Source organism: Agrobacterium sp. LEGMi-208b (assembly GCF_059511785.1).
Map to the genome: position 1 here is coordinate 459596 of NZ_CM183446.1, position 227720 is coordinate 687315.

Here is a 227720-nt window from a genome sequence, read left to right on the forward strand (position 1 = left end):
CGCTTTCGCATTCGCTGCCGGTCGGCGTCTACGCCCCCGATGGCTCCATGGCCGCCTTCGCCCGTCTGGTGACGGATTACGCCGTTTTCGGCTATCTGCGCGATGTCTTCACGGTGGAGGATCATCGCGGTCGTGGCCTTGCGTCCTGGATCGCCACCGAGATACGCAAACACCCGGAACTTTCAACGGTATCGAGCTGGATGCTGGCGACCCGCGACGCCCATGGTGTTTACGAAAAGGCCGGTTATCGCGCCGCACCCCATCCCGAATATTACATGACGGTGCCGAAACCCGGCGAGGGTTGAACAACCCTCGCGATGGGCCATCTCGGCCATCCTCATAACCTGGGGCTATGACCCTTACCCCATAAATGCTTAGCCCTTTTCCGGTCGCGATGACAGCATCGTCCGCACTGGAAAAGGAGACGGAAGAGATGGGATATCGCATTGGCGTTGATGTGGGCGGGTCGTTTACGGATTTTGCCGTGTTCGACGATGGGACCGGCTCGCTTGCCACCCTGAAGGTGTTTTCCCGCCCCGATGCACCCGGAGAAGAAATCCTTCTCGCCCTCGATACGCTAAAAAAGCGCGACGGCATCGAAGCCAAGGACGTTTCCTATTTCACCCATGGAACCACCGTCGGCGTCAACACGGTGATCCAGCGCAACGGCCAGAACGTCGCCCTGTTCACCACCGAAAATTTCGAGGACGTGCTGGATGTCGCACGCCTGAAAATTCCGCAGATCCACAATCTCTATTCCGTGCGGCCCGAACCGCTCATCCCGCGTGAACGGGTTTTCGGCATAGCCGAGCGCATGCTGGCGACCGGCGAGATAAAACTCGCCCCGAACGAAGAGAATGTGGCCAAGGCAGTCGACAGCGCCCTTGCGGCCGGCTGCGACGGCATCGTGCTCGCCTTCCTGCATTCCTACCGTAACCCTGAAAACGAACGGGCCGTGAAGGCGATGATCGAACGCATCGCGCCGCAATTGCCGGTGGTTTCCTCCGCCGAGACATGGCCGATCATCCGCGAATATGAGCGCACCGTCACCGCCGTCATCAGCGGTTATGTCCAGCCGCGCGTCGCACATTACCTCGACCGTTTCGAAACCGTGCTGCGCAGGCAAGGCATTGCCTGCCCGCTGCTCATCACCAAGACCAATGGCGGTGTCATGGGCATCGATCAGGCGCGGCGCGAATGTGTGCAGATGATCCTGTCCGGCACCGCCTCCGGTGTCATCGGCGCGGGTTATCTGGCGAAGGCCAGCGGCTTTGAGCGGGTGATGAGCCTCGATATCGGCGGCACCAGCGCCGATGTGGCCGTGATCCTCGATGGCGAGGCCCAATATGGCGTCGGTGAGCTGATCGGCGATTTCCAGATTCATGTCCCCTCTGTTTCCGTCAGTTCCGTCGGCCAGGGCGGTGGCTCGGTCGCATGGGTAGACAGCCTCGGCCTGTTGCAGGTGGGGCCGGAAAGTGCCGGTTCGACACCGGGACCCGCCTGTTACGGACGCGGCGGCGACCGCCCGACGATCACGGATGCCATGGCGGCCGCCAATCTCATCGGCCATATGCCACTCGGTTATGGCGCGGTGACCGTCGATCACGCCGCCGCCCGCGCCGCCCTCTTGCCCCTTGCCGAAAAGCTCGGGCTTTCGATCGAGGCGCTCGCCGGCAACATCGTCGATATCGCCGTCTCCGGCATGTATGCGGAGGTGAACGCCCTGACCTCCCGTTTCGCCATCGACCCACGCGAATTTCACCTCTTCGCTTTCGGCGGCGCGGGGGCGATGCTGGCATGCTTCCTCGCCCGCGAACTGGATATGAAGGGTGTGGTGGTGCCGCCCACCCCCGGCGTCGTCTCCGCGCTCGGCGGCCTGATTGCCGATCTGAAGAACGATTTCATCCGCACGACCTATTGCGATGTGGACGACAGGGAAATTTCAGCTCTCGCCCCCCTTCTCGCCGAAATGCAGGAAACCGGCCGCAACTGGCTGAAGGAACAGGGATTTAGCGGGGAGTGCGAGATTCGACTTTCCGCCGACATGCGCTATCGAGGCCAATCCTACGAAATCGAAACCACGCTGCAGCCGGAGTGGCTGGGCAGCGGCGACGCCAGCGCGATCAGCAAGGCTTTCCATGAGGAACATGCCCGCCTTTACGGTCATTCCGATGAACGGGCGGCCGTGCAGATGGTCAATCTCAGACTTGTCGTCTCCGGGAAAACACCGAAGCCGCCCCTTCTGGAAACAAGTGTAGCCACCTGCCCCGCAACGCCTCGCTTTCACACGAAGGGCTGGTTTGGCGGCATTGAACACGACATGGCGATCTATCACCGTGACGATCTGGCGGCCGGACACGATTTCCACGGTCCCGCCATCGTCCTCCAGGACGATACCACCACCGTGGTGCCGCCCGATTTTTCGGTCCATGTGGACCGTTTCGGCAATCTCGTCATTACCAAGCGGGAGTTTTGATCCATGACCATCGATCGCCGCAATCTCAAGGTGCTTGCCAATTTCTGTTCGGCTGCCGCCGATGCCATGGCCTTCACGCTGATGCGCACCGCCCATTCCGCCTTCGTCAAGGAAACCGAGGATTTTTCCTGCCAGGTGGTGACGCGTGAGGGGCTGGCCTTCGCCAATCCCCGGCAATTCGGCGCGCCCTGGTATAGCGGCATCGATTATGCGCCACTAATTTCCATGTTCGAGGACTATGAAGAGGGCGATATCTGCATCACCAACGATCCCTATAGCGGTTTCGTCGCCACCCACTCTCCGGACATCCACATCTGGAAACCGGTCTTCCATGAGGGCAAAATCGCCTGTTTCGTGGTCGGGCACATCCACAATACCGATGTCGGCGGCGCGGTTCCGGCTTCATTGTCCCGCTCGCTTTCGGAAATCGAGCAGGAAGGCCTGCGCATTCCGCCGGTCAAGCTCGTTCGCAAAGGCAGGCTCGATCCCTTCATCATCGACATGATGAAGGCCAATGTCCGCATGCCGGAACAGAATATCGGCGACCTCCATGCCCAGATCGCCTCCGTCAATATCGGCGAACGCAAGATGCAGGAGATCGTCGCCCGTTTCGGCTTTGACGACTTTCTCGACGGTGTGCGGCAGATTTTCGACTATGCGGAAGAGCAGACCCGGCAAATCCTCACCAAGGTGCCCGATGGCGACTATTTCTTTGCCGATTATGCCGATGAGGATTCCGTTGGCGGCCGGCCATGCCGCGTGGCGCTGACGCTGAAAATCCGCGGCGGCGAGGCGATCCTTGATTATACCGGCAGCGATCCGCAGCTGGGCTCGTCGCTGAACATGCCAACCGGCGGTCGCGAGCGGCATTCACTCGTCATGGTCGGCCTGACCTATGTGCTTTATACGCTCGATAACAGCCTGCTCCTGAATGCCGGCACCCTGCGCCCGGCGCGGGCCGTGCTGCCGGAAGGCACGATCGTCAATTGCCAGCGCCCGGCCGCCGTCGGCATGCGTTCGCTGACCTGCGCCATGACGCAGATCGTCACCATCGGCGCTTTCGCGAAGGCCCTGCCGGAGCTTATTCCCGCCGCCTCACCCGGCGGGAACGCCATCATGAACATCAAGACCAGCGACAGGAACGGCCGCCCGGTCATGGCCTCCATCGGCCCGGTTGGCGGCGGTGGCGGCGGCACGCCCTTCTGCGACGGCAGCGACGGCGCCGGCGGCGCCACCGGTTTTCTGCGCAACACGCCGATTGAAATCAGCGAAGCGGAAGTACCGATCCTTTTTCGCCGTTACGGGCTGCAACGCGACACCGGCGGGGCGGGCCGTTTTCGCGGCGGGCTTTCGGCCGTCATGGAGTTTGAAATATCGTCACCGGAAACGGTGGTCACGGCCCGCAACCGCAACCGTTCAGTGATGGCGAGCTGGGGTGTGAATGGCGCAGGTCCGGGGCTGATTTCCCGCTTCCTCCGTAATCCCGATACCGAGGGCGAAATCTCGCTCGGCAATACCGATATCGTCCATTGCGGTCCGGGCGATGTCATTCGTGTCGTCGGGCCGGGAGCCGGCGGTTACGGCGACCCCTTTACCCGCCCGCGGCAGGCCGTGCTGCGCGATGTGCGGCGTGGTGCGGTCTCGGCAGAAAATGCTGCAAGACACTATGGGGTGGTGCTCATCGGTGATGAGATCGACGAAGAGGCGACGGCCGTCCTGCGCGCCGCGCCGCGCCCAAAGACCGACGATATCATCAGCTACGGGCCGGAGCGGCTGGCCTTCGAGGCGGTCTGGACCCGGGAACGTTATGATCTTCTGACGCAATTCCTGCAAAAATCGCCCGTGGGATGGCGCTTCTTCCTGAAACACCGGGTGTTTGAGGCGGTTGAAAACGAGGGCGATGATCCCCGCCCCCTTGGCGAGCGGATGGCCGGGATTTTCGACCGGATAAGCGCCCGCTACGGCCTTTGACCTGCGGCATATACCGGTCGCCGAAGATTGCGCTGTCTGCCGGTGGCAAAACAGGATTTTCATTCACCGCCCGCGCCGCAGTCGGTCGATGCTGCTTGCCATCAGGGATTAGCGTTGGGGCATATCCAAAGAGGATTCCACATGACGCTCAGCTTCGATCCAGACAGCTTATCCCTGCCGATCGGCCACTTCATCGGCGACCGGCTGGTTCCGGCGGCAAACGGCATCGACATGCATCGCCCATCTGATGGTATCGAATATGCCGGTTGCCCCAAGGCGGATGCGGCGCTGGTCGATGAAGCGGTGCAGACTGCCAAGACCGCGTTGAAGAGCAGCAACTGGGGCGGCGTGCGCCCGCGCGAGCGCACAAAGGTCTTGCAGCGCTGGGCCGACCTGATCGAAGCGGAAGCAGAGACTTTGGCGAAAATCGAGGCGCTCTCCTCGACGCGGCCCGTGGGCCAGCTGATAACAGGCGATATCGCCGTCACCGCCGAACAGATCCGCTTCTTCGCCGAGTTTGCCGACAAGGAAGGCGGCGATCTGGTGCCGACAGACGATGCAAGCCTCGGCATGATCATGACCGAACCCTATGGTGTGGTCGGCGCCATCACGCCGTGGAATTTCCCCGTTTCCATGGCCGGCTGGAAGCTCGGCCCGGCGCTCGCGGCGGGCAATGCCGTGGTGTTGAAACCATCGGAAATGACACCCTTCTCCAGCATCTTCATGGCGCAGCTGGCAATCAGGGCCGGATTGCCGGCAGGTCTCATCAACATCGTGCTGGGCGACGGGCCTGTGACCGGCAATGCCATCACCGGGCACCCTGATATCTCCAAGGTCAGTTTCACCGGCTCCACGGCCGCGGGCGCCGCCATCATGGCCAATATCGCCCGCGCCGGCATCAAACCCATGACGCTGGAACTCGGCGGCAAGAGCCCGCAAATCGTCTTCGCCGATGCCGATATCGAAAAGGCGGCGGCGGCCATCGCCGGCAATATTCTCTCCAATGCCGGGCAGGCCTGCGTGGCTGGCTCGCGCATCATCGTCGAGGAAAGTGCGGCGGATGCCCTTTCCACTGCCATCATCGCCCGCATGCAGGCAGTGAAGCCCGGCCCGACCTGGGACGAGACGACGCAATATTCGCCGATCATCTCCGAGGTGCAGCGCAAGCGCATCGACGGCATCGTACAGGCGGCGGTCGCCCATGGCGGCGAATGCCTGACCGGCGGGGCGATCATGGATGGCCCCGGCTATTTCTATCAGCCGACGCTGATCGCCAATGTCGACCAGACCTCCCCCGCCGTCACCGAGGAAATCTTCGGCCCGGTACTGACGCTGCAGACCTTCCGCACGGAAGAAGAGGCTCTGGCGCTTTCCGATCATCCGACCTACGGTCTGGCGGCGGGTCTTTTCAGCCGTGACATCTCGCGTGTAATGCGCCTGTCCCGCGCCATCCAGGCGGGCACGATCTGGGTCAACCGTTACGGTCGCTCGCGCGACCACATATTGCCGACCGGCGGTTACAAACGCTCCGGCATCGGCAAGGATCTCGGACGGGAGGCCTATCTCGCCAACCGCAAGAGCAAAAGTGTCCTTATCGGACTGTAACAGGGGAAATGTCTTGAAAACGCATCGCATCGCACTCATTCCCGGAGACGGCATCGGCAAAAGCGTGACGGACGCCGCATGGCAGGTGCTCAACGCCGCCGCCAAAACCTCCGGTTTTGCGCTTGAAGGAACGGAATTCCCCTGGTCCTGCGCCTTCTACAAGGAAACCGGCGCGATGATGCCCAAGGACGGCATCGAAACCCTGCGTGGCTTCGACGCCATTCTGCTCGGCGCAGTCGGCTGGCCGGCGGAAGTGCCGGATTCGGTTTCGCTGCACGGCCTGCTACTGCCGATCCGCAAGGCTTTCGTGCAATATGCCAATATCCGCCCGCACCGGCTTCTGCCCGGTGTGCAGGGGCCTTTGAAGGCGGATGGCTTCGACATTCTCTGCATTCGCGAAAACACGGAAGGCGAATATTCCGGCGCCGGCGGCCGCGTGCATCAGGGCACCGATGACGAAGTTGCCGTCGAAACCTCCATCTTCACCCGCAAGGGTGTGGAGCGTATCCTGCGTTTCGGCTTCGAGCAGGCGCAGAAACGTCGCGGCAAGCTCGCCTCCATCACCAAGTCCAATGCCCAGAAATATTCGATGGTGTTCTGGGACGAGGTAACCCGCAAGCTCGCTACTGAGTATCCAGACGTCGAGGTTTCCAGCTACCACATAGACGCCATGGCGGCCCGCATGGTCATGGCTCCGGAAAGCCTCGATGTCGTGGTCGCCTCCAACCTCTTCGGCGACATTTTGACCGATCTCGGCGCAGCCATTCAGGGTGGCCTCGGTTTTGCCGCTTCCGCCAATATCAATCCTGACCGCAGCGCGCCCTCCATGTTCGAGCCGGTGCACGGTTCGGCACCTGATATCGCCCATCTCGGCATCGCCAACCCCATCGCCGCCATCTGGTCCGGCGCGATGATGCTCGAACATCTCGGCGAAAAGGATGCAGCCATACGTATCATGGCAGCGCTGGAAACGGCGACCGGCCGGGGTATCGGCACGGTGCCGGGCAAGGACAGGACAGACGCCATCACCGCCGCGGTTCTTGCGGCGCTCGACTGATTTCGGAGAATTATGATGCAGGGCTTGAAGGACAAGGAACTCTTTCGCCAGACGGGCTTGATCGGCGGCGCATGGAAGGCGGCGGCATCGGGCAAGGCGGTCGACGTGGTCGACCCGGCGACACAGGCGGTAATCGGCACCGTGCCGGACATGGGTGGCGTGGAAACCCGCGCGGCGATAGAAGCCGCCAACGCCGCCTTCGGCCCGTGGAAAAAGAAAACCCACGCGGAGCGTGCGGCGCTTCTGGAAAAATGGTTCGCGCTGATGATCGACAATGTCGATGATCTCGGCCTGATCCTGACCACCGAACAGGGCAAGCCGCTCGATGAAGCGAAGGGAGAAATTCGCTACGGCGCGTCCTTCGTCAAATGGTTCGCGGAAGAGGCGCGTCGTATCGGCGGCGGCACCATTCCTTCACCGACGCCGGACCGGCGTATCGTGGTGCTGAAAGAACCGGTCGGCGTCTGCGGCATCATCACGCCGTGGAACTTCCCGAACGCCATGATCACCCGCAAGGTCGCGCCAGCACTCGCAGCCGGCTGCACCGTCATCATCAAGCCGTCGGAATTCACGCCCTATTCGGCCTTAGCGCTCGGCGTGCTTGCCGAACGGGCCGGCATTCCGGCGGGCGTCATCAACATCGTCACCGGCATGCCGACGGAAATCGGCAACGAAATCATGGCCAACGAGACGGTTCGGAAAATTTCCTTCACCGGCTCCACCCGCGTCGGTTCGCTCTTGATGCGCGGCGCTGCCGACAGCGTCAAGCGCCTGTCGCTGGAACTCGGCGGCAATGCGCCCTTCATCGTTTTCGACGATGCCGATCTCGACCTCGCCATCGAAGGCGCGCTCGTCTCGAAATTCCGCAATGGCGGCCAGACCTGCGTTTGCGCCAACCGCATTCTCGTGCAGTCGAGCGTTTATGACGCCTTTGCCAAGAAACTGGCGGATCGCGTCGACGCCATGCGGGTCGGACCCGGAACAGAGGCAGGCGTTGCGATTGGCCCGATGATCAACGAACCGGCCATCACCAAGATCCGCGCCCATATCGATGACGCCGTTTCCAAGGGCGCGAAGATCATCACCAAGCCGCACGATCTGCCGGAGGGTCCGCAATATACCGCCCCCGTGGTGCTGACCGGTGCCACGACCGGCATGCGGCTGGCAAGCGAAGAAACCTTCGGGCCGGTCGCGCCGCTTTTCCGTTTCGAGACGGAGGAAGAGGCGATCGCCATCGCCAACGGCACGCCCTTCGGCCTTGCCGCCTATTTCTATACCGAAAGCCTGAAACGCGCCTGGCGCGTGGGCGAGGCGCTGGAATTCGGCATGGTCGGCCTTAACACCGGCGCGATCTCCACCGAAGTCGCCCCCTTCGGCGGCGTCAAGCAATCCGGCCTCGGCCGTGAGGGCGCGCAGGTCGGCATCGAGGAATATCTGGAGATCAAGACGTTTCATATTGGCGGGCTTTCCTGAACCCGCTTCCTTCTCCCCGCCTAAAGGGTCGCTCTGCGGCCCTTCTTTTTGTGTGGAGGCAATAAAACGGCCGGACAGCTGCTGTTAGACTGATGGAATGCCCACAAACCTCTCCTCCGTCATGCTCGGGCCTGTCCCGAGCATCTGCTACCGATTGATTTTACGATAGGTGGACAGATCCTCGGGACAAGCCCGAGGATGACGTCGAATGTGGGGGATGGTTCGTAAGAAGCCTGAGAGACAGGAAGCGACCGAACTCTACTGAATCTTGTCCAGCATCTTGTAATAAAAGCCCACCAGCGGCAGGAACCACGGCTTGCCGAAATGACCCGGCACGGCCGGCCAGTCCAGTCCCTTCAGTGGGTTATTATCCGGCCGACCCAGAATGGCGTCTGCCATGATCATGCCGAGATGGGTGGAAAGCTGCGCACCGTGGCCGGAATAGCCCATGGCGTACCAGACGCCGTCATGGAAACCGGCGCGCGGATAGCGGTCCTTGGTCATGTCCACCAGACCGCCCCAGCAATAATCGATCGGCACATGGGCAAGCTGCGGGAAGATGCGATGCAGACTTTCCGTCAGGATTTCACCGCTTTTGGCGTCCGAACGCTGGTCCGACGTGGCGGAAAAGCGGGCACGGCCGCCGAAGATTAGCCGGTTATCCGGCGCGAGCCGGAAATAATTGCCGATATTCATGGAGTTGACATAGGTGCGGTTGCCCGGAACCGAAGCCTTGATCTCGGCATCCGTCAGCGGCCGCGTGGCGATGATAAAACTGCCGACCGCAATGATGCGGCGGCGGAAATAGCTGAAGCCGGAGGGCGTGTAAGCGCCGGTCGCCACCAGAACATTGTCGGCCGTCACCTTGCCGCGTGAGGTCTCCAGTTCGTGGGTCCTGCCGTTCTGGATGTGCTTCGTCACGGCGGCATTTTCGAAGATCACCGCGCCATGACGGCTGGCGGCTTCGGCAAGGCCCGCCACATAGCGACCCATATGCATCATGGCGCTCTTCTTCGAGAGCATGGCGCCATAAAAGGGCGAGCCGATCTCCGCCTTGAGATCAGCCGCGGAAAGAAGCGCCGTATCGGAATCGACCTCGGCATGCAGCGCCTCGAAATTCTTCGCCAGCCCTTCAAAATGCTGCGGTTTGGACGCAAGCTTCAGCTTGCCCGAGCGGCGGAAGTTGCAATCGATGCCCTCCTCCGCGATCAGCGCCTCCAGCGTATCGATGGAGGAATCGAGCGCCCTGTAGAGGGCAATCGCGCGTTCCTTGCCAAGCTCGGCCTTGGCGGAGAGATAGGAATGGGCGAGACCATTGTTGAGATGCCCGCCATTGCGGCCGGAGGCGCCCCAGCCGACCCGCTCCCCTTCGAGAACGACCACCCGCGCACCGGCTTTGGCCAGCTGGCGCGCGGCCCCGAGACCGGTGAACCCTCCACCGATGACGGCGACATCGTAATGACCTTCGACGGGACCTTGCGCGGCACCTGAAAATTGCGGCGCGGTATCGTGCCAATAGGAGACGAACTTCATGGTCCCGACCTTTCCTTACAATCCAACCACGCCTGCCAGGCCGGAAATATCGGCGATTTCGACATAACCGTAATAGGGATTGGCGGGCTCGTGGCCGCGATTGACCCAGACCTTGTTCTTGATGCCGAGATCATGGGCCGACATCAGGTCGTAACGGAACGAGGAGGAAACATGCAGCATGTCTTCCGGACCGCAGCCCAGCATGTCGAACATATATTCGAAGGCCTTGAAACGCGGCTTGTAGGCCTGCGCCTGCTCGGCGGTGTAGACCGCGTGGAAGGGCGCGCCCAGCTTTTCGACATTCGACATGATCTGCGAATTCATGGCGTTGGACAGGATGACGAGGGGAATTTCCTTCGCAACTTTGGCAAGCCCGGCCGGAACATCGGCATGCGGGCCCCAGGTCGGAACGCGCTCGTAAACGAAGGTGGCATCTTCATCCTTGAAGGCCACGCCATTGCGCTTGCAGCTGCGCGAAAGCGAATTATGAACCACCTGGGCATAGGGCTTCCAGTCGCCCATGATCTCATCCAGACGATAGGCCGCAAAATTCCTGATGAACTGCTGCATCTGCGCTTCATCGAGACGATCACCATAAAGATCGCGGGCGGCCTCTGCCATCTGGAAATTGATCAGCGTGCCGTAGCAATCGAAGGAGATGTATTTCGGGCGGAAGATGGTCATGTCGTCGTCATCCTTGCTTGGGGATCGGCCGTGCCGGAATGCATTGATCATAGAAAGCCTTTGCCCGGTCGACGCACCGCAATTGCCGTCAGCGGAAGCAGATTGTTGCGTATGCAGCCGCCAGTTTGGCAGAGAGTTGCGTTGAGGCAAACCGGAAGCCGCCGCCGGTCCCCGGTTTACGGCCGGGTGCCGACAAGATGCGGCATAAGATGCGGCGGCGCATAAAAGCAACAGCGAAACATATCGAACCTTCCCATTTGTCGGGACAATCTTCTTTGGGCATCGGTCTATCAATGAATAAGCAGAAAAATGGAGTTCCGGCATGCAGGCGAGCCTGATCGATATCCAAACGTTTCAACCGGACCACCTCGATGCGGCCGTTGAACTTTCCCGCCAGGCCGGCTGGCCGCACCGGAAAGAAGACTGGGCGCTGGTCCTGTCCCTGAGCAAGGGTTTCGTCGCCCTGGAAAACGGACGTGTCGTCGGAACCGCCATGGCGACGATTCTCGGAGACACCTGCGCCACCGTCAATATGGTGATCGTGGATGAGAGCATGCGCGGCCGCGGCCTTGGACGCCAGCTGATGGGCGCGGCAATGGACGCAGCAGAAAATCGCGAATGCCGTCTCGTCGCCACGACCGACGGCCTGCCGCTTTATGAAAAGCTTGGCTTTACCGCCTGCGGCGAGGTGCTCCAGCATCAGGGCATTCCGGTGGCAACCAACAGGCCGGAAGGCGTGGCCTGGGCGGAAACCATCGATCCGGCCAAATTCGCCGCGCTCGATGCGCAGGCTTTCGGTGCGGATCGCACGGCCCTCTTTGCGGCACTTGCCGAAAAGGCGCGTTTCGCAATCGTGCAGGAACAGGGCGTCATCAAGGGTTTTGCGGCACTTCGCGCCTTCGGACGCGGCGAAGTCATCGGCCCGGTCGTGGCGGAAAATGCTGAAATCGCGAAAGAACTGATCGCGTTCGTGTTTTCTGAACGTCCCGGCGCATTCCTGCGTGTGGACACCACGGCCGATACGGGGCTCGCCCCCTGGCTTGCCGAACGGGGCCTTGGCCATGTCGGCGGCGGCATCGCCATGCGCCGGTCAAAAACCGAAATCCCCGCTGACAAAAAACTGAAAACATTCGCATTGACCAGCCAGGCGCTGGGCTGAATCCGGAGAGACCCATGTTAAGCAATTCACTGATCGAACTGGATCGCGCCCATCTGGTGCACCCCGTCTCCTCCTTCCGCGGCCATGAGAAGCTGGGCGTGCGGGTGCTGCAATCGGCAAGCGGCGCCACCGTCACCGATATGACCGGCCATCAGCTCATCGACGGTTTTGCCGGCCTGTGGTGCGTCAATGCCGGTTACGGCCATGACAGCATCGTCGAGGCGGCGGCAAAGCAGATGCGGGAATTGCCCTATGCGACGGCCTATTTCGACATTGGCAGCGAACCGGCGATCCGGCTTGCCTCCGAGCTTGCCGACCGCGCACCGGGCGATCTCAACCACGTCTATTTCACACTTGGCGGTTCCGATGCGGTGGACAGCACCATCAGGTTCATCCGCTATTACTGGCATGCCAAGGGCCAGCCGCAGCGCGACCAGTTCATCTCCATCGAACAGGGTTATCACGGCTCCACCACCGCCGGTTCGGGCCTCACCGCCCTGCCCGCTTTCCATGCCGGTTTCGGCGTGCCCTACGACTGGCAGCACAAAATCCCGTCGCATTACGCCTACCGTAACCCGGTGGGAAGCGATCCGGCCGCCATCATCGCATCCTCCCTGCAAATCCTGAAGGACAAGATCGAGGCGATCGGTCCGGACCGCGTCGCCGCCTTCTATGCGGAGCCGATCCAGGGTTCCGGCGGGGTTCTCGTGCCGCCTCCGGGCTGGATCAAGGCCATGCGCGACCTCTGCCGTTCCTATGGCATCCTCTTCGTCGCCGACGAGGTCATTACCGGCTTTGGCCGCACGGGACCGCTGTTTGCCTGTGCCGACGAAGATATCGTGCCGGACTTCATCACCACCGCCAAGGGCCTCACCTCCGGCTATGTGCCGATGGGCGCCGTCTTCATGGCGGACCACGTCTATGATACAATTGCCGACTTCGCAGGCGAGGCCGCAATCGGGCATGGCTACACCTATTCCGCCCATCCCGTCAGCGCCGCGGTCGGTCTGGAAGTGCTGAAACTTTACGAGGGCGGGCTGCTGGAAAACGGCCGCCGCGCCGGTCAAAGGCTGATGGCGGGGCTTGAGAGCCTGAGAAGCCATCCGCTGGTCGGCGATGTCCGCGGGCGCGGCATGCTCGCCGCCGTGGAACTCGTGACCGACAAGGACAGGAAAACGCCGCTGCCGGCCGCAGCCGCCCCCGCGCGAAAAGTTTTCGACCGCGCCTGGGAAAACGGCCTGATCGTGCGCGCCTTTGCGAACGGCATTCTGGGTTACGCGCCGCCGCTCTGCTGCACCGACAGCGAGATCGACGCCATCATCGAGCGGACGCTGAAGACCCTCGACCAGACGCTCGAAGACCCCGCGGTACGGGCGGCCATGGCCTGAGGCGATAGCCGGGCGGCGTTGCGGCACCCTCTCGAAATGTCGCAACGCACCACATATTCGCAATATTCTGCCGAAGAGCCGATCCATTTCGGCGAATCCGGCGTGCCGAAAGTGCCAAACTATGAATGCAAACGGCACGAAACGCCATAAAAAAGGGCGTAATCGCAAATGGGAACGGGGCAAGGATCCCGTCCGGGAACAGAATAATCTGCCGCAGGCTCCCCAAGAGGCTTAAGGCGGCAAAGCGGAGACCGACATTGCCCAAAAAACTGAGCGACTTCAAATATATGAGCTTCGACGTGGTGGGGACTCTCATCGATTTCGAAGGCGGCCTGAAATCGACGCTGGCCGCGATCGGCGCGGAAAATGGCGTGGAGGTCGACGGTGAAAAGGCGCTCGCGCTCTATCGCGCCGCCCGTTATTCCGACGCGACCGACCTGTTTCCGGACGATCTCGTCCGCGTATACCTGATCATCGCTCCTGAACTCGGCCTGCCGGCGGAACGCGCTTTCGGCGAGCGTCTGCGCGATGCGGCAAAAAGCTGGAAAGGCTTTGAAGACAGCCGAGCCGCCATGGCGGAACTTGCCAAGACGCATCGTCTCATCGCCATGACCAACGCCCAGCGCTGGGCCTTCGACTATTTCTCGAAGGAACTCGGCAATCCCTTTCATGCCGCTTTCACGGCGGATGACACCGGCACCGAAAAACCCGATCCCGCCTTCTTCGAAAAGGTCTTTACCTTTGTGGAAAGCGAGGGAGCATCGAAGGACGACATTCTGCATGTCGCGCAAAGCCAGTACCACGATATCGGCATTTCCCGGAAACTGGGCATGACCAATTGCTGGATCGAGCGACGCCACGCCCAGAAGGGTTATGGCGGTACGATCGAGCCGGAAAACTTCACCAAGCCGGACTACCACTTCACCTCCATGGCCGGCCTTGCCGAAGCAGTGAGACAGACGGGCGGCTGAGCCGCCCCGCCAATGGCGTGCCGCGAACTGGGATGTGGCATGCCGGAAATTTCTTCAGACGCATTTCAACAAATCATACAAAAGGGGAAGACCATGAGTGACAGGATTACAAACTGGACCCGCTCCGACGATGCCGCCGTTGAACAGGCGATCCGGCGCGGCGCAACGCGGCGTGAGCTGCTTCACATGCTGCTGGCGGGCGGCGTCGCCCTTTCCGCCGGTTCGGCCATTCTCGGCCGCGCCTCTCAGGCGGTTGCCGCGACGCCGGTTTCCGGCGGCACGCTGAAAGCTGCCGGCTGGTCCTCCTCCACCGCCGATACGCTCGATCCGGCGAAGGCCTCGCTTTCGACGGACTATGTTCGTTGCTGCGCGCTCTATAACCGTTTGAGCTTCCTGGACGTTTCCGGCACACCGCAGCTGGAGCTGGCCGAAGCTATCGAAACCAAGGACGCCAAGACCTGGACGGTGAAGCTGCGTTCCGGCGTCACCTTCCACGACGGCAAGGCCCTGACGGCCGACGACGTGGTTTATTCGCTGAAGCGACATCTCGATCCGGCCGTCGGTTCCAAGGTCGCAAAGATTGCCGCGCAGATGACCGGCTTCAAGGCTCTCGACAAGAGCACAGTCGAAATCACGCTGGCGAACGCGAATGCCGACCTGCCATCCATTCTGGCCCTGCACCATTTCATGATCGTTGCCGACGGCACCACGGATTTCTCCAAGGGCAACGGCACGGGCGCTTTCAAGCTCGAAAAATTCGAGCCGGGCGTGCGTTCGATCATGAGCAAGAACACCAATTACTGGAAGTCCGGCGGCCCGCACATCGACAGTTTCGAATTCATCGCGATTTCCGACGATAATGCCCGCGTCAACGCGCTTCTTTCCGGCGATATCCAGCTTGCGGCCTCCATCAACCCGCGTGCACTTCGCCTGCTCGACAAGCAGGAAGGTGTCGTTCTGTCCAAGACGACATCGGGGAACTACACCAACCTCAACATGCGGCTCGACCAGGCGCCGGGCAACAATGCCGATTTCGTCGCCGGCATGAAGTCGATCGTCAATCGCGAGCAGATCGTCAAGGCGGCGCTGCGCGGCCTGGGTGAAGTCGGCAACGACCAGCCGGTTCCGCCGATGAGCCCCTATCACAATCCGGACCTCAAGCCGAAAGCCTTCGATCCGGACAAGGCGAAGTTCCATTTCGAAAAAGCCGGCCTCATCGGCCAGTCCATTCCGGTCATCGCATCGGATGCGGCAAGCTCTTCGGTCGACATGGCGATGATCATTCAGGCTTCCGCCGCCGAAATCGGCGTCAAGCTGGATGTGCAGCGCGTGCCTTCGGACGGTTACTGGAGCAATTACTGGCTGAAGGCGCCGGTCCATTTCGGCAACATCAACCCGCGCCCGACGCCGGACATCCTGTTCTCCCTGCTCTACGCTTCCGACGCACCGTGGAACGAAAGCCAGTACAAGTCGCCGAAATTCGACAAGCTGATGCTCGAAGCTCGCGGCATGCTCGATATCGAAAAGCGCAAGCAGATCTACTTCGAACTGGAAACGATGATCGCCGACGAAGCCGGCACCATCATTCCCGCCTATATTTCGAACGTCGACGCCATCACTTCCAATCTGAAGGGGCTGGAAGCCAATCCGCTCGGCGGCATGATGGGTTATGCCTTTGCGGAATACGTCTGGCTCGAAGCCTGATAGACCATGGAGCCGGGCGCGAGAATGCGCCCGGCAGCCTTTCCGTCGTTGCGGAAAGCCTCCACAATCAGGCACGTCGCAGGAGCATGTGAATGAACAGCCGGATATTATCCCTTATCGCCAGGCGGCTGGTCGTCATGCTGACGACGCTGCTTATCGTGTCGTTTATCGTCTTTTCCGCCACCAGCCTGCTGCCCGGCGACACGGCGACGATCCTGCTTGGTCAGGCGGCGACGCCGGAGGCCGTGGCCGGCCTGCGCACCGCCATGCATCTCGACGATCCGGCCCTGCTGCGTTTCGTCCGCTGGCTTCTGGGCCTGCTGCAGGGTGAACTCGGCACGTCCTACGCCAACAATATGGCGATTGCCGATCTTATCGGCCCGCGCTTCGTCAACTCCATGAAGCTTGCCGGCATTACCACCATCATCGCCGTGCCGCTGGCGCTGACCCTCGGCATCAGCTCCGCCATGCTGCGCGGAACGCTGTATGACCGGGTTGTCACCGTGCTGACCATCGGCGTCATCTCGGTGCCGGAATTCATGATCGCCACACTCGCCGTGCTGCTTTTCGCCGTTTATCTGAAATGGCTGCCGGCGCTGTCGCTGGTGAGCGAGGTTCACACACTTTTCGATGTGCTGCGGGTCTATGCCATGCCGGTCATCACGCTGACCTTCGTCGTTTCCGCGCAGATGATCCGCATGAGCCGCGCCGCCGTGATCGAGACGCTCGATACGCCCTACGTGGAAATGGCGCTTTTGAAGGGTGCGCCGCGCATGCGCATCGTGCTTCGCCACGCGCTTCCCAATGCGCTCGGCCCCATCGTCAATGCGGTGGCGCTGTCGCTTTCCTATCTCGTCGGCGGCGTCATCATCGTCGAGACGATCTTCAATTATCCCGGCATCGCCAAGCTGATGGTCGATGGCGTCGCAACCCGCGACCTGCCGCTGATCCAGAGCTGCGCGATGATCTTCTGCGTCGGTTATCTCCTCCTCATCACGACGGCTGACATCATCGCCATCATGTCCAATCCGAGGCTGCGCTGATGGCCGACACGATCAAAACAACTTCGGGGACCTCGCGCTTGGGTTACAAGATCAACGCAGTCGGCGTTTTCGGCTTTCTCGTCATTTTTTTCTGGGCCATGGTGGCGATCTTCGCGCCCTATCTCATTCCGCATCCGGTGGGTGAAATCGTCGATCTCGATTATTTCGGGCCGATGACGTCAGATCTCTGGCTCGGTTCCGATTATCTCGGGCGCGACGTGTTTTCCCGCATTCTCATGGGCGCGCGTTTCACGGTCGGCATATCGCTCGCCGCCGTCACCATTGCCTGCACCTCCGGCGTCGTGCTCGGCATGTGCGCCGCCGTCATCGGCGGCTGGTTCGATGCGGCGCTGAGCCGCTTTCTCGATGCGGTGAATTCCATTCCGAGCAAGCTTTTCGGCCTCGTGGTCGTCGCCGCTGTCGGCTCGTCCATTCCGGTGCTGATCGTCACGCTCTCGGTCATCTATACGCCGGGCGCCTATCGTTTCGCCCGGGCGCTCGCCGTCAATGTCAATACCATGGATTTCGTCACCGTCGCCCGGGTGCGCGGCGAAAGCCTGCTCTACCTGATCGGCTCTGAAATCCTGCCGAACATCGTCCGGCCCGTGCTTGCCGATCTTGGCGTGCGCTTCGTGTTCATCGTGCTGCTTCTGTCAGGCCTCTCCTTCCTCGGCCTTGGCCTGCAGCCGCCGAATGCGGACTGGGGCGCGCTGGTGCGTGAGAACATCGGCGGCCTGCCGTTTGCGGCCCCCGCCGTCATCTTCCCGTCGCTGGCCATTGCCAGCCTGACGATCAGCGTCAACCTGCTGATCGACAATCTGCCGCAGAAAATCCGCGACAGGAGCGAATCATGAACAATCTCGTTGAAATCCGCGGATTGAAGGTCGAGGCGACCACCGATTCCGGCCGCCGTATCGACATCATCAAGGGCGTGGACATCGACATCGCCGACGGCGAAATCGTCGCACTGATCGGCGAAAGCGGTTCCGGCAAGACCACCATCGCGCTGACGTTGATGGGTTATGCCCGGCCGGGTTGCCGCATTTCCGCCGGCAGCGTCAAGGTGGCGGGCCAGGACATGGTGCAGCTTTCCGAAGCGGAACGCGCCAAAGTCCGCGGTACGAAAGTGGCCTATGTGCCGCAAAGTGCGGCCGCCGCCTTCAACCCGGCGCAGAGGATCATCGATCAGGTCATCGAAGTCACCCGCATCCACCATCTGATGCCGCCGCAGGAGGCACGGACGCGGGCAATGGAACTTTTCAAGGCGCTGTCGCTGCCCAACCCTCAGACCATCGGCGAGCGTTACCCGCATCAGGTATCCGGCGGCCAGCTCCAGCGCCTCTCCGCCGCCATGGCGCTGATCGGCAACCCGAAGCTGGTGATCTTCGACGAACCGACCACCGCGCTCGACGTCACGACCCAGATCGAAGTGCTGCGCGCCTTCAAATCGGCAATGCGCAAGAACGGCATCGGCGGCGTTTATGTTTCGCACGATCTCGCCGTCGTCGCCCAGATCGCCGACCGGATCGTGGTGCTGAAGGGCGGCGAGATTCAGGAAACCGGTACGACCAAGGATATCCTCGAGAATGCGCAGCATCCCTATACAAAGGAACTGCTGACGGCCTTTCATGACAAGGCACGCGTCGTCACACCGGTCAAACAGGAGCAGGCAACGCCGCTGCTGGATATCGAAAAGCTGATCGCCGGTTATGGAACCAAGGGCGAAGACAAGATGCCGCTGGTGCGCGCGGTGGATAGCGTCAGCCTTTCGGTCTATCCCGGCCGCAATCTCGGCATTATCGGTGAGTCCGGTTGCGGAAAATCGACGCTGGCGCGCGCCATTGCCGGCATTCTGCCGGCAGCCAGCGGCCATGTCATCTTCGAAGGCCGGGAACTGGATGCGGATGCCCGACGCCGAACCAGCGACCAGCTGCGCCGCATGCAGATCGTCTTCCAATATGCCGATACCGCACTCAACCCGTCGAAACCGATCGAGGATATTCTCGGCCGGCCGCTGACCTTCTATCACGGCATGAAAGGCAAGGCGCGCGACGCCCGGATCGATCAGCTTCTCGATATGGTGAAGCTGCCGCGCTCGGTCCGTCATCGCCATCCTGCCGGCCTTTCCGGCGGGCAGAAGCAGCGCGTCAATTTCGCCCGTGCGCTTGCCGCCGAACCGTCACTGATTATCTGCGATGAGATCACCTCGGCGCTCGATACCGTGGTCGCGGCTGCGATCATCGACCTGCTTGGGGAATTGCAGCGGGAGCTGAACCTTTCCTATATCTTCATCAGCCACGATCTTTCGGTGGTGGAAACCATCTGCGACGAAATCGTCGTGATGTATGGCGGGCAGAAGGTGGAGCATCTGGAAACGGAAGCGATCAAATCGCCGACGCATCCCTATTCGAAACTGCTGTTCTCCTCGGTGCCGAAACTCGACCCGACATGGCTCGATAATCTTCAGCAGGATGCGGAGCTGGTGCGGGCGTTTTCGAAGAGGTGAGAGGCTGGAAGACGGCAAGGTGGATTGGGAAGCACCAAAATCTCCCTCGGTGTCATCCTCGCCCTTGAGGCGAGGATCCATTCATCTCGGCGGGCTATGGATCCTCGGGTCAAGCCCGAGGATGACGTGGAGATAGAGCAAGCATCTGACTGAAGAACCGTTCTCACACCTCAAAGCGGAAACAGGCTGGTCAGCGGCATGTGCGATTTGATGATCGGCGATTTCAGCACCACAAAGCTGAAATATTTGTCGATGCCAACATCCATATCGGTCAGCCGCTCCATGATCGACTGATATTCGACGATGCCGGAGGTGACGAATTTCAGCAGATAGTCGTAACCGCCCGAAACGAGGTGGCATTCCACCACCTGGTCGATCTTTTCGACAACGCCGAGGAAGCGGGCGAAATCGATCTGGCGGTGGTTCTTCAGCGTGATCTCGGTGAACACCGTCAGCGTCTGGCCGAGCTTGTTGATGTTGATCTGCGCCGAATAGCCCTCGATATAACCTTCCGCCTGAAGCTTTTTCACCCGCATCAGGCAGGGGCTGGGCGACAGATTGACAAGCTCCGCCAGCTCGACATTGGTGATGCGACCGTTTTTCTGCAGTTCGTAGAGAATCTTGATGTCGATCCGGTCAAGTTTCATCATATACGGAACCCCTTTTTTGTTTTTCTAAGCGCAGCATAAAATTCTGGCGCATTGACGTAAATCTTACCACATGGGCGAACCCTGTCGATGTGCGGATAATTTTTTGATGCAGCATAAAGAGTTGCAGAACCATCACCGAACAGCAGGAGATTCCGGTAACAAGCCCAGTCTGGCAGCGTTTACACGCCGGCTAGGGTAAATTAGGACGGATATAAGGAGTCCGACCATGCCCGCCCCGCTGCAACAGATCACGACATCGCCGGAACTGCCGACATCCGCGGACGCCGTCATTATCGGCGGCGGTATCGTCGGTGTCTTCGCCGCCTATTATCTTGCCCGGCGCGGCCTCAAAGTGGCGCTGGTCGAAAAAGGTTTGATCGGAGCGGAGCAATCCAGCCGCAACTGGGGCTGGTGCCGCCAGCAGAACCGAGATGCTCGCGAATTGCCGATTTCCACGAAGAGCCTGGCATTGTGGGAAGAATTTGGCGCAGAGAGCGGCGAAGACACGGGGTTTCGCCGCTGCGGGCTGTTTTACCTCAGCGACAATGAGGCCGAACTTGCCGGCTGGGCACGCTGGCGCGACTTTGCCATTACCGCAGGCGTGACGACCCATATGCTGAGCGCCGATGAGGCGAGCGAACGCGGCCGGTCCACGGGAAAGCGCTGGAAGGGCGGCGTGTTTTCACCGACGGACGGCACTGCCGATCCTTCCATGGCGGCACCCGCTGTGGCACGCGCCATCATCAAACTGGGCGGCACGGTGCATCAGAATTGCGCCGCACGCGGGCTTGAGACGGAAGGCGGCCGGGTCAGCGCCGTCATCACCGAAAAAGGCACGATCCGCACCAAAACCGCCATCATGTCCGGCGGGGCCTGGGCATCGTCTTTTTGCCGCCAGCTCGGCATTCGTTTCCCGCAGGCCTCCGTCCGTTCCTCCATTCTCGCCGTCACGCCGGGCGCGGAAGGTCTGCCGGACGCGCTGCACACCGCCGCCGTTTCGGCAACGAAACGGAACAATGGCGGCTACACGCTCGCCATCAGCGGGCTGGGGCGCATCGACCCGACGGCGCAGCAGATGCGGTTTGCCCGCGAATTCGTCCCGATGTTCCTCAAGCGCTGGCGCAGCCTGCGACCGGGTGGGCTGGAAGGCATTCGCGGCGGCCATGAGACGCTGAAACGCTGGCGGCTGGATGCACCAACGCCGATGGAGCGGGTTCGTATTCTCGATCCGAAACCGAATGCCGCCGCCATCCGCGAGACCCATAAAAGGGCGCTGGAGCTTCTGCCTGCCCTTCGCAAAACACAGATTTCTGCCGCCTGGGCCGGTTTCATCGACAGCACGCCGGATGGCGTGCCCGCCATCGGCGAAACCGGCGAATTGCCCGGCTTCATTCTCGCCGCCGGTTTCAGCGGCCATGGTTTCGGCATCGGACCGGGCGCCGGCCATCTGATCGCCGATATCGTGACGGGGTCGAACCCAATCGTCGATCCCGCCGCCTATCACCCCAGCCGTTTCCTTGATTCATCATGGGGCAAAGTCGCGGATTTCTGACCCTTCCCTAATGGGATGAGACATGTTTACCGCTGCTGAAACGACCGATGTGAAAATCCGCAATCGGCGTCGTGGTTTTCCCGGTCGCGATCAGTTCCGCCATTACATCGCCGACACCCGGTCCGATCTGGAAGCCATGGCCACTGAAGCCAAAAGCGTAATAAAGGCCCGAAGTTGCGGCACTGTCTCCCATGACCGGCAGATCGTCGGCCATATAACCTTCCACGCCGGACCAGGTGCGGATTAGCCGCGCATGGCGCAGGGCGGGCGCAAGCCGCAAAAGCTGTCGCAACTGGGCATCGAGCCCGGCGGGATCGTATTTCGCCCGGCGTTCGTCCAGTGCGGCGGCGCATCGTTTCACCCCGCCGAAAATGACGTTTCCGCGCGGAATTTGCCGCATATAGATCACTTCACCCGGAATTTTGGTGGAGACGCCGACAACGGGTTGAATGAACCATGGCAAGGGTTCCGTCACGCCCATTTGCGGCCCGGCCACTTCCAGCGGCACCGCCTCCCCCAGCGCAGCGGCAAACCCGCCACCCCATGCACCGCTGGCAACCAGCACCACGGGCGCGCGATAATCCCCTTCCGCCGTCGTTACCCGGAAGTCCTCGCCGATCTTTTCTATGGCCAGAACCTCGCAGTTTTCCACGAACATTGCGCCATCCCGCCGCGCCGCGCGGGCAAAGGCGGGCGCGACGAGACGCGGATTGGCGTGACCATCATGCGGCGACCATGATCCGGCAATGGCCTCCGGCCCGATAAAGGGAAATTTCTGCCTGACAGCCTCGCGTGAGAGGATGTGCAACTCCAGACCATATTGCGCGGCATCGTCGCGGTATTTCTCGACCGCGGCGATCTGTTCTTCCGCCCAGAGAAACCGGATATGGCCGACGGGCATGAATTCCACGTCCGCGCCGGTGAGCTGCGGAATTCGGCTCCAGATGTCGCGTGATCTGTTGGCGAGCGGGAGCTGCCCGAGATAACGGCCCTGACGGCGAACATTGCCGAAATTGGTGCCGCTTGCCTGCTGACCGACAAGGAAACGCTCCAGCAGAATGACACTGACGCCCCGTTGCCGCAGGAAAAACGCGGTGGCGGTTCCGACAATGCCTCCACCAACGATAATGACATCGGCCTCCGCAAGCGGGTTACGCATCGTCGCCTCCTCTCACAATCGCCAGAGGCAGCGGTTTCACCGGTGCCTGCCCGCGCAGCCGTCCGGCCAATTCCACCGGCAGACCACAGGCGGCCGCGACAATCTCCTGCCCCGCCGGCCCGCAGAACCGCCCCTGGCATCGCCCCATGCCAGCCCGCGAGAAAGCTTTCGAGCGGTTGACCTCCGTTGCGCCCTTGCCGGTCACGCTTGCGCGTAACTCGCCCGCCGTCACCACCTCACAGCGGCAGATAATCGTGTCGTCGGCAAGTGCCTTCGCCAAGTGGTTCGGCCACGGAAAGGCCCGGGCCATTCCCTGCGCAAAGCGGCTCGCGGCTTTTAGTCGTTTGCGACAGCGGCCGATTTCCGCACGGGATGGCTTCACGCCGTTATCCTCAAGCAGCGCGAAGACGGCAAGCCGGCCGGAGGCTTCCGCACCATCCGCACCGAGAATGCGCACCCCATCGCCGGCAAGATAGACACCCGGCACGGAACTGCGCCCCATATCGTCCACATCCGGAAGCCATTGCCGGATCAGCGGATGAAAGGAGAAGCGGCACCCGGCAAGATCCGCAAGCTGGCTTTCCGCCCGCAGATGATAGCCAATGCCGATGGCATCGCAGACAAGGCGTTTTTCCTGACCGGACGCATTCCGGTAACGGATGCCGGTCACGCCGCTTTCGCCGTCGCCGGTAATCTCTACCGGCTCGACGCCCCGCTCGATCCTTACTCCTCCGGCAAGCAGCGCTGCGACAAGCCGCATGCCTTTGAGGAGCTGTGACGGCCGCGCCATCATCCCCGGCAGGCCCCTGATCTGCGTGGAAAGCGGCGTGGTATCCAGCACCGCCACGGGTTTCGCGCCCGCCTTCATATATTGATAGGCGACAAGATAAAGCAGCGGTCCCGTGCCCATGAAAACGACCCGCCGCCCTATCGCGCAGGCCTGCGCCTTCAGGGCTATCTGCGCGGCGCCGAGCGAAAAACAACCCGGCCTCGTCCAGCCCGGCAGAGGCATGATGCGGTCGGTCGCGCCCGATGCGATAATAAGGGCATCGAAATCCAGAGCTTCGGATGTCTCTGCGCGCTGAATATGAATGTGATTGTCGCGGATTGCCCAGGCGAGGGTCTGCGGGCGGTAATCGATACGGTCCGAAAGCCCGTCGAATGTCTCGTGCAAAGCTCTCGCCTTGCCCGCTTCCGTGCCGTAAAGCGCCGCATAGGAACGACGGAAATTCTGCGGCTGACGGCGATAAATCTGGCCGCCGCTGCGATCTCCCTCATCGATGACGACGGGGCTAAGCCCCGCCCGCACCAACGTCTCGGCGGCACGCGTACCGGCGGGGCCGGCGCCCACGATCACGACGCGCAAATCTGCCATAACCCCTCCGGAACCTCGGTTCTGATATCCATGCCCGGGAGAACGGCGGTGGAACAGGCGCGCAGCCGTTCGCCTTGCCCGGTCCAGACCCAGCAATCCTGACAGGCACCCATCAGACAGAAACCCGCCCGCTTGCCATCGGCGAATTCCGAAAGGCGAGCGAACCCGCGCGACAGCATCAGCGCCGTCAGCACGGTATCTCCCTCCAGCGCCTCGACCGGCAGGCCGTCTATCAGGACAGGGCAAACCGCGCGTCGCTCTTCGGCGATGCGCCTGAATCTGGCCGGCATCCGCTTTTCCTTTCCCGAAACCCTGGCAGGCACCTCTCCTGCACGCTTACAGATTTCCACGGCAGGCGCTTTCTCACCAATCGCAAATGGTCGCTTGAACAGAACCTTGGGTTATGGAAGAGATGACGCCGGAGGTTTCCATGAACGCCCGACAGCTTGAAATTTTCCGCGCCATCATGCGCGATGGCTCCGTGACGGCGGCCGCCAATTCGCTTGCCGTTTCCCAGCCCGGCGTCAGCAAGGTGCTGCACCATCTGGAAAGCCAGCTGGGTTACAAGCTGTTCGAGCGCATCGGCGGGCGGCTGGTGCCGACGATGGAAGCGCATCTGATCTATGAGGATGCCGACCGGGTTTTCCGTGAGCTGGAAGTCCTGAAAAAGCTGACCCGTACCATCGGCGAGCGCAAGCTCGGCCTTCTGCGCATCGGAGCCAGCCTGCCGGTCACCTATTCAGTGCTACCCGAGGCGCTTCTCGCTTTCCGGCAGGCGCACCCGACCGTCAAAATCCATCTCAACGCCCTGCCAAAAAAAGAGATTGCCGAGCAATTGCTGCTGGGCGACATCGATTTTGCCGTAACGCTGTCCACCATTCAGGCGCCGACCGTGCGCAGCGAAATTCTCGCCTCCGTACCGGTCGTGGCGGTGATGCGGCATGACGATGCCCTGGCGGAGATGATGACGCTAACGCCGCGTGACCTCGCCGGCAGACCGCTGATTTCCTACGGTAACCATGCCGACGAGATCGGCCCGCAGCTGAACGAGGCCTTCGAGCGCGACGGGCTTACCCGTGATGTTTCTGTACAGGTCACCTCATCGGTGGGCGCTGTGCCGCTGGTGCGCGGCGGTATCGGCATTGCCCTTGTCGACGGCCTGGTGCGCTGGAACAGTTTCGAGGGGGTGACGGTGCGTTCATTCATGCCTGAGGTGACGATGAATGTCGCCGTTTCCACCAACACGGCCCGGCCGCTCTCGCGGTTTTTCAAACCCTTCGTCGGTGAATTGCGAAAACTCTTTCGCGCCCTCCCCGCCCAGGGCTGACGGAGAAAACAATACCCGCAAGCCTGAGCCTGCGGGTATCGCGGTCCGCCGCATGTGTTCGAACGATCAGCTTTTCGGCAGGCCGGGAGGGTTGGTCCGCGATTCCGGCAAAGCTTCTTCCGATAGCTGCCAGCGATCCAGAATCTTGGCATAAGCGCCGCTCTTGATCAGGTCGTTGGTGGCAAGCGTCAGCGCGTCGGCCAGTCCTGACCCCTTGCGGGTGGTAATGGCGACATCGGAACGCTCCGGCCAGCCGGCGGAAAGGGTGCCGACACGCTTGATGGTCTTGTCGCGTGCGGCGATGAAAACCAGCTGCGCATGCGGCTGGACGATCACATCCGCCCGCCCCGCCGAAAGCGCCACAAGCCGCGTGGCTTCATCATCGTAATATTGCAGTTCGATCGGCTTCAGGCCGGCGGCGACGTCCTCATCGCTCCATTTCAGCAGAATGCGCTCCTGATTGGTGCCGGCGCCAACGATGATCCTCAGGCCGGCTGCGTCCTTCGGCTCGCGAATGGCGGTAATGCCGCTGTCCGCCTTGACGAAAAATCCGTGCAGGCCCTGCCGATAGGTGGAAAAATCGAACTTTTCCTTGCGCTGCTCGGTAACGCCCACATTCGAAATCACCGCGTCGTATTTGCCGGAGGCAAGCCCCAGCGGCCAGTCAGCCCAGGCAACCGCCACCAGTTCCAGTTCGAGACCGAGGCTATCGGCCACCGCGAGGGCATAATCAGGATCAGCGCCCACCACCGTTTTTGCGTCCGTCGCATAGGTCGCGAGCGGCGGTCCGCCGGGTGCGACCGCGACCGTAAGTTTGCCCGGCGTGACGAATTTGAAATCCTTGGGAACGGCGGCAATCGCGCCGGGGTCTTTTTCAACCCGGATACGGCCGGGCTGATCCGGCGACAGGTCGAAGACATCGGTTGCGAAAGCCGACCCGAAACCGGCGATGGAGAGAAAGGCGCCGAGCGTGGCCGTGGCGAGACGAGAAGTGAAGGTCATTGTGGTTTCCCGATGGAATGATGGCGGGACGGAGGTAGCGCGGGCGGGAGGATGCCCGCGCTACCGGCTGAGTGATGTCCCACCTTCAACTCAGCTTTTGGCAACTCAGCTTTTGGCATCTCAGCTCTTGGGCAGGCCCGGCGGATTGGTGCGGGATTCGGTGATGGCTTCAGAACCCAGATTCCAGCGGGCAAGAACCTTGCCGTAATTGCCGTTCTTGATCTGGGCATTCAGCGCGGCGGTAACGGCCTCGGCAATGCCCGCGCCCTTTTTCGAAGCGACGGCAATCTCGGCCGCTTCCGGCCAGCCGCCGGAGAAGGTGCCGACAAGTTTCGTCTTCTTCTGGCTTGCCGCCTGGAACGCCGAGGTCGCATTGGGGCCGAGATAGGCATCAGCGCGGCCGGATTGCAGGGCGACGTCAAGCACGGCCTGATCGTCGTAATATTGCACTTCGGTATCGGCCAGTCCCTTGGCCTTGTTGTCCTTGATCCATTTCAGCAGGATCTGCTCCTGATTGGTGGCCGCGCCGACGATCACCTTCAGCCCTGCGACATCCTCCGGCTTGTCGATGGACGTCACCTTGCTGTTATTGCCGACGTAGAAGCCGAGCAGATCGTTGCGGTAGCTGGAGAAATCGAACTTTTCCTTGCGCGCTTCCGTCACCGTGATGTTCGAGGTAACGGCATCATATTTGCCGGACGCAAGACCGAGCGGCCAGTCCGCCCAGGCGATGGGTACAAGCTGCAGCTCAAGGCCGAGGCTGTCGGCGACGAGCTGGGCGATATCAGGCTCCACGCCGATCGGCGTTTTTGTGTCGCTGGCGTAGTCCACGAGCGGCAGGCGGAATGGAACGGTCGCAACCGTCAGCTTTCCATCGGCGATGAACTTGTGGCCGGCGGGCAGAAGCTTGATCGCCTCTTCCACCTTTTCGGCGCGCACCCGCCCCTTCTGCTCGGGCGACAGGTCAACCTCCTGCGCATGCGCGGCCGGGACGAGCGCGGCGGTGGCGGTGAAAAGACCGCTCGCAAGCAGGGACAATAATTTCGATGAAAATGCCATATGAGTGTTTCCTTTGTTGTTGATTAGAGAACTTTTGCGAGAAACTCGGCCGTGCGCGGATGATCCGGCTTGTTGAACACCTTTTCCGGCGTGCCCGTTTCGAGAATGCGGCCCTGTTCCATGAAGACGACCCTGTCGGAGACCTCACGGGCAAAGCCGATTTCATGGGTGACGATGATGAGGGTGACGCCGGAGCGGGACAGCTCCTTGATGACGTCCAGCACCTCGTTGACCAGTTCAGGATCGAGCGCGGATGTCGGCTCGTCGAAGAGCAGGACCTTCGGCCGCAGCGCCAAGGCCCGGGCAATCGCAACACGTTGCTGCTGCCCGCCGGAAAGCTGGCGAGGGTAAGCGCCGGCCTTTTCGGCAAGACCGACGCGGGCCAGAAGATCACGCGCTTCGGCCTCGGCCTGTTCCTTCGATATGCCGCGAACCACGACCGGCGCTTCGGCGATGTTCTCAAGCGCCGTCAGATGCGGGAACAGGTTGAAGCTCTGGAACACCATGCCCACTTCGACGCGGCGTTTCAGAATGTCCTTTTCCTTCAGCTCATAAAGCGTGTCGCCCTTCTGACGATATCCGACCAGTTCACCGTCAATGGCGATGAAGCCGTCATCGACGCGTTCCAGATGGTTGATGGAGCGCAGCAGGGTCGACTTGCCGGAGCCGGACTGGCCGAGAATGGTGGTGACGCTGCCTGCCGGGATGGAGAGCGTGACATCGTCCAGCACCTTCAGCGTTCCGAAGGATTTGGAGACGCCGTGGATATTGACCGAACCGCCACGATTGCCGAGCTGGAAACTTCCCGTCCTGGCGGCGGCCGGTCGTTCAGGTCTTTCAATGGCGGGCACTGGCGTCTCCACCACTTCCGGCAAAGGCTTGCGCGGCAGGAAGGTGCGGTAGAGCGTGGCAAACAGCGAAGGCGGCGGATTGCGCAGCGCGCCGCGCGAGAAGTGCCGTTCGATATGGTGCTGTACGATGGAAAGCGCTGTCAGGATGACCAGATACCAGACGGTGGCGACCATCAAAAGCGGGATTACTTCCAGATTGCGGCGATAGATGATCTGGATCGTATAGAACAGCTCCGGCAGCGCGAGGATATAGACCTGCGAGGTGCCCTTGGCGAGGCCGATGATATCATTGAAGGCCGTGGGCAGAATGGAACGCATCGCCTGCGGCAGAACGATGCGGGAAGCCTGTCTCCGGCGTGGAAGGCCGAGGGCTGCCGCAGCTTCAAGCTGCCCCTGATCGACTGAAAGAATACCGGCGCGAACGATTTCGGATGCGAAAGCCGCCTGATTGAGCGTCAACCCCAGAACAGCCGCCGCAAAGGGCGTCATCAGCTGTGTCGTATTCCAGCTGAAGAAATTGATGCCGGTATAGGGCACACCGATTGTCACGGTTTCATAGAGATAACCGAGATTGTTGAGGATCAGCAAAAGCACGATCAGCGGGATGGAGCGGAAAATCCAGATATAGGTCCAGGAGACGGCGACCAGCAGCGGCGAGCGGGAAACGCGGGCAAGCGCCAGCAGCGTTCCCAGCACGAAACCAAACAGCGCACCCAGTGCGGTCAGGAGCAGCGTGCGGCCAAGACCGACCAGCACCGGTTCGGCGAAGAACCATTCGGCAAACACATCCCAGCCCCAGCGCGGATTGCCGAAAACGGAATGCAGGACGGCGGCAATGATGAGGACGGAGAAAACCGTACCCACCGTCCGCAGGGGATAACGGGCCGGAACGATGCGGAAATGGGAATAACCACCCGTGATCGGCTCACCCTTTTGCTCGCTCACCGCAACATGCGGAAAATCAGAGGCTATCGTCATCGGAAAAAGCCTTTCATGGATGGGCGGAAGAAGGGTGCGTCCGGACAGCCGCTATCGACGCCCCGCCAGGAACGGAGGAGGATGCGGGGTCGGACAGCCATTTTTCGAAGGGCAAGGACCGGATCGTCTCGGGATCGGCCGCGGTATCGAAGAGGGCGCGATAACCATTGGTGAGATAAAGGCCGACCGCTTCCGGCTGGCGAAAGCCGGTGGTCAGATAAACGCGGGCATAACCCTGCCGGATCGCCTGCTGCTCCAGTTCCCGGAGTACGACTTTCGCCAGCCCTTGCCGGCGATGGGCGGAATGGGTCCAGACCCGCTTGAATTCCGCCGTTTCATCGTCGTAGCGCATGAAGGCGCCGCCGGCGATCGCTTTCCCGTCACGCAGGAGCAACAGGAAATTGCCCGATGGCGGGCTGAAAGCCTCCGGCGGATATTTGTTCAGCTCCGCCTTGGCCCCTTCCGCATTGAAGAACGTGCCGTAGCGGCTGTCATATTCGAACAGCAACTCCTCCAGAAGCGGCGTTGCGAGCGGATCCTTGACCGATGTGTAGAGAAAACTGTCGCTCATGTCCTTGTCCTAAATTTCGCGTCAGGAGAGGTACGCTTCGGCCAGACGCACCCAGAAGCGTGCTGCCGGCGCGATGATCGCGTCGTTGAAATCGTAATGGGGGCTATGCAGCGGCGCGCTTTCGCCATTGCCGACGAACAGATAAGAACCGGGCCGCTCCTGCAGCATGAAGGCGAAATCCTCGCTCGCCGTGCGCGGCTGGAACGCTTCGGCGATCTGCCCGGCGGCGAAATGCCTTTTGGCGACATCGCGGGCGAAGACCGTCTGAGTGACGTGATTGATGACCGGCGGGAAACCACGGGAGTAAGCGACCTCGGCCTTCGCGCCGAAGCTCTCGGCCTGCGCTTTCGCCAGCGCCGGAAGCCGCTCCTCCAGCCTGTCACGCACGGCAGGCGAAAAGGCCCGGGCGGTGATCTGAAGCTCGACGCTCTCGGGAATGACGTTGGAGGCGGTTCCGCCATGGATGGAACCGACCGTCAGCACCGCCATCTCGCGCGGATCGACATTGCGCGAAACGATGCTCTGCAAGGCGGTGACGAAACTGGCCGAAGCGAGAACCGGATCGACCGTCTCATGCGGGGCGGCGCCATGCCCGCCCCTGCCGACGATCCGCACCTTCGCCTTGTCGACGGAGGCCATGGCCGGGCCGTCTACGAAGCCGAACTGCCCGGTATCGACACCGGGCCAATTATGCAGGCCGAAAACCGCATCGACCGGAAACCGCTCGAACAACCGGTCCTTTATCATCGCCCTTGCCCCAGCGCCGATCTCCTCGGCCGGCTGGAAGATCAGTGTCAGGGTGCCGGAAAAATTCGACGATTCGGCAAGATACCGGGCGGCGGCGAGCAGGATCGTCGTATGACCATCGTGACCGCAGGCATGCATGACGCCCTGCGTCTGGCTGGCATAAGCAAGTCCGGTTTCCTCGACAATCGGCAGGGCATCGATATCGGCGCGGATTCCGAGACGTTTTTCGCCATGACCGCGTTTCAACGTGGCGACAACACCATGGCCGCCGACACCTTCCGTCACCTCATATCCGAACGACAGCAGATAACGGGCGATGAGCGCCGCCGTGCGTTTTTCCTTGAGCGAAAGCTCCGGATGCCGGTGGAGATCATGCCGGATGGCGATGCTCTCTTCGATGAAGGCAAGGATTCCCCGTTCGGCGTCGTCCTGCGGACGCGCGCCGTCAATGCGGATATTCATGGTTCTGTCTCCCGCGCGGCTCGCTACGCGCCGCATCTTGAAATCTTTGCCGGGCGGCAATCATCGCCGCCCGGCTGCAAGCTTAGGCGATGGCCTTGTCCGACCCGTTTTCGCGGCGGGAATAGACGCTTTCCCTGAAAGGCAGGCCAAGATGGTCGCGCAGCGTCGCCCCTTCCAGATGCGGATCGAAATAACCGCGCCGCTGCAGCACCGGGATGACGAGGCGGATGAAATCGTCCAGCCCTTCGGCAATCACCGGGAAGCCCAGAATGAAGCCGTCAGCCGCGTCATGCTCCACCCAGCGGATGATCTCGTCCGCCACCTTGTCCGGTGTGCCGATGAAACCTTCACGCGGGGTCGCAGCCTCCAGCGCCGCTTCCCGCAGCGTCTGGTTCTTTTCCTTGGCGCGGCGCTTGATGCGGTCGGTCGTCGAGCGGAAACTGTTCTTGCCGATCTCACCGAGTTCGGGGAAAGGCTCATCCAGCGGATAGACGCTGAAATCATGGTGATCGAAGAAACGGCCGAGATAAGCGAGCGCATCCTCAATGGTGATGAGGTTGCGGATGACGTCATATTTCGCCTCCGCTTCCTCCTGGGTCTCGCCGACGATGGGGCCGATCCCGGGGAAAATCTTCACATCGGCAGCGGACCTGCCCTGCGCGACGGCGCTCTGTTTCACACGCTTGAGGAAAGTCTGGTTTTCCTCCAGCGAAGCGGAATTGGTGAAGACGGCATCGGCATGTTTGCCCGCAAGGCCGATACCGGCATCGGAGGAACCTGCCTGGAACACCACCGGCTGCCCCTGCGGCGAACGCTGGATATTGAGCGGGCCTTCCACCTGGAAGAAACGGCCCTTGTGGCCGAGTGTGTGGAGTTTGGCACGGTCGAAGAATTGCCCCGTCTCGCGGTTGCGCACAAAGGCGTCGTCGTCCCAGCTATCCCACAGGCCCTTGATGACTTCGAGATATTCGTCGGCGATCTCGTAACGCAGCGCATGTTCGGGATGGTTGCGGCTGTAATTCTTCGCCGTGCCTTCGAGCGGCGTCGTCACGGCATTCCACCCGGCGCGGCCGCCGCTCAGGAGATCGAGCGAGGCGAACTGGCGGGCGATGGTGAAGGGGTCGCTATAGGAGGTCGAAACGGTGCCGGCGAGACCGATCTTCGAGGTCACGGAGGCGAGCGCCGAAAGGATCGTCAGCGGCTCGAACCGGTTGAGGAAATGCGGGATCGACTTGTCGTTGATATAGAGCCCGTCCGCCACGAAAGCAAAGGCGATGCCCGCCGCTTCCGCCTTCAGCGCGGTCTTCCTGAAGAAGTCGAAATTGACGCTGGCATCGACAGGGCTTTTGGGGTGCCGCCAGGCATTCATGTGACCGCCGGGACCCTGAAGCATGATGCCGAAACGGATTTTCTTTCTCGTCATGTCATTCCCTCCTCAGAGAAAATTACGCCGCCCGGGAAAGGCGATGCGTGGCAAGCAGTTCTATCGAGGCAAGCCGCTGATCTGCCCCGACATGCGGCGGCTCGATGATGAATTCTTCGATGCCGTGCTCTTCGGAAAGCGCACGGAGCGCCTTGTGAATATCCTCCGGCCCGCCATGCAGGACGTTAGGCTTGCGCTCTTCGATGCGGTAATCGGCATCGCCGGACTGGCGGGCGAATTCCTCCGCCTGTTCACGCCGGCCCAGATTGAACGCCCTGCCGTCGCTGAGAAATACCCGGTAAATGCGCTGGCCTTCCATCTGCCGCGCGGCATGGGCGGGGTCGCTGGCCGCAAAAGCCGACAGGGCGAGGATCGGAGCACTTCCGCCACTTTCTTCGCGGAAAGCCGCGAGGCTGCGGCGAAGAACATCGGCATCACCATTGAGGTGACCGGCAAAAACGAAATTCCATCCCCTTGAAGCCGCAAGCCTTGCGCTTTCCGGGCTGGCGCCGAGCAGGAATCTTTCCGCAGCGACCGGTGGGACGGGTGTTGCCTGCAGTCCGGCCTGCGTATGATCCTGCGGCGCGGCGCCGGACAAAAACGTGGTGAGTTCACTGAGCGCCGTTTCGAAATCCGGTTTACGGGCAGGATCATAGGCCTGCTGCAAGGCCGACGTCGCCAGCGGCAACCCGCCCGGTGTCTTGCCGATGCCAAGATCGACCCGGCCGGGCGCAAGCGACGACAGGACATTGAAAACCTCGGCGACCTTGTAAGGACTATAGTGCTGCAGCATGACGCCACCCGAGCCGACGCGGATGTGGGAGGTCTTCGCCAGGATCCAGGCAACCAGCGCTTCCGGCGCGGAACCGGCAAGCTCCGGCGAATTGTGATGTTCGGCCACCCAGAAACGGCGGTAACCCAGCTCTTCGGCGCGTCTGGCAAGATTGATCGTGTCGCGGAACGCGCTCGCGGCGTCCTCACCCGGCGGAACCGGGCTCTTGTCCAGCAAACTGAGCGTATACATCATCACCTCGCGCGTCTTTGATGCATACTTTGTCTACCGATTTTATATTCTAATAAAGGATGATCGTTCCACGTTGCAGCGCGATCAGAGAAAATATTGTTTTCAGTGATGTTTTCAGAGGCCGGCCCTCGCAAAGCCGTCGACAAGGCCGACGAAATAGCCCCAAAAGGCTGCAACAGGTCGCTTTCCGCGCCGAACCCGGACGAAACGGGCTTGCGCCGGAATTCGCTAAAAACTACTTAGTAAGTTAGGAATAATATGGCCCGGCACCGTAAAACGTGCCGTCTCTCTTTTCGGATCATGCGATGTTGACCAAAAAAGGCAAATACGGATTAAAGGCTCTTGTCGATCTGGCGCAGTTGCCCCAGGGCGAGACCGCCTTCGTGACCGAAATTGCGGCCCGCAACAATATCCCGAAAAAATTCCTCGATACTATTCTTCTGGAGTTGCGCAATAGCGGCATTCTGCGCTCCAAGAAGGGCCCGAATGGCGGTTATTCGCTGTCGAAAATGCCATCCGAAATCATGATCGGGCAGGTCATCCGCACGCTGGACGGCCCCCTGGCTCCCATCCGCTGTGCAAGCCGCACGGCCTTTGAAGCCTGTGACGACTGTGATGATCCGGAGACCTGTCAGGTGAGGGTTTCGATGACGGACGTGCGCGACGCCATCGCAACCATTCTGGACAATATGACGCTCGCGCAATTCGTGGCCAAGGACGGGCAGGACGCCCGCTCCATTCCGGCCGGCGAATAGGATTCCACCCGACCCTCAGTTCATGTCTGACGACAGGGCGTCGCTTATTGCCTGCGCAGATCATCGTCCAGCGACGCGATCAGCCCGGCTTCACTGACGCCTTCGACAAGACCGAGGCGCGCCATCAGAATTTCAAGCGTGATGGCATTGTTGCGAACCGAGCGAAAGGTGACGTTTTCCGCCCCCACCTGTGCCGCATCGATATTCGCCGCAAGGCTGGATATCTGCGCCTTCAGGAGTTCAATGGCGAGAAATATTTCGCCTATCACGGGTCGCGCCGCGCCATCACCGGCCAGCCTGTCGATCAGCAGCGCCGAAAGTTCGCGCTGCTTCTGCCCCAGAGCCACGGCGGCTTTCAAAAGGGTAGAAACGGAAACGGCCAGATTTCCGGCTCCCTGAGCCAGAAACACCACCTGATCGGCGCGTAGCAGACCTTCCCATGACGTATTGGGGCGGTTGCGCAGAACGACAAGCAAGGGCTGTCCGGCCGTGTTGACGGCCGGCACGACAATCCAGTCCGCGTCGCCCCTGACCGACCCCGCGACGTCGTCGGGAAGCCGCAGGGCGTAGTCGTCCTCCGTCAGCTTGACCGCCTGATCCAGATCCGCGGCAGATATTGCCAGCGCGAAAGTCTCGCCAAGATCTAGACGGGCGAAGAGCGCCTTGCGCTGGTCTTCGCTGCCCGCGTTCCTGATGAATTCAAGCGCGGTGAAATGTTCAGCGAGATCATGCGCCGCCGCGGCATCGGCTGCGGAAATGATGGCGAGCGCCTGCGAGAGAACATCATTGGTGATGTCCGCCCCGCCGAGTTCCGTTGGAACGGAAAGAGCAAGAAGACCGGAACGGGCGATCCGCGCATGGATTTGCCCGGGACTTTCAACGGCGCAGTTTTCGGCGATCGTCCGGGCAACGGTCAGCACATCGATATCCGTGCCGAGGCGTGGAGGAACGAAACGAAGTCTTTCGCCGAGAGGCGTGACGGATCCCATGCTCAACTCCCTCAAAGAATGACAAAGTGAAAGCGCCGAACGACCGGCGCTCAGTCCAGAGAATGATAACGACCGTTTTGATAGAGCAGCGAATGGCCGGAGCCGATGCGGATCGCCTCCACCTTGCCGATGACGATGACATGGCTGTGCCGTTCGATCGCCTCTTCAATCGTGCAATCGATCGCGGCAACAGCATCTTCGAGAATAGGCGCTCCGCTCGACAGCCGTGTCCATTCCGCACCGCGATACCGGTCCGGGCCTTTCAGGCCGCCGATGCCGGCAAACTGATTGGCGACGAACTGATGGTTCGCCCCGATGATATTGACGGCGAAATGACCGAAACGCTGCACCACCGGCCATGTGGATGAGGCGCGGTTGAGCGCCACCAGAATGCGCGGCGGATCGACCGACAGAGCGGTGGCCGAGGTCACCGTCGCGCCCGTTCGCTCGTCACCCTCACCGGCCGTAATCACGCTGACGCCGCCGCCGAGCGTTCTCAGCGCCGCCTTGAGGCTGTCGGCATCCGCCGCCTTGCCGGCGACCGGGTCGCGGAGGTTGATGAACTGTTGATCCTTGACCGCATATTGCAATGTCATCGGGTTGCTCCTGAAAACAGCTGAATTGTTCAATAGCTAGCAGCGGCGGCGGGGGGTGAAATAGACATCGTTTTCCATAATGATAATATTCTATAGAAATAATGTTTTATGTCCCGTCGCCTGGTTTCGTCCCGCTGCAAGGATATCTGCCGAAAAGGAGGGAGGCACAGGCCGCCTCCCGTCGATGGATCAGGATCCGGACACCAGCTTGACGTTGCCGCCATGGCCGCCGCCGCCGAAAACCTGTTTCGCGCCGAAAGAAGACCGTATCTGGTTGCGGGGTCCGCCAAGCCCGATTTCCGGAAACAGCAGTTCGGAAAGGCGATAGGCTTCTTCGAGATGTGGATAACCCGAGGCGATGACGGTATCGATGCCCAGCGCCTGATACTCTCGGAGCCGCGCTGCCACCGTCTTCGGCGAACCGACCAGTGCCGTGCCCGCACCCGAACGGACGAGACCGATGCCCGCCCACAAATTCGGAGAGACTTCGAGCCGGTCACGCCGGCCATTGTGCAGCGCCTGCATTCTCGCCTGCCCGACGGAATCCGAAGCCTTGGAGAAGACCTCCTGCGCGGATGCGATGGTTTCATCGGAGAGCTTCGAGATAAGCCGCTCGGCATCGGCCCATGCTTCCTCGTCCGTTTCACGCACGATGAAATGCAGACGGATGCCGAAGGTAACCTCCCGCCCCTTTTTGGCGGCGGCGGCGCGCACCTTGGCGATTTTTTCCGCCACCTGCGCCGGCGGTTCACCCCAGGTGAGATATTTGTCGGTGATACCGGCCGAAAACTCGATGCCGGCATCGGAAGAACCGCCGAAATAAAGCGGCGGGCGCGGCTCCTGCACCGGCGGCAGGCCGAGTCTCGCGTCCAGCGCCTTGATATATTTGCCGTCGAGGTTTCCCTTGCCGGTTTCGATCAATGAGTTGAAGACCTGGAAGAATTCGTCGGCGTGATCGTAACGCTCGTCGTGCGGCAGGAAAATGCCGTCGCCGGCCAATTCCTGTGCGCTGCCGCCAACCACGATGTTGAGAAGCAGCCGCCCATGGGAAACGCGATCGAGCGTGGAAGCGAGCCGCGCGTAATAGGCGGGTGACGCGACGCCCGGACGGATGGCGACGAGGAATTTCAGCTTTTCGGTATAGGCGGCGAGATTGGCCGCAAGGATGAAGGATTCTTCGCAGGCGACACCGGTGGGGATGAGCACGCCTGAATAACCGAGCCGATCGGCGGCCTGGGCTATTTCCCGGAAATAGCCGGGATCGGCAGGACGTGAAAGGTCATCCGAGCCGAGATAGCTGCCATCGCCTGACGTGGGTATGAACCACAGAAAATCGAGTGGTTTATCGGGTGTGCTCATCGGCAGGTCCTTTGCAATCTGCCCTCGGGCAATGCGGCTTGGTGATAAAAGGGTAGCCAATTCCCCGGCACGTTTAAGAAATTTTGTTCCAATTTCCATCCGGCAAGGAGAGTTTCTCTCCCGTATGAACCGCGCTGCGAAGGGAAAAGGAGCCCTCGCTGATCGTCGTCAGAAGACCGGATAAAGGCCGAACATCGCAAAGTTCATTTCGCAGATCTCTTCCCGTTCGAGTTCGAGATCGCTTTTCTCCTGCCGGATGCGCCCGGAATGATCCAGAGGGTGAAGACTGGCCTGTTCCTCTTCCCGCGGCTGGCGCCGGGTCAAACCGAACAGATCGAAAGTAAACGCATGAAGTCCCTGCGGCATGTGCGCCTCCTTTGCTCAACTCACCTTATCCTCGGGCGACCGCCCGAAATCGTCAATATTTTCCATAAAATTACTATTCTATAATTGGAGGGTCACCGGCAAATGTCGACTAAGGTTGCGGCGGTGGGAAAAAATCCGTTTCCGGCCGCCGATAATGGGGCCATCGCCGCTGCATCTGGCGACGACGGTAATTTTCAAGTGTCCGGCCTCAGGGCAAGGCGAGCCGGCGCTTGAGAAAAAGGCCGGCAAATGCGCCCAAGCCGCAAAAAACGAGAAATACCCAGCCGGAAAGCGCGCCCGCATGGATGCCTGAGAGCAGCACGCCAATGGTGCAGCCAAGCGCGGTCATGCCGCCCCAGCCCATCAGCACGCCACCGGCAAACCGTGTCGCCAACCCACCCGCGGAAGGCCATGCTGGCTGAAATTTTCCTGCCGAAAGCGCGGACGCCAGGCTCGCAAATATCAGTCCCGAGACGAACAGGCCGTTCGGCGACAGGATCGTCGTTTTAACGGCGCTGATGCATCCGCGCACCGTGTCGAGCCCCGCGAGCGTTTCCGGCACCCAGCCCGCCGCAGCCCCTGCCGTTCTGACGATGCTGCCGAGTTCGGCCGTCACCCCGAGCGGTGCGACACGGGAATAGGAAAAGGCGCTGATGGCCGCGACGAGTACCCCTGTGACGACGGGCGGCCAGCGGTCGATGAAGACGCTTCGAAGCGCCTGCCGCAGCCTGTTTTCCGGCGCCACGGTCGAGGAAGCGGGGGCGGTTTTATCGAAAAACAGAACGAGGAGGATCAGAATGGCCAACACGGCGCCGGCAATCAGCAACGCCGGGCCGTATCCCAGATGATGCGGCAACCAGATGGGTCGATCGTCGAAAATGCTGACCGTATAAAGAAAATTCCAGCTCAGGAATGCCAGCAGGAAACCGACGCCCGCACCCAATATGGCAAGCACGGAACCGAAGGCCCCCTCGCCCAGCCGGTAAAAATGCCCTGACAGGCAGGAGCCGGAGAGCGCTGCGCCGAAACCGAAGACGGTCGCCGCCACCGCCAGAATCCAGCCGACGGGGCCGATATGTGCATTGGGCGGCAGGCGGCCGGGTTGCGGCACCGGCACCCACGCCGCGGTGACGATCTGGTAAAACACCACGCCCGCCAGCAGGGCGACAAGAATAGCCACAACACCGTCCGAACGTCTGCCGTCGATAAAATCGCGAAAATTGCAGAGAAAGCAGAACCGTCCGCGCTGCATCACGATGCCGAAGGCGGCCCCGGCCAGAAGGGAAAATGCAAGCGGCCTGCCATTCTCAAGCAGCTCCAATCGATAAGCAGCAACCGTGACGGCACATAAAATGGCAAGCGCCGCAAGGCGGGAAAGGGTCAAACGCATGGAATACCGGCAATGTCGGAAGAATAAATGCCGGCGCGCCACCCGACGCACCGGCCCATGGATGGAGCGGAGAAGGCTTATTTGCCCGTCCAGACCGTTCCCGTCGGATTGCTGATCGGCACACCGACCGCATTTCCGTACTCGGTCCAGGAGCCGTCATAATTGCGGACGTCGTAACCGAGTATCTTCTTCAGTGCGAACCAGGTGTGGCTGGAGCGCTCGCCGATGCGGCAATAGGTGATGATGGGAGCCGAACCGTCGATACCCTTCTCGGCATAGATCGCCTTGATCTCTTCGGCCGATTTGAAGGTTCCATCCTTGTTGACGATCGTGCCCCACGGAACATTGACGGCGCCGGGGATGTGACCGGCCCGCACGGACAATTCCTTGACGCCATCGGGCGCGAAAATCTTGCCGGAATATTCATCCGCCGAGCGGATATCCACCAGCTTGATGTTGTGCTTGCCCTCGGCCACCGCAACCACGTCCACAAAGCGCGCCCGGACAGAGGTGTCGGGCTCGGCAAGCTTCAGTTTCGTTTCGGCCGTTGCCGGTGCGGATGTGTCGAAAGGCAGGCCCTGCGCTTCCCAGAGCTTGCGGCCGCCATTCAGCAGCTTCACCCGGTCGCCCAGACCGTAGGTTTCGAAAATCCACGCCCCCCAGGCGGCAAACCAGTTATTGTTATCGCCATATAGAACGATCGTCGTATCGTCACCCACACCGGCCTTCTGCAGCAGGGACTGGAAATTGTCGCGCGCGGCAATGTCGCGTTTTTCCTTGTCGACGAGATCCGTATGCCAGTTGAGGTTCACAGCACCGGGAATATGCCCGCGCTCATAGACGCCCGTATCGACGCTGACTTCAAAAACCCGCACTTTCGGATTGTCGAGATTTTCCTTCAGCCAGTCGGCCGTCACCAGCGCTTCCGAAGCCCCGGCCGTGGCCAGCGATATCGTCGACAAAAACAACCCGCCGAGAGCCGACGTTACTAGCTTGATCCTGGACATTTTCCTTACCCCTTCCCTGATTTGATGACCAATGAAAGGTGACGACAAAACCGTCCGGAGCGAAGAAATTCTTTTCTATATTTTTTATAGAAAATAAATGCGGCCACTCAAAAACAATCTTCAGGTGAAATTCAAAATTTCATCGACAAAAATCGCCCATAAAACCTCTAAAGGTTGCAAGTGGTGTCAAAGCTGAAAAGGGCGATAAACCGGCCCGCATCCATCCCGTTTAGCAAGGAAGGCTGGAAGGCCCGATATCTCTCTCTAAAAATGCGCGTCGCCCAGGGCAGTCAATCTGCGCAGTCTCGATCCGGCCACCGCTTTTGCAGGTGCAGCATCAGCTTTCAACCGCTCGAGAAGAGCATAACCTTCGGGCCAACGCCCGTAGCCGCTGGCAATATTGATATGTCCGACGGCACCGAGATTGATGAGATCGCTCCCCCACAGGCGCGCACTGCGCGCGAGCTCCTCGCAATCCATATAAGGATCGTTCATGCTGCCGACGACGAGGCTGGGGAAAGCAAGCGGTTGCTGCGGAAACGCGCCAAACCGGACGATACAGGGATGCATCGTCTCAACGCGATCGAGATGAGCGGGTGCGACCAGAAGCGCGCCCTTGATTTTGGCGGCGGAGGGTCGAGACGCCATATTCGCCACCAGCACGCAACCCAGACTGTGGGCAACGATATAAGCACTTTCGACTGTTGCCAGCGCTGCCTCGAGACGATCGAGCCAGTCCTCGAGAACCGGGCACTCCCAATTGTCCTGATCGACCAGCTGTGAGTCGGGATCATCCAGCAACCAGTGCCGCTGCCAATGTCCTTCATCCGAACCATTCAGGCCAGGGACAATCAAGGTGGTACACATGCCTGCTCCGTGGGTTATGGGCGGTATGTCGCAAGCATGGTGAATTTCGCGATTTCCGTCGACTATTGCCTTGCTCACCTTTCGAAGCCTCGCGAAAAATCGATCCAGACAATTTCGATAGAACAGAAAATGCTTTCTCCATGACGGAGATAATCCCAATCAGAGGAAATCATTTCCTCAAATTTTTTATATAGAAAATATGTGCAATATAGGCTTTCCAGACGGAAAGCTTTTCCTCCGCCGCATGACAAAAGAAACGCCGCTGCTTCGCCGGACCGCCGCCGCTTTGCCATTCTCGCAGCTGCGGAGGCTTGCGCCTCCCGGGAGCCCCAAGTGGTGAAGGCCAAACGTCGGCAGGGCCATTCCACCGCACCATAAAACGAAAATTCAGGCGGATAATGTGAGCAGCACGAGCGAATTTCTCTGGTACATCCCCAATGACGTCAAACCCGGCCACCGGGGCGACGCCGTCAGCGACAATCACAACAGTCTCGATACATTGACGAGCCATGCCAAAGCGCTTGAAACCCATGGCTGGAAAGGCGCGCTGGTCGGCACCGGCTGGGGACGTCCGGATACATTTACGGTGGCAACGGCGCTTGCGGCGCGCACCACCACATTCGAGCCGCTGATCGCTATCCGTCCCGGCTACTGGAAGCCCGCCAACCTCGCATCGGCCGCCGCCACGCTCGATCAGCTTTCCGGTGGTAGAGTTCGGATCAACATCGTCTCCGGCAGGGATGAGCTTACCGCCTATGGCGACGAAGAAGGCGACCAGGCGCAGCGTTATGCCCGCACGAAAGAATTCATGCGGCTGGTGCGGCGGCTCTGGACGGAGGAAAACGTCACCTTTAACGGCGATCATTTCCGGGTGACGAACTCCACCGTTTCGCCGCGCATCGCCGCGCGCGAAGACAGGCCACATCCCAAACTCTATTTCGGCGGCGCTTCCGAAGCAGCCGAGCAGGTTGCCGCAACCGAGGCCGATGTGCAGCTTTTCTGGGGAGAGCCGCTCGCCGGCGTGCGCGAAAGGATCGAGCGGCTCAGGCACTTCAGTGAAAAGCTCGGCCGCGATCTGCCGCCGCTGCAATTCGGCCTGCGGATCACCACGCTGGTGCGCGAAACCACGGCCGAGGCGTGGCGCGATGCGGAAGCGAAGGTTGCCGAAATGGCCGCAAACAATGGCGTACGCTGGAACGACCATCTTCAGTCCGTGGCGGTCGGCCAGCGCCGCCTGCTGGATTTGCACCGTCAGAGCGACGTGCTGGACGACAATCTTTATACCGCACCGGGCAAATTCGGCGGTGGCGGTGCCGGGACGACCTGGCTTGTCGGTTCGGCGGAAGATGTCGCCGCGTCATTGCGCAAATACCGTGCGCTGGGCATCAGCCATTTCGTGCTTTCCGACACGCCCTATCTCAAGGAAATCGAACGGCAGGGCAACAGCTTGCTGCCGCTGCTGCGGGATTGATCGGCGTGGCTTGAACAAGGGTGGCCCGCCTCGGACAGGGCCGCCCTTTTGTTTCGTCGGTCAACCGCCCGCTGCCTTTATGCTCTGACGACCGAGAATCGTTCGGATCATATGGCTCTGCGGCGCATGCGCCCTTGCCGTTATGGCGTCACGGTGATGGCGTTCAAGGTCGTAATCCCGGCGCAGGCCGCGATTGCCGCCAAGTTCCAGCGCCAGATCCGTCACCGCCACCGCATTGTCGATGACCACATGGCGAACGGCCAGCGCATCGGTTCCCACTCTCTCCCCCGCATCGACATCGCGGGCGACGGAGAGAAGGAGGCGTCGGTTCGCCGCAAGCAGCACCTCGATCTGGCCGAGACCTTCCTGAATGCGGGGAATGGAGGACAGCGGCGCGCCAAGACTTGCCGGAACATGGCCATTCAGATGGCGCAACAGATCGTCCCGCGCCGAAAGGGCGACACCGTGATAGACGGAAGCCAGCAGCACGAAGAAATTATAACCGTCCGCCTCATCGCGCCGCAGCGGCTCATCCGCCGGTTGCTCGGCGACGATATCGGCAAGCGGCACCTTCACATCTTTCAGCACCAGATCATGGCTGGCTGTGGCATACATGCCGGTCGCTTCCCATGCTTTTTCCTGGGCGATGCCAGCCGCATCGAGAGGGACCAGAAGCTGGATGAGGCGCGGCGTCTTTTCCGTCGTCACGGCAAGCACGATCGCCCATTTCAGCCCCGGCAGGCCGGTGACGAAACTCTTGCGGCCATTGACCACCCAGACATCGCCCTCGATCCGCGCCGTCGTTTCCGGCAGGCCGCCATGGGCCGGCGAACCGACACCCGGCTCCGCCTGCGCATTGTTCAGGAGCGCCGGCTCCCTGCTATTGGCGGCCAGTACCTTTGCAGCAAGTACTGCGGGCCACTTGCCACGCCGGATCGCGGCATGGACGCTATAATGCATGGCAAGGATAAGGGCGGTCGACGGATCGCCCTTGGCTATGGCCGTAATGACGGCATGGGCCGTTTCCATGCCCTCGCCCCAGCCGCCATCCTTTTCAGCCGTGACGAGGCCCAGCAGGCCGGACTTGAAAAGCGCCTCGAAATTGCCGGCGGCGAATTCACCGCTTTTATCGTGATCCGCAGCGGTCAGGCTGAAATCCCCGGCCAGCGCGGCTGCGATGGCGACCGGATCGGGCCGCTGCGCCGGCGCATCCGGAACGGCGGAAAGTGCAACGCTCATGCCACCGCCCTTTCATTTGCCGTAACGAAACGATCATCGATCCAGTCGCCAAGATCGAAGTCTTTTTCAAGGAAGCCCCATTGATGCAGGAAATCCTTGTAGTGGCCGACAGCGCCGACAAGGTCGGCATCGAGGCCAAGACCGAGATGGCGGTGAACCTCAGCTCCGTTGGCGGCCAGAACCTGTTCCTCTGTGGCACCGGCCTCGCGCGCGATGAAACGGCGCGTCTCTTCCGGGTGCTGTTCCGCCCAGAGCGAGGCCCTGGCGATGGCGCCAACCAGCCGCTGCACCAGATCGGGGCGCTCATCGGCAAGCCGTCCGTCGACCGTCAGCACCCGTGGCGAACCGGAATTGATGCGTATTTTCGGATCGGGATGAAAACCGAACTCCGCCACCTGCACCGCGCCGATCAAATTCGCGGCGGCAATGCCGGCCGTTCCCTTGACGAAAATCGCATCGACCTCGCCCCGCAGGAGCGCGATGATCTCCTCGCCGAAGGATTGCCGGCGCTTCAGGCCGAACAGCGACGGCCCTTCCTGAGAGGCCAGCACCGAATCCTTGATGACGATGTCCTTGAGCTCGACATCCTCGACCTTCAGCCCTTCCAGCGAAAGCGCCGAAACGACGCCTTTCAGCGCCGTCGCGCGCATGAAATCGACGATGCCTTCCGGCCGGCGCGGCACGCCGAAACGGCGACCGGCGAGATCGGCAAGCGAGCGGATACCGGTTTCCGGCAGGGTGATGATTGCCTGAAACTCGTCCGTCCACGTCACCCCGATAAGGCGCGTATTGCGCCCTTCCGAGCGGGCGCGGATGGGAGGCACATTACCGCCGTGGCGGAAGGACCATTCGAGCGTGTGGTTGAAATGGCTCTGGCGAACCGAACGGTCAGGAGAATCGATGATGGATTTCAGCGATATGCCGATCTCCTCGAAGGTCTGCGCAAGATAACCGAGTTGCGCCGCCAGCCCCACCGGCGTGGGCACCGGGCAGCGTGTGTACCAGATTTCGGAAAGTGTCGTGCTCATGGCTTTGGCCTCGATGAAAACGATGGCACCGGAAGCGATGCCGCGGCGCCTGTCGACTGAAGGGAGACATACCGGCCCGCACCAAAGAGCGAGCCGGATTTGGCGAGACGATCAGGATGCAGCGATATGCGCGAAGGCGAGGCTTCCCGCGACACCTTCGGCACCAATGGTGTGATCGGCGATGCGCTTGTTGAAGATGGTGATTTCAGGTGCCGCGACGATGTCGATGGCCGGCACGTCCTCGACGAGGATCTGCTGGATTTCCTTCCATTGCGCGACGCGCTTGTCCGGATCGATCTCGATGGCGGCGGCTTCGAGAAGCGCGTCCACCTTCGGATTGCTGTAGGCGGCACCATTGGAGAAGGGCACGCCCTTCTTGAAGTTCTTCGACCAGTATAGCCGCTGCACGCCGACGGTCGGATCGAAGAGATTGCTCATGCCCTCATAGGCAAAATCGAAATCGCGATCCGTGTAGATGCGCTTGGTATAGGTGGCGAAATCCTGCGTGCGTACCGTTACATCAACACCGACTTTGGCCAGCGCCTGGCGAATATAATCCGCGCCGCGCGGATAGGCTTCGGTGCTCGGCACATAGTCCAGATTGAGCTTGAAACGGATGCCATCCGCACCGCGCTTGTATCCGGCCTCATCGAGCAGCGCTTCGGCGGCCTTCAGATCGATCGGATAGGTCTTCAGGTCCGCAACGAACCATTTCGTCAGCTTCGGATTGATCGGCCCGGTGATGGTTGCGCCGTAACCGTAATTAACGGTGTTGAAGATGACGTTGCGGTCGATCACATGCGCGAAGGCGCGACGGACGCGCACATCCTTGAACACATGCTTTTCCAGGTTGAATTCCACGCGGCTGATTGAATTGGTATATTGATAACCATTTGTCTCAAAACCGAGGCTCGGAAGCTCTTTCAGGCGGTCGAGATCGCTATAGGCGACCGGCGTGCTCGGCGCGAGATCGATCTCGCCGGTCTCGATGGCAATCGCGCGGGCCGACGCGTCCGGAATGAAGCGGACGATCAGCTTGTCGAGATAGGGGCGCGGCGCATCCCAATAATCGGCATTACGCTCGAAAACGATATGGCTGCCACGCACCCACTCCTTGAACTTGAAGGGGCCGGTGCCGATAGGCGCGAGATTGACCGGATTTTCGGTCACTTTCGTGCCGTCATAAAGATGCTTGGGCACGATGGGTGTTTCGGCCGCGGCAAGCGCCGTGATCAGGTACGGCGCGGGTTTGGAAAGAACCAGAACTGCCGTCAACTCATCAGGCGTCTCGACGCTTGTGAGGTTCAGGAATGTATTGCGGCCGCGCGGATGCACTTCCTTGATGGTATTGATGGAGAAAGCCACATCGGCTGATGTAAACGGCTTGCCGTCATGCCACTTTACGCCGGGCCTCAGCTTGAAGGTGTAACGCAGGCCATCTGCGCTCACATCCCATGATTTGGCCAGCAGCGGCTTGGGATTGAGATCGAAATCATAGGTCAGCAGACCTTCGGTCACCTTTGGCGATATATAGACGGAATTATAGGCCGTATGTGCGATCGTCGTCAGCACCGGCGGTTCCGATGAGATGAGCAGGGTGGCCGTGCCGCCACTTGCCGGCTCCGCCGCAAGGAGCTTCAGCCCCGGCAAAGACACCACGCCGAGCGCCACCGACGCCAGCAGGAAACCTCGCCGCGTCGTCTGGTTGAAAATAGTCATGCGATACCCTCTCCTTGATTGAACCGGCAAAAAACCGGCAAACTGAACGGTCGCGCTTAGGAAGAAGTTTGTTCCGCAGAGGAGAGTGAGTTTGGCATGAAGAACCAACCATTCTCATAACTAGGAATTATATTTTCTTTATTGCGCATATTTCCGTAAATTTCAGAAAATAATTCTATTACTCTTTGACAAATTCCATAAAATTAGTCAACTAATAGCCGCGCCTTTAGAGGCTGATTTTATGTTTCCCACGCTTACGGACTGGAGCCGATGTCGAATTCGAAACGGATTTTATCGCAGGCAAGACGGGTGGCCATTCAGGCCATTCCGACGGTTCTCGGTATCGTCATCCTGAACTTCTTCCTGCTGCAGCTGGCGCCGGGTGATGCGGCCGACGTGCTGGCAGCGGAAGCGGGTTCGGCAACCGTCGAGACCATGGCGGAAATCCGCTCCCGCTTCGGGCTTGACCTGCCAGTTCTGCATCAGCTGATGAACTATCTCGGCAATCTGGCCCAGTTCAGCCTTGGTTTTTCGCCGCGATACGGCATGCCTGTGGCAGACCTTATCGGCCAGCGCCTGCCCGGCACGCTTGCGCTGATGGGCGCAGCCCTTGGTATCGCGATCTTCGTCGGCGTGTTCCTCGGCTCCATCATGGCGCTTTTTTCCGGCAAGCTGCCGGACCGGATCATTTCGATTGGCTCACTGATCTTTTATTCCGTACCGGGTTTCTGGATCGGCCTGATGCTGATCCTGACCTTTTCCGTCAAGCTCGGCTGGCTTCCGTCCGGCGGTGACAGCACCATCGGCAGCAGCCTTACCGGGTTTTCAGCCTTTCTCGACAGGCTGCGCTACATCGTGCTCCCTGCCCTGTCTCTGGCGCTTTATTTTCTGGCCATTTATGCCCGCCTCACCCGCGCGGCGATGCTGGAGGTGAAATCGCAGGACTATGTGCGCACGGCACGCGCCAAGGGCGTTTCGCCGATCAGGCTCACCACACGCCACATCCTGCGCAACGCGCTCATCCCCATCACCACCATGGCCGGCATGCATATTGGCGGCCTGCTCGGCGGCGCCGTTGTGGTTGAAACCGTCTTCAGCTGGCCGGGCCTTGGCCGCCTCGCCTTCGAAGCCGTCATGGCACGGGATTTCAGCGTGCTGCTCGGCATTCTGCTTCTCTCCTCCCTCGTCGTCATCATCGTCAATGCGGCCGTAGACCTGTTGCAGGCATGGCTTGACCCCCGCATCGGAGAAAGCCGATGAATTCCTCCCACACGACAGCGGTTCTCAACACGGCCGAACTTGACGCTGAAGAGACCAATCCCAAACCGAAAAAGCCGGAAGAAAAGGCCTGGCCCTATATTCATGCGCCGGATGCGCTTTCGGCCCGCTCCGTCTCCGTGCCGCGACGTGGACTGCGGCGCGAACTGAAAATCTTCCTCACCAATCCCAATGCCATCGTCGGGTTGCTGTTTCTCGCCACCGTCATCGTCACCGCACTGATCGCCCCGTTGATCTATCCCGGCGATCCCCTGGAAATGGTGGCCCGCCCGTTCCTATGGCCGGGCCAGAATGCGGCCTATCCGCTCGGAACCGATTCCATGGGCCGGGATGTTCTGGCCGGCATCGTGCATGGCGCGCGCATTTCGCTCACCGTCGGTGTCGTGGCAACGCTGATCGGGCTCACCATCGGCATCGCGGTTGGCGCTTTCGCCGGTTATTTTGGTGGCGTGATTGACGACATCCTCGTCAAGCTCATCGAAATCTTCCAGACCTTGCCGAATTTCGTGCTCTTGGTGGTGCTGGTCGCCATCGCCCAGCCGTCTGTCACCACGGTCACGTCGGCCATCGGCATCATCACCTGGCCGCTCGTTGCACGTCTTACCCGTGCGGAATTCCGCGCCATTCGCGAAAAGGATTATGTGCTCGCCGCGCGCAGCCTCGGTTATGGCCATGCCCGCATCGTTTTTCAGGAAATCCTGCCCAATGCGCTGCCACCGATCATCGTCACCTCATCCGTCATGGTGGCGGGCGCGATCCTCATGGAAGCAGCGCTGTCCTTCATGGGGCTTGGCGATCCCAACCGTGTCTCCTGGGGTTCGATGATCGGTTCCGGCCGTGATGTCATCCGCACGGCCTGGTATCTGACCGCCCTTCCCGGCCTTGCCATCGTCTTCACCGTCATTTCGCTGAACCTCATCAGCGATGGCCTCAACGATGCGCTCAACCCCCGTTTTTCGGAGGAACGCCGATGAGCAAACTGATCGAAGTCCATGATCTCTCCGTCAGCTTCGGCTCAACCCAGCCGGTCAAAGGCGTCAGTTTCGATGTCAGCCCCGGCGAAATGCTGGCGATCGTCGGCGAAAGCGGCTCCGGCAAATCCCTGACGGCACTTGGCCTGATCGGCCTCTTGCCCTCCCACGCCAAAACCGGCGGCCGGGTTCTGCTCGAGGGCCGCGATCTGCTGCCGCTTTCCGAGCGGCAATGGCGCGGCATTCGCGGCCGGGATATCGGCATGATCTTTCAGGAGCCGATGACCTCGCTCAACCCCGTGCTGACGGTCGGCGAACAGATCATCGAGGTGCTGCGCATCCATGAGAAGATCGACCGGCATCAGGCGCGCAAACGCGCCATCGAGCTGCTGGGCCTCGTCAACATTCCCGATGCCGGCCGCCGGGTGGATGATTATCCGCACCAGCTTTCCGGCGGCATGCGCCAGCGTGTGATGATCGCCATCGGCGTTGCCTGCAATCCGAAACTCCTGATCGCCGACGAGGCGACGACGGCTCTTGACGTGACGATACAGGCGCAGATCCTGCAACTGCTCGACAATCTGCGCCGCGATCTCAACATGGCGGTGATCCTCATCACCCACGATCTCGGCATCGTCGCACAATGGGCGGACCGGGTGATGGTCATGTATGCCGGCCGTAAAGTGGAAGAAGGGCTGCCGGAACCGGTTTTCTCCAACCCCTACCATCCCTATACGCGCGGCCTGCTTGCCGCCTCGCCGCGCGCGGAAGACGGCCAGCATTATCGCGACGGGCCGCTCATCGAGATTCCGGGCTCCATCGTTTCCGCCACGGGGGAACGCGGTTGCGCCTTCCGGCCACGCTGTCCGAGCGCCCGTGGTTTCTGCGGGCAGTTCGTGCCGCCGCTAAGGCCGATTTCGGAAGGCCGCTACGCCGCCTGCCCCTTCGTTGCTCCCACATCCCAGGAGGTGTCCAATGACGCTCTTGTCAGTGCATAGCCTTTCCACCCACTACTCGGGCGGACGCGGAACCGTGCGCGCCGTCGATGACGTCTCGCTTGATATCGAGGCGGGCGAAACCGTAGCACTGGTGGGCGAATCCGGCTGCGGCAAATCCTCGCTCGGCAAGTCGCTGATGCGTCTGGTCGAACCGTCATCCGGCAGGATCACCTTCAAGGGCGCTGATGTGACGGCAATGACGCCTTCGCAGCTCCGCGGCATACGCCGCCGCATCCAGATGATCTTTCAGGATCCCTTCGCCTCCCTCAATCCGCGACAGACGGTGCGCACCATCCTTACCGGGCCGCTGAAAGTGCACGGCATCGGCGACCGGGCGCGCCAGCGGGAGATTGTTGAAGCCATCGTCGCGCAGGTCGGTTTGCCGGCGGATTCGCTCGACCGTTATCCACATGAATTTTCCGGCGGTCAGCGCCAGCGCATCGGCATTGCCCGCGCACTGGTTCTGGAGCCGGAACTGGTGGTCTGCGACGAGCCGGTCTCGGCGCTCGATCTTTCGATACAGGCGCAGATCCTCAATCTTCTGGTGGAGATGAAGAAGCGGCTTTCGCTGTCCTATCTCTTCGTCTCCCATGATCTGTCCGTGGTACGTTATTTCTCTGATCGCGTGCTGGTCATGTATCTCGGCAAGATCGTCGAAAGCGCCCCGACATCGGAACTCTGGGCTTCTCCGAAGCATCCTTATACTCGCGCCCTTCTCGCTGCCGTTCCCGATCCCGCCCGCCGCAAGCAGGCGGCACCGATTTCCGGCGATCTGCCGAGCCCGCACGATCCGCCATCCGGCTGCCGGTTTCACACACGCTGCCCGCTCGCCACCGATCTCTGTCGCGAAAAAGCGCCGGATTACACCCTTTTCGGCAAGAACCACGCCGTGGCCTGCCACCATGCCCAATAACTTAAAGGAGCAACCATAATGGTCGACTATCGCTATCTCGGACGCAGCGCGCTGAAAGTTTCACCGCTGAGCCTCGGCACGATGATGTTCGGAGGCCCGACACCGGATGACGTGGCCTTCCGCATCATCGACAAGGCACGCGAACAGGGCATCAACTTTATCGATACCGCCGATGTCTATCACGACGGCAAGTCGGAAGAGGTCGTTGGCCGCGGCATCAAGTCCACGCGCGATCATTGGGTTCTGGCGACGAAATTCGTCAACTCCCATACCAAGGGCCCGAACCTTGGCGGCCATTCGCGCAAATGGGTGATCGAGACCGTCGAAAATTCGCTGCGCCGCCTCAACACCGACTATATCGACATTCTGTATTTCCACCGCGCCGTCTTCGACGCGCCGCTGGAAGAGCCGCTGCGCGCCATCGCCGATCTTATCCGCGCCGGCAAGCTGCGTTACTTCGGCGTGTCGAATTTCCGTGGCTGGCGTATTGCCGAAATTTCGCATCTGGCCGACCAACTCGGCATTGACCGGCCTGTCGCCAGCCAGCCGCTCTACAACATCGTCAACCGCACGGCGGAAGCCGAGCAGCTGCCGGCGGCCAATCACTATGGCCTCGGCGTCGTGTCCTATTCGCCGCTCGCACGCGGCGTACTGACCGGCAAATATCAGCCGGGCGAACAGCCGGGTGCCGATACCCGCGTTGGCCGGGGCGACAAGCGCGTTCTGGAAACGGAATGGCGTCCGGAATCGGTTGAAATCGCCCAGAAGGTCGCGGCCCATGCCGCTTCGAAGGGCGTTTCGGCGGCGGATTTCGCGCTCGCCTGGGTGCTGAACAACAAGTTCGTCACCGCCGCAATCACCGGCCCGCGCACCGAAGAGCACTGGAACGGCTATATCCGCGCCCTCGATGTGAAAATCGATGCCGAAGATGAAGCACTGGTCGACAGCCTTGTGACAACAGGCCATCCCTCGACACCCGGTTTCAACGATCCGAGCCATCCCGTCGAAGGCCGCGTGCCGCGCAATCTCGAGGCCGCACACCGCCCGGCGCTCAAGCCGCGCGCGGTCGCCTGATCGCCCAGACGAACATGCCTGCGGCGCGATTGTGCCGCAGGCTATCACATCCGCTCACGGGAAAACCGCAATGCCCAATCCGAAACCACAGACAACCACCACCAATAATTCCGGCGTGCCGAGCCGTGACGAAATCCTGGCCCGGGCAAAGGACATTGCGGCTATCGCAGGCCGGGATGCCGCCCGCCGCGAGCGCCAGCGGGAACTGCCCTTCGATATCTTCGCCCTTATCAAGGAGGCAAAGATCGGCACGCTGCGTGTCCCCGAAGCCAAGGGCGGACCGGGCGGCTCGATTGCCGACTATATCGAAGTGCTGATGATCCTCGGCGAAGCCGACAGCAATATTCCGCACGCGCTTCGCAGCCATTTCAATTTCACCGAAAATCTCGCCCTTGCACCCATCGAGCTGGAGGACCGGCGGCATCTTGAACAGGTCCTTGCCGGCAAGCTCTTTGCGGGCGCCAGCACCGAGCAGGGCACCAAACGCCCCGGCGAAATCACCACGCGGCTGAGTGCCGATGGCGATCGCTACCGGCTGAACGGCCGCAAATGGTATGCGACCGGTACGGCCTTTGCCGATTTCGGCACCTTCAGCGCCATTGGCGATGACGGGCAGCCGATCGGCGTGCTCATTCCGCTTGATCGCACTGGCATCACCATCCTCGACGACTGGGACAGCATGGGCCAGCGCATGACGGCAAGCGGCGGCGTGCTGCTTGAAAATGTCGAGGTGCTGCCGCATGAGCTGACAACCCGCAAGCTCGGCACCCAGATCGGCCGCCACAGCTCGGCCATGCGGCAGCTGCACCTTGCTGCGTCTGCTGCCGGCGCCGTTCAGGGCGCGCTTAATGACGGTGTGGAATATGTTCTGCGCCAGGCGCGCACCACGCTTCACAGCGCTGCGGAAACCGCCAATCAGGATCCCTTCGTGCAGAAGATGCTGGGTGAAATCAGTGCCGGCGCTTTCGCCGTCAAGACACTCATCCGCGAAGCGGCCAGAACGCTCGACCGAACGGCTGCCGCCTTTGCAAATGGTGACGAAGAGGCCATTGAGGCAGCCCTGCTGGAAGGCTCGCTTGCCACCGCCCGCACCCAGATCATCGCCTCGCAGCTTTCGCTGACCGTCGCTACCAACCTCTATGAGCTCGGCGGCGGCTCGGCCACATCGAGCGACAGGAACTTCGACCGCCACTGGCGCAACATCCGCACGGTCTACAATCACAATCCGCTTGCCCACAAGGCGCGGGTGATTGGTGACTATTACCTCAATGGCACCACGACGCATCTCAGGGAAGGCCGGGTGTTCTGACCATGCGGAAGATGCAGGCGGCAAAGGAGGAACATCAATGAGAACGGAGTTTGTCGCTCCCGCCGCGAGCCGGGCAGCTTTTCGCCTGCCCACACTTTCCAGGCTGCCGCCGCTGACCGCCTTGCGCGCCTTTGTCGTGGCCGCCCGCCATGCGAGCTTTTCGCGGGCGGCGGAGGAGCTACATGTCTCCACCGCCGCCATCGGCCAACAGGTCCGCATTCTCGAAACCCATCTCGGCCAGCCGCTTTTCAGCCGCCAGCGCGGTGAATTGCTGCTGACGGATGCCGGCAGCGCGCTTTATCCCGGCCTTGCCGATGCTTTCGAGACCATGATCGGCAGTCTTTCCGACCTGATGGTTTCGAATGCCCGACCGCAGTTGAAGGTTCTGGCGGAAGGTTGCTTTGCCGCCCGCTGGCTGGCGCCGCGGCTGGGCAGCATCGTTCCGGCCCTCGGAGACGTTGAGCTTTCGATCGAATCCATCGAGGGTGAAACCGTCGATCTCACCCATTTTGATGCCGATTGCGCCATCGTCGCCACCCACGCGCAAATTCCGGGCTTTCTTCACGAGCCGCTTTTCGCCGATACCGTTAGCGCTGTCTGCACTCCCGAGTTCGCGACCTGCCATGAGCTTGCAGGCGAGCCCGCCCAATTGCGGGATCTCGGCTTTGCGATGTTGCGCGGCAATGGCCTGGACGCCGCCTTCGAATGGGCGAACTGGCTGCGCGCCTGCCGCATTCCGCTCCGGCTTTCCGCGACAGGCCCGCGTTTTTCACGCCAGACGGTGCTGATAGAAGCAATCTTATCCGGCCATGGCATTGGCCTCGCGCGCCACTCGCTGATTTCGGAAGAGCTGAAAAACGGCCGCCTCATCGCCCCCTTCGGTTCACCGCAGCCGACTGCCAGCCGTTATCACCTGCTGACCAGTCCTGACAGGCGGCGGCTGCCGGAGGTCGCATCTCTACTCGCATTGTTGCGCGAGGATATACGCTCACTCGAGGCCGCCGCCTGAACACGCCCGTCCCACCTCAGGCGCGTTCCCTTTGCAACTCTTTGGCCGCATAGATATTTTCGGGCCGTGGCAGGCCATAATGGTCGCGCAGCGTATCGCCTTCGTAATCCTCGCGGAACAGGCCGCGCCGTTTCAGGATCGGCACCACCTCATCCACGAAGATATCGAACCCGCCATTCAGCCATGGCGGCATGATGTTGAAACCATCGGCTGCGCCCTCGCGGAACCAGGTCTCTATCCAGTCCGCCACCTGTTCCGGCGTGCCTGATATCACCTTGTGGCCGCGCCCGCCGGCAAGCCGATGCAACAATTGCCGGATCGTCGGGTTTTCCCGGTCTATGACATCAAGAACCAGCTGATGGCGGCTGCTATCCGCCTTCGCGCGTGTCGCCTCGACGGCCTCTATTGGCAGCGGCTGGTCAAGATCGGCCGATGACAGGTCTATGCCGGTGATACGCTGCAATTGCCCGAGCGAAAAGGCCGGCTGGATGAGATCGTTGAAGGAGGCCTCAAGTTTGCGCGCTTCCTCCTCGGTTGATGCGATAAAGGGGCTGATGCCAGGCAGGATTTTAACGTGGGCGGGATTGCGACCTGCAGCCGCAACACGTTTCTTGATGTCAGAATAAAAAGACCGCGCACTCTCCAGAGTCTGATGCGCGGTAAAGATTGCCTCGGCATATTGGGCGGCAAAACCGCGCCCCTCCTCAGAGGAGCCGGCCTGCACATAGACCGGCCGGCCCTGTGGTGAACGCGGCACGTTGAGCGCGCCCCGCACCCGATAAAATTCGCCATCGTGATTGGCGGGATGGATGCGGTCTGTCTCGGCAAACAGACCGCTTTCCTTGTCGGCGACGATGGCATCGTCTTCCCAGCTGTCCCAGAGCTTCGTCACCACATCGACGAACTCGATGGCCTGACGGTAACGGTCGGCATGCGGCGGATGCTTCTGGAGATTGAAGTTGCCGGCCGCCGCATCCGCCGAAGTCGTGACGATGTTCCAGCCAACCCGGCCGCCGCTGATATGATCGACGGACGCAAACAGCCGCGCGAGATTGTAGGGCTCGTAATAGGTGGTGGAGGCCGTGGCGATGAAACCGATCTTTTCGGTGACGGCGGCAAGCGCCGAAAGCATGGTGATCGGCTCCAGCCGGTGGCGGGCGGCATAGCGGATATTGGCATCCAGCACCGGCGCATCGGCAAAGAAGATGGCATCCAGTTTCGCCGCTTCGGCCTTGCGGGCGATATCCTGATAGAGCTTTATATCGGTGACGCGATGGGGCTCCGAATCCGGATGCCGCCATGCCGCCTCATGATGTCCGCCAGGATAGATGAAGGCATTGAGAACCAGCTTTTCGGATTTTCTGCTCATGGAAATGACCTCTTATTCGCTCTGATGCGGCTTGAAACCGAAGGAGGCTCACGCCTCCTTCGTCACCCAGGTTTTGGCGAGATTGCCGCTCAGCCCCTCTGCGCCGGTCGCGTAGTCCTTGATGCGCACGCTGCCGACGACCGGCTGGATGGGAGAGACGAGATTGATGACGGGGAGATCCCTCGCGACAACGGCCTGAAATTCCTTGAAGAAAGCCGCACGCTTTTCGATGTCCGGCTCCACTGCCGCCGCTTCCAGCAGCCGGTCCACTTCCGGATTGGCGTAATTGCTGGCATTGGAGAACGGCAGGCCGATCTTGAAGTTCTTGCTCCAGTAGACACGCTGAACGCCCGCCGTCGGATCGAAGGTGTTGGAGAGGGATTCCACCGAAAGGTCCCAGGCGCGGTCGGTATAGACCACCTTCACATAGGTGCCGAAATCGAATTTCTCGATATCCGCCTCGATGCCGATCTTCGACAGCGCCTGCGCGATGAAATCCGAATAAGTCTGCGGATTGAACGGGTTGGTGGTAACCCTGAGCTTGAAGCGCTTGCCGCCGTCCTTGCGCGGGAAGCCTGCCTCATCCAGCAGTTTTTCCGCCTGGGCGACGTCGAACTTGGCAAAACCGATATCCGCATTGTGGAACTTCGCAAGGCCGGGGCTGATCGGTGTCGGCGATGGCACGGCGTAACCGTAAAGCACGGTATCGATGAGCGCCGGCACGTCGATGGCATGCGCGATGGCCTGCCTGACCTTCAATTCCCTAAGATATTCGTTCTCCAGATTGATCACCAGCTGGTTCTGCTGGCCGGCATAGGCATAGATGCGGTCATCCACCTTCAGCGTCGGAATGGATTTCAGCCGTTCCAGATCGGCAAGCGCGACCGGGTTTGGACCAATATCGCCCTCGCCGGTTTCAAGCGCGGCCGCACGGGCGCCCGCATCGTTGATGAGGCGGATGATGACGCGGTCGAGATAAGGGCGTGGCGCGTCCCAGTAATCGGCGTTTTTTTCCAGCAGGATATGGCTGCCCGGCACCCATTCCTTCAGCACGAAGGGGCCGCTGCCGATGATCTGGGCGGGTTTGGGATTATCGGTCGGCTTGAAGGTCTCGAAAATGTGCTTCGGCACAACAGGCGATTCCGAGGATGCAAGCGCGGTGATCAGGCCCGGCGCCGGCTTGGAAAGTTTCACCTTCGCGACCAGCGGATCGGAGGTATCGACACTCTCGACATTCGCGAACGTCGCCCGGCCGCGCGGATGGGCCTCCTTCAGCCGCAGGATGGAAAATTCCACATCCGCCGACGTTACCGGTTTACCGTCATGGAATTTCGCGTTCGGCTGCAGATGGAAGACATATTCCAGCCCGTCGGCCGAAACGCTCCATTCCTTCGCGAGGCTGGGCTTCGGCGAAAGCTCGTAATCATAGGTCAAAAGCCCGTCGTAAATCTTCGAGCCGACGAACTGCGGGCCGCCCGCGCTGGTATTGATGGCCACGAGCTGGGTCGGCTCGGGAAAATAAACGATCTTGAGCGTCCCGCCCGAAACCGGCTCTTCGGCAGCGGCGAAAGAGCCGCCCGGAAGTGCGACGAAAGCGCCCGCGGCGAGTGCGATTTTATGAAACTGGCGTCTGGAAAGGGTCATGTCTGTCTCCGAAAAAATCCGATATGCGGGTGCGGCAGCTCAATGCAGCTGCGGGAACCCGTGGCGCTCGGCGAGGATTTGCAAAATGCGTTTGGTGTCCTGAATGAAGCGCGTATCGCCCCTCGCCGTGGCGTCGCTGGGTGCGTCGCCGGCAAAGATGAACAGCGGCAGCGACTGATTTTCCTCACCCACGGCAGCGATGACCGCCTCACGCGGGCGTTGGAAACCGACACGGCGGATATCGATGCCGGCGGCAAGGTCCGGAAATGCGGAAAGCAGGCCCTCGATCTGGTTACAATGCGGGCAGACGAAGCGGACACCGGGGTGTTTGGGGTCCTCAAAACCGGGGGCGATCAAAAAAAGCGTATCCTTGGCCATGGCATCCATCATGTGCGGGTGAGATTTCCAGCTCACAGTGCAGGCCGCCAAAGCCTCGGTCCAGAAAGCAATTCTTGCTTTGAAGCGAAGAAATGCTTTGCGTTAAATTATTGATGAAACTGAATTTTTCTACATTTCGATTGCCGGCATCGCTGTTCCTGCCAGCCTATTCCAAAAGCAATGTTTTTCCCGAAAATACCGTTATCACGCGACAGCGAAAAAAGGCCGGGCAGCAATTTTCAGCAATAAAAAACCCGACAGAATTGCCGGGTTAGAGTTGATGAAGAAGACCGTAGACCGTTCTACCGTCATGCCGGTCCCCGGAACAAGTCCGAGGATGATCCGGCATCCAGCCACGGCGCGTCTGCGCCGTGAGAAGAGCCTCTCGCGATCAAGGACTTGATCGCGCTGGACCCCGGATCTAGTCCGGGGTGACGGAGTGGGGATGAACTCACATTTCAAAACGCTCACTCGCTTTTCCACGCCGTCGCCAGGTCGCTATAGGCAATATCGATGGTTGTCACGAGGGACTTCAAACTGGTGTTGCGCAGAATGACGGTCGGCAAAGCAACGATCGAGAAATTCGGCAGGTCGTCGCCGACGACTTTCTGGATTTCGTGAAACTGCCCTGCCCGTTTCGTTTCATCCACTTCGATGGCAGCCGCTCGGAAAAGATCGTCAACTTTCGGATTGTTGTAATGCGCGGCGTTGACATAGGGCGCCGGGTTCTTGATGCCGTCGGACCAATAGAGGCGCTGCACGCCTGCCGTCGGATCGAACAGCCGGCTGATGCCGTTCACCGTCAGGTCAAAACCGCGCTCGGTGTAAACGCGCTTGATGAAGGTGGCGAGATCGCCTTCGACGATATCCACCTTCACGCCGAGCTTGCCGAAGGAGGAACGCAGATATTCAGCGGTTTTGCGGAAAACGTCGGAAGGCAGAAAGGCCAGTCGCAGCGAAAAACGGGTGCCATCGGCGCCTTTGGGGTAACCGGCCTTGTCCAGCAGTTCGTTCGCCCTGGCGAGATCGAAAGGATAGGTGAAAGGCTTCTCGTCATTATAAGCGGTGAAGACCGCGGGGATGTTCGACCCGGCCGGTTTGGCCGTACCGAAGAAAATCGCATCGTTGATGAAATCACGGTCGATGGCATGGGCCAGAGCGTGGCGGACTTCCTTTTTGGCGAGGATCGGGTTCTCCAGATTGAACTCGAATATCGCGGCATTGTTGAGATAGGCGTCGGTATAGACCTCCACCGCGAGCTTCGGATTTTGCCGAAGGCGTTCCAGATCGCTGTAGGAAACATCGGCGGTATAATCCGCTTCACCCGTTTCCACAGAGATCGTGGTGGAGGCGGCATCGGCGACAAAGCGCGCCACGAAACCATCGAGATAGGGAAGATCGGCCTGCCAGTAATTCGGGTTTTTCTTCAGCTTCACATAGCTGCCGCGTTTCCATTCCTCGAAGACGAAGGGGCCGGTGCCAACAGGCGCATTGCCATTCGGGCTTTCATTATAGTTTTCCGAAGCATAGGCGTGGGCCGGCAGGATTGGCGTTTCGCCACCCGTCAGCGCCCGCAGGAGATAGGGTGCGGGCTTGGAAAGCACCACCACGGCCGTCAGCGGATCCGGCGTTTCGATATCGGCAATATTGGCGAAGGTGATGCGCCCGCGTGGACCAACCTTCTTGAAGGCCAGCAGGGAAAATTTGACGTCCCGCGACGTGAAATCCTTGCCGTCATGCCATTTGACGCCCTTGCGCAGCTTGAAAGTGTGGCGCAGCCCGTCGGCCGATGTTTCCCAGCTCTCGGCCAGCACCGGGTGCGGTTTGAACTCGCTGTCGAACCGCACCAGCCCTTCGAGGATTTTCGTGGAAATGGCACGGGTGCGCGTATTGGAATCGGAAAGCGGCACCAGTGTCGTCGGCTCACCGAGACCCGCAAGAGTAACTATGCCGCCCTTTTTGGGCGTTTCCGCCGCCAGAACCGGCAGGGAAGGCATCAATATTGCCCCGGTTAGCGCTACGCTCAAAAGCAATGTCTTGCGTCTTGTAATATCCATGGATGTTTCCCTTTGTGAAATTGTTTTCAAATGCTCAGGCAGCCTTCAGCCGGGTCTCGACCAGACGGGCAAACAGCGTGGCGCCGACCGGCAGGATGGCGTCGTCAACGATGAAACCGGGATTATGGGCGGGCACGATGCCGGAATGGCCAAGGGTGAAAAATGCGCCGGGCGCGTGTTTCAGGAGATCGGCGAAATCCTCACTGCCCATGAAGCGGCCGGGTTCGGTGGAAACGCGCTCGTCTCCAAGCACTTCGCGCGCCACGCCGGCGACGATATCCACCGATGCATCATCATTGGTAAGGACCGAGAATATGTCGCGAATATCCACCTCGGCGGTGAGGCCGTGCGCTGCGGCAATGTGATCCGAAATCGTGCGGATGCGCTCCCGGATGGTTTCGCGCACGCCGTCGGAAAAGGCCCGCACCGTTCCGGCAATCGCGGCCGTTTCGGGAAGGACATTATAGGCCGATCCCGCCTCGATGCGCGTTATCGACAGGACGGCGGGATCGGTCGGCGACACATTGCGGCTGACGATGGTTTGCAGCGCCTGGATAAGTTCACCCGTCGCCGGCACGGGATCACGCGAAACATCCGGGTGAGCCGCATGCGCACCCCTGCCCCTTAACCGGACATCGAAGAAATCCGCCCCCGCCAGAATGGTGCCGGGCGAAACCTTCAGATGATTGGGCGCGGCATGGGTGGAATTGTGCAGCCCGTAAATCTCGTCGACCGGAAAATCCCGGAACAGCCCGTCGGCAATCATGGCGCGCGCGCCGCCGAGACCTTCCTCGGCCGGCTGGAAAATAAACACCACCGTGCCGGCGAAATCGCGCGTTTCGGCCAGATAACGGGCCGTGCCGAGCAGGATGGTGGTGTGCACATCATGCCCGCAGCCGTGGAACTTGCCGGGATAGACCGACGCATAGGGCAGCCCGGTTTCCTCCGGCATCGGCAGGGCATCCATATCGGCCCTGAGCCCGATGGAGCGATTGCCCGCATGGCGGCCGTGCAGCACGCCGACCACGCCGGTCTTGCCATAACCGCGATGCACCTCGATGCCCCAGGAGGCGAGTTTTTCAGCGACAATGCTTGACGTGCGGACCTCCTCGAAACCGATTTCCGGATGCCGGTGCAGATCGTGGCGGATGGAGACGAGGTCGGGAACATAGGTCCCGATCCGATCCAGGATTTTAGGAGCGGGCGTTTTGACGGGATCGACGGCGATATTCACGGTATCTCCTCAGGGCAAAAAATATCGTTTTCGCAATCGGGCGATTGCGAAGGGTGGGTTTCGGGGACTCGAAAGCAGAGGCGAACGTGATGTCAGAGCCTCAGACCCGCCTCCTTCATCAGGGGCAGAATGCGCTCGGCGAAATAGTCGAGGTCTTCGCGAAAATCGTAGAAATTGAGCTGAACACCATCGATGCCGGCCTTTTTCAGACCGACAAGTTGCTCGACCACCTGTTCGGGCGAACCGATGATTTCGATATTGCCGCCGAGATTGCGCCCCTGCTTGTGGCACGCATCGCCGCGGCCGCGCCAGGCATGGGCGTCGCTGTCGTAATTATTGGTGGCGAAGGCGCGGGTGCCGGGCTGCGGTTTTCCGGCCTCGATGGCATCCGCATAGGCGATCGCCTCCTTCTCCGTATCGCGGCTGACGATGATCGGATTGATGATCGTCTTCACCTGCCGGCCATAGGCCTTTGCGCGGTTTTTAATGTTTGCGACATGATCGGGCAGCGTTTCCAGCGCGCTGTCTATATGCGCGCCGCCGGGTGAGGTGACGAAAACCAGATCGGAATGGCGGGCGGCGAAATCGATGCCGGCGGGCGAACCGGTCGCCGTCACCAGCGGCGGGCGGCCAAAGGCGGGCTTGGGCGTGATCCAGCCATTGTTGATCGCCCAGGGATTGAGCTTGCCTTCATATGAGAAGTCTTCGGTTTCCCCCCACAGGCGATGGAGAACATCGAACAATTCTCCGGCCATATCGTAACGCTTGTCGTGGTCGATACGCTGCCAGCCGAACATTTCATGCTCGATGGCGCGATGGCCGGTGACAATGTTGATGCCCCAGCGCCCCTTGGCGATATGATCCAGCGTCGCGCCATATTTGGCGAGATGCAGCGGATGCAGAGGCCCATAGAGCACATGGATGGTGGAGATCAGCAGGATGCTCTTCGTGACCGCCGCCATGGCGCCAAGCGCGATAAAACTGTCGAGCGAGGATTCGCCGTCATAACCGCCCTTGGGCAGCCATTGCGTGCGGCTGAAGGCGATTTCGAAACCGAGCTCCTCCGCGCGCTTCACCAGCTCGACATTGTAGTCGAAGGTCCAGCTGTTGCTGGTCGGCAGGCTGGAGAAATTGATGTCCTGCAGATTGAGGAACAGGCCCAGCATCAGTGGCTGCTTTACCGCACGGCTGAGCGGGCTGTCATCGAAATCGATAGGACTTTTCAGTTCGAGGCCTTTCAACTCCGGACCATCGGGCAAAGGAACAGTCAGCGCCATGTCTTTTCTCCCTCGGAATGATCGCCCTGCGGGGCAGCCGCAGCCAGCCGGGCGCGCAGATAGCCCTCCACGCTGCGGGGCTGACGACCGGTAATCCGGTCGACGGTATCGGTGACGGATGCCGCGAAACCGTCGCCGATGAGCTGTCCGAATTCGCTGATCGCTTTCTGTTCGAAGGCGCCGATATGCGGCGGGGAAACGGAGGCAGCATTATGCGCAACGCCAACAGGCCGATGCAGGATACGGGCCGCGATGCGGGCGATTTCCAGTGCCGTCAGGGCTTCGCCGCCAGTCAGCACCAGCGGACCGGCAAGCGGCGCGCTGGCAGTTAGCGCATGAACCGCCACATCGGCAATGTCGTCGGCATCGATGAAGGAGACCGCCGCATGGCCGAAACGAGCGGGCACATCCCCGCCATTGCGCAGCGCGGCGACAACCGGCTCCAGCGCCACCTGCATCCACGCATTCGGCCGCAATACCGTATGCGCTATACCGCGTGCCGCCAGATGCGTTTCGACCTCAGCATGGGCCGCACCCGAGATGGAGCGTGCGGCATTCGCAATGGTCCAGTCGGAGCCGGATATCTTCACGATCCGCGACGCACCGGCGGAAAGAGCAGCATCTATGACCGCCTTCTGATCTGCCGCCAACGTTTCGCCGATGGGGGAAAGCAGGAAGACCCTGTCTGTTCCCCGCGCAGCTTCTTTCAGGCTGGCCGGATCGGAAAAATTACCTTCCGCAATATCGACCCTGTCGCCCCAGAGCTTCAGCGCATCCTCGCGCCTGCGGGTCAGTACGCGAACTATCGCCTGTTTTTGCAAAAGACGGCTGACGACACGCTTGCCGAGCCTGCCGGTTGCACCGGTTACAAGAATGGTGGCTGCCATAGTCTCTTCACTTTCCGGAACTGCGTTGCGCAGCATCCCGCACGACAGAAAGGGCGCGTGGATCGGCCCAGTCCTGCACATCGAAATCTTCGGGGATGAACTTCCATTCCAGCAGGAAATCCTTGAAGTGGCTCAGAGCATCGAGTTCGGCGGGATCGAGATCGAGCCTCAGGTTGCGGTGCACATCCGGGCCATTCGCAGCCAGAACCGCCTCCTCGCTGACACCGATTTCACGCGCGATGAAACGCACGGCTTCCGCCGGATTGTCATTTGCCCAATCGGCAACGCGCTGAACCGTGGCCACCAGTTCCGCCACCAGATCGGGCCGCTCATCGGCAAAGGTGGCGTCCACTGTCAAAGGACGCGGTGTGCCATTGTTGATGCGGATTTTGGGATCGGGATGGAATCCCGTCGATACCACGACCTGCGCGCCGATCAGATTGGCGACGGTGACACCTTCCGCTCCCTTGACAAAAAAAGCATCGATCTGGCCCCTATGCAGCGCCGCGATTTCCTCGCCATAGGGAAGCCGTCGGCGCAGACCGTGGAACCTCTCATCCGCCGGGCCGAGCAGCACGGGTTCTCTGGCGGTCAGATCGACAAGCTCGACCTCCGCGACCGTGAGGCCCGAGACAGTCAGCGCCGACACAATGCCCTTCAGGGATGTCGCACGCTGGAAATCGATGGTTTCGTTCGGTCTCTTGGGCAGACCGATGCGCCGCCCCTTCAGGTCGCCGCCCTTGCCTATTCCACTTGCTGGCAAGGCGATGACGGCCTGAAACTCGTCGGTTCTCGTCAACCCCACCAGCCGTGTTTTCCGGCCACCGGATTTCGCCCAGATCGGCGGAATATTGCCGCCCTGGCGTAAGGACCAGTCCAGACGATGGTCGAAATGGCTCTGGCGAATGGCAGGATCGGCCGCATCGCGAATGGAGGAAACAGAGATGTCGTGGGCGGCGAAACTTTCCTCGATCCAGCCCAGTTGCGCCGCGATGGAAAGCGGCGTGGGTGCCGGGCAGCGTGTGTACCACACGGTTACGGGTTGGGTTATCTGGCGAAGGGCGGCATCGGCCATGGCGTTCGTCCTCGAAATTGCGATCTGACGGCACGCTACACGGCATAAAATATTTTCTATAGATAAAGTGTACTATTTGAGATGCGATTGGGGAAATTCGTTTCCATCTTGCAGGCGGTTCATCGAGGTGACGGAATATCCTTTCGATAATGGCAAGATTGCGGGTCGGATCCTCCAACCCGCCTTACGCCTTTCTCCCCTTCAGCCGCAGCCTGGGTGCTGCGACGGATGAAAGTTTTTCTTCTCAGAGCAGCAAGGATTTTTAACTCGCGACCGGACCCCCGGCTGTTACGCTTCCCCGCAACTGCGCCGGTCAAAAAGGCCGGCAATCCAACAGACCTGAAAGAAAAAGTGGCAGCATGAGCAACACCAAACGCCGGCTCAATCTCAATGTCGGCATCAATACCACCGGATATCTCGCCAATGCCTGGAAATACCGGAGCGGAGACCGACACGACATCAACGATATCGGCTATTATCGGCGGCTGACGGAACTGGCGCACAAGGGCCGGTTCGACGCCGTTTTCTTGTCCGACCACCCCGCACTGCTGACCGACCCGGCAAGCCGCCCGTTTCACACCATCGATCCGCTCATCCTCTCGACTTCACTTGCCGCGCAGGTGCCCGATATTGGCTTTGTGGCAACGGTGTCCTCCACCTATAATTCGCCCTATAATTTTGCACGACGGACGCAATCCATCGATCTCGTCACCGGTGGGCGGCTGATCGTCAATATCGTCTCCTCCTTCAATCCCAATGTCGCCGCCAATTTCGGCAACGATCCGCTACCGCCGCGCAATGAACGTTACGCCAAGGCTACCGAATTTCTCGACGTCGCGAAAAAGCTCTGGTCGAGCTGGGATCCGCGCCGTGAAGGCGACGTACCGGAAGAGCGTTTCTGGGATGCGGCGACGGCCGAAACCATCGATCATGAGGGGCAATATTTCCACGTCAAAGGCCCGCTCAACGTTCCACGCGGGCCACAGGGGCATCCCGTGATCGCGCAGGCCGGTGCCTCCGAAGGTGGCATCGATCTGGCGGCACGCCACGGCGAGATCATCTATTGCAACATCCTGTCACGCCCGGCAGGTCAGGCCTTCGGCAAAAAGGTCCGCGACCGCGCCGTCTCCCTCGGCCGCGATCCCTCCGGCATCCGCATCGTTCCCGGCCTCGTTGTCATTCTCGGCGAGACCCGGGAAGAAGCGTTGCGCAAACATGAATTATACAGCGGAACGGGCTCTGAAGACGGTCTTCTGGCGCGCTTCGCCAAGGAAAACGGGATCGATCCCCGCGACTTCGACCCCGATGCAAAACTGGATGCCGGGCGTTTCATCCCGGACCAGAACCGGCAATGGGCGGTAGGCATGGGGCTTGGCCTTTCCGATCTGTTGACCCACGAGAAACTCACCGCCCGCGAGGCCGTGCGGCGCTCGGAAGGACACCACCGGCTGCTGCTCGGCACAGCGGAAGAGGTGGCGGATGGCATTATTGATCTCTGGCAGGATGGCACGGTGGACGGCTACACCCTGCAGCCGCCCCGCGCGCCAGACGATATTGCCGAATTCGTCGAAAAAGTCGTGCCGGTGCTGCAGGATCGCGGTGTTTACCCGCGCGAATACGAAGGTGCGACGATCCGCGACCGCTATGGCCTGCCCTATCCCGATTGAACGCCGGATGCGACGCTGTCGCAATGTCGCATTCCCGCAAAAAGCGGGAATGCGGCAATGGAACATGTTATTGGCCTGTCGCCACTTTCAAAACGGGCCGCCCGCCGGAAAGCTGCGGCAGGACTGAGGCGAAATCCGTGACGATCTGGCGATAATCTTCTGGCTGGAACTCATAGGGCAGTTCGAGACGGAATTCCGAGACAAGCGGCAGAACGGGATCGCGCGACAGTTTCTCCAAAATTTCGTCCGTCGTCCCAACGATATCGGGCAGGAAAAGCGTGCGGCGTGCGCCATGCGGTGCATGCGTGCGCTTGTCGCGCTCGGCGGCGAATTCCTGATAACGGCGGCGGGTCGCGGGGCTCGCACTATCCGTCGGTAGGATCACGCGGCCAAGAGCGACACGCGGCTGGCGCTCATGCGCCCATTCCTGCCGGAAGCGGGCGACGAGAGCCGCCTGCGCGGTCAGAAAATCATCGGTATTCTCGCCGCTGACGATATTGCCCGTCAGAAGATTGAAGCCTGCCTTGCCGGCCCAACGCGCGGAATTCTGCGATCCGCCGCCATACCATAACCGGTCCGTCAGCCCCTCGGCGACTGGCCGAAGGCGCGGCACCTGCGCACCGGCCGCATTGCCCGCTTCCGTCTCACCGGACAGCGGTTCCGACCGCAAGGCCCTCGCCAGCTTTTCGGCGCGGGCATGGCTGTAATCGGCGTCAGGAACCGTATCGACATAATCCGAAATGAGATGGGCGAAGGGCGGTGCGCCCACCGAAACGCCAACATTCAGCCGCCGGCGCGAGAGCACATCCACCGTTGCCAGATCCTCAGCCAGCCTGAACGGATTTTCGTAACCAAGCTGAATGACGGCGGTGCCCAATCCGATCCGCCTGGTGCGCTGCGATGCCGCCGCAAGAAAAGTGGCCGCCGAGGAAACGCCGCGTTCCAGATGGCGCTGGCGAACCCAGGCGCTGTGATAACCCAGCGCCTCTCCGGCCTCGAAAAGCTGCAGGGTTTCTTCCAGCCCTCGTGCCGGATCATCGTCCTGATAATTGCCGGGAACGAGAAAGGCGAAATGGGAGATATGGGAAAGGGGCATGGCTGTAATCCGGAAACGAGTGTTGAAGCCCAGCAGCGCAGATGCAGCCATCCTGTTCCGGAACAGCCGTTCAATGCGGCGCATACCCACGCAGAATGCATGATGACAGGCACGGCTGGCACGGCATGTTCGTTTATAGTCCGGGCCATTGTTGAAAGATCATTGCGCGATTCAATAGTCTACTAAAATTATGGATTAAATCGCCGGTGGCGTAGGCAGCACTCAAGCCTCCCGTCAGATTCTCTTCTGCTGAAGAGGCAAAGTCTCCCTCCGTCACCCTCTCACACCGAAGACCTGTGCAACACCGTGCGCAAATGGTCTTGATTTTCTACGTCAACATGTAATACAGATTATCATACATGTTGACAAATAATGCATACATGTATGACATTGCGGCAACCACTAACGCTGCGACACCTGCATGAGGGAGGAATTATGATCATCACCGACGTCGAGGTCCGTGTTTTCCGCACGACGACCCGTCGGCACTCGGACAGTGCCGGTCACGCACATCCGGGGCCGGCGCATCAGGTGGAACAGGCCATGCTGACCATCCGCACCGAAGACGGGCAGGAAGGCCACTCCTTCACCGCGCCGGAGATCGTTCGCCCGCATGTCATCGAAAAATTCGTCAAGAAGGTCCTGATCGGCGAGGACCATCGCGACCGCGAACGGCTATGGCAGGACCTTGCCCACTGGCAGCGCGGATCGGCCGCGCAGTTGACCGACCGCACCCTGGCGGTGGTGGATTGCGCCCTGTGGGACCTTGCCGGCCGCTCGCTCAATCAACCTGTATACAAGTTGATCGGCGGTTATCGCGACAAGGTGCTGGCCTATGGCTCGATCATGTGCGGCGACGAGCTGGAAGGCGGGCTGGCAACGCCGGAAGATTACGGTCGTTTTGCCGAAACGCTGGTGAAGCGCGGTTACAAGGGCATCAAGCTGCACACCTGGATGCCGCCCGTCAGCTGGGCGCCGGATGTGAAGATGGACCTCAAGGCCTGCGCGGCGGTACGCGAGGCGGTCGGTCCCGATATTCGCCTGATGATCGACGCCTTCCACTGGTATTCCCGCACCGATGCGCTGGCGCTGGGCCGTGGCCTCGAAAAACTCGGTTTCGACTGGATCGAGGAGCCGATGGATGAACAGTCGCTGTCCTCCTACAAATGGCTTTCCGACAATCTCGATATTCCGGTCGTCGGCCCGGAAAGTGCAGCCGGCAAACATTGGCACCGCGCCGAATGGATCAAGGCCGGCGCCTGCGATATTCTGCGCACCGGCGTCAACGATGTCGGCGGCATAACGCCGGCGCTGAAGACCATGCATCTGGCCGAAGCCTTCGGCATGGAATGCGAGGTGCATGGCAACACGGCCATGAACCTGCATGTTGTCGCCGCCACCAAGAATTGCCGCTGGTATGAGCGTGGCCTGTTGCACCCCTTCCTCGAATATGATGACGGCCACGATTATCTGAAATCCCTGTCCGACCCGATGGACCGCGACGGCTTCGTGCATGTCCCTGACCGGCCGGGCCTTGGCGAGGACATCGATTTTACCTTCATCGACAATAACCGGGTGAGGTAACGGGCGATGAAAACGGTACTCGCCTTCGGAGACAGCCTCACCTGGGGTGCGGACCCGGCAACGGGTCTGCGACACCCGGCCGAACACCGCTGGCCGGAGGTTCTGGAGGCCGGGCTTGCCGGAAAGGTGACGGTTCACCCGGAAGGGCTGGGCGGGCGCACCACCTGTTACGACGACCATGCCGGCCCCGCCTGCCGTAACGGCGCGCGGGCGCTGGAAATCGCCCTTTCCTGCCATATGCCACTCGATCTGGTCATCGTCATGCTCGGCACCAATGACATCAAGCCGGTGCATGGCGGGCGCGCGGAAGCCGCGGTTTCGGGCATGCGGCGGCTGGCGCAGATCGTCGAGACCTTCATCTACAAGCCGCGCGAGGCGGTGCCGAAACTGCTGATCGTCGCCCCGCCGCCCTGCGTTGCTGGTTCTGGCGGAGAACCGGCGGGCGGGCGGGATATCGAGCAATCGCTCAGGCTTGCGCCGCTTTACCGCAAACTCGCCGCCGAACTCGGACATGCCTTCTTTGACGCCGGATCGGTCGCCAGCGCCTCGCCGGTGGATGGCGTGCATCTGGATGCGCCGGCAACGGCGGCAATCGGCCGGGCACTCGTGGCACCGCTCAGGGAAATTCTTGGCTGATCATGCGCAGCCTGAGGAGGAACCGGGCGCGTGGATCAAAACGTGGAAAGGCCGTATGAACCGGCCACATTGGGAGGAAAGATGAAACATTTTCTTGCAACTGCAGCGCTCGGCGCATTGCTGATCGGCGCCATGCCGCTCAGCAGCTTTGCCGAAACACCGAAGGATCAGCTCATCGTCGCCACGACCATGAGCAACATCCTGACCCTCGACCCCGCCGCCATTACCGGCCGCGAGACCGTGCAGGTCCTGAACAATGTCTATGACACGCTGGTGGTGCTTTCACCTGAGGATCGCAGTGTTCAGCCACGCCTTGCGGAACGCTGGGAAATTGCCGAAGACCGGAAATCGATCCGTTTCCATCTTCACGCCGATGCGAAATTCGCGTCCGGCAATGCGGTGACGGCCAAGGACGTGGCATGGAGCCTGAAGCGGCTGCTCGCCCGCAATCTGGCGCAGTCCTCCTTCCTGAAAACCCGTGGTTTCAAGCTGGAAGAGGCCGACAAGCTGTTCGTGGCTGAAAACGACCAGACCTTTGTGCTGAACATTCCAAAGCCCGATGACCCGAACCTGCTGCTGATGATCCTCGCACAGAACGGTCCCGGCTCGATCATCGACAGCAAGACCGCGCTTGAGAACGAGAAGGACGGCGATCTGGGCGGCGCATGGCTGACGCTGAATTCCGCCGGCTCCGGCCCCTTCAAGCTGACGCAGTGGAAGTCCAACGAATATATCATCCTTACCCGCAACGACGATTATTGGGGCGAAAAGGCCAAGATGAAACGCATCCTGATGCGCCATCTGCCGGAATCGCAGTCGCAGCGTCTGATGCTGGAAAAAGGCGATATCGACGTCGCCTATTCCCTGCAGGCCCCGGACCTGAAATCGCTGGAAGCCGACAAGGCCGTCACCATCGAATCCACACCCGGCTCCGGTTTTTATTACCTCAGCGTTTCGATGAAGGATGAGAAATTCGCGAACAAGAAGGTGCGCGAGGCGCTGCGTTACCTGATCGATTACGATGGTCTCGACAAGGCGGTCATGCCCTATTACGGCAAGCTGCATCAGCGCTCCCTCAGCACCGGCGTGATGGGTGCGCTGCCGGATCAGGGCTACAAGCTCGACATCGAAAAGGCCAAGGCGCTTCTGACGGAGGCCGGTTACCCGAACGGCTTCAAGACCACACTGCGTGTCCTTTCGGAAGACCCCTTCATGAAGGCGGCAACGGCGATCCAGAACACGCTGGCCCAGGCCGGCATTCAGGCCGAACTGATCAGCGGCTCCGGCGACCAGATCTACGGCGCCATGCGCGAGCGGAATTTCGAACTGCTGCTCGGCCGCGGCGGCGGTGGCCAGCAGCCGCATCCCGACAACAACCTGCGTTCCATCGCCTATAATCCCAACAATGCCGACGATGCCAAACTCACCAACTACCAGAGCTGGCGCACCAGTTTCTTCGATGAAAAGCTGAACAAGATGATCGAGGAAGCGCTTGTCGAGCGTGACGTGGCGAAACAGACGAAGCTTTACGAGGATCTGCAGGGCTATATGGACGAGATCGTCATGTCCATTCAGCCCTTCTCCGAGGTCATCGACACCGCCGCCTTCCGCAGCGATATCAAGGGCATGATCGTCAGCCCCTGGCTTTCGCGGTTTGAAGAGGTGAGCAAGGAGCGGTAATCTGCCGCCCTATCTGCGATTGAAAAGGCGCGGCTAACCCCGCGCCTTTTTACTGTAACAAAGCCCCACTCACCCAATGTGTTAGGCGCAAGCGAAGCCTCCGCACTCCGTCACCCCGGACTAGATCCGGGGTCTAGTGCGATCAAGTCCTTGATCGCGAGAGAGTCCGTTCACGGCGCAGACGCGCCGTGGCTGGATGCCGGATCTAGTCCGGCATGACGGAAGGGCGGGTCTCGCACTATGTCAGCAGCCTAGGCGTAGTTTGCGGCCCGCTATCCCACCGTAGCTACCTCCAAAAAAATGCCCGGCAGGGAGGCCGGGCAAGTAAGGAGGATGTTGTTATCCGTGACGCCCCGGAGGAGGACGATCACGTTTTGGGAGCCGTCATGCGCCTTCATATTCCAGCGAGGCGCCGATCAGTTCGCGCGCATAGGGATGCGTCGCGCCGTTGCCGGCGATGGCCTCGCGCGGCAGGATTTCGGTGATCTCGCCGCGCAACATCACCGCAAAGCGGTCGCACATGTGATCGACCACGGCGAGATCATGGGTCACCATGATATAGGTGAAGCCGCGCTCTTCACGCAGCCGCTGCAACAGGTTGAGAATTTCCGCCTGCACCGAAACGTCGAGCGCCGAGGTCGGCTCATCGAGCAGAAGCAACGACGGTTCGAGGATCAGCGCCCTGGCAATCGCCACACGCTGCCGCTGGCCGCCGGAAAGCTGATGCGGAAAGCGGTCCAGAAACGACACTGGCAGGCCGACATCGGTGATGACCTTGCGCATGCGCTCTTCACGGTCGCCGAGCCTGTGGATCGCAAGCGATTCCGAAAGCACGGTGCGCACCGACTGGCGCGGATGCAGCGAACCATAGGGGTCCTGAAACACCATCTGCAGCATGCGGCACCGCTCGATCAGCGGCATGTCACGCACCGACCTACCGTCGATGAGGATATCGCCGGTCCAGAAATCATTGAGCATGGAGACACAGCGAAGCACGGTGGATTTGCCCGAGCCGCTTTCGCCGACCAGACCGAAACATTCGCCCGGCTCGACGCGGAAGGATACCGAAGGCAGCACTTTCAGCGCCGTATGGCCGCTGCCGAAGGTGATGGAGAGATCGCGGGTTTCGACAGAAACGGCCATTATACGTTCTCCTCCAGCCATTCAGGGCGGCGGTCCAGCACCGCAAGCGGGGCACGCGTGCCGCCGATGCGCGGCTGTGCCGCCAGAAGGCCGCGCGTATAGGGGTGCTGCGCCTGATCGAGATCACGTGCGGCAAGGGTTTCCACCACCCGGCCGGAGTACATGATGAGCACCCGGTCGCAGAAATTGCGCACGAGATTGAGGTCGTGGCTGATCATGATGAGGCCGATGCCGCGATCGCGCACCAGACCGTCGAGAATATTCAGCACCTGCAACCGCACGGTCACGTCAAGCGCCGAGGTCGGCTCGTCGGCAATGACGAGATCGGGATCGGCAAGCAGCATCATGGCGATCATGACGCGCTGACCCATGCCGCCGGAAATCTCATGCGGATATTGCTCATAGACCCGGGCGGCATCGCGGATCTTCACCGCATCCAGCATGGCGAGCGCCTTTTCCCGGGCTTGCGATTTCGATGCCTTGAAGTGGCGCAGATAGGTCTCCGTCACCTGATCGCCCACCCGGCGGATGGGGTTCAGGGAGAATTTTGGATCCTGAAGGATCATCGACATACGCCGCCCGCGAACCTTCAGCATCTCCTTCTCATCGAGGGAGAGAAGATCGAGGCCGTCGAAATCCAGCCTGTCGGCGGTGATGGTCGCCGATGGCAGGAGGCGCAGCAGAGCACGGCCGACGGTGGATTTTCCCGAGCCGCTTTCGCCGACGATGCCGAGCCGTTCCCGGCCCAGCGTGAAGGAGATGCCGCGCACCGCTTCAGTCGGCGAACCGCCATAGCGGATGCGAAGATTTTCGACGTCAAGGATTGGTTTTTCCATGGTCTTATCTCCGGTTCATCTGCTTTGGATCAAGCGCATCCCGCAACCCATCGCCCAGAAGGTTGAAGGCAAGGCTGACGGAGAGGATCGCGATGCCGGGGAAGGTCACCAGCCACCAACTGTCCAGCATGTAGCGCCGGCCGGTGGCGATCATCGCCCCCCATTCCGGCAGCGGCGGCTGCGCGCCGAGACCGAGGAAACCGAGGCCGGCGGCGGTGAGGATAACGGTCGCCATGTTCAGCGTCAGGCGAATGAGAACCGACGGCAGGCACATGGGCATGATCGATTTGACGATGATGCGGAGCGGCGACGCCCCCTGAAGCCTGGCGGCGGCAATGTAATCGGCCTTGCGGAAGGTCATGGCTTCGGCACGCGCAAGCCGCGCGATCGGCGGCCACGAGGTGAGCGCAATGGCGATAATCGCATTGTTGAGGCTCGGCCCGAGTGCTGCGACGAAGGCGAGCGACAGGATGAGGCTGGGGAACGACAGGAAAATATCCGTGATGCGCATCATCACCGTGTCGAACTTGCCGCCGAGATAACCGGATGCCGTGCCGACCAGAAGGCCGACGGGACCAACGATGATCGACACCAGCGAGATGATGGTGAGCGTGATGCGCGCGCCCCAGAGAAGGCGGCTGTAAATATCGCGTCCCAGCTCATCCGTGCCGAAGACATGGCCGTTGCCGGGCGCCTGCAGCGTGTTGGCGAGATCCTGCGCGTAAGGGTCATGCGTCGCAAGCCAGGGCGCGAAAATCGCGGCGATGACGAGGAGCAGCAGGACAGCGAGGCCAAAGGCCGATGTCGGGCTTTTCAGCAGGAAAACGATGATGTTCTTCAGCGCGTTCAAAGGCACGGGAAGGCGGGAGGAGGTTTCTGCGCGAGCCGTCATCAGCGGGTCCTCGGATCGAAAAAGCGGTAGAGAATGTCGGACAGGAGATTGAGCCCGATGAAGATGACGCCGACGATCAGAACGCAGGTCATCACGGCATTCATGTCGCCGATGATAAGATTGCTGGTGAGGTATTGTCCGAAACCCGGCCAGGCGAAGACGGTCTCGATCAGCACCGCGCCTTCCAGCAGCGAGCCGTAAGCAAGCGCGATGATGGTGACGAGCTGCACGCGGATATTGCCGAAAGCATGCAGCCAGACCGTCTGCCGCTGCGACAGGCCTTTGACGCGGGCGGTCGTCACATATTCCTGCCCGAGTTGGTCCAGCATGAAGCTGCGCGTCATGCGGGTGATATAGGCCGAGGAGGAATAACCGAGTAGGGCGGCGGGAAGGATGAGGTGGTTGATGGCCGACCAGAAGACCTCCATATCGCCGGCCAGCAGGCTGTCGATCAGCAGGAAGCCCGTCCGCTCCTCCACCAGACCGATATAGAACTGGTCCATGCGGCCGCCGCCGCCGACAAGGCCGAGATGGGCGTAAAAAACGATCAGCGCGATCATGCCGGTCCAGAAAATCGGCATGGAATGACCGAACAGGCTGAGCACCCGCACCAGATGGTCCTGCCAGCGGTCCTTATTGACGGCGGCATAAACGCCCATGGGAATGCCGAGACCGGCGCCAATCAGAATCGCGAAGGTAGCAAGCTCCATCGTCGCGGGCATGACCCTGATGATGTCTTCGATAACCGGGCGACCGGTGCGGATCGAGGTTCCGAAATCGCCGGTGAAGACATCGCCGAGATAATAGAAGAACTGCTGCCACAGCGGACGGTCGAAGCCAAGCGCATGATAGACCTGTTCATAGGTTTCGCGGGTCGCATCCTCGCCGACGATAGCCCGCACCGGATCGGCGGGCATCAGGCGGCCGATAAAAAAGGTCAGCAGCAACAATCCAAGCAGCGTAACGGCAATACTTCCGATCTGGCCGGACAGGCCATACAGCGAAAGGCGTCTTTTTGACATGATTCCTCCCTTGCCAGAAACCGACCGCGCAAGTGACCAAGGCGTGATCCTGTCTGACAACTATTCGCAAGTTGTCACAGGTGTTGAAAGCTGTCAAGCGCCCGCCAGCGAAATCCGTACTGCCCAGGAATCCGAAACCTGTGCCGCGAGACGGCGATTCACATTGAGACTACCCGGCTTTTGCTTTTTCTTTCTGGAAAGCGCATGTGTTGCGGCATCCGAAAAAGCCTATATTCTCGCGCTTCGTGACGTGAGGGGACGCCTGCCTCGCGATAATGCCGAAGGCATCCGCACTTTCAGGGGGAGGAAAATATGGCTGACATGACGCTTCTGGCATTTGCCGTCGTCGCCTTTATTGGCATTGCGACACCCGGCCCGACCGTTTTGCTCGCGCTTGCCAATGGCTCAAGATTTGGAGTACGCCGCGCCGTGATCGGCATGACTGGCGCTGTTGTCTCGGATTTCGTCCTGATCGGCGCGGTTGCCCTGGGATTGGGCGCTTTGCTCGCGGCTTCCGAATTCTGGTTCGGCGTCGTCAAATGGGTGGGCGTCTGTTATCTTGCCTTCCTCGGCATCATGCTTTTACGCTCGAGAGGCACACTCGATGGTGCGCTTCATTCAGCAGGTACCAATGCGGCGGCTTCCGCCCGCTCGATTTTCCTCAAGAGCTTTCTCGTGGCGGTGACCAATCCCAAGGGATATCTGTTCTTTTCGGCCTTCCTGCCGCAATTCATCGATCCCGCAGCGCCGCAGATCCAGCAATATGCGGTGCTTGCGCTGATCTTCGCCGGCATCGATTTTATCGTGATGTTCGGATATGCCCTGCTCGGCTCGCAGGCCGTCCGGCTGTTGCGAAAATCCGGAGCCCTGTGGCTCGACCGCGCTTGCGGCGGCGCGCTTCTGACGCTCGCTGCCTCATTGGCCTTCTATCGGCGATCGACCGCGTAAACCATTGACCTGAATGACATTTCCGGATCTCATTCAGCGGCGGTGCGGGAGCGCAACAGCACCTTGTAGCGCTCAAGACTGCCGCGCAGATGCGCCGCCATATATTGGCGAGCGGCATCGGCGTCCCCTTCGATAATGGCGTCGACAATCCTCGCATGCTCTTCCTGGAGATGCAGATTGTAGTCCTTGGGACGCGATCCGGGTGCCGCCCCCTGCAATTCCCCACGAGGAATGATGCCGGAGCGGATGAGCTGCAGAAACTCGGGAAACCGCCTGTTCTGCGTGGCCTGCGCAATCGCCAGATGGAACTCGAAATCGGCGTCCCGTGTCGGCAGGCCGGCAGCGAGACAATCGCCGACGCGCCGGTGCGCATCCACAATCGCCTCCACCTGCACGGCGGAGCGGCGCGATGCCGCAAGCCCGGCGGATTCGACCTCGAAAACGGTGCGCAATTCCAGCAATTCGATCACAGAGGAAATTCGCCCCACCGCCAGATCGTTAAAAGGCAGCTCCTTGGCCGGCTTTACTTCGACAGCAAAAACGCCGGCGCCCTTGCGGGCTTCGACAAGGCCATCGGCGCGCAGAATGGCGATGGCCTCACGCACGACCGTGCGGCTGACGGAATATTCCCGCGTCAATTCGCTTTCGCTCGGAAGCCGGTCACCGGGGCGGAAAACGCCTTCCGCCAGATCCCGCCGCAATGCCGAACTGATTTTCGCCGCGAGCGATACCCCCTGCTTCGTGCTGCTCTCAACGTCCATTCCGGCCCACCTGTTTTAAACTTGTCTGGCATGTTAGCAAACACCCGCCACATTGCAAGGGCCAGACGTCTCAGCGGCCTCGCCAGCGCACCAATGGCGCCGTCGAAGCCGCAGGGTATCGTCAGGCCGCGGCCATGGCCGAACTGCTGGAAAAGCGGCTCCTATATTCCCCCGGTGAGAGGCCGAGAATGCGGTGAAACACCCGGCGGAAGGCGGCGGCATCCTCATAACCCACCGACCAGGCGATCTGATCGACCGAGCGGCGGGTGAATTCCAGCAATTCCCGCGCCTTGCCGACCCTCAGATGCTGGACATATTCGATCGGCTTCATGCCGGTCGCCGCCTTGAAACGGCGCAGGAAGGTTCGCTCCTCCAGCCCGGCATGGCCGGCCATGTCGGTAACGCTTGTCGCCCGCCCGGCGTGGGCCTGCAGCCAGTGCTGCACCTTCAGGATCGGCTCGTCGCCATGCGTCAGCCTCGGGGCGAAGCTGCTATAATGGCGCTGTTCCCGCCCCGAAGGGTCGATCAGCAGGAACTTGCCGGTCTCGATCATCACCGAGGGGCCGAGCAGCCGGTCGACGATGCGCAGGCCAAGATCGGTCCACGCCATCAGCCCGCCAGCCGTGATGATGTCGCCATCCTCGATGACGATCTTGTCTATCTCCAGCCGGATATCGGGAAAACGGTCGCGGAACCGTTCGGCAAACAGCCAGTGCGTGGTGGCCGGACGGCCGGACAGGAGGCCCGTCGCGGCGATGATGAAGGAGCCGCCGCAACTGGCGGCCAGCGTTGCGCCCTGCGCGTGCCGATCCAGCAGCCAGCGGGCATAAGGCGCGGCCTCTTCGATTTCAGCAGGCCCGGTCAACCGGCCGGGCACGACGAAGATATCGGGATGTCCCGGTGTACCGGGCCCGGTGTCATGGCAGCGGGAAAATTCACCGCCCTCGCCCATGCTCCAGTGGCTGACCCGCAATTTCGGCCCGCCGCGATCCTGTGAAAATACCGATGCGATGGCGAAAAGATCGGTGATGCCATGCACCATGGCGATCTGACAGTCGCGATAGAGGACCAGCCCCACTTCCAGCGCGCTTCCCGCTACACCCGCCATGCCCACACCCCGTTTTGTCAGTTTCGGCTCGTTTTCTGTCAGAAGCGCCAATCCAGCCCCGGCTGCGTCAAGAGTATCTCTATTCCCACGGGACGCAAGCAAGCTTCCCGCAACAGGAGAGAGAGCCATGACAACGATCACCACCAGAGACGGAACACATATCTTCTACAAGGACTGGGGCCGCAAAGACGGCCAGCCCATCATCTTCTCCCATGGCTGGCCGCTCAGCGCCGATGCCTGGGATGCGCAGATGGTGTTCTTCGCCAACAACGGTTTCCGCACCATCGCCCATGACCGCCGCAGCCACGGCCGCTCCGATCAGGTCTGGCATAACAATACCATGGATCAATATGCCGACGATCTGGCCGAGCTGATCGAACAGCTCGATCTTCACGACATCATTCTGGTCGGCCATTCCACCGGCGGCGGCGAGGTGACACGTTATATCGGCCGCCACGGCACGGCCCGCATCGCCAAGATCGCCCTCATCGGCGCGGTGCCGCCGCTGATGCTGAAGACGGAAAGCAATGCCATCGGCCTGCCGATCGATGTTTTCGACGGTATCCGCAAGGGCACCTATGACAATCGCAGCCAGTTTTTCAAGGACTTGACCATTCCCTTCTACGGCTACAACCGCGAAGGCGCCGTGATATCCCAAGGCATCCGCGACGAATTCTGGCGGCAGGGCATGATGGGCGGCCTGAAAGGCCAGCTCGACAGCATTCGCGCCTTTTCGGAAAGCGATTTCCATCAGGATTTGAAGGCCTTCGACAAACCGACGCTGGTTCTGCACGGCGATGACGACCAGATCGTGCCGGTCGGCGCATCCGCGCTTTCCACGATCAGAATAGTCAAACATGCGGTCCTCAAAATCTATGAGGGCGCCGATCACGGCCTGACGCAGACCCATCAGGACCGGTTCAACGCCGACCTTCTCGCCTTCATCAACGCCTGAAACCTTGAGACACAGGAGACACGGACATGACACAGAATACATTTCTCATCACCGGCGCGTCGGACGGCATCGGCGCGGTCTATGCGGAACGCCTGGCAAAACGCGGCCATGATCTCATCCTGGTGGCACGGCGCGCCGAAAAACTGAAGGCGCTGGCCGCACAGCTGGAAAAGGATCATCACATCGCAGTCGAGGTTCTCTCCGCCGATCTCTCAAGGGCGGAAGATCTCGAAAAGGTGGAAGGGCGGCTGCGCGACGACCGGCGGATTACCGGCCTTGTCAACAATGCCGGCATTGCCGGTGAAGGCGCGATCACGGCGCTGGATCCGGCCTATGTGACGACGATGATTAACCTCAACATTCTTGCCGTCACCCGGCTTGCGGCGGCCATAGCACCGCGCCTTGCCGCCGATGGAAAGGGCACGATCATCAACATCACCTCGGTCACGGCGCTGATGCCGGCGGCGTTCACCGCCGTCTATCCGGCCACCAAGGCCTTCGTCCTTGCCTTCACCGAGGCGCTTGAGGCGCAGCTTTCGCCCTCCGGCGTGCGGGTTCAGGCCGTCCTGCCCGGCATCACCCGCACGGCCATCTGGGAAGAGGAACGGCTCGACGCCATTCCGGCCGCCATGGTCATGGACGTTTACGAGATGGTGGATGCGGCCCTTGCCGGTCTCGACCTCGGCGAAGCGCTGACCATTCCGTCCCTGCCGGATACGGCCGATCTCGAAAATTTCCTTGCAGCGCGCGCGGCGTTAAGGCCCAATCTGTCGCATGCACTTGCCGCCAGCCGGTATCGTGCAGCCAAAACCGAATAGAGGGAGACGTATCATGATCCTCGGACTGACCATTCCCCAATTCACGGCACTGCATGTGGGCCTAAGCTTCATCGGCATCGCCACCGGACTGATCGCCCTACCCGCTTATGCGGCTGGGCGGTGGATGCCCCGCATGATGGCGATTTTCCTCGTCACCACGCTCGCCACCACACTCACCGGCTTCCTGTTTCCAATCGGAAATTTCACACCCGCACTCGGCGTCGGCATCATCTCGACCCTCGTTCTGGCAATCGCACTGGTTGCGCTTTACGGATACGGTCTGAATGGCAGGGCGCGCATCATTTATACGATCACCGCCACGATCAGCCTTTATCTCAATATGTTCGTGTTGATCGTTCAGGCCTTTCTCAAGGTCGAAACGCTCAACAATCTCGCACCGAACGGTAATGAACCGCCCTTTGTGATCGCCCAGACGGTTCTGCTTGTTGCAGCCATCTGTCTCGGCTGGAAGGCGACGCGCCGCAGGCTCGCCGTCTAGCGAGACTGGGTTCGAGCCGGTTTTCGTGAACATGCCTTGTGCCCCAATATTTGGGGCACAAGGCATGTCTTTGCGTGCCAAATACCGGCAGTCTCGCCCACCCGTCACAAAACGAAAAAATCCCGTGTCTAGGGTTCCTTCCGAACCCTTCCTGAAAATGTGGCAGGAGACATTCGGAACGAAGGCATTTTCAGCCTCTTGCAAATATACAATATACATTATATAATAATATATATTAATTTATTACAACAGGAGATGCCGATGAATGCCGTGAAGATCAACGAGCGTCTGACCGTTGCGGGCCAGCCGACGATCGCCGATTTCCACTCGCTCTCCGCTCAGGGCTATAAAAGCATCATCAATGCCCGGCCTGATGGTGAAGAGGCCGGTCAGCCGGGCAATGCGCAGGAAAAAAGCGCCGCCACCGCGGCAGGCATGGACTATGGCTTCATCCCGGTCAGCGGCCCTACCATCACCGAAGCCGATATCCGCGCCTTCCAGCAAAAAATGGCGGAAGCGCAAGGCCCTGTTTTTGCCCATTGCAAGGGTGGCACGCGCGCGCTCACGCTTCATGTTCTCGGGGAAGCGCTGGATGGGCGCATCGAAAGGGACGATATCGAGGCTTTCGGCAAGGCCCATGGCTTTGACCTTTCCGGCGCCACCCGCTGGCTGGAACGGCGCGCGGCGGCTGTCCCGCACGTCAAGGCATTCTTCGATCCGCGCACATGGAGCGTGCAATATGTCGTGTCCGATCCCGCGACCGGCGGCTGCGCCATCATCGACCCGGTCTATGATTTCGATGAGAAATCCGGCGCGACCGGCACGATGAATGCCGACACCATTCTGGACCATGTGAAGAGCGAGGGCCTGTCGGTAGAATGGATTCTCGATACCCATCCGCATGCCGACCATTTTTCCGCCGCCCATTATCTGAAGCAGAAGACCGGCGCGCAGACGGCGATCGGCGCGAAGGTCACCGGCGTGCAAAAGCTCTGGCAGGAGAAATATAACTGGCCGGATCTCGAAACCGACGGTTCGCAATGGGACCGGCTGTTCGAGGCGGGCGACAGGTTCAATATCGGTTCGCTGGAAGCGCGCGTGCTGTTTTCGCCCGGCCATACGCTGGCCTCCGTGACCTATGTGGTGGGAGATGCCGCCTTTGTGCACGATACGCTTTTCATGCCCGATTCCGGCACCGCCCGCGCCGATTTTCCGGGCGGCAGCGCCAGAGAACTCTGGGCGTCCATTCAGGACATTCTTGCACTCCCCGACGAAACAAGGCTTTTCACCGGCCATGACTATCAGCCCGACGCCCGCGCCCCGAAATGGGAAAGCACGGTTGGCGAACAGAAACGCAGCAATCCGCATCTGGCCGGCATGACGGAGGAGGGCTTCATCCGTCTCAGGGAAACACGGGATCGCACCCTGCCGATGCCGAAGCTCATTCTCCACGCCCTGCAGGTCAATATTCGCGGCGGCCGCCTGCCGGAGCCGGAGGCGAATGGCAAGCGTTATCTGAAATTCCCGCTCGATGTGCTGGAGGGCAGCACATGGTAAAGGAGACCACGCTGGAGGAGACACCACACATTGCTGAAATTCTCCTCCCCGCCATGGAGGAGCGGGCTGTCGAGGTCGCGCTGCTTCTGAAAACGCTTGCCCATCCCGCGCGGCTGATGCTCGCCTGCACGCTGGCGCAGGGGGAATTTTCCGTTGGCGAACTGGAAGTCAAGCTGGATATTCGCCAGCCGACGCTCTCCCAGCAGCTCGGCGTCCTGCGGGAAGCCGGCGTGGTCGAGACCCGGCGCGACGCCAAGCAAATCTTCTACCAACTGAGCGAGGCGAAAGCCGCGCAGCTGATCGAAGCCCTCTACACCATATTCTGCGCGCCGGAGGCAAAGACCCCGTGACCCCCTATTGGCCCTCTCTTTTCGGCGGCATGCTGCTCGGTCTTGCCAGCATTCTCCTGTTTCTCTTTAATGGCCGCATTGCCGGCATCAGCGGAATCCTGGGCAAAATGCTCGGCCGGGAGTGGCGTCTTGCCGATCTCGCTTTCGTCGCCGGCTTGCTGGCCGGGCCTTATATCCATGCCGCCGCCTTCGGCCGGCTGCCTGCCATCACCATAGTCGCACCCTGGCCGCTTATCCTCATTGCCGGCTTGCTGGTGGGTTTTGGTACGCGCATGGGCTCCGGCTGCACCTCCGGCCATGGCATCATGGGGCTGGCGCGATTTTCCCGTCGCTCCATCGCCGCGACCGCAACCTTCCTGATCACCGGCATCTGCGCCGCAACGATAACAGGGGCGCTGTCATGAAAAATCCAGCCGTGGCCCGTATTACTCTGGCATTGATCGCAGGCGCGTTGTTCGGCTTCGGCCTCTCGCTGTCAGGCATGATCGATCCAGCCCGCGTTTCCGGTTTTCTCGACCTGGCGAGTGGCCATTGGGATCCGAGCCTGATATTCGTCCTCGGCGGTGCATTGATGGTCGCCGTGCCGGGTGTTTTCGCCAGCCGGCGTCTCGCCAAACCGGTCCTCGCCGAGGATTTCAGCCTTCCGGCAAAAACCCGCATCGACCTACCGCTCATAACAGGCTCGGCGATTTTCGGCCTGGGCTGGGGGCTTGCCGGTTTCTGCCCCGGCCCGGCACTATCGGCTTTTGCCCTTGGGCTTATGCCGGTCGTTCTCTTCGTCTGCGCCATGATTGCCGGCATGCTGGTGCACGACCGCCTCTACGCAAGAGAACCATAGAACGCGCAACACTCATTCGGCAGACAAAAATGCGGCCGCGCGGGTCCAGAACGCCGGCGCGACCGCATCTGATTACAGGTCGATCAGGCTCTTGCCCGTCATTTCCGGCGGCAGCGGCACATTCATCAGTTGCAGCAGGGTGGGCGCGACATCGGCCAAAATGCCATCATGCAGTTTGGCGCCTTCCGGCCCGCCAAACAGGATCACCGGCACCGGATTGGTGGTATGCGCCGTATGCGGACCGCCCGTCACCGGGTCAACCATGGTTTCGCAATTACCGTGGTCGGCAATGACAAGCATCGCGCCACCCACTTTTTCAAGGGCGGTAACGACTGCGCTCAGCCCGCGATCCACGGCTTCGCAGGCCTTGATCGCTGCCTGCAGATCGCCGGTATGGCCGACCATATCAGGATTGGCGTAGTTGGTGACGATGAGATCGTATCCCTTGCCGATCGCCTCGACAAATTTCTCCGTCACCTCGGGCGCGCTCATCTCCGGCTGCAGGTCGTAGGTCGCAACCTTCGGCGATTTCGGCATGAAGCGGTCTTCGCCCACTTCCGGCTCTTCCTTGCCGCCATTCAGGAAGAAGGTGACATGCGGATATTTTTCCGTCTCGGCCAGGCGGAACTGCGTGAGCCCCTGCTTCGCCACCCAGGCGCCGAGCGTATTGGCGATATCGCGCTTCGGGTAAGCCGTGGTCATGAAATCATTATGCCTGGTGGAATATTCCACCATGCCCAGCAGCGCTGAAAGTACGGGCTTTTCGCGCGGAAAACCGTCGAAATCATCAGCACCGATGGCAAGGAGAATCTCACGGGCACGGTCGGCGCGGAAATTCAGGCAGAACAGGCCGTCGCCAGCCTTGAAGCCTTCATAACCATCGATCACCGTCGGCAGAATGAATTCATCGGTGACGTTGTTTTTGTAGCTCTGGGCAACGGCGCTCACCGCATCCCGCGCATGTTCGCCTTTCGCCAGAACCATGGCGTCATAGGCTTTCTCGACACGCTCCCAGCGATTGTCGCGGTCCATCGCATAATAACGGCCGATCACCGTGCCGATGCTCGCGCCCTGCGGCAGGCTTGCCACCAGCGCCGCCACGAAGTCTTCGGCCGATTGCGGCGCGACATCGCGGCCATCGGTGATGGCGTGCACGACGACCTTCAGACCGTGACTGACCATCAGCTTCACCGCCGCCTGGCCGTGGAGGATATGGCCGTGGACGCCGCCATCGGAAACGACGCACATCAGATGCGCCACGCCACCCGCGGCCTTCACCCTGGCGGCGAAATCGAGCATCGCCGCATTGCGGAAAAAGCTGCCATCCTCGATCGCCAGATCGATCTGGCCGAGATCCATGGCGACGATGCGGCCGGCGCCGATATTGGTGTGACCGACTTCGGAATTGCCCATCTGCCCGGTGGGCAGGCCAACCTTCGGGCCGAAGGTGGTCAGCCTCGCATTCGGGCAGGTGGCGAAAAGCCGGTCCATGGTGGGCGTATTCGCAAGCACCGGCGCATTGCTGGATGTGTCCTCGTTCAACCCCCAGCCATCGAGAATAGTCAGGACAACGGGTTTGGGAGTGCGCATGGGAGGACCTTCTTCTTCATTCGGTTGCCGGCGGACAGCGGACCGCCGGGCACCGGAGCGCCCTCGTCCGCCACTATGATCGTGATGAGAAAACATGCTTCTCGTTCTTCTCTTCTATACCCGAAGATGGCGAACGCAAGCCTATACCGACAGCGAAACAGTTCCGTGAAGGTCGAAAACGGCGGCTGAAAAACTCGCTCCCTCATTCCTGTGCTTGTCACAGGAATCCAGCCGACGCGCGTCTGCGCGACGGGAAGAGTCTTTTCAGCCCAGGGACTTGGGCTGACTGGATTCCTGTGACAAGCACAGGAATGAGGGGCGTGGGGATGGGATGAGCCGGTCGCAGGCGCTCACTCGATGAAAATCAGCGCCGGCTTTTCCAAGAGCGCCTTGACGGCCTGAATGAAGACCGCTGCATCCCAGCCATCGACGACCCGATGATCGAAGCTCGAAGACAGGTTCATCATCTTGCGCGGCACAAAACGCGTGCCATCCCAGACCGGGCGCGTCACGATCTTGTTGACGCCGATGATCGCCACCTCGGGATGGTTGATGATCGGCGTCGAAACAACACCGCCCAAAGCCCCCAGCGAACTGATGGTGATGGTGGAGCCCATCAGTTCTTCCCGATGCGCCGTGCCGGTGCGGGCGGCTTCCGCGACACGCGCGACTTCCTCCGCACAGTCCCAAAGGCCAAGCGTTTCCGTGTGGCGAACGACCGGAACCGTCAGACCCGCCGGCGTCTGCGTGGCGATGCCGACATGGACCGCCTCATAGTGGCTGACGACCCCTTTTTCATCATCGAAAGTGGCGTTCATTCCGGGATGATCGGCCACGGCTTTCACCAGCGCGCGCATCAGAAACGGCAGTATCGTCAGTTTCGGCTGCCCGGAACGGCGATTGCCGTTCATCGTCGCGCGCAGATCTTCGAGATCGGTCACGTCGACTTCTTCGACATAGGTGATGTGGGGAATGCGCGAGACGGACAGCACCATCTTCTCGGCAATCTTGCGCCGCAGCCCCGTCACCTTCACTTCCTCGACGGCGCTGTCACGCGGCGTCATCGGCTCGGGGCGTTCCGGCCGGCCCCGTACCGTTAAAAAACCATCGAGATCGGCATGGGTGATATGGCCGTCCGGCCCCGTTCCCTTGACCTTGGTGAGATCGATATCGAGATCGTCGGCGCGCTGGCGAACCGCGGGGGAGGCCAGCGGTTTGTGGTGCAGCTCGGCTGCGGGTACCGGCGGGGCCTCCTCGACCTGCCGCGCCGCCGGCTGGGTTTCAACGGGTGGCGGCGTCTCCGTCATATCCGCTGGCGCATCCGCTTCCATCACCCGGGTTGCTGCCTCCGCTTCCGGCACGCTGCCATTGGGGGCAACGGCGGCGACATCTGTTTCGATGCGAACCAGCGGCGCTTTCACCGGCACGGTGTTTCCGACCGTCACGGCGAGCCAGGTGACGACGCCCGCGACGGGTGACGGGATTTCCACCGTCGCCTTGTCCGTCATGACAGCGGCCAGCACCATGTCCTCATGGACGATATCGCCCGGCTTGACGTTCCATTCCACCAATTCGGCTTCCGCCACACCTTCACCGACATCGGGCATGGTAAGAACATATTCCGTCATAATCAGGCCTCCATGACGTCTACGAGGGCGCGCCCGACGCGGGCGGGTCCCGGAAAATAGTCCCATTCCTGCGCATGGGGATAAGGCGTATCCCAACCGGCGACGCGAACGACAGGAGCCTCAAGGTGATAGAAACAATATTCCTGCACCAGCGACACGACTTCGGCGCCGAAGCCGGAGGTCAGCGTCGCCTCATGCACCATCACACAGCGGCCGGTTTTGGAAACGGACTTCACGATGGTATCGAGATCGAGCGGCAGCAGGCTGCGCAGATCGATGATCTCGGCATCCACACCCGTCTCTTCGGCCGCCGCCAGCGCCACATGCACCATGGTGCCATAAGCGATGACGGTGACGTCGTTGCCGGGACGGCGGATTTCCGCCTTGCCGATGGGGATCGTGTAATGCCCTTCCGGCACCTCGCCCATCTCGTGTTTGGACCAGGGCGTGACCGGCCGGTCGTGATGACCGTCGAAGGGGCCGTTATAAAGCCGCTTCGGTTCCAGAAACATCACGGGATCGGGGTCTTCGATGGATGCGATCAGCAGCCCCTTGGCGTCATAGGGGTTGGAAGGGACCACAACTTTCAGTCCGCAGACATGGGTGAAAAGCGCTTCCGGGCTCTGGCTATGTGTTTGCCCGCCAAAAATGCCGCCGCCGGTCGGCATTCTCAGCACGATCGGGCAGGTGAAATCGCCATTGGAGCGATAGCGGATACGCGCCGCCTCCTGCGTGATCTGGTCATAGGCGGGATACATGTAATCGGCGAACTGGATTTCGACGCAGGGCCGCAGGCCATAAGCGGCCATGCCGATGGCGGTGCCGACAATGCCGGATTCGCTGATCGGCGCATCGAAACAGCGGGTCTTGCCGTATTTTCCCTGCAGCCCCTGCGTGGCACGGAAGACGCCGCCGAAATAGCCCACATCCTCACCGAACACCACGACATCGTCGCTGCGCTCCATGGATACATCCATGGCGCTGCGGACGGCTTCAATCATCGTCATTCTTGCCATGTCTTACCACCCTGCCTTCTGGCGCTGGCGGACGAGATGCGGCGGCATCTCGGCGTAGACGCCTTCGAAAATATCCTTTTTCGGCGGTTTTTTGCCCTCATGCAGCGTACCGTGGCTTTCCGCCTCGCGCTGCGCTTCCAGCACCTCGTCGGCGATTTCCGCCTCCGCCTGCCGGTGCCGCTCCTCTGACCAGACGCCGCGCAGGGTGAGGTGCTTCTTCAATCGCAGAACCGGGTCGCCCAAAGGCCATGCCTCGGACTCAGTCTTGGGTCGGTAAGCACTCGGGTCGTCAGAGGTAGAATGGGCACCAACACGATAGGTCACATATTCGATCAGCGTCGGGCCGAGATTGCGGCGCGCCCGCTCCACCGCCCAGCGCGCCACGGCATAAACGGCGAGATAATCATTGCCGTCGACCCTGAGCGCGGGAATACCAAAGCCCAGCCCGCGCGCCGCAAATGTGCCGGAACCACCGCGCGCAATGCCCTGAAAGGTGGAAATCGCCCATTGGTTATTGACGATATTGAGAATGACCGGGGCTTTGTAGGTAGAGGCAAAGACCAGCGCGGAGTGGAAATCCGACTCCGCCGTCGAGCCGTCGCCGATCCACGCAGCCGCAATCTTCGTATCGCCCTTGATGGCCGAGGCCATCGCCCAGCCAACCGCCTGCACATATTGCGTGGCAAGGTTGCCGGAGACAGTAAAGAAGCCGTGCTCCTTGGAGGAGTAGAGAACCGGCAATTGTCGCCCATGCAGCGGGTCGAGCTCGTTGGAATAGATCTGGTTCATCATGGTGACCAGCGGATAATCATCGGCGATCAGCAGCCCGGCCTGCCGGTAGGTCGGGAAATTCATGTCGCCTTTGGAAAGCGCCTTGCGGAAGGCGCAACTGACAGCCTCTTCGCCCAGATGCTGCATGTAAAAAGAGGTCTTGCCCTGCCGCTGCGCCATCAGCATGCGGGCATCGAAAGCCCGAAGCCGCATCATGTTCTTGAGGCCGACCAGCAATTCCTCATCCGAAAGCAGCCCGGCCCACGGTCCGACAGCCTCGCCCTGATGATTGAGGACGCGAATGATCGAATAGGCGAGATCGCGCATGCTTTCCGGTGCGGCGTCCACCTCCGGGCGCGGCACTGAGCCGGCCTTGGGTATCTTCACATTGGAGAAATCCGGCTCCCCGCCGGGCCGCACTGCGGGTTCCGGAACGTGCAGGCTGAGATGTGGCGTTTCGGTTATATCCATTCTACTCCTCCGGCGGGCGCGCACGCCCCACAAATTCCGTCATTCCGGCCTTGAGCCGGAATCCAGCCAACGCGCGTCTGCGCGGCGGGAAGACTTTTCTCAGCCCAAGGACTTGGGCTGGCTGGATTCCGGCTCAAGGCCGGAATGACGGATGTGTTGTTCCTCCAAACACACCCTCAAAGGTTCCGCGCGATCACCATGCGCTGGACATCGCTTGTCCCCTCGTAAATCTGGCAGATGCGCACATCGCGATAGATCCGCTCCACCGGATAATCCGCCATGTAACCGTAACCGCCGTGAATCTGGATGGCGTCCGAGCAGACGCGTTCGGCCATTTCGGACGCGAAGAGTTTCGCCATAGAGGCCTCCGAAAGACAGGCTTCGCCGGCCTCCTTCAGCGCCGCCGCATGCAGCACCAGCTGCCGTGCCGCTTCGATGCGCGTCGCCATATCCGCCAGCCGAAACGCCACCGCCTGATGTTCGAAAATCGCCTGTCCGAAAGCCTTGCGCTCACGGGCATAGTCCCGCGCCGCCTCGAAGGCGGCCTGCGCCATGCCAACGGCCTGCGCGGCGATGCCGATGCGGCCGCCTTCCAGATTGGCAAGCGCGATGCGATACCCCTGCCCCTCTTCGCCCAGCCGCAATTCGGCCGGAACAGCCATATCGGTAAAGGCGATCTGGCAGGTATCGGACGAATGCAGGCCGAGTTTCTCCTCGACCCTGATAACCTCGTAACCCGGCATATCCGTCGGCACGATGAAGGCGGTAATGCCCTTCTTGCCCGCCGCCGCATCGGTAACGGCAAAGACGATGACGACATCGCCATTCTTGCCCGATGTGATGAACTGCTTTGCGCCGTCGAGAATATAACGGTCGCCATCCCGCCGCGCCCGGGTTTTCAGATTGGAGGCATCGGAGCCGGCCTGCGGTTCGGTCAGCGCAAAGCCGCCGATCCATTCGCCGGAAGCGAGTTTCGGCAGGAAGCGCTGCTTCTGCTCCTCGGTCCCAAATTTGAGGATCGGCACGCAGCCGACCGAATTATGCACGCTCATGATGGTGGAACAGGCACCGTCACCGGCGGCGATTTCCTCCAGCGCCAAAGCATAGGCGACGGCACCGGTTTCCGATCCGCCATAATCCTCGGAGACCAGCATACCGAGGAAACCGAGCTCGCCCATTTCCTTCAATTCTTCCTTCGGGAACCGGCTTTCCCGATCACGCGCGGCGGCACCGGGGGCGAGCCGCTCGCGGGCGAAATCGCGGGCCATGTCCCTGATCTGCTGCTGGGCTTCATTCAGGATCATCGCCGCCTCCCCTCAATGCCGCTCGATGCCGAGCGCGGTTGCTTCACCGCCGCCGATGCAGACGGCGGCCACGCCGCGCTTTAGACCGTGGCGCTGCAGGGCGGCCAGCAATGTGACGACGATCCTTGCGCCGGAAGCGCCGATCGGATGGCCGAGCGCGCAGGCGCCGCCATGCACGTTCACCTTCTCATGCGGCAGATCGAGATCGCGCATCGCCGCCATGGCTACGACCGCAAAAGCCTCGTTGATTTCGAACAGATCGACACCGTTTGCCGCCCAGCTGGTCTTATCGAACAGCTTTTTCATCGCGCCGATGGGAGCCGTCGGATATCCGGCGGGTGCATCCGCATGGGAGGCCTGACCGATAATGCTTGCCAGCGGCGACAGGCCCCGCCTTTCCGCTTCCGATCTGCGCATGAGAACAAGAGCGGCCGCACCATCGGAAATCGAGCTGGAATTGGCCGCCGTCACTGTTCCGCCATCGCGGAAAGCGGGTTTCAGCTGCGGGATTTTTTCCGGCTTTGCCTTGCCCGGCTGCTCGTCCACGGCAACATCGCCAACAGGCGCGATTTCCGCCTCGAAGACACCTTCTGCTATGGCGCGTCGCGCCCGTTCCAGCGAGGTCAGCGCATAATCATCCTGCATGGCACGCGTGAACTGATAAGCTTCAGCACAATCTTCCGCAAAGCTACCCATCAGCCGGCCCTTGTCATAGGCGTCTTCGAGGCCATCGAGAAACATATGATCGGTGAGCTTGCCGTGGCCGAGACGATAACCGTTGCGGGCGCGGTCCAGCAGATAGGGCGCATTGCTCATGCTTTCCATGCCGCCCGCAATTACGACGGAAGAGCTTCCCGCTGCAATCTGGTCATGCGCCAGCATGATCGCCTTCATGCCGGAACCGCACATCTTGTTGATGGTCGTCGCACCGATCGTGTTAGGAATTCCGGCGGCAATCGCCGCCTGCCTGGCCGGAGCCTGCCCCTGCCCGGCGGTGAGCACACAGCCCATCAGCACATCGTCAATATCGGAAACCGGAACCGCAGCGCGTTCGACGGCCGCACGGATCGCCGCCGCTCCGAGATCGGGCGCGGCCACCGATTTGAATTCGCCCTGGAACCCACCCATAGCAGTACGGGCGGCCCCGACGATCACGACAGGGTCATGCACAGCCAAATTCACCTCCCTTTGATCGCCCTCCCGCTTGAAAGAACGACCACAGCCGCGATCTCCTCCAGACCGCGACTGATGTGAACGCTATCACTATCTCGAATTCATTTCAAAGCTATTTTGATTGACAGTTTTTTGATTGGCGATATCTTTGATCCAACAAATAGTCATATCATAGAGCAAATGATCCATGATTGAGCTCGACAGTTTCGACCGGAAGATTCTGCATGTGCTCGGCGATGAGGGGCGGGTGAGCTGGCGCGATCTCGCGGCCCGCATCGGCCTTTCCTTCACGCCAACGCTGCGCCGGGTGCGCAAGCTGGAAGAGGAAGGCATCATTCGCGGTTATACCGCCGTGTTCGATGAGAACCGGCTGCTCGGCAATATGGGCGTCTTCATCTCCGTCACGCTGGAACGGCAGATCAAGGAAGCGCTGACGACCTTCGAACACCATGTCGCTTCCATTCCCGAAGTCGTGGGCGGTTACCAGACGAGCGGCAGTTCGGATTATCTGATCCACGCCATGGTGCGGGATCTGCCCCATTATCAGGAGCTTCTGGATTTCCTGACCACGGTTCCCGGTGTGTCGCGCATCCAGTCCAATTTCGCCATCAAGACATTCGTGCGCCGTTCCGCCGCCTTCACCGGAAGTGACGCGCCATAAATCAGGCTTGCCGGCACGGAGGAGGTGCCGGCTGCTGGACAAAAGGGACGGCGGCAAGGGCCGTCCGGAGGAGGAGACGCGATGAGTTTGAACCTCGCCGCTATTTTCGATGCCGACCTCGGCCCGGAAATCGCAGCATTGCGCGACAGCGCCAGTGCATTCGCCGACGATAAAATTGCGCCGCTGGCGGCGGAGATCGACCGCGAAGACCGCTTCCCGCGCAAGCTCTGGCCGGAAATGGGCCAGCTCGGCCTGCACGGCATCACCGTTTCGGAAGAGTTCGGCGGTGCTGACATGGGTTATCTCGCCCATTGCGTGGCGATGGAGGAAATAAGCCGGGCTTCCGCTTCCATCGGCCTTTCCTATGGCGCCCATTCAAACCTCTGCATCAACCAGATCCACCGCTGGGGAACGCAAGAGCAGAAGCACAGATATCTGCCGAAATTGGTCTCGGGCGAACATGTCGGTTCACTCGCCATGAGCGAGACGGAAGCCGGATCCGATGTCGTCTCGATGCGGCTGAAGGCGGAGCGCAAGGGCGACCGCTACGTGCTGAACGGCGCGAAAATGTGGATCACCAATGGCCATGAGGCCGATACGCTGGTGGTCTACGCCAAGACGGATATGTCCGCCGGTGCGCGCGGCATCACCGCCTTCCTGATCGAGAAAGGCTTCAAGGGGTTTCGCCCGGCCCAGAAACTCGACAAGCTCGGCATGCGCGGCTCCCCCACGTCGGAACTGGTATTCGAGGATTGCGAGGTGCCGGAGGAAAACATCCTCGGACGCCTGAACGACGGCGTGACGGTGCTGATGAGCGGGCTGGATTACGAGCGCGCCGTGCTCTCCGCCGGCCCTGTTGGCATCATGCAGGCTGCTATCGATCTGGTGCTACCCTATGCCCGTGAGCGCAAGCAGTTCGGCAAGCCGATCGGCGAATTCCAGCTGGTGCAGGGCAAGCTCGCCGATATTTATTCGGCCATGAATGCATCCCGCGCCTATGTTTATGCCGTGGCCCGGGCCTGCGACAACGGCCGCATCACAAGGCAGGATGCGGCCGGCGCGATCCTCTTCGCCGCCGAGCGCGCCACGCAGGTTGCACTGGACGCGATCCAGCTTCTCGGTGGCTCCGGCTATGTCAATGAAAGCCCGGCCGGACGGCTGCTGCGCGATGCCAAACTCTATGAAATCGGGGCCGGCACCAGCGAAATCCGCCGGATGCTGATCGGCCGCGAATTGGTCAAAGGCAACGGGTGAGGAATGCGATGAAGCTAACATCCAGCCTGAACCGCGATCCCGCCTTCAACGCCAATGTCGATTTCATGTCGGGTCTCGTGGACGACCTGCGTCAGCACGTCGAAAAAATCTCCAGAGGCGGCGGCGACAAGGCCCGCGAGCGGCATCTTTCCCGCGGCAAATTGCTGGCGCGCGACCGCATCGAGGCGCTTCTCGATCCCGGCAGCGCGTTTCTCGAATTATCGCAATTTGCGGCCTATGAGGTCTATGACGAACCCGTTCCGGCCGCCGGCATCGTCACCGGAATCGGCCGGGTCGCGGGCCGCGAATGCGTGATCGTCGCCAATGATGCGACGGTGAAAGGCGGCACCTATTATCCGCTGACGGTGAAGAAACATCTGCGCGCGCAGGAGATCGCCACGGAGAACCGCCTGCCCTGCATCTACCTCGTGGATTCCGGCGGCGCGAACCTGCCCAATCAGGATGAGGTGTTTCCCGACCGCGATCATTTCGGCCGCATCTTTTATAATCAGGCCAATATGTCGGCGCAGGGCATCGCCCAGATCGCCGTCGTGATGGGAAGCTGCACGGCGGGCGGGGCCTATGTGCCTGCGATGAGCGACCAGTCCGTCATCGTCAAAAATCAGGGCACGATCTTTCTCGGCGGCCCGCCTTTGGTGAAGGCCGCGACCGGCGAGGTGGTAAGCGCGGAGGATCTCGGTGGTGCGGATGTACATTCGCGGCAATCCGGCGTCACCGATCATTACGCCCGCGATGACCGCCATGCGCTGGCGCTGACCCGGCGGATCGTCTCCACGCTCAACCGCCGTAAACAGGTGGAGCTGGATATTCGCGAACCTGCTGAGCCGCTTTATCCGGCAGAAGAACTCTACGGCATCGTTCCCGCCGATACGCGCAAACCCTTCGAGGTGCGGGAGATCATCGCCCGTCTGGTGGATGGTTCCGAATTCGATGAGTTCAAGGCGCTTTACGGCACGACGCTGGTCTGCGGTTTTGCCCATATCCACGGTTATCCCGTCGGCATCATCGCCAATAACGGTATCCTGTTTTCGGAATCGGCGCTCAAAGGCGCGCATTTCATCGAGCTCTGCTGCCAGCGCGGCATTCCCCTGGTCTTCCTGCAAAACATCACCGGCTTCATGGTCGGCAAGGCCTATGAGGCGGGTGGCATCGCCAAGGATGGCGCCAAGCTCGTCACCGCTGTCGCATCGGCCAAAGTGCCGAAATTCACCGTCATCATCGGCGGCTCCTTCGGCGCCGGCAATTATGGCATGTGCGGCCGCGCCTATTCCCCACGCTTTTTATGGATGTGGCCCAATGCCCGCATTTCGGTTATGGGCGGCGAACAGGCGGCTTCCGTGCTGGCGCAAATCCGCCGCGACGGCATCGAGGCCGATGGCCGTCACTGGTCGAAGGAAGGCGAAGAGGCCTTCAAACAGCCGATCCGCGAAAAATACGAGCGGGAGGGCCATCCCTATTATGCCAGCGCGCGGTTATGGGACGATGGCATCATCGACCCGAAGGATACTCGCCTGGTGCTCGGCCTCGGGCTTTCCGCCGCGCTCAATGCGCCGATAGAACCCACCCGTTTTGGCCTGTTCAGGATGTGAGGCGACGATGTTCTCGAAAATACTGATCGCCAACAGGGGCGAAATCGCCTGCCGCATCATCCGCACCGCCACCCAGATGGGCATCCGTACCGTCGCGGTCTATTCGGATGCGGACCGCGACGCCATGCATGTGGCGCTGGCCGATGAAGCCATCGCCATCGGCCCGGCACCGGCGCGCGCCTCCTATCTCGATGGCGAAAAGATCATCGCTGCGGCACGGGCGAGCGGCGCGGAGGCCATCCATCCGGGCTATGGCTTTCTCTCCGAAAATGCTGCTTTTGCCGAGGCCTGCGCCGCGGCCGGCCTCGTTTTCATCGGCCCGCCACCGCAAGCGATCCGCGCCATGGGCGGAAAAAGCGAAGCGAAGGCATTGATGGCGAAAGCGGGTGTTCCCATCGTGCCGGGCTATCACGGCGACGAACAGTCCGAAAAGCGGCTGGCGAATGAGGCGGACAAGATCGGTTATCCGGTGCTGCTGAAGGCCTCGGCCGGCGGCGGCGGCAAGGGCATGCGCGTCGTGCGGAAAAAACGTGAATTTTCGACAGAGCTTGCCGGCGCCAAACGCGAAGCCTTGGCCGCTTTTGGCAATGACCGCATGCTGATCGAAAAATACCTCGAACGTCCGCGCCATGTGGAAGTGCAGGTCTTTGCCGATGGCCAGGGCAATTGTGTTTCGCTGTTCGAACGCGACTGCTCGATCCAGCGCCGGCACCAGAAGGTCATAGAGGAGGCCCCTGCCCCCGGTCTGCCCGACGCCTTGCGGCAACGCATGTATGAAGCGGCCATCGCTGCCGCCCGCGCCATCGATTATCGCGGCGCGGGAACGGTGGAGTTCCTGTTCGACCCTTCCGGCGACTTCTATTTCATGGAAATGAATACGAGGCTTCAGGTCGAACATCCGGTGACGGAATATATTACCGGCCTCGATCTGGTCGAATGGCAAATCCGCGTCGCGAATGGCGAGGCCCTGCCGGAAAACTGGGCCGATCTCAGCATGAACGGTCACGCCATCGAGGCGCGGATCTACGCCGAAGACCCGGCCCATGATTTTTTGCCCTCGATCGGCACGGTCAGCCATCTCGTTTTCCCGGATGAAGGTTCTCACCTCCGGATAGACAGCGGCATCCGCGCTGGCGACGCCATTACCGTGCATTACGATCCGATGATTGCCAAGCTGATCGTCTGGGATCGTGACCGTCCCTCCGCCGTGCAGCGTCTGCGGCTGGCTCTGGAAAAACTGGCGATCAGCGGCGTCACCAGCAATGCCGCCTTTCTGATGCGGCTTGCGGGATTGGACGCTTTCGCGAATGCCGATCTCGACACAGGCTTCATAGCCCGCAACGACGCCACGCTTTTTGCCCCGGCCCCGATGGGCGGGAACGAGATAGCCATGGCCGCACTTGGCCTGCTTCTGTCGCGGCAGAAAAACGGAAAGGCAGGTTCATGGCCAAAGGCCGATTCCTATAGCCCATGGAACACGGCAGCCGCCTTCCGCCTCAATGCGCCGGCGCGGGAAACGCTGTATTTCGTTCTTGAGAACCAGCCGCTTGACGTCGGCGTCACGCATGCGGCGGACGGTTTTTCACTGGAGATCGACGGACGGACGATCAGCGTCCGCGGCGGTCTCTCGGATGACGGCCAATTCCGTGCGAGCGTGGAAGACAGGAAAAGGCAAGGCTATTTCTTTGCAGAAGAGGGCGGTTACGCGCTTTTCCTCAATGGCGCGCATTATCGCATCAGCCAGCCGGACCCCGTCGACATCGAGGATTCCTCCACCCACACCGGCGGCCTGGAAGCACCCATGCCCGGCATTATCCGCGCTTTGCTCAGCCGCGATGGCGCTGCGGTTGAAGCCGGCGAGGCGCTTGTGGTGATGGAAGCGATGAAAATGGAACACACGATCCGCGCGCCGGCGAAAGGCACCGTCACGGCCGTCAATTGCGCCGAAGGCGACATGGTCGCGGCCGGTGCGGTGCTGGTGGATTTCGAGCCGGAGGGTGGCTGAGATGCGCTGGCCAAGAGCGGTAAAAATCGTCGAAGTGGGTGCGCGTGACGGACTGCAGAACGAAAACAGTGAGGTCCCAACCGCCATCAAGATCGAGCTGATCGAACGGCTGGCCGCAGCCGGATTGTCGGCAGTCGAAGCGGGGGCTTTCGTCTCACCCAAAAAAGTGCCGCAAATGTCGGGTTCGAGGCAAGTGTTTCAGGGCCTCGAACGGCGATCCGGCACCGCCTATCCGGTGCTCGTTCCCAACATGAAAGGTTTCGAGACCGCCCTCGAAGCCGGCGTCACGGAAATTGCCGTTTTCGTGTCCGCATCCGAAGGTTTCAGCCAGCACAATATCGGCTGCTCACGCGCCGAAAGCCTTCAGCGCCTGCACGATGTCGCGTCAGCCGCGGCTGACCGAAACATCCTTATGCGCGGTTACGTCTCCTGCATTGCCGGCTGCCCCTATGACGGCGCGGTCGCACCCGCTGGGGTGACAGCCATGGCCGAGGCGCTGATCGCGCTTGGCTGTTACGAAATTTCGCTCGGCGATACGATCGGCGTCGGCACAGCCGGCCAGATTCGCGATCTCATCCAACATATATCGGCCCGCATTCCCCGTACAAAACTCGCCATGCATTTCCACGATACCTATGGGCAGGGCGTCGCCAATGTGCTGGCCTCGCTGGAGGAAGGTATCTCCGTCTTCGACAGTTCCGTCGCCGGGCTGGGCGGCTGCCCCTTCGCGCCGGGCGCCAGCGGCAATGTCGCAACGGAAGACGTTATCTACCTGCTGCAGGGGCTTGGCATCGAAACCGGTGTCGACCTGATGGCCGTGGCGAAGACCGGAGACTGGATCAGCCGGCATCTCGGCAGACCGAATGCGGCCCGCGCGGGGAAAGCGCTGCTTGCCGCAAAACTGGAGGGTGACGTGCATGGCGGATGAGTTGCTGAACGAAAGACGCAAGGACGTTCTCTGGCTGACGCTCAACCGGCCGGAGGTTCACAATGCCCTGAATGCCGCGATGACGGATGCCCTGACGAAGGCCATCCGCACGGCATCCGGCAATAGCGGCCTGCGCGCGGTGGTGATAACGGCCGCGGGGGATCGCAGTTTCTGTTCCGGGGCGGATCTCAAGGAAAGCGCTGGCGGCATGTTTCTCTCACGAAACGGAACCAACCCTATCGCCGATGTGATGCGCGCCATCGAGGACTGCGACAAGCCCGTCATCGCCCGCATCAATGGTCGGGTTCTCGCCGGCGGAATGGGCCTCGTCGCCGCCTGTGATCTCGCCTATGCCGCCGATCACGCCGAATTCGGCCTGCCGGAAGTCCGCGTCGGACTTTTCCCGGCCATGGTGGCGGCGAAACTTCTGGCGAAAATGCCGCTGACCCGACTTCAGGAAATGGCCTATCTCGGCCAGCCGGTGAGCGCCGTGGAAGCCGGGCGTTTCGGCCTCGTCAATCGGGCCGTCCCGTCGGCCGAACTCGATGACGCGATCGAGGATGTTCTCGCCCGGCTGCGGCAGAATGCGCCGGGCGCCATCGCGGCGGGAAAGGCGGCCTTGCTGAAGATGCGCGACATGCCATCCACCGAACGGCTCGCCTTTGCCGAGAGCGTCATCGCCACGATTGGCAGCGGCAACGAGGCACGGGAGGGGCGATTGGCCTTTTCCGAAAAAAGGAAGCCGCTCTGGGTGGAATGATCGCCGCCATTCCTGTCCGGCACCGGTTTTCCCGGAAGTCGTCCTGGGGTCAATCGATATAATCCCGAAGCCTCCGTTGACCCCGTTGGGCAAATCGCGTTCTATCCAGCACCTTTCGCCGGACGGCGATCGGGGGAGCCGGAGGAGACCCATGCATCTTGTAAAAACCGTTGCCGAATTGCGGGATGTCACCGCGGCCTTTCGCCGTGCGGGCAAAACCATCGGCTTCGTTCCCACCATGGGCTTTCTCCACATCGGCCATCTTACGCTCGTTGCCCGATCCAAGGCCGAAAACGACGTGACGGTGGTTTCGATCTTCGTCAACCCGCTGCAATTCGGCGCAAATGAGGATTTGGCCCGTTACCCGCGCGATCTCGCCCGGGATAGCGCGCTTCTCGAAGAGGCAGGTGTCGACATTCTTTTCGCGCCGGAAGTTTCCGAAATGTATCCGCGCCCGATGCAGACCGTGGTGGATGTGCCCGAACTGGGCAGCCAATTGGAAGGTGCGGTCCGGCCTGGGCATTTCGCCGGCGTTACGACCGTCGTGACCAAACTTTTTAACCTCGTCCAGCCGGATGCCGCCTATTTCGGCGAAAAAGACTATCAGCAGGTGACGCTGATCCGCCGCATGGTCGAGGATCTCGCCCAGCCGGTCAGGGTCGTTCCCGTCGCCACGGTGCGCGAGGCGGACGGGCTCGCCTGTTCCTCGCGCAATGTCTATCTGAGCCCCGCGGAACGCGCCGCCGCCGTGATCGTGCCGCGCGCGCTGGATGAGGCGGAACGGCTTTATGGTGAAGGTTTCTACGACCCCGCCGCATTCGAGGCGGCCATGACAAAATTCATCGCAGCCGAGCCGCTGGCCGCACCGGAAGTCGTTGCCGTGCGCGACCCAGATACACTCGCCCCCGTCGCTTCATTGCAGGCGGGGCCTGTGCTGGTGGCGTTGTTCGTCAGGGTCGGCAGCACACGGCTGCTCGACAACAGAGTCATCGGCCGTGGCAAAAGTGATAAAAGGGAGGCAGCCCGATGAGCGCCCATGCAAAACACAAGCGGCTGACGACAGCCTCCATCCGGCAGATGAAAGGCGAGGCGCGCATCGTCTGCCTCACCGCCTATACGACGCCCATCGCTCGCCTGCTCGATCCACATTGCGATCTGTTGCTGGTCGGTGATTCCCTCGGCATGGTGCTTTACGGCATGGACACGACGGTCGGCGTCACGCTGGACATGATGATCGCCCATGGCCGCGCCGTCATGCGCGGCGTCGAACACGCCTGTGTCATCGTCGATCTTCCCTTCGGCACCTATCAGGAATCGAAGGAACAGGCCTTCCGCAATGCGGTGCGGCTGATGCAGGAAACCGGCTGCGACGGCGTGAAGCTTGAGGGTGGCGAGGAAATGGCCGAGACCATCGCCTTTCTGGTGGCCCGCGGCATCCCCGTCTTCGGCCATGTGGGCCTGATGCCGCAGCTGGTCCATACCGCCGGCGGCTTCCGCTCGCTCGGACATTCGGATGCGGAAACGCAAAAGATCTGGCGCGACGCGATTGCGGTGGATCAGGCGGGCGCCTTCGCCATCGTGGTGGAAGGCACCGTCGAGCCGCTGGCCCGCGAATTAACCGAAAAACTCACAGTACCGACGATTGGCATCGGGGCATCACCGGCCTGCGACGGGCAGGTGCTGGTTTCAGACGACATGCTCGGCCTGTTTTCCGATTTCAAACCGAAATTCGTGAAACGCTACGCCGATCTCGGCACGGCGGCTTCAGAAGCGGCGGCGGCTTATGCTGATGAGGTGCGCTCCGGTGCATTTCCAGGGCCGGAGCATACGTTTCAGGTGCGCAAGCCGTCCCGTCCTGGGGGCGAGAAGGCTTGACCGGACCCCGATGGCAGCCTTACCTGAACCTCTCCTCCGTCATCCTCGGGCTTGACCCGAGGATCCATGGCGCAACGGGTGGTGGATCCTCGGGTCAAGCCCGAGGATGACGGCGGAGAGGTTCAGGCGATGACATCAGCTATCTCCGCCTGCTCTCAGCCTTTGCATACCTCATAAATCAAACGACTAAACAATACCCCCGCTACCACCAACCGAAGCCGGCCGTTCCGCCGCGACCTGCTTGCGATAGCCGCTCGCACGATAAGTCGCGACCGGATCGATCGCACCACCTGCCTGTTGCCGAGCCTGCGCAAGGATAGGTTCGACATCGGTGCGATAGGCGCGCTTCAGCATGTCGGTCGCCATCAGCGCATCATTATCCTGCTGGTAACCGTCGAGAGCGATGCGATCCACCAGCAGCGCCTGCGCATAGGCGCGGCGGATTTCGTTGGCGCTCGAGATCAGGCTTTCGATCGGGTCCGTCACATTGTGCGACTGGTCGATCATATGGGCGGGATGGAAACCCTTCACGCCCCGATGCTCGGCATCCACCAGTTCGTTGAAGACGAGGAACAGGCGGTAGGGCTCGATGGAACCGGCATCCAGATCGTCATCGCCATATTTGCTGTCATTGAAATGGAAACCGCCGAGCTTGCCGAACTGAATGAGCCGGGCGACGATCATTTCGATATTGGTGTTGGGCGCATGGTGGCCGAGATCGACGAGGCAGAAGGCCTTTTCGCCGAGCGTATTGGCGATGAGGTAATTGGTGCCCCAGTCCTGCACCACGGTGGAATAAAAGGCCGGCTCGTACATCTTGTGTTCGGAAAAGATGCGCCAGTCATCCGGCAGCGCCTTGTAGATATCGGCCATGGCGGCGAGATAACGCTCGAAACTTCTGGTGAAATTGTTCTGGCCGGGGAAGTTCGAACCATCGCCCACCCACACCGTCAGCGCCCTGGAGCCGATGGCCTTGCCGATTTCGATACATTCAATATTGTGCTCGACCGCCTGCCGGCGTGTCGCGGCGTCGGTGTGGCTGAGCGAACCGTATTTGTAGGAATGGCTCTGGTCCGGTGCATCGGAGAAGGTATTGGAATTCATGGCGTCGAAGCCCAGGCCCAGCGCATCGGCATGGGCCTTCAGCCGTTTCGGGTCCTGCTTGTCCCACGGGATATGCAGGGAGACGTTCGGCGTGGCGCGCGTGAGCTGGTTGATGACGGCGCAATCGTCGAGCTTGTCGAAAATGCCGCGCGGCTCGCCCTCACCCGGAAAGCGGGCAAAACGGGTGCCGCCGGTGCCGACACCCCAGGAGGGTACGGCGACGAAAAATTGCGCCACCTTGGCCGTGATGGCGTCGATGTCGATATTGCGGCGCGCCAGCTGGTTGCCCAGCGCCTGGTAATCGTCCTTCAGCGCGCCGGCGCGTTTGTCGTTTTCGGCCGCGACCAGATCGGCGGCGATTTTCGTCTCGGTCATCTTTTCCTCCCCGGACACCAATCCGTTGCATGCTGTTCCTAACGGCCCTCTCGTCCGCCATTCCGGCCTTGAGCCGGAATCCAGTCGACGCGCGTCTGCGCGGCGAGAAGGACTCCTTTCAGCCCAAAGACTTGGGCTGGCTGGATTCCGGCTCAAGGCCGGAATGACGGAAGAAGGGACGCGGCCACTTACCAAAGCATCGCGTCTTCTTTTATGTTCGGCATCGACCGAAATTCCTACCGCGTAAAACTCTGCGCATTACCGGCGTCAACATTGATGATGTTGCCGGTGGACTTGGCGGAAGCATCGGACGCCAGGAAGTAAATCGCCTCGGCAATATCTTCCGGGAAGACGTTGAGCTTCAGCATCGAGCGCTTGCGGTAATGTTCCTCGAGATCCGTCACCTCGATCTTGGAAGAGGCCGCACGCTGCTCGCGCCACTCGCCGTTCCAGATTTTCGAACCGCGCAGCACGGCATCGGGATTGACGGTGTTGACACGAATGCCCGCCTCCGCCCCTTCGAGCGCGAGGCAACGGGCCAGATGAATTTCCGCGGCCTTCGCCGTGCAGTAGGCAGAGGCATTGGGAGAGGATGCAAGACCGTTCTTGGAGGCGACGAAGACCACGTTGCCTCCAAGATTCTGACGCCGCAACAGCCGGAACGCCTCCCGCGAGACGAGGAAATAACCCGTCGCGAGAATGTCGATATTCTTGTTCCACATGGCAAGCGTCGTGTCTTCCACCGGCGCGGAAGAGGCGATGCCGGCATTGGAGACCAGAATATCCACACCGCCGAATTCCACGCTCGCTTCCGCGAAGGCTGAAATGACCGCATCTTCCTGCGTCACATCAAGCTTGACGGTACGCACCGCGTCAGCGCTGTAACGCTTGACGAAATCGCCACTGGCGGCTTCCAGCGCCGTTTCGTCAATATCGGCCAGCACCACGCAGGCGCCCTCGCCCGCCAGCCGTTCCGCCGTTGCCCGGCCGATGCCGCCTGCACCGCCCGTGACGAATGCCACCCGCCCGGCAAGGCTCTTCGGCTTCGGCATGCGCTGCAGCTTCGCCTCTTCCAGCAGCCAATATTCGATATCGAAGGCTTCCTGTTCGGGCAGACCCTGATATTCGGACACGGTGGACGCACCGCGCATGACGTTGATGGCGTTGACGTAAAATTCGCCGGCGATGCGGGCCGTGGCCTTGTCCTTGGCAAAGGACAACATGCCGACGCCGGGAATCAGGAAAATCACCGGGTTCGGGTCGCGCATCTTTGGCGAATTATCGTGGCGGCAGGTCTCGTAATAACGGGAGTAATCCGCGCGGTAATCCTCCAGCGCCTTGTCGAGCTTGGCCGTCAGCGCATCCACATCGGGATTTGCGGTATCGAGATCGAGAATCAGCGGACGGATTTTCGTGCGTAGGAAATGGTCGGGGCAGGACGTGCCGAGGTTCCCAAGCGGCTTCAGGTTCTTCGAATTGACGAATTCCAGAACCGCATCCTGATCGTCGAAATGGCCGAGCTTGCGCTCCTCGCGACCGATGCGGCCACGGATTTCAGGCATCAGCCGGGCGGCAATGGCGCGGCGTTCGCCCGCCGGCAGGCTTTGGGCTGCGGCACCGCCGAAAATCGTCTTGCCTTCGGTCTCAGCCGCAAACCATTCGATCGCCTTGTTGATGATGGCGAGCGTCAGTTCGTAGCAAGCCTTGGCATCATTATCCCAGGTGAACAGGCCGTGGCTTTCCAGCACGACGCCCTTGGCCCTGGGATTGGCCTTGACGAAAGCCTCGAGATCGAGACCGAGCTGGAAACCGGGGCGGCGCCAGGGCAGCCAGCCAATGTCATCGCCGAAGATCCGCTGCGTCAGTTCTTTCGAATTCTTCGAGGCGGCAATGGCGATGATCGCATCGGGATGCATGTGGTCGACATGATCATAGGGCACGAAACCGTGCAGCGGCGTATCGATGGAGGCGGCGCGCGGGTTGAGGTTGAAGGTGCAATGCGGCAGGAAGCCGACCATGCGGTCCTCATCCTCGACACCCCTGTAAATGCCCTTCAGTGCTTCCAGCTTGTCGAGATAAAGTGTGGCAAAACCATCGAGCTTGATGGTGCCGACATCGCCGCCGGAGCCTTTCACCCACATGACCCGGACCTTCTCGCCCGTCAGCGGATCGGTCTCAAACACCTTGGCCGATGTATTTCCACCGCCATAATTGGTGATGCGCTTGTCCGCACCCAAGAGATTGGAGCGATAAAGCAGCTTGCCCGGCTCATCGAGCGTTTTGGCATAGGCATCGTCCCAACGGCTTTCGAGAAGGCGGGATGTTCCCGTCATGTCTTCCTCCCAATATCTGTCTGCATTCGCGGAGCCGATACCGGCCCGCCTCCTTTGATGGCAGGTATCGCGCATCCAAAAGCACAATGTCAATCAAAAACGATCATAAATTTTCATGTTGCAGCGCGATATTGATTAATTTGATCGTTCTTGATTGACAACGTAAAGAGATTGCGAATAATCACGGTCAGGAGGACCCCATGCACGAACGCGAACGCCATCGCATCATCTTGAGCGCCACACAGGAAAAAGCTGTCGTGACGGTGCAGGATATTGCCGAACTGACGGATGCGTCGGAAGCGACGATCCGCAGGGATATCGCGTCTTTGCATGTTCAGGGAAAGTTGCGGCGCGTGCGCGGCGGGGCGGAAGCGGTGCATCCGCCGCAGCTCGGCAATCTCGCAGCCCGCCCGTTCCGCGTTTCCGAATCAGTCAATATCGACAAGAAACGCGCAATTGCGCGCAAGGCGGTCGATCTCTGCAATGACGGCGACGCGATCATCCTGAATGGCGGCACGACCACTTTCCAGATGGTGCATTACATGGCGGCGCGCCGCCTGCAGGTGATGACCAATTCCTTCGCGATTGCCGAGCATCTGGTCAAGCATTCCAAGTGCAATGTCAGCGTGCCGGGCGGCGCGATCTATCGCGATCAGAGCCTCATCCTGTCGCCTTTCGAGAATGATGCGATCCGCAATTTTTATGCGCGGCGTATTTTTCTCGGCGCGCAGGGCGTGGGCGCGCTCGGCATCATGGAATCCGACGCGCTGGTCATCCAGAGCGAACAAAAGCTGATGCGACAGGCCGAAGAGCTGATCGTGATGGTCGATTCCTCGAAATTCAGAAAACGATCCAGCCTGATTTTATGCCCGCTCGAAAACGTCACCACCATCATCACCGATGACGGGATTTCGGATGAGGCGGCGAGGATGGTGGAAAATGCCGGCGTCGAATTGCTGATCGCCGGCGCAGCGGGGGATGGCAAGACGGCCGCCCCGCCGGATGAAGAGGATTCTTCTTCGGTCGCCTGAGGAGCACCGGAGGGAAAAACAAGGTTCAAAACGGGAGGAAAAGGGACATGAAACTTACACGCAGAACATTGACGAGCGTTCTGGCGCTTGGCGCGGCGCTCTCAGTAGCAGGACTGGGCAGCGTTGCCCATGCCGCCGACGTGAAGATCGCGCTGGTGGTCAAATCGCTCGGCAACGGCTTTTTCGAAGCCGCCAACAAGGGCGCGCAGGAGGCCGCAAAGGACCTCGGCGGCGTCGAGATCATCTATACCGGCCCGACCAGCACCACGGCGGAAGGCCAGATCGAAGTCATCAATTCGCTGATCGCGCAGGGTGTCGATGCCATCGCCATTTCCGCCAATGACCCCGACGCCGTGGTTCCGGCGCTGAAAAAGGCGGCGCAGCGCGGCATCAAGGTCATTTCCTGGGATTCCGGCGTCGCGCCCGAAGGCCGCATTCTCCAGCTCAACCCCTCGTCCAATGCGCTGATCGGCAAGATGTGCCTGCAGCTCGCCGCATCGCATCTGGAAGGTGGAAAGGGCGATTTCGCCATTCTTTCGGCCACCACCACCTCCACGAACCAGAATATCTGGATCGACGAGATGAAGAAACAGCTGAAGGACTTCCCAGGCCTCAACCTCGTCACGACCGTTTACGGTGACGACCTTGCCGACAAGAGCTACCGCGAAGCGCAGGGCCTGCTCTCCTCGCAGCCGAATGTGAAGGTCATCGTTGCACCGACGACGGTTGGCGTTCTCGCCGCCTCGCAGGCCGTGAAGGATGCGGGCAAGATCGGTCAGGTCTATGTGACCGGCCTTGGCCTGCCGTCTGAAATGGCCGGCGCCATCAAATCAGGTGCCACCAAGGAATTCGCCATCTGGAACCCGATCGACCTCGGCTATTCCGCCACCCAGATCGCCTATCGCCTCGTGAAGGGTGAAACCGATGGCAAGCCGGGCTCGGAAATCGAGGCGGGCCGCATGGGCAAGATCAAGGTTGGCGAAAACAGCGAAGCGGCGATGGCCGATCCGTTTGTTTATGACGCGAAGAATATCGATCAGTTCTCGAAGATTTTTTGATCCGAGTAGTTGCTGACGGCGGGCGGAGGGCACCCCCCTCTGCCCTGCCGGGCATCTCCCCCTCAAGGGGGGAGATCGATATGCCGCACCCACTCGATCCATAGGCAGGGTGCCATCCGCTTGCCGATCTCCCCCCTTGAGGGGGAGATGCCCGGCAGGGCAGAGGGGGGTGCCCCTCGCCGCTCCAATCAAACTGACCGGTAAGACCTGATGATGCGTGCTGAAACCCAAACTTTAAATATCACAGAGGCTTCGAGCGCCACGCCCATCCTCGAAATGCGCGGCATCAGCCAGATATTCCCCGGCGTCAAAGCACTGGATGGCGTCGATATCGCGCTTTATCCCGGCAAGGTCACCGCGCTGATCGGCGAGAACGGTGCGGGAAAATCCACGCTGGTCAAAATCCTCACCGGCATCTATCGCCCGAACGAGGGTGAAATCCTGCTGGATGGCAAGGCCGTGACGTTTCATAGCGCGCAGGATGCCATCGATGCCGGCGTGACAGCCATTCATCAGGAAACCGTCCTGTTCGATGAGCTTTCGGTCGGCGAGAACATCTTCCTCGGCCATGCGCCCAAAGGCCGCTTCGGCCTGATCGACTGGAAGACGATCAACACGCGCGCGAGGGTTCTGCTGGAACAGCTGGAAAGCACCATCGATCCCTCCATCCGGCTGAAAGACCTGTCGATTGCCCAGCGCCATCTCGTGGCCATAGCCCGGGCGCTTTCAGTCGAAGCACGGATCGTCATCATGGACGAGCCGACGGCCGCCCTGTCCCGCAAGGAGATCGACGATCTCTTCCGCATCGTCGAAAACCTGAAGCGGCAGGGCAAGGCCATCCTCTTCATCAGCCACAAGTTCGATGAAGTCTATGAAATCGCCGAGAATTATGCGGTGTTCCGGGACGGCAGGATGGTCGGCGCCGGCACGCTTGCCACCACACCGCAGGATGAGATCGTGCGGCTCATGGTTGGCCGCGATGTGACGAACGCCTTTCCCAAGCAGGAGGTCACACTCGGCCCGACGGTTCTTTCGGTGCGCGATTATTCGCACCAGACGGAGTTTCGCGATATTTCGCTCGAGTTGCGCAAGGGCGAAATTCTTGGCCTTTACGGGCTGATCGGCGCCGGCCGCTCCGAACTCTGCCAGTCGCTATTCGGCATTACGCGGCCAGCTTCAGGGCAGGTCACGCTGGAAGGCCAGCCGCTCACCGTCCGTTCGCCGGAGGACGCGATCCGCGCCGGCATCGTTTATGTGCCGGAAGAGCGCGGCCGCCACGGTCTGGCGCTGGACATGCCGATCTATCAGAACATGTCGCTGCCTTCCCTCACCCGCACCTCGCGCAAGGGGTTTCTGGCCGCCGCCAATGAATTCGCGCTGGCGCGCAAATATGCCTCGCGGCTCGACCTTCGCGCCGCCGCGCTTTCGGTGCCGGTCGGCACGCTTTCAGGCGGCAACCAGCAGAAGGTGGTGATCGGCAAGTGGCTCGCCACCCAGCCGAAGGTCATCATTCTCGACGAGCCGACCAAGGGCATCGATATCGGCTCCAAGGCCGCCGTGCACGGCTTCATCAGCGAACTTGCGGCCGAAGGCCTGTCGATCATCATGATTTCATCCGAACTTCCCGAAATCCTCGGCATGTCCGACCGGGCCATCGTCATGCGCGAAGGCCTGATGGCAGGCCAGTTCGAACGCGCCGATTTTTCTCCGGAAAAGCTGGTGCGCGCCGCCACCGGCAATGCCTGAGAGGGGCCACGAACATGCAACGTCTACTCAAAAATCGCGAATGGCTGCTGGCGGGCATCATCCTCATCATGATCGCCGGTTTTGCGCTGCGCGCACCCGGTTTCGGCCGGCCCGGCAATCTCGTCAATATTTTCAATGACACCTCCATCCTCATCATTCTGGCGCTTGGCCAGATGGCGGTCATTCTCACCAAATCCATCGATCTTTCGGTTGCCGCCAATCTCGCCTTCACCGGCATGGCCGTGGCGATGACCAATGCCGCCTTTCCGGGCATTCCGCTGCCGCTTCTCATCGTCATGGCGGTCGGCATCGGCGCGTTTCTGGGTTCCCTCAATGGCATTCTGGTCTGGTGGCTCGGCATTCCTCCCATCGTCGTCACGCTCGGCACGCTCACCATCTATCGCGGCATGGCCTTCGTGCTGTCGGGCGGCGGCTGGGTGAATGCGCACCAGCTTTCGCCCACCTTCCTCAACGTGCCGCGCACCGTGATCCTCGGCATGCCGGTTCTTTCCTGGGTGGCGATCCTCATCATCGCCGGCGCCTGGCTGGTGCTTACCCGTACATCCTTCGGCCGCGCGGCCTATGCGTCGGGCGGTAATCCGGGTGCGGCGGTCTATGCCGGTATCGATGTCGGCCGCACCCGCTTTTTCGCCTTCGTGCTCTCAGGCGCGCTCGCCGGTCTCGCCAGCTATCTCTGGGTGTCGCGTTATGCCGTCGCTTATGTGGATATCGCCGCCGGTTTCGAACTGGACAGCGTGGCGGCCAATGTGATCGGCGGCATCTCGATTGCCGGTGGCATCGGCTCGGTGGCCGGCGCCGTGCTCGGCGCACTGTTCCTCGGTGTCATCAAGAATGCCCTGCCCGTCATCGGCATTTCGCCCTTCGCGCAGATGGCGATATCAGGCGTGGTCATCGTGCTCGCCGTCGTCTTCAACGCCCGCGCCGAAGCGAGAAAGGGCCGTATCATTCTGCGTGACCGCGCAGCAAGCGATCAGGCCAAGGAGGCCGCAGCATGAGCACGAGTTCTCAACCGACGCAGGCTTCGCGCATCATCCCCGACAGGCTCGGCACATCGCTCAGCCGCACCATGGCCAGCTGGGAAGTGCTGCTGCTGGGTGTTGCGATCCTCATCTTCATCGCCAATTCGCTCGCCTCGCCCTATTTTCTCAATGCCTGGAACCTCTCGGACGCGACCTTCAATTTCACGGAAAAGGCGATCATCGCCTTCGCCATGGCGCTTCTGATCATCGCCGGCGAAATCGATCTGTCCGTCGCCGCCATCATCGCGCTCGCCTCCACCGCCATGGGTGCCGCGGTACAGATGGGGGTCGGCACGCCGGGCCTCGTCGCCATCGGCATCGGCACCGGGCTTTTGTGCGGGGCGTTCAACGGCTTTCTGGTGGCGGGACTGAAACTGCCGTCCATCGTCGTCACCATCGGCACGATGAGCCTGTTTCGCGGCATTTCCTACATGGTGCTGGGCGATCAGGCCTATGGCAAATACCCGGCCGATTTCGCCTATTTCGGCCAGGGTTACGTGATCTCCGTCATCTCCTTCGAGTTCGTGCTGTTCATCGTCATGGCCATCCTCTTCGCCATTCTGCTGCACGCCACCAATTTCGGCCGGCAGGTCTATGTGATCGGCACCAACCCCTTCGCCGCGCGCTTCTCCGGCATTCCCGTCGAACGGGTGAAATTCATCCTCTTTCTCTTGACCGGCCTGATGAGCGGCATCGCCGCCGTCTGCCTCACCTCGCGGCTCGGCTCCACGCGTCCGTCCATCGCTCAAGGATGGGAACTTGAGGTGGTGACCATGGTGGTGCTGGGCGGTGTGTCGATCCTCGGCGGTTCCGGAACCATCGCGGGCGTCGTTATCGCCGCCTTCGTCATGGGTCTCGTCACTTTCGGGCTCGGTCTTCTGAACGTGCCAGGCATTGTCATGTCGATCTTCGTCGGCCTGCTGCTGATCATTACCATCGCCATCCCCATCGTCGTTCGCCGCCTTCGCGCCATGAGAAACTGAGCCATGCCGGAACTCGAAAAATACGCCTTCAAGATGAAACTCTTCGCCGGCAAAGAGGCAGAGTATAAACGGCGCCATGACGAGATATGGCCGGAACTGGTGGTGCTTCTCAGACGAGTGGGCATCAGCGATTATTCCATCCATCTCGACCCGGAAACCAGCATCCTGTTTGGCGTGCTGACCCGCCCGAAGAACCACGGCATGGCGGCTTTGCCAGACCATCCCGTGATGAAGAAATGGTGGGCGCATATGGCCGATATCATGGAGAGCAATCCCGATAATTCACCCATCGCAAAAGACCTGGTGACGGTGTTCCATCTGCCATGAGCGACAGCATCAAACCGGGCCGCGTCGCGGTCATCGATATCGGCAAGACAAACGCCAAGGTCGTCGTCATCGATACCGGCAGCGGAGAGGAAATTGCCGGGGAGAAGCGGACGAACCCCGTTCTTCGCCATGGCCCCTACCCGCATTACGATGTGGAAATGCTCTGGCGTTTCATTCTCTCCGCGCTTCAGCAATTTGACCAGAAGCCCGGTTTCGACGCGATTTCCGTCACCACCCATGGCGCTTCGGCAGCACTTCTCGATGGGAATGGCGATCTCGCCATGCCGGTGCTCGATTATGAACACGGCTATCCAGCAGCCATTCAGGAGGCCTATCGCCGCATCAGGCCCGATTTTGCCGAGACCGGCTCACCGCAGCTTCCCGTGGGACTGAACCTTGGCGCGCAAATCCATTTTCAGAAAGAGGCGTTCCCTGACGATTTTTCCAGAGTGCGCAGCATCGTCACCTATCCGCAATATTGGGCGGGGCGGCTGACTGGCGTTCAGGCGACGGAAACGACCTCGCTCGGCTGCCATACGGATCTCTGGAACCCACGGCGAAAAAGTTTCTCCTCGCTGGTCGAGCACCTCGACATCGCACATTTGATGGCGCCGGTCCGCTCCGCTTTCGATGTGCTGGGAACGATCCGCCCATCGCTGGCGCAGGAAACCGATCTGCCTTCGGATATGCCGGTCTATTGCGGCATCCACGATTCCAACGCGTCGCTCCTGCCGCATCTTCTGCGCCGGGACGGTGACTTTTCGGTCGTCTCCACCGGTACCTGGGTGGTGAATTTCGCCATCGGCGGCGTGGCGGGCGTGCTCGATCCCACCCGTGACACCCTCTTGAATGTCGATGCTTTCGGCCGACCCGTTCCTTCCTCCCGCTTCATGGGCGGCAGGGAATATGAAATGCTGGCGCAGCAATTCGGAGCAGCGGAAGACGGAGCGATTGACGCGGCTCTCGGCGGGGTGATTGCCGGAGGCATGATGCTGCTGCCGAGCGTCGTCAGCGGCTCCGGCCCATTTCCCGACAAGGCGGCGCGCTGGATCGCCGATGAAAATGCCACGACCGCAGAACGGCACGCGGCGACATCGCTTTATCTCGCCCTGATGACGGAATGCAGCCTTTCGCTCATCGGGCGGAAAGGTCCGATCCTTGTGGAAGGCCCCTTCGCCAGCAACGCGCTTTATCTGAAGGCTCTGGCCGGCTTCGCAGGGACCGAAGTAACGGCGGTCGAAGGGTCTACCGGCACCAGTGCAGGCGCGGCCCTGCTCACCGGTATCAAACCGCTTGCCGGTCGCGAGCGCCATTTCGCTCCTGACGCCATTGAAGGACTTGGTTCCTACCGCAACGCTTGGAGGGCAAAGCTAGTCTGACGACATGAGGCGGTAAATACCTCCGTCCCCCACCTCCACACGCGCCGTCATCCTCGGGCTTGACCGCAGGATTTATTCTTCGTGCTGCTGTGGATTCTCGGGTCAAGCCCGAGGATGACGGCGAATGCGAGGGACTGGTTGTGGAGCAATCACGAAATGCGGCCGACTATTCGGCCGCATTGCAATTTTGCAGAAGGATCAGCCCTTGATGAAGGCCAGAAGATCGGCGTTCAGCACATCGGCATTGACGGTGAGCATGCCGTGCGAGAAGCCGGGATAGGTCTTCAGCGTGCCGTTTTTCAACAGCTTCACCGATTTCAGGGCGGAGTCGGCGATCGGCACGATCTGGTCGTCTTCGCCGTGCAGCACCAGTGTGGGAACGCTGATATTCTTCAGGTCTTCGGTCTGGTCGGTTTCGGAGAAAGCCTTGATACCGTCGTAATGGGCCTTTGCACCGCCCATCATGCCCTGCCGCCACCAGTTCTGGATCACACCTTCCTGAACCGTCGCGCCATCACGGTTGAAACCGTAGAAAGGACCGGCCGGCACATCGCGGAAGAACTGCGCACGGTTTGCGGCGAGCGCCGAGCGGAAGCCGTCAAAAACCTCCATCGGCAGGCCTTCCGGATTGGCCTCGGTCTTCAGCATCAGCGGCGGCACGGCGGAAACAAGAACCGCCTTGGCGACGCGGCCGGCGGGTTCGCCATGTTTTGCGACATAACGGGCCACTTCGCCACCGCCGGTGGAGTGGCCGATATGGACGGCGTTCTTCAGATCGAGAGCTTCAACGACCGCGAAGGCGTCAGCGGCGTAGTGATCCATATCGTGACCGTCAGCAACCTGGGCGGAACGGCCATGACCACGGCGGTCATGGGCGACGACGCGGAAACCCTTGGAAAGGAGAAACAGCATCTGCGCATCCCAGTCATCGGACGAGAGCGGCCAGCCATGGTGGAACATGATCGGCTGGGCATCCTTCGGGCCCCAGTCCTTGTAGAAGATTTCGGTTCCGTCTGTCGTCTTAACAAAGCCCATGATCGTTTCTCCTTCGGTTGCGTTGGCATCTCCGGTGCGGTCTGTTGTGCGCCGGTTTGATGGAGGGATGATGACGCAGGACAGCGATTGCGACAATTGCAACAATAATTGGCAATGAATTGCTGTTTATGAAATTATCTTCTCGAACCGCATACCAATTCCGGTACGCGCATCAACCCGCTCCGCGCCCTCATGCAAGGGAAAGAACGAGATGGCGGGCGGACGGTTCCGTGAATTCGGCGCGGCCTCTTCGGCCTCAGTCGACCTCGGGATCGTATTCCCTCGGACTATCGTCCTTCGAAAACAGGACACAGGGCCCGCGCGAACCGCGCGGATCATAGGCATATCCCTTGGCGGTCAGCGCCTGCATGATGTCGCGAACCCCGGCGAGACCGTAAAGATGGTCGTGCAGCTCCACGAATATCCGCTCTACGCCGGTCAGATCGGCCCTGCCGAGCAGATCGCGCTCCGCGCCCTCGATATCCATGACGAGCGCGGTAATGCCGCGGCTGGCGATAAATTCATCGATATTGGCGGAGGAGATTTCGATGCGCTTTTCATAAGGCCCCTGATTTTCGTCCATGGACGACATCCAGAGATCCCTGCGAACGTAAAAAGGATAGGAGCTCGGCTCGTCGGCGGTGAGAAGCCCCTGTGAAAACACGACATTGCCACGGCAATTGGCCTTGATCACCCGTTCTGCCAGCGCCGCCGTGGAGGGGTTGGCCTCGAACGCCCAGACGGAAACATCCTCAATGCCGGCGATGATCGACGTGATGATCCCGATACCCGATCCCAGTTCCAGAACCCGATCACCGGGCCTGATGGCTTTCAGGACGCTGCGAGCCTCTTTCGCCTCATAGCTGCCGTCGGTCAGCGCCTGCCAGATGACGGGCGACACCTCATCGGAAGAGAGGGGAAGGGCAACTCCATGCACGTCCAGTATTTCCATGTCTCAAGCCTTTTCGCAAAACCCGGCCGCGTCGTTGGAATGATCCGATATCGACCGGGAATGCTCTACAGCATCGGAGCGGCAACCGATATCGGTTTTCGCAAGCAACACTATGACGTGGTAAAAATTCAAGATACGACCACCGGCAAACGGGCACCTCTCAAACGGAACTCCAGGCCACGAGTTCCTTGGCCGGCAATGGCCGGCTGATCAGATATCCCTGAACCTGATCGCATCCCAGACGCCTCACGCATTCATATTGCTCTTCCGTCTCGATGCCTTCCGCAATCGTCGTCATCCGCAGGCTGCGTCCCACACCCACCACGAATTCCACGATCGCCAGCGCGTCGCGGTCGCTGGTGATATCGCGCAGGAACGAGCGGTCGATCTTGATCTTGTCGAAGGGCACACCGCGCAAATTGGCGAGCGAGGAATAACCGGTGCCGAAATCATCCATGGCGATCTGGATGCCGACGGCCTTCAGCCGCGACAGCGTGTTGATCGTCTGGTCGCTCTTGTTGAGCAGGATCGATTCGGTGATTTCAAGCTCGAGCCGGCTTGGTTCCAGCCCGCTTTTCTCAAGCGCGCCCATGACGTTCTGGATGAGAGTGGTGCTGTGGAACTGAACCGGCGAAAGATTGACCGCCACCTTCATGTCTTCGTCCCATCGCATGGCCTCGCGGCACGCGGTCTCCATCACCCATTTTCCGAGCGAATGGATAAGACCGGTTCTTTCCGCCACGGGAATGAACACGCTGGGCGGCACATCGCCACGCACGGGATGTTTCCAGCGCAGCAGTGCCTCGAAGCCGCAAAGCTTGCGTGTCTGGGTCGCCACCTGCGGCTGGTAATAAACCTCCATCTCGTCGTTCTGCAACGCGGTCTGCAGATCGGCCTCGAAGGATTTCTTCTCGGTCAGCTGCTTCTGCATGCGGACCTTGAACACACTCGCCCGGCCCGGGCCGATGGCTTTCGCTTCATAAAGCGCCAGGTCCGCACGCTTGAACAATTCATCCGCATCGACAGCCCCATGCGATATGGCAATGCCGACGCAGGTGCCGATTTTGACCTCCTGTTCACCCAACTGGTAGGTGCGGCTGATCTGGTCGATAAGCTTGGTGGCCAGCCGACGGGCGGCATCCTCGTTCAGGTCGTCGGAAACGACGGCAAATTCGTCGCCACCCAGACGGCAGACCATGTCATAATCGCCGCCAATGGCCGAAAGGCGCTGTGCCACGGCCTGAAGCAGCGCATCGCCCGCATCATGGCCGAGCGTATCGTTGACGTCCTTGAACCCGTCGAGATCGAGCAGGAGGATGGCCGTCGTTCCCGTGCCGCCGAAGGATCGGCGCAACCTCTCGATCAGTTCCTGCCGGAACAGCGCGCGGTTCGGCAGCCCCGTCAGCGCGTCGTGATAGGCATCGTGCTCGAGCCGGACATTCTTCGCCTGCAATTCCAGCGTGGCGGCGCGCAGATCGTCCGTCAGGCCGCGCATGCTTTTCTGCGCGCGGTTCAGGAGATCGTTCTGGCGAAGCAGCAATATGACAAGCGCGATACCGCACAGGATCAGGCCGCCCGCCAGCGCGGTGTAAACGATGTGCAGCTTGCGCACATCCTCATGGGCCGTATCGATCAGATTGACGTCATAAGCGACGGAGGACGAGGCAAGCGTCGTCATCGGCGCATCGAGCGCGCTCATCGCCGACAGCAGATCGGGTACCTCCGCCGGGTTGAGGCTGTTCACCTCCTGCTCCAGGCGCGCCAGAACGGCATCGAGGCGGGTTACGAGATCCCGCCATTGCGGCTTTTCATTGATGAAAGCGCCCAGATTGCCCTGCTTCAGAAGCTCAAGACGGCTCAGCATGATATCCAGACGCAGTTGCAATTCATCCCGGTCGATCTTGCCGGGACTGAGCGCAAAGACGGCCAGCTTGTTCTGGAGACGCAGATATTCGGCTACGGTCTGGCTGACGGCCCAGGAATCATTGTAGCGGGCAAATTTCTGCAGAGCGGTCTGCCGCTCGGCAATGACGAAAGCGATATAGCCCGTTGCCAGGACAAAGCAACAGATGATCACCGCCACAAGTTTTCGCAAACGGCACCTTTATTCCACTATCAGTTTGGCAACTTGCCATGCGGACCGCGAATAATAGGTCTGCTTCTGCAGCTCCGGATCGCTGTCATAGGGATAAATGACGAACAACGGGCCTTTTTCGCGAACTGTCATGTAGTTGCCATCCAGCTTGATCGCCAGAATAACGTTAAATTTCTTAAAATCTTCAATCGGTATCGTACTGACATAATCGTTGAGAGCGACTGCCGTGACGCTTGTGCCCTTTGCGCCGACGATATCCATCAATTTCGCCAGCGAAACGCCATCGAAACGGACACGGCCATCATGCCAGGGTGTCGTGGTTTCCACCGTCTCCATGCCGAGCGCCTCCAGCATGTCGCGATCAAACTGCGCGGCACCGTCGGCATTCGTATTGGTGATGTTTCCGGATATGGTTAATATCGGTTTTCCTTGCGGTTTGGCAATTTCCGCGGCCCCGGCACAGGAAAGCCACACGAGCGACAAGAACGCACTGAGAAGTACCCGGGCGAAACTCATACTTTTTCTCCATCGATAACGTTCAGGTCGAGGGTTTTCGCCAACCTTTGAAGGTTAAGGGAACCGACACCAGCAATATATATCAGGAATGGATGTTATATCCTCACTGAGATTTTATCCGTATTTTCTCTAGGTTTTGAGTAAACCCTTTGGATAATTTTTCCGTCTTATTGTATTTTTTCGGGCCACACGTCCCGTTATGACGCAAGCGACAAGCGCCGGAGCCCCCTCCCGGTAATTCGTCAGATGCGACAACGGCCGAATTGTGGCGAGAGCCTTTCGCGGTCCGGCAGGTTCATCTGATTCGCGTAAGGTAGCCGCGCATGCGCCGCTCCATCTCCGCGCCAGATTGAAATGACGAATGACAAATTCCGCGTCACAGAAAAATCATGACGTTTGCCGGAGCACACGGTTGAAACATACCGCCCGGACCTTAATATAAAGGCTGTCGTTTCCGTTTCCGGCAATTCCAGAAGCCTCTTGCCGGAAATGCCCAGACACATGTTCCGCGCAGCGAAAGCCGCGATGCCGGATATCGTCCGGCCAGGAAAATTCTGTTCACGTCTCCGGGCCGGACGGCATTTCGCCGTATCGGCCGCATCATGAAGGTAGCCCCTATGCACACCTATCCCGACATCAAACTTCTCATTGATGGCGAATGGCGAGACGCCGTTTCCGGCAAGACGATCGCCGTATCCGATCCGGCAACCGACGAGATTATCGGTGCGATTGCCCATGCCGGGAAGGAAGACCTCGATCTGGCGCTTGCCGCCGCCGAGCGCGGTTTCAGGCTGTGGCGCGATACCTCTCCCTTCGAGCGTTCGAAGATCATGCGCAAGGCGGCGGATATCCTGCGCGAGCGCAAGGACAGGATCGCCTATATGATGACCCGCGAGCAGGGCAAGCCGCTGGCGCAATCGGGCACCGAAATCATGGGCGCTGCCGACACCATCGACTGGTTCGCCGAAGAGGCCCGCCGCACCTACGGGCAGGTTATCCCGGCGCGCGCGACCGGCGTTTCGCAGCTGGCCATCAAGCTGCCGGTCGGTCCCGTCGCGGCATTCACGCCGTGGAACTTTCCGATCAACCAAATCGTCCGCAAGCTTTCCGCAGCACTTGCCACCGGCTGCTCCATCATCGTCAAGGCGCCGGAAGAAACGCCGGCATCGCCTGCGGAACTGATCCGCGCCTTTGTGGATGCGGGCGTGCCGGCTGGCGTCATCGGTCTCGTTTATGGCGTTCCCTCAGAAATTTCGGAATATCTGATCCCGCATCCGGTCATCCGCAAGATATCCTTCACCGGCTCCACCCCCATCGGCAAACATCTGGCGGCGCTGGCCGGCAAGCACATGAAACGCGCCACGATGGAGCTCGGCGGCCATGCGCCCGTCATGATCTTCGACGACGCCGATATCGACAAGGCGATCGAAGTCACCTCGCTTGCCAAGTTCCGCAATGCCGGCCAGGTCTGCGTCGCCCCCACCCGCTTCCTCGTGCAGGACGGCGTGGCCGACCGCTTCCTCGAAGGTTTCGTCGAAGCGACGAAGGCCATCAAGGTCGGCAGCGGGCTGGAAGAGGGCGTCATCATGGGCCCGCTCGCCAATGAGCGCCGCATTCCCGCACTGGAAGGGCTCATCAACGACGCGGTTTCCCATGGCGGCGAATTGAAGACCGGCGGTCGCCGCATCGGCAACAAGGGTAACTTCTTCGAGCCGACGGTTCTCGCCAATGTGCCGACGTCAGCGAAAATCATGAATGACGAGCCCTTCGGCCCGGTCGCGATCATCAACCGCTTCTCGAGCTTCGACGATGCGGTTGCCGAAGCGAACCGCCTGCCCTTCGGCCTCGCATCCTACGCCTTCACCGGCTCGGTCAAGACCGCGCATGCACTCGGCCATCAGGTCGAGGCCGGCATGCTGACCATCAACCATAACGGCCTTGCTCTCCCCGAAGTCCCCTTCGGCGGCATCAAGGATTCCGGTTACGGCACGGAAGGCGGTTCGGAAGCGGTTCAGGCCTATCTGGAGACCAAATTCGTCAGCCAGATGAGCTGAGTTGGCCTTGAAATTTCTTCTCCCCGCCGGGGAGAAGATGCCCGAAGGGCAGATAAGGGGGCGAGCTCTCCGTGTATCTTTGCCGTTGCCCCCTCATCCCGCTGCCGCGACCTTCTCCCCGGCGGGGAGAAGGAGGCAAGGTGCATTCGCTCGATCCATCCTCACCTCCGATAGCTGCGCAGTCTTCCCTTGCCCCCGGGCTCACCCTGCCTTATAAAAGAACAAAAAGTGAACTTCGAGGGGCGATATGAGCGATACAGCGGCACCGGCATTGAAGGAAATCTTCAACCGCGAAAAACTGCGGCATATCGCCGATGAGACCAAGGCCGTTCATCCATCCTTTGACGTTTCCGCCTTCATGGCGCTCGCCACCGCCAATCTGGAAGCGCTGGGCATCATGCAGCGCATGCGGCAGGTGGCCACGAGCCTGCACGCCACGCTTCCCGGCGACTATGCCCGCAACATCGAGATCCTGACCGCCGCAGCGCCGGGCATCGGCAACGGTTTCGCCTCCATTTCGCTGCCGGAATATGTGGCCCTCTACGGTCTCGATGATTTCGATCTTTCCATGCGGGCCTTGTCCTATTTCACCCGTTTCGGTTCCTCGGAATTCGCCATCCGTCATTTCCTGCAAAAGGATATGGCCCGCACCCTTGCCGTGATGGAAACATGGTCAAGGCACGAAAACGAGCATGTGCGGCGGCTGGCGAGCGAAGGCTGCCGGCCGCGCCTGCCATGGTCGTTCCAGCTCAAACCCCTGATCGACGATCCCTCACCAGTGACCGCAATCCTCGACGCGATGAAAGCCGATGAAGCGCTTTATGTGCGCAAATCCGTCGCCAATCATCTGAACGACATCACCAAGGATAACCCCGCCTTCGTGCTGGCGCTCATCGATGCATGGCCGAAGGACAATCCGCATACGCGCTGGATCACCCGGCAGGCCCTGCGCACATTGATCAAGAAGGGCGATGCCGCAGCGCTTGCCCATCTCGGTGCACATGCGGAAGCGGAAATTGCGCTTGCGACATTTCAGGTCACGCCAGACAAGGTGGCTCTCGGCAACCCCGTTCGGATTTCAGCCTCTTTTACTTCGACGGCGAAACGCCCGCAGAAGCTGGTGATCGACTACGCCGTGCACTACGTGAAGAAGAGCGGCGATGCCTCCGCGAAAGTCTTCAAGTGGAAAGAGATCGAGCTTCAGCCCGGTGAGACATGCGCGCTGTCGATCAGCCGCGCCATACGAGATTTCACCACCCGCAAGCACTATGCCGGCCTTCACAGGGTCGACCTGATGATCAATGGCAGGCTGGTGGCGGAAAGCGCCTTCGAACTTCTGATCTGAATCCGGCGAGCGCCCCGCCGCGCCTCACGCGGCCGGGAAAATCTTTGCCCGGCGAATGATGACGGAACCGCGGTCTCCCGCAGCGACATCGTTTTCCGGCGGCACGTCGAATTCCAGAAGATCGCCGCCATCGGTGCTGGCAATCACCCGGCGTTCGCCCGCACGGTCGAGAACCCGTGCCACCGAGGCGGGAATGCCCTCATGCAAATCTTCCCATTCGAGATCGCCGGGGCGGGCATAGATATCCACCGCGCCGTCGCCTTGTGCGTAGGAGAAAGGCAGCTCGTTATCGCCGACATAGACCTTGCCGCCACGCGCCACGCCGGACACCCGGTTGGCATCGCCCAGAAAGCGCATGACGAAGGCGCTGTTCGGCTGGCGGCAGACGTCCTTCGGCGTACCCTGCTGCACGATCTCACCCTGATTGAGGATGACGACACGGTCGGCAAGATCCAGCGCCTCTTCCTGGTCATGCGTCACAAAAATCGTGGTGATGCCCAGAGAATCGTGAATTTCCCGCAGCCAGCGACGCAGATCGCGGCGGACATTGGCGTCCAGCGCCCCGAAAGGCTCATCGAGCAGAAGCACCTTGGGATCGACCGAAAGCGCACGCGCCAGCGCCACGCGCTGCCGTTGGCCGCCGGAAATCTGCGCCGGGAAACGGTCGCCCAGACCATCGAGCTTCACCAGCCGCAGAAGCTCCTCGACGCGGGCGTCAATCGCCGCCCTGTCGCGCTTCACTTTCGAGACCTTCATGCCGAAGGCGATGTTTTGATGCAGGGTCATATGCGGGAAAAGCGCATAATGCTGGAATACGAAACCGACGCCGCGGTCCCGCACCGGAATATTGGTGGCGTCCTCGTCGCCGAAAAAGATGCGGCCGCCGTCGCTATATTCGAGACCGGCGACCATGCGCAAAATCGTGGTCTTGCCGGAACCCGAGGGTCCGAGCAGGGCCAGAAGCTCGCCGCTTTCGATATCCAGCGAAACGTCGCGCACGGCGCGGAACGTATCGAAGGTCTTCACCACATTTTCGAGGCGGATTTTCATGGGAATCAGGTCTCCGTGGCGATGGCGGCATCGCCGTTGGTCTTTTTGGCCCCGCGCCCGGCGCCGCGCCGTTCCAGCGCTACCTTGGCAATGATGGTGACGACGGCGAGAGTAGCGAGGATCGAGGCCGAGGCGAAGGCGCCAGCCGTCTGGTAATCGTGGTAGAGCAACTCGATATGCAGCGGCAGCGTGTTGGTCTGGCCGCGAATATTACCCGACACCACCGATACGGCACCGAACTCACCCATCACGCGGGCATTGCAGAGTACGACGCCATACAGCAGCGCCCATTTGATGTTCGGCAAGGTCACCGAAAAGAAGGTGCGCCAGCCGGATGCGCCGAGCGAAGTCGCCGCCTCTTCCAGATCGCGGCCCTGCGCCTGCATCAGCGGGATAAGCTCGCGCGCCACGAAAGGTGCTGTGACGAACGTCGAGGCGATGACGATGCCGGGAAGCGCAAAAAGTATCTTGATGTCATGCGCATCGAGGAACGGGCCGAAAAGCCCCTGCAGGCCGTAAACGAAGAGATAGGCCACACCGGCAACGATCGGCGAGATCGAGAAAGGTATTTCGATCAGCACCAGCAGAAAGCGTCGGCCGGGGAAGTCGAACTTGGTGATCGCCCATGCGGCCGCGACACCAAAGGCCGTATTGACCGGCACGGCGATCAGCGCCGTCAGCACCGTCAGCATGATGGCGTGCCGGGTATCGGGATGGGTGATGGTGGCGGAATAGGCCTTCCAGCCTTGCGAAAACGCCTCGACGCCGATGATGATAAGCGGCGCCACGACCAACAGGGCGCCGATGACCAATACGAAGGCGATCAGGCTGCGGCGAACGAGAGGCGCGTCGCCGACGCGTGGCGGCTTGCGGTGTGAAGAAACGACGCTCATCTCTTAACCCCTCACCGTATAACGAAGCGCACGCGCCTGCAGATAATTGGTCACCGCCAGCATCACGAAGGCAGTGATGAGCAGCACGGAGGCGATGGCGGCGGCCGCCTGATAATCATATTCTTCCAGCCGGATGAAGATCAGCAGCGCGGTGATCTCCGTCGAAAACGGCTGGTTACCGGCGATGAAGATGATCGCTCCGAATTCGCCGAGGCTGCGGGCGAAGGAGAGCGACAGACCGGCGAGTAACGCCGGCGCCAGCAATGGCAGGATGACCTTTCGGAAGATTTCGAGATCGGAGCCGCCAAGCGACTGCGCCGCCTCCTCCAGCGCCGGGTCGAGATCTTCCAGCACCGGCTGCACGGTGCGCACGATGAAGGGCAGGCTGGTAAAGGCCATCGCCACCATGATTCCAACGGGCGTATAGGCCACCTTGATGCCGAATTGGGAAAGCACCGAGCCGAACCAGCCATTGCCCGCAAACAGTGTCGTCAACGCGATGCCGGCAACGGCGGTGGGCAGCGCGAACGGCAGGTCGACGATGGCGTCGACGATGCGCCAGCCCGGAAAGCGGTAACGCGTCAGCACCCAGGCGAGCGCCAGCCCGAAAATGACGTTGAACAGTGTCGCGGCCAAGGCGCAGAGCACGGTAACGCGATAACTGGCGACGGCTCGGGGCGAGGAGATGATCGACCAATATTCGACAGGGCCGAGGCTTGCCGCCTTGAACACCAGCGCCGAGAGCGGCAGGAGCACGATGATGGCGACATAAGTCAGGGTAACGCCGAGCGACAATTTCAGCCCCGGCAGAACATTCCGCTTCAAACCCCGCCCCCATTCATCAAAAAGCGACCCGGCGGTTTCCCGCCGGGTCTTTTACCTGTTGCGTATCGCTGTGATTAACGGCTGCCGTAAAGCGTATCAAGCGTCGCGCCGGATGCAAAATGCTCTTTCTGGATTTTATCCCAGCCGCCGAAGACATCATCGACATTGACAAGGCGAATGGCCGGGAACTTGTCCTTGAACTCGCCGACGACCTTTTCATTATGGACGCGGTGGCCGAATTCGGCAGCGATGCGCTGGCCTTCCTCGGTATAGAGGAAGTCGAGATAGCTCTTCGCCAGATCGCGCGAACCGCGCTTGTCGACGACCTTGTCCACCACCGCCACCGGGAATTCAGCGAGCAGGCTGACGGAGGGCACCACGCCTTCCACCTTGTCTGCGCCATATTGCTTGGCGATGCCGCGGGTCTCTGCTTCGAAGGTGATCAGCACATCGCCGATTTCACGCTCCACGAAAGTGGTGGTGGCGGCACGGCCTCCGGTGTCGAACACCGGCGTATTGTCGAAGATCTTCTTGACGAATGCCTGAACCTTCGCCTCATCGCCGTTGAACTTCTCCTTGGCATAAGCCGTGGCGGCGAGATAGGTGTAACGGGCATTACCCGAGGTCTTCGGATTGGGGAAGACGATCTTCACGTCGTCGCGGGCCAGATCGTCCCAGTCCTTGATACCCTTGGGATTGCCGGCGCGCACGAGGAAGGACGGGAAGGAATAGAAGGGCGATGCATCATTCGCAAAATCCTTCTTCCAGTCGGCGGAAACGAAGCCCTGCTTCACCAGAAAATCGACGTCGGTGACTTGGTTGAAGGTGACGACATCGGCTTCCAGACCCTCGACGATGGCGCGCGCCTGCTTGGAGGTGCCGGCATGCGACTGGTCGACGGTGACGCCCGGATGCAGCTTGATGAACGCCTCGTTCTCGGCCGCGAAGACTTCACGGGCGACATCGTATGATGCGTTGAGAATGGTGGTCGGAGACTGGGCCTGCGCCGCACCTGCAAAAAGAGCGGCAATGGCAGTACCGATAATGAGAAGACGTTTCATGAATACCCCCGGCAATTCGAATGGTGCTCAACATAACGGGCGGCAGCAACAGCGACGAGAAACAGGCGTGCTTTGCGCAGGCATCGATTGGAAATTTCGCCTAATTAATTCAAGCCTGAAAGGCGATGATTTCATATGAAGCGGGAAGCCGGATTTCTTTTGCGCCAGCCTTTCAGGCAAGCTCGGCGGGAAAGACGACATTCGTGGCTCCCCGCAGCACTCATTCCTGGGCTTGTCACAGAGATGAGGGAGGAGATTAGCGGACTACTGGTATACGCTGATCAAAGACGATGCTCGGGAAACAGATTGCCGGAATGCGCGACAAGGTAAGGCGCCAGGTCTTCCTCGCTCACCTCTTCCAGCCGGGCAGGCCGCCAGCGGGGATTGCGGTCCTTGTCGACCAGAGCCGCACGCACGCCTTCGTAAAAATCGTGCCGCCGCAATATCTCCGTACCGGCGGCAAATTCCCTTTCGAGGCATTCAATGAGACTTGCGCTTTCCCGGCCGAGGCGCAGCAGCTTCAGGGTCAGTTTCAGGCTGGTGGGGGAGCGTTTTTGCAGAACCTCGAGGGTCTCGCGCGAAAACGCATCGTGGCGCGCCGCAAGTGCGGCGAAAATTTCCTCGACCCTGTCAAAACGGAATGTCGCATCGATGACATCCCGATTTGTGGATAAAACGCCTTCACCGGGCTCAACCGCGCGCGCCGTGATCGCCGTCTCGATGCTGTCTATGTCCGCCGCCTGCGACAAATCCTGGACTAGCCCGTCGAGGCGGTCCGAAGGAACAAGATGATCGGCAAAGCCGGCATAAATCGCATCCGCAGCATTGACGGCGTTGCCCGTTAACCCGAGCCAGGTGCCGCATTCGCCGGGCGTTCTCGGTAAAAGCCAGGACCCGCCAACATCGGGGAAATAACCGATACCCGTTTCCGGCATGGCGAGCCGCGTGCGTTCGGTGACGATGCGGTGGCTGCCATGGGCGGAAATACCGACGCCGCCGCCCATGACGATGCCGTCCATCAGCGCAACATAGGGCTTGCTGTAATGGGCGATGCGATAGTTGAGCGGAAATTCTTCCCGCCAGAAATCAAGCACCTGAGGATCACCCGCCTTGCCGAGATCGTGAATGATGCGGACATCGCCCCCGGCGCAAAGCCCCCTGTCGCCTTCTCCGGTCAGCACCACACAGGAAACGTCGGGCTCCTCCTCGAAACGCTGAAGCGCCTGAAACAGACCGCGCACCATCGGCAACGTCAGGCTGTTGATGGCCTTCGGGCGATTGAGGCGAATGATGCCTGCCCCTCCCCGTTTTTCGACGATCACCTGCGCATCCGTTTCCGTTCTCTGTTCCAAGACCGCCTCCTCCGCTGCCATTTATCCGGCCATCTTGGCCGCCCCGGCGCGTTCACGCAACGTTGATCTTGTCTTTCGGGAACGTCTTTCGCTCAAACCGCTTTAACGGGCAGAAAATGCCAGAAATCGGTTTTCGCAATGCAGCATGTTTGCTTGACGCCCGGAAAATCATGGCATGTAATGGGCTCTGGAAATGCCGGCATTGATTCCTGTCGAGCGTGTGCCGGACCAAGCGGAATGTCGCCTTCTCAAAGGCGCTGTAAACAGCAACGGGAGACGAGCATGCAGGTTTCGGAACACGAATGGATCAGTAAACGGGCCTATACACTCTGGGAAAAGGAAGGCCATCCCCATGGGCGTGACGCGCACCATTGGGAGCAGGCCAAGCATGAATTTTCGCTGCTGAAGACATCGGAAGCGACGAAACCCGCGACGCGCAAGAAGGCCGCTCCCAAGACCGCTGCTGCCGAAACCGCACCGGATGCGGAAGCTCCGGCAAAACCCAAGAGCCGTGCCCGCAAGGCTGCCGCCGCGAAATAAAGGCCCCGAGAAGGTAAGCGGAAGCCATAAATGAAAAAGCCCGACGATCTCGCCGGGCTTTGTCTGTTTAGCGCGGGTCACAACCCTTTTCGCTGATCCGGCAGTCATCCCCGCGATTTCCCGCGTCAGGCGCACGGCGCTGTTCATCCCACTGGCGGCGCTCGGGGCGACGCTGGCCTTCATCCTGGTTCCGCTGGCCATCGCGATTGCGATCCCGATTTTCGTCTTCCCAGCGACGCCGGTCGTCATCGCGACGCGGTCTGTCCTGATTTCTGTCACCCTGGTTCCAGTCGCCGTAACGGCGTTCCCAGCGGCCATCGTTCGGGCCGCCGCCCTGGCGAGGGTCACGCCACTCGTCCCGGCGTCCGTCACGCCATTCGTCACGCGGACGCGGGCGATCCCAGTCGGCGCGGGGCGGCGGAGGCGGGGCGTTCCAGTAACCGCCAGACGGCGGCGGACGACGCCAGCGGTCGCGCTCGCGGTAGAAGTCACGGTCGCGATAATAACGGTCCCAATAACGGCCGACTTCGAAGGTGATCACCGGCACGCCGAGATCGCGGTAATAACGCGGTTCGACATAGACCCGGTTCTGCCGGTAGGTCGTGGCGATGTAACGCCCGGCAACCCAGCCGCGACCGCCCACGAAAGAGACATCGCACCAGGGCGTGTCCGACAGGCAGCCGTGGACGGTGAGCGGCGCGCCATTCGGAATCACCACGACGGCCGGATAAGCCGTGCTCGGGCCGGAGCGCATATTCACATTCGCGGTGGCGAAACCGCGCGTCGCAGCTTCGGCAAGAGCCGGCGCAGCGAGCATGGCCACCAGCGCTATTGCGCCAAACAATCTGTTCTTCACTTCTTTCTCCTCAAGCAAAGGCCCGCTTTGCCCTTGTCGGCATCCATCTCTTCGATGGACGAGCATGTGTTGGCATAAAGCCACGATCGGAAAATACGCGCCCGTCGATGAACGCAGCATGAAACAAATAAGGCGCCTCATCAGTTCCACCTGCGGCAATCAGCACCCGACAATTTGCCGGCGGAATGGACCGCCGGTCTTGACTTCGGGGGGCAATCATCCGACTTCAGTGCAACGGCAATATGGAGCAGAACCATGAGCGAAACCGCACAGACGACCGTCGACCAGAGCGAGGTGGATCGCTTCTCCGCGATGGCTGCGGAATGGTGGAGCCCGACCGGCAAGTTTCGCCCGCTGCACAAGTTCAATCCGGTGCGGCTCGAATATATCCGCAACCGCATCTGCGACAATTTCGGCCGCGACCCGAAGGCGCACCGCCCGCTGGAAGGGCTGCGCATATTGGATATTGGCTGCGGCGGCGGCCTTCTCTCCGAACCCGTTGCACGCATGGGCGCCGATGTGGTGGGCGCCGATCCTTCGGAAAAGAATATCGGCATCGCCTCCACCCACGCCCGCGAAAGCGGGGTCAGCGTCGACTATCGTGCCGTGACCGCCGAACAGTTGCAGGAAGCCGGCGAAACCTTCGACGTCATCCTCAACATGGAGGTGGTGGAGCATGTGGCCAATGTCGATCTGTTCGTCACCACCTGTGCGAAAATGGTGCGCCCCGGCGGGCTGATGTTCGCCGCCACCATCAACCGCACGCTCAAAGCCCGGGCGCTGGCGATCTTCGCCGCCGAAAACGTGCTGCGCTGGCTCCCGCGCGGCACACACCAATATGAAAAGCTGGTCCGCCCGGAAGAACTCGAGCGGCCGCTGGTGGCGAGCGGCATGGATATCATCCACCGCACCGGCGTCTTCTATAACGTGCTGCAGGATCGCTGGAATCTCTCGCCGGACATGGACGTCAACTATATGATGCTGGCGAAACGTCCGGCACAAGCGTAACGCCGGGCACTCTGTGAGTGATGTCGTTCTAAAGAAATTCAGTTGACGTCGTCGGGCAGCACCGGCAGCGGCGCAATCTCGATACCCTCGTCCAGCAGGGCCTTGGCTTCCTGCGCCGAGGCGTTACCGATGATGCCGCGCTCATCCGCCTCGCCATAGTGGATCTTGCGGGCTTCCTCCGGAAATTTATCGCCAACATCTTCGGCATTGGAGCGGATATTGGCGACGGCCTCGCGGATTTTCGCCAGCGCCTCTTTTCTGGCGGCATCCATGGCCAGTGTCTGGCGCTCGTCTTTCCTGCGGGCGGTGGAAACCGAAGGTGCCATCAACAGCTTGGAAACCTGCACGGAATTGCAGACTGGGCAGGACAGCAAGCCGCGCTGCAACTGATTGTCGAAATCGTCGCTACCGGCAAACCAGCCTTCGAACTCATGGCCCTTTTCACAGGACAGCGCATAACGGATCACGCCGCTTCACCTCCGGCAGGTTTCAGGGGAATAACCGTGTCCAGACCGAACTCGCGGGCATTCCGAAGATTGGGAATCTTGCCACGCGCAGCCGCCACCAGCGCCGTGTCGATCTCGGCGAAGATGATCTCTTCTCCAGCGCCGCCGGCAACGGCCAGAACCTTGCCCCATGGGTCGATGATGATGGAATGGCCGAAGGTCTCGCGCCCGTCCTCATGCACGCCGGCCTGCGCCGCGGCAATGACGAAAGCGCCGTTTTCGATGGCGCGGGCACGCAACAGGATTTCCCAATGCGCCTCCCCCGTCTGCCGGGTGAAAGCCGCCGGAACGGTCAGAACCTCGGCACCCGCCAGCGCTTCCGCGCGGAAAAGCTGCGGGAAACGGACGTCATAGCAGATCGCAAAGCCGAATTTCGCCAGCGGCAGTTCGGCGATACGCGCCACTTCGCCGGGTTGATAAGCAGCGCTTTCACGCCAGCTTTCGCCATTGTCGAGATCGACATCGAACATATGGATCTTGTCGTAGCTGCAGATGCGCGAACCGTCAGGCGCGAAGAGAAAACCGCGATTCGCGATCTTGCCATCCGGGCGGGCAATGGCCGTGGAGCCGACATGGACATGAATGCGGAGTTCGCGGGCGAGACGGGCGGCCGTCGCAACGATGATATCGCCATCGTCATCGCGCAGTTGCGCACGCAACGCCTGCCTGTCCTTCTGGATCGCACCCGTCATTTCCGGGGTCTGCACATAAACGGCGCCTTCGGCTGCAGCCGCACGCACCAGCCGTTCCATATCGGCGGCGTTTCTTGCCGGGTCGACGCCGGAGCGCATCTGAATGGCGGCAGCCTTGAAACTCATCACTTCCTCCGTCAATCGAGCCGATCAGGCGGCCAGCAGCGCGTCCAGTTTACCGGCACGCTCCAGCGCGTGCAGATCGTCGCAACCGCCCACATGCTGGCCGTTGATGAAGATTTGCGGGAACGTCGTTCCGCCGGATTTTTCGATCATTTCCTGCCGGTATTCCGGCGTCGTCGTGGCGTTATATTCGGCGTAATCCACGCCCTTGCTGTCCAGCAGCGCCTTGGCGCGCGCGCAATAACCACAAAAATCCCGCGTATAGATCGTCACCGGTGCCATGTTTTCAAAGCCCTCGCAAACGTGCGGTAAAACGCACGATAAAGTCATGTCATTCAGGTTTCATATAGGGCCGGAAATGGCCATTGCAAAGGTCAAAACCGTCACATCCGCGGCACCGGCCCTGCGCAGGGCGCGGCTTGCCGCACCCACCGTCGCGCCGGTGGTATAGACGTCGTCCACCAGTACCACGCGCTTGCCATGGACATCGGTTTCACGGCCGGGCGCGAGCGCGAAAGCCCCGCGCACATTGTCCCGCCGGGCCAGCGCGGAAAGCCCCACCTGCCGCTCGGTCGGCTTCACGCGCAGCAGCGTTCCGGCAGCCAAGGGCTTGCCGGAGGCCTTGGCGAGATGCCGTGCCAGCTCGGCGGATTGATTGAAGCGGCGACGCAGGAAACGGCGACGATGCAATGGAACGGGCACGATGCAATCACAGGCATTCACCGTTCCGTCACTTGCCCTCAGCATCCACAGCGCCATCAGGCGGGCGAGATCGGTCCGGTCCTGATATTTCAGCCGGTGCACGAGCTTGCGGGCGGTTCCCTCATGGCTTGCGACGGCGCGCAGGCGGTCAAAAGGCGGCGGTTCGGCAATCGCCTGTCCGCTCACGAAACCGTCTCCATGATCCCGCGCGAAGGGAATGCCCAGAACCTCGCAAAAAGGGCGGTCGATAAAGGCGACATCCCGCCAGCAATCCGCACATAAGGCACCCTCGCCGCCGGTCATGCGGGTGCAGCCCGCGCAGCTTGGCGGGTAAACCATACGGAAGATCGCACGCCACATGTCCCCTGCTGCCGCCGGCACGGCCGCGGACTTCGACAGCAACCCCGAAAACAGACTTTCACCAGCACCCATGAGGTTGACTTTACCGCCGAACGGGTGCCTTTGCGAGAGCGATATGTTCCGGCGCGATACCGGAAATGATGCCCGAAGCGGCATGACAGCAACATACGGCCCGCCGATCCCGAAGGCGTCTGAGGCCGAGCAGGCACGACGATGGATATTCTCTTTGACCAGGCCCTGATCGAACAAAACCGCCACCGGGCATGGACCCGGCGCGACGACAAGGCCCTGTTTCTTCTCGATATGGCGGCCGAAGAGCTGGCTGACCGTCTTGCCATCGTGGAGCGCAAATTCGAGACCGCGATCGAACTGCATGGCGGAACGGGCGTCACCGCCCGGCGGCTTGCGGAAACCGGCAAGGTGGATACCATTCGCCGTATCGAAACGGAGAGCTGTTTTGCAACGGATGCGAATATTCCCGAGGCCGCGTCCATGGAGCATCTGCCGATTGAGGAGGCCTCCGCCAATCTCATCGTTTCACCGCTTGCCCTGCATCTGACCAACGACACGCCCGGCGCGCTGATCCAGATCCGCCGGGCATTGAAGCCGGACGGGCTGTTTCTCGGCGCCATTCCCGGCAGCGGCACCCTGCAGGAACTGCGCGACGTGCTGCTAACCGCCGAGGCGGAACTGACCGGAGGCGCCAGCCCGCGTGTCATTCCCTTCGCCGATGTGCGCGATGTCGGCGCACTTTTGCAGCGTGCCGGTTTTGCGCTCCCTGTGACCGATGCGGAAAGCTACACGGTGCGTTACGATTCGATTTTCCCGCTGATGCGCGACCTGCGTGCCATGGGCATGGCCAATCCGCTGGCAAGCCGCAGCAGAAAACCCCTCAACCGCGCCTTTTTCCTGCGCGCGGCAGAGCTTTACGCCGAACGCTATTCCGACCCCGACGGGCGGATAAGGGCAACATTTTCCATCATTTATGTGTCAGGCTGGGCGCCGCACGAAAGCCAGCAGAAACCGCTCAAACCCGGCTCCGCCAAGGTGCGGCTTGCCGATGCCCTGAAGACGACCGAGGTGAAGCTCTCCTGAACGATCAGCCCGACGGCTTCAACTCTTTCAAAGTGTCTACGATGAATTGAAACACGGCATTGATATTGGTGCTGATGTTGCCGAGGCCGGCGATAAGTGCTGCGGAAATTATCCCTGCGATCAGGCCATATTCAATCGCTGTCGCACCGTCTTCATTTTTGCAAAAATTGATAAAAAAATGCAGCACAGGATATTCCCCATCCACCATCCGGTGCGTTGCGACAACCGGCATCCGCCCTGTTGAAATCAGCTCTATATTAGGTCGGCGATGTGAGGAATCCGTTACCGTTGATGGTAAACGATCAGCAACCGCTCTCGTTGCTATAACCCGTGACCACACAGGGCATTTCCGGCATCGGCTGGGTGACGCTGCGACGGATGGAGTAGGTCTTGCCGACATCGGTCTTCTTGATGGAGCCCGTGCTGATCATGTCGTAATTATCGGGAAACTGCGCCACCCGCGTGGAGGATTTTCCGGCAAGCATGGGGGTGACGATCAGCGAGAGCGCGATAACCGCCGTGCCGAAAAGCAGCGCCACATTGAGCACGCCGGTGCGACGGGATTTGTCGGAATACAAGTGACGACCTTCCACCGTCTTCCAGAAATCCTCGTTCATGACCAACCTCGTCTCGCGCAGTTTACCGCTTCTTTAGCTTAACAATCTGCCAGAGGGTGCTGAACGATCTCTTAACGAAGCCCCGTTTTGGCACGGTAAAGCACCGGAAGAGAGGCGTTTTCACGAAGCTGTGACGGGATGAGGCAGGAGGGCCGTAGCGGTCCCTCGATTCTACAGCAAATCCTGGAGGAAGGGGATGAGCGGCTCATCGGCCGGCGGCATGGGATAATCGCGCAGCGCCTGGGGTTTGACCCATTTAATCGCCTGTCCTTCGCGACCATGGGCGATGCCTTCATAACGACGGCACACATAAAGCGGCATCAGGAGGTGAAAGGTCTCATAGGTGTGGCTGGCAAATGTCAGCGGTGCGAGACAGGCGACCTTGGTTTTGACGCCCAGTTCCTCGTCCAGTTCACGGACAAGGGTTTCCTCCGGCGTCTCGCCATGCTCCACCTTGCCACCGGGAAACTCCCAAAGGCCGGCAAGCGACTTGCCTTCCGGCCGCTGCGCCAGAAGAATACGGCCATCCTGATCGAGAAGCGCGCAGGCGGCGACCAGCAGGATTTTTTTGCCAGCTTCGCTCATTCGCCTGAACCCTTGCGCCAGTAGCGATAACGATAAGCCTCGGAGAAGCCGAATTTTTCATAAAGCGCGATCGCCGGCGCATTGGTGGAGACCACTTGCAGCCAGGCGGTTTTTGCGCCGCTGATTCTGGCCCAGCGGAGGGCCGACGACAGAACCTGCGTGCCGAGGCCTTTTTTGCGCTGCGACTTTTCGACATCAAGCGAGATGATGCCGGCAAGATCATTATCCTGCACGCAGATCACGGTGGCGAGCGGGTTGCCCTCCACTTCCTCGTTGATGAAGAGGCCGAGCGTCGGCTTGATGGAACTGACGATTTCCGCGATTGCCGGACGCAGCGCCGGGTCACCGTCGCTGACCTTGATGCTCGCCTCGACAAAACGCCCGATATCATGGCTCGGCAGGCTGACCAGCGTTTCCGGCAGCTCCATGCCGGAGAGATCGGCCGTCATGACCATGACCTCTTCGAACACGGACCAGCCGTCATTCACCAGAAAATCCCTGAGCTGCGGCGGCATCAGCGTCGTTTCGCGCACCACCAGCGGTCGGCCGAAATCCTCGAAACGCTTGCGCGCCTTTTCCAACCGCACTGCGCAATTGCCGTAATCGGAGGGATCGAGCGGCACCACACAGTTGATACGCTTGGAGGGATGCGAACCCGTGAGGCGGATTTGCCAGCTGCCGTCATAAATCACCGACGAGGCAGGCCATGCCCGGAAGCTGACGGCTTCCAGACGGCGAACCAGCGGCAGATTGACGGCCTTGTTGTCCTGCATTCTCTTCGGCTCCAACGGTCAGCTCCGGTAGTCGCCGTTGATCGCAACATATTCCTTGGTCAGATCGCAGGTCCAGACCGTGGCCGTGCCATTGCCGAGGCCGATATCCACCTTCACCGTGATATCCTCCAGCTTCATGACGGCACTGGTCTCCGCTTCCGAATAATCGGGGTCGCGCTCGCCGTTCACGGCCACACGCACGCCACCGAACCAGATGGCGAGGCGGTCGCGGTCGGCCATTTCGCCCGATTTGCCGACGGCCATCACGACGCGGCCCCAATTGGCGTCTTCGCCCGCAACAGCGGTCTTCACCAGCGGCGAATTGGCGATGGAAAGAGCGATCTTCTTGGCGGCGGCATCGTTTTCCGCACCCGTCACGGTGACTTCCACCATCTTGCGCGCGCCTTCGCCATCGCGAACAACCTGCAACGCCAGATCCTTCAGGAGATCGTTGAGCGCGGCGCGGAAGGAGGACAGGCGCTCGTCATCGGCGCTTGTCACCTTCACCTGACCATCTTCGGCCGCCGCACCCGTGGCAAACAGCATCAGCGTATCGGAAGTGGAGGTATCGCTATCGACAGTCACGGAATTGAAGGTCGGGCCGACACCGGCCGAAAGCAGGGCCTGCAAGGCGGCCGGTTCAATATCGGCATCCGTCACCACAAAGGAGAGCATCGTCGCCATATCGGGCGCGATCATGCCGGCACCCTTGGAAATACCGTTGATCGTGACGACAACGCCGCCGATCTCGGCCGTTCGGGTCGAAACCTTGGGATAGGTGTCGGTCGTCATGATCGCCTTGGCGGCTTCCTGCCAGAAATCGGCTTCCGCCCTGACATTCATGTCGCCGAGAACACCGGCAAATTTCGAGGCATCCAGCGGCTCGCCGATCACGCCTGTCGATGCCAGGAAGACCTCGCCTTGCGAGCAGCCGACGGCGGCGGCGGCGGATTTCGCCGTCAGCTCGGTCGCGGCCTTGCCCTTCAAGCCCGTAAAGGCATTGGCGTTGCCGGAATTGACCACCACGGCACGGGCCACGCCGCCGCCGAGATTGGCGCGGCAGAAATCAACCGGTGCCGAGGGGCATTTCGATTTGGTGAAGACGCCGGCCACGCTTGCCGGCTTGTCGAACACCATCAGGAGAACGTCGGTGCGGTTCTTGTACTTGATGCCGGCGGCGGCCGTCGCCATGCGAACGCCGCGCAGCGCGGGCATGTCGGGATAGGATTTCGGAGCGAGCGGGGAAACGGCAACGGACATGGGAAGCGCCTGAAATTCTGGAAATGGGAGGTAGGAAATGCCTGAGATGAAACGGGGCGGCTCTTAAGCCGCCCCGTAACCTGAATTCTTACTGCTGCGGCTGAGCCTGCTGTTCCTTCGTGGCTTCGTCGTAGCCCTTCTTCAGCGTCTCATCCATGATTTCGATCTTCTGGTCAGCCTTTGCCTTCTCGATGAGGGCAACGTACTTGTCACGCATGACAAGCTGACGAACCTGCGGCTCGACCTGCTCGAAAGCCGGCGGCGGAGCGATGCGCTTGTCTTCCAGCTTGATGACGTGGAAGCCGAACTGGGTCTTCACCGGAGCCTTGGTATAGGCGCCCTTTTCGAGGCCGAAAGCGGCTTCTTCGAATTCCGGCACCATGCGGCCCTTGCCGAACCAGCCGAGATCGCCGCCGTCATCCTTGTTGGAATCGGTCGACTTTTCCTTGGCGAGCGCTGCGAAATCCTTGCCCGAATCAAGCTGCTTGATGATGTCCTTGGCTTCGTCCTCGCTGGCGACGAGGATGTGCGCGGCCTTGATTTCCTCTTCCTGCGGCAGGGCTGCGACTTCCTTGTCGTAGCGGGCCTTCACTTCGTCATTGGTGACGGCGTCGACCACATGCTTGCGGAAATAGGCGTTGTGCAGTTCGCGGTCCTGGATGAATTCCATGCGCTTCTTGAAATCTTCAGTCTTTTCCAGACCTTCGGCGCTGGCGTTCTTCACCAGAAGCTTGACGTCGATCGCGCCGGAAAGGGCTGCGACCTTTTTCTGCTCGTCGGGAAGCTGCGCGAGCTGCGGGTCGAGGTTGCCCATGGCGAGGTCGAGTTCGGACTGGTGGATTTCCAGATCGCCGACCTTGGCGACGACCTTGTCTTCCTGCGCGAAAGCCGGAAGCTGGAGGCCGAGCGTGGCCACAATCACCGCGGCCGCAATTTTATTATAGCGCAACATTTTGAACCTTTCGGGGACAATGCCGGCTCCAGACATGGTTTCCGGCTCTGAAAAAACTTCCAAACACCGGATTGTGGCCATTCTGTAACGGGCAGAACCGTTGACATCATTTGCCCCCCCTCTTATCTGTCACGCAACCTCGCGTCCAGATACGTTGAAGGGCGAAGTCCGTCATTTATGCTGAAAACAGCGTGACGGAGAAAAGCGCCCGGCAAAACGGAATTTCAGAAAGGGCCAGTAAGATGGTCAGTCTCGGCGGAATAGCCCGCAAGTTGTTCGGTTCGGCAAATGATCGCCGCGTCCGCTCCTATAAAAGCAAGATCGCAGCCATCAATGCGCTGGAAGAGGCCACCAAGGCGCTTTCCAACGAAGCGCTCGCAGCCAAGACGGCGGAGTTCCGCCAGCAACTGGCCGACGGAAAGACGCTGGACGATATTCTGATCCCGGCCTTCGCCGTCGCCCGCGAAGCCTCGCGCCGCGTTCTGCACATGCGCCCATTCGACGTACAGCTGACCGGCGCGATGATTCTGCATGGCGGCGCCATCGCCGAAATGAAGACCGGTGAAGGCAAGACGCTGGTGGCGACCCTTGCGGTTTACCTCAACGCGCTCGCCGGCAAGGGCGTGCATGTCGTCACCGTCAACGACTATCTCGCCAAGCGCGACGCCGCCACGATGAGCAGGCTTTATGGCTTCCTCGGCCTGACGACCGGCGTCATCGTACACGGTCTGGACGACGACCAGCGCCGCGAGGCCTATGCCTGCGACATCACCTACGCGACGAACAACGAACTCGGCTTCGATTATCTGCGCGATAACATGAAATATGATCGCGCCCAGATGGTGCAGCGCAGCCACAATTACGCGATCGTCGACGAAGTCGACTCGATCCTGGTCGATGAAGCGCGCACGCCGCTCATCATTTCCGGCCCGCTGGACGACCGTTCCGACCTCTACAACACCATCGACGCCTTCATTCCGCTGCTGACGCCGGAAGATTACGAAATCGATGAGAAGCAGCGCTCGGCCAACTTCTCCGAAGAAGGCACCGAGAAGCTCGAAAACCTGCTGCGGCAGGCGGGCCTGCTGAAGGGCGAATCGCTGTATGACGTCGAAAACGTCGCCATCGTCCACCACATCAACAATGCGCTGAAGGCCCACAAGCTCTTCACCCGCGACAAGGACTACATCGTCCGTAACGACGAAATCGTCATCATCGACGAATTCACCGGCCGCATGATGCCGGGCCGCCGTTATTCCGAAGGTCAGCACCAGGCTCTCGAAGCCAAGGAAAAGGTGCAGATTCAGCCGGAAAACCAGACGCTGTCCTCCGTCACCTTCCAGAATTATTTCCGCATGTACGAAAAGCTTGCCGGCATGACCGGTACGGCGGCAACGGAAGCGGAAGAATTCGGCAACATCTACGGCCTCGACGTCATCGAGGTGCCGACCAACCTGCCGATCCAGCGTATCGACGAGGACGACGAGGTTTACCGCACCGGCGAGGAGAAGTTCCAGGCGATCATCACCGAGATCAAGGCGGCGCATGAGCGCGGCCAGCCGGTTCTCGTCGGCACGACCTCCATCGAAAAATCCGAACTTCTCGCACATCTCCTGCGTCAGTCCGGTTTCTCCGATTTCCAGGTCCTGAACGCCCGTTATCACGAGCAGGAAGCCTATATCGTCTCGCAGGCCGGCGTTCCCGGCGCCGTCACCATCGCCACCAACATGGCCGGCCGCGGTACCGACATCCAGCTCGGTGGCAATATCGACATGCGTCTCGAGCGCGAACTGGAAGGCATGGAGCCGGGTCCGGAGCTTGACGCCAAGGAAGAGGCAATCCGCGCCGAGATCAAGGTATTGAAGGAAAAGGCGCTTGCCGCCGGCGGTCTCTACGTCATCGCCACCGAACGCCATGAAAGCCGACGCATCGACAACCAGCTGCGCGGCCGTTCCGGCCGTCAGGGCGACCCTGGTCGCTCGAAATTCTACCTGTCGCTTCAGGATGACCTGATGCGCATCTTCGGTTCCGAGCGCATGGACAGCATGCTTCAGAAGCTCGGCCTGAAGGAAGGCGAGGCGATCGTCCATCCGTGGATCAACAAGGCTCTGGAGCGCGCCCAGAAGAAGGTCGAAGCCCGCAACTTCGAGACACGCAAGAACCTTCTGAAATATGACGACGTGCTGAACGACCAGCGCAAGGTCATCTTCGAGCAGCGTCTCGAGCTGATGGAAGCCGACAATATCGGCGAGACCGCAGCCGACATGCGCCACGAAGTCATCGAAACGCTCGTCACCAAGCATATTCCGGAAAATGCCTATGCCGAACAGTGGGATATTGCCGGCCTGAAGGCCGGCATCGCCCAGTTCCTGAACCTCGACCTGCCGGTGGAGGAATGGGCCAAGGAAGAAGGCATCGCCGAGGACGATATTCTCCAGCGCGTCACCGAGGCCGCCGACAAATACGCCGCCGAGCGCGCGGAACGTTTCGGCCCCGAGATCATGACCTATGTCGAACGCTCGGTCATTCTCCAGACGATCGACCATCTGTGGCGCGAACATATCGTCAATCTCGATCACCTTCGTTCCGTCGTCGGTTTCCGCGGTTACGCCCAGCGCGATCCGCTGCAGGAATACAAGGCCGAAGCCTTCGAACTCTTCCAGGCGCTGCTCGCCAATCTGCGCGAGGCCGTCACCGCCCAGCTCATGCGCGTGGAACTGGTGCAGCAGGAACCGCAGCAGCCGGAACTGCCGGAAATGACCGCGCATCATCTCGACCCCAATACGGGCGAAGACGAGATGGCGCAGGGCATGCAGGCCGCACCCGCTGCCTTCGTGCCGGCCGAGGAGCGCGATCCGGAAAACCCCGCCACCTGGGGTCGTATCGGCCGCAACGAAATGTGCCCCTGCGGCTCCGGCAAGAAATACAAGCACTGCCACGGCGTCTACGAACAGGCCTGAAGCAGTAAATCGCAAATAAATGAAAATCGCCCGCGCCTTTGGTTGCGGGCGATTTTCATTGCACCCCTTGATCGCTGTTGACTGTTATCGGCAATTTCCAATATGGGAGCCGGATCGTCTTCCGGAAAACCCTTTCATGGCCCCTCGCGACCTTGCCGCCTATCTCTTTCTCGCGCTCGCATGGGGAATGTCCTTCCTGCTGCTGTTGCATGTCGTTGAGGCTTTCGGCTGGATCGGCGCGGTCACGCTTCGCTCGCTCGTCACCGCCATCACCCTGTTTCTGATTGCGATTGCGGCTCGCCGCAAACTCGCATTTTCCGCCAGCTGGCGCGCCTTTGCAGTCGTCGGCGCAACGACGGTCGCCGGACAGCTGGTCGGCCTCTCCTATGCGACGCCGCTGGTCGGCACCGCCATGGCGGCAATATTGGTGGCCACCGTCCCGCTTTTTTCCATGCTCATCTCGCAGCTATGGGGTCTTGAGCGTATGACGCGGCAAGGCCTTGCCGGTCTCATCATCGGCTTCGGCGGCATCGTCCTGCTTGTCGGCTTTCCCGCTGCTCCCGTCACCTCCAGCTTCATCACCGGCTGTGCCGCCGCCGTCGTCGCCTGCATCTGCGCCGCCTATGGCAGCAATTATGCCAGCCGCCATCTCAAAGGCGTGGGAGCCTGGGAAATCACCATCGGTTCCTTCCTCACGGGCGGCCTTATGACATTGCCTCTGCTTCTGGCCGTACCCGTTCCCGGAACGCCACGCCTCATCGATTACGGTTATCTTCTGATACAGGCGGTGGTGATGAGCGGGCTCACCTACATCACCTATTTCCGCCTCGTTTCCGTCATCGGCGCAACAAGGGCGATCAGCGTCGAATTCGTCGTGACCGTGGTGGCGGTGCTTGTCGGCGCACTGGTGCTGGACGAGCTGCTTTCGCTCCCCCAGCTCTTCGGCGCCGGCATCATCATTTTGGGCTGTGCGCTGGTCCTCGACCTCCTGCCCGGGAAAAAGGCTCCGCCCACACCCTCCGGCGCGTGAAGGGTTTATTAGCGTTTTCCACCAATAGTCGTGCTGGTCGTCACGGATCACGCGGGATCGCGTTTTCGGCGCGGGGGAAAAATGCAACCGGGCAAGCCAGACTATGAGCATTATTGGGACCCGCTCAGGGCCCTCCTGATGCTGCTCGGCATTCCCTATCATGCCTCCCTGCTCTACAGCCACGTTCTGCCCTGGGACATCAAGGATTTCGAGACCAGCCCGTTTCTCAGTGCACTCGGCGCGGCACTTGTCACCTTCCGCATGCCGACATTCTTTCTGGTGGCGGGATATTTCTCCACCATGGTCATCGGCAAGAAGGGCAAGATGCGCTGGCTGCGGCAGCGTTTCCTGCGCCTCGGCCTGCCCTTCATCGTGGCCGTGCTTCTGCTCGGACCATTGCAGCTTTTCCTGCTGCAACTGGCCGGCATCGCCAAAGGGGATATCCCGGCCGACCGACTGTTTGAGCGCCTGCCCGGCCTTCTGCTTCCGAGCGAACAGTGGATCATGCATCTGTGGTTCCTGCCGGCCCTTATCCTCTATTCTGTCCTGCTTGCCGGCCTGCTGTTTTTCGCGGAACGGCCGCCATTGGCATATGTCAAAGATTGGTTCGGCAGCCTGCAGCAGCGGCATACCACCCTGTTTTTCGCAGCGCTCTGCACGGTGCCGGTTTTATGGGAGCTGATGATCTACGGATCGGGCCTGCTTGCGGCAAAGAGCGGAAGCGGCCTCTTTCTTCTCTATGAACGCGCTTCCGACCCCTATGCGCGCTACCTGCCTTTCTTCCTCATCGGCGCGCTGCTGCACCGTGATCGCGCCCTCTTCCACCGTTTTCGCCAGACTGGTTTTCTCACCGGCGTCATCGTGGCGGGCGCCGTCGCCACGGCGGTGACCCTGCGCCTGCAACATCCCTTTTCGAATTCGGCCCTGCTGGTGCTGGTGTCGGGGATTGCTGCAGTGGCGGCAAGCCGCCTGTTGATCGACCTCGCCTGCCGCTATTTCGACAGGCCGAACCGGCTTGCCAGACGCATGACGGATGCCTCCTTCACCATCTACCTGTTTCACCATCCGCTGATTTACGCATTCGGAACCCTCTTCATCCTGATCGCATTACCGCCGATCCTGGAATTTACCCTCATCGTCGCGGCCACCACGGCGGCGGCCTATATGCTGCATCAGGCGATACGCCTCAGCCCGCTCGCCCTTTTCCTGTTCAACGGCGTCCGCAAGCCGCGCATGGTGGATGATATTGGCACACAGGCCGGCGCCTCCCAAACCCTTCGTTAAGGATGAAGCGCGTACAATGGGCCTGCCTATTCAACTGGAAATGATGGCGTGTGGATCATGGCTATCCTCAACACGGCGGAAAAAGCCTTACCCGCAGGCCTGCGCGCGAAGCTTTCGCCGCTGGTAGCGAAAATCGCCGTTCTTCTTTCCGGCGGAGATGAGGTTTCGCGCGCGCAGCGCATGGCGCTGGTCGCTTTTGCGGTGCGCATCGTCAGCGCCGGCATCGCCTTCATCTCCCAGATCATCCTTGCTCGCCTGATGGGCGAGTTCGAATATGGCCTGTTCGCCTTTGTCTGGGTTCTGGTGATCCTGTTCGGCAATCTTTCCTGCCTCGGTTTTCACACCACCGTCATCCGCTTTTTACCCGGCTATCGTCTGGAGGACGCCCATGACAAGATCATGGGCCTGACCTCGACGGCGCGGGTCTTCGCCATGCTTTCGGCCAGCGCGCTTGCGATTTTCGGTTTCGCTTTCCTCTATTTCTTCGGCGAGCGCATCGCCTCCTATTACCTCATTCCCGTTTCGCTGGCGCTTTTCACCCTGCCGATGGTGGCGCTGGGCGATGTGCTGAATGGCACCGCGCGCGCTAATGGCTGGGCGGTCTCCGCACTCAGTCCCACCTATATCGTCCGTCCGGTGCTGATCCTGCTGTTCATGCTGGTTGCAATCGGTTTCGGTGCGGAAAAAACGGCGACGACGGCCATGCTGACGGCGCTTCTTGCCACCTATGTCACCACGCTTTTCCATTTTATCTTCATGGACCGCCGGCTCAACCGGCATTTTCGCAGCACAGCCCGCAGGGTTCATTTCCGCCACTGGATAAGGTTCGCCTTTCCGATGTTCCTGATCGACGGCATCGGTTTTCTGATGACCAATTCCGATGTGGTGATTGTCGGGCTTTATCTGCCGCCGGATCAGGTGGGCATCTATTTTGCCGCGGCAAAGACCATCGTGCTGATGCAATTCGTGTTTTTCTCGGTGCAGGCCGCCGCTGCCCCGCGTCTGGCCGCCCTGATGTCGGCCAATGACCGGCAGGGGCTCGGCGGTTTCGCGAGCCAAGCCGCGCGCTGGGCTTTCTGGCCGTCGCTCGCCGTCGGCAGCCTGGTGCTTCTGGCCGGCCCGTTCCTGCTGTCGCTGTTCGGTCCCGGCTTCGTTCAGGGTTATGAGCTGATGTTCTTCCTCTTCGCGGGTTTCCTCGCCAAGGCGGTGATCGGACCGGGAGAGACATTGCTGAATATGGCCGGCAAACAAAAATTGTGCGTTGCGCTTTATATTGTCATCTTTGGTTGCAACATTGCACTCAACATGGCGCTCATTCCGGTCTATGGTCTGGCAGGGGCCGCGGCAGCGGTGGCAATAGCCATGTGCATAGAAGCTGTGCTATTGCATATTGCCATTCGCCGTACACTCGGGATCGTCCTTTTTGCCTTCAACGATCCCCGGGCGGGTCAAAACACTGGGAAGGCGGTGTAACGATAAGCATGTCCAGCGATCCAAAGAATCCGGATTTTCAGGATCCGCGCATCGCGGCACTGATGGCGTCTGCGGAGCGTGACCGCCCCGTGGCCGACAGCAGCCGACGCGTGGGCCGCGACGGTCGGGAATTCTGCATCTATCCGGGTCAGCTCGGTTACGACATGCAGGAGGAACTCGACTTTCTGTCCAACCGCGTGATGGAAGCGAATGTCTTCTTCACCGGACGGCTTCTCGCCCCCGCCATGCCGCGCATCGAGGACAAGTCCGTGCGCTTCGCCCTCATTCGCGATGAGAACGGCGCCAGAAGCCGCATGCGCTTCCTGATGCCCTTTACCGTGGAAAAGCCGGGCTTTTCCATCGGTCCTTCCATCATTCGCGTCTGGGCCAATCCGTTCGGGCCGCTTGGTACGCCGCTGGTCGACACCGAAGGGGCCGCCGAAACCCTCGACAATCTTTTCGACGCGCTTTCCGACCGGAACATGCGTTTGCCGAACGTTCTCGTGCTGCCGGATGTGCGGCTGGAGGGACCCTTCGCCCGCATGTTCAGGGCCATCGCGCTCAGCCGCAACCTGCCGGTGACGACGACGGGCAATTATCATCGGCCGATGCTGGAAAGCCTGCTCGATGGCAAGGCCTATCTGCGAAACGCTCTTGCGCCGCACCATTTGCGCGAAATGAACAGGCAGTGGCGCCAGCTCGAAAAACTCGGGGGCCTCTCCTATACCGTTACCCGGCAGCCAACGGATGTGCGTTACCGCATGGAGGAGTTTCTGGCGCTGGAGGCGAGTGGCTGGAAAGGCCGCAAGCGCACCGCGCTGGTCAACGACCGTTATCGCGCCGCTTTCGCCCGCGAGGCGATCACCAATCTGGCCGAAGCCGATGCGGTGCGTATCCACACCATCGATCTCAATGGCAGCGCCATCGCCTCGATGGTCGTCTTCATCACGGCCGGCGAGGCCTATACGTGGAAGACCGCTTTCGACGAAAACTATGCGCAATTTTCTCCCGGCAAGCTGCTGGTGCAGAAACTGACCGACTGGCATCTGGATGACGCCAATATTCTGCGCAGCGACAGCTGCGCCGTGCCCGATCATCCGATCATGAGCCGCTTCTGGCAGGAGCGGCAGGAAATGGGCACGCTGGTCGTCGGGCTTGCCCAGAACAGCGACCGGGACGTGCGGCAGGTTTCCACCCAGGTGGACATGTACCGCAACACCCGCAACCTCGCCCGCAGCCTGCGGCAGAAGATCCTGTCCTTCGGACGCAAGGGCAATTGATCCGAAGGGCACCCACGGCGCCCTTCGGAGTTTATGATGCGGGTAAAAACCCGCTTCAGCGCGAAGCCGTCCGGATCATCTTGCACAATTGCGTCAGAGCCGCATCGTATCCGCCGCCCAGAATATCGATGCAACGGCGGGCGAGCTTGATCTGCTCGGTGCGTGACATATCATTATAGGCTTGCAGGGCATTGCGCATCGCGCCGGGAGACACCGTGCCCGAGCCGCCGGGATTGGTGGTGCTGCCACCTGGGTTCCCGGGCGTGCCGGTCGAACCGGAGCCGCCGATGCCAACCCCGACACCGAGACCGACACCGCTCGATCCGCCCACATTGGCCCCGACATTGGCATTGATGCCGTCCGAGCCGCCAACGGAGGCGTTCACACCCGCATTGACGCCGCTGGAACCACCGACGGATGCATTGACATCCGCATTGACCCCATTGCTGCCGCCGACCGAAGCGTTGACATCCGCGCCCAGCCCGCCGCCGCTCCTGCCGCCGACATCCGCACTGGCGTTAACGCCACTGCTGCCGCCAACGGAGGCATCGACCCCGAGCCCGCCGCTGCCATTGTCGCCAACACTGGCGTTAACCCCATTCTCGCCACCGATCCCGATATCCAGCGCATGGGCATGGACCGGCAGGATCAGGCAGGCGGACAGTAACAAATTGCGAGAAAAAGCCCTCATAATTTCCTCCCTATGAGTTTGGCCATTCCCGCCCCGCGTGGAAACTCCACCCTGACATCATAATTCAATTAGTGATTGCGTATATTCTAATTTATTAGAGGTTCCTAATATTACATTAATGGGGCAACCGTGGGTGTAGCGAACCGGCACAGCCACCGTCCGCGACATTTTGATCGGCAGCAGGGTAAAGACGAAAAAGCGCGCGCGCAAACACGTGCAATTCAAAAGGATAAGTCAGCTTTGGGGTTGCACGCATGGCCTTGACCATGATAGACGCCGTGGCATTACCACCGTTGCCCCAATGGCGGAATTGGTAGACGCGCCGCACTCAAAATGCGGTTCCGAAAGGAGTGCTGGTTCGATCCCGGCTTGGGGTACCATTTCCAAAACGGACTGATTTTCCTCGTGTTTATCCAGCGCGTTGCCGTGGCCACCTCAATGGCCTCATGCCCTCGACGAGCTCACGAAACTTTGCTTGCACGCTTCCGAGTATTACCGGGCTTTCATTTGCCAGATGCGCCGGACTGGATTAGACGAATCCCGTGACACCCGTGAGGACCGGCGACTTAATTTCGCCATCACGCCCGCCTTTTTGAAAGCCCGTCCGGGATATCTGCTTCTTCGCGAAGTTTGAGGAAAACAACATGGCCAATGCGACCACCGCCGACAATAGCCGCACGCTCGCCGCTCTCGGCGTTACGGCGGGAATGATCTTCACCGTCGGCTCCGCCCTCGGTTTCCAGCATATTGGCGGTTATACGCCCTGCGCGCTCTGCCTCTTGCAGCGCGATCCCTATTATTACGCCATTCCGCTGGGCATATTGGCCATTGCGACCAGCGTCTTCAAACTGCCGACCCAGATCACCCGGCTGCTGCTTGCCCTTATCGGCGTGGCGATGCTGATCGGTGCCGGGCTCGGGGTCTATCATGCCGGCGTGGAATGGGGTTTCTGGGCAGGGCCGATCACCTGCGCGACCGGCGCGCCTTCCATCACCACCAATGCCGGCGATCTGCTGGGCAATCTGAACGCCATCAAGGCCCCGTCCTGCAACGACGCCGCATTGCGGGTGCTCGGCCTTTCCTTCGCCGGCTGGAATGTCATCGCAAGCGTTGCACTTGCGGCAGTCGCCTTTTTTGGCGCGAGCCGTAAAAGCCGGTAAGCGGAAAACCGCGTTGCAGTCCTCAAAGGATCAGGGCTGCAGTTCGGTATCCCAGTAAAGATAGTCCATCCAGCTTTCATGCAGATAATTGGGCGGGAACAGCCGCCCGTTATTGTGCAAGTCCTGAACCGTCGGCTGGAAGGGCTTCTGCGCCGGGAACATGCCCGCCTGCTTGGGAAGCTTGCTGCCTTTTTTAAGGTTGCAGGGAGAGCACGCCGCAACGACATTGTGCCAGGTGGTTTCACCGCCATGCGCGCGGGGAATCACATGGTCGAAGGTCAATTCGTCCCGCGTGCCGCAATATTGGCATTCGAACTTGTCCCGAAGGAAAACGTTGAAGCGTGTGAAGGCGGGGTTGCGGGTGGGCTGCACATAGGTCTTGAGGCTGACGACGCTCGGCAGCCGCATGGAAAAGCTGGGGGACGACACCGCGTGATCATATTCTGCAATGATGTTCACACGGTCTAGAAAGACAGCCTTGATCGCGTCCTGCCAGGACCATAACGACAAGGGATAATAACTCAGTGGCCTGTAGTCTGCGTTCAGAACGAGCGCCGGCAGGGCCTGTGGTGAAACTGCAATCGTCAAGGGCTTCTCCTGAGCGATTCGGCATCTGCACTTGTATATTAGGTCCGTTGTTACAGGATTGTGAAGCCTATAAATGCAGCGGCGAAGAGCTTAATTTTTGAGCCCTGGAATGGCGTTTTTTCGCATTCCTGACGATCAAGCGGCAGGGTGGCGTCTCCTGGCCAGGGACACCGCGGGCTGATACGGCAGGGAGGCGATTCGGCCCTTCCAGACACAAATCCTTCTCACACCGGATGCAATATCGGTGATATGATTACCCCCGACGGACGATTGGAAAATCAATGCGCGCCAGGCATGGCAAATGTGCGGCGGCGTCCGTCATTTCGTCAATGGAGGAACGGTCATGATGGTGGGCAGGCGGCAAGCGGCAGCATTGCGGGGCAGCCTCGCGGCCGGCGTCCTCTTTGCCGTGATCGGCCTCCCCGCGGGCGCCCATGCCCAGCAGTACCAGAATTACGAAGTGGCGCCGGATGGCCGCGGCGGGGCGCAGGGAACGATCGGCGGGCGCAATTTCGAAATTTACCGAAATTACGACCGGCCACCGGCAAACCGCGCCTCACCCGATACACGGCGCGAACTCAGACGGGCGGTGCCGCAACAGACCTGTATTGTCGACACCGAAGGCCGAACCCGCTGCAGGTGAGTTCGAAGCCGTCTTTTCAGCGTGCTATAACAAAATTAGATTTCGTTAAAATGCAATCTATCGACTTAAACGGCCCGCAAGAATGGGTCGCTATGGTGCCAGGCACGAGAGAAGACAACTGTGCAGGGGCAAGGACATGGCGAAGAGAACAATCCGTCTGGCAAAGATTTTTGCCGTCGCTGCCGGCATGGTGGCAAGCATCGCGACAACCGCATCGGCCGTCCAGCTTGGTGGCCTCGCCCAGAAGCCCGGCGCATCGCGGCCCGGCCAATTCATGACGACCAGCCGTCCGACCATCGCGCCGATCGCCTTTGCGAAATTCTGCGAAGGCGCGGCCGACCAGTGCATCCGGATCGGCGACCTTGATACGGTGGACCTGAGCAAACAGAAGCGCGCGGAACTCCAGCGCATCAACGCCGAGATCAACACCGCGATAAGTTATGTCGGTGAACGGGACGGCGAAGACGACTGGAAACTGAACCCGGCAAGCGGCGACTGCGAGGATTTCGCGGTGACCAAGCGGCAGCGCCTTCTGCGCGCCGGCTGGCCTTCAGGCGCCCTGCGCATCGCGACCGCCCGCACGACGGATGGCATAGGTCACGCCGTTCTGGTCGTCAGCACCAGCCAGGGCGATCTGGTGCTGGATAACCGCACCAATGTCGTCAAGCCGTGGAAGGCAGTGGATCTGAAATGGATCAAGATCCAGTCGCATGAGAACCCGCGTGTCTGGCTGAAACTCTAGAACAGGTCCTCATGCGGAGGCCGCCCTTTCGGTTTACGGCAACGTATCTTTCGGACGTCGAAGAGGCTATTCTCTCCACACGGAACTGACGCGTGCTGCTTTGCTAAAACCGCCTTTCGCCGCTTCGTCGGAGGGGTTTTAATGGACGACCAGGCATCGCGTCAGCGCAGCTTTGGCGGGTGATGCAACAGCCGCCTTCAACGCTCTTGACCTTGTGCGGGAGAGACAGTATCGGCAGCTATGCGCAAGGTGCTCAACTGGATTCGCGGTCGTAAACAACCAGCCCCCCGCGACGACCGGAGGCGGCGCAGAATCGACCTTGGCGACAAGCCGGCCTCCTTTCCGATCTATGCCATTGGCGACGTGCATGGCTGCCTCGACCTGCTTTTGCAGGCGGAACGGAAAATCCTCGCCGATCTGGGGCCTGAGCCCTCTCCCGCGCTGGTCGTTCTTCTCGGCGACTATGTTGATCGCGGGCGCGATTCCCGCGGCGTCCTCGAACATTTGTTGCAGGCGCCGCCAGCGCCGCTGCGCCGTATTGCGCTTTGCGGCAACCATGAGCAGCTCTTCCATGATTTTCTCGAAAATCCGCAGGAAAATATGCATTGGCTGGACTTTGGCGGCCGCCAGACGCTTCTGTCCTACGGGGTCGATATCGACTATTTCCTGCAAAAGGGTCGCCTGAGGCTGCCGCAATTCAGGGACGCCCTGCTCGGCGCGATCCCGCAGACCCACCGTCAGCTTTTATCCAGCCTGCCCATCTATGCCCGGATAGGGCCTTATATTTTCGTGCATGCCGGCTTGAGACCCGGATTGCCGCTGGAGGCGCAGACAGATGAGGATATGCTGTGGATCAGGGAGCCATTCCTTTCACAAGGGGCCGGGCTGGATCTCGTCGTCATCCACGGTCACACACCGGTAACGGAACCGGAAACCGGCCCGCAACGGATCGGCATCGACACCGGCGCCTTTACGACGGGCAGGCTTACCATTCTCAGGCTTTCGGATGCGGGCTTGCACCTGATCGGCTGAAACGGCCCCCCGCGTCGTTCCACGCGCCACCCGGACAGGGCCAGATGGCGGCGTCAGGGTGTGGTTTCAACCAACCCGCCTGCCGTTCAGAATATCGTCAAGGACCGTCATTTGTTGACGATTCCATTCAATGGCGTCCTCAAATGCCCTGTTTCCCAGCTCCTGCCGCTGATCGCGGCTGGAGGCGAGCCGCAGGATTGCATCGGCAAACGCCCTGTGGTCATCGTCTTCCACAATGACCACGCCGCGCCGGTAACGGTCGGAAAGTCCTCTCACACCCGTGCGGGTGCTGATCGTCGGAACACCGGCAGCCAAAGCATCAAGCAATTTGATGTTGATGCCTGTTCCGAGCGTGATGGGATTGATGGAGAGCGGCGCGCGCGTGAAGGCATCCTTCAGATTATCGACGCGACCGAGCTTGAGAATGCCCTCCCCGTCTTCAATCTTGCCGCATATGCCGCCCGCCAGAACCAGACGAATATCCGGCCGGACCGCCCGGACCAACGGCATGACGTTTTGCAGGAACCCCTTCAGGGAAATGATGTTGGCGTCATTGCCGGAACCGAGAAACAGAAAATCCCCCGACGTGACGTCTTCGACTTTTCCATCGAGATCGAGAATATGGCTGACGGTCGCAACAACCGGCGTCTCCGCCCCCAGCCGCTGCCTGAACGCCCGTTCCTCTTCCTCCTGAATGGCGACAACCACATCCGCACGGCGGAAAGCCTTACACTCCACGGCCGGCGGAACGGAGAACCAGTATCCATATTTGTTCGCGGTATGGATGAAAGCCTTGTGTCGATCGGCGAAGGAATCATGGGTGTCGAGAATGCGCAGCACATCATCCGGCAAGCCCAGAAATGCCCTCGAATGGAATGCATATTCGACAATGACGGCATCGATGCCAAGCCGGCGCTGAATATCCCGAACCTGACGGCCGATTTCGGGATAATAGAACTCGTCCAGATAATTATAAAAGCCGCTATCGCGGCCGAGAAGCCGGTGGACCTTTCGAACGGCCCGATAGGCCGTGAATCCAAACTCGAGGCCCATATCTTGACCAAGGCGAGATTTAAAGCCGCCCTTCTGGCGAGAGACGAAATGGACGTATTGAGATCCGAATTCCGCCTCATGCAGAGCGGAATTAAAGTCGATCGCGATCGGCGTGTCGACATAGGCGAAATGCACCTCGTGACCAAGGCTGCGGACAGCCCGCGTCAGTTGCAAAATCCGGCTACGATTGCCTTCAGACGCTGGAAGGGCGGGAATGGCTGAGACGAAGGCGACTTTCATGTGACTGATCGTTTATCTTCTGAAAAGGTCTCGAATATCTGGAAATTACTTTTCGACAGGCTGAGAACGCCCGGCAATTTCCTTCGCACCTGTTCGCGACGCTCGTCCACCTGGTCGACGAATTCCATCAGGGCAGTCCTGATGCCCTCATCCGTATAAAAAGCCGAAGGCGACAGCAGGTCTGAGGAAGACAGGGAAAAATGCTGATAAAGCCCTTCGAATTTTCCTTGGTAGGCAATGCATATGACAGGAACGCCTTTGCCAAGCCCCGCTATGGCAAGATGCATTCTGCCACTGACAATTCCATCAAGCTGTCCCGCTACCCCCTTGAGAACAGTCGCCGGCCACTTGCCCTCAAGATATCTAACCCGATCGTCAAGTGAAGGGCGCACCAACTCTGCAATGGCCTGAAGACAAGACTGATCGCCAAAACCCTCCCGGTAATCATGTGGGATAAGCAGCCAGCAAACCGGCCGCGCGTCAGCAACGAACCGCAGCGCCTCCGCGCCACGCTTGATGATCGTGTCAATCTGAGCGCGATCCGCATTCTTGAACAGCATGGGATGCAGGTTAAACCCCATCACCCTGTATCCTTCGGCGCGCTTACGCGCGATCCAGGAACCGGTATCCGCATCAGCCTCCGATGCAATGAGACTAAAGGCCGAATCGGCAACCAGCGCCGCATTCGTCCTCGCAAACACGTTCAGGCGGCCGAAGGAAACTGGGTCGCGCACATTGATTGATACGCCCGGATGAAGCGCGCTGTAAAACATCGACAAAGACGGATGCGGGGCTTCGTTGAAACTGAAACCGAGGATGACGTTTTTTATGCCGGCTGCCGCCGCCAAATCCGCACTTGCCAAAAGTTTCGCGGTCACCAATGGATGATAATATCCATCCATGACATCGGCCCCGATCACCACGACGCAATCATACCGCCTTGTCTCGAACTGACGGCAAAGCGCCCCGATGAAATCGACGTCTCCAAAGATATCGACGGGATTGAATCCTCTCTGCCGGACCAGTTCCGAAGCATCGGTGCCCTCGAGAAGGACATCGATATCAACATCGGGGTTCCTGTCGCGGGCATGTTGAACGGTCGCGGTAATCATGGCGTCATCGCCGATGGAGCCGAAAACGGAAAAAGGATCGCAGGCGACGATCAAAATCCGGTTTAGATGCTCCCCACCGCTGAGGGTCTTGATCCCGCGCTTCCGCTGTTGCAGGGCATCAAAAAAACGGCGAATTGCCATTTCTTCATTGCGGCCTTCGTTGAACTTCACCCATTCGCGATGCAGCGGAGCGGGAAGTATCTTTTTTACGAGTTTACGCATTCGCTTCCTTCCGTGGGAGCACCTTGCTGATGACGAACAGCAGGGCCGCCTGAACCTGCCGGCGCGCCACAAGCGCCATGAGCGAAAAATAAGTGACGACGAAGATGGATCCGAGCATGAGTCCCGCCATGAAATCGCCAAGGCCCAGGCCCGCGATTTCTGGACGTATCAACTCGACTGCGACAAAGCCGACGCCGCTTGAGACGAAACTTGGCAGAAGCAGGAAGATTATTCGACGAAGCGGAACATCCAGTTCCCGAGAGACATAAAAAAACGTGAAGGGCGTGGAGGCGAGTTGCCCCAGGACATACACCACGACGAGTTCACCGATGCTGTCTGTCGGGATGAGGAGGATCATGAGGATTGTCGAAACCGACTTGACGGTGCCGGCTATCAACACCTTGTTCGGGCTGCCGCGCGCGGAAAGAAACGGACCGTTTTGAAACTGCACGCATTGCAGGGCCCCGAGCAGCAGCAGGGGCCGCGCAATCTCATCCGCCCCTTGCCACGGCAGTCCGAAGAGGACGCGGCAAATCTCTGGCGCCAAGGCGGCGAAAAGCACAAAGGCCGGGGTGGAGACAATGGCCGATATGGCAATCAGCTGCTTGTACAGTTCCGCCATGCGCTCGCGCTCGTGCGATACGCGGGAAAGCACTGTCAGCGAGACGTCATACAGGGCCGACTGAAGCAGTTGCATGAGAATTTGATAAAGCCGGCTGCCCACGGTGTAGAGCCCGAAAGCCGCCACGCCGTAACGTCCCAGAATGATGAAATCGATCAGTCGGGTCGACCCGAATTCGACAATGCGCAAGCTCAGCGCCGACGAACCGAAACGCAGCAATTCCAAAAAGGTGCCGGGATTGAGGGTGGTTCCCGGAAGCCAATGCGGCTTTCGCCAAAGCCAGATCAGCGTGACGATGGTCGCAACATAGGTCTGAACGACAAGGCTCCAGACACCGAGGCCCTTGATCGCGAAAACGATAGCCACGCCGCCACCGACGATGTTCGATATGAAGGTTCTGATCGCCAGCGGCTTGAAAGCGAGTGCGCGGCGATAATTCACCTCCTGAAACATTGATGCCGTGTTCAGCGGCAGCAATATGCAGATCGCCACGATGATTGGCGCCAGCCCGTCAACCTCGAACCAGCGTTCCAGTTCCGGTGAAAAAACGCAGACGGCAACGGCCAGCAGCGTCGCAACCGAAACCGAGGCATAAAATGGCAGATTGACGTCGCTGGGCTCCAGATTGCGTTTCTGGACGATCGCATCCGCGAATCCGAACTCCGACAGCATCTGGATCAGCATCAACACCAGCCCGGCGGTGGCGACCATGCCATAATCGGTGGGGCTGAGGAAACGGGCGAGGACGATGAAGAGAATGGAGGTGAAGAGCTTGCCGCCCCAGTTCTGGACGATGGACCAGAACACGCCTGTGATGGCGGCGTTGCCTATCGAACCGGACATCAATTCGCCACCCGCAACGCTGGTTGTGGCACCAAATTACTGTTTATGAAATTGCGTGCCGGCTTCTCGAAATTTTTAAAAACGAAATGAGACGTGACGGTCAGAAAGATTATCGCAACGCTCAAATAAGGCAGAAAAAACTGTAACGGCGCCGCCATACTCAGCCATGTGAACTTTAATATAGTCGTAAATAAAATCGCATGGATCATGTAAATTGCGTAGGAAGAATCACCGGAGACTGACAAAATCCATGAAATTCTTTTGGAGTATAATATATCCCGCTCACCCAGTGCCGTGAGAAGCAACGAAACCGCTAACGTTGCCATCACATAATTCGGATTATAAAGCCTAAACATTTGCAACGATGCGAGAAAGAAAATCGATATTCCTATATATAGAAAAAATCGACTTGAAATTCTGATCTGTTGATAGATTTGGTATATGAGGCAACCGACCAGAAAGCTGGGTAGCGCCCGCAGCATGCCGAAGTCATAGTTTGCGCCATACATGCCTCCAGGCTGTTCCCAAAAAGGCATCCATGATCGGGAGAAAAAATAGAAGATGGCCAATACAAACGGTGCGGAAATATAAATCTTCACTTCACGCATCATCACAAGAATAAATGGAAACAACAAGTAGCAAAAAAGCTCGGCACTTATGGACCAGGACGGATGGTTTAGCGTTAACTTGTCGGACAGACCCCATGCTTGCATGAGAAAAATATTCAAAATCAAGTCCCGATATTCAATGATCGCTGAAGGATAAGAGAACGTCACCGACATCAATATCAAAACCGTCATGGTAGCCACATGAAGCGGATAAATACGGGCCAGCCTGCGAATCAAGAAGGTTGAATAGTTTGTCGTGCTAAGCTTCAGATCTTTGTAAGTGTGAAAAAGAACGAAGCCTGAAAGCATGAAAAAGAAATCGACGAAAATTCCAAAACTTCCGACATCGATAATCGATTTCGCACGGCTGTCGATACTATTTACATGAAACAGAACAACACCGATCGCAGCAAGAAATCGATAAAAATCCAGCATAAGGAACCGCAATTTATCAGCGCTACCTGCTTCCATCTGCCTGCCCCTTCGAAAAAAGCTTAAAAAATATAAAAGCTGTTGCGGACCTAAGATGCGCGTAAGGTTCGGCCTTCCCTGCTTTTCGTCAGTACGTCCTCATAGAGTTTCACATAATTTTCGCCGACCCGGCGTGAGGTGGATTCCTCGACGATGTTTCCGAAATCGGCCTCCGTCGGCAATTCTTCGCGCGAAAGCGTCAGCACCCGGCGGATACGGGCAGCAAGGTCGGTGGCGTTGCCCGGTTCGAACAGCCAGTCGTGATTGGTCTCGCCAATCAGCTCCGGTATGCCGCCGGAGGCTGCCCCGATGACCGGCACGCCCATGGCGTAGGCCTCGTAGATCGTGCGTGGCGAAGGTTCGGCCCAGAAAGACGGAACGATGAGCACATCGATTTCTTCGAGAAACTCCTTCGGTTTCGCCCAGCCGACGAATTCGATCGGCAGATCGCCGGCCTGCGCCGTGAAACGCTCGATGGAATCGTCCATCGCATGGCCGGCAACCAGACAGCGCCAGTTGCCGTGACCGATTTCCCTGAAGGCATCGACCATGGTGCCGACGCCTTTTTCCGTGTTGATGCGGCCGATATAACCGAAGGTCAGCGGCCGGCCCGTCCGGTCGATCTGCCGGCGGGCGACGGGATCACCGTCGGGAACCGTGCAGGAATAAAAGATGACGCGACGCAGGCTTTCCGGAATGTGATGGAAAAGCCCGTGATTGACATGGGTCCTGAGGATTTCGGTGCCAACGCTTGCGACGGCGCCGATATAACGCTGGGTGAATTTCTTGCTGAAATTCACCACCTGACAGCCGAGATGGATGTGCTCGCAGGGCTTGCCAGCCTTGAACATGGCCGCGTTGCCGCACAGGAGATCATATTCGCAGATCGTATGAACGATCGGAATGCCGCGCTTGTGCGCCGCCCGCCACACCAGCGTCGTCACATCCAGCAGCGAGTGGGTGTTGAGGACATCCGGTCTGAAATCGTCGAGAACGGCCTCGAACTGCTTTTCGACATCGAAATTCCATTGCTGCTTGAGCTTCTGCATACGCCGCTGCTGCGGCGTATATTGCGGCCAGTCCTCAAGCCAGAAATCGTTGTTGTGGAACATGCGATAGACGGTGACGCCGTTGCGCACCGTCTTTGGTTCGGCCTGCCGCTCTATGCAGGCGGCGCCGACCGTATGTCCCATGGAGACGAGTTCCTCGGCGAGATGTTCGACCGAGCGTTCGCATCCACCGACGATATGCGGCGGATAAAGGCTGCTAAGATGGAGAATTCGCATGCGGATACGCTCTGTTTTCCTTCATCGAAAATCTATGGCGTCCATCCCGGCCTCGTTCGTCTCCCTCAATTTCCGGAGACCAGTGAGACATCTGTAAAAATACAAGAACCGGAGCGGATCTAATGTTTGAAAATATGAATTACCAAAATCTACTTTTCAAAAAGCACGGGAATTGACGGCATTTCAAGTGATTTTTTTCGCGATGCGGCAAAAGCCATGCGGTGTTGCGAAAAGAACAGGTCTCGTGTTACGTTTTCCGCACATAAACAGGTGAACGGAAGCGAGGGGTTCCGTTTTCTCTGACGGTCATATTCGAGTTCATAATATTTATTTTATTTCAGAGACATGGATTTTAAGGCGACCATAGATGCCAAAAACGTCCACGACAGTCTGATCCCGACGTGTTGAGAGGCGTCATTGACGCTCAAACAACGACGTCCATGTCAACGACGTCCATGTGATGGCGTCTGGCTAATACTTTCTCCGGACATGCCAGGAGGCGCAGATGAATGGAAAACAGCCGATCGCCATGGGCAGCCTGACGCGGCGTGGCCTGCTTTCAGTCACCCCCATCGCATTGGTCGCCGCCACCGGCCTGCGCGCCACCTCCGCACGGGCCCAGGCGGTTGCCTCCGCCGATGCCGGGGCGTTTCTGGACAGTGTGGGGGTGTCGGGCCACTTCACCCGCCCCACGGGCGTCTATCCGGAACAGTTTGACCGGATCATGCCCGAGCTCGAAGCGCTCGGCGTACGACATCTGCGCGATGACGGGCTTATCGCCCCAAGCGACAGTCGCGACAGCCGCGTCTTTCAGCGGTTGCGCCGCATCGTGGCGGCGGGCATTCGCCTCACCATCATCTGTTACGACAATCTCAACCCTTACGTTTCCACACCGCTCGACAGGCTGGTGGATTTCTACGACTGGTGCGACGCGGGTATCGATATTTTCGAGGGTAGCAATGAGCCGAACCTGACGAGAGATCCGCAAAATGCCCCGCGCATTTCGGCGGAACATCAGGCCGCCCTGCACAACACAATCCGCTCAACCGCGCAATTGCGCTCGGTGCCCGTTGCGGCGCCGAGCTATGTCCTGGAGAGCAGAGCGCTGGCGCTGGACCTGAAAAATGTCTGCGACTACGGCAACATCCATCCTTACGCGGGGATGGAACATCCCGAAACGACCGGTCCGGGGGCTCTCTCAAAATCCGTCGCCGCTTCGGCGCATATAGCCGCCGGCCGGCCGGTATTCGCCACGGAAATGGGCTATCATACCTCGCTGCAAACGAAGAGCTTCCATTTCCCCGTCACCGAAGGCATCAAGGCGCGCTATATGCCGCGCATGCTGCTCTGGTGCTTCATCAGCGGCATCCGCCGATCCTATATGTATGAAATGGTTTCAAGCTTCGCCGCCGATGCGACAGACCCGGAATCTTCCTTCGGTCTCCTGCGCCATGATCTGAGCCGCACCCCGGCTTACGATGCCGTTCGCGCCCTTCTCTCCCTCTGCAAGGCACAACGGCAGACCGGGCCGGAAGAACGGCAGATCGATTTCCTCACTTCTGATTCCCAAAGATTGTCCCTGCATCTGGTGAGAGCGGACGGTGCCTTGCTCGTGCCTGTCTGGCTTGGAATTTCCGGCTGGCAATGGCCCGCACGCATCGAAAATCCGCCGGTGGAACGCATTGCGGCGTTTTCCGTGGCCGGCCCGCATAATCGCATCGTCGCCCACCGCTTCCGCGATGACGGCTCGGTGAGCCAGCAGACAATCACACAGGAGGGCGGAGAATATCGACTTTCGGTCAGCGACCAGCTCACGGTTCTGGAGGTTTTCTGAATGGTGCAGGTTGAAATGCCGCATCGCAAAATTGTGTGTATCGCGTCGGTCTATTGCGTGCTAGCCTGCTTCAATAATGGACTTCCGCCCCGCTGAAGCGGGCGCAATATTATACTAAATATATCTTTATTTTTATAGATTGACGATGATGAAAAACTTTAAAGAAGCGCCCGCCGCCGGGGCGCAGCGTCTCGATATCGTTCAGGTGATGCGCGCCGTCGCGGCGATCATGATCGTTGCGTTGCACGCGGACGTAAGCTGGGAATTCACGCTTTTCCCCCTGCATCTTTTGAGGTTGGGCGGCGGCGTCGACCTGTTTTTCGTCATTTCCGGCTTCGTCATCGTTTATGCGTCCCGGCCCTATTTTGCGGCAACAGGCGGTCGTTCCGCGTTTCTGCTGCGCCGCTTTCTCCGCATCGTTCCGCTTTACTGGTTTGCGCTGACCCTGCGGCTTGCCGTGATCGCCACCCTGCTCGGCGCAAAGGCGTTTCCGCCGTTACAGGCGATCCTGACCTCCTATCTTTTCATTCCTTATGACAGCATGGGTTATGGCGACGCCTATCCGTTTCCGATCTTCGATCTGGGCTGGACGCTGAATTACGAGATGTTCTTTTATATCGTTTTCGCAGCGTTCATCTTCCTGCCGCTGGAGCGCGCCGTGCTCACGACAGCCGGTGTGCTGTTTGCTGCCGTCATGATCGGCTCCACCTTCGATCTCGGCCTGCCGTTCAGCTTCTGGTTTCAGCCGATCATTCTCGAATTCGTCGCAGGCATGTTCCTCGCGTTACTTTTCCTGCGCGGCGTTCGCCTGCCGCCCCTGCTCGGGCTTGCAACGGCCCTGTGCGGTCTGGCGATCTGGATGCTGACCGATTTGAACAGCATAGGCTTCCAGTGTGATCCGGGCTGTTATTCCTTTTCGCGGTTGCTGGTTTTCGGCGGCGGCGCGATTTTGCTAATGGCAGCAGCGACCTTGACCAGAAACATCGCCCTGCCCCGTTTCGCACAGCCGCTGGCCAAACTCGGCGATTCGTCCTATGCGCTTTATCTGCTGCACCCTTTTATCTTCCGGGGCTTCAAGATTGCGCTCGGCGGTGTCACTTTCCCGCCGGAGTGGAGTAATCTCGTTTATCTCGTCATCGTGGTCAGCACCGTCGCCATAGCCCACGCCTTTCACTTGTTTGTCGAAACACCGGCCAATATCTGGCTTCGTGACCGGCTGATAACATCGCCGCGCAAAGTTGCCGTGTCATGAACCGCGCATGGAAAGACGCGAGCGGGCCGTTAACAATAGCGGACGGTTTCCGCCACGGGTTTATTTTAGCCCTTGATCCTTTGCGTGGGCTGTGCGATTTAAAAAAAGAGATTTTAGATGTTGGATGACCGTATCCAGCATTGGATATATTTAAAGTCGTATTTTAAAAGATTTGGAGAGTTGGATGCCCCGCATTCGTAACGGCTCGATGTTCGTTGGTGCGATATTTATTGCCAGCATGGATCTCTTTTCCGCTGTCGCCAACGCACAGAACGTGGAAGCCGCACCACCCGCTGCCCAACAGCAGGCGCCCGCCGTTGAGAGCGCGGCAACAGGCGCGCCCGTCAAGGCCGCCGATGAAACCACCGCCGCATTTCTGGCCCGCGTCAACACCACCAATCCGGACACGGTTTCCATGGCCGCGGCGGAGCTGTTCAAGCAGTCTCCGACGCAGGGAATGATCAAGGATCTGGTCACCATCGCTTCCAGCACGGATGCGGCAGCGGCCGACGTGACCGGAAAAGTGACGAGCGGGTTTCCGATCATCGCCGTTTCCACCAGCGCGGCACAGTTCTCCGAACAGCTTTCCGCCCTGGTCCTGAGTGACTCCGGCCAATTGCCCACAATCGTCGCACTGGCCCAGAAGGTCGGCAACAAGGACTTCTCCGAAGTGGTCGGCGAAGGTCTGGCGCTTGCCCACGCCACGGCGATGAGGAACGGCAATACGATACTTGCAGCCGCTATCCAGTTGCAGACAAAAGGCGCCAACGTGCCCGCCGATCTTCTCATCGCCTTTAGCGAGAATATCGCGGGAACGGCTGCCGGTCCGGCCGCCCCTGCGGCGGCGGCAGCAGCGGCGGCATCGCCGATCGGCGGCGCCGGTTCCTCGCCAGCCAGCGCCAACAGTATCGGCGGTTCGGGAACCGCAGGCGCTGCAGAAGGCACTGCACAGGCGGGTGGCGGAAGCGCGCCCGTTGGCGGCGGCGGCAGTAGCGGAACGACAGGCGGCACGGGCACGTCGTCATTCACCACAATCAATAATTTCTTTTCAATCGGCAGCACCACAACGCCGACCAGCACAAGTCCCGTTTGAGTTTGGCTTTGTCGCCTTCTCCCAAGGGGAAGGCTGCCGCCGGTTCTGTGATGCAACCGTGACTTGGCGGGCGCCGCGCCCGCCGAAAAGAGCGAGGCTGACAGTTGTTGCAAAGGCACGATCCCCTGACGATGGCCGACTACGATAAAAACGGGCTGACGGCCGAGTTTATCGATATCGACGCCGTTCTCGCGATGATCCGCCGGCAGTGGCGTATCGTGCTTGCCGCGATTGCCGTCGCCGGGGCAATCGGCCTCGCCTTTGCCGCGACGGCCGTTCCGATCTATTCGGCGACGGCGACCCTGCTGATCGACCGCAATAACAGCCAGATTGTCGAACAGCTTTCGACGATTGGCGGCGTTATAGAGGACGAGGCTTCCATTCTCAGCCAGGTCGAGGTTCTGCAGTCGGAAACCATCGGGCTTGCCGTTGTCGACAGTCTCAAACTCGCGGAAAATCAGGAATTCAGGGCAACGCGGGCGTCGCTTCTGAGTTCGATCGTTGGCACCATCCGCTCGCTCGTCAATGTCTCGCAATGGTTCTCGCCAGCGAAAAAAGAATCGGTGGTTGACGATGGAACCCTGAAGAGAGCGCTGTCGGACCAGCTGCTCAGCGGCCTCAGCGTCAAGCGCATCGGCCGGACCTACGCCTTGGAGCTTACCTATAACTCGACATCGCCGGTTCTCGCCGCGCAGATCGTCAACGCCGTGGCTTCAGCCTATCTGGTGGACAAGCTGAATTCCAAATATGAGGCGACGCGGCGGGCTAGCGACTGGTTGTCCGACCGTATTGCGGAGTTACGCCAGCGGGCTCTCGACACCGATCTGGCCGTGCAGAAATTCCGTGCCGAACATAATTTGATTTCGACCGGCAATAATGGCCTGCTTTCCGATCAGCAGCTGGCCGAATCCAACAGCGCGCTGATTTTGGCGCAGTCGGAAACGGCCAGGGCGCGGGCGCGGGTGCAACGGATCGACCATATTCTCGCCACCGACGATGTCGATGCGGTCGTTACCGATATTCTCGACAGCTCGGTCGCCAATGACCTGCGCAAAAAATATCTGGAATCCTCGAAGATCGAGGCGGAAATCACCGGCCGGCTCGGCAGCAATCACATTCAGGCGGTACGTCTGCGCAATGAAATGCAGGAATACCGGCGCCTGATGTTCCAGGAAATCAGCCGCATCGCGCAAAGTTACAAGAGCGACCTGGAAGTCTCTGAAGCAAGGGAAAAGTCGCTCGCGGAGAGTGTTGCCAAGGCGACCGACATCAGCAACTCGGCCAGCGAGACGCAGGTTCAGCTGCGCGAATTGCAGCGCGAGGCTGAAACCTACAAGAACATGTACCAGACCTTCCTGCAGCGCTATCAGGAAGCGATGCAGCAGCAATCCTTCCCCGTGACGGAAGCCCGTGTGATTTCCAAGGCGATGCCGCCCCGAATTCCGAGCAAGCCGAACAAAACCATGATTTTGGCCCTGTTCATGATCATGGGGGCCGCAGCCGGCGGCGGCATTGCCGTGTTCCGCGAATTCCGGGATCGTTTTTTCCGCACCGGGGAACAGGTTCGCGACGTTCTCGGGCTGGAATTCCTCGGCAATACCCCGCTCATCCAGAACAACAAGGCCATAATAGAAGATCAGGAGGGCGGCCATCCGGCCCTGACGCGCCCCACCAGCGTTGCGCGCTACGCGGTCGACCACCCGCTCTCCTCTTTCGCCGAAACGCTGCGCAGCACCAGACTTGCCATCGATCTCGGCATTCCCGCCAAAAGCGGGGCGCGAATTGTCGGCGTTGTCTCGGCCTTGCCGAGCGAAGGAAAGTCCACAATCTCCATCAATCTGGCGCAACTGCTCGCCGGGCAGGGTGCACGGGTCCTGTTGCTGGATGCCGATATTCGCAATCCCGGCGCCACACGCGCCATGGCGCGTCACGCCAGCGAGGGTCTGCTCGAAGTCCTGCTGGAAGGCCGCAGCGCTCAGGACGTGCTGGTTCGTGACGAAAAGACGCGGCTCGCTTTCCTGCCCACGGTGGTCAAACAGCGTGTCCCCCATTCCTCGGAATTGCTGACCTCGGCGCAAATGCACAAGCTGCTGGCTGAGGCGAGCAACGCTTTCGACTATATCATCGTCGACCTGCCGCCGCTTGGGCCGGTGGTCGATGCACGCGCCATGGCGGGGCGGATCGACGGTTTTATCTTCGTGACGGAATGGGGCAAAACCGCGCGCAGGGCGGTGCGAAACACCGTGGAGAATGAAGTCCATATTCGCAAGAAGTGCCTGGGCGTCATCCTCAACAAGGTGGATACCGAAAAGCTGAAGCTTTATCGCGCCTATGGTTCAAGCGAATATTATCACTCGCGCTATACACGATATTACCATGATCAAACGTGACGGCGTGCTGGGCCTGCGGAAAATCCTCGCGGTCGTACCGGTCCTCGTCATTTCCGTCTTTGTCCTGTCGGTCGCGGCGCAGGCATTTTCACAAAGCCGGCGTTTTTCCGATATTGTCGCATTGGCGAGGATCGCCGACGATAATAATGGCCTCGCACCTGATCTCCTTACGGAAACCGTGCCTGAACTGAACCCGGTCATTGCCGAAAAAATCTGCCGTTCGGATATCGTTAAAGCCGGTCTAAGGCTCGTTCTGGCCGATCTCGATGCAAATGGTTTCGATCCGGCATCCGATTCGGGTGCGGCGCGCCTCAGTTTTGCCGAGACCTTTATTCGCCACGCGCTTTTTTGTTTCCCCGCAAATGGCGATGTCTGGCTGCGTCTTGCCATGGTTCGTTCACTGCGCAACGCCTCGCCCATGGAAGTCGCCGTGCTGATGAATTTTTCACAGCTCTACGGACCCGCCGATGCCAATCTGATCCGCGGGCGTTTCGTGATGTGGCGGCAATTTCCGAAGAACACGTTGCCCGAGGCCGAGGCTGCCCGCGAGGCGGACACGGCCATCGTCTGCGGCAGCCAAGGAGAAATATTGCGATGGACCCTGGCGGACGTCTGCCCAAAACCACCATCGGGAGACACGAAACGCCCGGCGCCGCTGCCGTGAACTGAAACGGTGAAAGAACGAAGCCCTGCCCGTCATTCGGACATAACCACCACAGCAATTTCGACAAAGCCCAAGACATGTCGCTTACCGAAGCCAGATCAGAACCGCTCTCCTCCTCGCAGCCCCCATCGGTGGCGGTTCGCAACTATGTCCGGCCGGTCGCAATAGTCGCGTTCTGGTCGATCTTTTTGCTGGCGCTTCTCAATCGAGGCGCAACGGAAATCGAAAGCCGCATCGTTGTCACGGCTGCCATCTATCTCCTGCTGGTGCCATCGATCCTTGCGTTCGGGGCCCCCAGGGCCGGTGCGGGCAAGGTACTCGCGGCGGCCTGCCTTTTATTGGGAGCGGTCATCGTGCAGATGCTGTTGCAGGCATCCTCCCTGCCCGGCATCGCGCGCCCCAACCCGGCCTGGTCCGCCGCCGCCATGTTCATGCAAAATGCGCCAACCGCCACGATCTCGCTGACGCCGGCGGATGACCGGCTCGGCCTCATGAGCGCCGCCCTGCCCTTCGGCGCCTTCATGGCCGGCCTCGTGATTTTCGATAGCGACGAGCGCGCGGCAAAGACGCTGCGATGGTTCGCAATCGCCGGTGGCTGGCTCGCGCTGTTTTCGATCGTGCAATTCGTGCTTTTTCCCGAAGCTCTCGGCTTCATCCAGAAGCGCTTCTATCTCGGCAGCCTCACCGGCCTGTTTGTCAACCGCAACACCGCCGCGACTTTCTTCGGGCTCATCTTTCTCACGCTCACCGCATTGTTGCACAAAAGCCTCCTCGCGCCGGATTGGGCTATGGTAAAGGCGCTCGTGGCAAACCGCCTGACCGTGCCGGCCGCGCAGAAACAACTCATACGTAAGGCCGCATTTCTCGGTGTACTCGCCGGCTTTTGTTTCATCGCATTGATGCTGACGGGATCGCGGGCCGGGATCGGCTCAAGCCTCGCAGCACTGATTTTCCTGATTCTTCTGATTGTGTTCAACTCTCCCGCCAGAACCGGCCGCAATGGGGCCTCCAGCCGGCGCAGGCAGCGCGGGACGAGACGTCGTGCCGCGTTTTTGATCGCGGTCGCCATCGCCCTCTTCGCGCTTTTCGCCAACCGGGTGGCGCTTCGCATGGAGGCGCGTTTGGAAGACGACATGCGCTTCTGTTATATGCCGGGCATTGCGCGTGCCATCGCCGACAATTGGCCGCTGGGATCGGGCCTCGCTAGCTTTGCGGAAATCTATGCGCCCTATCATGCGGCGCGCTGCGGGGTGGATGCCGTCGTCACCCATGCCCATAATGTCTACGCCGAAGGCCTGCTGACACTCGGGGCGGCCTTTCCGTTTTACCTCAGTTTTTTTGTGCTCATCCAACTGGTGATTTTCATTCGCGGGGCACGCAAACGCAGAAATTACCGTTATGCCTCTCATCTCGGGCTTGCGGCGCTGCTGCTTGTGCTGCTGCATTCGACACTTGATTTTTCGTTGCAGATTCCCGGCTTTGCCATGGCCTATGCCGTTTTCCTCGCCCCCGTCGTCACGCTTTGCCTGAACCCGCCCGGGCTGGAACGGAGCGGCCACAAAAGGCAAAAACCATTTTCAGATGAAGCCGCAATGCCGGCGCCGATCCATTCAGGCCAATCAGTGGAAACCCCGCTTCATCTGCCATAACCAAGCGCGGCACGGATTTTTCGGATGCTAATAGTTGTCTTGGACTTAAAACCATGAGCGCAGGAATTTAAGCATGCGGATATTGCAAATAACCTCGCTTTTTTCCCCGGATCGGGTGGGCGGCGCGGAAATATTCGTGGAAGACCTTGCGCGTGGACTTGCCGGTAAGGGCCATACGGTCGCGGTGGCCGCCATTTCACGCGAAGAGCAGGCAGCGGAACAGCGCGACGGTTTTGCCATTCACCGCCTCGGGCACACCACGCCGTTCTTCATCGGCGACTGGGGGCAACAGCCGGAATGGAAGCGAAAATATTATAAGATCGCCGTGCAACTGGATCCGCGCCTCGTTCGCCGGCTTGCGCGTGTCATCGATGATTTCCGGCCGGACGTGATCAATACCCATTCGCTGTCGGAACTGACGCCGCTGATCTGGCCGATGATCCGCAAGCGTGGTGTTCCACTCGTTCATTCTCTGCATGATTTCACGAGCATGTGCACCAACGGCTCCCTGTTTCATGACGGGCATATCTGCGATGGCAGCGGCAAAAAATGCCGTGCCTTTTCTTATCTCCACCGGCGTTGCCAATGCGCGGTCGATGCTGTCGCCGGCGTTGGCCGCGATATTGTCGAACGCCACGTGCGGGCCGGCTTTTTCACCCATGTGCCTGAAAACCGCCGCACGGTGATCTGGAACGTCATCGCACCGCCAGATTCGCCCCAACCACGCATTCCCCGCATGCCGGGAGAACCGCTGGTTTTTGGCTATCTCGGCCGCATCGAAGCACCCAAAGGGGCGGATCTCCTGCTCGAGGCGTTGCGGCTTCTGCCGCCGCAGGGCTGGCAAGTGGTCATGGCAGGCCGCGCACCGGGCGGTATCGAGGCCTATCAACAAAAGGCGGCCGGCCTTCCGGTCACATTTCCGGGCTATGTGGAGGCCGACCGTTTCTTCGCCGGCATAGACTGCCTGATCGTCCCGCCCTTATGGCCGGAGGCCTTCGGCCGCACCGTCGCCGAAGCCATTCTGCGCGGCGTGCCGGTCATCGGCGCCAATCTTGCTGGTGTCGCCGAACAGATCGGCGCGGACAGGCCGGAACGCCTGTTTTCACCTGGTAATGCCGCCGAACTGGCCGCGCGCATGGCAGAGGCCATGCGCAATCCCGCAATGCTTGCGGAAACAGCTGAAACCCGGGAGAGAATCCGGCAGGGTGTCGCGCCTGAAGCGGTCGTCGCGGCCTATGAAAAACTCTATTCGGATGTGCGCAAAACCGTCGACGCGTGAGCTTTCAATGCCAAGACAGCGCGTGGGCATCCCTTCCCCGGGGGGCTCAACGCCTTGCTTGAAAAAGCTGCGCATAGCTCGCAGCCGCCTTCTGCCATGAATATAATTTACGGTTTTCAAAACCTGCCAGGCGAAGATTGTCTGCCAATTCCGGATTCGCCAGAAGTCGCTCGAGCACATCGACGAGGCTCTGGGCATCCGATGGATCGAACGTCAGGGCGCCTTCACCGGCGATCTCCGGAGTTGCGGAACGATTGGAGCAGACGACCGGACATCCCAGCTGCTGTGCCTCCAGCACCGGCAGACAGAACCCCTCATAGGTAGAGGGTACGCAAAGGCAGGCGGCATGGCGGTAAAGTTCGGCCAGTTGCCGGTCATCTATGCCGGAAAGCCGGATCAGCCGGGCCTTCAATTCCGGATCGTCCAGCGCGCCGGCGATTTCCTCAGACTCGTCGCGGCCCACATGCACGACGCGCAAATCCGGCCATTTTTTACCGAGCACGGCAAAGGCTTTGCCCAGGAGGGAGAAATTCTTGTTGGAAGTCGCGTTTCCGACCACCAATATGTAACGTCCGGCAACAGGCGATACCGTGTCAAAAGCCTCGGGATCGACATTCAGCGTGCTGTCGGAATGAATGGTGAGGCTCTTATTGGTAGCCGCAGGATAAAAACGCGCCAGATCCTTCCGCGTCGCTTCGGATACGCAGATGACCTGATCCGAACCCGCCATCATCAGCTTGAAGATGAAATCGGTCGTCAGGGTTGCCCGCCAGCCGATCTGTTCGGGGATGGTTTTGAAATAAAGGTCGTGAACAAGGGTCAGACGCCGTTTGCCGCCAAAGGGACTTCCGAAAGGATCGACGTTAAACAGCACATCGATGCCATGCCGGCGGCAAAGCGCGGGCAGCATCGCCGCCTGACGCACCACGTCAAAAACCATGATGCGCGGCCGTGGTGTCTCGATAAGCTGCAGCCGGCTGTCGCGCAGGTTTTCGGGCAATTGCGCCCGCGTCCAGGGAGAGCGCAGAATATAGTCATGACCCGTCTGCTCCAGCAGCCGCTCCAGCAGACTGAAGGTCACGCGGGCCACTCCGGAGGCCTTGCCGCCATATTGGCTTGGCATATTTACGAGAATACGCATCCTGGCCCTTCCGCTTGCCCGCATTGCCTGTTGCTGTCCTTCACCGGGCGAAACCTCACGCCGCCTCCGTCAGCAGGGCGGAAACGGACCGGCGGGTTTCCTCCAGAGAGAAACGCTGGCTCACATCCTCCCGCCCCTTTTGCGCCAGCCTTTCCGCCAGAGCCGGATGCGACAGGATGCAGCCGAGCGCGGCTGCCAGCGCCGATGCATCCCCCGGCGGCACGAGAAGGCCCGTTTCGCCGTCACGAATAATCTCGGTAACGCCGCCGCCGCGCGTGGCGACAACAGGACGCCCACACATCATGGCTTCCACGACCACCCGGCCAAAGGGCTCGGCAACAACAGATGTATGCGCAACCACATCCATCGCGGCCATCAGTTCCGGTACATCCGAGCGGAAACCGAGGAAGCGGACGCGGCCCTCGAGACCGAGACGGGATGCCTGTTCACGGATGCGCGCCTCATAGGCCTCCTGCCCGAAAAGCGCGGCGCCAACGATGACAGCCTGTACGCCCTCCATCGCCGCAATCGCGTCCAGAAACACATGCTGGCCCTTCCATTCGCTCAGCCGGCCAAAAAGGCCGACAAGCGGTTGCGGACCAAGGCCCAGTTCCGCTCGAAGCCGCGCCGCCATGCCGGGCTCATAAACCTTTGCTTTGGCGGGATCGAAGCCGTTGTAGACGATGCGAACCTTTTCCGCCTCGCCGCCGGCCTCGATGAAAGCCCGGCCCGTTTCTTCGGAATTGACCGCCACCAGCCTGGCGAAAAGGCGCGCAAATGCCAGCGACGCCCGGCGGTTGGTGCTGCTGAAAGCCGGATCGGTGACGATATCGTGCAAAATCCACACGAGAGGGCGGCGGCTGAGCTTCGCGGCCAGCGCACAGACAAACAGCGCCTTTTGCGAATTGGCGCAGATCACATCATAATGTCTCGCCTCCCGGCTCAATTGCCAGGCAACCGCCATCACATCAGCCGCTCCACGCAACAGGGCGCCAAACGACGCATTGCGGCGGATCGACAGCATTTTTTCTCCGGCGGACAGCATGACCGGAGGCCGCCCGGCATCAACGAGATCATCCGCGGCCGCACCGCCACTTAAAAAACAGGCACGCCAGGAATGCGGCCCAGCCTTGACGAGGTCCGTCAGGAAAAGTTCGGCGCCACCCTTCTCTCCGGTATGGCTGACAAAAAGAGCGGATGTCATGGCATCTCTCCTGCCGAGTGAGAGTACCCACGGTGCGTCTGGCCGAGATTGCGGGCATGAACAGCCGACAGGCGAAGAAAACGAACCTGTCCGATAACGGCCGGGGCACGTTTGCCGAAAGCTGCACGAAAACACACACTGCTAGATAAAAACACCAGCGCTTAAACCTTTATTCGAAATAAAATTCAATAATAACAATAATACTGGATTAATATTCTACTTATATACATCAAACGAAATCAAAGAAAAAATCATGACCTTCGTTTCTAGGCGCTGTTCGCCGTTTCGCTCCGGTATTTTTTCCCCATGCCTCATGGTGGAATTATCCTGAAGCCAGACCAGGAGAACGAACGATGACACCGCTTGACTGCAACATATGCATATATATGGCACGAACGGAAGGGGTGGCGGCATGATCGGCTTGACGCTCGGCATACGCCCTCTGAACATGGGCCCCATCGGACTTTCCTCGACTGCGTTCTCTCCCTTGCGTGCCCGTCTGGCGGCCGGCCAGAGTGCCACGATCTTCGTGAACGGCGACAGCACCGCCCATGCCGAAGCCGGGCCATTTCAACAATTTGCGATGATGCTCGGCGATCTGCACGATGCGACAGTGGTGTTATACCGCTGGGCGGAATGGGAGACGAGCGCCGCCACCGGGCCAAAGGCCTATGCCGATCCGATCACACTGCGCGCCGGCAAGGGTGCGACGCTCACGGTCTATCTCGCGACGCTACCAGGCGGCATGGCGGGCTACATGCTCGCGGAGCAGCGCGCAGCGGCATTGAATATCCCCCGCCCAAATCTCTGCATCATGCATCAGGGTCATAATATGCTGACCTTCGAGGTGCCCGGCGGCATTTTGAGTTCCGGGCGATCCAGCCTGCTTGGTCCGCTGGGCATGACCGAATGGCGATGGCCGGGCACACCACAGCTCATCACCACGCAGAATCCGTGGCGAGATGGAACAAGTTACGACAAGGTCTATCAGGCGACCCTCGACTTGGCCCGAGCACATCCGAACCTGACGCTGGTGGATACGCACGCGGCATTTCTGGCGAAGGGCAAAGACGCCACCCTTTATCGGGACAATGTCCACCCGAACGATACAGGCTCGCGGCTCGTCGCCCAAACCCTGTTCGATTCCTACCTCGCTTCGGCCTCCGACAGTGGTTTTCAGACGCCTTGCTGGCCGAAGCTTCCTGCCACCAATCTCATAGGCAATGGCGATTTCACCGATTGGTCCGGTTCGGTTCCGACGGGTTGGGGTCTGACCGCACCAGGCTCCGCAACCAAAACCACCGACCTCATCTTTTCCCCATCCTTCACCACCAGCCTTGCCCTCTATGCAAATGGCGACCAGACAGCCGGGCTTACGCGCTATTTTCGCAATGCAGAGGCCGCAGCAATGATCGGCAAGACCGTTTCCTTCGCCTTGCTTTACAAAAACAACGAAAGGCAGCGCCCTCCCTATGTGACGCTGATGACGAAAAGCGGCGGCGAAGTGCGGACGATCGTTTGCTCCGCCCTGCAATTCGGGGGTGCCAACATCTCCGGCAATAGCGGCTGGATGTGGGCGCTTGCCAACGGGATCTCCATAGACCCCGATATCAATCCGGCCGGATATAACTTCTATCTGCGAATCCTTCCGGCATTCGGCACCAGCCCGCCCACCTCGAATGAGCCCGTTCACATTCAGCGCATCATTGCCGTCGAAGGGGATTTGCCGAAAGGCAATCTGATCTCATGAAGAAACGGATAAATTTATCTTGCGTGGCGACGTCATCAAGCCCACTAATGGTCGTCATATTATATTTATTGCTGCGCGGTAGCGCTCTCCCTGTGCGAGCGTTGAAATCCGCCAAGAGAAAATAAAGGCCGCGGATGAAAAGACGAGCAGACGATGCGGCATCACGCCAGCCCGTTCTACCGGGTTTTGTGTTGGCAATGCCGCTTTACCCTTCAAAAACAATCAATATTCCCGGCATCTTTCTCGCAATATTCGTATTTTCCATTGGTTTCTTCATTCAATGCAATGTGTTGACCAGCAATCTTGGCCTGCGTTTTCTCAATATCACCGACATGCTGGTGCTGATGATGCTGCCCGTCATTGCGCTGCTTTACGTCCGCTGCCTGACGCTGTCGATCATCCTGTTTTATCTCCTGCCGCTGACGATCCTGTTCGCCCTCACGACACTGTTTGCCGACTCGCGCGGCGACGGCGAGTTTTATACGGCGGCGATGACCTATTTTTATGCGGTCTATTTTCTTTTCTTTGCCTATATGCTGTTCAAGGAGAACCTTCTCGAACTGTTTTGCTGGGGCATATTTGCGGGCTTCATAGCGGTGACGATCCTGCTTTTCCTGGACATTGTCATCCATGATCAGCTCGCCTCCCTCGGATTGTCTTTCATGTTCGATGAGGCGGGCGTATTGGAGCTTGCTGCGAAAGGTGAGATAACCCCGCTGCTTTTGCGCGTCGAAAAGGCGGGCGGTATATGGCCCGTGGGCAACACGGCTGGACCGGCCTTCGCGCTCGCCGGGGCCGCAGCCGCCTATGTCGCCGAACGCCAGAAACGCCCCTCGCTGTTTGCCGCGTTTCTGCTGGTATATCTCGCCAGCTTTACGCTCACGCTCAATCGCTCGGGGGTGTTTGCCGTTCTCGCTATCGGGCTTTATTTCTACATCCGAAATTTTTCGATCAAAATGCTGCTCAGCACCTATTTCGGTTTTGCCTTGTCCGCCCTCGTCATCGCCGCCGTTTTGCCGCTCGGCGCTTTCGACTTTGCGGAACAGGCCTTTTCGAAACGTTTTCTGGAGGACAGCAATAGCAGCAACAATCTGCAAGAGCGGTGGGAGACAATCGTCGGCGGTTTTCAGGTCATGCTCCAGCATCCCCTGGGCATAGGATTTGCCGCGCGATATGAGGAGCTCACGCAGATAACGAGGATCGGTACGCCCCATAACGGCTTTATGGCCACCGCCTATGCTTCCGGCCTGGGATTTTGCATCATGAGCGCCTTCGCACTTTTTTATGCAGTTTTCCGGAAACGCAAGGTCGGCTTTTTCGCCTATTCGGCAATCGGCGTCATTATCGGCTATCAATTTGAAGAACTGAATTTTAATCCCGTCTTCATGGCCCATGTAGGCCTTGCGCTTGCCTATGCCGCCATTGATCTGGACTTCAGGCTTTTCCTGAAAAACACGGTAATGCGGATGCTTGGAACGGCGGACAATGCACGCAACCGGGAAGAAGGAAGCGTCATCGGTAATACACCGGGTTTAAGGCCGCCAATTTTCTGACAGACCGCTTCAGGCGACGTTGAGAATCTCGATCTCTCGCCCACCCAAACTGACGAGATCGCCGGCCGCTTTTCCCATCAGCACCCTTGCAACCGGGGAAACATAGGACATCGTTCCCGCAGCAGGATCGGCCTCATCTTCGCCAACGATCCGGAACCGTTGCGTTCGCCCGTCATCGCGGCTGAACGTTACGACGCTGCCGAAAGCGACGACGCCATCCGCTGGCGGATCAGGCATCAATTGCGCGGTACGGACCCGCTCGGAGAAATATCGCAGATCGCGTAGCGGGTTGGCGGAAATGCGCCGTCTTTCATTGATGTCTTCAATGGCATTGGCCGCGTCACAGGCTTCCCGCGCCAGCCGCAACTGCTCTTCCAGCGCCTTCAGCCCGGACTGCGTCACCAGATTGGGATGAGGCGAGATTACCCGATCCGGCAGAACGGTTTCGGCTGCGGTTTCCGCACTGTCTTCCTTGGTAAAGGCTACACTCAATCCTGACACTCCATTCCCGAGATGCCGCACAGACATCTGCAATTCGCCCCAATCTTGCCATCGCCCGCAGGGGCACCGCAAGACCAGGCTGCGCAGGTTCAAAAAAACGGAGATGTAACAGGCGGAAGCGGGGGATGACAACGCGCCCGCTAAACAGCCGAATGCAACCGCAACGGAACATACCCCTCATATTTCGGCCTAACAGGAGGCTTTTTGCCCTGTTAGGGTGTGTAGCAGGAGGAGTGAGGAGACCAACGCTAACGGACAGGAGACGGTTCATGGCCCGGACAGTAGTGAATGCGCTTGGAGACACACTCTATTACAGCGGCAGTTCCACCGGTTTTTTCTCCGCCACGGGCTCCGGCCCGCTGCTCACCGGCACTGCGGGCAATGATTCCATGTGGGGCGACAGTTCCGTCAACGTCACCATGGCGGGCGGCACGGGCGACGATATTTATTATCTCTATTCCAGCATCAATCGCGCTGCCGAAAATGCCGGGGAAGGTATCGACACCATCGATACCTGGATGAGTTACACCCTGCCCGACAATTTCGAGAATCTCAGGGTAACCGGTGACGGGCGTTATGCCTTCGGCAATTCGCTCGACAATATCATCACCGGCGGATCGGGTAGCCAGACGATCGATGGCGGCGCCGGCAACGACGTGCTGATCGGTGGCGGCGGGGCCGACACCTTTATTTTCACCAGCGGCAACGGCACCGATCTCATTACGGATTTCAGCGCCAATGACACGATCCGGCTGAATGGCTACGGCATCACATCCTTCGACCAGCTCGTCGGCAGCTCCACGCAGCAGGGCAGCGACCTGTGGCTCAATTTTTCCAATGGCGAAGCCATCGTTCTTGCCGGAACGACCATAGACGACCTTCAGGCCGACCAGTTCGAACTCAGCCTCGACCGCTCGTCTCTCACCCAGACCTTTGCCGATGAATTCGATACGCTGTCGCTGCACAGCGGTGACCAGGGCACCTGGGACGCCAAATATTGGTGGGCGCCGGAAAAAGGAAGTTCGCTGACGACGAATGGCGAGGCGCAATGGTACATCAACCCTGCCTATGCCGGCACATCGGAGGTCAACCCTTTCAGCGTCGAAAACGGCGTCCTCACCATCACCGCCGAGGAAACCCCGCAGTCGATTGCCGACGAGGTGGAGGGGTACGATTATACCTCGGGGATGCTGAACACCTATTCCTCCTTCAGCCAGACCTATGGTTATTTCGAAATCCGCGCCGATATGCCAACCGACCGGGGCGCTTGGCCTGCCTTCTGGCTCCTGCCCGAAGACGGCTCCTGGCCACCGGAACTCGATGTCATCGAAATGCGTGGCCAAAATCCCAATACGCTCATCATGTCCGCCCATTCCAACGCCACCGGTGAACAGACCTCGGTCATCAACAATGTCAGCGTGCCGAGCACCGAAGGGTTTCACACCTACGGCCTGTTGTGGGATGCCGAACACATTACCTGGTATTTCGACGACGTTGCCGTGGCGCAGACGGATACGCCTGACGATATGCATGACCCCATGTATATGGTCGTCAACCTTGCCGTCGGCGGCACGGCGGGAACGCCATCGGACGCTGATTTCAGCGACGGCTCGCAGATGATGATCGATTACATCAAGGCCTATTCGCTCTCCGACTGGGCAGCGTAAATTAAAACACCGGCAGCCGCATCGGGACTGCCGGTGTTTCAAACATCAGCCTGTCGGCCTATGCCTGGTTCAGACCATCACTCGGCCGCGAGCTGGGTGCGGGCGGCATTGAGCGACATCAGATGCCGCGCCATTTCGAGGCTCGCGGGTTGCTCGGCGCGATAACGGCGGCCGATTTCCATCATCAGCACGGTATCGGGCAAGAAGGAAAGTTCCGAGAAGATGTCCTGCCAGTCGATATCGCCCCAGCCAAGCGGCATGTGCAGGTCACCGATACCGAGCGCCGTGTTTTCCTGGGCAAAATAAGGCTGATAGAAGCCCTGCGGCCGGCCGAAGGAATCGTGCACATGCAGGTGGCCGGCAACCGGCGCCATGGCGCGAAGCTCATCGCGGAAATCGAGGCCACGATAGGTGGACTCGAGATAGGCATGGCTGAAGTCGATCAGCGCCACGACATTGTCGTGACCGACAGCCTTGACGGTCGCTGCCACTTGGGCCGGCGTCTGGCGATATTGGCCGGGTTCGGTGGAGAAGATATTCTCAAGCGCGATGCGCACGCCATAGGGCCTGCAGAATTCCGCCAGTTCGAAAAGTGCTTCCCGCTCGCGGCTGTCGGCATCGGCCCGCTCGGCAATCTGGTCGGCACGCAGCGCGCCGCTATGCTGGACGAGAATGCCCGCGCCGATACGGTCGCAGAGAACGGCAAGCGCCTTGGCCGCATCGATCTGGTAACGGCATGTTACCGGATCCATGAAGTTCGAAGAAACGAGACCGTGCACGGTGTAACGGAAGTCGAACTGCTTCGCGAGCGACACGAAACGATCGGCGCGCTCCTCGATGATCCGGCCGCCGGCGATCATGTCGAGGCTTGTCGCGGCGATTTCCACGGTGTCGCAGCCAATTTCGGCAAGCGCGCGAAGATCGCTTTCGAGGGTGGCCAGTTCGCCATCATCTGAGCCGGCGTTGAAGCCGGTACCTATAAGATTGCTCACTTCGTCATCTCCAGGGCTAGAAAGGTCATGGGAGTTCAGGCGCCGCCCATGCGACACCACGTCAAACAGGTCCGGGCGGTCGATATTGACGTCGTCTAGCCCGGGCGATGCAATGTCGTAAGAAAGTCCGAGGTCGCCGCCGTGATGATAAAAAGCGACCGGGACATGTTGATCCGTTTCCGTCGAAACCGATCACTCAATTAAGTTTCTTCATTTACAGCTTTATGACATTTCCGCAGGCAAGCAGCAGAGAGAGCGAGCCTTCGCGGCATGACAGGCGGCGGCATCATGAAGAAGTGCGCGGGAGGCCGGCGAAGGGTCGGGTTGCGGTCACTCGGGTCCGCTCAAACGACGAAATGGCCGCAAATTGCGGCGATGGGTCTGCGTGCGTCGGCACGTCGAAGCCGGATATCTTCCGGCGGGGTGCTAGCCGAGATTATGCACCATGAAATAAATCAGCCAGCAATGCGCGATGGCCAATATCGCCCAGGCCCATTTTGCGGCCCTGATATCGGCATCGACAACCCTGTTTCGAATCTCGGTCCTGCCCGTCGCCTCTTCTCCGGCTCGGACATCCCCGATGGTGGATGAATGCAATATCTGTGAAACAGGCTCGCTGACAACGTAGAGCCTGTCGCTGCGCAGAAGCGGGCGCGGCTCGTCCTCAACGCTCTCCGCATCGGAAAGCGTATTATCGATGGAAACGCAATTCACCGCCACAAGCTGCGGTGACATCCCCCTGTTACGCACTTTACCTCTATTGGGCATCATAATGTTCCACACAATAAAAATAAAAATATTCCCGGATGACTTCCGACAAAGCCGCGCTTTGCCAGACATGAAGCAATAGGCGCAGTCCCTGCCTTCACGCCCCCTGAGCCAAAGACATCACCGCGATCAGGCTACCGGGACTCCCGGCAGACCACGCCTGCCCGCGTAAGGTTTTGCCTCCCGCTGGATCAGGAAGACGGATTTTTCGACCGGCAGCGGCTCCATCGTCCGGTAACGCTGAAACCGCTTGGAATATTCGAACCGGATGAGCCTGTCGTCGAACTTCCCCGCCAGAACGCGATAGCCGTTGACGAATTCATTCAGGATTTCCAGCTCTTCTCCCCACACCCAGCCGCCGTAGGATGTTCCTTCATTCGAACGCAGCACGATCTCGAAAAAGTGCCCGCCCGCCACCAGCGGCATACGGAAGAGAATATCGAGATTATCCTCGTCCTCGACGTCGCCTTTTTCCGCCGACAACCTGGCATGCGCGACCTTCGCATGGACCAGCGCCGAGACCGGATAGAACGGACGGCCCTTGAACCACATGAATTCGCTGACCGCATATCCGACATCGTCGGCACGCTGATAAGGTTCGATACGCGGCTCGAAGGCCATGTAGCTTCCGTTAAACGCTATCACTGTCGAAAATTCCCGATGCCTGCCCGCCGCATGTCCGCTGTTTTCCACCCGTCATTCATGCTTCTGTCTGCGACAATAGGCAGGCCGCGTCACACCAGCGTCAAATGGAACGCTATGATGACTTTCAATTTCCCGGGCACGTTGTTAGATGATGATTCATGAGGGGACAAAAGTGGCTGGGAACGCTGAACTGATACCGATCCGGCTTTTTGGCACCCCGCGCTGTGATGCGGTGCGGGAAGCATTTTTTCCGTCCAAGGGTTTCGCCCTCACCGCTGCCCTCATCCTTGCGCCGAACCAGTCCCTTTCCCGCCAGCACGCCGCATCGCTGCTGTGGGAAAATGTCGAGCAGAAAAGGGCTCTCGGCAATTTGCGGCAGCTGATCCTGCGCCTGCAGAAGCTTCCGAACGAGGATGAGGCGATCCTTCTGACCGAAGGGAACGATCTGAAGGCCGGCACGCTGGCGCAGCGGACCGACCTTGCCATCTTCCTTGCCGGCGCAAGGGCCGAAGACCCGATGCGGCGGCTCAATGCGCTGCTCGAATTCGGCGGCGAGTTGCTGGAGGGGCTGGAGGCCGGGCAGGACCACCTTTATCTCTGGCTGCTTTCGGAGCGCCGCCGTCTCCGGGACCTGTTCTTTTCGAGCTATACCCAGCTTCTGGAGGAATTGACGCGGTTCGGCCGGGCCAGTTCGAACGACATCGCGAGACTTGCCGAATGCGCCTGCAAGATCGAGCCGGAGCGCGAAGAAACCTACCGCGCCGCGATGGCGGCCTATGCGCGGATCGGAAATATCAGCGCCTGCGAGGGCATGCACCAGCTTCTGATGGAACAGCTTCGCCAGGAGGGGCGTTCGCCCGAAGCGGAAACCGTGGCGCTTCGGCGGAGAATACAAAGTCTGGCCGCCACGATAACGGCCCCCGCCGAGCCCGAAGAAGGCAATCGCCGAAAAACAACGGCAAAACCGCGCGTCGCATTCGTCCGCCCGGCAAGGGTTGACGGGCAGCCGGTCTCGCCGGTCATGCATGCCTTCGTCGAGGATGTCGCCAACAGCCTTGTCCGATACCGCACCTTCACCGTCCTTTCGCCGCACAGCACCTTTGTGCTGGCGCATGAGCGGGCCGATGACAGCTACGCCATGCTGCGGGCGGATTACCGCATCATTTCCACCGTGTTCGACGAAACCCGCATGTCGGTTGCGCTGATCGAGGATGCAAGCGGTGAAATCGTCTGGTCACTGGAAGCGGTCCTGACCGAGCGGCATATCCACGCCGCCTTCCGGCTGCTCTCCAAACAGGTGGCGGCGGCGCTTGCCCGCGAAATCGAGCGGCTTCAGGTGGAACCCGACCGCAACCATAGCGGCGAGGCCTACCGGCAATTGCTGGAGGGCCAGCAGCTCCTGCGCGGCAAATGCGACCTGCCGCTTCTCAGAAGAGCCCGTTCGATGTTCCGCAAGGCGGTCGATCTCGACCACAGCATGGCGGTGGCCCGCGCCCGCGTGGCGCAGAGCCTGCAGCTGGAATGGTTGATGCTGGGAGGCAACGACCCCCATCTCCTGCATCGCGCCAAGGCGGAAGCAGACTCTTCCGTCGAGATCGACCCCGCGCTCGGTGTCGGCCACTGGATGTGCGCGGTTGTGGCGCTCTATCAGCGGGATTTCGACATCTCCGCCGAAAAATTCTTCGAGGCGGAGGCGCTGGCGCCCAACTCGGCCGACCTCCTGCTCCAGCATGCCGATGCGCTCGCCCATTTCGGCGATGCGGAAACCGCCTGGGACAAGTTTCAGCAGGCCATCGACCTCAATCCGCTGGCGCCCGACATCTACTGGTGGGCCGGCGCCAGCATCGCGTTCAAGCGCGAGGATTACGGCGCGGCGGTGGAACTGTGCGGGCGGATGGAAAATGACGAGCCGGCGCTGCGTGTGCTGACCGCAAGCCACGCGCTGCATGGCGATCTGGCCGCCGCCCGGGAAAGCGGCAACAGGCTTCAGGAAAACTATCCGGGTATGACGGCGAGGGAGATCAGCAGCCTGTCTCCAGACCGCGACCCGATAGCGAATGAAAAATTCTATCACGCACTTCGATTAGCTGGGATCAAATAGGAGATATTATGTCCTCACATTTCTTCATTGTCGGAAAAAAGGGTTTCGGCGTTCTCTTCATTCGCACGGCGCCGCTCAGGGTTGCGTCCGTGGCGCATGAGACGATTGCCGCCTATGAAGCCAGCCATCCCGGCGTGGATGGTTATGCCCGCGTGGCAGCCGCCGCAAAGTCCATGCTCGTTCGCCAGAACGGTCAGCCTGAAGCGGAACTGGACCAGGTTCAGATTCAGGGCATCGAAGCCCTCGTCGCCGGTGGCGCGGTGGTTTCCGAAGCCGATTTCGCCTTTATCGGCGAAGTGAGCGACGCCGGCTGGGATTTCAACCGCATGGTACAGGCACCGATCGAAGCGGCCCTGAAGGCTGTCGGCCCGGCTGGCTCCGTCACCGGCGAGCTGTTCGACGCCATCCTTGCCGACGACAGCAACACGGCCCCCTGATCGCGGTTGCGCAGCCTTGACCGGCGCCGATGCTCCCATATCAGCGACAGCGGCTTCAAGGCATGCAGACGCTTCGTTCTTCGATCCCGGACTGCTTCGGCGGTTCGGGATTACCCGTGTCGGCGACGTGACCGGCCTCGATATTATCGGAATTCCCGTCTGGTTCGCAGCCCGGCCCAACTCACGCGGGCTGTCGGTATCGCAGGGCAAGGGGCTTGTCGCGGAACAGGCCCGGCTGTCGGCGATCATGGAAGCAATCGAAGGCGCGGTTGCCGAAGAAACCCGCAGACATATCGCCGCCTTTAGCTCCGTTCAGGAGATGCGGGACAAGGGAACTCCTCTCATTCCCTTCGAAACCGTCGGCAGGGTCGATCCGGACGCGCTCGATCCGCGAAAGCAACGCGCCTGGGTGAAGGGGACGTCCATTCGCCAGCAGCGGGAGATTTTTGCGCCCTACGAGCTCATCGGCATGGATTTCCGCGTGGATTTCCCATGGGACCGGCGGGCTTTCCGCATGAGTTCCCAAGGGCTCGCGGCGGGGTTCGACCATGACCATGCGGTCCTCCATGCCCTGCTCGAACTGATTGAAAACGATGCCTGCGTTCTCGTCGACACTTTCGAGACGCGCGCCATCGCACCACAACCGATCCTCATCCCGGCAGGTGTCGCCCCCTCGCTTGACGGCCTTGTCCAACGTCTTTCCGATGCCGGCCTGCCGCCATCCTTTTTCGACCTGACCAATGGGCTTGATGTGCCGGTGGTGATGGCGAGCCTGCCCCGGTCGCTTCAGGCGGAAGACGGGCCAGCCACCCGCAGCGCCGCAGGCGCCGCCTGCCGGCCGAATACCTATGATGCTGCGATTGCCGCCTTGCTGGAGGCGATCCAGTCGCGATTGACCGACATCAGCGGTGCGAGGGACGATCTTTCCCCTCTCCGCTACCAGCGGGACAAGGTTGCGGCCGGGCCTTCGGCTTCCGGCATACAGCCTGTGGAAAGGTTGCCGGCACATCTCGACTTGACACAAGGCGCCGCATCTTCCCCGCCATGGCGTCTGCTTGCGGAGCACCTGTTCGCCGGCGGCATCGAGGATATCTATGTCTTCCCGCTGGAAACGCAGGTCTCCGGCCTGCATGTCGTGCGGGTTCTGGCAAGCGGCCTTTCTCCTGCCGGCGGCGGCCTGCACCACATCTCGCAGCGCGCCCTCGATCACTTGCTGACTGTCGGGGGCCTCGGATGAAGCCGGTGGTTTTTGCAGGCCCGTCCATCCACGGCATCACAGGCGAACATTTGTCCGGCCTCGATCTTCGCGGTCCGGCCGCCTGCGGTGATATTTTCGATGCGGTCCGGCAAGGCGCCGGGACAATCGGGCTGATCGACGGGCTTTATGGCGATTGCGCCGCCGTCTGGCACAAGGAAATCCTGTTTGCACTGTCGAGCGGCGTCACCGTTTTCGGCGCAGCCAGCATGGGCGCGCTCCGGGCGGCGGAATGCGCACCCTTCGGCATGATCGGCATCGGCGGTATTTTCGAGGCCTATCGCGACGGGCGGCGTTTTTCCGATGCCGATGTGGCGGTGAGCCATGCACCCGGCGCGCTCGATTACCGCCCGCTGACAGTCGCGCTGGTCGATGCCGAGGCGACGCTTGCCGCCTGCCGTGAGACGGTCGCTCCAGAGGAATATGACGCACTCGCACATGCTGCCAATAATCTGCATTTTACCCGCAGGACATGGCGCGCCATCGCTCGGGAAGCCGGTCTCGGCCCCGCGGCGGCAAATCTGCTCGCGGCCAATTCCGTTTCCGTCAAAAGAAACGATGCCGCCGAACTTCTGGCGGTGCTTGCGGGCGAGACATTGCCATCGCCACCGCCGCAATCATGGAAGCTCCAGAATACGATGTTTTTCCAGCAATTGGCCGCGCGGCAGACGGCAGGGGACAAAACATCTTGAGCGCCATCCCGCCCCTGCCGCTGATGCCCGATTGTGGCGGGCTGATCCGCATGATCGCGCTCGCATTGCCCACCTCTTTTTTTGCGAAAAACAGGGCCGATGACACCGTTTCACCACTCATTCCAATCGGAAACCTGCTCTCGGCCCTGCCTGCGGATATCGCCGCCACGATTGTGATCGACCACGCCTCTCTCGGGTCGGCACGAGACTGGTTCGACCACCTGCCTGTCTCCTGCCGCATCGAGCTGATACCCCTTGCCGGAAACGACAGCGTTTCGCATCCTTGGGTACAGGATATGTTCCATGTGCGTGCGGCTGATCACGAGACGGACGCTGCGGCGGAATTCGTGCTGGTGGCGGAGAAGGCCATAGGCGCCAGCCTGGCCGAATATCTGGGAGCGACAACCACGCATTCGCATGTCGCCTTGGCAGGGGGCAACCAGCTTGTCGGCCGGGATTTTCGGCTGGTGGGCCATTCCAGCCTGCAGGATGACAGGGGGACCGGAAGGAATGCGGCCATCCCTTCGCAGCGATGGCGGGAGATTCAGGCTTTCGACGGCAGAAGCGTCTTCAGTTTCGGTTATCGGCCGGAAGATCTCGGCAAAATCCCGGTCTCTTCCGATTTTTCTTCGACGGAGACCTGCGAAACCCAAACAATTGGTGAAAAAATGCACCAATGCGGCTTCCACGTCGACCAGTTCGTTTCCGTCACCGGTCTGATAAGCGCGGGCCGGCCGCTATTGCTCCTTGCCGACCCCGTCGCGCATGGCGGATGCCATGCCCGCGCCGCAACCGAGCTGAAACGAAAACTGGATGCCTCGGCGCTTTGGCTCGCACGACAGGGCTTTGCGATTGAACGAAATCCCATCCCGGTTTCACCGGCCATCGATACCAACAAATGCCTGCCCAGGCTTTACAACAATGTCATTCTTGAAAATGTCACACGTTCCGGTCAGAAACGGCCATTCGTCTGGATCCCGCATTTCGGCGATACCGAGTCGCTTGAGGAATTCGACGCGATGAACCGAAAAATTTGGGACAGAATCGGCTTTCAGGCCATCGGTGTGGCCGGATGGAGCCATCTTTCCAGCCGCAACGGTGCGTTGCGTTGCGCGACAAAAATTATAAATCGCGGCCCGCACACGCGATTATGAACGAAAAAACGTGCTATTTTGTCAATAAAGCTTCATAATACCCGTGGAAATTGTGTTGAATGTATACCTTCAAGAATATTAATTGATAATCATCACATCTAAGAACCTCAACCGGAGGAATTTGTAATGCACGCCAAACTGCCCAGCCCGATCGACGTCCATGTCGGCGCACAAATCAGAATGCGCCGCAAGTCGCTCGGCATGAGCCAGAGTGCGCTGGCCGGGCGATTGGGCATCACCTTCCAGCAGGTCCAGAAGTATGAAAAGGGCGCCAATCGCGTCGGCGCGTCCCGTCTGCAGGCCATTGCGTCAATTCTCGGCGTGGAGGTCAGCTCCCTGTTCGCCAATGCCACGCCCGATGGCGACCCGGCCAATCCGGCCCTTGGCACGATCAATGCCATGCAGACCTTCGTGGCCTCGAATGAAGGCTTTTCGCTCAACCAGGCCTTTTCGCGCATCAAGAGCGCCACCGTGCGCAGAAGCATCGTCGCTCTCGTGACATCGCTCGCCGCGAGTGAAGCGGCGGAAAATGCCGCCGCGCCGGCGGACAAAAACGACGATTGACGCAGGTGTGACGCTCGCGTGACGCTCGATATGGTCGAAAATGAACAACGCAGCATCAACGCGTTTTCATACTGTCGACTGTCGAGAGGGAATCATGGCGGCGTCTACCACAGCTATACTTGAACAGGACAATGCAGACGAGATTCTGGCGCTCGGGCGGATGGTTTCCTATCTTTGCCAGCGCTCGAAATCTCTGGAACTGGGCATGTCGACCTATTTCCTGGAGATGGCATTGTTGTCGCTGGCCCAGGACATCAATCAGCAGGGTCTGCTGCCCGTAAGCGCAGAGCTGAATGTCAGCACCTTTGCGCAGGCCGACCTGCATTGAACGCTTTCGCAACGGCGTAAATCCGCCGGGATTGAGCGTTTCCACACCGATCTCCAGTCGTAGGCCCGGGAGCGTTCTCTTTATCTGCCTGTCCGGCCGGCTCCATCCTGCCGGACAGACATTCATATACCCTCCCCCACATTTTCCCGGCGGAAGCCGTGATGAGGCCCAGCTCCCGCCGGGCCTCATCCATATCAGAGTACTGCTCGGCGAAGCTCGGCAGCGGCAGCGACCATGTTGACCAGGGCCGACCTGACCTCTTCCCATTTGCGGGTCTTCAGGCCACAATCCGGATTGATCCAAAGCTGCCGGTCGTCAAGCCGCTTTCCGATTGCGAGCGCGATCTGCCGGCATGTCAGGCTCCTTGCGATATCGTCACGGACAAAGGACCAGTTGAGGATCGTCACCGGTCCGGCCAGCATGCCCTTGACGGGCTTTTCGGTGAGCGACTGGGAATAGTCCCACCATCACGGCCGTGCCGAGAACGTCTTGCCGATCGACGGCGCACCGGATTCCCTCTTAGCTCCGGGATCGGGCAACCAAGCCCGGAGAACCATGACATCGGCAATGTCTCACCATGGATGCCACCACATCAATAGACATATTCGGTGACGGCACGGCAGGTCGGTCGTCAGGAGACGACCGCGCCCGGCCCAGGCACCGCGCCCGAAGGCACCTTGCCAAGAATGATCATGCCGAGAACCTCGTCCTTGGTCACATCCTGCGTGCGGGCATGGCCCACCACCTTGCCGTTCTTCATCACGAAGACCCGGTCGGCCAGATCGAAGACGTCGTGAATATCGTGGCTGATGAGGAAGATGCCGATGCCCTGCCGTTTCAGTTCCTTGACGAGATCGCCCACCTGCGCCGTTTCCTGCGGCCCGAGTGCTGCCGTCGGCTCGTCCATGATGAGAATGCGGGCATCGAACAGAATGGCACGGGCGATGGCGACAGACTGCCGCTGGCCGCCGGATAGCGCCTTCACCGGCTCCTTGAACCGCCGGAAATTGGGGTTGAGACGCCCCATCACCTCGCGGGCCGAGGCTTCCATGGCGACATCATCAAGCGTGCCCCATTTTGTCTTCAGCTCGCGGCCGAGATAAAGATTGGCCGCCGCATCGACATTATCGGCCACGGCCAGCGTCTGGTAGATGGTCTCGATGCCGTATTTCTTGGCGTCGCGGGGATTGCGGATATCGGCATCCTCGCCATTGATGAGGATATCGCCGCCATCGCGCCGGTATGCGCCGGAGAGGATTTTGATGAGCGTCGATTTTCCCGCGCCGTTATGGCCGAGAAGGGCGACCACCTCACCGGGGAAAAGATCGACAGAGGCGTTTTCCACCGCATGGATGCCGCCGAAGGAAATGGAAATATTGCGCATTTCCACGAGGGGCGTGACTTGGTCCGTCATAGGAGTTCTCCTCGGTTCTTACTTGGCGCGGGCGCGGTAGATGGTGTCTAGCCAGACGGCGACGACCAGAACCACACCGACGACGATGCGCTGGAAGGGCGTATCGATGCCCACCAGCACCATGCCGGATTGCAGCGACTGCATGACGAGCGCGCCGAGCATCGCGCCCGCTATGGTTCCGACACCGCCGGCAAGCGAGGTGCCGCCGATGACGGCCGCCGCGATGGTGTAAAGCTCGTCCAGTTCGCCCTGGGCATTGGTGGCGGCGTTGAGGCGGGCGGTCGAGATCGCCGCCGCGATGGCGCAGAGAACGCCCATCAGCGTGAAGATCTTCACCGTGACCCAGCGGGTCTTGATGCCGGCAAGTTCGGCCGCTTCCGGATTGCCGCCGATGGCGAAGACATAACGCCCGAAGCGCAGCCGTGTGGCGATGAAGGTCATGACCGCACCGACGGCAAGCGCCATCAGTACCGGAATGGCGATGCCGTGCGAAATGAACAGACCGCCTTCAGGCCAGGCGATGCCATTGGCATCGGCATAGTTGCGGGCGATGTTGACCGGCCATGGATAGCTGTTGACCACCGCCACGAAGCCGATGACGATAAGGCAGCCGAGCGCCACCAGAAAATATTCCGCCCAGACCGGCCGCAGCGGAAAGCCGAAACGGCGGCGCTGATGGCGGGAATTCAGGATGGCCGCCACTATGGCGACGCAGGCGACGACGGCGGCGATCCAGCTCCATGTCGCGCCGATCGAACCGCTGGTGCCGCCGCCCATCAGGCGGAAGGTGGAATCCATCGGCGCCACGGTGCGGCCGCTGGTGATGAACCATGTGCCGCCGCGCCAGACCAGCAGGCCACCAAGCGTGACGATGAAGGAGGGCACGTTCAGGAAGGCGATGATCGAGCCCTGCAGCATGCCGATCGCGCCGCCGACGAGAATGCCGACCAGCAGCGTGATGATCCATGTCGCCGAATGTTCAAAGCCGAGGATTTGTGGCAGGATCTCCGCCTGCATGACGCCCATGATCATGCCGGAAAAACCGAGGATCGACCCGACCGACAGGTCGATATTGCGGGTGACGATGACGAGCACCATGCCGGTCGCCATGACAGCCACGGAAGCGGTCTGCACCGAAAGGTTCCAGAGGTTTCGCGGCGTCAGGAACAGCCCGCCGGACAGGATATGAAATCCGATCCAGATCAGAAGAAGTGCGCCAACCATGCCGAGCAGTCTGGTATCCAGCTCGGTAGCGTTGATGAAGCGTGTTATCGAGCCTGTTTTTTCCGTCTTTTGCGACGCTGTGGAATTGGATTGGGTCATGTCGGCCATGAACTGCCGGTGCTCCTCACATCTTGGGTCGTTTTGGCTTGTCTTCGAATCGCCAGAACGATCCAAGTTTTGTTCTTACGCATTGTCCGGACGGAAAAGCCGTTCCGCGTTTCCTGGAAATGCTCCAAAGGGCGCTGCGCCATGAACCATGGCGCAGCGCCCAACCGGGACGTATTCGATCAGTCGCAGGCCTTGACGGATCCGGCCTTCACACCCTGGCAGGCCGTTTCCTTCTTGATCCAGCCGGCATCGATGACAGTGCCGAGATTGTCCTTGGTGATGGCGATCGGCTTCAGGAAGACCGACTGCATCGTGACCTTCTTCGGGCCGCCATCAAAGGTGGTGACACCCTTGATTTCCGTCATCTTCTTGCCGCCCGCCAGTTCCAGCGCAACGCCGGCCGCTTCCTTGCCGAGTTCACGGCTGTCCTTCCAGACAGACACCGTCTGCGTGCCGAGCGCGACGCGGTTCAGCGCCGCGAAATCGGCATCCTGACCGGAAACGGGAACCGAACCGGCCATGCCCTGCGCGGCGAGAGCGGCGATGGCGCCGCCGGCGGTGCCGTCATTCGAGGCGACGACGGCATCGACCTTGTTATTATTCTTGGTCAGGAACTGTTCCATGTTCTTCTGGGCATTTTCCGGCTTCCAGCCATCGGTATAGGCTTCGCCGACATTCTTGATCTTGCCGCCGTCAATGGCGGCCTTCAGCACTTCCTGCTGACCGGCGAACAGGAAGTCCGCGTTCGGATCGGAAGAAGAGCCCTTGATGAAGACGTAATTGCCTTCGAGCTTCACCTTGAAGACTTCGGCAGCCTGAAGACGGCCGACTTCCTTGTTATCGAAGGTGATGTAGAAGGCGTTCTGGTTTTCGATCAGACGGTCATAACCCACGACCGGAATACCCTCGGCAACGGCCTTTTCAACGGCCGGGCCGATCGCATCGCTGTCCTGCGCCAGAATGATCAGCGCATTGGCACCCTGCGAGATCAGCGATTCCACGTCGGTCAGCTGCTTTGCGGCGGATGATTGCGCGTCGGCGGAGATGTATTTCGCGCCGGCCTTGTCGAGCGCTGCCTTGATGGCCGCCTCATCCGTCTTCCAGCGTTCTTCCTGGAAATTCGACCAGGAAACGCCGACGACGAGATCGGCGGCAATCGCGGCAGTATGCAGGGAAACGAGTACGGCCGTACCCGCCAAAAGCTTGGCAAAAGAATTCATGATGTCCTCCCGGTAAGGGCGCAGCCCCACACCTCCATGCAGGGAAAACGCCCGGAAAAAGCTGCCGGTCTCTGTGGTTTCACAATTTTCTCGACAGTCGAGAAAATTAATGTCAGAGATTCCCCATGCTGTCAACAACGGCTGCGGGCAGCATCCGGGTGCCTTGATCTTCTCTGTGGTATGGGCCATCAGACGGGATCAGCACGACAGGAAAAAGCCGTTCAGGGAGCAGGCCCCAGCCCATGTCCGCCATTGCAAGTACGGAACTGGTGCGCCAGAAAAACAGCCTGTCGGTGATGGCGGCCCTGCGCCTGCACGGCAGCCTTTCCCATACCGACATGTCGTCCTTCACCGGGCTTGCCTCCGCGACCGTCTCCGCCATCACCACCGAGCTCGAGCGGGCCGGTCTCATTCTGCGCAAGGAGCAGCTCGCCACCGCCGGCCGTGGCCGGCCGCGCATTCTCTTCGGCCCGCGCGGCGCTTTCTGCCACGTCGCCATCGTCATCATCTCCTCCGACAGCGTGCAATATTCGCTGGTCGATTATGCCGGCAAGCTGGTGGATCGCTTCACCGAACAGAGGATTACGGCTGAAAAAGGCACATTCGGCGGCGCTATCCTCGCCGGCCTTGCAAGGCTTGCCGATCGCTCGCGCATCGACCGGCACGATATTCTCCAGGTCTCGATCAGCAGCAAGGGGCTGGTGGATGCGGCCGCGGCAACGCTTCTCTGGTCGCCGGTTCTCGGCGACGAAAGGATCGATTTCCAGCGACTGATTTCCGGGGACGGCCGCATTCGCGTGACGCTGAACAACGAGACCCTGCTGGCGGCCAAGGCCATCTGGATGCGGGAGCACGCAAAGGAAAACCCGGCGCCGGAAGCTCTCGTCACCCTGTCGCTCGGCCACAGCATCGGCCTTGGCATCGCCCGCGCAACGGGCGGCGCGATCGAGGTCAGCGCCCCCAATTTCGGCCATATGCTGCATCTGGCCGATGGCGCGCTGTGCCGTTGCGGTACCAGAGGCTGCATCGAGGCCTATTCAGGGTTCTACGCCATCCTGCGTTCCGCTTTCGAAGCCCCGCCGCAGGCGGAACCGGCGAAATTCGTGCCGATCGCCGAGGTGGACAAGATCGCCGCCTCGGCGCGCACCGGCGCCCGCATGGCGCGGTTCGCCTTCCGCACCGCCGGCCTGGCGCTCGGCAATGGCCTTTCCCGCCTCTTCAGCCTGCATGGTCATATGCCGGTCTTCATCACCGGCCCCGGCACGCGTTATTTCGATCTTCTGGAAAGCGGCCTTCACGATGGCCTTGCACAATCTCAGGCGGTGCGTTTCGGCGGCATGCCGAAAATCGCCATCGCGCCCAACGAGCCGGAACTGGTGTTCGAAGGACACATGGAACACGCACTTTCGGCCGCCGATGACTATATCCTGAGCGCCGATGGCCCGGAGAGACCGGCCAGGAGTTCCGGGAACTGACGGGGCAACTGGCGGATTTTCAGGCCCGCTCCGCCAAGACTTCAGCCTTTTGCCCGCCGCCCGTCAGTACAGCTACGAAGTCATCGAGATCAGCGGCCTCGTCCTTGCTCAGGCGCAGGCCCTGTTTCGTGCGCCGCCAGAGAATGTCCTCGGCCGCAAAGGCCCATTCGTGCTCAACCAGCCAGCGCACCTCGCATTCATAGAGCGTGCCGCCGAAATGCCGACCGAGGCCGGAGACATCGGTGGCGCTGCCCAACAGTTCCGCCGCCTTCGTGCCGTAGTTTCTGACAAGCCGCTCGGCATGGCGCCCATCAAGGAAGGGATAACGGGAGACGAGCGCGCGCACCTGCGCCTCATATCTCTCCGCGCCGAAATCGCCGCCCGGCAGGTGGGAGCCCGCCGTCCACGGCTTGCCCTTTTCGCCAATCGCCGCGCCGATCTTTTCCAGCGCGTGCTCGGCCAGCCGCCGATAGGTGGTGAGCTTGCCGCCAAAAATATTGAGAAGTGGAGCCTCACCCTCGGCCTCCTCCACCTTCAGCACGTAATCGCGTGTGGCTTCCTGCGCTTTCGAAGCACCGTCGTCGAACAGCGGCCGCACGCCGGAATAGGTCCAGACGATATCTTCCGGTTTCACCGCTTCGCTGAAATAGTCGCTGGCCGCATTGCAGAGATAGGAAATCTCTTCTTCGGAGATACGCACCCTGGCGGGATCGCCCTTGTAGTCGCGGTCGGTTGTGCCGATCAGTGTGAAATCCCGCTCATAGGGAATGGCGAAGATGATGCGGTTATCAGGGTTCTGGAAGAAATAGGCGCGCGGATCGGAAAACTTCTTGCGCACGATGATGTGGCTGCCCTGTACAAGCCGGACATTATGAACATCCTTGCGCCCGAAGACGCCGGAAAGCACGGTATCCACCCAGGGACCGGCGGCATTCACCAGCATGCGTGCCTTGTGCAAGGCCGCTCGTCCGGTCTTTTCGTCCAGCGTCTCGATGAGCCACAGCCCGCCTTCGCGCCGTGCTGAAACAACCCGCGTGCGGTTCATGATCGTCGCGCCGCGATTGGCCGCATCGCGCGCATTGAGAACCACGAAACGGGCGTCGTCCACCCAGCCATCGGAATATTCGAAAGCCCTGGCGAAAGCCGGTTTCAGCGGTTTTCCTGCCGGGTCTCGCCGCAGATCGAGTGTGCGGGTCGCCGGCAGAAGCTTGCGGCCACCGAGATTGTCATAAAGAAACAGACCGAGCCGGACCATCCAGGCCGGGCGCACGCCGCCCTTCTGGACGGGCAGAACGAAGCGCATCGGCCAGATGACATGCGGGGCCATGGCCCACAGGATTTCCCGTTCCATCAGCGCTTCGCGCACCAGACGAAACTCGTAATGTTCGAGATAACGCAAGCCGCCATGGATGAGCTTGGTGGCAGCGGAAGAGGTGCCGGAAGCGAAATCGCCCTTTTCCGCAAGCGCCACGGAATAGCCCCTGCCCACCGCATCGCGGGCAATGCCGCAGCCATTGATGCCGCCACCGATGACAAAAAGATCGAAAATGGTCTCGCCGGACATAGAGCCTCCACGACAGCGCCGGGGGATTACGCCCCCATCGTTGAAAGACAACTGCCATAAAAACGAAAACAAAACGAATGTCAAAAGAAAACAAACGAAACACGTTTCGGCAAGGGCGAACGGCCGCTGCGCGCCGCACACCGCATGGTCAGCGTCTTAGGGGCTCAGTGTTTCAGCCGTGTGTCGGGGTAACCTGCTCAAGCTCATAGAGCACGCCGCCCATGTCTTTCGGGTGCAGGAAAAGAACGGGATTGCCATGCGCGCCGGTCTTCGGCTCGCCGTCACCCAGAATTCGGACGCCCTTTTTGACGAGATCATCACGGGCGGCAACAATATCCGCCACCTCGAAGCAGAGGTGATGGGTGCCGCCGCCGGGATTTCTTTCGAGGAAGGCGGCAATCGGCGAATTCTCCCCGAATGGATGAAGAAGTTCGATCTTGGTGTTATCAGCCTGAATGAACACCACCGTCACGCCGTGTTCAGGCAGCGATTGCGGCTCCGAGACATCGGCGCCCAACGCCCTGTAACGGGCAATGGCGGCATCGAGATCGGGCACCGCGATGGCGACGTGATTTAATCTTCCAAACATGGCCGTCTTTCCCTCACGCGTTCCGCCGGATGCCTTCCAACAGGTCGAGAACCTTGTTGGCGGCATCCATGACATTGGTGCCGGGACCGAAGATTGCCGAAACACCATGATCGAGCAGGAACTGGTAATCCTGCCGCGGGATGACGCCGCCGACGACGACGATGATGTCTTCCGCGCCCTTTTGTTTCAGCGCCTCTACCAGTTGCGGCGCAAGGGTCTTGTGCCCGGCAGCGAGCGACGACATGCCGACCACATGCACCCTGTTCTTGACCGCAAGATCGGCCGCTTCCGCCGGCGTCTGGAACAGCGGCCCGGCCAGCACATCGAAACCGATATCGCCAAAGGCGGAGGCAATGACCTTGGCGCCGCGATCATGCCCGTCCTGCCCGAGTTTGGCGACCATGATGCGCGGTTTGGTGCCGATCCGTTCGGCAACACCGGAAAGCCGCGCGGCGAGCGTGGCAAGTTCCGGCTCGTCCTTGTAAGCCTCGCCATAGATATCGCTCACCACCTCCGGCACGGCGGCATGGTCACCGAAGGACGCGCGCAACGCATCGGAAATTTCCCCGACGGTGGCGCGGGCGCGGGCAGCGACGACGGCGGCTTCGAGAATATTGCCCTTACCGCTGCGGGCAACCTCGGAAAGTGCTGCCAAAGCGGAGGTCACGTCCTTGCCATCGCGGCGGCGGCGTGTCTCTTCGATGCGGCGGATCTGTGCGGCGCGCACGGCGGCATTGTCGATATCGAGGACATCGATATCCTCTTCATTTTCCAGACGGTAGCGGTTAACGCCGACAATGACCTCCTCGCCCTTGTCCACCGCCGCCTGCCGGCGGGTTGCCGCCTCCTCGATCAATCGTTTCGGCAGGCCTTCCGCAACGGCCTTGGTCATGCCGCCCAGTGCCTCCACCTCTTCGATCAGCGCCCAGGCTTTCTCAGCCAGTTCGTTCGTCAGGCTTTCGACATAATAGGAGCCGGCCAGCGGATCGACGACCCTGGTGACGCCGGTTTCATGCTGGAGGATAAGCTGGGTATTGCGGGCGATGCGGGCGGAAAATTCCGTCGGCAGGGCAATCGCCTCATCGAAGGAATTGGTATGCAGCGACTGCGTACCACCGAGCACGGCGGACATGGCCTCGAAGGCGGTGCGGACGATGTTGTTATAGGGATCCTGCTCCTGCAGCGAGACGCCCGATGTCTGGCAATGGGTGCGCAGCATCAGCGACGACGCCTTCTGCGGCTTGAATTCCTCCATGATGCGAGACCAGAGCAGGCGGGCGGCGCGCAGCTTTGCCGCCTCCATGAAGAAATTCATGCCGATGGCGAAAAAGAACGACAGGCGGCCGGCGAAATCATCAACATTCAGCCCCTTGGCCAAAGCGGCGCGCACATATTCGCGGCCATCGGCCAGCGTGAAGGCCAGCTCCTGCGTGAGCGTCGCGCCCGCCTCCTGCATGTGATAACCGGAAATGGAAATGGAGTTGAATTTCGGCATCTCCTTCGCCGTATATTCGATGATATCGGCAATGATCCGCATCGAAGGTTCGGGCGGATAGATATAGGTGTTGCGGACCATGAACTCCTTGAGGATGTCGTTCTGGATGGTGCCGGAAAGGGCGGCGCGTGGAACGCCCTGTTCTTCCCCCGCAACGATGAAGTTGGCGAGCACGGGAATGACCGCGCCATTCATGGTCATGGACACCGACACCTTTTCGAGCGGGATGCCGTCGAACAGGATTTTCATGTCCTCGACGCTGTCGATCGCCACGCCCGCCTTGCCGACATCGCCTTCAACGCGTGGATGATCGCTGTCATAACCACGATGGGTGGCGAGATCGAAGGCCACGGAAACGCCCTGCTGGCCGGCGGCGAGCGCCTTGCGGTAAAAGGCGTTCGAGGCCTCCGCCGTGGAAAAACCGGCATATTGCCTGATAGTCCAGGGCCGCCCGGCATACATGGTAGCACGCGGGCCGCGGGTGAAGGGCGCAAAGCCCGGCAGGCTTTCGAGATGGGAAACCTTTTGCAGATCGTCGGCGGTATAGAGGGGCTTGACCTCGATACCTTCAGGCGTGTGCCAGACGAGCGCTTCCGGTGAGCGCTTCAGCTCCTTTTCGGCAAGCTGCAGCCAATCCCGCACCGTTTTTTCACCCGACATGCATCTCTCCCCTTCTGCATTTCATTTTAGCACTGTGGCGGGCAATCGTGACCTAAATCCAGCAATCCACTGCCGGATAAAACCCGCCGAGCCCATAAACCGCTCCGGCCCGCATGCGTTCCGGAAAAACGGTCACAAACATCACTCGAATTCGAGGATGACTTCGTCCACGGCGAGACTGTCGCCCGGTTTTGCCGAGACTTTGGCGACACGGCCGCGTTTTTCCGCGCGCAGGATGTTTTCCATCTTCATGGCCTCGACGGTCGCCAGCGCCTGCCCGGCCTCCACCTCGTCACCCTCACCAACCGAGATACCGGTGATGACGCCGGGCATAGGGCAAAGCAGCAGTTTCGACGTATCGGGCGGCAGCTTTTCCGGCATCAGCAGCGCCAGTTCCGCCACCCGCGGGCTGCGCACATGGGCGCGAATATCCATGCCGCGCCAGCGCAGGCGGATCGCCGCCCCGGCAAGATCGACCTTGGCGGCAATCACCTCGCCCGCCACCGTGAACAGGCCAAGGCTCTGGCCGGGAAGCCAGCCGGTGTCGACCGTCAACGCAGCACCGTCGTCAAAGCGGATCGCCGTGCCATCCGTGCCGGTTTCCACGCAGACGCTTCGATGGGATTTGCCGAACGAAACCACCCAGTCATGGCCGACGATGCGGCGGTGATTGCCGATGGTGCCGGAAATTTCCACCGCACGGTTCTGCAGCCGCTGATGGATGATGGCGGTAATGGCGGCAAGCTTGCGCGACGATGCCTCATCCGGTTCGACGCCGGAAAAGCCTTCCGGAAATTCTTCCGCGATAAAGCCCGTCGTCAGGCGGCCGGCACGGAAACGCTCGTGCTGCATGACGGCCGACAGGAACGGCAGATTGTGGCCGATGCCCTCCACCTCGAAACGGTCCAGCGCCTGCCCCATGGCGTCGATAGCGGTTTCACGATCCTTGCCCCAACTACACAGCTTGGCGATCATCGGATCGTAATACATCGATATCTCGCCGCCTTCGAACACGCCGGTATCGTTGCGGATGACGGTGCCGTTTTCCTGCTTGCCCTCCTGCGGCGGGCGATAACGCGTCAGCCGGCCGATCGACGGCAGGAAGTTGCGATAGGGGTCTTCGGCATAAAGCCGGCTTTCGATCGCCCAGCCATTCAGCTTCACATCCGTCTGCCCGAAGGAGAGCTTTTCTCCTGATGCCACGCGGATCATCTGTTCGACCAGATCGATACCGGTGACGAGTTCCGTTACCGGATGCTCCACCTGCAGGCGGGTGTTCATTTCCAGAAAATAGAAATTCCTCTCGCCATCGACGATGAATTCCACCGTGCCAGCCGAATGGTAACCGACTGCCCTTGCCAGCGCCACGGCCTGCTCGCCCATGGCCTTTCGCGTCGCCTCGTCCAGAAAGGGCGATGGCGCCTCCTCGATGACCTTCTGGTTACGCCGCTGGATCGAACATTCGCGCTCGCCGAGATAAAGGATGGTGCCGTGCTTGTCGCCCAGCACCTGAATTTCAATGTGGCGCGGCTGGGTGACGAATTTTTCGATGAAGATGCGGTCATCGCCAAAAGAAGATTTCGCCTCGTTCTTCGAGGAATGGAAGCCTTCCCGCGCCTCGGCATCGTTGAAGGCGATGCGCATGCCCTTGCCGCCGCCGCCGGCGGACGCCTTGATCATCACGGGATAACCGATCTCAGACGCGATCCTCACCGCCTCATCCGCATCCTCGATCAGCCCCATATGGCCAGGTACGGTGGAAACACCCGCTTTGGCAGCCAGTTTCTTCGAGGTGATCTTGTCGCCCATCGCCTGGATGGCACCGACGGGCGGACCGATGAAGACGACGCCCGCCTTTTCCAGCGCCTCGGCGAAGGCGGCATTTTCCGACAGGAAGCCATAACCGGGATGGACCGCATCCGCCCCGGTCTTCGCGATTGCCTCAAGAATCCTGTCGATGACGATATAGGACTGCGACGAGGGCGCGGGGCCGATATGAACGGCTTCATCCGCTTGTCTCACATGCAGCGCATTGGCGTCCGCATCCGAATAGACCGCAACGGTGGCGATGCCCATCTTCTTTGCTGTCTTGATGACCCGGTAGGCGATCTCGCCGCGATTGGCGATGAGGATTTTCTTGATCATGCGGTTATTCTCCCCTCGCATCGTCATCATCGTCACGGAATTTCTTTTCATAGGGCATCATCAGGATGGCCGAGGCGGTGGCGGCCGCACCGAACAGGGATGCAATGGGCATGACGACCAGCAGCACGGGCACGACCGGATTTGCGGCGCGGCCGATGCGCGTGCCCAAACCGCCGACGTCGAGAAAGATCAGCGCCGCACCGACACCGACGCCGATCAGCACGCCGATGGCCGCATTGAGCGCCATGAATCGCAGCATCTGCCGGTGATCGAGCCGGGCGGCCTCCCGTGTCATCCTGGGTTTGAGGTTGCGGTTGCCGGGCGCTTTACGGGTACCGCCGCCACGCCGCGGCTTCAGCCAGCGATGCAGCCAATCCATATCGATCTGAAATATGCCGACACCCATTTTGCCTCCCTCCTCCATTACCAAGCATCAGCCCGTTACCCATCACTCCGCTGAGGAAGCCTCGAACTCAGTCAGATAGGAAAATGGCACGGCGTCCGTCAGCCAAACGCCGTTATCGGCTCGGTAGAAACTGTAACCATCCGCAAACATCCGACCGGCATCGACAATCAGGACCACAGGCTTTCCGTGCCGTTGTCCGACGGCAAGCGCAGTCTTCCGGTCAGCGGAAAGATGAACCTGTTGCCTTTCCCCCGGGCGCAAGCCTTCCCGCAGAATGGGTTCGAGGAAACGGGTCGCCGTACCGTGAAACAATTGCGGCGGCGGCTCGACTGGCGGCTGGCCGAGATCGACCTTCACGGAATGCCCCTGCGCCGCCCGAATGCGGCGGCCGTCTTCCGACAGCGTAAAGCGCTTCTTGTCGCTTTCTGCGACCACCGAAAAGAGGCCTGCCTCATCGAGCGGCGTGCCACTCGCATTCGCTTTTGCCAACAGATCTGCGACGTCAGCCCAACCCTGAGTATCGAGAGTCAGGCCGATACTTTCAGGCGCATGGCGCAGAACATAACTCAGAAATTTGCTGGTCGCTGTCGACATCGCATTTCATTCCCGTTGGTGGATGACAGCACACTCAAATCTCGAAGAAATTCTCGAAGGATTCCGGGAAATTCTGCCGCGCGACGCGCTCGTCGATGACAAGCATCGCCTGATAGGAAAGCGGGTCGAAATTCTTCTCCGCCGGCACCACCTCGCGGCCGAAGAGGAGGTTGAGGCGGGCGGCGTCGAGATTGCCGCGCTCGAAAGGCTCAGGCCCAAAATGGTGCCAGAGCGAGTGCAGGAAGGCGGCATCGATGCGATGCTCCTTGGTGTCGTTGCGCGCCCTTCGGGGTATCATCTTGATAGGTGTTACCCCTTTGGGGTTGGCGCGGCGGATGGTGAACTGGACGCCCGTGCTCGGCATGCCGGAGGGAAATCCCTTGTGCTTGGTCATTTCGGGCAGGTTCGCCATCTTTTGTCCTTTCAGAACATTTCCAATAAAAGCGGCCTTGCTTTTACGTCCGGAAATGCGCCAACTCAAATAGTTAGAGCGCTTTTGGCGCTCTAATCCTTTTCTTACGCCTTGCCGATCTTATCCTGCGTCTTCATCTCGAAGTCGGAGGCATCGTGGCGTTCATGCAATTGTTCGGACGGATCGCCCGAGGTCTTGTTGACGATCACGCCGCGTTTGACCGCCGGACGTTCGCCGATTTCAAGCGTCCAGCGCATCACGTTCTTATAGCTGTCCGCCTCGAGGAAAGCACCGGCATCGCCATAGGCCTGACCGAGCGCGATCTTGCCATACCAGGGCCAGACGGCCATGTCGGCAATCGTATATTCCGAACCGGCGAGATAACGGTTCTCAGCCAGATGACGGTCCAGCACGTCGAGCTGACGCTTGACTTCCATCGCGTAACGATCGATCGCATATTTGATCTTCACCGGCGCATAGGCATAAAAATGGCCGAAACCGCCGCCGAGGAAGGGCGCGGAGCCCATCTGCCAGAACAGCCAGTTCAGCGCCTGCGTGCGGGCATTGCCCTCTTTCGGCAGGAAAGCGCCGAATTTTTCTGCGAGATAAACGAGGATGGAGCCGCTTTCGAAAACCCGCGTCGGCTCAGGCGTCGAATGATCCATCAGCGCCGGGATCTTGGAATTCGGATTGACGCCGACAAAACCGGAGCCGAACTGGTCACCTTCGCCGATCCTGATCAGCCAGGCATCATAGTCGGCGCCCTTGTGGCCGGCGGCCAGCAATTCTTCCAGCATGATGGTGACCTTCTGGCCATTCGGCGTCGCCAGCGAATAAAGCTGCAGCGGATGCTTGCCGACCGGTAGTTCCTTTTCATGGGTCGGACCGGCGATGGGCCGGTTGATATTGGCGAACTGGCCGCCATTGCCCTTGTCCCAGGTCCAGACCTTGGGCACTTCATATCCGGCGGGGAAATTATCTGCGGAGGAATTTTCGGCCATCAAAAATTGTCCTTGTTCGTTTCGGGAGGACACCCGGACATCCGGGTGCCTGAACATTCCATATAGTAAGGTGGCCGAAGCATTTTTCCAGCCCCGCAGCGGGTCAGAGCGGAATAGTATCGTGTTTCTTCCAGCGGGTTTCCACGCTCTTGCCGCGCAGCGAGGCAAACGCACGGGCGATGCGGCGGCGCGACGAATGCGGCATGATCACCTCATCGATGAAACCGCGCTCCGCCGCCACGAAGGGGTTGGCGAAACGCTCCTCATATTCCTTCGTGCGCGCGGCGATCTTTTCGGGATCGGCAAGCTCGGAACGATAGAGGATTTCCGCCGCCCCCTTGGCGCCCATCACGGCAATTTCCGCCGTCGGCCAGGCATAATTCACATCCGCGCCGATATGCTTCGACGCCATCACGTCATAAGCACCGCCATAGGCCTTGCGGGTAATCAGCGTCACCATCGGCACCGTTGCCTCGGAATAGGCGAACAGCAGCTTCGCGCCATGCTTGATGACGCCACCATATTCCTGCGCCGTGCCGGGCAGGAAACCCGGCACATCCACCAGCGTCAGCAGCGGAATGTTGAAGGCATCGCAGAAGCGCACGAAACGGGCCGCCTTGCGCGAGGCGTCGATATCGAGGCAGCCGGCCAGCACCATCGGCTGGTTGGCGACAACCCCCACCGTCTGGCCTTCGAGACGGATGAAGCCGGTGATGATGTTTCTGGCAAAAGCCTCCTGCAACTCGAAGAAATCACCCTCGTCGGCCAGCGCGTGGATCAGCTCCTTCATGTCGTAAGGCTTGTTGGAACTGTCGGGGATCAGCGTATCGAGCCGCGCTTCCAGCCGCGCCGGATCATCGTGGAACGGCCGCACCGGCGGCTTTTCGCGATTGTTGAGCGGCAGGAAATCGAACAGCAGCCGCACCTGTTCCAGCGTTTCGATGTCGTTTTCATAAGCGCCGTCGGCGACAGAGGATTTTTTCGTATGGGTGGAGGCACCGCCCAGCTCTTCCGCCGTGACGATCTCGTTCGTCACCGTCTTCACCACATCCGGCCCGGTCACGAACATGTAGGAGGTGTCGCGCACCATGAAGATGAAATCGGTCATGGCGGGCGAATAGACCGCGCCGCCCGCGCAGGGACCCATGATGACCGATATCTGCGGCACGACGCCGGAGGCGATGACATTGCGCTTGAACACATCGGCATAACCGCCGAGCGAGGCGACACCTTCCTGAATGCGCGCGCCGCCGCTGTCGTTGAGGCCAATCACCGGCGCGCCGTTGCGCACCGCCATATCCATGATCTTGCAGATCTTCTGGGCATGGGTTTCCGAGAGCGAACCGCCAAGCACCGTGAAATCTTGGGAAAACACATAGACCTGCCGGCCATTGACGGTGCCCCAGCCGGTAACGACACCGTCGCCCGCCACCTTCTGCTCCGCCATGCCGAAATCCACCGCCCGGTGGGTGACATACATGTCGTATTCCTCGAAGGAACCTTCATCCAGGAGCACGTCGATGCGCTCGCGCGCCGTCAGCTTGCCCTTGCCATGCTGCGCCTCGATGCGCTTGACGCCACCGCCGAGACGCGCCTCAGCGCGCCGCGTTTCCAATTGCTCCAGAATGCCGGGCATGTTTCCTCCATGCTTTGTCAAACGATGCATAGCCCAGAAAATAACATCCCAGAAGCCTTGATCGTGCGGGTATGCGTGCCATAAATATTTGCAATATTTAATTTTGCAAAGTTGCAACATGGCGACGGAAAAACTCTTCATCGGCCGCAAGGTGCGTGGCCTTCGCGAAAACGCCCGCGCCACGCAGGCGCAGTTTGCCGAACGGCTGGGCATCTCCGCGAGTTACCTGAACCAGATCGAAAACAACCAGCGCCCGGTTTCGGCCAGCGTTCTGGTGACGCTGGTGGAAAAATTCCAGCTGGATATGGCGGAACTGGCAACCGGCGAAAACGACCGGCTGGTTTCCGCCGTGCGGGAAGCACTGAAGGATCCGCTGTTCATGAATTACGAGCCGGGGCTTCAGGAACTGAAGCTGATTGCCCAGAACGCTCCCGGTTTTGCCCATGCGCTGCTGCGTGCCCATCAAGCCTATCGCCAGAACAGCGAACAGCTGGTGCAGCTGGACGACCGGCTGGGGCGCGGAACCGCGCAGGTGGAAAGAACCCCCTATGAGGAGGTGCGCGATTTCTTCCACTTCGTCGACAACTACGTCGCCGAGATCGATCTTCTGGCCGAAGAGCTGGCGGAGGAACTGGAGATCGAGGGCGGCGAGACCTATGGCATTCTGGCGGCGCATCTGCGCAACCGTTATGGCATCCATATCACCCGAACCGAGGCGGCGGGCGGCCTGATCCGGCATTTCGATCCTGCCGGCAAGACGCTTGCCCTCAGCTCCTACATGGCCGCGCCGACCCGCTGTTTTCAGCTTGCGTTGCAGATCGCCCAGCTTCACGCCGGCGCGACGGTGGACAGGGTGCTTTCCGGCGCCGGTTTTCGCCATGTGGAAGCGGCGGAAATCTGTCGCATCGGGCTGCATAATTATTTCGCCGCCGCCCTCATCCTGCCCTATGGCCAATTTCACCGGGCCGCTCAGGAACTGCGTCACGATCTCGAGCTTCTGGCCGTGCGGTTCGGCGCGAGCCTCGAACAGGTGGCGCACCGGCTGAGCACGTTGCAGCGGCCGGGCATGAAGGGCGTGCCGATCTTTTTCGCCAAGATCGACCGGGCCGGCAACATCACCAAACGCCACAGCGCCACGCGGCTGCAATTTGCCCGTTTCGGCGCGGCCTGTCCGCTGTGGAATATCCATCAGGCCTTCGAAAGCTCGGACAGGATCGTGCGGCAGCTGGCGGAAACGCCTGACGGCGTGCGCTATCTTTCCATCGCCACCCAGATCGAAAAGGCCGGCGCCGGTTTCAATACGGAAAGACCGCGTTATGCCATCGCGCTCGGCTGCGAAATTTCCCACGCGCAGAATTTCGTTTATGCCGATACGCTCGATCTCGGCAATGCGGCCTCCTTCAAACCCATCGGCATTTCCTGTCGGGTCTGCGAGAGGGTCGATTGTGTACAGCGCGCCGTGCCGCCGCTGAAACGCAAGCTGCATTTCGATCATCTGTCGCGCGGAGCCCTGCCCTACCAGATCGCAGACTTCTAAGGCTCGCGCAGCCCGCTCAGGGCAGCGGCACCATGGCGCGCCGCATGATATTGGCGTAATAGCCCCAGAAAAGCCGGGCGGCCACGGAGCGCCATGGCGACCAGAGTGTCGCCCGCTCCGCCAGCCACTTGCCATCCGGCCTCACCTCCAGATCAAGCGCGTGCGCGACCGCCGATCGCAGCGCCACATCGCCCACCGGAAATATATCCGGGTGCCCGCCGCAGAACATCAGATAGACCTCCGCCGTCCACGGGCCGACGCCGCGCAGCGCCACCAGCTCCGAAAGGGCGGCCTCCGCCTCCCTGCGCACCACGCCGTCAAGATCGATCTGCCCTTCCGCGACGGCGCGCGCCAGCCCTTCCAGCGTTGTGGCCTTGGCACGCGAAAGGCCGAAGGTGGCGCGCAATTCCTCCGGTGCCCCGAGATAGTTTTCCGCCGTGACCACACCGCCAGTGCCGGCAAGGATGCGCGCCCATATGGCATTGGCGCTGGCGCGTGATACCATCTGCGAGACGACGATATGAGCAAGGCCGGCAAAACCGGGTTCGTGAATCCGCAACTCCAGCGGACCGGCTTTTTCGATAATGAGGCTGAGAGCCGGATCGAGGCGGGCAAGATGGTCCAGCCCTTCGCTGATGTCATCCATCCCTGTAATGATTTTCATATCGGTCATTCCCTAAGCCGCCAGCCGGCTGGCGGGGCACTTTAAAACATGGCAGAAGAAACCATGCCTTCGCCTCTCCGTCAAAAACCGGCTTACCGTTTTGCGCCAAGCCCCAACGGCCCGCTGCATCTCGGCCACGCGCTTTCCGCCTTTCTGAACCACGATATGGCGCGGGACAATGGCGGCCGCTTTCTGCTGCGCATCGAGGATATCGACCAGACGCGCTGCACACCGGAACTGGAACAGGCGATCCATGACGATCTCGGCTGGCTGGGTCTCGGCTGGGAGATACCGGTGCGGCGACAATCTGAGCATTTCGATGAATACCGCGTGGCGCTGGACAGGCTGATCGAGGCGGGCCTTGCCTATCCGGCTTTTCTCAGCCGTGGAGAAACAAAGGCAATCGTAAAGGCCTTCGAGGCCGATGGCGGACTCTGGCCACGCGATCCGGATGGCGCCCCGCTTTATCCGGCCATCGACCGGGAGAGAGCTGAGGCGGAACGGGCGGCACTCCTTGCCTCCGGCAGGCCATACGCCTTTAGGCTCGATATGGAGAAGGCGATCCGCGCCGCCGGCAGCCCCCTGTTCTGGCAGGAGAGCGGCGATGGCGAGACCGGAGAGATCGAGGCCCTGCCCGCACTCTGGGGCGATGTGGTGCTGTCGCGTTCCGACGCGCCTTCGAGCTATCATCTTTCCGTTGTGGTGGATGATGCGCTGCAGGGCGTTACCCATGTGGTGCGCGGTATGGATCTCTTCCATGCAACGGCCATCCACCGGTTACTGCAACACCTGCTGCACCTGCCGCAGCCCGCCTATCACCATCACCGGCTGATTTTGGGCGCGGACGGGCGCAAGCTTTCGAAAAGCGAAGGCAGCACCGGCCTTTCTGCCCTTCGCGCGGGCGGGGCGACACCCTCAGATATCCGCCGGCTTGTCGGCCTCCTCTAGCGACTGCCCGCGGCGCGCGCCGTTGCCGCCGATATTGCGGCGAATGATCTGCCGGACCTTGTATTTCATCAGGGCCGCATTCACCTCCGCGCCAAGCATGAAGATGACGCCGACCATATAAAGAAACACCAGAACGACCATCACGGAGGCAAGACCCGCATAGGTGGCGGCGTAGTTGGCGAAGGTGGAGAGATAATAGGCGAAGATCGCCGCGCCGATGACCCAGAAGATCATCGTCAGGAGAATGCCGGGCCAGACATCCCAGATGCGGCGCTTGCCGGCGGGCAGCCACAGATGCGCCGCCACCAGCCCCGCCGTCAGCACGACGATGGTGCCGTAAAGACCGAGGCTGGAGATGGTGTTCAGCACGTCCGTCATCCACGGAAATCGCTGCTCGGCAAAGGACGTGGCAACCGGCACGGCGACAAGCACGATGCTGATGCCGGTGAAGACCACCACGGCAATCAGCACGTAAAGCAGGCTGAGCAGGCGGGTGACATACCACCAGCGCGTTTCGGTGACGCGATAGGCGCGATTGAGCGAAATACGCAGCGCTTCGACACCGTTGGAGGCAAAGTAAGCGGCGGCCAGCACCGAAATCGTCAGCAGCCCGCCGCGCGGAATGGTGAGAACCTGCTGCACCTGTGCCGCAAGCGGCCCGGCAATCGCCTCCGGCCAGGTGTCGAAAATGAGATGCACCGCCGTTTCGGAAAACTGATCCGCGCCCAGAAAACCGGCGAGAGCCGTGCCGAAAATCAGGAATGGAAACAGCGCCAGCAGGATGGAAAGCGCCATATGGCTCGCCATCGCCCAGCCGTCATCCTCGGCGAAATGGGAATAGGCATCGAAGGCAACCTTGCCTGCCAGGCGCACTGCGGCAACCATGTCACCTCCATTCATCGGCATTTCATTTGTAACTTCGTCGCGAATATGGGAAATCAGCTTCGCTTTGTACAGCGCGCAAGCGGGCCTTTCGGTTCCCGCAGGACACGGATTTCGCGCAATTTCGATTTTAACGGGCCGGGCAATCGGGCCAGAACAACAGTCGGTTTCCCGGAGCGGCAAATGTCTGAAAAACCCGTCATCATCATCACCGGCTGTTCCTCGGGCATCGGCGCCTATTGCGCCGGCGCGCTTCACCGGGACGGCTGGCGGGTTTTCGCCACCGTGCGGCGCATCACCGACATGGCGGCGCTCGAGAATCAGGGCATCGAAACCCTGATCATGGATTACACCAAGCCGGAAACCATTGCCGCGCTGGTGGAGACGGTGAGGGCGCGGACAGGCGGCCGCATCGATGCGCTTTTCAACAACGGCGCCTATGGCCAGCCGGGCGCGGTGGAGGATCTGCCTGTCGAAGCGCTCAGGGCGCAGTTCGAAACCAATGTCTTCGGCTGGCACGATCTGACACGGCGGGTCATTCCCTTCATGCGCTCCCGCGGTGCGGGGCGCATCGTGCATTGCTCCTCGATCCTCGGCCTCGTTCCCTATCGTTATCGCGGTGCTTACACCGCATCGAAATTCGCGCTTGAGGGGCTGGGCGTGACGCTGCGCATGGAGCTTCAGGGCAGCGGCATCCATGTGAGCCTGATCGAGCCGGGGCCGATCACCTCCAAATTCACCGCCACCGCGCTTGCCCATATCAACGAACATATCGATCTTGAAAATTCGGCCCATGCGGCGGAATATAAACGCCAGTTGGCGCGCATGGATGGCTCCGGTCCCGTCAACCGGCACAAGCTTGGCCCCGATGCCGTTTATGCCGTGTTGAAACACGCCCTGACCGCCGCAAGGCCGAAACCGCATTACCCCGTCACCGTTCCAGCCAAACAGGGGCTTATCCTGAAACGGCTCTTGCCTGCCGGACTTTTCTATCGTCTGCTGCGCAGATTCGATTGAGGAGGAGTAATACCGCATGTCCGGCTTCACCACCGTTCTGGCCCTTATCGTCATGGGCCTCGTCGTCATCGTGCTGATACGCGGCCTCTTCAACATGCTGAAGGGACAGGACGCCAACCGTTCCAACAAGCTGATGCAGCTTCGCCTGCTTTTGCAGGCCGTCGCCATCGTGCTGATCATGTTCACCCTCTGGCTCACCGGCGGCGGCCGCTGACATGGTGAAGCTGAACAGGATCTATACCCGCACCGGCGACAAGGGCACCACGGCGCTGGTTTCCGGCCCGCGCCGCCTGAAGCACGATCTTCGCGTCGAGGCCTATGGCACGGTGGACGAGGCCAATTCGGCCATCGGCGTTGCACGACTGCATACGGGCGGGCTGGAAAAGCTGGATGCCATGCTGTTCCGCATCCAGAACGACCTTTTCGATCTCGGCGCCGATCTCGCCACGCCGGAAAGCGGCGAGCCGCTCTCCTACGAGCCGCTGCGCATCGTCGAAAGCCAGGTGACCCGGCTTGAAAACGAAATCGACGAAATCAACGCCGCGCTTGAACCGCTGACCTCCTTCGTGCTGCCGGGCGGCAGTGCGGCGGCAGCCAGTCTCCATATGGCGCGCACGATCTGCCGCCGGGCGGAAAGGCTGATGGTGGCGCTTTCGGTCACCGAGAACGAGATTGTCAGCCCGGCGGCTATCAAATATGCCAACCGCCTGTCCGATTTCCTGTTCGTGGCCGCCCGTTTTGCCAATGACACGGGCAAGGCCGACATTTTATGGGTTCCCGGCAAGAACCGCTGACACAGTGCGACAACCGTTCAGACAAAGGGCATTCGATGTTCATCCCCCTGCACGATGCGAATTCCCTCAAGCACATCCGGCTGCAATATGTCACCATCGGCCTGATCGTGGTCAATGTGCTGGTCTGGCTGTTTACCGGTGTGATCGCCAGCGATACCGAAGCCAATGCGGCAGCGCTCGGCCTCGGTTTCATTCCGGCGGTCGTGTTCGATTACGCCTATCTGGAACCCGCCCTGCAGATCGTGCCTGATGACCTCACCGTTGTCACCTATGCCTTCCTGCATCTCGATTTCTGGCACCTCGCCGGCAACATGCTGTTTCTCTGGGTCTTTGGCGACAATGTCGAGGATGCACTCGGTCATTTGCGTTTCCTGGTCTTCTATCTCGCCTGCGCCATTGTCGGCGCGCTGTTTCATGGCTTCGTCGCCCCCACCTCGGAAGGGCCGCTGATCGGCGCTTCGGGTGCCGTGTCCGGCGTCGTCGCCGCCTATTTCCTGCTGCATCCCAAGGTACGCGTCTGGGTGCTGGTTCTCATGCGCATCCCGCTTCCTTTGCCCGCCTTCATTCCCCTGGCGCTATGGATCGGCCAGCAGTTCCTGATGCTGGCGCTCGGGCTCGAAGAAAACGTCTCGTGGGGCGCGCATGTCGGCGGCATATTGGCTGGGGCGATCCTGGTGGTTTTCATGCGCAGGCCGGGTGTTCCCCTGTTTGACCGCACCATTGTTCCGCCGAGGGCGGCGCAGTTCAAGAATCCGTCGCAAACGGCGGGGTTGTCGCAAATCGAACGGGGCTATGACGGGGGCAGATGATCCCTTGGCGAAGAGATAGCGTATTTACGTGAACGTCAACGTAGGATATGCCTAACGTGCATGCGATAATGAAGTTTGCTCCGTTGTAATTGCGGGAAAAATGCTTATCCATGTCGCCAACCTTTTTTTGGAGGTCCGCGCGGTCCAGTGACCAAACGGACAGGAGTTTGAGGAAAGCCGCCGATGAAAATCCTTGTCCCCGTTAAACGAGTCGTCGATTACAACGTGAAGATCCGCGTGAAGTCGGATGGTTCAGGCGTTGAGCTTGCGAATGTGAAGATGTCGATGAACCCGTTCGACGAAATCTCGGTGGAAGAGGCGCTGCGTCTCAAGGAAGCCGGCAAGGCCGAAGAAGTCGTGGTCGTCTCCATCGGCCCGGCCAAGGCGGAAGAAACGCTGCGCACCGCACTCGCCATGGGCGCCGACCGCGCCATCCTGATCGAGACCGACGAGACGGTCGAGCCGCTCGCCGTCGCCAAGCTTTTGAAGGGCGTGGCGGAAGCCGAACAGCCCGGCCTCGTCATCGTCGGCAAACAGGCGATCGATGACGATTCGAACCAGACCGGCCAGATGCTGGCCGCCCTGCTCGGCTGGGGCCAGGGCACCTTTGCCTCGAAGGTCGAGCCGTCCGACGGCAAGGTCGCGGTCACCCGTGAAGTCGATGGCGGCCTGCAGACCGTGGAGCTGAAGCTTCCCGCCGTCGTCACCACCGATCTGCGCCTGAACGAGCCGCGTTATGCTTCACTGCCGAACATCATGAAGGCCAAGAAAAAGCCGCTCGACAAGAAGTCACCGGCCGATTTCGGCGTCGACGTCTCGCCGCGCCTGAAGGTGCTGAAGACCGAGGAGCCGGCGGGTCGCAAGGCCGGCATCAAGGTCGGCTCGGTTGCCGAGCTGGTCGAAAAGCTCAAGGCCGACGGCGTCCTCTAAGATTTCGGAAAAGGGAGATATTCTCATGGCCATTCTTCTTCTGGCAGAACACGACAACGCAACCCTTTCCGACCTGACGGCAAAGACGCTGACGGCGGCAACGCAGATTGCCAAGGGGACGGGAAGCGACGTGCATGTGCTGGTCGCCGGTTCCGGCGCCAAGGGCGCAGCCGACGCAGCCGCAAAACTCTCCGGCGTCTCGAAGGTGCTGCTCGCCGACGATACATCCTATGCCAATGCGCTGGCAGAACCGCTGGCGGCGCTGATCGTTTCGCTCAGCCCTTCCTATGATGTCATCATTGCGCCGGCCACCGCCTCGGCCAAGAACGTGACGCCGCGCGTTGCGGCGCTTCTTGACGTGGCGCAGGTCTCGGAAATCATTGAGGTCGTATCGCCCGACACCTTCAAGCGGCCGATCTATGCCGGCAACGCCATCCAGACGGTGCAGGCGAGCGATGCGAAGAAGGTCATCACCGTGCGTCCGACCGCCTTTGCGGCAGCAAGCGAAGGTGGTTCGGCAGCGGTTGAAACCATCGGCGCGGCGGAAAACCCTGGCCTTTCCAGCTTCGTGTCCGATGCGCTGGCCTCGTCCGACCGTCCGGAACTGACCTCTGCGAAGATCATCATCTCGGGTGGCCGTGCGCTTGGTTCCTCGGAAAAATTCAGGCAAGTCATCCTTCCCGTCGCCGACAAGCTCGGTGCCGCCGTTGGCGCCAGCCGTGCGGCGGTCGATGCCGGTTATGCGCCGAACGACTGGCAGGTGGGCCAGACCGGCAAGGTGGTTGCACCGCAGCTTTATATCGCGGCGGGCATTTCCGGCGCCATCCAGCATCTGGCCGGCATGAAGGACTCGAAGGTCATCGTCGCCATCAACAAGGATGAAGAAGCGCCGATCTTCCAGGTGGCGGATTATGGTCTCGTCGCAGATCTCTTCGAGGCGCTGCCCGAACTCGAAAAATCGCTGTAATTTAAGCATGAATTGGAGGCGGCGCGTTTTTTGAACGCGCCGCCTTCTCTTTTTCGGCGATATGCGTAACATCGCCGGCCATAACGCAGACAAATCCCTGAGAGGAGACCAGCCTATGACCGCCCCCTTTAAAAACATCGGTGTCATTGGAGCCGGTCAGATGGGATGCGGCATTGCGCATGTCTCCGCCATTGCCGGCTACAGGGTCCATATTTACGATCTTTCCAAGGAAGGCATCGAGGCCGGCCTTGCCACCATCAATGGCAATCTCGCCCGCCAGGTCACCAACGGCAAGCTTTCCGACGAGGCCCGCAAGCAGGCGCTGGCGCTCATCAGCGGATCGACCGACGTCAATGATCTGGCGCCAATGGATCTCGTCATCGAGGCCGCCACGGAAAACGAAGAGATCAAGCGCAAGATCTATACGCAGGTCTGCCCGGTCCTGAAACCCGAGGCGCTGCTCGCCACCAATACCTCGTCGCTCTCCATCACCCGGCTCGCATCCGCCACCGACCGTCCCGAACAGTTCATGGGCATCCACTTCATGAACCCGGTGCCGGTCATGAAGCTGGTGGAGCTGGTGCGCGGCATCGCCACCAATGAAAAGACCTTTGACGCGGCGAAGGATTATGTGCGGACGCTGGAAAAGGCGATCACCGTCGCCGAGGATTTCCCCGCCTTCATCGTCAACCGCATCCTGCTGCCGATGATCAACGAGGCGATCTATACGCTTTATGAAGGTGTCGGCTCGGTGGAAGCCATCGACACCGCCATGCGGCTCGGCGCCAACCACCCGATGGGCCCGCTGCAGCTTGCCGATTTCATCGGTCTCGACACCTGTTTGTCGATCATGCAGGTGCTGCATGACGGCCTCTCCGACAGCAAGTATCGCCCCTGCCCGCTGCTGGTCAAATATGTCGAGGCCGGCTGGCTCGGCCGCAAATCCGGCCGCGGCTTCTACGACTATCGCGGCGAGACGCCGGTTCCGACACGGTAAAGATCAGCCGCAGCGAGGGAGAGAAAAATCTCTCCCGAAAGCCGGCTTACTTAGCGGCTGCGGCCGTCACCAGCGCCTTGGCATCTTCGCTGTCCCATGCCGCCGGGCCGTTCATGGCGGCAAGCAGGCAGCCGTTCTCATCGAGCAGCAGCGTTGCCGGCAGGCCGAAGGCGAGGCCTTCCTTTTTCAGAATGTTGAAGACGCCCATGGAACTGTCGCGGTAAGGCTTCAGCGCATCGATCTTGTATTCATCCATGAAGGCTTTCGGCTTTTCATCCCCGCCGACATCGATATTGATGGCGACGACCTCGAAATCCTCGCCGCCCTTTTCATGTTCCAGCGCATTCAGAGCCGGCATCTCTTCCCGGCAGGGCACACACCATGTGGCCCAGAGGTTGAGAAGAACCGCCTTGCCCTTGAGATCGGCAAGCGTCATATCCTTGGCCTCCGGTCCCTTGAAGGACAGCGGAACGATGCGGGGCTTGTCCGCCGCCGACATGGCTGCCACCTGCCCCTTCAGAAACGGTTTCAGCGAAGCGATGCGGTTTGCCGCCCCCTCACATAAACCGCCCTCTGCCACCGCTGCCCCTTGAACCGGGCTCTCAGACCCAATATGCCTGAACCAGACCGCGCCCGCGCCGCTTAAAAGACCGGCAACGGCAGCAATTGCAACCAACTTGGCGGAAGGAAGCCGGAACGGCCTTTTTTCTGTCATCGAATACTCCAGGGCACTAAAAACATGGCTGACGGCACAGATCAGAAATCCTCCAACCAGATGTGGGGCGGACGTTTCGCTTCCGGGCCATCTGCCATCATGGAAGAGATAAATGCCTCCATCGGCTTCGACAAGAAGCTTTACGCCCAGGATATCCGCGGCTCTATGGCGCATGCCGCCATGCTGGCATCTAAAGGCATTATTTCGCCCGAAGATAAAGACAAGATCACGGACGGCCTGAACACGATCCTGTCAGAAATCGAATCCGGCACCTTCGAATTCTCCCGCAAGCTCGAAGATATTCACATGAACATCGAAGCACGGCTTGCAACGCTGATCGGCCCCGCCGCCGGCCGCCTGCACACCGCCCGCTCGCGCAACGACCAGGTGGCGCTCGATTTCCGCCTGTGGGTGAAGGAAGAACTGCAGAAGACCGAGGGCATGCTGACCGCCCTCATCGCCGCCTTCCTCGACCGCGCCGAAGAAAATGCCGACACCGTGATGCCGGGCTTCACCCATCTGCAGACGGCGCAGCCGGTCACCTTCGGCCACCATTGCATGGCCTATGTGGAAATGTTCGGCCGTGACCGCGCCCGCGTGCGCCACGCCATCGAGCATATGGACGAAAGCCCGATCGGCGCGGCCGCGCTGGCCGGCACCGGCTACCCCATCGACCGTCATATGACGGCGAAGGCGCTCGGTTTCCGCGAGCCGACCCGCAACTCCATCGACACCGTTTCCGACCGCGATTTCGCGCTGGAATTCCTGTCGATCGCTTCCATCTGCGCCACGCATCTGTCGCGTCTCGCCGAAGAGATCGTCATCTGGTCGACGCCGCAATTCGGCTTCATCCGCCTGTCGGATGCCTTCTCCACCGGTTCCTCGATCATGCCGCAGAAGAAGAACCCGGACGCCGCCGAACTGGTGCGCGCCAAGACCGGCCGTATCAACGGCTCGCTGATCGCGCTGCTGACTGTCATGAAGGGCCTGCCGCTCGCCTATTCCAAGGATATGCAGGAAGACAAAGAACAGGTTTTCGATGCCGCCGAAAGCCTGGAACTGGCGATTGCCGCCATGACCGGCATGATCCGCGACCTCGAGGTGCGCAAGGACCGCATGCGTGCGGCGGCCGGTTCGGGCTATTCCACCGCCACCGACCTTGCCGACTGGCTGGTGCGCGAGGCGGGCCTGCCCTTCCGCGACGCCCACCATGTGACCGGCAATGCCGTGGCGCTGGCGGAAAAGAAGGGCTGCGATCTGGCCGATCTTTCGCTGGAAGATTTGCAGGCCATCCACCCCGGCATCACGAAGGGCGTTTTCGACGTTCTGTCCGTCGAGGCGTCGGTCGCCAGCCGCACGAGCTTCGGCGGCACGGCGCCTTCCGAAGTGAAGAAGCAGATCGCCTGGTGGCGTGGACGCAACTGATAAGCCGATCTGCCGCCGTCACCCCGGACTAGATCCGGGGTCCAGGGCGATCAAGTCCTTGATCGCAATAGACTCTTCTCACGGCGCAGACGCGCCGTGGCTGGATGCCGGATCAAGTCCGGCATGACGGCGGAGAGATTTTCGCGCTTTGCCCCAGTCTGAGGGTGCACAAGCGCCCTGTTTTTCGTTATCAGAGAGGCACATATTTCCTTTGGACAGGCTCATGCTTTCAAAAACCGCGCGCAAACTCATCGTTCCCATCGGCATGACGCTCGCCGTCAGCCTTGCTCTCAGCGCCTGCGGGCGTAAAGGCGACATCGATCCGCCGAGCACGCCGGTCGAAATGCGCAACAAGCGCGCCGCCGATGGCAGCGAGCCGAAGCCGGCGACGGCAGAGCGTCCGTTCATTCTCGACAAGCTTCTCTGACGGGTAAAAAGCCGTGAACCATTTTGGCTATATCGACGGCGTGCTGCACGCCGAAAACGTGCCTGTGCCCGAGATCGCCAAGGCGGTCGGGACGCCTTTCTATGTCTATTCCACTGCGACGCTGGAGCGCCACTACAAGGTGTTTTCAGGCGCTTTTGCGGATGTGGACGCCATGGTCTGTTACGCCATGAAGGCCAACTCCAATCAGGCGGTTTTGAAGACGCTGGCAAAGCTCGGCGCCGGCATCGACGTCGTCTCGGGCGGCGAGTTGCGCCGCGCACTCGCAGCCGGCGTGCCGGCAAGCCGCATCATGTTCTCCGGCGTCGGCAAGACGGTGGCGGAAATGGATTATGCGCTGGAAGCCGGCATCTACTGTTTCAACATCGAATCCGAGCCGGAACTGGAAGTCCTCAACCTGCGCGCGGTCAAGGCGGGCAAGCGGGCGCATGTCTCCTTCCGCATCAATCCGGATGTGGATGCGCGCACCCATGCCAAGATTTCCACCGGCAAGAAGGAAAACAAGTTCGGCATTTCCTATGAGCGGGCGCGGGCGGTCTATGCCCATGCCGCCACCCTGCCCGGCATAGACGTGACCGGCATCGACATGCATATCGGCAGCCAGATCACCGAATTGCAGCCTTTCGAGGATGCCTTCCGGCTGCTGCGCGAACTCGTGGAAGTGCTGCGCACCGACGGCCACACGATCAGCCACGTCGATATTGGCGGCGGTCTCGGCATCCCCTATCGCGATGACAATAATCCGCCGCCGTTGCCGGATGCCTATGCCCATATCGTCAAGAACGAGCTGAAGAGCCTCAACTGCAAGATCGTCACCGAGCCGGGCCGCCTGATCGTCGGCAATGCCGGTATTCTGGTGACCGAGGTGATCTATGTGAAGGATGGCGGCGAAAAGACCTTCGTGATCGTCGACGGTGCGATGAACGATCTCATCCGCCCGACGCTTTATGAGGCCTATCACGGCATCCGCCCGGTAGTGCAGCCGGCCGAGAACACCCCGCGCATCAAGGCCGACATCGTCGGTCCGGTCTGCGAAACCGGCGATTATCTGGCGCTGGACCGCGAGATGGCGGCACCGCAGCCGGGCGATCTCATCGCCGTCAGTTCCGCTGGAGCCTATGGCGCGGTGCAGGCCGGCACCTATAATTCGCGCCTGCTGGTGCCGGAAGTGCTTGTCAAGGGTGACAAGTTCCACGTCATCCGCCCGCGCGGCACCTATGAGGAGCTGATCGCTCTCGATTCCGTGCCCGCCTGGCTCGACTGATCCCGCTCACTATCCGGCGTGACCGATCACAATCAAGCGAAGCTGCCTAAAAAATGGGGGTGAGGGCTTAGGTGCCCTCGTCTTCGCCACAAAGAATGTTATCCTTGCCCCCGTGATATGAACAGCGCGCCGTTCCGGGAATGGCGTTCGACGTGGCCAGAACCGGGAGAACGGATTGATGACCACTGCCGGAGAGGACAAGACTGGCGGAGAGGACAGGACGGGCAGAAAGCGCCCGACCGGCGCATTCGCGCAGCGGCCGGACCTTGCCCGCCGGGTTGCCGCCAAGCGCTTCTTCGCAAAAATCGTCCTGCTTGGCGAAAAAATCGCGCCGAAAACGCTGTGGCCGCTCTCCATCGCCGCCATCTTTCTGGCGCTTGCCTGGTTCGGCCTCTATCGGCACATGCCTGATGTCCTGCGGCTCGGCGTCGTGTTCGTTCTGGTTTTCAGCTTTATCGCCACGCTTCTGCCGATCCTTCGGCTGAAATGGCCGACGGATCATGACGCGTCGCGCCTTCTCGAAGATCGCAACGGTCTCGCGCACCAGCCGGTCGGCGTGCAGGAAGACGAGCCGGCCTTCGATACGCCTTTTTCCCGCACGCTCTGGAAAGAACACCAGATCCGCATGGCGGAGCGTATCGCCGCGCTGAATGCCGGCCTGCCGAAACCCGATATTGCCCGGTACGACCGTCTGGCGCTGCGCGCCATCCCCGCCCTCATTCTGGCAGCAGCATTCGGTTTCTCCTATTCGAATGGTGCGGGTACAATTGCCGATGCCTTCCGCAGCCGGCCGGTCGTCGGTCCGCTCAATCCCGATATCCGCCTCGATGCCTGGGTCACGCCACCCGCCTATACCGGCCGCGCACCGATCTTCCTGACCGGGCGCGATGCGTCCGGTCGCGACGCGGTTTCGGTGCCGCAATCCTCCAGGCTGACGATCCGCATGACCGGCGGCGATGGCGGCGAGGAAGTGACCTTCGAACCGGAAATGGCAGGCGCGCTGCAAAAGCTTGCACCGGAAGCGGCACGCGCCGACAGCGCAAGCGGCGATATCGCCGTTCAGACACCGATACGCTCAGCGGATCAGCCCGTCGCGCCGCGCACCTTCGCCATGGATGTTACCGAAAGCGGCATGATCACCGCCAATGGCGAACAATGGGTGTTCAACGTCATTCCCGACCAGCCGCCCAGCATCGCCTTCGACAACATGCCGCGCCGCGCCGTCAATGGCGCGCTGGAAGTGGGTTTTACCGCCAAGGACGATTATGGCCTGAAGGAAGCGCATGCCATCATCGAGCCCATCGGCGTGGCCGAAGGCGCGACCGCGCTTTATCCGCCGCCGGAATTCAAGCTCGATCTGCCGCGGCAGAACAATCGCGAGATCAAGGGCCTGACCAGCCGCAACCTGACCGAACATCCGATGGCGGGAAAACGCGTGCGCATCACGCTCGTGGCGACGGATGGCGCCGGCCAGACCGGCCGCAGCCCGGCACATGAAATGGTGCTGCCGGGCCGCAATTTCTCCGAACCACTGGCCGCTTCCGTTGCCGAACAGCGGCAGATCTTCTCGCTGGATACACGCCAGATGCCGAAGGCGATCGCCTATAACGAGGCGGTGGGCATGCGCCCCGAGGAGACCATTCCCAACACCACGCATTATCTCCTGCTGCAATCCGCCCAGACCCGCATGCGGCTCGCCTATAATGAGGAGATGCTGAAGGAGACGGCGGATTATCTCTGGGAAATCGCGCTTGGCATCGAGGATGGCGATCTTTCACAGGCCGAAAGACGCCTGCGCGATGCGCAGAACGCGCTGTCCGAAGCGCTGCAACGCAATGCCTCCGACGAGGAAATCGCCAAGCTGATGCAGGAACTGCGCGAAGCCATGCAGCAATTCATGAGCGAGCTTGCCCAGCGCATGCAAAATGCGCCGCAAGCCAACATGAACCAGCAGTCGCAAAACGTGCTGCGCCAGCGCGATCTGGAAAACATGATGAACCAGATCGAGAACCTCGCCCGCTCCGGCAATCGCGACGCGGCGCAGGAAATGCTTTCGCAGCTGCAGCGCATGATGAACAATCTGCAGGCCGGCCGGCCGCAGCGTCAGGGCCAGCAGGGGCAGCAGCAAAGCAGCAAGATGCGCCAGCAGATCGACAAGCTGGGCGAAATCCTGCAGCAGCAGCAGAAACTGATGGACGAGACCTTCAAGCTCGATCAGGCGCTTCGCGACCGCATGCAGCGCGGCGATCCGCAGCAGGGCGGGGAAAGCGAAGACGACCAGCAGATGGGCGAGAACGGTCAGCCGCCGCAACAGGGCCAGCAGGGTCAACAAGATCAACAGGGTCAAAATGGCCAGCAGGGCGGACAGCAGCAGAGCGACCAGATGACCGCCGAGCAATTGCGCGAGGCGCTGAAAAACCTCAGGGCGCAGCAGGATGCGCTCGGCAAGCAGCTCGGCGAATTGCAGCAGGGCCTTCGCGATCTCGGCATGGAACCGGGGGAAAACTTCGGCAAGGCCCAGCAGGAAATGCAAGGAGCGGGCGAAGCGCTGGGCAAGGGCCAGGGTGAACAGGCCGTCGAAGGTCAGGGCAATGCGCTGAACGCGTTGCGTCAGGGCGCACAGGACATGATGGGTCAGATCATGCAGGCCATGCGCCAGCAGGGGCAGCAGCCCGGACAGGGACAGGAAGGCATGGCCGGTCAGGGCGGCCAGAATGGCCGCGACCCGCTCGGCCGCCCGCGCAGCACCACCGGCCCGGATTTCGGCGATCAGGTTAAGGTGCCTGATGAGATCGACGTGCAGCGCGCCCGTGAAATTCTCGAGGTGATCCGCGAAAAGCTCGGCAACAATCCGCCGGGTGAAGTGGAACGGCGTTATCTGGAGCGGTTGCTGGATATTCGGTGAAGGTTATACGCACGGATCATAGTGCACGTCGATACGTCCTTAGAGCTTAAACTTTTCCGTCATGCCGGACTTGATCCGGCATCCAGCTGACGCGCGTCTGCGCGGCGGAAAGAGTTCTTTCAGCCCAAGGACTTGGGCTGGCTGGATTCCGGCTCAAGGTCGGAATGACGGAAGTAGGGAACTGCGCTGAGCCAGAGGCCGACCAACAAAAAAGGCGGCCTAACAGCCGCCCTTTCAATCTCTTCGCCCTTATCAATCAGGCCGCAAGCGCGCGCGCCACGGCCTTGCGAATATCCGGAAGCGCGAAGGGCTTGGAGACGACGTCGACAATCTTCTCCGCCAGATCGTCCGCACGTTCGCGCTGTTCGGCATAACCCGTCATCAGCAAAATGCGCATGGCCGGGAAGCGTTCGGCGGCGCGGTGCGCCAGCTCGATGCCATCCATGACCGGCATGCGGATATCCGAAAGAAGAAGATCGAAACTGGTTTCCTGGAGCTTCTCCAGCCCCTGCTCGCCATCCGCCGCCTCATAGGTCTCGTGACCGTCGAGACGGAGCGCCCGCGCCACGAAAGAACGCAGCGCATCCTCGTCTTCGGTAATCAGAATCTTTGCCATTACTCATTGCTCCTGGGCATCATTTCCAGCCGTGAGCAACATCGCAGGCTCCTCTTTTCAAGAGGTAAACACCCAGGCTTTGGCTGGGTGAATGGTTAATGAGGCGTCTCCGCCCTGTGCCGTTCCGGCACGGCAAATATGCTCAGGCGTCGCCGGTCACAACGCCGACAAAGGGCAGTTCGCGGAAGGCATAAGCGACATCCATGCCGTAACCCACGACGAAATAATCTGGACATTCAAAACCGACATAATCGGCCTCCAGATCTTCCTTGCGCTTCACCTTCTTGTCGAGCAGCACGGCGATGGTGACGTTGCGGGCGCCACGCTCGTAAAGCAGTTCCTTGGCGAAACGCAGCGTGCGGCCGGATTCGAGAATATCGTCGATCAGCAGGACATCGCGGTCCTTCACGTCGCTGTCGATATCCTTGACGATCCTGACGCCCTGGGACACCGTGCCGGCGCCATAGCTAGAGAGCGTGATGAACTCGACTTCCGGAGCAAGACCGCTGTCATGCAGCGCGCGGATAAGATCGGCCGCGAAAATGAACGATCCCTTGAGCACGGCGATGACCAGCAAATCCTTGGTCGGGCCGCTGGCAATGTGCTTGGCCATATCGCGATTGCGCTCGGCGATCTGCTCGGCGCTATAAAGCGGCTCGATGTTTTTTCCACGGACGACGGGCATTCTTACTCCTGTGCTGCGTCTTGCCGATTTTACCTTTCAGTAAAAATAGAAGACACGCGTTAGCACAGTCAGCGTTCGGACGCACCCGCCTCAACGAAGGAAAGCTTGATGTCAGGCGTTTTTCCACCGGGATGGCGCAACTTTGCCGAAAAACCATGGCTGAAACCCGGCTGCATCTCTTTGACCGGCGGTTCGATGACCATGCTCGCCACCAGCTGTCCCTTGGCGGCGAAGAGATCGGCGCGAAGGGCCGGCACCTCTTCCAGATGGCCGCCATTGTTTTCCACGATGCCGTTGATGAGCAGGATATCCATGCCGCCAGCCTCTTGCGGGGTCACGGTGACATGGGAAATGGCAAGCGGATTGACCGAGGCCGCAACGGCCGTCTTTTCCGGTATGACGACAGACAGACCGCCCGAACAGACGAAGACAAAAATGGCAAGCCCGGCCACCAGCGCCGAATAGGCATCGGCCGACAGGCGCGACAATCTGCGATCCACCCAGCCGATGAAAGCGAGGCAGAGCATGGCAAGGGTGACGGGTGGTTTTTCCATCTGCCGGCGCGCTGCGCCACGATTGTCATTTCCGGGCCGGCGCGCACGGTTTTCCTTGATGGTGACAAATTCCGCGTCTACCACATCGCGGTCGGGATTTGTCGCCCGCGCCGTGCGGCGCGCCGGCGTTTCCGGCATCAGGAGGTCAAAATCGAATGCCGCTTGCCGGCGAGATGAACGGAACATAGCCATAGAATTCCTTGGGTGAGGTTTTCCGGCCCGCAAAACTGGGCATTGCAACGAATCCTGCCAAGTTTTAAATTTAATTGGTTAATGCTTCGCAAAAACGGCTCGCACAGGCCACCGGAACCGGGTTAAACCCGCGCCGTCCGGGCCTCATGCGCCGGCGGCTTGCGAACCACCACGAAACGAAGAGACTGGAAGTCCGTTGATCCATTTCGAAAATGTCGGGTTGCGTTACGGCATGGGACCCGAGATCCTGAGGGACATGACCTTCGATATTCCCAAGGGTTCGTTCCAGTTTCTGACCGGCCCTTCGGGTGCGGGCAAAACGACGCTGCTGCGCCTGCTTTTGATGTCGCTCCAGCCCACCCGCGGCAATATCCGCATGTTCAATCGTGATGTGTCGCGCATTCCGCGCAGCGAGCTGCCGATGCTGCGCCGCCGCGTCGGCATCGTGTTTCAGGATTTCCGGCTGCTCGATCATCTGACCACCTATGAGAATGTCGCTTTGCCGCTGCGCGTGCGCGGCAAGGAAGAGAGCGCCTATCGCAACGACGTGATCGAGCTTCTGAAATGGGTCGGGCTCGGCGAGCGTATCAACGTACTGCCGGCCATTCTTTCCGGTGGGGAAAAGCAGCGCGCCGCCATCGCCCGCGCGCTGATGGACCAGCCGGAAATATTGCTGGCCGACGAGCCGACCGGCAACGTCGATCCGCCGATGGCCAAGCGCCTTCTCAACCTTTTCCTGGAACTCAACCGGCTGGGCACGGCCGTCGTCATCGCCACCCATGATTTTGGCCTGATGGACCAGATCGATGCGCGCCGGATGATCCTGACTGAAGGGCGGCTCGACATCTATGAATGAGATCAACCGCAAACCGTTGAAGCCGGAAGCGGCGCAGCCGAAACGCCCGCCCATGCGCATCCGACCGATGGCGCCCATCCTGCCGCCCTCCAATATTCAGGGTAATGCGCTGATGGTGGTGATCGCCATCATGGCCTTTCTCGCCTGCCTCACCCTTGGCGCCGTCTCCATGGTGCGCGCCACCGCCGCCACCTGGCAGAGCCAGATTTCCCGCGAGATCACCATCCAGATCAAGCCTGAAGACGGGCTGGACATGGATGCGGCGCTCTCCAAGGCGCGCAATCTGGCGCTCACCTTTGTCGGCACGCGCGATGGCACGATCCTCGACGATGCGGCGACATCGCGTCTGCTGGAGCCATGGCTCGGCAGCGGTCTCGATCTTTCCGAACTGCCGGTGCCGCGTCTCGTCGTCATCACCATCGATGAAAACAACCCGCCCGATTTCCAGGCGATGCGGGACATGCTGAAGGCGGAAATTCCTCAAGCCTTTCTCGACGACCACCGCACCTGGGTCGACAGGCTGGTCTCCATGGCCAGAACCACCGTCATGATCGGCGTCGGCGTCCTCATCCTCGTCTTCACCGCCATGGTGCTGACGGTGGTGTTCGCCACGCGCGGCGCGCTTTCCGGCAACCGGCACATTGTCGAGGTGCTGCATTTCGTCGGTGCCGAAAGCAGCTTTGTGGCGCGCGAATTCCAGAAGCACTTTTTGAAGATCAGCCTCAAGGGCGCCGCGGCAGGCAGCGCGCTGGCCGCCGCCGTGTTCCTCGTCGCCGGTTTCTGGCAGTCGAGCACGGTCGCGACGCCACAAAGCGATCAGGCAAGCGCACTTTTCGGCTCGTTTTCGGTCGGTCTCGGCGGTTATCTCGGCATCGCCATGACGATGATCATCATCGCGCTCCTCACCACCATCACGGCGCGCATGACCGTTATCCGCACCATCGACGATATCGACCGTGTCCGGTCCGATCCATCGAAAAGCGACGGCCTTGCATCGTGAGAATGCCCCCCGGAATCCTGCGGGAAAACTGAAACCGTCACACGCCGGATGTAACCTGCGGACGGTGGACAAAAATGCCTGTTCCTTGCCTTAATCGGCGAGTATTCAGGAGGAATGTTTGTGAGTCGGATGGACCAGGATCAGACGACGGTGCGGCCGGCCAGGAAGGGCCTGTTGTCGCGGCGTGGTCCTCTGCGCCGTTTTATTCGCGGCCTCATCCTGCTTTGCGTCGTCGCACTGGGTGCGTTTTCCGGCGGTTTCCTGTGGTTTGCCGATTCCGTCGCCTCCATGCGTCCGCCCGAGGGAGCGAGAGGGGATGCCATCATCGTGCTTACCGGGGGTTATCAGCGGATCGAACAGGCGGTCGGCCTGCTCCGGGACGGCGTGGGCAAGCGGCTTTTAATCTCCGGCGTCAACCCGGCCACAACCCGCTCGCAGATCCGCAAGATGACTCAAGGGTCTTCCGACATGTTCTCCTGCTGCGTCGATATGGGCTACAAGGCGATCGACACGATCGGCAACGCCAATGAGGCGGCAAGCTGGATACGCGATCACAACTATTCCTCCATTGTCGTCGTCACCAATAATTACCACATGCATCGCAGCCTGCATGAATTGCGCAGCGCCAGCCCGCAGACGGAATTCATCGCCTATCCCGTCATCAGCGCCGATCTCGCCCGCACCAACTGGTTCGTGGAGCCGGATGTGGTGAGAACCATGCTCTATGAATATCTGAAGTTCGTGGCTGCGGCCGGACGGGACCTCACCGGCTTCGGCAAGGGCGATGGCCTGCGCAAGGCCGCCACGGATCACGCCCCGCCGAAAGTCACGGCGGCTTCGTCGTAAGCATCCAGAAACACGCTTGCTGCCGCCCCTTGTTTTCGTGTAGGCGTCTGGCATCGGCATCCGGCATCGAGACGCTCAAAGTTTCGGGACGGCTGCATCCCGGGAAGGCTGTTGATGCTCAAACTGCGCTCTTTTCTTTTCAATACGCTGTTTTACCTCAATCTGATTGTCCGCATGATCGTGCTGACGCCGATCTATTTCATCCTGCCGCGCAAGATCGCCTTTGAAATCCCCAAGAACTGGGCGCGATCCAACCATTGGCTGATGAAAACCATCGTCGGCACCACATTTGAAATCGAGGGGCTGGAGAATATTCCGGAAACCGGCTGCATCTTCGCCCCCAAGCATCAATCCTTCTGGGATACCTACGCGCTGCTGCCCAATCTGCCAGACCCCGTCTATATTCTGAAACGGGAGCTGATGTGGATTCCGCTGTTTGGCTGGTATGTGATGAAACAGCGCATGATCCCGGTCAACCGCGCCGCGCGCGGCAAGGTGATGCTGAAGGTTATGGAGCGGGCGAAAGAGGAAATGGCCGCAGGCCGCGAACTCATCATCTATCCCGAAGGCACGCGCCGCCCGCCGGGCGCGGAGCCTGAATATCGTTACGGCATAGCAAGGCTTTACCGTGACCTTCAGGTGCCGGTCATTCCCGTTGCCATGCATCCCGGTCTCTTCTGGCCGCGCCGGTCCACCATGCGTTATCCCGGCCATTTCAAGGTGCGCATTCTGCCGGCCATCGAGCCGGGGCTCGACCCCGACGTGTTTTTCAAGCGATTGATCGACGTGACGGAAAAGGCGAGCGACGAGCTGCTTCTGGAAACCGTGCGCAACAACCCGCATTTGCCGCTGCCGCCGACCGCCGTGAAGCGGATCGCCGAACTTCAGGGCAAGGACACCGCCGCCGGCTGAGCGGCGAGTGTGCCGACATTTTTTGCGATGCTCTCCAGCAGGGAGTCGCGAATGCCCATCTCCTGCAGATGCTGCACGGTGTTGAAGACATAATCCGTGTTCGGCCCGGAACGACCGGTGGCGGCCGCGATGATGACAGCCGATTCGGCAACGCCGAGGCCGCCGATATATTGCTCATGCGCGGGATCGGCCACATAGGTCACCGCACTGCCGCGCCGGCCATTGGCGAGCGCAATGGAAACCACCCGCTCCTTGTAGACATTCGTCACCAGTTCGCGCTCGCGCAGATAGGCCATGACGGGATCGTGGTCCTCTCCCCGCACGCGGAAAGCGACACCAAGGCAGGAACCGCCGCGCTCCAGACCGAGGACGAGGCCGGGCTTTTCATCCGTGCCTCTGTAAAAATTGGAACTGATGCAGAGCGAGCGCCGATAACCGTGCAGCCGGGCCTGCTGCCGCTCCTCGAAAGCGAAGCCGGGGTTCCACATCAACGAACCGTAGCCAAAGACCCAAAAATCGTCCATATCCCAAGCCAAATCAAAATTCCCTGAAGTCTGTTCATCGGAGATCAATATGGCAGCGTCAAGCCAATCCGGCACGGCCAAAAAATTCCTCTGGCTCGCCGTCGCCATCCTCGTGGTCATCGGACTTTACACCGCCGGGTGGTTTTATGCCGCCGAGCGGCTGAAGCAGACGGTGCTGAACGTCATTGCCCCCTCGCAGGCCCGCAGCGTCAGCGGCGATTGCGGCGATATCGCCTTCAAGGGCTATCCCTTCCGCATCGGCCTCTTCTGCTCCAAGGTAACGGTGGATGACAAGGAGAACGGCGTTTCCGCTTCCTTCGGCGAACTTCGCTCGGCAGCCCAGGTCTATAATCCCGGGCATATCGTCTGGGAGCTCGATTCGCCCGCGGAAATCCGCTCCGCCCACGGGCTGACGATTTCGGCCGCCTGGCAGAACATGCAGTCCAGCATCGTCACCAAGCTGAAGGGCATCGACCGCAGCTCGCTCGTCATCGACGGGCTGAAAGCGCAGGCGGTTTCCTCCGTCACCGGCCAGACGATCGACTTCGATGCCGTCAAGACGGAGATGCACCTGCGCCAGAACGGCGCCGATCTCGATGGGGCGATCACGCTTACCAAGTCGGCGACCGTTATCAAGGACTGGCCGCAGGTTCTTCCGCGCCTCGACGCCATCTTGGATGTCACGCTCGCGGGCAAGGCGGGCATGGTGGATGGCAGCGACAAATCCGGCCTATATGGCACGAGCGGCGAACTTCGCCGGCTGGTGGCCGATATTGGCGAGGGTCGCACCATGCACATCAGCGGCCCCTTCTCCTTCGACAATGAGGGTTATCTCTCCGGTCAGTTCAAGCTGGAAATCGAAAAGCTCGGCGCATGGTCGGACAATGCCAAACAGGCGTTTCCGCAGCTGCAATCCACCATCGATACCGCCCGCAAGCTGCTCGGCGCGCTGGCCGGCGGCGGCGACAGGGCATCCGTCGACCTCGTAGTGGATCGCGGCCGCGCCACCGTCAGCGGCTTCATTCCGCTGGGCAAGATTCCGCCGATTTGAGCAGTTGATTTATACCCTCTGTCATCCTCGGGCTTGACCCGAGGATCCATGCTGCGTCGGATCGTGGATCCTCGGGTCAAGCCCGAGGATGACAGAGGGAGACTAAATGCGCCCTACTTCTTCTGATCCAGCGCGTGACGCCCAAAGTCCGGCGCGTCGACATCCTGACCGGCCTGGACGATCGAGCGGCGGATGGCGCGGGTGCGGGAAAACAGTTCGAACAGCTTGTCGCCCTCTCCCCAGCGGATCGCCCTTTGCAGCGAGGCGAGGTCTTCGGAAAACCGCGCCAGCATCTCAAGGATCGCATCCTTGTTATGCAGGCAGACATCGCGCCACATGGTTGGGTCAGAGGCGGCCAGACGGGTGAAGTCACGGAAACCGGAAGCGGAATATTTGATGACTTCCGATTCGGTCACCGTCTCCAGATCATCCGCCGTGCCGACAATGTTGTAGGCGATGATGTGCGGCAGATGCGAAACGATCGCCAGAACCTTGTCGTGGTGTTCGGCATCCATTTCATCCACGCGCGAACCGAGCGCCCGCCAGAAATCCTTCAGGCTTTCCAGAGCCTCGGCATCCGTGCCCGGCAGCGGCGTGAAGATGCACCAGCGCTCGCGGAAGAGGCCGGCAAAGCCGGCATCCGGGCCGGATTTTTCCGTACCCGCCAGCGGATGGCCGGGAATGAAATGCACGTTATCAGGCATATGCGGGGCCATCTGCGCGATGACCGAGGCCTTGGTGGAGCCGACATCGGTGACGATGGCGCCCGGTTTCAGATGCGGTGCGATCTGCTGCGCGACGCTTTCCGAGGCACCGACCGGCACCGAAACGATGACGAGATCGGCATCCTTCACCGCTTCCGCCGCCGAAACCGTGTAATCCGTGCCGAGCGCCAGTTCTTCCGCCCGTTTCAGCGTGTCTTCGCTGCGGGTGGAAATCGTCACGTGGCGGGCAAGCCCCAGCTCTTTGATATCGCGGGCAATCGACGAACCGATCAGGCCGATGCCGATCAGCGCGATGCGTTCAAACATGATTTCCCCCATCACGCCTGCCCCATGAACTCGGTGAGAGCAGCGATGACGCCGAGATTGGCCTCTTCGGAACCGACGGTCATTCTCAGCGCATTGGGGAAGCCGTAACCGCGCACCGCACGCAGGATGTAACCGCGACGGCTCAGGAACTCATCGGCATCCGTCGCCCGCTTGCCGTCCTGGTCCGGGAAATGGATGAGGATGAAGTTGGTGACCGAAGGCGTGAGGGTGAGGCCGAGGCCGGTAAAGGCCGTGACCAGCTTTTCCATCCACAGCGTATTGTGCGCCACGGCCTTCTCTACGAAGGCCTGATCACGGATGGCCGCAGCCCCGGCCGCGATGGCCGGCGCGCTCATGTTGAAGGGGCCGCGCACGCGGTTCAGCGCATCGATAATATCCACCGGGGCATACATCCAGCCCACACGCAGTGCGGCCAGACCGTAAACCTTGGAGAAGGTGCGGGTCATCACCACGTTGCGGTTGCCGGAAACCAACTCCAGCCCGGCTTCGTAGTCATTCTTGCGGACATATTCGGCATAGGCCGCATCCAGCACCAGCACGACATGTTTCGGCAGCCCGGCCTGCAGGCGGCGGATTTCCGCGACGGGAACATAGGTGCCGGTGGGATTGCCGGGATTGGCGATGAAAACCATCCTGGTCTTCGGCGTCACGGCGGCGAGGATCGCATCCACATCGACAGCGCAATCCTTTTCCTTCACCGTCACCGGGGTCGCGCCCGCACCCATGATCTGGATCTTGTAGACGAGAAAACCGTGTTCGGTGATGATCGCCTCATCGCCCGCGCCCAGATAAACGTGGCAAAGCAGGCCGAGAAGCTCATCCGAACCATTGCCGCACAGGATGTTTGCAATGTTGAGACCATGCACATCGGCAATCGCCTGACGCAGCGCGATCGCCTGACCGTCCGGATAGATTTCCAGATGGCTGGCGGCGCTGCTGAAAACCTCTATCGCCTTCGGGCTCGGCCCAAGCGGCGTTTCATTGGAGGAGAGCTTATAAACCTTCGCGACGCCGTCCCCATGTTCCTTGCCGGGAACATAAGCGGCGATATCCAGAATACCCGGACGCGGAACAGGTTGGTTAAGCTCTGCACTCATTTGATCGACCTTTGGAAAAACGCCGGAGAACCCGGCAAAAGCAATGCCGGAGGCATTAGACCGGAATGGGCGCTTTGTCGAGGGTCAGCGCGGCTTTCCCTGCGAGGTGGCAGCGCGAGTCGTTGGAACCCCCTGCGGCGCGAGCACGGGCACAAAAACGCGACGCGAGGCGCGCTGGGTGACGGGCAATCCCTGATAGAGACGCTTCTGGGCCTCCACCACGATGACGCCGGAAAACAGCGGCCAGAGGCGACGGCCGGTATGTTCGAGGTAACGGCGGAACTTCAGTACCGGCCGGCTGGTGGTGGGCGGAAAGAACAGCGCCTCGGCGGTGGCGCCCGGCGTGAAATTGGTTTCGCGCAAAAGCGCCGTCAGCTGCCCGCGAGAATAGGGCCGGCCGGAACCGAAGGGCGTATGCTCCATGCGCGCCCAGACCCCGCGCCGGTTCGGCACCACGATGACCAGACGGCCGCCGGGCGCCAGCACCCGCCACAGTTCCTTCAAGCTTTCGCGTGGATTTTCGGCAAATTCCAGCGCATGCACCATCAAGACGCGATCGATCGACGCATCGGGCAGCGGCAGTTCCTCGTCAAACACCAGCGCCGTGGAAGATAGCTCGCCCGCCGGCCAGTTCACCGCCCCCTGCCCCGCCGGCATGAAGGCAAAGGTGCGCTCCGTATCGCGGCGAAACCGCTCCAGAAACGGCACGGCGTAACCAAGGCCGACCAGCCGCTCTTCCGGCAAGGGTGGCCACAGCGTCGAAAGCGCCATGGTGATCGCCTGCTCGGCCGAGCGGCCAAGCGGAGAATGATAGAATTCGCGCAGATCGACGATATCGGTATTCATGGGCGAGAATGTAGCATCAGGCGGTTGGACTTCAAGGCGTCTGCCCTTACATTGGAAATCAGTTGGGAAAGTCAGGCGGGCGAATGCGCCGGTTTTGGCCGGCAAATGGAGAGGATACGATGAAACCTTTGGAAATAGACGTCTTTCTTTGCCGTAGCGACAATTTCGGGGTTCTCCTGCACGACCCTGAAAGCGGGGCGACCGCGACCATCGACGCGCCGGAAGAAGGCCCTATCCTGCAGGCTCTCGACGGCCATGGCTGGAAGCTCACGCATATCTTCACCACTCACCACCATCAGGACCATGTGGAAGCCAATCTGGCGCTGAAGGACAAGTTCCGCTGCGAGGTATACGGCCCCTATGACGAGGCGATCGCAATCCCTGGCCTCGACCGCTCGCAGGCGGATGGCGATGAATTCGAATTTGCCGGACGCCGCGTTCAGGTCATCGCCACACCCGGCCATACGGCTGGCCACATCTGTTATTATCTGCCCGATGACGGGCTGCTGTTTGCCGCCGATACGCTGTTTGCCATGGGCTGCGGCCGCCTGTTCGAACGCCCGGCGGCGGATATGTGGCATTCCTTCCAGAAGCTGATGGCCCTGCCGGATGACACGAAGGTCTATTTCGGCCACGAATATACGCTGAGCAATGCCCGTTTTGCCCTGACCGTCGATCCCGACAATGCCGTGCTGCGCGAACGTGCGGAATGGGTGGAAAAGGCAAGACAGGCAAATGAATTCACCATCCCCACCACCATCGGGCTCGAAAAACAGACCAATCCCTACATGCGCGTGGCGGATGCCGGTATCCGCAGACATCTTGGCCTCGAAAGCACCACCGATGCCGATGTCTTCGCGGAAATCCGCACGCGCAAGGACAATTTCTGATGGGAACGGATATATCCGCGCAGGCGATCATTCGCGAACTGGGGCTGGAGCCGCATCCCGAGGGCGGCTTCTACCACCAGACCTTCCGTGACAGGGCCGGCGGCGAGCGCGGCCATTCAACGGCGATCTATTATCTCTTGGAAAAAGGCGTACGCTCGCACTGGCACCGGGTTACCGATGCGGTGGAGGTGTGGCACTATTATGCCGGCGCACCAATCGCGCTGCATCTTTCGCAGGACGGCCGGGAAGTGCAGACCTTCACGCTCGGCCCCGCCATTCTGGAGGGCGAGCGCCCACAGGTGATCGTGCCGGCCAATTGCTGGCAATCGGCGGAAAGCCTTGGCGATTTCACCCTCGTCGGCTGCACCGTCTCCCCGGGCTTTGCGTTTTCGAGCTTCGTCATGGCCGAACCCGGCTGGTCGCCGGGCGATGCGCCGTAACCTCAGGGGGCGAGCGTCGAGATATCCGGAGAGCGTGCCCCCTCATCCGACCCTTCGGGCCACCTTCTCCCCGGCGGGGAGAAGAAACACGCCGCACCGCCGGGCGTCAATCAGCCGGCAACAAACCTTCGTCAGCCGCCGTACTTCGTGGCGGTGATATAAACCTGCCCCACCCGCGTTGGAATGATCGCATAAACGGGCGCATAGACATCCATATTGTTCGACTTGGCGAACCATATCTCCATCGAGATCGATTTCAGATATTCGATATCCTTGCGTCCCTGCCGGTAACCCGACTTCGGCACGTAACGCGCCTTGCAGACGATGGCGTCGCCACTGAAACCGTTCGTCTTGAAAGGCTTGGTGCCGCTGGAACTCAAAACGAGATCGAGTCGCGATTCGCCGTCATAGATCGGCAGGCGAGTCGGGCAGATGCGGCCGCCCGCGGGAATGATGAGACCGGAAATCGGGTCCAGAACCGAGCGCAGGTCTCGATCCTTCACATCCACCCAATTGTCCGGACGGGCCTTCGGCTCGGGTTTCACCGTCGTCGATGTGACGTTGCCGTTGCGATAGACGACGTCATAGGTTCGCACGCGCTTGCCGTCCTTGTAGACCAGCGAATATTCATTGGCCTGCAGCCGGTGACCTCGCTTGGCGCCCGACACGGTCGTCTTGCCGGAAATATCCTTCAGAATGCTGGCGAGGCCGGCGGCACTGAAGGAACCGGAGATCGAATAATTCGGGCCATTCATGCGAGTCGAAAAACTTGCCCGCGCGATCGGCAAAATGCCGAGATTGATGCTGTATTCGCTTGTGTGGCGCGCTTCGGCGGCGAGCGAGGGGGAGACGCCCGCAAACGCTACAGCAGCGGCCATGAAAATGCTTTTTCCTCTGGCAATCATTTCGATATCACCTTAAAAGAGGCGCGGAAGCGGCCTTATCGGGCGATCATATACGCTGACTTGTGGCAATAAAAAAGCGGACGACGGTTGAAAACGCCGGAATTTCCTTTGATTTGATCGCGAGCGGCTTGACTGTTAAGTCTCGTCTGACTATAGAACCGCAACTTTCCAATCATGGCCAGTTGGATTGCCACCCCGGTTTCGCCGGTGGCGAGCCAGTGGTGAAACAGACGAAACGAAATAGGTGTACCCATGTCCCGTGTATGCGAATTGACCGGCAAGGGCGTCCAGACGGGCAACAACGTCAGCCACGCCAACAACAAGACCAAGCGCCGGTTCCTTCCGAACCTCTGCCAGGTCACGTTGATCTCCGATGCTCTCGGCCAGCGCTTCCGCCTGCGTGTTTCCGCAGCCGCTCTGCGCTCCGTTGAACACCGTGGCGGCCTCGATGCTTTCCTTCTGAAGTCCGGCGAAAACGAACTGAGCATGCGCGCTCGTCTCCTGCGCCGCCAGATCGCCAAGAAGACGGCTGAAGCTGCTTAATAGCGGCTTCGCATCATCTGATATTCAGAAGGCTTGAATGGCTTTTGCCGCTCAAGCCTTTTGTTTGTTCCAGATTTTAGTTGCATCGGATTTTGCGGAAACCGTTTCAGACGTTTCGCTCCGATGTTTGGCTCCAACTGGTGGCATCACCCAGGATAAAAAAATGCCCTATCTGCGCTTTACGCTTATCTACGTGCTGCTGATGACGCTCGTCGTCGTCGCCTCCAATATTCTGGTGCAATATCCGCTGTCGGGCTCGCTGTTTGGTATCAACCTCGGCGACCTTCTGACCTGGGGCGCCTTCACCTATCCGGTCGCCTTCCTCGTCACCGACCTGACGAACCGCCAGTTCGGCCCCTCGGTCGCGCGCCGGGTGGTGCTTGCCGGCTTCGTCGTCGGCGTCACGCTGTCCTTCTGGACATCCATCCCCCGCATCGCCGTCGCCTCCGGCACCGCCTATCTGATCGGCCAGCTGCTCGATATTTCGGTCTTCAACCGCCTGCGCCGTCAGCGCTGGTGGCATGCGCCGCTTGCCGGCTCCATGCTGGGTTCGGTGCTGGATACGGCGCTGTTCTTCTCCATCGCCTTTGCCGCAAGCTTCTCCTTTGTCGGCCCTAACGATGCCTTCGCCATCGAAAGCGCGCCGCTGCTCGGCGTTCTCGCCCTGGAAGCACCCCGGTGGATTTCCTGGGCACTGGGTGATCTTTCCGTCAAGGTCCTCGTCGGCCTCGTCATGCTCTTGCCTTACGGCGCGCTGATGAACACGCTGAAGCCGATGCCGGGCGCCGTCAAATCGGGCTGACATTTTCGTCAGCCGGATTTTGATGTTAGAGCGCGCGGATCAAATCGCGCTTGCAAACCCAAAGGTGGCGTTGCAGTCTGCCGCCCGTGTCACAGCGCGGAGGCGGATCAACATGCAGATCAAGGATGTTATCGACATTGTGGATGCCACCAGCGCCACGCTTTCGGGCTCAAGCTTCGATGACGTCAATCTGTCGGGAACCACCTTCGAAAACGTCAATCTGGCCGGCACACGCTTCAACGACATCAACTTTTCCGGTGCATCGTTTACGGACAGCAACATGTCCGGCTGGTCAATCGATGACGTCAATTTTACCGGATTGAAACTGAGCCATTCAAACCTGTCCGGCGCGCAGATAACGGCATGCCGGATGACCGGCATGAAGATCGACGGCATTCCGGTCGAGGATCTGCTGGCTGCCTACAAGGCAGCGCAGGAGACGGCCTGATATTCACTCCACCAGCTTGAATTCAAGCATAAGATTGCGCTGGAGGAACGAGTGATTGTCATCGGAAACGATGATGAGTCGCGTTGAGCCGTCCGGCCCCTTCACCACATCCATGCCTTCCATATTGTCGATCTGGTAGGCCATGCCCGCTTCCATGAGGATTTCGCCATCCACCACGGCACCCGGCCGGATATCGCCTCCGCGGATGCGGCGGATCCGCATGCCCACGCCTTCGGCGAAGTTGAAGCGCCGCTCGAGAAGCAGCAGGTCGCCGTTCGGCAGGAAAGCGCCATCCGTCACATCGAAGGACGGATGATGGGTAACAGCGAAGGTGCCCTTCAGCGGACCTTCCAATATGGCCGCGAGAAGATTGCCGTCCGTATCGATGCTTTTTTCAGCCACTACGACCAGAGCGCCCGCGAGCGGCGAATTAGCCGGCGACACCGCCAGTGCCTCCATGCCGCCATTATGGCGCAACTCGTTATTGGGAATGAGGTGCGGCAGGCGGGCGAGCGGCTTTGAGGTGGCGAAGCCCGGATCGGGATAGATGTCGATCCTGTGACGCTGCTCGTAACTGACGAACACCTTGCCGTCGCGCAGCGCCAGCCCTTCCGCATCCATTTCCATCTTGCGCGGCGGTTCGCGCCCGCTCATGTCCAGCATGGGCGTGATACGGGCATCTTCAAGCCCGGACAAAGCACCGCGAGCGTCGCGCGTGACCCTGCCCGTCAGCCAATGGCCGGTATCCAGCACTGCAACGAATTCCTCCCCATCGGGGCGGAAACGGATGGAGGATATCGCTCCAAACAGTTTTTCCGGCGCGCTCATCACCATGCCGCCGACAAATTCCAGCTTGCCAAAATGTTTTTCGCTGGTGCCGACCTCGAAGCCGGACAGA

209 protein-coding genes, 1 tRNA gene and 1 pseudogene (2 of these 211 running past the window's edge) are annotated in these 227720 nt (G+C 60.4%); 107 read left to right on the plus strand and 104 right to left on the minus strand.

The window, feature by feature from the left end; all coding sequences use genetic code 11:
* The 6 genes from AC5YUO_RS16830 to AC5YUO_RS16855 form a co-directional block, all read left to right on the plus strand.
* Nucleotides 1-305, plus strand: the 3' portion of a protein-coding gene (locus tag AC5YUO_RS16830; protein ID WP_496156034.1) for a GNAT family N-acetyltransferase. Its footprint begins 151 nt before the window's first position; the window shows 305 of its 456 coding nt (coding positions 152-456); its start codon lies beyond the left edge, outside the window; the stop codon is at nucleotides 303-305.
* Nucleotides 306-433: 128 nt separating this feature from the next.
* A complete protein-coding gene (locus tag AC5YUO_RS16835; protein WP_496156035.1) occupies nucleotides 434-2476 on the plus strand; it encodes a hydantoinase/oxoprolinase family protein in 2043 nt (680 codons plus the stop codon).
* A gap of 3 nt (nucleotides 2477-2479) precedes the next feature.
* Nucleotides 2480-4447, plus strand: a complete 1968-nt coding sequence (locus AC5YUO_RS16840) for a hydantoinase B/oxoprolinase family protein (protein ID WP_496156036.1) — start codon at nucleotides 2480-2482, stop codon at nucleotides 4445-4447.
* Between the two features lie 141 nt (nucleotides 4448-4588).
* Nucleotides 4589-6052 carry an aldehyde dehydrogenase family protein gene (locus tag AC5YUO_RS16845; RefSeq protein ID WP_496156037.1) on the plus strand — a complete coding sequence of 488 codons (1464 nt, stop codon included), beginning with the start codon at nucleotides 4589-4591 and terminating at the stop codon, nucleotides 6050-6052.
* 13 nt (nucleotides 6053-6065) lie between these two features.
* Entirely contained in the window at nucleotides 6066-7109 is a 1044-nt protein-coding gene (locus AC5YUO_RS16850) for a tartrate dehydrogenase (protein WP_496156038.1), read from the plus strand.
* Between the two features lie 15 nt (nucleotides 7110-7124).
* Complete coding sequence (locus tag AC5YUO_RS16855) at nucleotides 7125-8582, plus strand: NAD-dependent succinate-semialdehyde dehydrogenase (protein WP_496156039.1); 1458 nt, start codon at nucleotides 7125-7127, stop codon at nucleotides 8580-8582.
* Between the two features lie 258 nt (nucleotides 8583-8840).
* Here AC5YUO_RS16855 and AC5YUO_RS16860 read toward each other — a convergent pair whose 3' ends face one another.
* Together AC5YUO_RS16860 and AC5YUO_RS16865 are read right to left on the minus strand one after the other, a co-directional pair.
* Nucleotides 8841-10115, minus strand: coding sequence for an NAD(P)/FAD-dependent oxidoreductase (locus AC5YUO_RS16860; RefSeq protein WP_496156040.1), 1275 nt, complete (start codon nucleotides 10113-10115; stop codon nucleotides 8841-8843).
* Between the two features lie 15 nt (nucleotides 10116-10130).
* A complete protein-coding gene (locus AC5YUO_RS16865) occupies nucleotides 10131-10799 on the minus strand; it encodes a haloacid dehalogenase type II (RefSeq protein ID WP_496156041.1) in 669 nt (222 codons plus the stop codon).
* 322 nt (nucleotides 10800-11121) lie between these two features.
* On the opposite strand from AC5YUO_RS16865, the gene AC5YUO_RS16870 reads away from it, so the two are divergent.
* From AC5YUO_RS16870 to AC5YUO_RS16900, 7 genes are all read left to right on the plus strand, one after another.
* On the plus strand, nucleotides 11122-11958 hold the full coding sequence (locus AC5YUO_RS16870) for a GNAT family N-acetyltransferase (RefSeq protein WP_496156042.1): 837 nt from the start codon (nucleotides 11122-11124) through the stop codon (nucleotides 11956-11958).
* Nucleotides 11959-11972: 14 nt separating this feature from the next.
* Nucleotides 11973-13346 (plus strand): aspartate aminotransferase family protein, encoded by a 1374-nt coding sequence (locus tag AC5YUO_RS16875; protein ID WP_496156043.1) that lies wholly within the window; start codon nucleotides 11973-11975, stop codon nucleotides 13344-13346.
* Nucleotides 13347-13603: 257 nt separating this feature from the next.
* Nucleotides 13604-14317, plus strand: a complete 714-nt coding sequence (locus AC5YUO_RS16880; protein WP_496156044.1) for an HAD-IA family hydrolase — start codon at nucleotides 13604-13606, stop codon at nucleotides 14315-14317.
* A gap of 93 nt (nucleotides 14318-14410) precedes the next feature.
* Nucleotides 14411-16021: an ABC transporter substrate-binding protein gene (locus tag AC5YUO_RS16885; RefSeq protein ID WP_496156045.1), complete on the plus strand. Its 1611-nt coding sequence runs from the start codon at nucleotides 14411-14413 to the stop codon at nucleotides 16019-16021.
* 92 nt (nucleotides 16022-16113) lie between these two features.
* The gene (locus AC5YUO_RS16890) at nucleotides 16114-17064 is read left to right on the plus strand and encodes an ABC transporter permease (protein ID WP_196380584.1); all 951 of its coding nucleotides are present in this window, start codon (nucleotides 16114-16116) and stop codon (nucleotides 17062-17064) included.
* Complete coding sequence (locus tag AC5YUO_RS16895; RefSeq protein ID WP_496156046.1) at nucleotides 17064-17918, plus strand: ABC transporter permease; 855 nt, start codon at nucleotides 17064-17066, stop codon at nucleotides 17916-17918. Before AC5YUO_RS16890 ends, AC5YUO_RS16895 begins: the two co-directional genes overlap by 1 nt.
* The gene (locus tag AC5YUO_RS16900) at nucleotides 17915-19570 is read left to right on the plus strand and encodes an ABC transporter ATP-binding protein (RefSeq protein ID WP_496156047.1); all 1656 of its coding nucleotides are present in this window, start codon (nucleotides 17915-17917) and stop codon (nucleotides 19568-19570) included. The genes AC5YUO_RS16895 and AC5YUO_RS16900 overlap by 4 nt, the downstream gene beginning before the upstream one ends.
* A 170-nt stretch (nucleotides 19571-19740) precedes the next feature.
* On the opposite strand, the gene AC5YUO_RS16905 is transcribed toward AC5YUO_RS16900, so the two are convergent.
* Nucleotides 19741-20217: an Lrp/AsnC family transcriptional regulator gene (locus AC5YUO_RS16905; protein ID WP_003506856.1), complete on the minus strand. Its 477-nt coding sequence runs from the start codon at nucleotides 20215-20217 to the stop codon at nucleotides 19741-19743.
* Between the two features lie 229 nt (nucleotides 20218-20446).
* Here AC5YUO_RS16905 and AC5YUO_RS16910 point away from each other — a divergent pair, with 229 nt between their 5' ends.
* Nucleotides 20447-21772 (plus strand): NAD(P)/FAD-dependent oxidoreductase, encoded by a 1326-nt coding sequence (locus tag AC5YUO_RS16910; protein WP_496156048.1) that lies wholly within the window; start codon nucleotides 20447-20449, stop codon nucleotides 21770-21772.
* Between the two features lie 7 nt (nucleotides 21773-21779).
* Here AC5YUO_RS16910 and AC5YUO_RS16915 read toward each other — a convergent pair whose 3' ends face one another.
* Genes AC5YUO_RS16915 through AC5YUO_RS16925 form a run of 3 tightly spaced genes read right to left on the minus strand, consistent with a single transcriptional unit; the run spans nucleotide 21780 to nucleotide 24596 of the window.
* Complete coding sequence (locus AC5YUO_RS16915) at nucleotides 21780-22931, minus strand: NAD(P)/FAD-dependent oxidoreductase (protein WP_496156049.1); 1152 nt, start codon at nucleotides 22929-22931, stop codon at nucleotides 21780-21782.
* A complete protein-coding gene (locus AC5YUO_RS16920; RefSeq protein WP_496156050.1) occupies nucleotides 22924-24306 on the minus strand; it encodes an FAD/NAD(P)-dependent oxidoreductase in 1383 nt (460 codons plus the stop codon). Before AC5YUO_RS16920 ends, AC5YUO_RS16915 begins: the two co-directional genes overlap by 8 nt.
* The gene (locus AC5YUO_RS16925) at nucleotides 24285-24596 is read right to left on the minus strand and encodes a (2Fe-2S)-binding protein (RefSeq protein ID WP_400812870.1); all 312 of its coding nucleotides are present in this window, start codon (nucleotides 24594-24596) and stop codon (nucleotides 24285-24287) included. Before AC5YUO_RS16925 ends, AC5YUO_RS16920 begins: the two co-directional genes overlap by 22 nt.
* Before the next feature lie 113 nt (nucleotides 24597-24709).
* Between AC5YUO_RS16925 and AC5YUO_RS16930 the strand changes: the two genes are divergently transcribed.
* Nucleotides 24710-25633 carry a LysR family transcriptional regulator gene (locus AC5YUO_RS16930; protein ID WP_496156051.1) on the plus strand — a complete coding sequence of 308 codons (924 nt, stop codon included), beginning with the start codon at nucleotides 24710-24712 and terminating at the stop codon, nucleotides 25631-25633.
* Between the two features lie 66 nt (nucleotides 25634-25699).
* Here AC5YUO_RS16930 and AC5YUO_RS16935 read toward each other — a convergent pair whose 3' ends face one another.
* From AC5YUO_RS16935 to AC5YUO_RS16965, 7 genes are all read right to left on the minus strand, one after another.
* Complete coding sequence (locus tag AC5YUO_RS16935; RefSeq protein ID WP_496156052.1) at nucleotides 25700-26635, minus strand: ABC transporter substrate-binding protein; 936 nt, start codon at nucleotides 26633-26635, stop codon at nucleotides 25700-25702.
* Between the two features lie 120 nt (nucleotides 26636-26755).
* On the minus strand, nucleotides 26756-27694 hold the full coding sequence (locus AC5YUO_RS16940; protein ID WP_496156053.1) for an ABC transporter substrate-binding protein: 939 nt from the start codon (nucleotides 27692-27694) through the stop codon (nucleotides 26756-26758).
* Nucleotides 27695-27717: 23 nt separating this feature from the next.
* The gene (locus AC5YUO_RS16945; protein WP_496156054.1) at nucleotides 27718-29523 is read right to left on the minus strand and encodes an amino acid ABC transporter permease/ATP-binding protein; all 1806 of its coding nucleotides are present in this window, start codon (nucleotides 29521-29523) and stop codon (nucleotides 27718-27720) included.
* A gap of 13 nt (nucleotides 29524-29536) precedes the next feature.
* Nucleotides 29537-30094 (minus strand): GNAT family N-acetyltransferase, encoded by a 558-nt coding sequence (locus AC5YUO_RS16950; protein WP_496156055.1) that lies wholly within the window; start codon nucleotides 30092-30094, stop codon nucleotides 29537-29539.
* Between the two features lie 21 nt (nucleotides 30095-30115).
* Nucleotides 30116-31303, minus strand: coding sequence for a M20 aminoacylase family protein (locus AC5YUO_RS16955; RefSeq protein ID WP_496156056.1), 1188 nt, complete (start codon nucleotides 31301-31303; stop codon nucleotides 30116-30118).
* Nucleotides 31304-31385: 82 nt separating this feature from the next.
* The gene (locus AC5YUO_RS16960) at nucleotides 31386-32726 is read right to left on the minus strand and encodes an LLM class flavin-dependent oxidoreductase (protein WP_496156057.1); all 1341 of its coding nucleotides are present in this window, start codon (nucleotides 32724-32726) and stop codon (nucleotides 31386-31388) included.
* A 22-nt stretch (nucleotides 32727-32748) separates the two neighbouring features.
* The gene (locus AC5YUO_RS16965) at nucleotides 32749-33753 is read right to left on the minus strand and encodes an LLM class flavin-dependent oxidoreductase (RefSeq protein WP_496156058.1); all 1005 of its coding nucleotides are present in this window, start codon (nucleotides 33751-33753) and stop codon (nucleotides 32749-32751) included.
* A 302-nt stretch (nucleotides 33754-34055) separates the two neighbouring features.
* Between AC5YUO_RS16965 and AC5YUO_RS16970 the strand changes: the two genes are divergently transcribed.
* Entirely contained in the window at nucleotides 34056-34505 is a 450-nt protein-coding gene (locus tag AC5YUO_RS16970) for an RrF2 family transcriptional regulator (protein ID WP_400812879.1), read from the plus strand.
* A 44-nt stretch (nucleotides 34506-34549) separates the two neighbouring features.
* Here AC5YUO_RS16970 and AC5YUO_RS16975 read toward each other — a convergent pair whose 3' ends face one another.
* The 7 genes from AC5YUO_RS16975 to AC5YUO_RS17005 form a co-directional block, all read right to left on the minus strand.
* Nucleotides 34550-35494, minus strand: a complete 945-nt coding sequence (locus AC5YUO_RS16975; RefSeq protein WP_496156059.1) for an acyl-CoA dehydrogenase family protein — start codon at nucleotides 35492-35494, stop codon at nucleotides 34550-34552.
* 50 nt (nucleotides 35495-35544) lie between these two features.
* Entirely contained in the window at nucleotides 35545-36090 is a 546-nt protein-coding gene (locus tag AC5YUO_RS16980) for a flavin reductase family protein (protein WP_496156060.1), read from the minus strand.
* A gap of 189 nt (nucleotides 36091-36279) precedes the next feature.
* On the minus strand, nucleotides 36280-37449 hold the full coding sequence (gene ssuD, locus AC5YUO_RS16985; RefSeq protein ID WP_496156061.1) for an FMNH2-dependent alkanesulfonate monooxygenase: 1170 nt from the start codon (nucleotides 37447-37449) through the stop codon (nucleotides 36280-36282).
* A 168-nt stretch (nucleotides 37450-37617) separates the two neighbouring features.
* Nucleotides 37618-37815, minus strand: a complete 198-nt coding sequence (locus AC5YUO_RS16990; RefSeq protein ID WP_400812883.1) for a hypothetical protein — start codon at nucleotides 37813-37815, stop codon at nucleotides 37618-37620.
* Nucleotides 37816-38023: 208 nt separating this feature from the next.
* Nucleotides 38024-39205 carry a YeeE/YedE family protein gene (locus tag AC5YUO_RS16995; RefSeq protein ID WP_496156062.1) on the minus strand — a complete coding sequence of 394 codons (1182 nt, stop codon included), beginning with the start codon at nucleotides 39203-39205 and terminating at the stop codon, nucleotides 38024-38026.
* Nucleotides 39206-39282: 77 nt separating this feature from the next.
* Entirely contained in the window at nucleotides 39283-40212 is a 930-nt protein-coding gene (locus AC5YUO_RS17000) for a sulfurtransferase (protein WP_496156063.1), read from the minus strand.
* Nucleotides 40213-40476: 264 nt separating this feature from the next.
* Nucleotides 40477-41079, minus strand: coding sequence for an alpha/beta hydrolase (locus AC5YUO_RS17005; protein ID WP_496156064.1), 603 nt, complete (start codon nucleotides 41077-41079; stop codon nucleotides 40477-40479).
* Between the two features lie 400 nt (nucleotides 41080-41479).
* Between AC5YUO_RS17005 and AC5YUO_RS17010 the strand changes: the two genes are divergently transcribed.
* Nucleotides 41480-42550, plus strand: coding sequence for an LLM class flavin-dependent oxidoreductase (locus AC5YUO_RS17010; RefSeq protein WP_496156065.1), 1071 nt, complete (start codon nucleotides 41480-41482; stop codon nucleotides 42548-42550).
* A gap of 60 nt (nucleotides 42551-42610) precedes the next feature.
* Here AC5YUO_RS17010 and AC5YUO_RS17015 read toward each other — a convergent pair whose 3' ends face one another.
* The 3 genes from AC5YUO_RS17015 to AC5YUO_RS17025 form a co-directional block, all read right to left on the minus strand.
* Nucleotides 42611-43789: an acyl-CoA dehydrogenase family protein gene (locus tag AC5YUO_RS17015; protein ID WP_496156066.1), complete on the minus strand. Its 1179-nt coding sequence runs from the start codon at nucleotides 43787-43789 to the stop codon at nucleotides 42611-42613.
* Nucleotides 43786-44817, minus strand: a complete 1032-nt coding sequence (locus AC5YUO_RS17020) for an ABC transporter substrate-binding protein (protein WP_496156067.1) — start codon at nucleotides 44815-44817, stop codon at nucleotides 43786-43788. Before AC5YUO_RS17020 ends, AC5YUO_RS17015 begins: the two co-directional genes overlap by 4 nt.
* 111 nt (nucleotides 44818-44928) lie before the next feature.
* On the minus strand, nucleotides 44929-46536 hold the full coding sequence (locus AC5YUO_RS17025; protein WP_496156068.1) for an ABC transporter substrate-binding protein: 1608 nt from the start codon (nucleotides 46534-46536) through the stop codon (nucleotides 44929-44931).
* A 270-nt stretch (nucleotides 46537-46806) separates the two neighbouring features.
* Here AC5YUO_RS17025 and AC5YUO_RS17030 point away from each other — a divergent pair, with 270 nt between their 5' ends.
* The 7 genes from AC5YUO_RS17030 (at nucleotide 46807) to AC5YUO_RS17060 (ending at nucleotide 54088) form a co-directional block, all read left to right on the plus strand.
* Complete coding sequence (locus AC5YUO_RS17030) at nucleotides 46807-47796, plus strand: ABC transporter permease (protein ID WP_065117478.1); 990 nt, start codon at nucleotides 46807-46809, stop codon at nucleotides 47794-47796.
* A complete protein-coding gene (locus AC5YUO_RS17035; protein WP_110757843.1) occupies nucleotides 47793-48788 on the plus strand; it encodes an ABC transporter permease in 996 nt (331 codons plus the stop codon). The genes AC5YUO_RS17030 and AC5YUO_RS17035 overlap by 4 nt, the downstream gene beginning before the upstream one ends.
* Entirely contained in the window at nucleotides 48785-49783 is a 999-nt protein-coding gene (locus tag AC5YUO_RS17040) for an ABC transporter ATP-binding protein (protein ID WP_496156069.1), read from the plus strand. The genes AC5YUO_RS17035 and AC5YUO_RS17040 overlap by 4 nt, the downstream gene beginning before the upstream one ends.
* Nucleotides 49761-50696 (plus strand): ABC transporter ATP-binding protein, encoded by a 936-nt coding sequence (locus AC5YUO_RS17045; RefSeq protein WP_269313426.1) that lies wholly within the window; start codon nucleotides 49761-49763, stop codon nucleotides 50694-50696. The genes AC5YUO_RS17040 and AC5YUO_RS17045 overlap by 23 nt, the downstream gene beginning before the upstream one ends.
* A gap of 18 nt (nucleotides 50697-50714) precedes the next feature.
* Nucleotides 50715-51770: an aldo/keto reductase gene (locus AC5YUO_RS17050; protein WP_496156070.1), complete on the plus strand. Its 1056-nt coding sequence runs from the start codon at nucleotides 50715-50717 to the stop codon at nucleotides 51768-51770.
* 70 nt (nucleotides 51771-51840) lie between these two features.
* The gene (locus AC5YUO_RS17055) at nucleotides 51841-53079 is read left to right on the plus strand and encodes an acyl-CoA dehydrogenase family protein (protein ID WP_496156071.1); all 1239 of its coding nucleotides are present in this window, start codon (nucleotides 51841-51843) and stop codon (nucleotides 53077-53079) included.
* A 37-nt stretch (nucleotides 53080-53116) separates the two neighbouring features.
* Nucleotides 53117-54088: a LysR substrate-binding domain-containing protein gene (locus AC5YUO_RS17060; RefSeq protein ID WP_496156072.1), complete on the plus strand. Its 972-nt coding sequence runs from the start codon at nucleotides 53117-53119 to the stop codon at nucleotides 54086-54088.
* A gap of 16 nt (nucleotides 54089-54104) precedes the next feature.
* On the opposite strand, the gene AC5YUO_RS17065 is transcribed toward AC5YUO_RS17060, so the two are convergent.
* The 8 genes from AC5YUO_RS17065 to AC5YUO_RS17100 form a co-directional block, all read right to left on the minus strand.
* A complete protein-coding gene (locus tag AC5YUO_RS17065; protein ID WP_496156073.1) occupies nucleotides 54105-55457 on the minus strand; it encodes an LLM class flavin-dependent oxidoreductase in 1353 nt (450 codons plus the stop codon).
* Nucleotides 55458-55505: 48 nt separating this feature from the next.
* Entirely contained in the window at nucleotides 55506-57101 is a 1596-nt protein-coding gene (locus AC5YUO_RS17070; RefSeq protein WP_496156074.1) for an ABC transporter substrate-binding protein, read from the minus strand.
* A gap of 39 nt (nucleotides 57102-57140) precedes the next feature.
* Nucleotides 57141-57491: a DUF3088 domain-containing protein gene (locus tag AC5YUO_RS17075; protein WP_496156075.1), complete on the minus strand. Its 351-nt coding sequence runs from the start codon at nucleotides 57489-57491 to the stop codon at nucleotides 57141-57143.
* A 455-nt stretch (nucleotides 57492-57946) separates the two neighbouring features.
* Nucleotides 57947-59536, minus strand: coding sequence for an ABC transporter substrate-binding protein (locus AC5YUO_RS17080; protein ID WP_496156076.1), 1590 nt, complete (start codon nucleotides 59534-59536; stop codon nucleotides 57947-57949).
* A gap of 34 nt (nucleotides 59537-59570) precedes the next feature.
* A complete protein-coding gene (locus AC5YUO_RS17085; RefSeq protein WP_496156077.1) occupies nucleotides 59571-60770 on the minus strand; it encodes a M20 aminoacylase family protein in 1200 nt (399 codons plus the stop codon).
* A gap of 92 nt (nucleotides 60771-60862) precedes the next feature.
* Complete coding sequence (locus tag AC5YUO_RS17090; RefSeq protein WP_496156078.1) at nucleotides 60863-62047, minus strand: LLM class flavin-dependent oxidoreductase; 1185 nt, start codon at nucleotides 62045-62047, stop codon at nucleotides 60863-60865.
* Nucleotides 62038-62934 carry an NmrA family NAD(P)-binding protein gene (locus AC5YUO_RS17095; protein ID WP_496156079.1) on the minus strand — a complete coding sequence of 299 codons (897 nt, stop codon included), beginning with the start codon at nucleotides 62932-62934 and terminating at the stop codon, nucleotides 62038-62040. The genes AC5YUO_RS17090 and AC5YUO_RS17095 overlap by 10 nt, the downstream gene beginning before the upstream one ends.
* A 7-nt stretch (nucleotides 62935-62941) precedes the next feature.
* Nucleotides 62942-64009 carry an ABC transporter substrate-binding protein gene (locus AC5YUO_RS17100; RefSeq protein ID WP_496156080.1) on the minus strand — a complete coding sequence of 356 codons (1068 nt, stop codon included), beginning with the start codon at nucleotides 64007-64009 and terminating at the stop codon, nucleotides 62942-62944.
* Between the two features lie 359 nt (nucleotides 64010-64368).
* Here AC5YUO_RS17100 and AC5YUO_RS17105 point away from each other — a divergent pair, with 359 nt between their 5' ends.
* Nucleotides 64369-65676: an NtaA/DmoA family FMN-dependent monooxygenase gene (locus tag AC5YUO_RS17105; RefSeq protein ID WP_496156081.1), complete on the plus strand. Its 1308-nt coding sequence runs from the start codon at nucleotides 64369-64371 to the stop codon at nucleotides 65674-65676.
* Nucleotides 65677-65743: 67 nt separating this feature from the next.
* Here AC5YUO_RS17105 and AC5YUO_RS17110 read toward each other — a convergent pair whose 3' ends face one another.
* A complete protein-coding gene (locus AC5YUO_RS17110) occupies nucleotides 65744-66772 on the minus strand; it encodes an LLM class flavin-dependent oxidoreductase (protein WP_496156082.1) in 1029 nt (342 codons plus the stop codon).
* Nucleotides 66773-67207: 435 nt separating this feature from the next.
* Between AC5YUO_RS17110 and AC5YUO_RS17115 the strand changes: the two genes are divergently transcribed.
* From AC5YUO_RS17115 to AC5YUO_RS17125, 3 genes are all read left to right on the plus strand, one after another.
* Nucleotides 67208-68356, plus strand: coding sequence for a mandelate racemase family protein (locus tag AC5YUO_RS17115; RefSeq protein WP_035221218.1), 1149 nt, complete (start codon nucleotides 67208-67210; stop codon nucleotides 68354-68356).
* A gap of 6 nt (nucleotides 68357-68362) precedes the next feature.
* Nucleotides 68363-68992, plus strand: a complete 630-nt coding sequence (locus AC5YUO_RS17120; RefSeq protein WP_496156083.1) for an SGNH/GDSL hydrolase family protein — start codon at nucleotides 68363-68365, stop codon at nucleotides 68990-68992.
* Nucleotides 68993-69073: 81 nt separating this feature from the next.
* A complete protein-coding gene (locus AC5YUO_RS17125; protein ID WP_496156084.1) occupies nucleotides 69074-70672 on the plus strand; it encodes an ABC transporter substrate-binding protein in 1599 nt (532 codons plus the stop codon).
* Nucleotides 70673-71056: 384 nt separating this feature from the next.
* Here the strand turns inward: AC5YUO_RS17125 and AC5YUO_RS17130 are convergent, their stop codons facing one another.
* Genes AC5YUO_RS17130 through AC5YUO_RS17145 form a run of 4 tightly spaced genes read right to left on the minus strand, consistent with a single transcriptional unit; the run spans nucleotide 71057 to nucleotide 74565 of the window.
* A complete protein-coding gene (locus AC5YUO_RS17130; RefSeq protein ID WP_496156085.1) occupies nucleotides 71057-71815 on the minus strand; it encodes an ABC transporter ATP-binding protein in 759 nt (252 codons plus the stop codon).
* On the minus strand, nucleotides 71815-72651 hold the full coding sequence (locus AC5YUO_RS17135) for an ABC transporter ATP-binding protein (RefSeq protein WP_111791673.1): 837 nt from the start codon (nucleotides 72649-72651) through the stop codon (nucleotides 71815-71817). The genes AC5YUO_RS17130 and AC5YUO_RS17135 overlap by 1 nt, the downstream gene beginning before the upstream one ends.
* A gap of 4 nt (nucleotides 72652-72655) precedes the next feature.
* Nucleotides 72656-73543, minus strand: a complete 888-nt coding sequence (locus AC5YUO_RS17140) for an ABC transporter permease (RefSeq protein WP_400812912.1) — start codon at nucleotides 73541-73543, stop codon at nucleotides 72656-72658.
* The gene (locus tag AC5YUO_RS17145; RefSeq protein WP_020813122.1) at nucleotides 73543-74565 is read right to left on the minus strand and encodes an ABC transporter permease; all 1023 of its coding nucleotides are present in this window, start codon (nucleotides 74563-74565) and stop codon (nucleotides 73543-73545) included. The genes AC5YUO_RS17140 and AC5YUO_RS17145 overlap by 1 nt, the downstream gene beginning before the upstream one ends.
* Nucleotides 74566-74877: 312 nt before the next feature.
* On the opposite strand from AC5YUO_RS17145, the gene AC5YUO_RS17150 reads away from it, so the two are divergent.
* Nucleotides 74878-75513 carry a LysE family translocator gene (locus tag AC5YUO_RS17150; RefSeq protein WP_496156086.1) on the plus strand — a complete coding sequence of 212 codons (636 nt, stop codon included), beginning with the start codon at nucleotides 74878-74880 and terminating at the stop codon, nucleotides 75511-75513.
* 29 nt (nucleotides 75514-75542) lie between these two features.
* Here the strand turns inward: AC5YUO_RS17150 and AC5YUO_RS17155 are convergent, their stop codons facing one another.
* Nucleotides 75543-76274, minus strand: a complete 732-nt coding sequence (locus tag AC5YUO_RS17155) for a FadR/GntR family transcriptional regulator (protein WP_400812914.1) — start codon at nucleotides 76272-76274, stop codon at nucleotides 75543-75545.
* 121 nt (nucleotides 76275-76395) lie between these two features.
* Entirely contained in the window at nucleotides 76396-77382 is a 987-nt protein-coding gene (locus AC5YUO_RS17160; RefSeq protein ID WP_496156511.1) for a GlxA family transcriptional regulator, read from the minus strand.
* A 127-nt stretch (nucleotides 77383-77509) separates the two neighbouring features.
* Here AC5YUO_RS17160 and AC5YUO_RS17165 point away from each other — a divergent pair, with 127 nt between their 5' ends.
* From AC5YUO_RS17165 to AC5YUO_RS17195, 7 genes are all read left to right on the plus strand, one after another.
* Nucleotides 77510-78337 (plus strand): alpha/beta fold hydrolase, encoded by an 828-nt coding sequence (locus tag AC5YUO_RS17165; RefSeq protein ID WP_496156087.1) that lies wholly within the window; start codon nucleotides 77510-77512, stop codon nucleotides 78335-78337.
* 26 nt (nucleotides 78338-78363) lie between these two features.
* Nucleotides 78364-79155, plus strand: coding sequence for an SDR family NAD(P)-dependent oxidoreductase (locus AC5YUO_RS17170; protein ID WP_496156088.1), 792 nt, complete (start codon nucleotides 78364-78366; stop codon nucleotides 79153-79155).
* A gap of 13 nt (nucleotides 79156-79168) precedes the next feature.
* Complete coding sequence (locus tag AC5YUO_RS17175) at nucleotides 79169-79654, plus strand: hypothetical protein (RefSeq protein ID WP_496156089.1); 486 nt, start codon at nucleotides 79169-79171, stop codon at nucleotides 79652-79654.
* A gap of 261 nt (nucleotides 79655-79915) precedes the next feature.
* On the plus strand, nucleotides 79916-81211 hold the full coding sequence (gene blh / locus AC5YUO_RS17180; RefSeq protein ID WP_496156090.1) for a bifunctional sulfur transferase/dioxygenase Blh: 1296 nt from the start codon (nucleotides 79916-79918) through the stop codon (nucleotides 81209-81211).
* On the plus strand, nucleotides 81205-81561 hold the full coding sequence (gene bigR / locus AC5YUO_RS17185) for a sulfite-sensing transcriptional repressor BigR (protein ID WP_496156091.1): 357 nt from the start codon (nucleotides 81205-81207) through the stop codon (nucleotides 81559-81561). Before blh ends, bigR begins: the two co-directional genes overlap by 7 nt.
* The gene (locus AC5YUO_RS17190) at nucleotides 81558-81965 is read left to right on the plus strand and encodes a YeeE/YedE family protein (RefSeq protein WP_496156092.1); all 408 of its coding nucleotides are present in this window, start codon (nucleotides 81558-81560) and stop codon (nucleotides 81963-81965) included. Before bigR ends, AC5YUO_RS17190 begins: the two co-directional genes overlap by 4 nt.
* Complete coding sequence (locus AC5YUO_RS17195) at nucleotides 81962-82399, plus strand: DUF6691 family protein (protein ID WP_496156093.1); 438 nt, start codon at nucleotides 81962-81964, stop codon at nucleotides 82397-82399. Before AC5YUO_RS17190 ends, AC5YUO_RS17195 begins: the two co-directional genes overlap by 4 nt.
* Nucleotides 82400-82471: 72 nt before the next feature.
* Here AC5YUO_RS17195 and gpmI read toward each other — a convergent pair whose 3' ends face one another.
* The 6 genes from gpmI to AC5YUO_RS17225 form a co-directional block, all read right to left on the minus strand.
* Nucleotides 82472-83989: a 2,3-bisphosphoglycerate-independent phosphoglycerate mutase gene (gene gpmI, locus AC5YUO_RS17200; RefSeq protein ID WP_496156094.1), complete on the minus strand. Its 1518-nt coding sequence runs from the start codon at nucleotides 83987-83989 to the stop codon at nucleotides 82472-82474.
* A gap of 350 nt (nucleotides 83990-84339) precedes the next feature.
* Nucleotides 84340-85617 carry a dihydrolipoamide acetyltransferase family protein gene (locus AC5YUO_RS17205; RefSeq protein ID WP_496156095.1) on the minus strand — a complete coding sequence of 426 codons (1278 nt, stop codon included), beginning with the start codon at nucleotides 85615-85617 and terminating at the stop codon, nucleotides 84340-84342.
* A gap of 2 nt (nucleotides 85618-85619) precedes the next feature.
* Nucleotides 85620-86633, minus strand: a complete 1014-nt coding sequence (locus tag AC5YUO_RS17210) for an alpha-ketoacid dehydrogenase subunit beta (RefSeq protein ID WP_496156096.1) — start codon at nucleotides 86631-86633, stop codon at nucleotides 85620-85622.
* A gap of 3 nt (nucleotides 86634-86636) precedes the next feature.
* The gene (locus AC5YUO_RS17215) at nucleotides 86637-87875 is read right to left on the minus strand and encodes a 3-methyl-2-oxobutanoate dehydrogenase (2-methylpropanoyl-transferring) subunit alpha (protein WP_496156097.1); all 1239 of its coding nucleotides are present in this window, start codon (nucleotides 87873-87875) and stop codon (nucleotides 86637-86639) included.
* Between the two features lie 176 nt (nucleotides 87876-88051).
* A complete protein-coding gene (locus AC5YUO_RS17220; protein WP_496156098.1) occupies nucleotides 88052-89179 on the minus strand; it encodes an acyl-CoA dehydrogenase family protein in 1128 nt (375 codons plus the stop codon).
* 12 nt (nucleotides 89180-89191) lie between these two features.
* Nucleotides 89192-90307, minus strand: coding sequence for an acetyl-CoA C-acyltransferase (locus AC5YUO_RS17225; RefSeq protein WP_496156512.1), 1116 nt, complete (start codon nucleotides 90305-90307; stop codon nucleotides 89192-89194).
* Between the two features lie 232 nt (nucleotides 90308-90539).
* Between AC5YUO_RS17225 and AC5YUO_RS17230 the strand changes: the two genes are divergently transcribed.
* The 8 genes from AC5YUO_RS17230 to panB all read left to right on the plus strand — a co-directional run bounded on the left by AC5YUO_RS17230 (nucleotide 90540) and on the right by panB (nucleotide 99445).
* Entirely contained in the window at nucleotides 90540-91013 is a 474-nt protein-coding gene (locus AC5YUO_RS17230) for an Lrp/AsnC family transcriptional regulator (protein ID WP_496156099.1), read from the plus strand.
* An 81-nt stretch (nucleotides 91014-91094) separates the two neighbouring features.
* Nucleotides 91095-92267 (plus strand): isovaleryl-CoA dehydrogenase, encoded by a 1173-nt coding sequence (locus AC5YUO_RS17235; protein WP_496156100.1) that lies wholly within the window; start codon nucleotides 91095-91097, stop codon nucleotides 92265-92267.
* Between the two features lie 8 nt (nucleotides 92268-92275).
* On the plus strand, nucleotides 92276-93877 hold the full coding sequence (locus AC5YUO_RS17240; RefSeq protein ID WP_496156101.1) for a carboxyl transferase domain-containing protein: 1602 nt from the start codon (nucleotides 92276-92278) through the stop codon (nucleotides 93875-93877).
* A 7-nt stretch (nucleotides 93878-93884) separates the two neighbouring features.
* Entirely contained in the window at nucleotides 93885-95882 is a 1998-nt protein-coding gene (locus tag AC5YUO_RS17245; protein WP_496156102.1) for an acetyl/propionyl/methylcrotonyl-CoA carboxylase subunit alpha, read from the plus strand.
* 1 nt (nucleotide 95883) lies between these two features.
* A complete protein-coding gene (locus AC5YUO_RS17250) occupies nucleotides 95884-96810 on the plus strand; it encodes a hydroxymethylglutaryl-CoA lyase (RefSeq protein ID WP_496156103.1) in 927 nt (308 codons plus the stop codon).
* Nucleotides 96800-97570, plus strand: coding sequence for an enoyl-CoA hydratase-related protein (locus AC5YUO_RS17255; protein ID WP_496156104.1), 771 nt, complete (start codon nucleotides 96800-96802; stop codon nucleotides 97568-97570). The genes AC5YUO_RS17250 and AC5YUO_RS17255 overlap by 11 nt, the downstream gene beginning before the upstream one ends.
* Nucleotides 97571-97721: 151 nt before the next feature.
* Nucleotides 97722-98600, plus strand: coding sequence for a pantoate--beta-alanine ligase (panC, locus tag AC5YUO_RS17260; RefSeq protein WP_496156105.1), 879 nt, complete (start codon nucleotides 97722-97724; stop codon nucleotides 98598-98600).
* Entirely contained in the window at nucleotides 98597-99445 is an 849-nt protein-coding gene (gene panB / locus AC5YUO_RS17265; protein ID WP_496156106.1) for a 3-methyl-2-oxobutanoate hydroxymethyltransferase, read from the plus strand. Before panC ends, panB begins: the two co-directional genes overlap by 4 nt.
* 186 nt (nucleotides 99446-99631) lie before the next feature.
* Here panB and rhaI read toward each other — a convergent pair whose 3' ends face one another.
* Together rhaI and AC5YUO_RS17275 are read right to left on the minus strand one after the other, a co-directional pair.
* Nucleotides 99632-100924, minus strand: a complete 1293-nt coding sequence (rhaI, locus tag AC5YUO_RS17270; RefSeq protein WP_496156107.1) for an L-rhamnose catabolism isomerase — start codon at nucleotides 100922-100924, stop codon at nucleotides 99632-99634.
* A gap of 236 nt (nucleotides 100925-101160) precedes the next feature.
* Complete coding sequence (locus AC5YUO_RS17275) at nucleotides 101161-103257, minus strand: bifunctional rhamnulose-1-phosphate aldolase/short-chain dehydrogenase (RefSeq protein WP_496156108.1); 2097 nt, start codon at nucleotides 103255-103257, stop codon at nucleotides 101161-101163.
* Nucleotides 103258-103457: 200 nt separating this feature from the next.
* Between AC5YUO_RS17275 and AC5YUO_RS17280 the strand changes: the two genes are divergently transcribed.
* From AC5YUO_RS17280 to AC5YUO_RS17310, 7 genes are all read left to right on the plus strand, one after another.
* Nucleotides 103458-104288, plus strand: a complete 831-nt coding sequence (locus AC5YUO_RS17280; protein ID WP_400812936.1) for a DeoR/GlpR family DNA-binding transcription regulator — start codon at nucleotides 103458-103460, stop codon at nucleotides 104286-104288.
* 47 nt (nucleotides 104289-104335) lie between these two features.
* Complete coding sequence (gene rhaS / locus AC5YUO_RS17285; RefSeq protein WP_496156109.1) at nucleotides 104336-105346, plus strand: rhamnose ABC transporter substrate-binding protein; 1011 nt, start codon at nucleotides 104336-104338, stop codon at nucleotides 105344-105346.
* Between the two features lie 210 nt (nucleotides 105347-105556).
* On the plus strand, nucleotides 105557-107092 hold the full coding sequence (locus tag AC5YUO_RS17290; protein WP_496156110.1) for a sugar ABC transporter ATP-binding protein: 1536 nt from the start codon (nucleotides 105557-105559) through the stop codon (nucleotides 107090-107092).
* Between the two features lie 14 nt (nucleotides 107093-107106).
* Nucleotides 107107-108108 (plus strand): ABC transporter permease, encoded by a 1002-nt coding sequence (locus tag AC5YUO_RS17295; RefSeq protein ID WP_496156111.1) that lies wholly within the window; start codon nucleotides 107107-107109, stop codon nucleotides 108106-108108.
* Nucleotides 108105-109115, plus strand: coding sequence for an ABC transporter permease (locus tag AC5YUO_RS17300; RefSeq protein ID WP_496156112.1), 1011 nt, complete (start codon nucleotides 108105-108107; stop codon nucleotides 109113-109115). Before AC5YUO_RS17295 ends, AC5YUO_RS17300 begins: the two co-directional genes overlap by 4 nt.
* A gap of 3 nt (nucleotides 109116-109118) precedes the next feature.
* Entirely contained in the window at nucleotides 109119-109442 is a 324-nt protein-coding gene (gene rhaM / locus AC5YUO_RS17305; RefSeq protein ID WP_496156113.1) for an L-rhamnose mutarotase, read from the plus strand.
* Nucleotides 109439-110821, plus strand: coding sequence for an FGGY-family carbohydrate kinase (locus AC5YUO_RS17310; protein ID WP_496156114.1), 1383 nt, complete (start codon nucleotides 109439-109441; stop codon nucleotides 110819-110821). The genes rhaM and AC5YUO_RS17310 overlap by 4 nt, the downstream gene beginning before the upstream one ends.
* Nucleotides 110822-111019: 198 nt before the next feature.
* On the opposite strand, the gene AC5YUO_RS17315 is transcribed toward AC5YUO_RS17310, so the two are convergent.
* The 4 genes from AC5YUO_RS17315 to AC5YUO_RS17330 all read right to left on the minus strand — a co-directional run bounded on the left by AC5YUO_RS17315 (nucleotide 111020) and on the right by AC5YUO_RS17330 (nucleotide 115419).
* Nucleotides 111020-111856 carry an alpha/beta fold hydrolase gene (locus AC5YUO_RS17315; RefSeq protein ID WP_496156115.1) on the minus strand — a complete coding sequence of 279 codons (837 nt, stop codon included), beginning with the start codon at nucleotides 111854-111856 and terminating at the stop codon, nucleotides 111020-111022.
* Nucleotides 111857-112112: 256 nt separating this feature from the next.
* Nucleotides 112113-112808, minus strand: coding sequence for an FkbM family methyltransferase (locus tag AC5YUO_RS17320; RefSeq protein WP_400812944.1), 696 nt, complete (start codon nucleotides 112806-112808; stop codon nucleotides 112113-112115).
* 160 nt (nucleotides 112809-112968) lie between these two features.
* On the minus strand, nucleotides 112969-114891 hold the full coding sequence (locus tag AC5YUO_RS17325) for a putative bifunctional diguanylate cyclase/phosphodiesterase (protein ID WP_496156116.1): 1923 nt from the start codon (nucleotides 114889-114891) through the stop codon (nucleotides 112969-112971).
* 21 nt (nucleotides 114892-114912) lie between these two features.
* On the minus strand, nucleotides 114913-115419 hold the full coding sequence (locus tag AC5YUO_RS17330) for a putative pterin-binding protein (RefSeq protein ID WP_496156117.1): 507 nt from the start codon (nucleotides 115417-115419) through the stop codon (nucleotides 114913-114915).
* Nucleotides 115420-116036: 617 nt separating this feature from the next.
* On the opposite strand from AC5YUO_RS17330, the gene AC5YUO_RS17335 reads away from it, so the two are divergent.
* Nucleotides 116037-117473 (plus strand): NAD-dependent succinate-semialdehyde dehydrogenase, encoded by a 1437-nt coding sequence (locus AC5YUO_RS17335; RefSeq protein WP_496156118.1) that lies wholly within the window; start codon nucleotides 116037-116039, stop codon nucleotides 117471-117473.
* Nucleotides 117474-117720: 247 nt separating this feature from the next.
* Complete coding sequence (locus tag AC5YUO_RS17340; RefSeq protein WP_496156119.1) at nucleotides 117721-118818, plus strand: DNA alkylation repair protein; 1098 nt, start codon at nucleotides 117721-117723, stop codon at nucleotides 118816-118818.
* Nucleotides 118819-118842: 24 nt separating this feature from the next.
* Here the strand turns inward: AC5YUO_RS17340 and AC5YUO_RS17345 are convergent, their stop codons facing one another.
* From AC5YUO_RS17345 to AC5YUO_RS17365, 5 genes are all read right to left on the minus strand, one after another.
* Nucleotides 118843-119868 (minus strand): sulfate/molybdate ABC transporter ATP-binding protein, encoded by a 1026-nt coding sequence (locus tag AC5YUO_RS17345; protein ID WP_400812948.1) that lies wholly within the window; start codon nucleotides 119866-119868, stop codon nucleotides 118843-118845.
* Nucleotides 119869-119873: 5 nt separating this feature from the next.
* A complete protein-coding gene (cysW, locus tag AC5YUO_RS17350; RefSeq protein WP_496156120.1) occupies nucleotides 119874-120761 on the minus strand; it encodes a sulfate ABC transporter permease subunit CysW in 888 nt (295 codons plus the stop codon).
* A 3-nt stretch (nucleotides 120762-120764) separates the two neighbouring features.
* Nucleotides 120765-121586: a sulfate ABC transporter permease subunit CysT gene (gene cysT, locus AC5YUO_RS17355; RefSeq protein ID WP_496156121.1), complete on the minus strand. Its 822-nt coding sequence runs from the start codon at nucleotides 121584-121586 to the stop codon at nucleotides 120765-120767.
* 74 nt (nucleotides 121587-121660) lie between these two features.
* Nucleotides 121661-122647 carry a thiosulfate ABC transporter substrate-binding protein CysP gene (gene cysP / locus AC5YUO_RS17360; protein ID WP_020809612.1) on the minus strand — a complete coding sequence of 329 codons (987 nt, stop codon included), beginning with the start codon at nucleotides 122645-122647 and terminating at the stop codon, nucleotides 121661-121663.
* 281 nt (nucleotides 122648-122928) lie between these two features.
* The gene (locus AC5YUO_RS17365) at nucleotides 122929-124020 is read right to left on the minus strand and encodes an enoyl-CoA hydratase/isomerase family protein (RefSeq protein WP_496156122.1); all 1092 of its coding nucleotides are present in this window, start codon (nucleotides 124018-124020) and stop codon (nucleotides 122929-122931) included.
* A 261-nt stretch (nucleotides 124021-124281) separates the two neighbouring features.
* Between AC5YUO_RS17365 and AC5YUO_RS17370 the strand changes: the two genes are divergently transcribed.
* Nucleotides 124282-124539: a DUF2934 domain-containing protein gene (locus AC5YUO_RS17370; protein ID WP_496156123.1), complete on the plus strand. Its 258-nt coding sequence runs from the start codon at nucleotides 124282-124284 to the stop codon at nucleotides 124537-124539.
* Between the two features lie 67 nt (nucleotides 124540-124606).
* Here AC5YUO_RS17370 and AC5YUO_RS17375 read toward each other — a convergent pair whose 3' ends face one another.
* Nucleotides 124607-125395: an SH3 domain-containing protein gene (locus tag AC5YUO_RS17375; RefSeq protein WP_496156124.1), complete on the minus strand. Its 789-nt coding sequence runs from the start codon at nucleotides 125393-125395 to the stop codon at nucleotides 124607-124609.
* A gap of 255 nt (nucleotides 125396-125650) precedes the next feature.
* On the opposite strand from AC5YUO_RS17375, the gene ubiG reads away from it, so the two are divergent.
* Entirely contained in the window at nucleotides 125651-126403 is a 753-nt protein-coding gene (ubiG, locus tag AC5YUO_RS17380) for a bifunctional 2-polyprenyl-6-hydroxyphenol methylase/3-demethylubiquinol 3-O-methyltransferase UbiG (RefSeq protein ID WP_496156125.1), read from the plus strand.
* A 38-nt stretch (nucleotides 126404-126441) separates the two neighbouring features.
* Here the strand turns inward: ubiG and AC5YUO_RS17385 are convergent, their stop codons facing one another.
* From AC5YUO_RS17385 to AC5YUO_RS17400, 4 genes are read right to left on the minus strand one after another with little or no spacing between them, the layout of a single operon-like run.
* Nucleotides 126442-126870, minus strand: coding sequence for a DUF1178 family protein (locus AC5YUO_RS17385; protein ID WP_400812955.1), 429 nt, complete (start codon nucleotides 126868-126870; stop codon nucleotides 126442-126444).
* Complete coding sequence (locus AC5YUO_RS17390) at nucleotides 126867-127727, minus strand: carbon-nitrogen hydrolase family protein (protein ID WP_496156126.1); 861 nt, start codon at nucleotides 127725-127727, stop codon at nucleotides 126867-126869. Before AC5YUO_RS17390 ends, AC5YUO_RS17385 begins: the two co-directional genes overlap by 4 nt.
* A 24-nt stretch (nucleotides 127728-127751) precedes the next feature.
* Nucleotides 127752-128006 (minus strand): glutaredoxin 3, encoded by a 255-nt coding sequence (gene grxC / locus AC5YUO_RS17395; protein WP_003522552.1) that lies wholly within the window; start codon nucleotides 128004-128006, stop codon nucleotides 127752-127754.
* A gap of 60 nt (nucleotides 128007-128066) precedes the next feature.
* Nucleotides 128067-128858: a ComF family protein gene (locus tag AC5YUO_RS17400; protein WP_496156127.1), complete on the minus strand. Its 792-nt coding sequence runs from the start codon at nucleotides 128856-128858 to the stop codon at nucleotides 128067-128069.
* Nucleotides 128859-128999: 141 nt separating this feature from the next.
* Between AC5YUO_RS17400 and AC5YUO_RS17405 the strand changes: the two genes are divergently transcribed.
* The gene (locus tag AC5YUO_RS17405) at nucleotides 129000-129881 is read left to right on the plus strand and encodes a methyltransferase domain-containing protein (RefSeq protein WP_496156128.1); all 882 of its coding nucleotides are present in this window, start codon (nucleotides 129000-129002) and stop codon (nucleotides 129879-129881) included.
* Between the two features lie 4 nt (nucleotides 129882-129885).
* Here the strand turns inward: AC5YUO_RS17405 and AC5YUO_RS17410 are convergent, their stop codons facing one another.
* The 6 genes from AC5YUO_RS17410 to AC5YUO_RS17435 form a co-directional block, all read right to left on the minus strand.
* Nucleotides 129886-130113 (minus strand): Flp family type IVb pilin, encoded by a 228-nt coding sequence (locus AC5YUO_RS17410; protein WP_496156129.1) that lies wholly within the window; start codon nucleotides 130111-130113, stop codon nucleotides 129886-129888.
* A gap of 70 nt (nucleotides 130114-130183) precedes the next feature.
* Nucleotides 130184-130498, minus strand: a complete 315-nt coding sequence (locus tag AC5YUO_RS17415) for a hypothetical protein (RefSeq protein ID WP_400812960.1) — start codon at nucleotides 130496-130498, stop codon at nucleotides 130184-130186.
* Between the two features lie 171 nt (nucleotides 130499-130669).
* Nucleotides 130670-131083: an 8-oxo-dGTP diphosphatase MutT gene (gene mutT, locus AC5YUO_RS17420; protein ID WP_003500233.1), complete on the minus strand. Its 414-nt coding sequence runs from the start codon at nucleotides 131081-131083 to the stop codon at nucleotides 130670-130672.
* Nucleotides 131080-131856 (minus strand): GNAT family N-acetyltransferase, encoded by a 777-nt coding sequence (locus tag AC5YUO_RS17425; protein WP_496156130.1) that lies wholly within the window; start codon nucleotides 131854-131856, stop codon nucleotides 131080-131082. Before AC5YUO_RS17425 ends, mutT begins: the two co-directional genes overlap by 4 nt.
* A gap of 18 nt (nucleotides 131857-131874) precedes the next feature.
* Nucleotides 131875-133116 carry a bifunctional glutamate N-acetyltransferase/amino-acid acetyltransferase ArgJ gene (argJ, locus tag AC5YUO_RS17430; RefSeq protein WP_496156131.1) on the minus strand — a complete coding sequence of 414 codons (1242 nt, stop codon included), beginning with the start codon at nucleotides 133114-133116 and terminating at the stop codon, nucleotides 131875-131877.
* 88 nt (nucleotides 133117-133204) lie between these two features.
* Nucleotides 133205-134068, minus strand: coding sequence for a peptidylprolyl isomerase (locus AC5YUO_RS17435; RefSeq protein WP_400812963.1), 864 nt, complete (start codon nucleotides 134066-134068; stop codon nucleotides 133205-133207).
* Nucleotides 134069-134310: 242 nt separating this feature from the next.
* Here AC5YUO_RS17435 and secA point away from each other — a divergent pair, with 242 nt between their 5' ends.
* The 5 genes from secA (at nucleotide 134311) to AC5YUO_RS17460 (ending at nucleotide 142095) form a co-directional block, all read left to right on the plus strand.
* On the plus strand, nucleotides 134311-137028 hold the full coding sequence (secA, locus tag AC5YUO_RS17440) for a preprotein translocase subunit SecA (protein WP_496156133.1): 2718 nt from the start codon (nucleotides 134311-134313) through the stop codon (nucleotides 137026-137028).
* A 136-nt stretch (nucleotides 137029-137164) separates the two neighbouring features.
* Nucleotides 137165-138058: a DMT family transporter gene (locus AC5YUO_RS17445; protein ID WP_400812965.1), complete on the plus strand. Its 894-nt coding sequence runs from the start codon at nucleotides 137165-137167 to the stop codon at nucleotides 138056-138058.
* Nucleotides 138059-138139: 81 nt separating this feature from the next.
* Entirely contained in the window at nucleotides 138140-139342 is a 1203-nt protein-coding gene (gene mdoC / locus AC5YUO_RS17450) for a glucans biosynthesis protein MdoC (protein WP_496156134.1), read from the plus strand.
* 57 nt (nucleotides 139343-139399) lie between these two features.
* Entirely contained in the window at nucleotides 139400-140815 is a 1416-nt protein-coding gene (gene uppV / locus AC5YUO_RS17455) for a Wzx-type polysaccharide biosynthesis protein UppV (RefSeq protein WP_496156135.1), read from the plus strand.
* 8 nt (nucleotides 140816-140823) lie between these two features.
* Nucleotides 140824-142095, plus strand: a complete 1272-nt coding sequence (locus AC5YUO_RS17460; RefSeq protein WP_496156136.1) for a GNAT family N-acetyltransferase — start codon at nucleotides 140824-140826, stop codon at nucleotides 142093-142095.
* Between the two features lie 55 nt (nucleotides 142096-142150).
* On the opposite strand, the gene uppQ is transcribed toward AC5YUO_RS17460, so the two are convergent.
* Nucleotides 142151-142786, minus strand: a complete 636-nt coding sequence (gene uppQ, locus AC5YUO_RS17465) for a polysaccharide biosynthesis GNAT family N-acetyltransferase UppQ (RefSeq protein ID WP_496156137.1) — start codon at nucleotides 142784-142786, stop codon at nucleotides 142151-142153.
* 295 nt (nucleotides 142787-143081) lie between these two features.
* On the opposite strand from uppQ, the gene AC5YUO_RS17470 reads away from it, so the two are divergent.
* Nucleotides 143082-143166 (plus strand) — tRNA-Leu (locus AC5YUO_RS17470).
* Nucleotides 143167-143430: 264 nt separating this feature from the next.
* A complete protein-coding gene (locus tag AC5YUO_RS17475) occupies nucleotides 143431-143946 on the plus strand; it encodes a disulfide bond formation protein B (RefSeq protein ID WP_386907384.1) in 516 nt (171 codons plus the stop codon).
* Between the two features lie 30 nt (nucleotides 143947-143976).
* Here the strand turns inward: AC5YUO_RS17475 and AC5YUO_RS17480 are convergent, their stop codons facing one another.
* The gene (locus AC5YUO_RS17480) at nucleotides 143977-144534 is read right to left on the minus strand and encodes an HNH endonuclease (protein ID WP_003585610.1); all 558 of its coding nucleotides are present in this window, start codon (nucleotides 144532-144534) and stop codon (nucleotides 143977-143979) included.
* A 343-nt stretch (nucleotides 144535-144877) separates the two neighbouring features.
* Between AC5YUO_RS17480 and AC5YUO_RS17485 the strand changes: the two genes are divergently transcribed.
* From AC5YUO_RS17485 to AC5YUO_RS17495, 3 genes are all read left to right on the plus strand, one after another.
* On the plus strand, nucleotides 144878-145177 hold the full coding sequence (locus AC5YUO_RS17485) for a hypothetical protein (protein ID WP_496156138.1): 300 nt from the start codon (nucleotides 144878-144880) through the stop codon (nucleotides 145175-145177).
* Nucleotides 145178-145313: 136 nt separating this feature from the next.
* On the plus strand, nucleotides 145314-145919 hold the full coding sequence (locus AC5YUO_RS17490) for a transglutaminase-like cysteine peptidase (RefSeq protein WP_496156139.1): 606 nt from the start codon (nucleotides 145314-145316) through the stop codon (nucleotides 145917-145919).
* Nucleotides 145920-146159: 240 nt separating this feature from the next.
* The gene (locus AC5YUO_RS17495; RefSeq protein WP_496156140.1) at nucleotides 146160-146951 is read left to right on the plus strand and encodes a metallophosphoesterase family protein; all 792 of its coding nucleotides are present in this window, start codon (nucleotides 146160-146162) and stop codon (nucleotides 146949-146951) included.
* A gap of 66 nt (nucleotides 146952-147017) precedes the next feature.
* Here the strand turns inward: AC5YUO_RS17495 and AC5YUO_RS17500 are convergent, their stop codons facing one another.
* From AC5YUO_RS17500 to AC5YUO_RS17520, 5 genes are read right to left on the minus strand one after another with little or no spacing between them, the layout of a single operon-like run.
* A complete protein-coding gene (locus AC5YUO_RS17500) occupies nucleotides 147018-148244 on the minus strand; it encodes a glycosyltransferase family 4 protein (protein WP_496156141.1) in 1227 nt (408 codons plus the stop codon).
* Complete coding sequence (locus AC5YUO_RS17505; protein ID WP_496156142.1) at nucleotides 148241-149578, minus strand: polysaccharide pyruvyl transferase family protein; 1338 nt, start codon at nucleotides 149576-149578, stop codon at nucleotides 148241-148243. Before AC5YUO_RS17505 ends, AC5YUO_RS17500 begins: the two co-directional genes overlap by 4 nt.
* A complete protein-coding gene (locus tag AC5YUO_RS17510) occupies nucleotides 149571-151043 on the minus strand; it encodes a lipopolysaccharide biosynthesis protein (protein ID WP_496156143.1) in 1473 nt (490 codons plus the stop codon). The genes AC5YUO_RS17505 and AC5YUO_RS17510 overlap by 8 nt, the downstream gene beginning before the upstream one ends.
* Nucleotides 151043-152122 (minus strand): acyltransferase family protein, encoded by a 1080-nt coding sequence (locus tag AC5YUO_RS17515; protein ID WP_496156144.1) that lies wholly within the window; start codon nucleotides 152120-152122, stop codon nucleotides 151043-151045. The genes AC5YUO_RS17510 and AC5YUO_RS17515 overlap by 1 nt, the downstream gene beginning before the upstream one ends.
* A gap of 50 nt (nucleotides 152123-152172) precedes the next feature.
* Nucleotides 152173-153408, minus strand: coding sequence for a glycosyltransferase family 4 protein (locus AC5YUO_RS17520; protein WP_496156145.1), 1236 nt, complete (start codon nucleotides 153406-153408; stop codon nucleotides 152173-152175).
* A gap of 505 nt (nucleotides 153409-153913) precedes the next feature.
* On the opposite strand from AC5YUO_RS17520, the gene AC5YUO_RS17525 reads away from it, so the two are divergent.
* The 7 genes from AC5YUO_RS17525 (at nucleotide 153914) to AC5YUO_RS17555 (ending at nucleotide 163569) form a co-directional block, all read left to right on the plus strand.
* Nucleotides 153914-155242 (plus strand): hypothetical protein, encoded by a 1329-nt coding sequence (locus tag AC5YUO_RS17525; RefSeq protein ID WP_496156146.1) that lies wholly within the window; start codon nucleotides 153914-153916, stop codon nucleotides 155240-155242.
* Nucleotides 155243-155387: 145 nt separating this feature from the next.
* Complete coding sequence (locus tag AC5YUO_RS17530) at nucleotides 155388-156494, plus strand: acyltransferase family protein (RefSeq protein ID WP_496156147.1); 1107 nt, start codon at nucleotides 155388-155390, stop codon at nucleotides 156492-156494.
* 184 nt (nucleotides 156495-156678) lie between these two features.
* Nucleotides 156679-157587: a hypothetical protein gene (locus AC5YUO_RS17535; protein WP_496156148.1), complete on the plus strand. Its 909-nt coding sequence runs from the start codon at nucleotides 156679-156681 to the stop codon at nucleotides 157585-157587.
* 131 nt (nucleotides 157588-157718) lie between these two features.
* Entirely contained in the window at nucleotides 157719-159977 is a 2259-nt protein-coding gene (locus tag AC5YUO_RS17540) for a polysaccharide biosynthesis tyrosine autokinase (RefSeq protein ID WP_496156149.1), read from the plus strand.
* The gene (locus AC5YUO_RS17545; RefSeq protein WP_496156150.1) at nucleotides 159964-160641 is read left to right on the plus strand and encodes a hypothetical protein; all 678 of its coding nucleotides are present in this window, start codon (nucleotides 159964-159966) and stop codon (nucleotides 160639-160641) included. Before AC5YUO_RS17540 ends, AC5YUO_RS17545 begins: the two co-directional genes overlap by 14 nt.
* A 77-nt stretch (nucleotides 160642-160718) precedes the next feature.
* Entirely contained in the window at nucleotides 160719-162290 is a 1572-nt protein-coding gene (locus tag AC5YUO_RS17550; protein ID WP_496156151.1) for an O-antigen ligase family protein, read from the plus strand.
* Nucleotides 162291-162363: 73 nt separating this feature from the next.
* Entirely contained in the window at nucleotides 162364-163569 is a 1206-nt protein-coding gene (locus AC5YUO_RS17555; RefSeq protein WP_496156152.1) for a glycosyltransferase family 4 protein, read from the plus strand.
* 46 nt (nucleotides 163570-163615) lie between these two features.
* On the opposite strand, the gene AC5YUO_RS17560 is transcribed toward AC5YUO_RS17555, so the two are convergent.
* Both AC5YUO_RS17560 and AC5YUO_RS17565 read right to left on the minus strand, forming a co-directional pair.
* Complete coding sequence (locus AC5YUO_RS17560) at nucleotides 163616-164710, minus strand: glycosyltransferase family 4 protein (protein WP_496156153.1); 1095 nt, start codon at nucleotides 164708-164710, stop codon at nucleotides 163616-163618.
* A 55-nt stretch (nucleotides 164711-164765) separates the two neighbouring features.
* Nucleotides 164766-165914, minus strand: a complete 1149-nt coding sequence (locus AC5YUO_RS17565) for a glycosyltransferase family 4 protein (protein ID WP_496156154.1) — start codon at nucleotides 165912-165914, stop codon at nucleotides 164766-164768.
* A 412-nt stretch (nucleotides 165915-166326) separates the two neighbouring features.
* On the opposite strand from AC5YUO_RS17565, the gene AC5YUO_RS17570 reads away from it, so the two are divergent.
* Together AC5YUO_RS17570 and AC5YUO_RS17575 are read left to right on the plus strand one after the other, a co-directional pair.
* A complete protein-coding gene (locus tag AC5YUO_RS17570; protein WP_496156155.1) occupies nucleotides 166327-167664 on the plus strand; it encodes an SGNH/GDSL hydrolase family protein in 1338 nt (445 codons plus the stop codon).
* Between the two features lie 134 nt (nucleotides 167665-167798).
* Nucleotides 167799-169217 carry an O-antigen ligase family protein gene (locus AC5YUO_RS17575; RefSeq protein ID WP_496156156.1) on the plus strand — a complete coding sequence of 473 codons (1419 nt, stop codon included), beginning with the start codon at nucleotides 167799-167801 and terminating at the stop codon, nucleotides 169215-169217.
* Nucleotides 169218-169226: 9 nt separating this feature from the next.
* Here AC5YUO_RS17575 and greA read toward each other — a convergent pair whose 3' ends face one another.
* Entirely contained in the window at nucleotides 169227-169709 is a 483-nt protein-coding gene (gene greA / locus AC5YUO_RS17580; protein WP_496156157.1) for a transcription elongation factor GreA, read from the minus strand.
* A gap of 278 nt (nucleotides 169710-169987) precedes the next feature.
* On the opposite strand from greA, the gene eglC reads away from it, so the two are divergent.
* Complete coding sequence (gene eglC / locus AC5YUO_RS17585) at nucleotides 169988-171385, plus strand: endo-1,3-1,4-beta-glycanase EglC (RefSeq protein WP_496156158.1); 1398 nt, start codon at nucleotides 169988-169990, stop codon at nucleotides 171383-171385.
* Between the two features lie 77 nt (nucleotides 171386-171462).
* On the opposite strand, the gene AC5YUO_RS17590 is transcribed toward eglC, so the two are convergent.
* The 3 genes from AC5YUO_RS17590 to AC5YUO_RS17600 all read right to left on the minus strand — a co-directional run bounded on the left by AC5YUO_RS17590 (nucleotide 171463) and on the right by AC5YUO_RS17600 (nucleotide 173766).
* On the minus strand, nucleotides 171463-172377 hold the full coding sequence (locus tag AC5YUO_RS17590) for a TIM barrel protein (RefSeq protein WP_496156159.1): 915 nt from the start codon (nucleotides 172375-172377) through the stop codon (nucleotides 171463-171465).
* Between the two features lie 426 nt (nucleotides 172378-172803).
* Complete coding sequence (locus tag AC5YUO_RS17595) at nucleotides 172804-173127, minus strand: hypothetical protein (RefSeq protein WP_496156160.1); 324 nt, start codon at nucleotides 173125-173127, stop codon at nucleotides 172804-172806.
* Nucleotides 173128-173274: 147 nt separating this feature from the next.
* Entirely contained in the window at nucleotides 173275-173766 is a 492-nt protein-coding gene (locus AC5YUO_RS17600) for a hypothetical protein (protein ID WP_400812995.1), read from the minus strand.
* Between the two features lie 172 nt (nucleotides 173767-173938).
* Here AC5YUO_RS17600 and AC5YUO_RS17605 point away from each other — a divergent pair, with 172 nt between their 5' ends.
* The 7 genes from AC5YUO_RS17605 to AC5YUO_RS17635 all read left to right on the plus strand — a co-directional run bounded on the left by AC5YUO_RS17605 (nucleotide 173939) and on the right by AC5YUO_RS17635 (nucleotide 180321).
* Nucleotides 173939-175891, plus strand: coding sequence for an AfsR/SARP family transcriptional regulator (locus tag AC5YUO_RS17605; protein WP_496156161.1), 1953 nt, complete (start codon nucleotides 173939-173941; stop codon nucleotides 175889-175891).
* An 8-nt stretch (nucleotides 175892-175899) separates the two neighbouring features.
* Complete coding sequence (locus tag AC5YUO_RS17610; protein WP_400812997.1) at nucleotides 175900-176328, plus strand: hypothetical protein; 429 nt, start codon at nucleotides 175900-175902, stop codon at nucleotides 176326-176328.
* Nucleotides 176329-176344: 16 nt separating this feature from the next.
* Complete coding sequence (locus AC5YUO_RS17615; RefSeq protein ID WP_496156162.1) at nucleotides 176345-177565, plus strand: YcaO-like family protein; 1221 nt, start codon at nucleotides 176345-176347, stop codon at nucleotides 177563-177565.
* On the plus strand, nucleotides 177562-178275 hold the full coding sequence (locus AC5YUO_RS17620) for a TfuA-like protein (protein WP_496156163.1): 714 nt from the start codon (nucleotides 177562-177564) through the stop codon (nucleotides 178273-178275). The genes AC5YUO_RS17615 and AC5YUO_RS17620 overlap by 4 nt, the downstream gene beginning before the upstream one ends.
* On the plus strand, nucleotides 178272-179429 hold the full coding sequence (locus AC5YUO_RS17625; RefSeq protein ID WP_496156164.1) for a hypothetical protein: 1158 nt from the start codon (nucleotides 178272-178274) through the stop codon (nucleotides 179427-179429). Before AC5YUO_RS17620 ends, AC5YUO_RS17625 begins: the two co-directional genes overlap by 4 nt.
* Before the next feature lie 126 nt (nucleotides 179430-179555).
* Nucleotides 179556-179993 (plus strand): helix-turn-helix domain-containing protein, encoded by a 438-nt coding sequence (locus AC5YUO_RS17630; protein WP_496156165.1) that lies wholly within the window; start codon nucleotides 179556-179558, stop codon nucleotides 179991-179993.
* A gap of 94 nt (nucleotides 179994-180087) precedes the next feature.
* On the plus strand, nucleotides 180088-180321 hold the full coding sequence (locus AC5YUO_RS17635) for a hypothetical protein (protein WP_400813001.1): 234 nt from the start codon (nucleotides 180088-180090) through the stop codon (nucleotides 180319-180321).
* A 194-nt stretch (nucleotides 180322-180515) separates the two neighbouring features.
* Here AC5YUO_RS17635 and AC5YUO_RS17640 read toward each other — a convergent pair.
* The 4 genes and pseudogenes from AC5YUO_RS17640 to xylF form a co-directional block, all read right to left on the minus strand.
* Nucleotides 180516-180788, minus strand: a pseudogene (locus tag AC5YUO_RS17640) (hypothetical protein); the annotation flags it as partial.
* A gap of 164 nt (nucleotides 180789-180952) precedes the next feature.
* Nucleotides 180953-181735 carry an ATP-binding cassette domain-containing protein gene (locus tag AC5YUO_RS17645; protein WP_400813003.1) on the minus strand — a complete coding sequence of 261 codons (783 nt, stop codon included), beginning with the start codon at nucleotides 181733-181735 and terminating at the stop codon, nucleotides 180953-180955.
* 18 nt (nucleotides 181736-181753) lie between these two features.
* Nucleotides 181754-183058, minus strand: a complete 1305-nt coding sequence (locus AC5YUO_RS17650; protein ID WP_496156513.1) for a sugar ABC transporter permease — start codon at nucleotides 183056-183058, stop codon at nucleotides 181754-181756.
* 188 nt (nucleotides 183059-183246) lie between these two features.
* Nucleotides 183247-184287, minus strand: a complete 1041-nt coding sequence (gene xylF / locus AC5YUO_RS17655; protein ID WP_496156166.1) for a D-xylose ABC transporter substrate-binding protein — start codon at nucleotides 184285-184287, stop codon at nucleotides 183247-183249.
* A gap of 242 nt (nucleotides 184288-184529) precedes the next feature.
* Between xylF and AC5YUO_RS17660 the strand changes: the two genes are divergently transcribed.
* Nucleotides 184530-185762, plus strand: a complete 1233-nt coding sequence (locus tag AC5YUO_RS17660; RefSeq protein WP_496156167.1) for an ROK family protein — start codon at nucleotides 184530-184532, stop codon at nucleotides 185760-185762.
* A gap of 19 nt (nucleotides 185763-185781) precedes the next feature.
* On the opposite strand, the gene AC5YUO_RS17665 is transcribed toward AC5YUO_RS17660, so the two are convergent.
* The 9 genes from AC5YUO_RS17665 to AC5YUO_RS17705 form a co-directional block, all read right to left on the minus strand.
* Nucleotides 185782-187326, minus strand: coding sequence for a glycerol-3-phosphate dehydrogenase (locus AC5YUO_RS17665; protein WP_496156168.1), 1545 nt, complete (start codon nucleotides 187324-187326; stop codon nucleotides 185782-185784).
* Nucleotides 187327-187498: 172 nt separating this feature from the next.
* Complete coding sequence (mce, locus tag AC5YUO_RS17670; protein WP_496156169.1) at nucleotides 187499-187915, minus strand: methylmalonyl-CoA epimerase; 417 nt, start codon at nucleotides 187913-187915, stop codon at nucleotides 187499-187501.
* Between the two features lie 13 nt (nucleotides 187916-187928).
* Entirely contained in the window at nucleotides 187929-190070 is a 2142-nt protein-coding gene (gene scpA / locus AC5YUO_RS17675) for a methylmalonyl-CoA mutase (protein ID WP_496156170.1), read from the minus strand.
* 141 nt (nucleotides 190071-190211) lie between these two features.
* Nucleotides 190212-192215 carry an acetyl-CoA carboxylase biotin carboxylase subunit gene (locus AC5YUO_RS17680; protein ID WP_496156171.1) on the minus strand — a complete coding sequence of 668 codons (2004 nt, stop codon included), beginning with the start codon at nucleotides 192213-192215 and terminating at the stop codon, nucleotides 190212-190214.
* A gap of 4 nt (nucleotides 192216-192219) precedes the next feature.
* Nucleotides 192220-192621, minus strand: a complete 402-nt coding sequence (locus AC5YUO_RS17685) for a hypothetical protein (protein WP_496156172.1) — start codon at nucleotides 192619-192621, stop codon at nucleotides 192220-192222.
* Nucleotides 192622-192663: 42 nt separating this feature from the next.
* Nucleotides 192664-193215, minus strand: a complete 552-nt coding sequence (locus AC5YUO_RS17690; protein ID WP_496156173.1) for an RNA 2'-phosphotransferase — start codon at nucleotides 193213-193215, stop codon at nucleotides 192664-192666.
* 34 nt (nucleotides 193216-193249) lie between these two features.
* Nucleotides 193250-193627 (minus strand): hypothetical protein, encoded by a 378-nt coding sequence (locus tag AC5YUO_RS17695; RefSeq protein WP_077985202.1) that lies wholly within the window; start codon nucleotides 193625-193627, stop codon nucleotides 193250-193252.
* A 104-nt stretch (nucleotides 193628-193731) separates the two neighbouring features.
* Nucleotides 193732-194628 (minus strand): glutathione-dependent disulfide-bond oxidoreductase, encoded by an 897-nt coding sequence (gene yghU, locus AC5YUO_RS17700; protein ID WP_496156174.1) that lies wholly within the window; start codon nucleotides 194626-194628, stop codon nucleotides 193732-193734.
* Nucleotides 194629-194731: 103 nt separating this feature from the next.
* A complete protein-coding gene (locus AC5YUO_RS17705; protein ID WP_496156175.1) occupies nucleotides 194732-196264 on the minus strand; it encodes an acyl-CoA carboxylase subunit beta in 1533 nt (510 codons plus the stop codon).
* 118 nt (nucleotides 196265-196382) lie between these two features.
* Between AC5YUO_RS17705 and AC5YUO_RS17710 the strand changes: the two genes are divergently transcribed.
* Nucleotides 196383-197801 carry a helix-turn-helix domain-containing protein gene (locus tag AC5YUO_RS17710; protein ID WP_496156176.1) on the plus strand — a complete coding sequence of 473 codons (1419 nt, stop codon included), beginning with the start codon at nucleotides 196383-196385 and terminating at the stop codon, nucleotides 197799-197801.
* Between the two features lie 16 nt (nucleotides 197802-197817).
* Here AC5YUO_RS17710 and AC5YUO_RS17715 read toward each other — a convergent pair whose 3' ends face one another.
* Complete coding sequence (locus tag AC5YUO_RS17715; RefSeq protein ID WP_496156177.1) at nucleotides 197818-198465, minus strand: DNA-3-methyladenine glycosylase family protein; 648 nt, start codon at nucleotides 198463-198465, stop codon at nucleotides 197818-197820.
* A 48-nt stretch (nucleotides 198466-198513) separates the two neighbouring features.
* On the opposite strand from AC5YUO_RS17715, the gene gluQRS reads away from it, so the two are divergent.
* Nucleotides 198514-199413, plus strand: a complete 900-nt coding sequence (gene gluQRS, locus AC5YUO_RS17720) for a tRNA glutamyl-Q(34) synthetase GluQRS (RefSeq protein WP_496156178.1) — start codon at nucleotides 198514-198516, stop codon at nucleotides 199411-199413.
* Here the strand turns inward: gluQRS and AC5YUO_RS17725 are convergent.
* Complete coding sequence (locus tag AC5YUO_RS17725; protein ID WP_400813977.1) at nucleotides 199381-200298, minus strand: YihY/virulence factor BrkB family protein; 918 nt, start codon at nucleotides 200296-200298, stop codon at nucleotides 199381-199383. The genes gluQRS and AC5YUO_RS17725 overlap by 33 nt on opposite strands.
* 180 nt (nucleotides 200299-200478) lie before the next feature.
* On the opposite strand from AC5YUO_RS17725, the gene AC5YUO_RS17730 reads away from it, so the two are divergent.
* From AC5YUO_RS17730 to AC5YUO_RS17760, 7 genes are all read left to right on the plus strand, one after another.
* Nucleotides 200479-201312, plus strand: coding sequence for an SDR family oxidoreductase (locus AC5YUO_RS17730; protein WP_496156179.1), 834 nt, complete (start codon nucleotides 200479-200481; stop codon nucleotides 201310-201312).
* Between the two features lie 16 nt (nucleotides 201313-201328).
* Nucleotides 201329-201526: a twin transmembrane helix small protein gene (locus AC5YUO_RS17735; RefSeq protein ID WP_003520830.1), complete on the plus strand. Its 198-nt coding sequence runs from the start codon at nucleotides 201329-201331 to the stop codon at nucleotides 201524-201526.
* A 1-nt stretch (nucleotide 201527) separates the two neighbouring features.
* Nucleotides 201528-202106 carry a cob(I)yrinic acid a,c-diamide adenosyltransferase gene (locus AC5YUO_RS17740; RefSeq protein ID WP_496156180.1) on the plus strand — a complete coding sequence of 193 codons (579 nt, stop codon included), beginning with the start codon at nucleotides 201528-201530 and terminating at the stop codon, nucleotides 202104-202106.
* Nucleotides 202107-202141: 35 nt separating this feature from the next.
* Entirely contained in the window at nucleotides 202142-202915 is a 774-nt protein-coding gene (locus AC5YUO_RS17745) for a rhomboid family intramembrane serine protease (RefSeq protein WP_496156181.1), read from the plus strand.
* A gap of 183 nt (nucleotides 202916-203098) precedes the next feature.
* Entirely contained in the window at nucleotides 203099-203845 is a 747-nt protein-coding gene (locus AC5YUO_RS17750; RefSeq protein ID WP_400813965.1) for an electron transfer flavoprotein subunit beta/FixA family protein, read from the plus strand.
* Between the two features lie 25 nt (nucleotides 203846-203870).
* A complete protein-coding gene (locus tag AC5YUO_RS17755; RefSeq protein WP_496156182.1) occupies nucleotides 203871-204812 on the plus strand; it encodes an electron transfer flavoprotein subunit alpha/FixB family protein in 942 nt (313 codons plus the stop codon).
* A gap of 115 nt (nucleotides 204813-204927) precedes the next feature.
* Nucleotides 204928-205809: a 3-hydroxybutyryl-CoA dehydrogenase gene (locus AC5YUO_RS17760; RefSeq protein ID WP_496156183.1), complete on the plus strand. Its 882-nt coding sequence runs from the start codon at nucleotides 204928-204930 to the stop codon at nucleotides 205807-205809.
* Between the two features lie 46 nt (nucleotides 205810-205855).
* Here the strand turns inward: AC5YUO_RS17760 and tlpA are convergent, their stop codons facing one another.
* Nucleotides 205856-206524, minus strand: coding sequence for a thiol:disulfide interchange protein TlpA (tlpA, locus tag AC5YUO_RS17765; RefSeq protein ID WP_496156184.1), 669 nt, complete (start codon nucleotides 206522-206524; stop codon nucleotides 205856-205858).
* 24 nt (nucleotides 206525-206548) lie between these two features.
* Between tlpA and argH the strand changes: the two genes are divergently transcribed.
* The 4 genes from argH (at nucleotide 206549) to AC5YUO_RS17785 (ending at nucleotide 212563) form a co-directional block, all read left to right on the plus strand.
* On the plus strand, nucleotides 206549-207949 hold the full coding sequence (gene argH, locus AC5YUO_RS17770) for an argininosuccinate lyase (protein ID WP_496156185.1): 1401 nt from the start codon (nucleotides 206549-206551) through the stop codon (nucleotides 207947-207949).
* A gap of 223 nt (nucleotides 207950-208172) precedes the next feature.
* Nucleotides 208173-208376 (plus strand): LPS translocon maturation chaperone LptM, encoded by a 204-nt coding sequence (lptM, locus tag AC5YUO_RS17775; RefSeq protein ID WP_003509930.1) that lies wholly within the window; start codon nucleotides 208173-208175, stop codon nucleotides 208374-208376.
* Nucleotides 208377-208389: 13 nt separating this feature from the next.
* Nucleotides 208390-209658 carry a diaminopimelate decarboxylase gene (lysA, locus tag AC5YUO_RS17780; RefSeq protein WP_496156186.1) on the plus strand — a complete coding sequence of 423 codons (1269 nt, stop codon included), beginning with the start codon at nucleotides 208390-208392 and terminating at the stop codon, nucleotides 209656-209658.
* A 178-nt stretch (nucleotides 209659-209836) separates the two neighbouring features.
* Nucleotides 209837-212563 carry a TIGR02302 family protein gene (locus tag AC5YUO_RS17785; protein ID WP_496156187.1) on the plus strand — a complete coding sequence of 909 codons (2727 nt, stop codon included), beginning with the start codon at nucleotides 209837-209839 and terminating at the stop codon, nucleotides 212561-212563.
* A gap of 256 nt (nucleotides 212564-212819) precedes the next feature.
* On the opposite strand, the gene AC5YUO_RS17790 is transcribed toward AC5YUO_RS17785, so the two are convergent.
* The 3 genes from AC5YUO_RS17790 to AC5YUO_RS17800 all read right to left on the minus strand — a co-directional run bounded on the left by AC5YUO_RS17790 (nucleotide 212820) and on the right by AC5YUO_RS17800 (nucleotide 214604).
* On the minus strand, nucleotides 212820-213179 hold the full coding sequence (locus AC5YUO_RS17790; RefSeq protein WP_496156188.1) for a response regulator: 360 nt from the start codon (nucleotides 213177-213179) through the stop codon (nucleotides 212820-212822).
* 142 nt (nucleotides 213180-213321) lie between these two features.
* Nucleotides 213322-213864, minus strand: a complete 543-nt coding sequence (gene hpt, locus AC5YUO_RS17795; protein ID WP_077985217.1) for a hypoxanthine phosphoribosyltransferase — start codon at nucleotides 213862-213864, stop codon at nucleotides 213322-213324.
* Nucleotides 213865-213932: 68 nt separating this feature from the next.
* Nucleotides 213933-214604, minus strand: a complete 672-nt coding sequence (locus tag AC5YUO_RS17800; RefSeq protein ID WP_496156189.1) for a hypothetical protein — start codon at nucleotides 214602-214604, stop codon at nucleotides 213933-213935.
* Nucleotides 214605-214806: 202 nt separating this feature from the next.
* On the opposite strand from AC5YUO_RS17800, the gene ftsE reads away from it, so the two are divergent.
* From ftsE to AC5YUO_RS17820, 4 genes are all read left to right on the plus strand, one after another.
* Nucleotides 214807-215466 carry a cell division ATP-binding protein FtsE gene (gene ftsE, locus AC5YUO_RS17805; protein WP_003497447.1) on the plus strand — a complete coding sequence of 220 codons (660 nt, stop codon included), beginning with the start codon at nucleotides 214807-214809 and terminating at the stop codon, nucleotides 215464-215466.
* The gene (locus AC5YUO_RS17810) at nucleotides 215459-216466 is read left to right on the plus strand and encodes a cell division protein FtsX (RefSeq protein WP_400813937.1); all 1008 of its coding nucleotides are present in this window, start codon (nucleotides 215459-215461) and stop codon (nucleotides 216464-216466) included. The genes ftsE and AC5YUO_RS17810 overlap by 8 nt, the downstream gene beginning before the upstream one ends.
* Before the next feature lie 129 nt (nucleotides 216467-216595).
* Entirely contained in the window at nucleotides 216596-217312 is a 717-nt protein-coding gene (locus tag AC5YUO_RS17815; RefSeq protein ID WP_400814034.1) for a YdcF family protein, read from the plus strand.
* 114 nt (nucleotides 217313-217426) lie between these two features.
* Entirely contained in the window at nucleotides 217427-218224 is a 798-nt protein-coding gene (locus AC5YUO_RS17820) for a lysophospholipid acyltransferase family protein (RefSeq protein WP_400813934.1), read from the plus strand.
* Here AC5YUO_RS17820 and AC5YUO_RS17825 read toward each other — a convergent pair.
* Nucleotides 218197-218748 carry a gamma-glutamylcyclotransferase gene (locus AC5YUO_RS17825; RefSeq protein WP_496156190.1) on the minus strand — a complete coding sequence of 184 codons (552 nt, stop codon included), beginning with the start codon at nucleotides 218746-218748 and terminating at the stop codon, nucleotides 218197-218199. The two genes, AC5YUO_RS17820 and AC5YUO_RS17825, sit on opposite strands and share 28 nt — an antisense overlap.
* Nucleotides 218749-218797: 49 nt before the next feature.
* On the opposite strand from AC5YUO_RS17825, the gene AC5YUO_RS17830 reads away from it, so the two are divergent.
* Nucleotides 218798-219799 carry a DUF2125 domain-containing protein gene (locus AC5YUO_RS17830; protein WP_496156191.1) on the plus strand — a complete coding sequence of 334 codons (1002 nt, stop codon included), beginning with the start codon at nucleotides 218798-218800 and terminating at the stop codon, nucleotides 219797-219799.
* Nucleotides 219800-219912: 113 nt separating this feature from the next.
* Here AC5YUO_RS17830 and AC5YUO_RS17835 read toward each other — a convergent pair whose 3' ends face one another.
* The 3 genes from AC5YUO_RS17835 to AC5YUO_RS17845 form a co-directional block, all read right to left on the minus strand.
* Nucleotides 219913-220842 carry a prephenate/arogenate dehydrogenase family protein gene (locus tag AC5YUO_RS17835; RefSeq protein ID WP_496156514.1) on the minus strand — a complete coding sequence of 310 codons (930 nt, stop codon included), beginning with the start codon at nucleotides 220840-220842 and terminating at the stop codon, nucleotides 219913-219915.
* Nucleotides 220842-221948 carry a histidinol-phosphate transaminase gene (gene hisC, locus AC5YUO_RS17840; protein ID WP_496156192.1) on the minus strand — a complete coding sequence of 369 codons (1107 nt, stop codon included), beginning with the start codon at nucleotides 221946-221948 and terminating at the stop codon, nucleotides 220842-220844. Before hisC ends, AC5YUO_RS17835 begins: the two co-directional genes overlap by 1 nt.
* A gap of 84 nt (nucleotides 221949-222032) precedes the next feature.
* The gene (locus AC5YUO_RS17845) at nucleotides 222033-222794 is read right to left on the minus strand and encodes a class I SAM-dependent methyltransferase (RefSeq protein ID WP_400813922.1); all 762 of its coding nucleotides are present in this window, start codon (nucleotides 222792-222794) and stop codon (nucleotides 222033-222035) included.
* 119 nt (nucleotides 222795-222913) lie between these two features.
* On the opposite strand from AC5YUO_RS17845, the gene gloB reads away from it, so the two are divergent.
* Nucleotides 222914-223684: a hydroxyacylglutathione hydrolase gene (gene gloB, locus AC5YUO_RS17850; protein WP_496156193.1), complete on the plus strand. Its 771-nt coding sequence runs from the start codon at nucleotides 222914-222916 to the stop codon at nucleotides 223682-223684.
* Entirely contained in the window at nucleotides 223684-224124 is a 441-nt protein-coding gene (locus tag AC5YUO_RS17855) for a cupin domain-containing protein (RefSeq protein ID WP_400813917.1), read from the plus strand. The genes gloB and AC5YUO_RS17855 overlap by 1 nt, the downstream gene beginning before the upstream one ends.
* Nucleotides 224125-224255: 131 nt before the next feature.
* On the opposite strand, the gene AC5YUO_RS17860 is transcribed toward AC5YUO_RS17855, so the two are convergent.
* Nucleotides 224256-225029, minus strand: a complete 774-nt coding sequence (locus AC5YUO_RS17860; RefSeq protein ID WP_496156194.1) for a DUF3108 domain-containing protein — start codon at nucleotides 225027-225029, stop codon at nucleotides 224256-224258.
* A gap of 252 nt (nucleotides 225030-225281) precedes the next feature.
* On the opposite strand from AC5YUO_RS17860, the gene rpmB reads away from it, so the two are divergent.
* The 3 genes from rpmB to AC5YUO_RS17875 all read left to right on the plus strand — a co-directional run bounded on the left by rpmB (nucleotide 225282) and on the right by AC5YUO_RS17875 (nucleotide 226822).
* The gene (gene rpmB / locus AC5YUO_RS17865; RefSeq protein ID WP_003509888.1) at nucleotides 225282-225572 is read left to right on the plus strand and encodes a 50S ribosomal protein L28; all 291 of its coding nucleotides are present in this window, start codon (nucleotides 225282-225284) and stop codon (nucleotides 225570-225572) included.
* 163 nt (nucleotides 225573-225735) lie between these two features.
* Entirely contained in the window at nucleotides 225736-226374 is a 639-nt protein-coding gene (locus AC5YUO_RS17870; protein ID WP_496156196.1) for a queuosine precursor transporter, read from the plus strand.
* A gap of 112 nt (nucleotides 226375-226486) precedes the next feature.
* Nucleotides 226487-226822, plus strand: coding sequence for a pentapeptide repeat-containing protein (locus AC5YUO_RS17875; protein WP_496156197.1), 336 nt, complete (start codon nucleotides 226487-226489; stop codon nucleotides 226820-226822).
* A gap of 3 nt (nucleotides 226823-226825) precedes the next feature.
* Here the strand turns inward: AC5YUO_RS17875 and AC5YUO_RS17880 are convergent, their stop codons facing one another.
* Nucleotides 226826-227720: the 3' portion of an esterase-like activity of phytase family protein gene (locus AC5YUO_RS17880; protein ID WP_496156198.1), read on the minus strand. 131 nt of this gene lie beyond the right edge of the window; the window shows 895 of its 1026 coding nt (coding positions 132-1026); the start codon falls outside the window, past its right edge — the gene reads right to left on this strand; the stop codon is at nucleotides 226826-226828.

Excerpts from the sequence above, each read along its gene's own strand:
- AC5YUO_RS16835 (WP_496156035.1), top strand. The coding sequence starts at position 434 with ATGGGATATCGCATTGGCGTTGATGTGGGCGGGTCGTTTACGGATTTT.
- AC5YUO_RS16840 (WP_496156036.1), top strand. The coding sequence starts at position 2,480 with ATGACCATCGATCGCCGCAATCTCAAGGTGCTTGCCAATTTCTGTTCG.
- AC5YUO_RS16845 (WP_496156037.1), top strand. The coding sequence starts at position 4,589 with ATGACGCTCAGCTTCGATCCAGACAGCTTATCCCTGCCGATCGGCCAC.
- AC5YUO_RS16855 (WP_496156039.1), top strand. The coding sequence starts at position 7,125 with ATGCAGGGCTTGAAGGACAAGGAACTCTTTCGCCAGACGGGCTTGATC.
- AC5YUO_RS16860 (WP_496156040.1), bottom strand. The coding sequence starts at position 10,115 with ATGAAGTTCGTCTCCTATTGGCACGATACCGCGCCGCAATTTTCAGGT.
- AC5YUO_RS16865 (WP_496156041.1), bottom strand. The coding sequence starts at position 10,799 with ATGACCATCTTCCGCCCGAAATACATCTCCTTCGATTGCTACGGCACG.
- AC5YUO_RS16870 (WP_496156042.1), top strand. The coding sequence starts at position 11,122 with ATGCAGGCGAGCCTGATCGATATCCAAACGTTTCAACCGGACCACCTC.
- AC5YUO_RS16875 (WP_496156043.1), top strand. The coding sequence starts at position 11,973 with ATGTTAAGCAATTCACTGATCGAACTGGATCGCGCCCATCTGGTGCAC.
- AC5YUO_RS16885 (WP_496156045.1), top strand. The coding sequence starts at position 14,411 with ATGAGTGACAGGATTACAAACTGGACCCGCTCCGACGATGCCGCCGTT.
- AC5YUO_RS16890 (WP_196380584.1), top strand. The coding sequence starts at position 16,114 with ATGAACAGCCGGATATTATCCCTTATCGCCAGGCGGCTGGTCGTCATG.
- AC5YUO_RS16895 (WP_496156046.1), top strand. The coding sequence starts at position 17,064 with ATGGCCGACACGATCAAAACAACTTCGGGGACCTCGCGCTTGGGTTAC.
- AC5YUO_RS16900 (WP_496156047.1), top strand. The coding sequence starts at position 17,915 with ATGAACAATCTCGTTGAAATCCGCGGATTGAAGGTCGAGGCGACCACC.
- AC5YUO_RS16905 (WP_003506856.1), bottom strand. The coding sequence starts at position 20,217 with ATGAAACTTGACCGGATCGACATCAAGATTCTCTACGAACTGCAGAAA.
- AC5YUO_RS16910 (WP_496156048.1), top strand. The coding sequence starts at position 20,447 with ATGCCCGCCCCGCTGCAACAGATCACGACATCGCCGGAACTGCCGACA.
- AC5YUO_RS16915 (WP_496156049.1), bottom strand. The coding sequence starts at position 22,931 with ATGCGTAACCCGCTTGCGGAGGCCGATGTCATTATCGTTGGTGGAGGC.
- AC5YUO_RS16920 (WP_496156050.1), bottom strand. The coding sequence starts at position 24,306 with ATGGCAGATTTGCGCGTCGTGATCGTGGGCGCCGGCCCCGCCGGTACG.
- AC5YUO_RS16925 (WP_400812870.1), bottom strand. The coding sequence starts at position 24,596 with ATGCCGGCCAGATTCAGGCGCATCGCCGAAGAGCGACGCGCGGTTTGC.
- AC5YUO_RS16930 (WP_496156051.1), top strand. The coding sequence starts at position 24,710 with ATGGAAGAGATGACGCCGGAGGTTTCCATGAACGCCCGACAGCTTGAA.
- AC5YUO_RS16935 (WP_496156052.1), bottom strand. The coding sequence starts at position 26,635 with ATGACCTTCACTTCTCGTCTCGCCACGGCCACGCTCGGCGCCTTTCTC.
- AC5YUO_RS16940 (WP_496156053.1), bottom strand. The coding sequence starts at position 27,694 with ATGGCATTTTCATCGAAATTATTGTCCCTGCTTGCGAGCGGTCTTTTC.
- AC5YUO_RS16945 (WP_496156054.1), bottom strand. The coding sequence starts at position 29,523 with ATGACGATAGCCTCTGATTTTCCGCATGTTGCGGTGAGCGAGCAAAAG.
- AC5YUO_RS16950 (WP_496156055.1), bottom strand. The coding sequence starts at position 30,094 with ATGAGCGACAGTTTTCTCTACACATCGGTCAAGGATCCGCTCGCAACG.
- AC5YUO_RS16955 (WP_496156056.1), bottom strand. The coding sequence starts at position 31,303 with ATGAATATCCGCATTGACGGCGCGCGTCCGCAGGACGACGCCGAACGG.
- AC5YUO_RS16960 (WP_496156057.1), bottom strand. The coding sequence starts at position 32,726 with ATGACGAGAAAGAAAATCCGTTTCGGCATCATGCTTCAGGGTCCCGGC.
- AC5YUO_RS16965 (WP_496156058.1), bottom strand. The coding sequence starts at position 33,753 with ATGATGTATACGCTCAGTTTGCTGGACAAGAGCCCGGTTCCGCCGGGT.
- AC5YUO_RS16970 (WP_400812879.1), top strand. The coding sequence starts at position 34,056 with ATGTTGACCAAAAAAGGCAAATACGGATTAAAGGCTCTTGTCGATCTG.
- AC5YUO_RS16975 (WP_496156059.1), bottom strand. The coding sequence starts at position 35,494 with ATGGGATCCGTCACGCCTCTCGGCGAAAGACTTCGTTTCGTTCCTCCA.
- AC5YUO_RS16980 (WP_496156060.1), bottom strand. The coding sequence starts at position 36,090 with ATGACATTGCAATATGCGGTCAAGGATCAACAGTTCATCAACCTCCGC.
- ssuD (WP_496156061.1), bottom strand. The coding sequence starts at position 37,449 with ATGAGCACACCCGATAAACCACTCGATTTTCTGTGGTTCATACCCACG.
- AC5YUO_RS16990 (WP_400812883.1), bottom strand. The coding sequence starts at position 37,815 with ATGCCGCAGGGACTTCATGCGTTTACTTTCGATCTGTTCGGTTTGACC.
- AC5YUO_RS16995 (WP_496156062.1), bottom strand. The coding sequence starts at position 39,205 with ATGCGTTTGACCCTTTCCCGCCTTGCGGCGCTTGCCATTTTATGTGCC.
- AC5YUO_RS17000 (WP_496156063.1), bottom strand. The coding sequence starts at position 40,212 with ATGTCCAGGATCAAGCTAGTAACGTCGGCTCTCGGCGGGTTGTTTTTG.
- AC5YUO_RS17005 (WP_496156064.1), bottom strand. The coding sequence starts at position 41,079 with ATGTGTACCACCTTGATTGTCCCTGGCCTGAATGGTTCGGATGAAGGA.
- AC5YUO_RS17015 (WP_496156066.1), bottom strand. The coding sequence starts at position 43,789 with ATGAGCGTTGCACTTTCCGCCGTTCCGGATGCGCCGGCGCAGCGGCCC.
- AC5YUO_RS17020 (WP_496156067.1), bottom strand. The coding sequence starts at position 44,817 with ATGAGCACGACACTTTCCGAAATCTGGTACACACGCTGCCCGGTGCCC.
- AC5YUO_RS17025 (WP_496156068.1), bottom strand. The coding sequence starts at position 46,536 with ATGACTATTTTCAACCAGACGACGCGGCGAGGTTTCCTGCTGGCGTCG.
- AC5YUO_RS17030 (WP_065117478.1), top strand. The coding sequence starts at position 46,807 with ATGTCGAATTCGAAACGGATTTTATCGCAGGCAAGACGGGTGGCCATT.
- AC5YUO_RS17035 (WP_110757843.1), top strand. The coding sequence starts at position 47,793 with ATGAATTCCTCCCACACGACAGCGGTTCTCAACACGGCCGAACTTGAC.
- AC5YUO_RS17040 (WP_496156069.1), top strand. The coding sequence starts at position 48,785 with ATGAGCAAACTGATCGAAGTCCATGATCTCTCCGTCAGCTTCGGCTCA.
- AC5YUO_RS17045 (WP_269313426.1), top strand. The coding sequence starts at position 49,761 with ATGACGCTCTTGTCAGTGCATAGCCTTTCCACCCACTACTCGGGCGGA.
- AC5YUO_RS17050 (WP_496156070.1), top strand. The coding sequence starts at position 50,715 with ATGGTCGACTATCGCTATCTCGGACGCAGCGCGCTGAAAGTTTCACCG.
- AC5YUO_RS17055 (WP_496156071.1), top strand. The coding sequence starts at position 51,841 with ATGCCCAATCCGAAACCACAGACAACCACCACCAATAATTCCGGCGTG.
- AC5YUO_RS17060 (WP_496156072.1), top strand. The coding sequence starts at position 53,117 with ATGAGAACGGAGTTTGTCGCTCCCGCCGCGAGCCGGGCAGCTTTTCGC.
- AC5YUO_RS17065 (WP_496156073.1), bottom strand. The coding sequence starts at position 55,457 with ATGAGCAGAAAATCCGAAAAGCTGGTTCTCAATGCCTTCATCTATCCT.
- AC5YUO_RS17070 (WP_496156074.1), bottom strand. The coding sequence starts at position 57,101 with ATGACCCTTTCCAGACGCCAGTTTCATAAAATCGCACTCGCCGCGGGC.
- AC5YUO_RS17075 (WP_496156075.1), bottom strand. The coding sequence starts at position 57,491 with ATGATGGATGCCATGGCCAAGGATACGCTTTTTTTGATCGCCCCCGGT.
- AC5YUO_RS17080 (WP_496156076.1), bottom strand. The coding sequence starts at position 59,536 with ATGGATATTACAAGACGCAAGACATTGCTTTTGAGCGTAGCGCTAACC.
- AC5YUO_RS17090 (WP_496156078.1), bottom strand. The coding sequence starts at position 62,047 with ATGGCGCTGACTGTTCCTTTGCCCGATGGTCCGGAGTTGAAAGGCCTC.
- AC5YUO_RS17095 (WP_496156079.1), bottom strand. The coding sequence starts at position 62,934 with ATGGCAGCCACCATTCTTGTAACCGGTGCAACCGGCAGGCTCGGCAAG.
- AC5YUO_RS17100 (WP_496156080.1), bottom strand. The coding sequence starts at position 64,009 with ATGGCCGATGCCGCCCTTCGCCAGATAACCCAACCCGTAACCGTGTGG.
- AC5YUO_RS17105 (WP_496156081.1), top strand. The coding sequence starts at position 64,369 with ATGAGCAACACCAAACGCCGGCTCAATCTCAATGTCGGCATCAATACC.
- AC5YUO_RS17110 (WP_496156082.1), bottom strand. The coding sequence starts at position 66,772 with ATGCCCCTTTCCCATATCTCCCATTTCGCCTTTCTCGTTCCCGGCAAT.
- AC5YUO_RS17115 (WP_035221218.1), top strand. The coding sequence starts at position 67,208 with ATGATCATCACCGACGTCGAGGTCCGTGTTTTCCGCACGACGACCCGT.
- AC5YUO_RS17120 (WP_496156083.1), top strand. The coding sequence starts at position 68,363 with ATGAAAACGGTACTCGCCTTCGGAGACAGCCTCACCTGGGGTGCGGAC.
- AC5YUO_RS17125 (WP_496156084.1), top strand. The coding sequence starts at position 69,074 with ATGAAACATTTTCTTGCAACTGCAGCGCTCGGCGCATTGCTGATCGGC.
- AC5YUO_RS17130 (WP_496156085.1), bottom strand. The coding sequence starts at position 71,815 with ATGGCCGTTTCTGTCGAAACCCGCGATCTCTCCATCACCTTCGGCAGC.
- AC5YUO_RS17135 (WP_111791673.1), bottom strand. The coding sequence starts at position 72,651 with ATGGAAAAACCAATCCTTGACGTCGAAAATCTTCGCATCCGCTATGGC.
- AC5YUO_RS17140 (WP_400812912.1), bottom strand. The coding sequence starts at position 73,543 with ATGACGGCTCGCGCAGAAACCTCCTCCCGCCTTCCCGTGCCTTTGAAC.
- AC5YUO_RS17145 (WP_020813122.1), bottom strand. The coding sequence starts at position 74,565 with ATGTCAAAAAGACGCCTTTCGCTGTATGGCCTGTCCGGCCAGATCGGA.
- AC5YUO_RS17150 (WP_496156086.1), top strand. The coding sequence starts at position 74,878 with ATGGCTGACATGACGCTTCTGGCATTTGCCGTCGTCGCCTTTATTGGC.
- AC5YUO_RS17155 (WP_400812914.1), bottom strand. The coding sequence starts at position 76,274 with ATGGACGTTGAGAGCAGCACGAAGCAGGGGGTATCGCTCGCGGCGAAA.
- AC5YUO_RS17160 (WP_496156511.1), bottom strand. The coding sequence starts at position 77,382 with ATGGCGGGTGTAGCGGGAAGCGCGCTGGAAGTGGGGCTGGTCCTCTAT.
- AC5YUO_RS17165 (WP_496156087.1), top strand. The coding sequence starts at position 77,510 with ATGACAACGATCACCACCAGAGACGGAACACATATCTTCTACAAGGAC.
- AC5YUO_RS17170 (WP_496156088.1), top strand. The coding sequence starts at position 78,364 with ATGACACAGAATACATTTCTCATCACCGGCGCGTCGGACGGCATCGGC.
- AC5YUO_RS17175 (WP_496156089.1), top strand. The coding sequence starts at position 79,169 with ATGATCCTCGGACTGACCATTCCCCAATTCACGGCACTGCATGTGGGC.
- blh (WP_496156090.1), top strand. The coding sequence starts at position 79,916 with ATGAATGCCGTGAAGATCAACGAGCGTCTGACCGTTGCGGGCCAGCCG.
- bigR (WP_496156091.1), top strand. The coding sequence starts at position 81,205 with ATGGTAAAGGAGACCACGCTGGAGGAGACACCACACATTGCTGAAATT.
- AC5YUO_RS17195 (WP_496156093.1), top strand. The coding sequence starts at position 81,962 with ATGAAAAATCCAGCCGTGGCCCGTATTACTCTGGCATTGATCGCAGGC.
- gpmI (WP_496156094.1), bottom strand. The coding sequence starts at position 83,989 with ATGCGCACTCCCAAACCCGTTGTCCTGACTATTCTCGATGGCTGGGGG.
- AC5YUO_RS17205 (WP_496156095.1), bottom strand. The coding sequence starts at position 85,617 with ATGACGGAATATGTTCTTACCATGCCCGATGTCGGTGAAGGTGTGGCG.
- AC5YUO_RS17210 (WP_496156096.1), bottom strand. The coding sequence starts at position 86,633 with ATGGCAAGAATGACGATGATTGAAGCCGTCCGCAGCGCCATGGATGTA.
- AC5YUO_RS17215 (WP_496156097.1), bottom strand. The coding sequence starts at position 87,875 with ATGGATATAACCGAAACGCCACATCTCAGCCTGCACGTTCCGGAACCC.
- AC5YUO_RS17220 (WP_496156098.1), bottom strand. The coding sequence starts at position 89,179 with ATGATCCTGAATGAAGCCCAGCAGCAGATCAGGGACATGGCCCGCGAT.
- AC5YUO_RS17225 (WP_496156512.1), bottom strand. The coding sequence starts at position 90,307 with ATGGGTGGGTTCCAGGGCGAATTCAAATCGGTGGCCGCGCCCGATCTC.
- AC5YUO_RS17230 (WP_496156099.1), top strand. The coding sequence starts at position 90,540 with ATGATTGAGCTCGACAGTTTCGACCGGAAGATTCTGCATGTGCTCGGC.
- AC5YUO_RS17235 (WP_496156100.1), top strand. The coding sequence starts at position 91,095 with ATGAGTTTGAACCTCGCCGCTATTTTCGATGCCGACCTCGGCCCGGAA.
- AC5YUO_RS17240 (WP_496156101.1), top strand. The coding sequence starts at position 92,276 with ATGAAGCTAACATCCAGCCTGAACCGCGATCCCGCCTTCAACGCCAAT.
- AC5YUO_RS17245 (WP_496156102.1), top strand. The coding sequence starts at position 93,885 with ATGTTCTCGAAAATACTGATCGCCAACAGGGGCGAAATCGCCTGCCGC.
- AC5YUO_RS17250 (WP_496156103.1), top strand. The coding sequence starts at position 95,884 with ATGCGCTGGCCAAGAGCGGTAAAAATCGTCGAAGTGGGTGCGCGTGAC.
- AC5YUO_RS17255 (WP_496156104.1), top strand. The coding sequence starts at position 96,800 with ATGGCGGATGAGTTGCTGAACGAAAGACGCAAGGACGTTCTCTGGCTG.
- panC (WP_496156105.1), top strand. The coding sequence starts at position 97,722 with ATGCATCTTGTAAAAACCGTTGCCGAATTGCGGGATGTCACCGCGGCC.
- panB (WP_496156106.1), top strand. The coding sequence starts at position 98,597 with ATGAGCGCCCATGCAAAACACAAGCGGCTGACGACAGCCTCCATCCGG.
- rhaI (WP_496156107.1), bottom strand. The coding sequence starts at position 100,924 with ATGACCGAGACGAAAATCGCCGCCGATCTGGTCGCGGCCGAAAACGAC.
- AC5YUO_RS17275 (WP_496156108.1), bottom strand. The coding sequence starts at position 103,257 with ATGACGGGAACATCCCGCCTTCTCGAAAGCCGTTGGGACGATGCCTAT.
- AC5YUO_RS17280 (WP_400812936.1), top strand. The coding sequence starts at position 103,458 with ATGCACGAACGCGAACGCCATCGCATCATCTTGAGCGCCACACAGGAA.
- rhaS (WP_496156109.1), top strand. The coding sequence starts at position 104,336 with ATGAAACTTACACGCAGAACATTGACGAGCGTTCTGGCGCTTGGCGCG.
- AC5YUO_RS17290 (WP_496156110.1), top strand. The coding sequence starts at position 105,557 with ATGATGCGTGCTGAAACCCAAACTTTAAATATCACAGAGGCTTCGAGC.
- AC5YUO_RS17295 (WP_496156111.1), top strand. The coding sequence starts at position 107,107 with ATGCAACGTCTACTCAAAAATCGCGAATGGCTGCTGGCGGGCATCATC.
- AC5YUO_RS17300 (WP_496156112.1), top strand. The coding sequence starts at position 108,105 with ATGAGCACGAGTTCTCAACCGACGCAGGCTTCGCGCATCATCCCCGAC.
- rhaM (WP_496156113.1), top strand. The coding sequence starts at position 109,119 with ATGCCGGAACTCGAAAAATACGCCTTCAAGATGAAACTCTTCGCCGGC.
- AC5YUO_RS17310 (WP_496156114.1), top strand. The coding sequence starts at position 109,439 with ATGAGCGACAGCATCAAACCGGGCCGCGTCGCGGTCATCGATATCGGC.
- AC5YUO_RS17315 (WP_496156115.1), bottom strand. The coding sequence starts at position 111,856 with ATGGGCTTTGTTAAGACGACAGACGGAACCGAAATCTTCTACAAGGAC.
- AC5YUO_RS17320 (WP_400812944.1), bottom strand. The coding sequence starts at position 112,808 with ATGGAAATACTGGACGTGCATGGAGTTGCCCTTCCCCTCTCTTCCGAT.
- AC5YUO_RS17330 (WP_496156117.1), bottom strand. The coding sequence starts at position 115,419 with ATGAGTTTCGCCCGGGTACTTCTCAGTGCGTTCTTGTCGCTCGTGTGG.
- AC5YUO_RS17335 (WP_496156118.1), top strand. The coding sequence starts at position 116,037 with ATGCACACCTATCCCGACATCAAACTTCTCATTGATGGCGAATGGCGA.
- AC5YUO_RS17340 (WP_496156119.1), top strand. The coding sequence starts at position 117,721 with ATGAGCGATACAGCGGCACCGGCATTGAAGGAAATCTTCAACCGCGAA.
- AC5YUO_RS17345 (WP_400812948.1), bottom strand. The coding sequence starts at position 119,868 with ATGAAAATCCGCCTCGAAAATGTGGTGAAGACCTTCGATACGTTCCGC.
- cysW (WP_496156120.1), bottom strand. The coding sequence starts at position 120,761 with ATGAGCGTCGTTTCTTCACACCGCAAGCCGCCACGCGTCGGCGACGCG.
- cysP (WP_020809612.1), bottom strand. The coding sequence starts at position 122,647 with ATGAAACGTCTTCTCATTATCGGTACTGCCATTGCCGCTCTTTTTGCA.
- AC5YUO_RS17365 (WP_496156122.1), bottom strand. The coding sequence starts at position 124,020 with ATGGCAGCGGAGGAGGCGGTCTTGGAACAGAGAACGGAAACGGATGCG.
- AC5YUO_RS17370 (WP_496156123.1), top strand. The coding sequence starts at position 124,282 with ATGCAGGTTTCGGAACACGAATGGATCAGTAAACGGGCCTATACACTC.
- ubiG (WP_496156125.1), top strand. The coding sequence starts at position 125,651 with ATGAGCGAAACCGCACAGACGACCGTCGACCAGAGCGAGGTGGATCGC.
- AC5YUO_RS17390 (WP_496156126.1), bottom strand. The coding sequence starts at position 127,727 with ATGAGTTTCAAGGCTGCCGCCATTCAGATGCGCTCCGGCGTCGACCCG.
- grxC (WP_003522552.1), bottom strand. The coding sequence starts at position 128,006 with ATGGCACCGGTGACGATCTATACGCGGGATTTTTGTGGTTATTGCGCG.
- AC5YUO_RS17400 (WP_496156127.1), bottom strand. The coding sequence starts at position 128,858 with ATGGGTGCTGGTGAAAGTCTGTTTTCGGGGTTGCTGTCGAAGTCCGCG.
- AC5YUO_RS17405 (WP_496156128.1), top strand. The coding sequence starts at position 129,000 with ATGGATATTCTCTTTGACCAGGCCCTGATCGAACAAAACCGCCACCGG.
- AC5YUO_RS17410 (WP_496156129.1), bottom strand. The coding sequence starts at position 130,113 with ATGCCGGTTGTCGCAACGCACCGGATGGTGGATGGGGAATATCCTGTG.
- AC5YUO_RS17415 (WP_400812960.1), bottom strand. The coding sequence starts at position 130,498 with ATGAACGAGGATTTCTGGAAGACGGTGGAAGGTCGTCACTTGTATTCC.
- mutT (WP_003500233.1), bottom strand. The coding sequence starts at position 131,083 with ATGAGCGAAGCTGGCAAAAAAATCCTGCTGGTCGCCGCCTGCGCGCTT.
- AC5YUO_RS17425 (WP_496156130.1), bottom strand. The coding sequence starts at position 131,856 with ATGCAGGACAACAAGGCCGTCAATCTGCCGCTGGTTCGCCGTCTGGAA.
- argJ (WP_496156131.1), bottom strand. The coding sequence starts at position 133,116 with ATGTCCGTTGCCGTTTCCCCGCTCGCTCCGAAATCCTATCCCGACATG.
- AC5YUO_RS17435 (WP_400812963.1), bottom strand. The coding sequence starts at position 134,068 with ATGTTGCGCTATAATAAAATTGCGGCCGCGGTGATTGTGGCCACGCTC.
- secA (WP_496156133.1), top strand. The coding sequence starts at position 134,311 with ATGGTCAGTCTCGGCGGAATAGCCCGCAAGTTGTTCGGTTCGGCAAAT.
- AC5YUO_RS17445 (WP_400812965.1), top strand. The coding sequence starts at position 137,165 with ATGGCCCCTCGCGACCTTGCCGCCTATCTCTTTCTCGCGCTCGCATGG.
- mdoC (WP_496156134.1), top strand. The coding sequence starts at position 138,140 with ATGCAACCGGGCAAGCCAGACTATGAGCATTATTGGGACCCGCTCAGG.
- uppV (WP_496156135.1), top strand. The coding sequence starts at position 139,400 with ATGGCTATCCTCAACACGGCGGAAAAAGCCTTACCCGCAGGCCTGCGC.
- AC5YUO_RS17460 (WP_496156136.1), top strand. The coding sequence starts at position 140,824 with ATGTCCAGCGATCCAAAGAATCCGGATTTTCAGGATCCGCGCATCGCG.
- uppQ (WP_496156137.1), bottom strand. The coding sequence starts at position 142,786 with ATGAGGGCTTTTTCTCGCAATTTGTTACTGTCCGCCTGCCTGATCCTG.
- AC5YUO_RS17475 (WP_386907384.1), top strand. The coding sequence starts at position 143,431 with ATGGCCAATGCGACCACCGCCGACAATAGCCGCACGCTCGCCGCTCTC.
- AC5YUO_RS17485 (WP_496156138.1), top strand. The coding sequence starts at position 144,878 with ATGATGGTGGGCAGGCGGCAAGCGGCAGCATTGCGGGGCAGCCTCGCG.
- AC5YUO_RS17490 (WP_496156139.1), top strand. The coding sequence starts at position 145,314 with ATGGCGAAGAGAACAATCCGTCTGGCAAAGATTTTTGCCGTCGCTGCC.
- AC5YUO_RS17495 (WP_496156140.1), top strand. The coding sequence starts at position 146,160 with ATGCGCAAGGTGCTCAACTGGATTCGCGGTCGTAAACAACCAGCCCCC.
- AC5YUO_RS17500 (WP_496156141.1), bottom strand. The coding sequence starts at position 148,244 with ATGAAAGTCGCCTTCGTCTCAGCCATTCCCGCCCTTCCAGCGTCTGAA.
- AC5YUO_RS17505 (WP_496156142.1), bottom strand. The coding sequence starts at position 149,578 with ATGCGTAAACTCGTAAAAAAGATACTTCCCGCTCCGCTGCATCGCGAA.
- AC5YUO_RS17510 (WP_496156143.1), bottom strand. The coding sequence starts at position 151,043 with ATGTCCGGTTCGATAGGCAACGCCGCCATCACAGGCGTGTTCTGGTCC.
- AC5YUO_RS17515 (WP_496156144.1), bottom strand. The coding sequence starts at position 152,122 with ATGGAAGCAGGTAGCGCTGATAAATTGCGGTTCCTTATGCTGGATTTT.
- AC5YUO_RS17520 (WP_496156145.1), bottom strand. The coding sequence starts at position 153,408 with ATGCGAATTCTCCATCTTAGCAGCCTTTATCCGCCGCATATCGTCGGT.
- AC5YUO_RS17525 (WP_496156146.1), top strand. The coding sequence starts at position 153,914 with ATGAATGGAAAACAGCCGATCGCCATGGGCAGCCTGACGCGGCGTGGC.
- AC5YUO_RS17530 (WP_496156147.1), top strand. The coding sequence starts at position 155,388 with ATGATGAAAAACTTTAAAGAAGCGCCCGCCGCCGGGGCGCAGCGTCTC.
- AC5YUO_RS17535 (WP_496156148.1), top strand. The coding sequence starts at position 156,679 with ATGCCCCGCATTCGTAACGGCTCGATGTTCGTTGGTGCGATATTTATT.
- AC5YUO_RS17540 (WP_496156149.1), top strand. The coding sequence starts at position 157,719 with ATGGCCGACTACGATAAAAACGGGCTGACGGCCGAGTTTATCGATATC.
- AC5YUO_RS17545 (WP_496156150.1), top strand. The coding sequence starts at position 159,964 with ATGATCAAACGTGACGGCGTGCTGGGCCTGCGGAAAATCCTCGCGGTC.
- AC5YUO_RS17550 (WP_496156151.1), top strand. The coding sequence starts at position 160,719 with ATGTCGCTTACCGAAGCCAGATCAGAACCGCTCTCCTCCTCGCAGCCC.
- AC5YUO_RS17555 (WP_496156152.1), top strand. The coding sequence starts at position 162,364 with ATGCGGATATTGCAAATAACCTCGCTTTTTTCCCCGGATCGGGTGGGC.
- AC5YUO_RS17560 (WP_496156153.1), bottom strand. The coding sequence starts at position 164,710 with ATGCGTATTCTCGTAAATATGCCAAGCCAATATGGCGGCAAGGCCTCC.
- AC5YUO_RS17565 (WP_496156154.1), bottom strand. The coding sequence starts at position 165,914 with ATGACATCCGCTCTTTTTGTCAGCCATACCGGAGAGAAGGGTGGCGCC.
- AC5YUO_RS17570 (WP_496156155.1), top strand. The coding sequence starts at position 166,327 with ATGATCGGCTTGACGCTCGGCATACGCCCTCTGAACATGGGCCCCATC.
- AC5YUO_RS17575 (WP_496156156.1), top strand. The coding sequence starts at position 167,799 with ATGAAAAGACGAGCAGACGATGCGGCATCACGCCAGCCCGTTCTACCG.
- eglC (WP_496156158.1), top strand. The coding sequence starts at position 169,988 with ATGGCCCGGACAGTAGTGAATGCGCTTGGAGACACACTCTATTACAGC.
- AC5YUO_RS17600 (WP_400812995.1), bottom strand. The coding sequence starts at position 173,766 with ATGGCCTTCGAGCCGCGTATCGAACCTTATCAGCGTGCCGACGATGTC.
- AC5YUO_RS17605 (WP_496156161.1), top strand. The coding sequence starts at position 173,939 with ATGATGATTCATGAGGGGACAAAAGTGGCTGGGAACGCTGAACTGATA.
- AC5YUO_RS17610 (WP_400812997.1), top strand. The coding sequence starts at position 175,900 with ATGTCCTCACATTTCTTCATTGTCGGAAAAAAGGGTTTCGGCGTTCTC.
- AC5YUO_RS17620 (WP_496156163.1), top strand. The coding sequence starts at position 177,562 with ATGAAGCCGGTGGTTTTTGCAGGCCCGTCCATCCACGGCATCACAGGC.
- AC5YUO_RS17630 (WP_496156165.1), top strand. The coding sequence starts at position 179,556 with ATGCACGCCAAACTGCCCAGCCCGATCGACGTCCATGTCGGCGCACAA.
- AC5YUO_RS17635 (WP_400813001.1), top strand. The coding sequence starts at position 180,088 with ATGGCGGCGTCTACCACAGCTATACTTGAACAGGACAATGCAGACGAG.
- AC5YUO_RS17645 (WP_400813003.1), bottom strand. The coding sequence starts at position 181,735 with ATGACGGACCAAGTCACGCCCCTCGTGGAAATGCGCAATATTTCCATT.
- AC5YUO_RS17650 (WP_496156513.1), bottom strand. The coding sequence starts at position 183,058 with ATGACCCAATCCAATTCCACAGCGTCGCAAAAGACGGAAAAAACAGGC.
- xylF (WP_496156166.1), bottom strand. The coding sequence starts at position 184,287 with ATGAATTCTTTTGCCAAGCTTTTGGCGGGTACGGCCGTACTCGTTTCC.
- AC5YUO_RS17660 (WP_496156167.1), top strand. The coding sequence starts at position 184,530 with ATGTCCGCCATTGCAAGTACGGAACTGGTGCGCCAGAAAAACAGCCTG.
- AC5YUO_RS17665 (WP_496156168.1), bottom strand. The coding sequence starts at position 187,326 with ATGTCCGGCGAGACCATTTTCGATCTTTTTGTCATCGGTGGCGGCATC.
- mce (WP_496156169.1), bottom strand. The coding sequence starts at position 187,915 with ATGTTTGGAAGATTAAATCACGTCGCCATCGCGGTGCCCGATCTCGAT.
- scpA (WP_496156170.1), bottom strand. The coding sequence starts at position 190,070 with ATGTCGGGTGAAAAAACGGTGCGGGATTGGCTGCAGCTTGCCGAAAAG.
- AC5YUO_RS17680 (WP_496156171.1), bottom strand. The coding sequence starts at position 192,215 with ATGATCAAGAAAATCCTCATCGCCAATCGCGGCGAGATCGCCTACCGG.
- AC5YUO_RS17685 (WP_496156172.1), bottom strand. The coding sequence starts at position 192,621 with ATGGGTGTCGGCATATTTCAGATCGATATGGATTGGCTGCATCGCTGG.
- AC5YUO_RS17690 (WP_496156173.1), bottom strand. The coding sequence starts at position 193,215 with ATGTCGACAGCGACCAGCAAATTTCTGAGTTATGTTCTGCGCCATGCG.
- AC5YUO_RS17695 (WP_077985202.1), bottom strand. The coding sequence starts at position 193,627 with ATGGCGAACCTGCCCGAAATGACCAAGCACAAGGGATTTCCCTCCGGC.
- yghU (WP_496156174.1), bottom strand. The coding sequence starts at position 194,628 with ATGGCCGAAAATTCCTCCGCAGATAATTTCCCCGCCGGATATGAAGTG.
- AC5YUO_RS17705 (WP_496156175.1), bottom strand. The coding sequence starts at position 196,264 with ATGCCCGGCATTCTGGAGCAATTGGAAACGCGGCGCGCTGAGGCGCGT.
- AC5YUO_RS17710 (WP_496156176.1), top strand. The coding sequence starts at position 196,383 with ATGGCGACGGAAAAACTCTTCATCGGCCGCAAGGTGCGTGGCCTTCGC.
- AC5YUO_RS17715 (WP_496156177.1), bottom strand. The coding sequence starts at position 198,465 with ATGAAAATCATTACAGGGATGGATGACATCAGCGAAGGGCTGGACCAT.
- gluQRS (WP_496156178.1), top strand. The coding sequence starts at position 198,514 with ATGGCAGAAGAAACCATGCCTTCGCCTCTCCGTCAAAAACCGGCTTAC.
- AC5YUO_RS17725 (WP_400813977.1), bottom strand. The coding sequence starts at position 200,298 with ATGGTTGCCGCAGTGCGCCTGGCAGGCAAGGTTGCCTTCGATGCCTAT.
- AC5YUO_RS17730 (WP_496156179.1), top strand. The coding sequence starts at position 200,479 with ATGTCTGAAAAACCCGTCATCATCATCACCGGCTGTTCCTCGGGCATC.
- AC5YUO_RS17735 (WP_003520830.1), top strand. The coding sequence starts at position 201,329 with ATGTCCGGCTTCACCACCGTTCTGGCCCTTATCGTCATGGGCCTCGTC.
- AC5YUO_RS17740 (WP_496156180.1), top strand. The coding sequence starts at position 201,528 with ATGGTGAAGCTGAACAGGATCTATACCCGCACCGGCGACAAGGGCACC.
- AC5YUO_RS17745 (WP_496156181.1), top strand. The coding sequence starts at position 202,142 with ATGTTCATCCCCCTGCACGATGCGAATTCCCTCAAGCACATCCGGCTG.
- AC5YUO_RS17750 (WP_400813965.1), top strand. The coding sequence starts at position 203,099 with ATGAAAATCCTTGTCCCCGTTAAACGAGTCGTCGATTACAACGTGAAG.
- AC5YUO_RS17755 (WP_496156182.1), top strand. The coding sequence starts at position 203,871 with ATGGCCATTCTTCTTCTGGCAGAACACGACAACGCAACCCTTTCCGAC.
- AC5YUO_RS17760 (WP_496156183.1), top strand. The coding sequence starts at position 204,928 with ATGACCGCCCCCTTTAAAAACATCGGTGTCATTGGAGCCGGTCAGATG.
- tlpA (WP_496156184.1), bottom strand. The coding sequence starts at position 206,524 with ATGACAGAAAAAAGGCCGTTCCGGCTTCCTTCCGCCAAGTTGGTTGCA.
- argH (WP_496156185.1), top strand. The coding sequence starts at position 206,549 with ATGGCTGACGGCACAGATCAGAAATCCTCCAACCAGATGTGGGGCGGA.
- lptM (WP_003509930.1), top strand. The coding sequence starts at position 208,173 with ATGCTTTCAAAAACCGCGCGCAAACTCATCGTTCCCATCGGCATGACG.
- AC5YUO_RS17785 (WP_496156187.1), top strand. The coding sequence starts at position 209,837 with ATGACCACTGCCGGAGAGGACAAGACTGGCGGAGAGGACAGGACGGGC.
- AC5YUO_RS17790 (WP_496156188.1), bottom strand. The coding sequence starts at position 213,179 with ATGGCAAAGATTCTGATTACCGAAGACGAGGATGCGCTGCGTTCTTTC.
- hpt (WP_077985217.1), bottom strand. The coding sequence starts at position 213,864 with ATGCCCGTCGTCCGTGGAAAAAACATCGAGCCGCTTTATAGCGCCGAG.
- AC5YUO_RS17800 (WP_496156189.1), bottom strand. The coding sequence starts at position 214,604 with ATGTTCCGTTCATCTCGCCGGCAAGCGGCATTCGATTTTGACCTCCTG.
- AC5YUO_RS17810 (WP_400813937.1), top strand. The coding sequence starts at position 215,459 with ATGAATGAGATCAACCGCAAACCGTTGAAGCCGGAAGCGGCGCAGCCG.
- AC5YUO_RS17815 (WP_400814034.1), top strand. The coding sequence starts at position 216,596 with ATGGACCAGGATCAGACGACGGTGCGGCCGGCCAGGAAGGGCCTGTTG.
- AC5YUO_RS17820 (WP_400813934.1), top strand. The coding sequence starts at position 217,427 with ATGCTCAAACTGCGCTCTTTTCTTTTCAATACGCTGTTTTACCTCAAT.
- AC5YUO_RS17825 (WP_496156190.1), bottom strand. The coding sequence starts at position 218,748 with ATGGACGATTTTTGGGTCTTTGGCTACGGTTCGTTGATGTGGAACCCC.
- AC5YUO_RS17830 (WP_496156191.1), top strand. The coding sequence starts at position 218,798 with ATGGCAGCGTCAAGCCAATCCGGCACGGCCAAAAAATTCCTCTGGCTC.
- AC5YUO_RS17835 (WP_496156514.1), bottom strand. The coding sequence starts at position 220,842 with ATGGGGGAAATCATGTTTGAACGCATCGCGCTGATCGGCATCGGCCTG.
- hisC (WP_496156192.1), bottom strand. The coding sequence starts at position 221,948 with ATGAGTGCAGAGCTTAACCAACCTGTTCCGCGTCCGGGTATTCTGGAT.
- AC5YUO_RS17845 (WP_400813922.1), bottom strand. The coding sequence starts at position 222,794 with ATGAATACCGATATCGTCGATCTGCGCGAATTCTATCATTCTCCGCTT.
- gloB (WP_496156193.1), top strand. The coding sequence starts at position 222,914 with ATGAAACCTTTGGAAATAGACGTCTTTCTTTGCCGTAGCGACAATTTC.
- AC5YUO_RS17855 (WP_400813917.1), top strand. The coding sequence starts at position 223,684 with ATGGGAACGGATATATCCGCGCAGGCGATCATTCGCGAACTGGGGCTG.
- AC5YUO_RS17860 (WP_496156194.1), bottom strand. The coding sequence starts at position 225,029 with ATGATTGCCAGAGGAAAAAGCATTTTCATGGCCGCTGCTGTAGCGTTT.
- rpmB (WP_003509888.1), top strand. The coding sequence starts at position 225,282 with ATGTCCCGTGTATGCGAATTGACCGGCAAGGGCGTCCAGACGGGCAAC.
- AC5YUO_RS17870 (WP_496156196.1), top strand. The coding sequence starts at position 225,736 with ATGCCCTATCTGCGCTTTACGCTTATCTACGTGCTGCTGATGACGCTC.
- AC5YUO_RS17875 (WP_496156197.1), top strand. The coding sequence starts at position 226,487 with ATGCAGATCAAGGATGTTATCGACATTGTGGATGCCACCAGCGCCACG.